Annotated in this window: 204 protein-coding genes and 5 pseudogenes (1 of these 209 running past the window's edge); 127 read left to right on the top strand and 82 right to left on the bottom strand. The window is 72.6% G+C overall.

The genetic code is table 11. The features are described from left to right. Positions 1-68 precede the first annotated feature (68 nt). The 7 genes from thyX to EV385_RS07000 all read left to right on the top strand — a co-directional run bounded on the left by thyX (position 69) and on the right by EV385_RS07000 (position 9,675). Positions 69-812, top strand: a complete 744-nt coding sequence (thyX, locus tag EV385_RS07030) for an FAD-dependent thymidylate synthase (RefSeq protein ID WP_207230065.1) — start codon at positions 69-71, stop codon at positions 810-812. 51 nt (positions 813-863) lie between these two features. Further along, complete coding sequence (locus EV385_RS07025; RefSeq protein ID WP_130508713.1) at positions 864-1,865, top strand: metallophosphoesterase; 1,002 nt, start codon at positions 864-866, stop codon at positions 1,863-1,865. Positions 1,866-1,931: 66 nt separating this feature from the next. Further along, positions 1,932-2,855, top strand: coding sequence for a 4-hydroxy-tetrahydrodipicolinate synthase (dapA, locus tag EV385_RS07020; RefSeq protein ID WP_130508712.1), 924 nt, complete (start codon positions 1,932-1,934; stop codon positions 2,853-2,855). After that, on the top strand, positions 2,852-4,540 hold the full coding sequence (locus EV385_RS07015; protein WP_130508711.1) for a ribonuclease J: 1,689 nt from the start codon (positions 2,852-2,854) through the stop codon (positions 4,538-4,540). The genes dapA and EV385_RS07015 overlap by 4 nt, the downstream gene beginning before the upstream one ends. A 113-nt stretch (positions 4,541-4,653) precedes the next feature. Further along, the gene (locus EV385_RS07010; protein WP_130508710.1) at positions 4,654-6,108 is read left to right on the top strand and encodes a S1 family peptidase; all 1,455 of its coding nucleotides are present in this window, start codon (positions 4,654-4,656) and stop codon (positions 6,106-6,108) included. Between the two features lie 543 nt (positions 6,109-6,651). Continuing rightward, positions 6,652-7,068 carry a DUF2784 domain-containing protein gene (locus EV385_RS07005; RefSeq protein WP_130508709.1) on the top strand — a complete coding sequence of 139 codons (417 nt, stop codon included), beginning with the start codon at positions 6,652-6,654 and terminating at the stop codon, positions 7,066-7,068. A 42-nt stretch (positions 7,069-7,110) separates the two neighbouring features. Continuing rightward, complete coding sequence (locus EV385_RS07000; RefSeq protein ID WP_130508708.1) at positions 7,111-9,675, top strand: FtsK/SpoIIIE family DNA translocase; 2,565 nt, start codon at positions 7,111-7,113, stop codon at positions 9,673-9,675. On the opposite strand, the gene EV385_RS06995 is transcribed toward EV385_RS07000, so the two are convergent. After that, the gene (locus tag EV385_RS06995) at positions 9,661-10,872 is read right to left on the bottom strand and encodes a glycosyltransferase 87 family protein (protein ID WP_130508707.1); all 1,212 of its coding nucleotides are present in this window, start codon (positions 10,870-10,872) and stop codon (positions 9,661-9,663) included. The genes EV385_RS07000 and EV385_RS06995 overlap by 15 nt on opposite strands. A 166-nt stretch (positions 10,873-11,038) precedes the next feature. Here EV385_RS06995 and rimO point away from each other — a divergent pair, with 166 nt between their 5' ends. The 6 genes from rimO to pspM all read left to right on the top strand — a co-directional run bounded on the left by rimO (position 11,039) and on the right by pspM (position 16,230). After that, positions 11,039-12,505, top strand: a complete 1,467-nt coding sequence (rimO, locus tag EV385_RS06990) for a 30S ribosomal protein S12 methylthiotransferase RimO (protein WP_130508706.1) — start codon at positions 11,039-11,041, stop codon at positions 12,503-12,505. Then, complete coding sequence (pgsA, locus tag EV385_RS06985; protein ID WP_130508705.1) at positions 12,502-13,116, top strand: CDP-diacylglycerol--glycerol-3-phosphate 3-phosphatidyltransferase; 615 nt, start codon at positions 12,502-12,504, stop codon at positions 13,114-13,116. The genes rimO and pgsA overlap by 4 nt, the downstream gene beginning before the upstream one ends. 10 nt (positions 13,117-13,126) lie before the next feature. After that, positions 13,127-13,624 carry a CinA family protein gene (locus EV385_RS06980; protein WP_130508704.1) on the top strand — a complete coding sequence of 166 codons (498 nt, stop codon included), beginning with the start codon at positions 13,127-13,129 and terminating at the stop codon, positions 13,622-13,624. A gap of 157 nt (positions 13,625-13,781) precedes the next feature. After that, positions 13,782-14,240, top strand: coding sequence for a helix-turn-helix domain-containing protein (locus EV385_RS06975; protein WP_130508703.1), 459 nt, complete (start codon positions 13,782-13,784; stop codon positions 14,238-14,240). A 312-nt stretch (positions 14,241-14,552) separates the two neighbouring features. Then, complete coding sequence (locus EV385_RS06970; protein WP_130508702.1) at positions 14,553-15,425, top strand: PspA/IM30 family protein; 873 nt, start codon at positions 14,553-14,555, stop codon at positions 15,423-15,425. Positions 15,426-15,468: 43 nt separating this feature from the next. Next, positions 15,469-16,230, top strand: a complete 762-nt coding sequence (pspM, locus tag EV385_RS06965) for a phage shock envelope stress response protein PspM (RefSeq protein ID WP_130508701.1) — start codon at positions 15,469-15,471, stop codon at positions 16,228-16,230. Here pspM and EV385_RS06960 read toward each other — a convergent pair. Then, positions 16,227-17,018, bottom strand: a complete 792-nt coding sequence (locus EV385_RS06960) for a DNA-formamidopyrimidine glycosylase family protein (protein WP_130508700.1) — start codon at positions 17,016-17,018, stop codon at positions 16,227-16,229. The genes pspM and EV385_RS06960 overlap by 4 nt on opposite strands. A gap of 37 nt (positions 17,019-17,055) precedes the next feature. Next, on the bottom strand, positions 17,056-17,841 hold the full coding sequence (locus EV385_RS06955) for an SAM hydrolase/SAM-dependent halogenase family protein (RefSeq protein WP_130508699.1): 786 nt from the start codon (positions 17,839-17,841) through the stop codon (positions 17,056-17,058). Positions 17,842-18,185: 344 nt separating this feature from the next. On the opposite strand from EV385_RS06955, the gene EV385_RS06950 reads away from it, so the two are divergent. Next, complete coding sequence (locus EV385_RS06950; protein ID WP_130508698.1) at positions 18,186-18,398, top strand: hypothetical protein; 213 nt, start codon at positions 18,186-18,188, stop codon at positions 18,396-18,398. A gap of 30 nt (positions 18,399-18,428) precedes the next feature. Here the strand turns inward: EV385_RS06950 and EV385_RS06945 are convergent, their stop codons facing one another. Then, positions 18,429-23,006, bottom strand: a complete 4,578-nt coding sequence (locus EV385_RS06945; protein WP_130508697.1) for an ATP-dependent helicase — start codon at positions 23,004-23,006, stop codon at positions 18,429-18,431. A gap of 210 nt (positions 23,007-23,216) precedes the next feature. Between EV385_RS06945 and EV385_RS35935 the strand changes: the two genes are divergently transcribed. Both EV385_RS35935 and EV385_RS06935 read left to right on the top strand, forming a co-directional pair. After that, on the top strand, positions 23,217-25,535 hold the full coding sequence (locus EV385_RS35935) for a protein kinase domain-containing protein (RefSeq protein WP_423203022.1): 2,319 nt from the start codon (positions 23,217-23,219) through the stop codon (positions 25,533-25,535). Between the two features lie 119 nt (positions 25,536-25,654). Next, positions 25,655-27,166, top strand: coding sequence for a M28 family metallopeptidase (locus tag EV385_RS06935; RefSeq protein WP_130508695.1), 1,512 nt, complete (start codon positions 25,655-25,657; stop codon positions 27,164-27,166). 59 nt (positions 27,167-27,225) lie between these two features. Here the strand turns inward: EV385_RS06935 and EV385_RS06930 are convergent, their stop codons facing one another. Next, entirely contained in the window at positions 27,226-28,464 is a 1,239-nt protein-coding gene (locus EV385_RS06930; RefSeq protein ID WP_130508694.1) for a bifunctional pyridoxamine 5'-phosphate oxidase family protein/GNAT family N-acetyltransferase, read from the bottom strand. A gap of 52 nt (positions 28,465-28,516) precedes the next feature. On the opposite strand from EV385_RS06930, the gene EV385_RS06925 reads away from it, so the two are divergent. The 4 genes from EV385_RS06925 (at position 28,517) to EV385_RS06910 (ending at position 31,207) form a co-directional block, all read left to right on the top strand. Next, on the top strand, positions 28,517-29,863 hold the full coding sequence (locus EV385_RS06925; RefSeq protein WP_130513138.1) for an aminotransferase class I/II-fold pyridoxal phosphate-dependent enzyme: 1,347 nt from the start codon (positions 28,517-28,519) through the stop codon (positions 29,861-29,863). 42 nt (positions 29,864-29,905) lie between these two features. After that, a complete protein-coding gene (locus EV385_RS06920; RefSeq protein WP_130508693.1) occupies positions 29,906-30,586 on the top strand; it encodes a UdgX family uracil-DNA binding protein in 681 nt (226 codons plus the stop codon). Between the two features lie 98 nt (positions 30,587-30,684). Further along, positions 30,685-30,885, top strand: coding sequence for a DUF3046 domain-containing protein (locus EV385_RS06915; RefSeq protein WP_130508692.1), 201 nt, complete (start codon positions 30,685-30,687; stop codon positions 30,883-30,885). Between the two features lie 82 nt (positions 30,886-30,967). Then, positions 30,968-31,207 carry a hypothetical protein gene (locus EV385_RS06910; protein ID WP_130508691.1) on the top strand — a complete coding sequence of 80 codons (240 nt, stop codon included), beginning with the start codon at positions 30,968-30,970 and terminating at the stop codon, positions 31,205-31,207. A 79-nt stretch (positions 31,208-31,286) separates the two neighbouring features. Here the strand turns inward: EV385_RS06910 and EV385_RS06905 are convergent, their stop codons facing one another. Beyond that, the gene (locus EV385_RS06905; RefSeq protein ID WP_278045020.1) at positions 31,287-31,505 is read right to left on the bottom strand and encodes an STAS domain-containing protein; all 219 of its coding nucleotides are present in this window, start codon (positions 31,503-31,505) and stop codon (positions 31,287-31,289) included. A gap of 30 nt (positions 31,506-31,535) precedes the next feature. Continuing rightward, the gene (locus EV385_RS06900) at positions 31,536-32,219 is read right to left on the bottom strand and encodes a type III effector protein (protein ID WP_207229774.1); all 684 of its coding nucleotides are present in this window, start codon (positions 32,217-32,219) and stop codon (positions 31,536-31,538) included. A gap of 149 nt (positions 32,220-32,368) precedes the next feature. Between EV385_RS06900 and EV385_RS06895 the strand changes: the two genes are divergently transcribed. The 6 genes from EV385_RS06895 to rny all read left to right on the top strand — a co-directional run bounded on the left by EV385_RS06895 (position 32,369) and on the right by rny (position 40,893). After that, the gene (locus EV385_RS06895) at positions 32,369-32,812 is read left to right on the top strand and encodes an Hsp20/alpha crystallin family protein (protein ID WP_130508689.1); all 444 of its coding nucleotides are present in this window, start codon (positions 32,369-32,371) and stop codon (positions 32,810-32,812) included. A gap of 737 nt (positions 32,813-33,549) precedes the next feature. Then, positions 33,550-34,596, top strand: coding sequence for a recombinase RecA (gene recA, locus EV385_RS06890; RefSeq protein ID WP_130508688.1), 1,047 nt, complete (start codon positions 33,550-33,552; stop codon positions 34,594-34,596). 99 nt (positions 34,597-34,695) lie between these two features. Continuing rightward, positions 34,696-35,364, top strand: a complete 669-nt coding sequence (locus EV385_RS06885; protein WP_130508687.1) for a regulatory protein RecX — start codon at positions 34,696-34,698, stop codon at positions 35,362-35,364. A gap of 299 nt (positions 35,365-35,663) precedes the next feature. Further along, positions 35,664-36,416, top strand: coding sequence for a hypothetical protein (locus EV385_RS06880; protein WP_130508686.1), 753 nt, complete (start codon positions 35,664-35,666; stop codon positions 36,414-36,416). Between the two features lie 1,055 nt (positions 36,417-37,471). After that, the gene (locus EV385_RS06875; protein WP_130508685.1) at positions 37,472-38,569 is read left to right on the top strand and encodes a hypothetical protein; all 1,098 of its coding nucleotides are present in this window, start codon (positions 37,472-37,474) and stop codon (positions 38,567-38,569) included. A gap of 590 nt (positions 38,570-39,159) precedes the next feature. Continuing rightward, complete coding sequence (gene rny / locus EV385_RS06870; protein WP_423203104.1) at positions 39,160-40,893, top strand: ribonuclease Y; 1,734 nt, start codon at positions 39,160-39,162, stop codon at positions 40,891-40,893. 3 nt (positions 40,894-40,896) lie between these two features. Here the strand turns inward: rny and EV385_RS06865 are convergent, their stop codons facing one another. The 4 genes from EV385_RS06865 to EV385_RS06850 form a co-directional block, all read right to left on the bottom strand. After that, positions 40,897-41,790: an amino acid ABC transporter permease gene (locus tag EV385_RS06865; RefSeq protein ID WP_130508684.1), complete on the bottom strand. Its 894-nt coding sequence runs from the start codon at positions 41,788-41,790 to the stop codon at positions 40,897-40,899. Then, complete coding sequence (locus tag EV385_RS06860; RefSeq protein WP_130508683.1) at positions 41,787-42,461, bottom strand: amino acid ABC transporter permease; 675 nt, start codon at positions 42,459-42,461, stop codon at positions 41,787-41,789. Before EV385_RS06860 ends, EV385_RS06865 begins: the two co-directional genes overlap by 4 nt. A gap of 70 nt (positions 42,462-42,531) precedes the next feature. Continuing rightward, the gene (locus EV385_RS06855) at positions 42,532-43,398 is read right to left on the bottom strand and encodes a glutamate ABC transporter substrate-binding protein (protein WP_130508682.1); all 867 of its coding nucleotides are present in this window, start codon (positions 43,396-43,398) and stop codon (positions 42,532-42,534) included. 63 nt (positions 43,399-43,461) lie between these two features. Then, positions 43,462-44,205 carry an amino acid ABC transporter ATP-binding protein gene (locus EV385_RS06850; protein WP_130508681.1) on the bottom strand — a complete coding sequence of 248 codons (744 nt, stop codon included), beginning with the start codon at positions 44,203-44,205 and terminating at the stop codon, positions 43,462-43,464. A 178-nt stretch (positions 44,206-44,383) separates the two neighbouring features. Here EV385_RS06850 and EV385_RS06845 point away from each other — a divergent pair, with 178 nt between their 5' ends. From EV385_RS06845 to EV385_RS06835, 3 genes are all read left to right on the top strand, one after another. Then, entirely contained in the window at positions 44,384-44,863 is a 480-nt protein-coding gene (locus tag EV385_RS06845) for a hypothetical protein (RefSeq protein ID WP_242624752.1), read from the top strand. A gap of 65 nt (positions 44,864-44,928) precedes the next feature. Continuing rightward, positions 44,929-46,422 (top strand): tRNA (N6-isopentenyl adenosine(37)-C2)-methylthiotransferase MiaB, encoded by a 1,494-nt coding sequence (miaB, locus tag EV385_RS06840; RefSeq protein WP_130508679.1) that lies wholly within the window; start codon positions 44,929-44,931, stop codon positions 46,420-46,422. A 50-nt stretch (positions 46,423-46,472) separates the two neighbouring features. After that, positions 46,473-47,921 (top strand): GGDEF domain-containing protein, encoded by a 1,449-nt coding sequence (locus EV385_RS06835; protein WP_130508678.1) that lies wholly within the window; start codon positions 46,473-46,475, stop codon positions 47,919-47,921. A 10-nt stretch (positions 47,922-47,931) separates the two neighbouring features. On the opposite strand, the gene EV385_RS06830 is transcribed toward EV385_RS06835, so the two are convergent. Next, positions 47,932-49,140 carry a DUF349 domain-containing protein gene (locus tag EV385_RS06830; RefSeq protein ID WP_130508677.1) on the bottom strand — a complete coding sequence of 403 codons (1,209 nt, stop codon included), beginning with the start codon at positions 49,138-49,140 and terminating at the stop codon, positions 47,932-47,934. 158 nt (positions 49,141-49,298) lie between these two features. Between EV385_RS06830 and miaA the strand changes: the two genes are divergently transcribed. From miaA to EV385_RS06815, 3 genes are read left to right on the top strand one after another with little or no spacing between them, the layout of a single operon-like run. Further along, positions 49,299-50,243 carry a tRNA (adenosine(37)-N6)-dimethylallyltransferase MiaA gene (gene miaA / locus EV385_RS06825; protein WP_130508676.1) on the top strand — a complete coding sequence of 315 codons (945 nt, stop codon included), beginning with the start codon at positions 49,299-49,301 and terminating at the stop codon, positions 50,241-50,243. 8 nt (positions 50,244-50,251) lie between these two features. After that, positions 50,252-51,166: a diaminopimelate epimerase gene (gene dapF, locus EV385_RS06820; RefSeq protein WP_130513136.1), complete on the top strand. Its 915-nt coding sequence runs from the start codon at positions 50,252-50,254 to the stop codon at positions 51,164-51,166. Next, positions 51,166-51,912, top strand: coding sequence for a glycerophosphodiester phosphodiesterase (locus EV385_RS06815; protein ID WP_130508675.1), 747 nt, complete (start codon positions 51,166-51,168; stop codon positions 51,910-51,912). The genes dapF and EV385_RS06815 overlap by 1 nt, the downstream gene beginning before the upstream one ends. Before the next feature lie 56 nt (positions 51,913-51,968). On the opposite strand, the gene EV385_RS06810 is transcribed toward EV385_RS06815, so the two are convergent. Next, positions 51,969-53,429 carry an NAD-dependent malic enzyme gene (locus EV385_RS06810; RefSeq protein WP_130508674.1) on the bottom strand — a complete coding sequence of 487 codons (1,461 nt, stop codon included), beginning with the start codon at positions 53,427-53,429 and terminating at the stop codon, positions 51,969-51,971. A 173-nt stretch (positions 53,430-53,602) separates the two neighbouring features. Here EV385_RS06810 and hflX point away from each other — a divergent pair, with 173 nt between their 5' ends. Further along, a complete protein-coding gene (hflX, locus tag EV385_RS06805) occupies positions 53,603-55,003 on the top strand; it encodes a GTPase HflX (protein ID WP_130508673.1) in 1,401 nt (466 codons plus the stop codon). Between the two features lie 91 nt (positions 55,004-55,094). Then, positions 55,095-56,903: a hypothetical protein gene (locus EV385_RS33795; RefSeq protein WP_165449408.1), complete on the top strand. Its 1,809-nt coding sequence runs from the start codon at positions 55,095-55,097 to the stop codon at positions 56,901-56,903. Positions 56,904-56,964: 61 nt separating this feature from the next. Here EV385_RS33795 and lexA read toward each other — a convergent pair whose 3' ends face one another. Beyond that, positions 56,965-57,756 carry a transcriptional repressor LexA gene (gene lexA / locus EV385_RS06795; RefSeq protein ID WP_130508672.1) on the bottom strand — a complete coding sequence of 264 codons (792 nt, stop codon included), beginning with the start codon at positions 57,754-57,756 and terminating at the stop codon, positions 56,965-56,967. A 179-nt stretch (positions 57,757-57,935) separates the two neighbouring features. Between lexA and EV385_RS06790 the strand changes: the two genes are divergently transcribed. From EV385_RS06790 to EV385_RS06775, 4 genes are all read left to right on the top strand, one after another. Next, a complete protein-coding gene (locus tag EV385_RS06790) occupies positions 57,936-58,406 on the top strand; it encodes a hypothetical protein (protein WP_165449329.1) in 471 nt (156 codons plus the stop codon). Positions 58,407-58,692: 286 nt separating this feature from the next. Then, positions 58,693-59,172 (top strand): transcriptional regulator NrdR, encoded by a 480-nt coding sequence (gene nrdR, locus EV385_RS06785; protein WP_130508670.1) that lies wholly within the window; start codon positions 58,693-58,695, stop codon positions 59,170-59,172. Between the two features lie 102 nt (positions 59,173-59,274). After that, the gene (locus tag EV385_RS06780; RefSeq protein WP_130508669.1) at positions 59,275-62,157 is read left to right on the top strand and encodes a vitamin B12-dependent ribonucleotide reductase; all 2,883 of its coding nucleotides are present in this window, start codon (positions 59,275-59,277) and stop codon (positions 62,155-62,157) included. A 230-nt stretch (positions 62,158-62,387) separates the two neighbouring features. Beyond that, positions 62,388-63,575: an MFS transporter gene (locus EV385_RS06775; protein WP_242624751.1), complete on the top strand. Its 1,188-nt coding sequence runs from the start codon at positions 62,388-62,390 to the stop codon at positions 63,573-63,575. A 148-nt stretch (positions 63,576-63,723) separates the two neighbouring features. Here the strand turns inward: EV385_RS06775 and EV385_RS06770 are convergent, their stop codons facing one another. Together EV385_RS06770 and EV385_RS34890 are read right to left on the bottom strand one after the other, a co-directional pair. After that, a complete protein-coding gene (locus tag EV385_RS06770; protein ID WP_130508667.1) occupies positions 63,724-64,638 on the bottom strand; it encodes an alpha/beta fold hydrolase in 915 nt (304 codons plus the stop codon). Further along, positions 64,628-65,113, bottom strand: coding sequence for a hypothetical protein (locus tag EV385_RS34890; protein WP_130508666.1), 486 nt, complete (start codon positions 65,111-65,113; stop codon positions 64,628-64,630). The genes EV385_RS06770 and EV385_RS34890 overlap by 11 nt, the downstream gene beginning before the upstream one ends. A gap of 53 nt (positions 65,114-65,166) precedes the next feature. Between EV385_RS34890 and EV385_RS06760 the strand changes: the two genes are divergently transcribed. Both EV385_RS06760 and EV385_RS06755 read left to right on the top strand, forming a co-directional pair. Continuing rightward, positions 65,167-65,412 (top strand): DUF5522 domain-containing protein, encoded by a 246-nt coding sequence (locus tag EV385_RS06760; protein ID WP_242624750.1) that lies wholly within the window; start codon positions 65,167-65,169, stop codon positions 65,410-65,412. Positions 65,413-65,476: 64 nt separating this feature from the next. Beyond that, positions 65,477-66,028 (top strand): hypothetical protein, encoded by a 552-nt coding sequence (locus EV385_RS06755; protein WP_130508664.1) that lies wholly within the window; start codon positions 65,477-65,479, stop codon positions 66,026-66,028. A gap of 17 nt (positions 66,029-66,045) precedes the next feature. Here the strand turns inward: EV385_RS06755 and EV385_RS06750 are convergent, their stop codons facing one another. Further along, complete coding sequence (locus EV385_RS06750; protein ID WP_278044969.1) at positions 66,046-66,738, bottom strand: iron-dependent transcriptional repressor DtxR; 693 nt, start codon at positions 66,736-66,738, stop codon at positions 66,046-66,048. A gap of 118 nt (positions 66,739-66,856) precedes the next feature. Here EV385_RS06750 and EV385_RS06745 point away from each other — a divergent pair, with 118 nt between their 5' ends. Together EV385_RS06745 and EV385_RS06740 are read left to right on the top strand one after the other, a co-directional pair. Then, positions 66,857-68,044: an acetoin utilization protein AcuC gene (locus EV385_RS06745; protein ID WP_130508663.1), complete on the top strand. Its 1,188-nt coding sequence runs from the start codon at positions 66,857-66,859 to the stop codon at positions 68,042-68,044. A 5-nt stretch (positions 68,045-68,049) separates the two neighbouring features. Then, the gene (locus tag EV385_RS06740) at positions 68,050-70,593 is read left to right on the top strand and encodes a bifunctional acetate--CoA ligase family protein/GNAT family N-acetyltransferase (RefSeq protein ID WP_130508662.1); all 2,544 of its coding nucleotides are present in this window, start codon (positions 68,050-68,052) and stop codon (positions 70,591-70,593) included. Positions 70,594-70,610: 17 nt separating this feature from the next. Here EV385_RS06740 and EV385_RS35615 read toward each other — a convergent pair whose 3' ends face one another. Further along, a complete protein-coding gene (locus EV385_RS35615; protein ID WP_278044968.1) occupies positions 70,611-70,745 on the bottom strand; it encodes a hypothetical protein in 135 nt (44 codons plus the stop codon). Between the two features lie 33 nt (positions 70,746-70,778). Then, complete coding sequence (gene sigB / locus EV385_RS06735; RefSeq protein WP_278045019.1) at positions 70,779-71,762, bottom strand: RNA polymerase sigma factor SigB; 984 nt, start codon at positions 71,760-71,762, stop codon at positions 70,779-70,781. A gap of 271 nt (positions 71,763-72,033) precedes the next feature. On the opposite strand from sigB, the gene EV385_RS06730 reads away from it, so the two are divergent. Next, positions 72,034-72,822, top strand: a complete 789-nt coding sequence (locus EV385_RS06730) for a sporulation protein (protein ID WP_130508660.1) — start codon at positions 72,034-72,036, stop codon at positions 72,820-72,822. A 3-nt stretch (positions 72,823-72,825) separates the two neighbouring features. Here EV385_RS06730 and dtd read toward each other — a convergent pair whose 3' ends face one another. Beyond that, positions 72,826-73,248, bottom strand: a complete 423-nt coding sequence (gene dtd / locus EV385_RS06725) for a D-aminoacyl-tRNA deacylase (RefSeq protein ID WP_130513134.1) — start codon at positions 73,246-73,248, stop codon at positions 72,826-72,828. Positions 73,249-73,353: 105 nt separating this feature from the next. Between dtd and EV385_RS06720 the strand changes: the two genes are divergently transcribed. Then, a complete protein-coding gene (locus EV385_RS06720; protein ID WP_207229773.1) occupies positions 73,354-73,926 on the top strand; it encodes an HhH-GPD-type base excision DNA repair protein in 573 nt (190 codons plus the stop codon). 67 nt (positions 73,927-73,993) lie between these two features. Then, positions 73,994-74,347, top strand: a complete 354-nt coding sequence (locus tag EV385_RS06715) for a DUF3099 domain-containing protein (RefSeq protein ID WP_130508658.1) — start codon at positions 73,994-73,996, stop codon at positions 74,345-74,347. Between the two features lie 90 nt (positions 74,348-74,437). Here EV385_RS06715 and EV385_RS06710 read toward each other — a convergent pair whose 3' ends face one another. Both EV385_RS06710 and EV385_RS06705 read right to left on the bottom strand, forming a co-directional pair. Next, positions 74,438-75,313, bottom strand: a complete 876-nt coding sequence (locus tag EV385_RS06710; protein ID WP_130513133.1) for a carbohydrate kinase family protein — start codon at positions 75,311-75,313, stop codon at positions 74,438-74,440. 101 nt (positions 75,314-75,414) lie between these two features. Then, positions 75,415-76,362: a pseudouridine-5'-phosphate glycosidase gene (locus EV385_RS06705; RefSeq protein WP_130508657.1), complete on the bottom strand. Its 948-nt coding sequence runs from the start codon at positions 76,360-76,362 to the stop codon at positions 75,415-75,417. Between the two features lie 152 nt (positions 76,363-76,514). On the opposite strand from EV385_RS06705, the gene EV385_RS06700 reads away from it, so the two are divergent. The 3 genes from EV385_RS06700 to EV385_RS06690 all read left to right on the top strand — a co-directional run bounded on the left by EV385_RS06700 (position 76,515) and on the right by EV385_RS06690 (position 79,290). Further along, positions 76,515-76,733, top strand: coding sequence for a DUF3039 domain-containing protein (locus tag EV385_RS06700; protein ID WP_130508656.1), 219 nt, complete (start codon positions 76,515-76,517; stop codon positions 76,731-76,733). 25 nt (positions 76,734-76,758) lie between these two features. Further along, positions 76,759-77,385 (top strand): trimeric intracellular cation channel family protein, encoded by a 627-nt coding sequence (locus EV385_RS06695; RefSeq protein ID WP_130508655.1) that lies wholly within the window; start codon positions 76,759-76,761, stop codon positions 77,383-77,385. A gap of 186 nt (positions 77,386-77,571) precedes the next feature. After that, complete coding sequence (locus EV385_RS06690) at positions 77,572-79,290, top strand: DEAD/DEAH box helicase (RefSeq protein ID WP_242624749.1); 1,719 nt, start codon at positions 77,572-77,574, stop codon at positions 79,288-79,290. A gap of 93 nt (positions 79,291-79,383) precedes the next feature. Here EV385_RS06690 and EV385_RS06685 read toward each other — a convergent pair whose 3' ends face one another. Beyond that, positions 79,384-79,623 carry a DUF7455 domain-containing protein gene (locus EV385_RS06685; RefSeq protein WP_130513132.1) on the bottom strand — a complete coding sequence of 80 codons (240 nt, stop codon included), beginning with the start codon at positions 79,621-79,623 and terminating at the stop codon, positions 79,384-79,386. A 242-nt stretch (positions 79,624-79,865) separates the two neighbouring features. Then, complete coding sequence (locus EV385_RS06680) at positions 79,866-81,491, bottom strand: RNA polymerase sigma factor (protein WP_130508653.1); 1,626 nt, start codon at positions 81,489-81,491, stop codon at positions 79,866-79,868. A 265-nt stretch (positions 81,492-81,756) separates the two neighbouring features. Between EV385_RS06680 and EV385_RS06675 the strand changes: the two genes are divergently transcribed. Then, positions 81,757-82,578 carry an inositol monophosphatase family protein gene (locus tag EV385_RS06675; RefSeq protein WP_130508652.1) on the top strand — a complete coding sequence of 274 codons (822 nt, stop codon included), beginning with the start codon at positions 81,757-81,759 and terminating at the stop codon, positions 82,576-82,578. Positions 82,579-82,593: 15 nt separating this feature from the next. Here the strand turns inward: EV385_RS06675 and EV385_RS06670 are convergent, their stop codons facing one another. Further along, positions 82,594-83,133: a LytR C-terminal domain-containing protein gene (locus EV385_RS06670; RefSeq protein WP_130508651.1), complete on the bottom strand. Its 540-nt coding sequence runs from the start codon at positions 83,131-83,133 to the stop codon at positions 82,594-82,596. A gap of 396 nt (positions 83,134-83,529) precedes the next feature. Between EV385_RS06670 and EV385_RS06665 the strand changes: the two genes are divergently transcribed. Both EV385_RS06665 and EV385_RS06660 read left to right on the top strand, forming a co-directional pair. Then, positions 83,530-83,826 carry a DUF4193 domain-containing protein gene (locus EV385_RS06665; RefSeq protein ID WP_023561654.1) on the top strand — a complete coding sequence of 99 codons (297 nt, stop codon included), beginning with the start codon at positions 83,530-83,532 and terminating at the stop codon, positions 83,824-83,826. A 73-nt stretch (positions 83,827-83,899) separates the two neighbouring features. After that, complete coding sequence (locus EV385_RS06660) at positions 83,900-84,676, top strand: hypothetical protein (protein ID WP_242624748.1); 777 nt, start codon at positions 83,900-83,902, stop codon at positions 84,674-84,676. On the opposite strand, the gene EV385_RS06655 is transcribed toward EV385_RS06660, so the two are convergent. After that, positions 84,673-85,188, bottom strand: a complete 516-nt coding sequence (locus EV385_RS06655) for a DUF3093 domain-containing protein (RefSeq protein ID WP_130508650.1) — start codon at positions 85,186-85,188, stop codon at positions 84,673-84,675. The genes EV385_RS06660 and EV385_RS06655 overlap by 4 nt on opposite strands. A gap of 109 nt (positions 85,189-85,297) precedes the next feature. On the opposite strand from EV385_RS06655, the gene dut reads away from it, so the two are divergent. The 4 genes from dut (at position 85,298) to EV385_RS06635 (ending at position 87,901) form a co-directional block, all read left to right on the top strand. Then, positions 85,298-85,780: a dUTP diphosphatase gene (dut, locus tag EV385_RS06650; protein WP_130508649.1), complete on the top strand. Its 483-nt coding sequence runs from the start codon at positions 85,298-85,300 to the stop codon at positions 85,778-85,780. Between the two features lie 84 nt (positions 85,781-85,864). Then, a complete protein-coding gene (locus EV385_RS06645) occupies positions 85,865-86,551 on the top strand; it encodes a DUF3710 domain-containing protein (RefSeq protein ID WP_130508648.1) in 687 nt (228 codons plus the stop codon). A gap of 124 nt (positions 86,552-86,675) precedes the next feature. After that, positions 86,676-87,056 (top strand): OB-fold nucleic acid binding domain-containing protein, encoded by a 381-nt coding sequence (locus EV385_RS06640; protein ID WP_130508647.1) that lies wholly within the window; start codon positions 86,676-86,678, stop codon positions 87,054-87,056. A gap of 92 nt (positions 87,057-87,148) precedes the next feature. Further along, positions 87,149-87,901 (top strand): DUF3159 domain-containing protein, encoded by a 753-nt coding sequence (locus tag EV385_RS06635; protein WP_423203021.1) that lies wholly within the window; start codon positions 87,149-87,151, stop codon positions 87,899-87,901. 4 nt (positions 87,902-87,905) lie between these two features. Here the strand turns inward: EV385_RS06635 and EV385_RS06630 are convergent, their stop codons facing one another. Both EV385_RS06630 and EV385_RS06625 read right to left on the bottom strand, forming a co-directional pair. Continuing rightward, positions 87,906-88,586, bottom strand: a complete 681-nt coding sequence (locus tag EV385_RS06630; RefSeq protein WP_130508646.1) for a potassium channel family protein — start codon at positions 88,584-88,586, stop codon at positions 87,906-87,908. Continuing rightward, complete coding sequence (locus EV385_RS06625) at positions 88,586-89,251, bottom strand: potassium channel family protein (protein WP_130508645.1); 666 nt, start codon at positions 89,249-89,251, stop codon at positions 88,586-88,588. The genes EV385_RS06630 and EV385_RS06625 overlap by 1 nt, the downstream gene beginning before the upstream one ends. Positions 89,252-89,339: 88 nt before the next feature. Between EV385_RS06625 and EV385_RS06620 the strand changes: the two genes are divergently transcribed. The 7 genes from EV385_RS06620 (at position 89,340) to EV385_RS06590 (ending at position 99,716) form a co-directional block, all read left to right on the top strand. Next, a complete protein-coding gene (locus EV385_RS06620; RefSeq protein WP_207229772.1) occupies positions 89,340-91,433 on the top strand; it encodes an APC family permease in 2,094 nt (697 codons plus the stop codon). Then, complete coding sequence (locus EV385_RS06615) at positions 91,430-92,761, top strand: class I SAM-dependent RNA methyltransferase (RefSeq protein WP_130508644.1); 1,332 nt, start codon at positions 91,430-91,432, stop codon at positions 92,759-92,761. Before EV385_RS06620 ends, EV385_RS06615 begins: the two co-directional genes overlap by 4 nt. A gap of 193 nt (positions 92,762-92,954) precedes the next feature. Continuing rightward, entirely contained in the window at positions 92,955-94,889 is a 1,935-nt protein-coding gene (gene dxs, locus EV385_RS06610) for a 1-deoxy-D-xylulose-5-phosphate synthase (RefSeq protein ID WP_130508643.1), read from the top strand. A 148-nt stretch (positions 94,890-95,037) separates the two neighbouring features. Further along, complete coding sequence (locus EV385_RS06605; RefSeq protein WP_130508642.1) at positions 95,038-96,363, top strand: outer membrane protein assembly factor BamB family protein; 1,326 nt, start codon at positions 95,038-95,040, stop codon at positions 96,361-96,363. Beyond that, positions 96,360-97,709 carry an outer membrane protein assembly factor BamB family protein gene (locus tag EV385_RS06600; protein ID WP_130508641.1) on the top strand — a complete coding sequence of 450 codons (1,350 nt, stop codon included), beginning with the start codon at positions 96,360-96,362 and terminating at the stop codon, positions 97,707-97,709. Before EV385_RS06605 ends, EV385_RS06600 begins: the two co-directional genes overlap by 4 nt. An 85-nt stretch (positions 97,710-97,794) precedes the next feature. Next, on the top strand, positions 97,795-98,487 hold the full coding sequence (locus EV385_RS06595; RefSeq protein WP_130508640.1) for a response regulator transcription factor: 693 nt from the start codon (positions 97,795-97,797) through the stop codon (positions 98,485-98,487). 29 nt (positions 98,488-98,516) lie between these two features. Beyond that, entirely contained in the window at positions 98,517-99,716 is a 1,200-nt protein-coding gene (locus tag EV385_RS06590; protein WP_207230062.1) for a sensor histidine kinase, read from the top strand. Between the two features lie 302 nt (positions 99,717-100,018). Here the strand turns inward: EV385_RS06590 and EV385_RS34885 are convergent, their stop codons facing one another. The 6 genes from EV385_RS34885 to EV385_RS06560 all read right to left on the bottom strand — a co-directional run bounded on the left by EV385_RS34885 (position 100,019) and on the right by EV385_RS06560 (position 108,489). Then, on the bottom strand, positions 100,019-101,377 hold the full coding sequence (locus EV385_RS34885; RefSeq protein ID WP_423203020.1) for a DUF2637 domain-containing protein: 1,359 nt from the start codon (positions 101,375-101,377) through the stop codon (positions 100,019-100,021). A gap of 191 nt (positions 101,378-101,568) precedes the next feature. After that, on the bottom strand, positions 101,569-102,600 hold the full coding sequence (locus EV385_RS33790) for a hypothetical protein (protein ID WP_165449407.1): 1,032 nt from the start codon (positions 102,598-102,600) through the stop codon (positions 101,569-101,571). Positions 102,601-102,755: 155 nt separating this feature from the next. Then, complete coding sequence (locus EV385_RS35610; protein WP_207229771.1) at positions 102,756-103,649, bottom strand: flagellar basal body-associated FliL family protein; 894 nt, start codon at positions 103,647-103,649, stop codon at positions 102,756-102,758. 113 nt (positions 103,650-103,762) lie between these two features. Continuing rightward, the gene (locus tag EV385_RS06570; protein ID WP_130513127.1) at positions 103,763-105,823 is read right to left on the bottom strand and encodes a 3-hydroxyacyl-CoA dehydrogenase NAD-binding domain-containing protein; all 2,061 of its coding nucleotides are present in this window, start codon (positions 105,821-105,823) and stop codon (positions 103,763-103,765) included. A 5-nt stretch (positions 105,824-105,828) separates the two neighbouring features. Continuing rightward, positions 105,829-107,022 (bottom strand): thiolase family protein, encoded by a 1,194-nt coding sequence (locus EV385_RS06565; protein WP_130508639.1) that lies wholly within the window; start codon positions 107,020-107,022, stop codon positions 105,829-105,831. Positions 107,023-107,121: 99 nt separating this feature from the next. After that, positions 107,122-108,489, bottom strand: a complete 1,368-nt coding sequence (locus tag EV385_RS06560; RefSeq protein WP_130508638.1) for an HRDC domain-containing protein — start codon at positions 108,487-108,489, stop codon at positions 107,122-107,124. A gap of 162 nt (positions 108,490-108,651) precedes the next feature. Here EV385_RS06560 and EV385_RS06555 point away from each other — a divergent pair, with 162 nt between their 5' ends. Then, positions 108,652-109,761 carry a S1C family serine protease gene (locus EV385_RS06555; protein WP_130508637.1) on the top strand — a complete coding sequence of 370 codons (1,110 nt, stop codon included), beginning with the start codon at positions 108,652-108,654 and terminating at the stop codon, positions 109,759-109,761. Here the strand turns inward: EV385_RS06555 and EV385_RS06550 are convergent. Then, the gene (locus EV385_RS06550) at positions 109,758-110,333 is read right to left on the bottom strand and encodes a DUF3000 domain-containing protein (RefSeq protein ID WP_130508636.1); all 576 of its coding nucleotides are present in this window, start codon (positions 110,331-110,333) and stop codon (positions 109,758-109,760) included. The two genes, EV385_RS06555 and EV385_RS06550, sit on opposite strands and share 4 nt — an antisense overlap. Before the next feature lie 129 nt (positions 110,334-110,462). Between EV385_RS06550 and hemE the strand changes: the two genes are divergently transcribed. The 3 genes from hemE to hemQ all read left to right on the top strand — a co-directional run bounded on the left by hemE (position 110,463) and on the right by hemQ (position 113,689). Further along, positions 110,463-111,518: a uroporphyrinogen decarboxylase gene (hemE, locus tag EV385_RS06545; RefSeq protein ID WP_130513126.1), complete on the top strand. Its 1,056-nt coding sequence runs from the start codon at positions 110,463-110,465 to the stop codon at positions 111,516-111,518. 72 nt (positions 111,519-111,590) lie between these two features. After that, the gene (locus EV385_RS06540) at positions 111,591-112,991 is read left to right on the top strand and encodes an FAD-dependent oxidoreductase (protein ID WP_130508635.1); all 1,401 of its coding nucleotides are present in this window, start codon (positions 111,591-111,593) and stop codon (positions 112,989-112,991) included. Next, entirely contained in the window at positions 112,988-113,689 is a 702-nt protein-coding gene (gene hemQ, locus EV385_RS06535; RefSeq protein ID WP_130508634.1) for a hydrogen peroxide-dependent heme synthase, read from the top strand. Before EV385_RS06540 ends, hemQ begins: the two co-directional genes overlap by 4 nt. 9 nt (positions 113,690-113,698) lie before the next feature. On the opposite strand, the gene EV385_RS06530 is transcribed toward hemQ, so the two are convergent. Further along, the gene (locus tag EV385_RS06530; protein ID WP_130508633.1) at positions 113,699-114,133 is read right to left on the bottom strand and encodes a GNAT family N-acetyltransferase; all 435 of its coding nucleotides are present in this window, start codon (positions 114,131-114,133) and stop codon (positions 113,699-113,701) included. 89 nt (positions 114,134-114,222) lie between these two features. Between EV385_RS06530 and EV385_RS06525 the strand changes: the two genes are divergently transcribed. From EV385_RS06525 to EV385_RS33785, 4 genes are all read left to right on the top strand, one after another. Continuing rightward, entirely contained in the window at positions 114,223-114,498 is a 276-nt protein-coding gene (locus EV385_RS06525; protein WP_130508632.1) for an isoamylase early set domain-containing protein, read from the top strand. A 72-nt stretch (positions 114,499-114,570) separates the two neighbouring features. After that, a complete protein-coding gene (gene wrbA / locus EV385_RS06520) occupies positions 114,571-115,176 on the top strand; it encodes an NAD(P)H:quinone oxidoreductase (RefSeq protein WP_130508631.1) in 606 nt (201 codons plus the stop codon). A gap of 111 nt (positions 115,177-115,287) precedes the next feature. Continuing rightward, positions 115,288-115,563 (top strand): hypothetical protein, encoded by a 276-nt coding sequence (locus EV385_RS06515; RefSeq protein WP_130508630.1) that lies wholly within the window; start codon positions 115,288-115,290, stop codon positions 115,561-115,563. A 209-nt stretch (positions 115,564-115,772) separates the two neighbouring features. Next, the gene (locus EV385_RS33785) at positions 115,773-116,864 is read left to right on the top strand and encodes a hypothetical protein (protein WP_165449406.1); all 1,092 of its coding nucleotides are present in this window, start codon (positions 115,773-115,775) and stop codon (positions 116,862-116,864) included. A gap of 50 nt (positions 116,865-116,914) precedes the next feature. Here the strand turns inward: EV385_RS33785 and msrB are convergent, their stop codons facing one another. Continuing rightward, positions 116,915-117,331 carry a peptide-methionine (R)-S-oxide reductase MsrB gene (gene msrB / locus EV385_RS06505; protein ID WP_130508629.1) on the bottom strand — a complete coding sequence of 139 codons (417 nt, stop codon included), beginning with the start codon at positions 117,329-117,331 and terminating at the stop codon, positions 116,915-116,917. Positions 117,332-117,407: 76 nt separating this feature from the next. Between msrB and EV385_RS06500 the strand changes: the two genes are divergently transcribed. The 3 genes from EV385_RS06500 (at position 117,408) to ligD (EV385_RS06490) (ending at position 119,652) form a co-directional block, all read left to right on the top strand. After that, entirely contained in the window at positions 117,408-117,914 is a 507-nt protein-coding gene (locus EV385_RS06500; RefSeq protein ID WP_130508628.1) for a PH domain-containing protein, read from the top strand. A gap of 98 nt (positions 117,915-118,012) precedes the next feature. After that, positions 118,013-118,462 carry an LPXTG cell wall anchor domain-containing protein gene (locus tag EV385_RS06495; protein WP_130508627.1) on the top strand — a complete coding sequence of 150 codons (450 nt, stop codon included), beginning with the start codon at positions 118,013-118,015 and terminating at the stop codon, positions 118,460-118,462. A 158-nt stretch (positions 118,463-118,620) separates the two neighbouring features. Further along, complete coding sequence (ligD, locus tag EV385_RS06490; protein ID WP_130508626.1) at positions 118,621-119,652, top strand: non-homologous end-joining DNA ligase; 1,032 nt, start codon at positions 118,621-118,623, stop codon at positions 119,650-119,652. Here ligD (EV385_RS06490) and EV385_RS06485 read toward each other — a convergent pair whose 3' ends face one another. Further along, positions 119,653-120,114 (bottom strand): GNAT family N-acetyltransferase, encoded by a 462-nt coding sequence (locus EV385_RS06485; RefSeq protein WP_130508625.1) that lies wholly within the window; start codon positions 120,112-120,114, stop codon positions 119,653-119,655. It abuts the gene before it with no gap. A 65-nt stretch (positions 120,115-120,179) separates the two neighbouring features. On the opposite strand from EV385_RS06485, the gene EV385_RS06480 reads away from it, so the two are divergent. Beyond that, positions 120,180-120,656 carry a potassium channel family protein gene (locus tag EV385_RS06480; protein ID WP_130508624.1) on the top strand — a complete coding sequence of 159 codons (477 nt, stop codon included), beginning with the start codon at positions 120,180-120,182 and terminating at the stop codon, positions 120,654-120,656. On the opposite strand, the gene EV385_RS06475 is transcribed toward EV385_RS06480, so the two are convergent. The 6 genes from EV385_RS06475 to EV385_RS06450 all read right to left on the bottom strand — a co-directional run bounded on the left by EV385_RS06475 (position 120,607) and on the right by EV385_RS06450 (position 126,651). Continuing rightward, positions 120,607-122,166 carry an alpha/beta hydrolase gene (locus tag EV385_RS06475; RefSeq protein WP_130508623.1) on the bottom strand — a complete coding sequence of 520 codons (1,560 nt, stop codon included), beginning with the start codon at positions 122,164-122,166 and terminating at the stop codon, positions 120,607-120,609. The genes EV385_RS06480 and EV385_RS06475 overlap by 50 nt on opposite strands. A gap of 71 nt (positions 122,167-122,237) precedes the next feature. Next, positions 122,238-123,305 (bottom strand): ATP-dependent DNA ligase, encoded by a 1,068-nt coding sequence (locus EV385_RS06470; protein WP_130508622.1) that lies wholly within the window; start codon positions 123,303-123,305, stop codon positions 122,238-122,240. Between the two features lie 52 nt (positions 123,306-123,357). After that, positions 123,358-123,726 carry a DUF3037 domain-containing protein gene (locus EV385_RS06465; RefSeq protein ID WP_130508621.1) on the bottom strand — a complete coding sequence of 123 codons (369 nt, stop codon included), beginning with the start codon at positions 123,724-123,726 and terminating at the stop codon, positions 123,358-123,360. Next, a complete protein-coding gene (locus EV385_RS06460) occupies positions 123,723-124,469 on the bottom strand; it encodes a HipA family kinase (protein WP_130508620.1) in 747 nt (248 codons plus the stop codon). Before EV385_RS06460 ends, EV385_RS06465 begins: the two co-directional genes overlap by 4 nt. A 42-nt stretch (positions 124,470-124,511) precedes the next feature. After that, positions 124,512-125,066: a hypothetical protein gene (locus EV385_RS06455; protein ID WP_130508619.1), complete on the bottom strand. Its 555-nt coding sequence runs from the start codon at positions 125,064-125,066 to the stop codon at positions 124,512-124,514. A 94-nt stretch (positions 125,067-125,160) separates the two neighbouring features. Beyond that, complete coding sequence (locus tag EV385_RS06450; RefSeq protein ID WP_130508618.1) at positions 125,161-126,651, bottom strand: deoxyguanosinetriphosphate triphosphohydrolase family protein; 1,491 nt, start codon at positions 126,649-126,651, stop codon at positions 125,161-125,163. Between the two features lie 137 nt (positions 126,652-126,788). Between EV385_RS06450 and EV385_RS06445 the strand changes: the two genes are divergently transcribed. Next, positions 126,789-127,907 carry an MBL fold metallo-hydrolase gene (locus tag EV385_RS06445; protein WP_130508617.1) on the top strand — a complete coding sequence of 373 codons (1,119 nt, stop codon included), beginning with the start codon at positions 126,789-126,791 and terminating at the stop codon, positions 127,905-127,907. Positions 127,908-127,995: 88 nt separating this feature from the next. Here EV385_RS06445 and EV385_RS06440 read toward each other — a convergent pair whose 3' ends face one another. The 5 genes from EV385_RS06440 to EV385_RS06420 all read right to left on the bottom strand — a co-directional run bounded on the left by EV385_RS06440 (position 127,996) and on the right by EV385_RS06420 (position 132,301). Beyond that, positions 127,996-128,208: a hypothetical protein gene (locus EV385_RS06440; protein ID WP_130508616.1), complete on the bottom strand. Its 213-nt coding sequence runs from the start codon at positions 128,206-128,208 to the stop codon at positions 127,996-127,998. Positions 128,209-128,472: 264 nt separating this feature from the next. Beyond that, the gene (locus EV385_RS06435; protein ID WP_130508615.1) at positions 128,473-128,754 is read right to left on the bottom strand and encodes a hypothetical protein; all 282 of its coding nucleotides are present in this window, start codon (positions 128,752-128,754) and stop codon (positions 128,473-128,475) included. A gap of 483 nt (positions 128,755-129,237) precedes the next feature. Next, entirely contained in the window at positions 129,238-129,816 is a 579-nt protein-coding gene (locus EV385_RS06430) for a GAF domain-containing protein (protein ID WP_130508614.1), read from the bottom strand. A gap of 129 nt (positions 129,817-129,945) precedes the next feature. Further along, positions 129,946-131,232 (bottom strand): hemolysin family protein, encoded by a 1,287-nt coding sequence (locus EV385_RS06425; protein ID WP_207229770.1) that lies wholly within the window; start codon positions 131,230-131,232, stop codon positions 129,946-129,948. 172 nt (positions 131,233-131,404) lie between these two features. Then, entirely contained in the window at positions 131,405-132,301 is an 897-nt protein-coding gene (locus EV385_RS06420; RefSeq protein ID WP_130513124.1) for a DNA-3-methyladenine glycosylase family protein, read from the bottom strand. 125 nt (positions 132,302-132,426) lie between these two features. Here EV385_RS06420 and EV385_RS06415 point away from each other — a divergent pair, with 125 nt between their 5' ends. From EV385_RS06415 to EV385_RS06375, 10 genes and pseudogenes are all read left to right on the top strand, one after another. Continuing rightward, entirely contained in the window at positions 132,427-134,196 is a 1,770-nt protein-coding gene (locus EV385_RS06415) for an ATP-binding protein (protein WP_423203103.1), read from the top strand. Positions 134,197-134,205: 9 nt separating this feature from the next. After that, positions 134,206-135,357, top strand: coding sequence for an exonuclease SbcCD subunit D (locus EV385_RS06410; protein WP_130508612.1), 1,152 nt, complete (start codon positions 134,206-134,208; stop codon positions 135,355-135,357). Then, positions 135,354-135,983: pseudogene (locus EV385_RS36065) on the top strand (AAA family ATPase); the annotation flags it as partial. The gene EV385_RS06410 and the pseudogene EV385_RS36065, both read left to right, overlap by 4 nt. A gap of 1,449 nt (positions 135,984-137,432) precedes the next feature. Continuing rightward, a pseudogene (locus EV385_RS36060) lies at positions 137,433-138,050 on the top strand (SbcC/MukB-like Walker B domain-containing protein); the annotation flags it as partial. Then, positions 138,047-139,018 (top strand): hypothetical protein, encoded by a 972-nt coding sequence (locus EV385_RS06400; protein ID WP_207229769.1) that lies wholly within the window; start codon positions 138,047-138,049, stop codon positions 139,016-139,018. The pseudogene EV385_RS36060 and the gene EV385_RS06400, both read left to right, overlap by 4 nt. 348 nt (positions 139,019-139,366) lie before the next feature. After that, positions 139,367-140,047, top strand: coding sequence for a sigma-70 family RNA polymerase sigma factor (locus EV385_RS06395; protein ID WP_242624744.1), 681 nt, complete (start codon positions 139,367-139,369; stop codon positions 140,045-140,047). Then, positions 140,044-140,817, top strand: a complete 774-nt coding sequence (locus tag EV385_RS06390; RefSeq protein WP_130508609.1) for a zf-HC2 domain-containing protein — start codon at positions 140,044-140,046, stop codon at positions 140,815-140,817. The genes EV385_RS06395 and EV385_RS06390 overlap by 4 nt, the downstream gene beginning before the upstream one ends. Positions 140,818-140,992: 175 nt before the next feature. Continuing rightward, the gene (locus tag EV385_RS06385; RefSeq protein ID WP_242624743.1) at positions 140,993-141,748 is read left to right on the top strand and encodes a COG4315 family predicted lipoprotein; all 756 of its coding nucleotides are present in this window, start codon (positions 140,993-140,995) and stop codon (positions 141,746-141,748) included. Between the two features lie 256 nt (positions 141,749-142,004). Continuing rightward, positions 142,005-142,787 (top strand): DUF4142 domain-containing protein, encoded by a 783-nt coding sequence (locus EV385_RS06380; RefSeq protein ID WP_130508608.1) that lies wholly within the window; start codon positions 142,005-142,007, stop codon positions 142,785-142,787. 95 nt (positions 142,788-142,882) lie between these two features. Further along, positions 142,883-144,319 (top strand): Pecanex-like protein 1, encoded by a 1,437-nt coding sequence (locus tag EV385_RS06375; protein ID WP_242624742.1) that lies wholly within the window; start codon positions 142,883-142,885, stop codon positions 144,317-144,319. 457 nt (positions 144,320-144,776) lie between these two features. On the opposite strand, the gene EV385_RS06370 is transcribed toward EV385_RS06375, so the two are convergent. Next, positions 144,777-145,544, bottom strand: a complete 768-nt coding sequence (locus EV385_RS06370; RefSeq protein WP_130508607.1) for a pyrimidine reductase family protein — start codon at positions 145,542-145,544, stop codon at positions 144,777-144,779. A gap of 360 nt (positions 145,545-145,904) precedes the next feature. On the opposite strand from EV385_RS06370, the gene EV385_RS06365 reads away from it, so the two are divergent. Both EV385_RS06365 and EV385_RS06360 read left to right on the top strand, forming a co-directional pair. Beyond that, complete coding sequence (locus tag EV385_RS06365) at positions 145,905-146,615, top strand: ACT domain-containing protein (RefSeq protein WP_130508606.1); 711 nt, start codon at positions 145,905-145,907, stop codon at positions 146,613-146,615. Positions 146,616-146,707: 92 nt separating this feature from the next. Further along, the gene (locus EV385_RS06360) at positions 146,708-147,745 is read left to right on the top strand and encodes a GNAT family N-acetyltransferase (RefSeq protein ID WP_130508605.1); all 1,038 of its coding nucleotides are present in this window, start codon (positions 146,708-146,710) and stop codon (positions 147,743-147,745) included. A gap of 3 nt (positions 147,746-147,748) precedes the next feature. Here the strand turns inward: EV385_RS06360 and bsaP are convergent, their stop codons facing one another. Together bsaP and bioB are read right to left on the bottom strand one after the other, a co-directional pair. Further along, positions 147,749-147,946, bottom strand: a complete 198-nt coding sequence (gene bsaP / locus EV385_RS06355) for a biotin synthase auxiliary protein BsaP (RefSeq protein ID WP_130508604.1) — start codon at positions 147,944-147,946, stop codon at positions 147,749-147,751. After that, positions 147,943-148,938 carry a biotin synthase BioB gene (gene bioB / locus EV385_RS06350; RefSeq protein ID WP_130508603.1) on the bottom strand — a complete coding sequence of 332 codons (996 nt, stop codon included), beginning with the start codon at positions 148,936-148,938 and terminating at the stop codon, positions 147,943-147,945. The genes bsaP and bioB overlap by 4 nt, the downstream gene beginning before the upstream one ends. A 79-nt stretch (positions 148,939-149,017) precedes the next feature. Between bioB and EV385_RS06345 the strand changes: the two genes are divergently transcribed. The 3 genes from EV385_RS06345 (at position 149,018) to EV385_RS06335 (ending at position 151,801) form a co-directional block, all read left to right on the top strand. Further along, positions 149,018-150,154: an 8-amino-7-oxononanoate synthase gene (locus EV385_RS06345; RefSeq protein ID WP_130508602.1), complete on the top strand. Its 1,137-nt coding sequence runs from the start codon at positions 149,018-149,020 to the stop codon at positions 150,152-150,154. A gap of 104 nt (positions 150,155-150,258) precedes the next feature. Next, on the top strand, positions 150,259-151,008 hold the full coding sequence (bioD, locus tag EV385_RS06340) for a dethiobiotin synthase (RefSeq protein WP_130508601.1): 750 nt from the start codon (positions 150,259-150,261) through the stop codon (positions 151,006-151,008). Between the two features lie 40 nt (positions 151,009-151,048). After that, entirely contained in the window at positions 151,049-151,801 is a 753-nt protein-coding gene (locus EV385_RS06335) for an ROK family protein (protein ID WP_130508600.1), read from the top strand. Between the two features lie 18 nt (positions 151,802-151,819). Here the strand turns inward: EV385_RS06335 and EV385_RS06330 are convergent, their stop codons facing one another. Then, on the bottom strand, positions 151,820-152,464 hold the full coding sequence (locus EV385_RS06330) for a class I SAM-dependent methyltransferase (protein WP_130508599.1): 645 nt from the start codon (positions 152,462-152,464) through the stop codon (positions 151,820-151,822). A gap of 85 nt (positions 152,465-152,549) precedes the next feature. Between EV385_RS06330 and EV385_RS06325 the strand changes: the two genes are divergently transcribed. Continuing rightward, positions 152,550-155,618, top strand: a complete 3,069-nt coding sequence (locus EV385_RS06325; RefSeq protein WP_130508598.1) for an EAL domain-containing protein — start codon at positions 152,550-152,552, stop codon at positions 155,616-155,618. On the opposite strand, the gene EV385_RS06320 is transcribed toward EV385_RS06325, so the two are convergent. The 4 genes from EV385_RS06320 to EV385_RS06305 all read right to left on the bottom strand — a co-directional run bounded on the left by EV385_RS06320 (position 155,615) and on the right by EV385_RS06305 (position 160,038). Then, on the bottom strand, positions 155,615-156,367 hold the full coding sequence (locus EV385_RS06320; protein ID WP_130508597.1) for an SDR family NAD(P)-dependent oxidoreductase: 753 nt from the start codon (positions 156,365-156,367) through the stop codon (positions 155,615-155,617). The genes EV385_RS06325 and EV385_RS06320 overlap by 4 nt on opposite strands. Positions 156,368-156,436: 69 nt before the next feature. Further along, positions 156,437-156,790 carry a histone-like nucleoid-structuring protein Lsr2 gene (locus tag EV385_RS06315; protein ID WP_130508596.1) on the bottom strand — a complete coding sequence of 118 codons (354 nt, stop codon included), beginning with the start codon at positions 156,788-156,790 and terminating at the stop codon, positions 156,437-156,439. 509 nt (positions 156,791-157,299) lie between these two features. After that, complete coding sequence (locus EV385_RS06310) at positions 157,300-159,003, bottom strand: GMC family oxidoreductase (RefSeq protein ID WP_130508595.1); 1,704 nt, start codon at positions 159,001-159,003, stop codon at positions 157,300-157,302. A gap of 93 nt (positions 159,004-159,096) precedes the next feature. After that, on the bottom strand, positions 159,097-160,038 hold the full coding sequence (locus tag EV385_RS06305; RefSeq protein WP_130508594.1) for a CDP-alcohol phosphatidyltransferase family protein: 942 nt from the start codon (positions 160,036-160,038) through the stop codon (positions 159,097-159,099). A 368-nt stretch (positions 160,039-160,406) separates the two neighbouring features. Between EV385_RS06305 and EV385_RS06300 the strand changes: the two genes are divergently transcribed. From EV385_RS06300 to EV385_RS06270, 7 genes are all read left to right on the top strand, one after another. Further along, the gene (locus tag EV385_RS06300; RefSeq protein WP_423203019.1) at positions 160,407-161,003 is read left to right on the top strand and encodes an antibiotic biosynthesis monooxygenase; all 597 of its coding nucleotides are present in this window, start codon (positions 160,407-160,409) and stop codon (positions 161,001-161,003) included. A gap of 153 nt (positions 161,004-161,156) precedes the next feature. Continuing rightward, positions 161,157-162,959, top strand: a complete 1,803-nt coding sequence (locus tag EV385_RS06295; RefSeq protein WP_130508593.1) for a sensor domain-containing diguanylate cyclase — start codon at positions 161,157-161,159, stop codon at positions 162,957-162,959. A 107-nt stretch (positions 162,960-163,066) separates the two neighbouring features. Further along, positions 163,067-165,184: an MMPL family transporter gene (locus EV385_RS06290; protein WP_130508592.1), complete on the top strand. Its 2,118-nt coding sequence runs from the start codon at positions 163,067-163,069 to the stop codon at positions 165,182-165,184. Positions 165,185-165,211: 27 nt separating this feature from the next. After that, positions 165,212-166,180: a non-homologous end-joining DNA ligase gene (gene ligD, locus EV385_RS06285; RefSeq protein WP_130508591.1), complete on the top strand. Its 969-nt coding sequence runs from the start codon at positions 165,212-165,214 to the stop codon at positions 166,178-166,180. A 159-nt stretch (positions 166,181-166,339) separates the two neighbouring features. Continuing rightward, on the top strand, positions 166,340-167,047 hold the full coding sequence (locus EV385_RS06280) for a SemiSWEET transporter (RefSeq protein WP_130508590.1): 708 nt from the start codon (positions 166,340-166,342) through the stop codon (positions 167,045-167,047). 178 nt (positions 167,048-167,225) lie between these two features. Then, a complete protein-coding gene (locus EV385_RS06275) occupies positions 167,226-168,002 on the top strand; it encodes an ABC transporter ATP-binding protein (protein ID WP_130508589.1) in 777 nt (258 codons plus the stop codon). 3 nt (positions 168,003-168,005) lie between these two features. Continuing rightward, positions 168,006-170,555 (top strand): ABC transporter permease, encoded by a 2,550-nt coding sequence (locus EV385_RS06270; RefSeq protein ID WP_130508588.1) that lies wholly within the window; start codon positions 168,006-168,008, stop codon positions 170,553-170,555. 66 nt (positions 170,556-170,621) lie between these two features. Here the strand turns inward: EV385_RS06270 and EV385_RS06265 are convergent, their stop codons facing one another. From EV385_RS06265 to EV385_RS06255, 3 genes are all read right to left on the bottom strand, one after another. Next, positions 170,622-171,797 (bottom strand): hypothetical protein, encoded by a 1,176-nt coding sequence (locus EV385_RS06265; protein ID WP_242624741.1) that lies wholly within the window; start codon positions 171,795-171,797, stop codon positions 170,622-170,624. Positions 171,798-171,862: 65 nt separating this feature from the next. Continuing rightward, positions 171,863-173,368 (bottom strand): GGDEF domain-containing protein, encoded by a 1,506-nt coding sequence (locus EV385_RS06260; protein WP_130508587.1) that lies wholly within the window; start codon positions 173,366-173,368, stop codon positions 171,863-171,865. A gap of 93 nt (positions 173,369-173,461) precedes the next feature. Beyond that, the gene (locus EV385_RS06255; RefSeq protein ID WP_130508586.1) at positions 173,462-173,725 is read right to left on the bottom strand and encodes a hypothetical protein; all 264 of its coding nucleotides are present in this window, start codon (positions 173,723-173,725) and stop codon (positions 173,462-173,464) included. A gap of 126 nt (positions 173,726-173,851) precedes the next feature. On the opposite strand from EV385_RS06255, the gene EV385_RS06250 reads away from it, so the two are divergent. From EV385_RS06250 to EV385_RS06235, 4 genes are all read left to right on the top strand, one after another. Then, positions 173,852-175,081 (top strand): hypothetical protein, encoded by a 1,230-nt coding sequence (locus tag EV385_RS06250; protein WP_130508585.1) that lies wholly within the window; start codon positions 173,852-173,854, stop codon positions 175,079-175,081. Between the two features lie 95 nt (positions 175,082-175,176). Continuing rightward, positions 175,177-175,626: a hypothetical protein gene (locus EV385_RS06245; protein ID WP_130508584.1), complete on the top strand. Its 450-nt coding sequence runs from the start codon at positions 175,177-175,179 to the stop codon at positions 175,624-175,626. A 441-nt stretch (positions 175,627-176,067) separates the two neighbouring features. Then, positions 176,068-177,966 (top strand): hypothetical protein, encoded by a 1,899-nt coding sequence (locus EV385_RS35930; protein ID WP_341273923.1) that lies wholly within the window; start codon positions 176,068-176,070, stop codon positions 177,964-177,966. A gap of 239 nt (positions 177,967-178,205) precedes the next feature. Next, entirely contained in the window at positions 178,206-178,643 is a 438-nt protein-coding gene (locus EV385_RS06235; RefSeq protein WP_130508583.1) for a CBS domain-containing protein, read from the top strand. A 9-nt stretch (positions 178,644-178,652) separates the two neighbouring features. Here the strand turns inward: EV385_RS06235 and EV385_RS06230 are convergent, their stop codons facing one another. Continuing rightward, on the bottom strand, positions 178,653-179,906 hold the full coding sequence (locus EV385_RS06230) for a saccharopine dehydrogenase family protein (protein ID WP_207229768.1): 1,254 nt from the start codon (positions 179,904-179,906) through the stop codon (positions 178,653-178,655). Between the two features lie 155 nt (positions 179,907-180,061). Between EV385_RS06230 and EV385_RS06225 the strand changes: the two genes are divergently transcribed. The 4 genes from EV385_RS06225 to EV385_RS06210 all read left to right on the top strand — a co-directional run bounded on the left by EV385_RS06225 (position 180,062) and on the right by EV385_RS06210 (position 183,894). After that, the gene (locus tag EV385_RS06225) at positions 180,062-181,612 is read left to right on the top strand and encodes a methyl-accepting chemotaxis protein (RefSeq protein ID WP_242625244.1); all 1,551 of its coding nucleotides are present in this window, start codon (positions 180,062-180,064) and stop codon (positions 181,610-181,612) included. 116 nt (positions 181,613-181,728) lie between these two features. Next, a complete protein-coding gene (locus EV385_RS06220) occupies positions 181,729-182,058 on the top strand; it encodes a hypothetical protein (protein ID WP_130508581.1) in 330 nt (109 codons plus the stop codon). Positions 182,059-182,063: 5 nt separating this feature from the next. Next, positions 182,064-182,543 carry a nucleotidyl transferase AbiEii/AbiGii toxin family protein gene (locus tag EV385_RS06215; protein ID WP_207229766.1) on the top strand — a complete coding sequence of 160 codons (480 nt, stop codon included), beginning with the start codon at positions 182,064-182,066 and terminating at the stop codon, positions 182,541-182,543. Between the two features lie 19 nt (positions 182,544-182,562). After that, entirely contained in the window at positions 182,563-183,894 is a 1,332-nt protein-coding gene (locus tag EV385_RS06210) for a TIGR04013 family B12-binding domain/radical SAM domain-containing protein (RefSeq protein WP_130508580.1), read from the top strand. Here the strand turns inward: EV385_RS06210 and EV385_RS06205 are convergent, their stop codons facing one another. The 4 genes from EV385_RS06205 to EV385_RS06190 all read right to left on the bottom strand — a co-directional run bounded on the left by EV385_RS06205 (position 183,895) and on the right by EV385_RS06190 (position 188,971). After that, positions 183,895-184,197 (bottom strand): DUF1905 domain-containing protein, encoded by a 303-nt coding sequence (locus tag EV385_RS06205; RefSeq protein WP_130508579.1) that lies wholly within the window; start codon positions 184,195-184,197, stop codon positions 183,895-183,897. Between the two features lie 23 nt (positions 184,198-184,220). Beyond that, complete coding sequence (locus EV385_RS06200; RefSeq protein ID WP_130508578.1) at positions 184,221-186,149, bottom strand: hypothetical protein; 1,929 nt, start codon at positions 186,147-186,149, stop codon at positions 184,221-184,223. A gap of 195 nt (positions 186,150-186,344) precedes the next feature. Next, a complete protein-coding gene (locus tag EV385_RS06195; RefSeq protein ID WP_341273922.1) occupies positions 186,345-188,279 on the bottom strand; it encodes a M4 family metallopeptidase in 1,935 nt (644 codons plus the stop codon). Between the two features lie 173 nt (positions 188,280-188,452). Next, positions 188,453-188,971: a 2'-5' RNA ligase family protein gene (locus EV385_RS06190; RefSeq protein WP_130508577.1), complete on the bottom strand. Its 519-nt coding sequence runs from the start codon at positions 188,969-188,971 to the stop codon at positions 188,453-188,455. 61 nt (positions 188,972-189,032) lie between these two features. Between EV385_RS06190 and EV385_RS06185 the strand changes: the two genes are divergently transcribed. After that, entirely contained in the window at positions 189,033-189,635 is a 603-nt protein-coding gene (locus tag EV385_RS06185; RefSeq protein WP_130508576.1) for a hypothetical protein, read from the top strand. Positions 189,636-189,692: 57 nt separating this feature from the next. Here EV385_RS06185 and EV385_RS06180 read toward each other — a convergent pair whose 3' ends face one another. Then, positions 189,693-189,911 carry a DUF397 domain-containing protein gene (locus EV385_RS06180; RefSeq protein WP_130508575.1) on the bottom strand — a complete coding sequence of 73 codons (219 nt, stop codon included), beginning with the start codon at positions 189,909-189,911 and terminating at the stop codon, positions 189,693-189,695. Further along, entirely contained in the window at positions 189,904-190,782 is an 879-nt protein-coding gene (locus EV385_RS06175) for a helix-turn-helix domain-containing protein (protein ID WP_130508574.1), read from the bottom strand. Before EV385_RS06175 ends, EV385_RS06180 begins: the two co-directional genes overlap by 8 nt. Before the next feature lie 496 nt (positions 190,783-191,278). Between EV385_RS06175 and EV385_RS06170 the strand changes: the two genes are divergently transcribed. Both EV385_RS06170 and EV385_RS06165 read left to right on the top strand, forming a co-directional pair. Next, positions 191,279-191,623, top strand: a complete 345-nt coding sequence (locus EV385_RS06170; protein WP_130508573.1) for a hypothetical protein — start codon at positions 191,279-191,281, stop codon at positions 191,621-191,623. After that, entirely contained in the window at positions 191,620-191,856 is a 237-nt protein-coding gene (locus EV385_RS06165; protein ID WP_130508572.1) for a hypothetical protein, read from the top strand. The genes EV385_RS06170 and EV385_RS06165 overlap by 4 nt, the downstream gene beginning before the upstream one ends. A 242-nt stretch (positions 191,857-192,098) precedes the next feature. On the opposite strand, the gene EV385_RS06160 is transcribed toward EV385_RS06165, so the two are convergent. Genes EV385_RS06160 through EV385_RS06145 form a run of 4 tightly spaced genes read right to left on the bottom strand, consistent with a single transcriptional unit; the run spans position 192,099 to position 197,788 of the window. Continuing rightward, the gene (locus tag EV385_RS06160; protein WP_130508571.1) at positions 192,099-193,511 is read right to left on the bottom strand and encodes a hypothetical protein; all 1,413 of its coding nucleotides are present in this window, start codon (positions 193,509-193,511) and stop codon (positions 192,099-192,101) included. A 46-nt stretch (positions 193,512-193,557) separates the two neighbouring features. Then, positions 193,558-194,973: a CHAT domain-containing protein gene (locus EV385_RS06155; RefSeq protein WP_130508570.1), complete on the bottom strand. Its 1,416-nt coding sequence runs from the start codon at positions 194,971-194,973 to the stop codon at positions 193,558-193,560. Then, the gene (locus tag EV385_RS06150) at positions 194,970-196,448 is read right to left on the bottom strand and encodes a hypothetical protein (protein ID WP_130508569.1); all 1,479 of its coding nucleotides are present in this window, start codon (positions 196,446-196,448) and stop codon (positions 194,970-194,972) included. Before EV385_RS06150 ends, EV385_RS06155 begins: the two co-directional genes overlap by 4 nt. 8 nt (positions 196,449-196,456) lie before the next feature. Continuing rightward, entirely contained in the window at positions 196,457-197,788 is a 1,332-nt protein-coding gene (locus tag EV385_RS06145; protein ID WP_130508568.1) for a hypothetical protein, read from the bottom strand. Positions 197,789-197,979: 191 nt separating this feature from the next. On the opposite strand from EV385_RS06145, the gene malQ reads away from it, so the two are divergent. After that, positions 197,980-199,887, top strand: a complete 1,908-nt coding sequence (malQ, locus tag EV385_RS06140) for a 4-alpha-glucanotransferase (RefSeq protein WP_130508567.1) — start codon at positions 197,980-197,982, stop codon at positions 199,885-199,887. A 50-nt stretch (positions 199,888-199,937) separates the two neighbouring features. Next, on the top strand, positions 199,938-201,164 hold the full coding sequence (locus EV385_RS06135; RefSeq protein ID WP_130508566.1) for a methyl-accepting chemotaxis protein: 1,227 nt from the start codon (positions 199,938-199,940) through the stop codon (positions 201,162-201,164). Positions 201,165-201,229: 65 nt separating this feature from the next. Here EV385_RS06135 and EV385_RS06130 read toward each other — a convergent pair whose 3' ends face one another. Beyond that, positions 201,230-203,473: an MMPL family transporter gene (locus EV385_RS06130; RefSeq protein WP_130508565.1), complete on the bottom strand. Its 2,244-nt coding sequence runs from the start codon at positions 203,471-203,473 to the stop codon at positions 201,230-201,232. A gap of 314 nt (positions 203,474-203,787) precedes the next feature. Between EV385_RS06130 and EV385_RS06125 the strand changes: the two genes are divergently transcribed. Further along, the gene (locus tag EV385_RS06125; protein ID WP_130508564.1) at positions 203,788-204,651 is read left to right on the top strand and encodes a P1 family peptidase; all 864 of its coding nucleotides are present in this window, start codon (positions 203,788-203,790) and stop codon (positions 204,649-204,651) included. 122 nt (positions 204,652-204,773) lie between these two features. Here the strand turns inward: EV385_RS06125 and EV385_RS34875 are convergent. Continuing rightward, a pseudogene (locus EV385_RS34875) lies at positions 204,774-205,097 on the bottom strand (response regulator); the annotation flags it as partial. A gap of 39 nt (positions 205,098-205,136) precedes the next feature. Further along, a pseudogene (locus EV385_RS06115) lies at positions 205,137-205,334 on the bottom strand (ATP-binding protein); the annotation flags it as partial. A gap of 17 nt (positions 205,335-205,351) precedes the next feature. On the opposite strand from EV385_RS06115, the gene EV385_RS06110 reads away from it, so the two are divergent. The 3 genes from EV385_RS06110 to EV385_RS06100 all read left to right on the top strand — a co-directional run bounded on the left by EV385_RS06110 (position 205,352) and on the right by EV385_RS06100 (position 207,215). Beyond that, positions 205,352-205,768 carry a hypothetical protein gene (locus tag EV385_RS06110; RefSeq protein ID WP_130508562.1) on the top strand — a complete coding sequence of 139 codons (417 nt, stop codon included), beginning with the start codon at positions 205,352-205,354 and terminating at the stop codon, positions 205,766-205,768. A gap of 205 nt (positions 205,769-205,973) precedes the next feature. Further along, entirely contained in the window at positions 205,974-206,528 is a 555-nt protein-coding gene (locus EV385_RS06105) for a hypothetical protein (RefSeq protein WP_130508561.1), read from the top strand. A 123-nt stretch (positions 206,529-206,651) separates the two neighbouring features. Continuing rightward, positions 206,652-207,215, top strand: a complete 564-nt coding sequence (locus EV385_RS06100) for an NUDIX hydrolase (protein WP_130508560.1) — start codon at positions 206,652-206,654, stop codon at positions 207,213-207,215. Positions 207,216-207,241: 26 nt separating this feature from the next. Here EV385_RS06100 and EV385_RS06095 read toward each other — a convergent pair whose 3' ends face one another. From EV385_RS06095 to EV385_RS06085, 3 genes are read right to left on the bottom strand one after another with little or no spacing between them, the layout of a single operon-like run. Further along, the gene (locus EV385_RS06095; protein WP_130508559.1) at positions 207,242-208,105 is read right to left on the bottom strand and encodes a Scr1 family TA system antitoxin-like transcriptional regulator; all 864 of its coding nucleotides are present in this window, start codon (positions 208,103-208,105) and stop codon (positions 207,242-207,244) included. Next, positions 208,086-208,607 carry a DUF6879 family protein gene (locus tag EV385_RS06090; protein WP_130508558.1) on the bottom strand — a complete coding sequence of 174 codons (522 nt, stop codon included), beginning with the start codon at positions 208,605-208,607 and terminating at the stop codon, positions 208,086-208,088. Before EV385_RS06090 ends, EV385_RS06095 begins: the two co-directional genes overlap by 20 nt. After that, positions 208,607-208,813, bottom strand: a complete 207-nt coding sequence (locus tag EV385_RS06085; protein ID WP_130508557.1) for a hypothetical protein — start codon at positions 208,811-208,813, stop codon at positions 208,607-208,609. The genes EV385_RS06090 and EV385_RS06085 overlap by 1 nt, the downstream gene beginning before the upstream one ends. 744 nt (positions 208,814-209,557) lie before the next feature. On the opposite strand from EV385_RS06085, the gene EV385_RS06080 reads away from it, so the two are divergent. Together EV385_RS06080 and EV385_RS06075 are read left to right on the top strand one after the other, a co-directional pair. Further along, positions 209,558-210,682: an NsdA family TPR-like regulatory protein gene (locus EV385_RS06080; RefSeq protein WP_130508556.1), complete on the top strand. Its 1,125-nt coding sequence runs from the start codon at positions 209,558-209,560 to the stop codon at positions 210,680-210,682. 10 nt (positions 210,683-210,692) lie between these two features. Further along, positions 210,693-211,646, top strand: a complete 954-nt coding sequence (locus EV385_RS06075) for an NAD(P)-dependent alcohol dehydrogenase (protein ID WP_130508555.1) — start codon at positions 210,693-210,695, stop codon at positions 211,644-211,646. Between the two features lie 6 nt (positions 211,647-211,652). Here EV385_RS06075 and EV385_RS06070 read toward each other — a convergent pair whose 3' ends face one another. The 3 genes from EV385_RS06070 to EV385_RS06060 form a co-directional block, all read right to left on the bottom strand. Further along, on the bottom strand, positions 211,653-212,432 hold the full coding sequence (locus EV385_RS06070; protein ID WP_130508554.1) for a hypothetical protein: 780 nt from the start codon (positions 212,430-212,432) through the stop codon (positions 211,653-211,655). A gap of 64 nt (positions 212,433-212,496) precedes the next feature. Next, the gene (locus EV385_RS06065) at positions 212,497-213,537 is read right to left on the bottom strand and encodes an Acg family FMN-binding oxidoreductase (RefSeq protein ID WP_130508553.1); all 1,041 of its coding nucleotides are present in this window, start codon (positions 213,535-213,537) and stop codon (positions 212,497-212,499) included. Then, complete coding sequence (locus EV385_RS06060; RefSeq protein WP_130508552.1) at positions 213,537-215,474, bottom strand: glycoside hydrolase family 15 protein; 1,938 nt, start codon at positions 215,472-215,474, stop codon at positions 213,537-213,539. The genes EV385_RS06065 and EV385_RS06060 overlap by 1 nt, the downstream gene beginning before the upstream one ends. Before the next feature lie 187 nt (positions 215,475-215,661). On the opposite strand from EV385_RS06060, the gene EV385_RS06055 reads away from it, so the two are divergent. The 9 genes and pseudogenes from EV385_RS06055 to EV385_RS06015 all read left to right on the top strand — a co-directional run bounded on the left by EV385_RS06055 (position 215,662) and on the right by EV385_RS06015 (position 226,026). Further along, the gene (locus tag EV385_RS06055) at positions 215,662-216,435 is read left to right on the top strand and encodes an ABC transporter ATP-binding protein (RefSeq protein ID WP_130508551.1); all 774 of its coding nucleotides are present in this window, start codon (positions 215,662-215,664) and stop codon (positions 216,433-216,435) included. Then, the gene (locus EV385_RS06050) at positions 216,422-217,117 is read left to right on the top strand and encodes an ABC transporter ATP-binding protein (RefSeq protein ID WP_130508550.1); all 696 of its coding nucleotides are present in this window, start codon (positions 216,422-216,424) and stop codon (positions 217,115-217,117) included. Before EV385_RS06055 ends, EV385_RS06050 begins: the two co-directional genes overlap by 14 nt. Positions 217,118-217,139: 22 nt before the next feature. Further along, entirely contained in the window at positions 217,140-218,390 is a 1,251-nt protein-coding gene (locus EV385_RS06045) for an ABC transporter substrate-binding protein (RefSeq protein ID WP_207229765.1), read from the top strand. Continuing rightward, positions 218,387-219,271 carry a branched-chain amino acid ABC transporter permease gene (locus EV385_RS06040; RefSeq protein WP_423203102.1) on the top strand — a complete coding sequence of 295 codons (885 nt, stop codon included), beginning with the start codon at positions 218,387-218,389 and terminating at the stop codon, positions 219,269-219,271. Before EV385_RS06045 ends, EV385_RS06040 begins: the two co-directional genes overlap by 4 nt. Before the next feature lie 5 nt (positions 219,272-219,276). Then, positions 219,277-220,206, top strand: a pseudogene (locus EV385_RS06035) (branched-chain amino acid ABC transporter permease); the annotation flags it as partial. A gap of 157 nt (positions 220,207-220,363) precedes the next feature. Beyond that, a complete protein-coding gene (locus EV385_RS06030) occupies positions 220,364-221,152 on the top strand; it encodes a 3-hydroxybutyrate dehydrogenase (RefSeq protein WP_130508547.1) in 789 nt (262 codons plus the stop codon). Beyond that, complete coding sequence (locus EV385_RS06025) at positions 221,137-223,062, top strand: helix-turn-helix domain-containing protein (protein WP_130508546.1); 1,926 nt, start codon at positions 221,137-221,139, stop codon at positions 223,060-223,062. Before EV385_RS06030 ends, EV385_RS06025 begins: the two co-directional genes overlap by 16 nt. 143 nt (positions 223,063-223,205) lie before the next feature. Beyond that, a complete protein-coding gene (locus tag EV385_RS06020; protein WP_242624739.1) occupies positions 223,206-224,600 on the top strand; it encodes a 3-hydroxybutyrate oligomer hydrolase family protein in 1,395 nt (464 codons plus the stop codon). Between the two features lie 202 nt (positions 224,601-224,802). After that, positions 224,803-226,026, top strand: a complete 1,224-nt coding sequence (locus EV385_RS06015) for a glycosyltransferase family 4 protein (protein WP_207230059.1) — start codon at positions 224,803-224,805, stop codon at positions 226,024-226,026. Between the two features lie 48 nt (positions 226,027-226,074). Here EV385_RS06015 and EV385_RS06010 read toward each other — a convergent pair whose 3' ends face one another. Both EV385_RS06010 and EV385_RS06005 read right to left on the bottom strand, forming a co-directional pair. Further along, positions 226,075-227,727, bottom strand: coding sequence for a glycerol-3-phosphate dehydrogenase/oxidase (locus EV385_RS06010; protein ID WP_130508545.1), 1,653 nt, complete (start codon positions 227,725-227,727; stop codon positions 226,075-226,077). Beyond that, on the bottom strand, positions 227,724-228,362 hold the full coding sequence (locus EV385_RS06005; protein WP_130508544.1) for a TetR/AcrR family transcriptional regulator: 639 nt from the start codon (positions 228,360-228,362) through the stop codon (positions 227,724-227,726). Before EV385_RS06005 ends, EV385_RS06010 begins: the two co-directional genes overlap by 4 nt. A gap of 17 nt (positions 228,363-228,379) precedes the next feature. Here EV385_RS06005 and EV385_RS06000 point away from each other — a divergent pair, with 17 nt between their 5' ends. Continuing rightward, positions 228,380-229,712, top strand: the 5' portion of a protein-coding gene (locus EV385_RS06000; RefSeq protein ID WP_130508543.1) for an FAD-binding oxidoreductase. The gene runs 236 nt beyond the window's last position; only the first 1,333 of its 1,569 coding nucleotides appear in the window; it begins with the start codon at positions 228,380-228,382; the stop codon falls past the right edge of the window.

Below are 229,712 nucleotides of genomic sequence, written 5' to 3'. Positions count from 1 at the left end.
ATCTTGGAACGCCGCCGTTTAGAGTCTGACGGAACCTTCCGCTGATTGGAGCGCCCCCCGTGCCGGAAATCGTCTCGCCGCAGGTCAAGCTCATCGCCTGGACCCAGTTCGAGGCCCCGGACGACGTCGCCTGGAGCACGGACGCCGACGGCGGGCAGGCGCTCGCCGAGTTCGCCGGCCGGGCCTGTTACCAGTCCTGGCGCAAGCCGAACCCGGCCACCGCCACCAACGCGGGCTACCTGGCGCACATCCTCGAGGTCGGGCACCTGTCGGTGCTCGAGCACGGCACGGTGTCGTTCTACTTCTCCGGGGTGTCGCGCTCCTTCACCCACGAGCTGATCCGCCACCGGCACTTCTCGTACTCGCAGCTGTCCCAGCGGTACGTGCCCGAGCGGGAGGCCGCCATGGTCGAGCCCGCCGTGATCGCGGACGACCCGGAGCTGCACAAGAAGTTCGTGGCCGCCGCCGACGCCAGCCTGCAGGCGTACAACGAGCTGCTGGAGGGGCTGGAGCAGCGGTTCGCCGACGAGCCCAACCCGACCCTGCGGCGCAAGCAGGCCCGCCAGGCGGCCCGGGCGATCCTGCCCAACGCGACCGAAACGCGCATCGTGGTCACCGGAAACTACCGGGCCTGGCGGCACTTCGTCGCGATGCGGGCCACCGAGCACGCCGACGTGGAGATCCGTGAGCTGGCGATCGAGTGCCTGCGGCAGCTCCAGCGGGTCGCGCCGAACGTCTTCGCCGACTTCGTGATCTCCACCCTGCCCGACGGCTCCGAGGTCGCCGCGAGCCCGTACGCCGCGCAGGGCTGAATCCGGCATTTCACGCTCGAGTCGGTGCCGCGGGCCTGATATCACCGTGGAGTGACCCGCGTTCCCCGGTGGCGGCGCGCCCTGCTGATCGTCGTCGTCCTGATGGCCCCCCTCGTCCCGGCCACCTCGGCGGCGGCGGGCGGGTACGTCGACCCCACCTTCACCCTCGTCGTCATCCCGGACACCCAGCTGGCCGTGCAGAACAAGCCGGAGCTGTTCAACGCCCAGACTGAGTGGATCGCGCAGCAGCGGGACGCCCTGGGCATCCCGTTCGTCATCCACCTCGGCGACCTCGTGGAGTGGCCGGCGCGGATCTCGGACTGGGAGCGGGCCGCGGCCGCGATGCACCGGCTCGACGGCGTCGTGCCGTACGCGGTCACGGTCGGCAACCACGATCTGGACGCCTGGGCCTGCACCCCGGAGGCGACCTGCGATCCGTGGCCCGGAATCGAACACGACCGCAGCACGGTCATGTTCAACACCTACTTTCCGTGGTCGGCGTTCCGCCGGACGCCGACCTACCGGGCCAGCCATCCGGCCCGGACGATGGACAACAGTTGGTTCGCGTTCCGGGCGGGCGGTGTGCGGTGGCTGGTGCTGAACCTCAAGTTCCGGCCGACCGACGACGAGCTGGCCTGGGCGAACCGGGTCATCGCGCGGCACCCGGATCGCCAGGTGATCATCAACACGCACGAGTACCAGCAGGGCGACGCCCGCACGGCGACCGGCGAACGGATCTGGCAGGCGCTGGGGCGGCGGCACGCCAACGTCCAGTTCATCCTGTCCGGCCATTACACCCGGGTGGGGCGCCGGGTGGACGCGGGCGACGCGGGGAACCCGGTCTACCAGATCCAGGCCGACTACCAGACGTACAGCCTGCCGCGGGTCAACGAGAACAGTTACCTGCGGACGATGGCCTTCGACACCCGGGCCGGTACCGTGTCGGTGCGAACATTTTCGCCGTACTGCGCCGCCACCGGAGAATGTCCGGCACACCTCATCGACGGTCGCAACGAGTTCACGCTCGCCGGTGTGCCGTTCCCGGTCCGCTGAGCGCGGCGGGCCTGTGCAGCGACGAGGTCCCGGCACGTCGGCCACGCCGTCCGATAGGTTGGGGGTATGACGCACGACCCCGCGCGCCCCTTCGGGCGGCTGTTGACGGCCATGGTCACCCCGTTCGCCGCGGACGGCTCCCTCGACGTGGACGGCGCGGCGAAGCTGGCGACGCACCTGGTGGATGAGCAGCGCAACGACGCCCTAGTGATCAGCGGCACGACGGGCGAGTCGCCGACCACCACCGACGCCGAGAAGGACACCCTGCTGCGTGCGGTCCTGGAGGCGGTCGGCGACCGGGCCCAGGTGGTCGCGGGCGTGGGCACGAACAACACCGCGCACACGATCGAGCTGGCCCGCGCCGCCGAGAAGGCCGGGGCGCACGGACTGCTCGTCGTGGCGCCGTACTACAACAAGCCGCCCCAGGCGGGCGTCGCGCGGCATCTGCTGGCGGTGGCCGACGCGGCCGGTCTGCCCGTGATGGTCTACGACATCCCGCACCGCGCGGGCATCGCCATCGCCACCGAGACGATGTGCCGCGTCGCGGAGCACGAGCGCATCGTCGCGGTCAAGGACGCCAAGGGCGACCTCACCGCCAGCTCCTGGGTGCTTGCCCGCACGGACCTGGCCTACTACTCCGGCGACGACGCCACCACCCTGCCGCTGCTGGCGGTCGGCGGGGTCGGGGTGGTCGGCACGTCGACGCATTTCACCGGCGCGCAGACCCAGGACATGATCCAGGCGTACGAGCGTGGTGACGTCGCGACCGCGCTGACCGCGCACCAGCGGCTGCTGCCGCTGTTCACCGGGATCTTCCGGGCCCCGGGCACGATCCTGGTCAAGGCCGGGCTGACGGTGCGCGGGCTGCCCGCCGGACCGGTCCGTTCGCCGCTGGTCGACGCCAGCCGGGCCGAGATCGACCAGCTGATCTCCGACGCCGCGGCGGCCGGACTTCCCCTCGCCCCCGACACCATTGAGGAAACTGCGTGAGCCACGCGCATCAGGAACTCGAATCACCCCCGCCGCTGCCCGAGGGCGCACTGCGGGTGATACCGCTGGGCGGCCTCGGCGCGATCGGCCGCAACATGACGGTCTTCGAGTACAGCGGCAAGCTGCTGGTCATCGACTGCGGGGTGCTCTTTCCCGACGTGGAGCAGCCCGGCGTCGACCTGATCCTGCCGGACTTCACCCCGATCCTGGACCGGCTCGAGGACGTCCAGGCGATCGTGCTTACGCACGGTCACGAGGATCACATCGGGGCGGTGCCGTACCTGCTGGCCCATAAGCCGGACATTCCGCTGGTCGGCTCGGAGTTCACGCTGGCTCTGGTCGAGGCGAAGCTGGCCGAGCGGCGGCTGGACCCGTACACCTTGACGGTCAAGGAGGGACGGCGCGAACGTCTGGGGCCGTTCGAGTGCGAGTTCTTCGCGGTCAACCACTCCATCCCGGACGCGCTCGCGGTGGCGGTGCGCACCCCGGCGGGCCTGATCCTGCACACCGGCGACTTCAAGATGGACCAGGTGCCGCTGGACGGGCGGATCACCGACCTGGCCGGGTTCGCCCGGCTCGGCGCCGAGGGCGTCGACCTGCTGCTCTCCGACTCCACCAACGCGGAGATCCCCGGCTTCGTCACCCCGGAACGCGACATCGGCCCGGTGATCGGCGCGATCTTCGGAAAGGCGCGGGGCCGCATCATCGTGGCCAGCTTCGCCTCGCACGTGCACCGGGTGCAGCAGGTGCTGGACGCCGCGTACGAATATGACCGCAAGGTCGCGCTGATCGGCCGCTCCATGGTGCGCAACATGGGCATCGCCCGCGAACTGGGCCTGCTGCACATCCCCGACGGCCTGATGGTGAGCCTGGACGAGGCCACCACGCTGCCGCCCGACGAGATCGTGTTCATGTCGACCGGGTCGCAGGGCGAGCCGATGAGCGCGCTGGGCCGCATGTCCACCGGCGATCACCGGCACATCACCATCGAACCCGGCGACACGGTCGTGCTGGCCAGCTCGCTGGTGCCCGGCAACGAGACCTCGGTCTACCGGGTGATCAACCAGCTGGCCCGCGCGGGCGCCACCGTCGTGCACAAGGACACCGCCAAGGTGCACGTCTCCGGTCACGCCCCCGCCGGTGAGCTGATGTACCTGCTCAACGTCGTCCGCCCGAGCAACCTCATGCCGGTGCACGGCGAGTGGCGGCACCTGCGCGCCCACGCCCAGCTCGGCATCGAGTCCGGGGTCTCGCCCGACCGGGTGGTGCTGTGCGAGGACGGCGACGTCGTCGACCTCGTGGAGGGCCACGCCCGCCATGTCGGCCGCCTCAAGAACCGCTACGTGTACGTGGACGGCCTGGCCGTCGGCGACGTCAGCGAGTCCCTGCTCACCGAACGCCGGATCCTCGGCGACGGCGGTTTCATCTCGGCCACCGTGGTGATCGACTCGGTTACCGGCAAGGTGGTGGGGGAGCCGACGGTGGCGGCCAAGGGCTTCTCCGAGGACCCGCAGGCGTTCAACGCGGTGCTCCCGCTGCTCACCGCCGCCCTGGACCGGGCCGCCGAGGACGGCATCACGGACACCCACCAGCTGCAACAGGTGGTTCGCCGCACGGTGGGTCGCTGGGTGAACGACGCGTACCGCCGCCGCCCCATGATTGTGCCCACCGTGGTCGAGGTGTGACGCAGCGGCATTGTTTCCGGTGAATATCTGATTTCTTCAACCGTTTCCAGCTCCCTTCCGTATCTCGGGTCACGGCGTCGTTCCAACGGCGCGCGAGGCGAGGGGAGTTACGGATGCAGCGGAGAACGGTCGTCGCGATCGCGGCGACGGTGACGGCAGCGGGAGCGGCGGTGGCGTTCACGCTGCCGTCGATGGCGGGCACGAACACGTCGCCCGGTGCCGCGCCGCGCACGACGAGCCGCGTGGCCCCGCAGCTGCTGGCCGCGATGAAGCGGGACCTGGGCGTCGACGCCGGCCAGGCCACCGCGATGGTCCAGCGGGCGAAGTGGGCCAGCGGGGTGACCGCCCAGCTGCGTACGGAGGCCGGCTCGACGTGGGCGGGCTCGTGGCTCACCGACGGCGGCATGACCCTCAACGTCGCCGTGACCGACCCGGCGATGGCGGCCCGGGCGCGCGCCGCGGGCGCCACCGCGAAGGTCGTCGACCGCAGCGCGGCCCAGCTCGACACCGCGAAGAAGGCGCTGGACGCCGCCGCCACCCGCGCCGATCGGGCCCTGCCCGGCTGGTACGTGGACGTGGCCTCGAACAAGATCGCCGTGCAGGCGCTGCCGGGTGAGGCTGACCAGGCGCGCGACCTCGCCGAGGACGCCGGTCTGCCCGCCGACGCGGTGAAGGTCGTGGAGGCCAAGGCCCGGCCGAAGCCGCTGGCCGACGTCATCGGCGGCCAGCCGTACTTCATCAGCGTCGCCGGGGGCACCGGCCGGTGCTCGATCGGCTTCGCGGTCGAGGGCGGCTTCCTCACCGCCGGGCACTGCGGCAAGCGCGGCGACGACACCGCCGACCTGAACCAGCAGCCGGCCGGCGAGACCGTCGCCTCCGTCTTCCCGGGCAACGCGGACCTGGGCGTGGTGCGGGTCGACAACGCCGACACCTTCCAGCCGTTCGTCGACGACTTCAACGGCAACGCGCTGCCCGTGGCGGGCAGTGCCGAGGCGCCCGTGGGTGCCGCGGTCTGCCGTTCGGGCTCCACGACCGGCCTGCGCTGCGGCACGATCCTGGCCAAGAACCAGACGGTCAACTACCCGGAGGGCGCGGTCACCGGCCTGACCCGTACGGACGCCTGCGCGGAGGGCGGCGACTCGGGCGGCCCGTGGCTCACCGGCGACCAGGCGCAGGGCGTCACCTCCGGCGGCTCCGGCGACTGCAGGGTCGGCGGCGAGACCTTCTTCCAGCCCGTGAACGAGATTCTGCAGCGCACCGGCGTCACGCTGGTGACGACGGGCGGCGCCGGGGGTGGGGCGGCCCCGCCCGCCCAGGGCTCCGACAACCCGCCGGCCAACGGCGGCGCCCAGCAGGGCAACGACCAGGGCGGTGCCCAGCAGGGTGACGACGAGGGCGGTGCCCAGCAGGGTGACGACGAGGGCGGTGCCCAGCAGGGCGCCGACGCGGGCGGCCAGCAGGATGGTGACCAGCAGGCTGGTGACGGTCAGCAGGCCGGTGGGCAGCAGGCCGGCGACGGCCAGCAGCAGGGCAACGGCAACGGCGGGCAGCGCCGCCACCACCGCTGAGACGCTGCCTTCAGGGCCAGCTGCCCGCGTCGGTCTTCCTCCGTCCGACGCGGGCAGCTCCATGTCCGCCCCCAGACCCACCCGCCCCGGATGGACGTCGTATCAGGCGGTGGGCTTGGCTGTGTGCGGAGTTCGGGTCTGGACATGACCTGAGCTCTTCAACATCTGGGCGGCGAACCTAGCTGCTGGCGCGGACGCCGTCGGGCATAGGGGCGGGCCGGGTTTGTGTGGAGTTTGGGTGAGGAGTTGACCTGAACTCTTCAAGATCTCGGGTGGCGAGTCTGGCTGCTGGAGTGGGCGCCGGTGGGTCGCGGGGTGGGCTCGGGGTGTGTGTGGAGTTTGGGTGAGGAGCTGACCTGAGGTCTTCAAGATCTCGGGTGGCGAGTCTGGCTGCTGGCGCGGACGCCGTCGGGCATAGGGGCGGGCCGGGTTTGTGTGGAGTTTGGGTGAGGAGCTGACCTGAGGTCTTCAAGATCCTGGGCGGGGACAAGGGTCGCCGGTGCGGGCCGGGGGCTGGGGTGACGGTGCGGCTACCGTTGGTTCGTGGGCTACCGGATTCTCGTCGCCGCCGCGGTGGGCGTGCACTTCGCCTTCCTCGCGTACGGGGTGTTCGGCGGCTTCCTCGCCTGGCGCTGGCCCCGCACCATCTGGCTGCACGCCGCCTGTGCGCTGTGGCTGCTGACCATCGTCGTGTTCGACGGCCTGTGCCCGCTGACCTGGCTGGAGGATCGCGGCCGGGAGGCCCTGGGCGAGCCACCCCGGGTGGGCGGCTTCCTCGACAACCACATCGCCGGCGTCTTCTACCCGCACGGTCACGAGGTCGCGGCCCGGCTGGTCGTGGCGCTGATCGTGCTCACCTCCTGGGTCGGCCTCGGTGTCCGGCTGGCCCGCCGCCGAACCGCGCTACCCACCGTCGATGTCCCGGCCGGGCGTGACGAAAGTGAATGCCGGTCACGGTGAGCCTGCTGGGCACACCTGCACGGCCCCGTTACGGTGTTTCACATGGCGGGCCGTACTCCTCCGGCGAGCCGGGGCCGCGCCGCGTCCACCTCACGCGGCGCCGGTGCCGCGCGCACTCCCCAGCCCACCCGCAAGACTCCCGCCGCCGGCAAGACCTCCGCCGCTCGCAAGACCGCCGCCCGCAAGACCACCTCCGCCCGTAGGGGCCGTACCGTGTCGCGCGCCCGCCGCCCCAGCGTGGGGTCGGCGGTGGCCACCGGGGTCGGCCGGGGCCTCGCCGCTGTGTGGATGGGGGTGGCGCACGGGGTCGGCTGGGCGGCCCGGGGCGTCGGCCGCCAGGCCGCCACCGCGCGCGACATCGACCCGGAGCACCGCCGCGACGGCGCTGGCCTGCTGCTGCTGGGCCTCGCCATCCTCGTCGGCGTCGCGGTGTGGGCGGACAGCGCCGGCCCGGTCGGCGCCCGCCTCGCCGACGCCGTACGCCTGTTCTTCGGCGGCCTCGCCGTCCTGCTGCCCCTGCTGCTGCTGTACGGGGCGGTCCGGCTGATGCGCCGCCCCGCCGACCCCGAACACCGTGGCCGGTCCCTGGTGGGCTGGGGCGCGCTGGTCATGGCGACCGCGAGCCTGCTGCACATCGCCCGGGAACCGGCCGACGACGTCGCCATCACCAAGGCGGGCGGCCTGCTCGGGTACGGCGTCGGTGCCCTGCTGGAACGCGCGGTGACCGCGTGGGTGGCCGTACCGTTGCTGATTTTGCTCTTCCTGTTCGGGTTGCTGGTGATCACCGCGACGCCGATCAGCCGCATTCCCGAACGCCTGATGCTGCTGGCCGACATGATCCTGGGCCGTTCCGCGGCCCCGGAGCCGCGGCTGGACGACGCCGAGCCCGGCCTGGAGTCCGACGAGGACGATGGCGGGCCGGTCAAGACGAGGCGCCCGGCGCGGCGCCGCCAGGGCTCGCTGGCGGATCTGGGTCTGGGTCCGGACGAGCCGGACGGCGACGAGGATCCGATCGTGCACGACACGGTCGCGTTGCCGCGCGGTGGGAAGCTGCCCGCCAGCCGCAAGGCCCCGGAGCCGCCGGAGCACTCGCCGCTGCCCCCGACGCGGGCCGAGCAGCTCGACATCTCCGCGGTGGAGGGCGACTACCGGCTGCCCCCGCCGAAGCTGCTCGGCACGGGCGCCGCGCCGAAGACGCGCAGCCGCGCCAACGACGAGATCATGGCGGCGTTGACCGGGGTGTTCGACCAGTTCAACATCGACGCGGCGGTCACCGGGTTCACCCGGGGTCCGACGGTCACCCGCTACGAGGTCGAGGTCGGGCCGGGCGTCAAGGTCGAGCGGATCACCCAGCTGTCGCGCAACATCGCGTACGCGGTGAAGTCGCCGGATGTGCGGATCCTCAGCCCGATCCCGGGCAAGAGCGCGGTCGGCGTGGAGATCCCCAACACCGACCCGGAGAACGTGGCCCTCGGCGACGTGCTGCGTTCGCGCGCCGCCACCGCGGATCACCACCCGATGCTGGTGGCGCTCGGCAAGGACATCGAGGGCGGGTTCGTCGTCGCCAACCTGGCGAAGATGCCGCACATCCTCATCGCGGGTGCCACCGGCGCGGGTAAGTCGTCCTGCCTGAACTCGCTGCTGGTGTCGCTGCTGACGCGGGCCACCCCGGACGAGGTGCGGCTGCTGCTGGTCGACCCGAAGCGGGTCGAGATGACCGCGTACGAGGGCATCCCGCACCTGGTCACCCCGATCGTGACCAACCCGAAGAAGGCGGCGGACGCCCTGGACTGGGTCGTGCGCGAGATGGACATGCGCTACGACGACCTCGCCGCCAACGGGGTCCGGCACATCGACGACTACAACCGCAAGGTACGCGCGGGGGAGATCACCGCCCCGCCGGGCAGCGAGCGGGTCATCAAGCCGTACCCGTATCTGCTGGTGATCGTCGATGAGCTGGCCGACCTCATGATGGTCGCCCCGCGCGACGTCGAGGACTCCGTCGTCCGGATCACGCAGCTCGCCCGCGCGGCGGGCATCCACCTGGTGCTGGCCACCCAGCGGCCCTCGGTGGACGTGGTGACCGGCCTGATCAAGGCGAACGTGCCGTCCCGGCTGGCGTTCGCCACCAGCTCCCTGGCGGACTCGCGGGTCATCCTGGACCAGCCGGGCGCGGAGAAGCTGCTCGGCCGGGGCGACGGCCTGTTCCTGCCGATGGGCGCCTCCAAGCCGATCCGCATCCAGGGCGCCTGGGTGGACGAGAAGGAGATCGCCTCCGTCGTCAAGTTCTGCAAGGACCAGCGGGAGCCGGAGTTCCGCCCGGACGTCACCGCGCCGCCGCAGGACAAGAAGAAGGAGATCGACGAGGAGATCGGCGACGACCTGGAGGTGCTGATCCAGGCGATCGAGCTGGTCGTCACGTCGCAGTTCGGTTCGACCTCGATGCTGCAGCGCAAGCTGCGGGTCGGCTTCGCGAAGGCGGGCCGGCTCATGGACCTCATGGAGACGCGGGGGATCGTCGGGCCCTCCGAGGGTTCGAAGGCCCGCGACGTGCTGGTCAAGCCGGACGAACTGGAGGAGACGCTCGCCGCGCTACGCGTCGACTAGCACTTCGGCGCTGCGCCGGGGCGCCGGAATGCGCGGGGCCGCCCGCACGTCTGCCAGCAGCGCGTATCCGGTGGTCAGCAGCGCCGCGAACAGCAGCGCGGCGAGAACCTTGAGATCCACGAACGGGCCGTGCCGGGTGTTCCAGAACAGGAACGGCAGGTACGACAGCAGCGACGCCACCTGCACCAGCAGCGGAACGAACCACAGCCGTGGCCGGTAGAACGCCAGCACCACGGTCAGCACGTCCGCCAGGTAGAAGTAGCGCTCGTGCATGCCGGGCAGCAGCCACGGCACCACCATCGCGAAGAACGCCGCCGCCGTGACGATCCGGGCCGCGTCCAGCCGGGCCCGGGTGGCCACCAGGATCCAGCAGACGCCGGTGACCACGGCGACCGCGAACACGTCGCCGAGCGCCCGGACCGCGTCGAGCCGGGTGGTGACCGGCAGGAACGCGTACACGGAGGCGGCGCTGGAGGTCAGCGCGGACACCCACGACGCCTGCCGCGCCGGGCTGTACAGGGTCAGCAGGTCGATGGGGTCGCGCCCCAGCAGCAGCGCGGGCAGGTCGAGGACCACCAGCACGGCGGGCACGGCCAGCAGGGTCCGCCACGGCAGCCGTCCCGCCAGGGCCAGCAGCCCGAGCAGCGGAAACAGGAAGATCGCCTGCGGCTTGAAGGCCAGCGCCACCGCGCACAGTGACACTCCCCACCACGGCCGCCCGCGCAGCAGGTAGTACACCCCGCCAAGTCCGAACGCGCCCCAGATCGCGTCGCACTGCCCGTAGAACGAGCTGTTGATCACGACGGTGGGCAGGAACGCCATCACGAACGCCGCCAGCAGCGGCACCCGCCAGCTCCGGTGGCGCAGCGCCACGATCCGGTACGTGAAGAACACCAGCAGCGCGTCGAACACCAGCCACAACGCCTTGGCCTTGACGACCAGCGGGCCGGGCACGTACGTCAGCAGCGCCAGCAGGTAGAGGAACGGCGCGTTGTAGTTGCCGATCGGCTCACCGAGACCGCGCAGACCCCCGGCGGCCTCGAGCTTGCCGTACCAGACCGCGAAGATCCGCATGTCCGCCGTGAATTCGTGCCGCCCCACCAGGCGCACCGCCAACGCCAGCCCCACCAGGACCACGATCAGCAGCAACTCCGCCGGCGGCACCGCCCGCAGCCGCCGTACCCGTTCCCGCAGCATCGATCTCCCTCGTCGCCCCGTGCCGGTCGGCGACGGTAACGGGCCCCGCTGAACACCGGTCGTCGCGGGCGTTACCGGACGATGTCGGCCCGGCACCCGGCGCAGTGCGGTCACACCGGCCGTGCGGCGAACCGGCTGGCCACCACCGACCGGTAACCTTGGCGGGGTGTCCGCCACTCCCGCCCGCCGCGTAGCCCTGCTGACCCTGGGCTGTGCCCGCAACGAGGTCGACTCCGAGGAACTCGCCGCCCGCCTCGACGCGGGAGGCTGGCAGGTCAGCACCGACGCCGACGGTGCCGACGTGGTGCTCGTCAACACGTGCGGCTTCGTGGAGAAGGCGAAGCAGGACTCGATCGAGACCCTGCTGGCGGCCGCCGACACCGGGGCCAAGGTGGTCGCGGCCGGCTGCATGGCGGAACGGTACGGCCGGGAGCTCGCCGACACCCTGCCCGAGGCGCAGGCGGTGCTCGGCTTCGACGACTACCCGGACATCGCGGCCCGCCTCGACGGGGTGCTGGCGGGGGAGCGGTTCGACGCGCACACCCCCCGGGACCGCCGCGAGCTGCTGCCGCTCACCCCGGTCCACCGGCAGGCCGCCGCCGTGGTCGTGCCCGGGCACGCGACCGTGGACGAGCACACCCCCGCCCACCTGCGCCAGGTGCTGCGCCGCCGCCTCGACTCCGGGCCGGTCGCCAGCCTGAAGCTGGCCAGCGGGTGCGACCGGCGGTGCGCGTTCTGCGCCATCCCGGCGTTCCGGGGCGCGTTCGTCTCCCGCGACCCGCAGGAGCTGCTGGCCGAGGCCGAGTGGCTGGCCAAGACCGGCGTCCGCGAACTGGTGCTGGTCAGCGAGAACAGCACCTCGTACGGCAAGGATCTGGGCGACCCGCGGCTGCTGGAGAAGCTGCTGCCGCAGCTCGCCGCGATCGACGGCATCGTCCGGGTCCGGGCCAGCTACCTGCAGCCCGCCGAGACCCGCCCCGGCCTGGTCGAGGCCATCGCCACCACTGCCGGGGTCGCGGCGTACTTCGACCTGTCCTTCCAGCACTCCAGCGAGCCGGTGCTGCGCCGCATGCGCCGCTTCGGCTCGACGCAGCGGTTCCTGGAGCTGCTCGACACCGCCCGGGCGCTGGCCCCCGAGGCGGGCGCCCGCAGCAACTTCATCGTCGGCTTCCCCGGCGAGACCCGCGGCGACGTCGCGGAGCTGGTCCGCTTCCTGAGCGCCGCCCGGCTCGACGCCATCGGCGTCTTCGACTACAGCGACGAGGACGGCACGGAGGCCGCCGGGCTGCCCGGCAAGGTCCGCGCCGACACGGTCAAGCGACGGTACGACCGGATCAGCGCGCTCGCCGACGAGCTGTGCGCGCAGCGGGCCGAGGAGCGGCTGGGCTCGCTGGTCGAGGTGCTGGTCGACACGATCGACGACGGCGAGGTCGAGGGCCGCGCCGAACACCAGGCCCCCGAGGTGGACGGCTCGACCACCCTGGTGGCCGGCGACGCGGGCGTGGACCTGGCCGCGCTGCGCCCCGGCGACCTCGTCCGGGCCCGGGTCACCGGCACCGAGGGCGTCGACCTGGTGGCCGTACCGGTCGAGATGGTCTCCGCAGCCCCGACGGTCTCGACGGCCGCCCGGTGACCAACGAGCCGGTGCCGGTCGCCGCCGTGCCGCGGCGGGTCTCGCTGTACAACGCGGCGAACCTGCTCACCGCGATCCGGCTGGTGCTCGTGCCGGTCTTCCTGGTGCTGGTCGTCGCGTCCGAGATGACCGAGCCCGGCTGGCGGATGGCGGCCTGCCTGGTGTTCTGCCTCGCCTCCGCGACCGACTTCGTGGACGGGTGGATCGCCCGCCGGTTCCACCTGGTGACCTCGTTCGGCAAGGTGGCCGACCCGATCGCGGACAAGGCGCTGACCGGCACCGCGCTGGTGCTGCTGTCCGCGTACGACCAGCTGAGCTGGTGGGTGACCGCGCTGATCCTGCTGCGCGAGTGGGGCATCACGGCCATGCGCCTGTGGGTCATCCAATACGGCGTGATCCCCGCCAGCCGGGGCGGCAAGGTCAAGACGGCGCTGCAGATCGCCGCGATCGCCTGGTACCTGTGGCCCATGCCGGCGTCGCTGGTGGCCGTCGGCCCGTGGCTGATGGGCGCGGCTGTCGCGGTCACGATCCTGACCGGCGTCGACTACATCGTGCAGGCGGTGCGCCTGCGCCGCGGGGCGGGCGCCGGCGCGGTCACCGGCGGCGAATAGACTCGGTGCCGTGGATCTCCGGGTGGCCGCGGCCGCGGCCGTACACACGCTGGTGGAGCGGGGGCAGACGCTGGCCTCGGCCGAATCGCTGACCGGCGGCCTCGTGGCGGCGACCGTGGTGGAGATCCCGGGGGTCAGCGCGGTGTTCCGCGGCGGCCTCGTGGTGTACGCCACGGATCTCAAGCACAGCCTCGCGGGCGTACCGGAGGAACTGCTGGCCGCGCGCGGACCGGTCGATCCGGACGTCGCCCGCGCCCTCGCGGAGGGCGCCCGGCGGCGGTGCGGCGCCGACTGGGGCCTGGCCACGACCGGGGTGGCGGGCCCCGAGCCGCAGGGCGGCAAGCCGGTCGGCCTGGTCTATGTCGCGGTCGCCGGTCCGCCGGGGGCGACCGTACGGGAACTGCGCCTTTCCGGGCCGCGGGAGCGGGTCCGGACCGAAAGCGTGACCGCAGCGCTGAACCTGCTCGTCGATTCGTTGCGCGCGGTTTCCGACGCAACACCGGCCTGAGCTGCGCAATGTCGACCCGGCCGGAAACGTGGCACGGACCGCGTGGTAGGGGGTACCCCGGTTTTCGGCGGGGCGGGATGTCGGCGTGGCCGGCAGCGGGTACGGTTGCGGGAAGCCTCCGGCGTGTGCCGGCGGCCCCGCCGCAGGAGGAGGTGTCATGGTCCTGCTACGCCGGGTGATCGGTGACGCACTTCGGGCGCGCCGGCAGGGGCAGCACCGCACGCTGCGTGAGGTGTCGACCGCCGCCAACGTCAGCCTGGGCTATCTGTCGGAGATCGAGCGCGGTCAGAAGGAAGCGTCCAGTGAACTGCTGGCCGCGATCTGTGACGCCCTGGGCGCCCGCCTGTCCGAGCTGCTGCGCGAGGTGAGCAGCACGCTGGAGCTCGCCGAGGGCATGCAGGGTGTGCTCGTGCCGGTCGAGGGCGGCGAGGCCACCTCGGTCGCGCCGGTCCAGCCCGCGGCGGTGGCCCCGGCTCAGGCCGCGCCCGCCGACGCCGCAGTGCGCCAGGTGGCGACCGACGGCACGGTGTCCGTTTCCGTGCACCAGGAGACCCCGCTCAAGGCCACGCTGCGCGCCACCCGCAAACGCGAACGCGGCGTCATCTACGCCGCCTGAGAGCCGCCTGAGAGCCGCCTTCGCCGTCCGAGGTCACCGACGTCGCGGGCCCGCCGCCACGATGGGTCGTGGTGCCGTCGCGCCCTCCGGCGCCCTGGGCGGTCCTTGCCGCCGCCTGGGCCTTCGTTCCGGGGTCCACGGCGCGTAGCCTCGTAGCGGGGACCCCGGGCGCTAAGGGATAGCCCTGAGATCCCCCGTAGGTCACGTGACGCCGGTGGCGTCGAGCTGACACCATGGAGCTCGCGCCCCGCAGCCGATCAGACCGGCGTCGATGGCGTGTCCGACCAGGTGACATTGAGGGGATACCGCGAGATGGCGAACCCGTTCGTCAAGGGCTGGCGTTACATCATGGCGCTCTTCGGCGCCAAGATCGACGAGTACGCCGACCCCAAGGTTCAGATCCAGCAGGCGATCGAGGACGCCCAACGGCAACACCAGGCACTGGTGCAGCAGGCCGCCGCGGTCATCGGTAACCAGCGGCAGCTGGAGATGAAGCTGTCCCGGCAGATGAGCGAGGTCGAGAAGCTGCAGGGCATGGCCCGCCAGGCGCTCGTGCTGGCCGACCGGGCACGGGCCGGCGGCGACGAGGCGGAGGCGCAGAAGTACGAGGCCACCGCGCAGACTCTGGCGACCCAGCTCGTCTCCGGCGAGCAGGCCATGGAGGACCTGAAGACCCTGCACGACCAGGCGCTGTCGGCCGCCGGGCAGGCCCGCAAGGCGGTGGAGAACAACGCGATGGTGCTGCAGCAGCGCATCGCCGAGCGCTCCCGCCTGCTCAGCCAGCTCGAACAGGCCAAGATGCAGGAGACCGTCGCCCGGTCGCTGGAGTCGATGTCCTCGCTGGCCGCCCCCGGCAACACCCCCTCGCTCGACGAGGTGCGCGACAAGATCGAGCAGCGGTACGCCAACGCGATGGGCCGCGCCGAACTGGCCGCGAACTCCGTCGAGGGCCGGATGCTCGAGGTGCAGAAGTCCAGCCTCGACCTCGCCGGCCAGTCCCGGCTGGACCAGATCCGCGCCAGCATGGCCGGCGACAAGCTGGGCGCGGCCCCGGCTCAGCCCGCCGTCGAGCAGGCCGCCGCACCGGCCGCCACCCAGGCCGCCGACCCGGCCAGCGTCGCCCGGCTCGACGAGATCCGGGCCAGCATGAACGCGAAGCGGGGGGACACCAGCGCCGCCGGCTGAGTGCCGAGCGGACCCGGAACATCTCGGATCGGGTGAGGGGACGATGGTGGACGAGCGGACCCGGTACTTCCGTCGGTTGCGGCGGCTGCGCAACTCGGCGCGACGGTGGAGCGTGATGGGCGGCGGGCTCGCGGCCGCCGCGGCGGTGCTCACTCCGTACGCCGGGATCGGCCTGGCGGACGCGGCCTGGGCGGCCGCCGCGGGCGCCTCGGTCGCGTTGGCCGGCTGGCGCTGGCGCGACCACAAGGCCCTCGCCGCCCTGCCCGCCCCGCCCCCGCCCGACCCCGCGCTCGCCGGGCAGCGGCTGGTGGCCGCCGTCGAACGCTTCCCCGCGGGCCGCACGGTCGTGCACGAGCTGCGCCGCCAGCGCACCCGGTACGCGTTGCGCGGCTCCGCGGTCGCCCAGGCGTGGGACCGCCTCGACCGGGCGGCCGGCACCCTCTCCGCCCTCGCGGGCCGGCTCACCGGCCCCGGCGAGGCGGCCGTCCTGGAGGCGGCGGTGGCCGAACGCTGGCTGCGCGACCTCGGGCAGCGCGTCGCCAGCGTGGAGCGCGCCATCCCGCTGAGCCCCGTGGACCAGCGGCCGGTGCTGGCCAGCTCGCACGACAGCCTGGCCGGGCAGTTCACCGAGGGGGTCACCGCCTATGAGCGGCTGGTCGCCGCCGCCGCCGGGTACGTGGCCGAGGACGGCCAGCCGGTCGTGGACGAGCGGCACCCGACCCTGACCAGGCTGATCGAGGCGACCGACCGCATGCGCGGCATCGCCGAAGGGCTGTCCGAGTTGCGCCGCCACCCCGCCGTCTAGGACGGGGGAGCGGGCTGGCAGCGCGGGCACCAGTAGGTGACCCGCTCGGCCTGCTCCGCCTTCTGGATCGCGGCGCCGCACCGTCGGCAGGGGTGGGCGCGCCGGCCGTACACGTGGGTGGTCTCGCCTCTGCGCAGTGAGCCGGTGGTCGTCTGGGTCCAACGTCCGCGGTTCGCGGCCAGCAGGCGCTGCGCCAGCCGTACCGTGCCGATCAGGTCGGGCACGGCGGACACCGGCGTCCACGGCCACAGGCCGCGCAGGAACAGCGTCTCCGACTTGTAGAGGTTGCCCACGCCCGCGAGGTTGCGCTGGTCCAGCAGCGCCTCCGCGATCGTGGTCTCCGGGGCGGCCGCGATCCGGCGCACCGCCTCGTCCGCGTCCCAGTCGTCGCCCAGCAGATCCGGGCCGAGGTGCGCGAGCCGGCGCGCCTCGTCCGCGGTCGGAAACAGTGCGACCTCGTGCAGGTGGTAACCGACCGCCACGGACCGCCCGGTGCGCAGCACCACCCGGATCTGGTGCGCCGGGGGGCCACTCCAGCGCCCGCCTGGCGGGAACACCCGCCAGGAGCCGTCCATGCGCAGGTGCGAGTGCAGCGTCCGGTGCTCGCCGTCGCGTTCCAGCCGCAGCAGCAGGTGCTTGCCCCGGCTGGCGGACGCGGCGACGCGCCAGCCGGTCAGGTCGGTGGCCGCCAGTTGTGGCACCCGCAGCTCCGAGCCGGTGAGCACGTCGCCGGCCAGCCCGCGTTCCAGTACGCGGGCCGTGTTCCAGACGGTGTCGCCCTCGGGCATCACCCCATCCTGCCCGGACTTGTCGCGTGTCGGCGGGTCAGCGTTCCGCGATGCGTACCACGTCTCCGGGACGCACGGACAACACGACCACGGCCCGGCCGCCGTTGACCGCGATCGCCACCTGGCCCGCGGAGTCCTCGAAGACGACCAGGTCGCCGGGCTGCACATCGGCGAACGTGGCACCCAACCGGGCGCGTACGCCGCAGACGGTCAGGTTCGGGGGCAGACCGGCCAGCATCGCGCCGCCGGCCGCGAGTTGCACGTTGCCGAACCGGTCGACCGTGACGACCTCCGCCTCCAGCCAGCCGTCGCCGATCGCGACCACGGGATCCGGCAGCCGCACGAGCGAGCCCGGGTCGACGGCGGGGCCCGCGTCGGCCAGCATCGCCCCGAGCGCGATCCGCGCCGCGGCCGGGGCGAAGATGTCCCGGCCGTGGAAGGTGCGGGAGATGTCGCCGAGGAACCAGTCCTCGTTCGCGAGTGCCGCCACCTCGCCGATGCCGCCGAGCGCCTCCGCCGCCGCCACCAGCAGGCCGTTGTCCGGGCCCACGAGTACGCCGTTCGCCGTGCCGATCGCGATGCCGCGCCGAGCGGTCCCCACGCCCGGATCGACCACGGCCACGTGCACCGACGCGGGCAGGTACGGCGCGGTCTGGGCCAGGACGGCGGCGCCGCGCGCCACGTCGGCGGGGGGCACGTGGTGGGTCACGTCGATGACGCGGACCTCCGGGGCGATCCGCGCGATCGAGCCGTGGCACGCGGCCACGAAGCCGTCGAACGTCCCGTAGTCCGTCGTGAGACTGATCCATCCATAGCCGCCCATGGCCCAACGTTAGTCGGGGGACACGGTGCGTGCGGAGCAGGGCCGCCCGGGCGCGTCGCCCGCGTTCGGCGAGACCCGGTTCGGCATTGGGCGATCCGCGTCTGGTGTCCGGCCACCTTGGTAGGCTGCTCCTCAGCGGGACACCAGTCCTTGGCGCGTTCGAGCGACCCGGTCCGAGTCGGTCCCGCACTCCAGCGGTCTCCTGATCGCGCGCCGCCCGGGATCGCGCGGCCCACTGTTCCCGGCGACACCGGCGACCCGTGATCACCTGATCGCGTAGGCAGCCAGGAATGCGGATGCCTCGGCGAGCTGCGCGAGCCCGCCGCGGGCGGTGGAGGTTCGTCATGTCATGGCACCGGAAAGACCCGCGTGACCCGAGCGAGGGCGGCCCGATCTGGAACGCCTTCTACAAGTTCATGGCCGGCCCGGCGACCGTCGACAACGCGATCGAGGGCGACACCCAGGAAGCGCGCGACGCGTGGCACCGGGATCTCGAAGCGCGCAAGAAGTGGAGCCGCGAACAGCGGGAGCGCAAGCGCGCAGCGCACGGGGTGTGACCCACGGTTGATGGCCCTCGCGGTTCGTGCTCAGGCGCGCAGGCGCAGCCCTCGTGGGGTCGGCCGGAAACCCGCCGCGGTGAGGGCGTCGCGCAGCGGTGACGCGTGCACGGATTCTCCGTCGGCGCGCTCGACGCTGAGCACTCCGAGCGCCCCGGAGCGCACGGCCGCCCCCAGCCCCTGACCGGCCGCCAGCAGCGCCTCCGGGTCGTCGGCGAAGGACAGCAGGGTACGGCCGCCCCGCTCGACGTACAGCACCAGCTCGCCGCCGACGAGGACGACCAGGGCACCCGCCTTGCGGCCCGCGCGGTGGCCGGTGGCGGCCGCCGGTGTGCCGTCCCCGCTGTCGACCACCCGGCCGGGCCACGGCAGCGCGGCACCGTACGGGTTGGCGGGGTCGGTCGCGGCAAGCACCACCGCGGCGGCCCCGGTGCGTCGCGCCGGCTCGGCGGGCTCGGCGAGGGCGCGCAGCCGATCCACCGCCCCGGGCACCGCGAACTGCGCCGCGCCCAGCCCTTCGACGAAGTAGCCACGGCGGGCCGCGCCGCGCTCCTCCAGGGCGCTCAGCACCGGGTACACGGCGGCGAACCCGCCCGTGACCCCTTCGGCGGCGGCCGCGCCGCGCGTCACCACGCCGTGCCGCTCCAGCAGCAGATCCGCGACGGCCGTGGCGCGCCGGGTCGGGTCGAGGTCGCGCTCCGGCAGGCGCGACCAGCGGCCGGCCATGGCGGGCGGGCCACCGCGGCTGGGCAGGTGTGGCCGCCCCGGGCGGCGGTACCGGCCCCGGGCGGGCGCCGCGCGGGCCCGGTGGGCGCCGCTGCCGCCGAGCAGCGCACGCAGCGGTGCGAACGTGTCGTTGGTCAGGTGCCCGGCCCAGACGAGATCCCACACGAGCGCCGCGAGTTGCTGGTCGTCGTCGGCGCCGACCCGGTCGCTGAGCGCGCCGAAGAACAGCGCCTGACCACCCTCCAGGGCGTCCAGGATCGCCCGGTGCGGTGGGGACAGGGCCAGCTCGTCATCCGGGGGCGGCAGCAGCAGCGGGGCGGAGTCCGCGTAGGCGAGGGTGACCCAGCCGTCCCCGCCGGGGATCGACCCGTTGCCGGCCCACAGCACCTCGCCGCCGCCGGACAGTTCGTCCAGGAACGCCGGTGAGTAGTCCGCCACCCGGGCGGGCAGCACCAGCCGCTCCCACGCCGAGGCCGGCACGGCGACGCCCTGCAGTTGCTCCACCGCGGCGGCGACCCCGTCGACCCCCCGGGCGTTGCCGCCGATCTGGTGCCAGCGGGGCAGAAACCCCGCCAGGACCTGCGGTGGCACCGGCTCGATCTCGCGTCGCAGGGCGGCCAGCGAACGCCGCCGCAGCAGGCGCAGCACCTCGGCGTCGCACCACTCGGTGCCCGCCCCGCCGGGGGAGAATTCGCCCGACACCACCCGGCCGGTGGCGCTGAGCCGCTTGAGCGCCTGCTCCACGACGAAGGTCCCGAGGCCGAAGCGGGCGGCGCAGGTGGCGGCCGCGAACGGGCCGTGGGTGCGGGCGAAGCGGGCGACGAGATCGCCCAGCGGGTCGGCGACCGGTTCCAGGTACGCCTCGGCGATACCCACGGGCAGGGCCGTGCCCAACGCGTCGCGGTAGCGGCCCGCGTCGTCGACGCCGATCCAGCGGTCCTCGCCCGCGACCCGGATCCGGATGGCGCGGCGGGCACCCTCCAGGGTGGACAGCCACCGCGGGTCCACTCCGCGGGCGGCCAGCTCCGCCTCGGACAGGTCGCCGAGCAGGCGGAGCAGTTCCGCGGTGTCCTCGGCGTCGCGGGCGCGGCGCCGGTCGGTCAGCCACTGCAACTGCGCCTCGCTCTCGGCCACCACGGCCGGGTCGAGCAGTTCGCGCAGGTCGACGCGGCCCAGTAGTTCGCCGAGCAGCGTGGAGTCGAGCGCCAGGGCGGCGGCGCGGCGCTCGGCCAGCGGGGCGTCGCCCTCGTACAGGAAGGCACCCACGTAGCCGAACAGCAGCGAGCGGGCGAACGGGGACGGCCGGGGTGTCTCCACCTCGACGAGGCGGACCTTACGGCCCGCGACCTCCCGCATCAGGGCGACCAGGCCGGGTACGTCGAAGACGTCCTGGAGGCATTCGCGGGCGGCCTCCAGCGTCACCGGGAAGTCCGCGAACTCGCGGGCCACGTCGAGCAGCTGCGCGGAACGCTGCCGCTGCTGCCACAGCGGTTGGCGGCGGCGCGGGTCGCGGCGCGGCAGCAGCAGGGACCGGGCGGCGCACTCGCGGAACCGGGACGCGAACAGCGCCGAGCTGCCCACCGACTCCTCGACGAGCTGGGCGATCTCCTCCGGGTCGAAGGCCACCAGCTCGGCGCCGGGCGGCTGGTCGGCGGTGTCGGGCAGGCGCACGACGATCCCGTCGTCGGACGGCATGACCTGACCGTCCACGCCGTACCGTTCGCTGAGGCGGTGGGCGATGGCCAGCGCCCAGGGGGCGTTGACGCGGGCGCCGAGCACGCAGTGCACGGTCATCCGCCAGTCGCCCAGCTCGTCGCGGAACCGCTCCACCACGACCGTGCGGTCGTCCGGCAGGTGCCGGGTGGCCTCGCGTTGCTCCCGCACGTACGCCAGCAGGTTGCCGGCCGCCCACTCGTCCAGCCCGGCGGCGCGCAGCGAGCCGGTGGCCGCCTCGTCGCCGCCCCGGGCCAGTGCCCGCAGCCGGGCGCCGATCGCCCGGCCCAGCTCGACCGGGCGCCCGAGCGTGTCGCCCTTCCAGAACGGCATCCGGGCCGGCGCGCCGGGGGCGGGGGAGACCAGCACCCGGTCCGGGGTGATGTCCTCGATGCGCCACGACGTCGAGCCGAGCAGGAAGACGTCGCCCACGCGCGACTCGTAGACCATCTCCTCGTCGAGTTCGCCCACGCGGGAGGCACGCTCGGCGCCGGCCAGGAACACGCCGAACATGCCCCGGTCGGGGATGGTGCCGCCGCTGGTCACCGCCAGACGCTGGGCGCCGGGACGGCCGGTCAGCTGGTCCGTGCCGCGATCCCAGACCAGCCGGGGGCGCAGCTCCGCGAAGGCCGTCGACGGATACCGCCCCGACAGCATGTCGAGGACCGCGTGCAGGGCCGAGTCGGGCAGCTCCGCGAACGGCGCGGCCCGGCGCACCAGCGCGGCCAGCTCGCCCACGGCCCAGGTGTCGAGGGCGACCATCGCGACGATCTGCTGCGCCAGCACGTCCAGCGGGTTACGCGGGTAGCGCAGCTCCTCGATCGCGCCAGCGCCCATCCGCTCCGCCACCACGGCGCAGGACAGCAGGTCCCCGCGATGCTTCGGGAACACCACCCCGCGCGACACCGCGCCGACCTGGTGGCCCGCCCGGCCGATGCGCTGGAGCCCGGCCGAGACCGACGGCGGCGCCTCGATCTGCACGACCAGGTCGACCGCGCCCATGTCGATGCCCAGCTCCAGGCTGGAGGTGGCCACGACGGCGGGCAGCCGGCCGGACTTGAGGGCCTCCTCGATCTGCTTACGCTCCTCGCGGGAGACGCTGCCGTGGTGAGCGCGGGCCACTACGGGCGGTGCGCCTCCGGCCTCCCCGGCCTGCGCCATGACCTGCGCGGGCATGCGCGGTGGCGGGGCGCCCGGGGGCGCGGGCAGGCTCGCCGCGGCGGCGGCGGCCGCCGGGTCGGCCCGCTCGTACGCCAGCTCGTTGATCCGCGCGCACAGCCGCTCGGCGCCCCGGCGCGAGTTGGTGAACACGATCGTCGACCGGTGCGCCTCGATGAGGTCGAGGACGCGTTCCTCCACCGCGGGCCAGATGGACGGGGTGTGCCGATGTCCGCCGGGCAGATCCGCGTCCTGCTCGGGCAGCTCGTCGAGCCGGGTCATGTCCTCCACCGGCACCTCGACCCCGACCTCGATCGTCTTGGTGCTGCGCGGCTGGACGATCTGCACCTCGCGCGCCCCGCCGAGGAACCGGGCCGTCTCCTCGATCGGCCGGACCGTGGCGGACAGGCCGACCCGCTGTGCGGGCCGGGGCAGCAGCGCGTCGAGCCGCTCCAGGGACAGCGCCAGGTGGGCGCCGCGCTTGGTGGCCGCGACCGCGTGCACCTCGTCGATGATCACCGTTTCCACCCCGCGCAGCGAGTCGCGGGCGGCCGAGGTGAGCAGGAGGAACAGCGACTCCGGAGTGGTGATCAGGATGTCCGGCGGGGTACGCGCGAACAGCCGCCGCTCGTCGGCGGGAGTGTCGCCCGTACGCATCCCGACCGTGATCTCCGGGGGTGGCAGGCCGAGGCGCCCCGCGGCCTGTCGGATACCCGTCAGGGGGGCCCGCAGATTGCGCTCCACGTCCACGGCGAGGGCCTTGAGGGGGCTGACGTAGAGCACCCGGCAGCGGTGCCGGGGATCGGCGGGCACCGGCTCGCGGGCCAGCTGGTCGAGCGACCAGAGGAACGCGGCCAGCGTCTTGCCGGAGCCGGTCGGGGCCACGACCAGCGCATTGTGCCCCGCGCCGATCGCCCGCCACGCGCCCACCTGGGCGGCCGTGGGCGCGGCGAAGGCGGCCCGGAACCACTCGCGTGTGGCCGGCCCGAACACCTCCAACTCGTCCCGCACGCCTTCATCCTGCCCCGGAGGTACGACAGGAATCCGGGGGCAGGGCGAATGTCTCCGCCCGTGCTCCGTGCGGCGGCCGGGTGATCGACGTTCCGCGCGGAGTTACCCACACCTATCCTGAGGTCGACGGGACGGTGGGGGCTCATGGCGGTCAGGCGTACGCTCGTGGCCGGTCGGTATCGTCTTCTCGATCCGGTCGGATCCGGTGGTATGGGGCGCGTGTGGTTGGCCCGCGACGAGATGCTCGACCGCGACGTGGCAGTCAAGGAGTTCGTTCCCCCGGCCTGGATGAGCGACGAGGAGAAGGGCCGCCTGCGCACCCGTACGTTGCGTGAGGCCCGCAGCGCCGCCCGCCTCAACCATCCGCACGTGGTCCGGATCTACGACGTGGTGCACGCCGACGGTCTGCCGTGGATCGTCATGGAGTACATCGAGTCGCGGTCCCTGTTCCAGGTGGTTCGCGAGGACGGCCCGTTCTCCCCGGGGGCCGCCGCCCGCATCGGGCTGGCCGTGCTGGACGCGCTCACCGCGGCGCACCGCGCCGGGGTGCTGCACCGCGACGTCAAGCCGCACAACGTGCTGATCGGCCACGACGGGCGCGTGGTGCTGACGGACTTCGGCTTGGCCACGTTCGTCGACGAGGGTTCGGTGACCGGCCCGGGCATGATCGTCGGCTCCCCGCACTACGTCTCGCCGGAACGGGCCCGCGACGGCGCGTCCACCGTGGAGTCCGACCTGTGGTCGCTGGGCGCCACGCTGTACGCGGCCGTCGAGGCCCGCTCGCCGTACGCGCGGGAGAGCGTGATGGCGACCCTGCTGGCCCTGGCCTCGGCGGAACCGGACCCGCCGGTGCTGGCCGGTCCGCTGGCCCCGGTGCTGCTCGGGCTGCTGCGCCGGGAACCGGCCGACCGGCTCACCGCGGCCGAGGTGGCCGAGCGGTTGGCCGAGATCGTCGCCGTGGCGGAGGGACGAGGGCCGGCCCCGGCGCGGCGGCGCGCCATGCTGGGCCTGACGGTGCCCGCGCCGCGCCGTCCCGGCCGGGTCGCCGATCCGGCAACGGCCGACGACGGAGCCGTCCGGCGCTGGATCGCGGGCCGGGGCCGGACCGCCACGGTGTTCCCGGCCAGCGCGGGGTCGCCTCCCAACGCGGCGCCGGGTACGAAGGCGGTGGCCACTCCGGGCGCGGGTACCTCTCCCGGCGCGGCGCCGGGGACCCACGCGGCGTCCCCCGCCGGCGCCAACTCCGCCGGTGCCGAGCGGGGACAGGCCGTGCGGCTGACGGATCCGGCGGAGCGCAATGCCTCGCCCGCCTCGGCCGTGCCGCCGCGGCAGCGACCGGGCAATCACCCGCCCCGGGCGGCCGGACGTCTGCGGTCGGCGGTGCCACCGGCGACCACCGGGCCGGCGGCATGGGAGCGGCCGCCACCGGCGACCGGCGCGGCCGACGCGCGCCTGCGGGTTCACCCGGACGCGGATCCGTCCGCCCCGTCGCACCGAACCGCGTCGCCGGCGGCCTCGGCCACCATGCGCATCGAGCGGGAAGGGAAGCGGCCGCGTCGGCGACCAGACCACCCACAGACCCGATCGACCCTGCCGGGTTCGCCGTCTCGCACGGTTCCCTCGTCTCTGTCGGGCCAATCAGGTTCGCCGGGTCCGTCGTCCATGCCGGGTTCAGGGTCATTGCCCGCGAGCCCGGGATCCCTGCCCGCCCCAGCACGGCGGCGACCACCGCGAAGGCCCCCGCACAGCGGTGGCCAAGCCCGGCGATCGGTGCGATCCCGGCTCGTCGCCGCCGGAATGGTGGCGCTCGCCGTGCTGGGCGCCGCCAGCGACCCCGCCCGGCCCGCCCAGCGCGGCGACCACGTCCCCGAGGTGCTGCCGGTGGTGAGCGCCGAACGGATGCCTGGTTCCCTCCGGCTACCAGGGCAGGACCAGCAGTCCGGGCCCTCGGCTGGGCAGGGCGGCGCCGACGGGTTCAGCCCGACGATCTGCGGTAACCCGCCCAGCACCGACCTGCCGCGCACCCCGCAGCGGGGCGCCGGTCGCGGGGCGGACGGCTGGACGCTGATCCCCGGCTGGTCCTACTTCACCGACGCCCCGGGATTCCGCCTCGCGGTCCCGGACGGCTGGACGTACGAGCGGATCGGATCCACGGTCTGCTTCCGCGACCCCGAAAGCGACCGATACCTGGGCGTCGACCCGGACCGTGATCCGGCAGCCGACCCGGTGCAGGCTCTCCGCACCGAGGCCGACCGGCTGAGGGGCACCGGCCGGCTGCCCGGCTACGAGCAGCTCGGCATCGAGCCGGTGCCGTTGCTGACGCGCGCGGCCGACTGGGAGTTCCGGTACGACGGCCCGCCCGGCGCACCGGTGCACCTGATGGCCCGGTGGCTGGACCTGGGTGGCCGGGCGTACACGCTGAGCTGGGCCAGCCCGGAGCCGGGCTGGGTGGACGGCTGGGACACGTACGCGACGATCCGCGGCACCTTCTCCCTCCACGAACCGCCGGGCGGCCCGGCCGGCCGCTGAGACCGGACGGCGGCGCTATGTATCAACCGGTATGAGCGCGCCGGACATCCATTCTGGAATGCTCGGCGTGCCGCCGCCGTACCCCCGGCGTCGGTCTCCCGACCCCCGCGGAGGACCCCGTGAGAGCATTCCCGCTCGTCGGCGCGGCGACGCTGGTGGCCGCCCTCGTGGCGGTGCCGGCCCAGGCCGCCGTCGCCGTCGCCGCGCCCGACATCGCCGTCGCCAACGTCAAGGCGCACCTCAACGAACTTCAGTCGATCGCCACCGCCAACGGCGGCAACCGGGCGCACGGCCGTCCGGGCTACCTCGCCTCCGTCACCTACGTCAAGAACCTGCTCGACGCCGCGGGCTTCACGACCCAGCAGCAGTCGTTCACGTACGGCGGGGCCACCGGCTACAACCTCATCGCGGACTGGCCCGGCGGGGACACCGCGGACACCTTGATGATCGGCTCCCATCTGGACAGCGTCAGCGCGGGTCCGGGCATCAACGACAACGGCTCCGGTTCGGCCGCGAACCTGGAGGTCGCTCTCACCGTGGCCCGCAGCGGCTTCCGCCCGGCCCGGCACCTGCGGTTCGGCTGGTGGGGTGCGGAGGAGCTGGGGCTGCGCGGTTCGACCGCGTACGTGAACTCCCTCAGCTCGGCGCAGAAGGCCGCGATCACCGGTTACCTCAACTTCGACATGGTCGCGTCACCGAACCCGGGATACTTCCTGTACGACGGCGACGACTCGGACAACACCGGTTCCGGTCCCGGCCCGGCCGGCTCGGCGCAGATCGAGCAGACCCTCGCCGCGTACTTCAGCTCGATCGGCGTGCCGACCCGGGGCACGGACTTCGACGGGCGCAGCGACTACGGGCCGTTCATCGCCAACGGCATCCCCGCCGGCGGGATCTTCACCGGCGCGGAGGGCCGCAAGACCGCGGCCCAGGTCGAGCTGTGGGGCGGTACGACCGGAGCGTTCGATCCGTGTTACCACCGCGCCTGCGACACCATCTCCAACATCAACGACACCGCGCTGGACCGTAACGCCGACGCGATCGCGTCGACGGTGTGGGCGCTCGCCGAGGACGGCGGTACCCCGCCGGGCGGCAGTCAGGTGTGGTCGGACACGTTCGAGACCGCGACCGGCTGGACCACCAACGCGGCGGGGACCGACACCGCGACCACGGGCCGCTGGGAGCGCGGCGACCCGGCCGCGACCACCTCCGGCGTGACCACCCAGCTCGGTACGGCCAAGAGCGGCACCTTCGACCTCGTCACCGGGGCGGCCGCCGGGTCCAGCGCCGGCGCCAACGACGTCGACGGGGGCACCACCACGGCACGTTCGCCCGCGATCACGCTGCCGTCGGGCACCCTGACGCTGTCCTTCGCCTGGTACCTGGCGCATCTGGACAACGCCAGCAGCGCGGACTACCTGCGGGTCGGCGTGGTCACCGGCACGGGCACCACGACGCTCTTCAGTCAGCCCGGCGCCGCCACCGACCGCGCGGCGGCGTGGCAGACCGCCACGGTGAACCTGTCCGCGTACGCCGGGCAGACCGTCCGGCTGCAGGTGGAGGCCGCGGACGCGGGAACCGCCAGCCTGGTGGAGGCGGCCGTGGACGACTTCTTGATCACCCAGAGCTGAGCATCCTTCCGGTGGGGGTGTGGCCGCGGCCGCACCCCCACCGGTCGTTCGGGGACGGATCAGTGTTCCGCCAGCTTCGCGCGCAGCCGCGTCGCCGCCGCCGGCCACTCGTCGGCGGTCATCGCGAACAGCACCGAGTCGCGCCACGTGCCGTCCGGGCGTAGCCGGTGCCGGCGCACCACCCCGTCCCGGCTGGCGCCGAGCCGGGCGATCGCCCGCTGCGAGCGCTCGTTGCGCACGTCGGTGTACCAGAACACCCGCTCCGCGCCGAGCACGTCGAACGCGCGCTCCAGCAGCAGCAGCTTCGCCTCGGTGTTCACCCCCGTGCGCCACCACCGCTTGCCGAGGATGGTGTGGCCGATGCCCACGGCGCCCCGCTCGGGGTCGATGTCGTGGTAGCTGGTCATGCCCATCACCTCCCCGGTCTCGGGGTGGATCTGGGCCCAGGTCACCCGCTCGCCCAGCCACTGCTGCTGGGCGGCGGCCGCCACGTGCGAGGCCATTTCCGCGTGGCCACGCGGTCGCACGCTCGGCAGGAACTGCCACACCTCGTCGTCGCCCAGGGCCGCCAGCAGACCGTCCACATGCGCCGGGCGCAGCGGCTCCAGGACCACGTGGGTGCCGCGCAGGGGCGCCGCGGTGTGCCAGGGTGAACGGTCGGCGGTGAGGTAGTCCGGCGGCGCCGCGCCCACCCCGGCGTCCGGCTGCGGCGCGTCGGTGACCCGGCGCAGCGGCAGGACCCCGGCCCAGTGCGGCAGATCCAGATCCGCCGGATCGTCCATCACCCCGCCGGCGCGGACCCGGACCGAGACCTCCTCCAGGGGCAGGGCCATGACGGCCGTCTGCGCCAGCTCGCGCCGGCTCGCCGGACGGCTGTCCGCCGCGCGGCCGGGCCGGATCTTGTCGACCAGCGCGGCCATCGCCGCCGCCCCTTCCGCCGGATCGTCGACCAGCCGGGCCGTACCGATCACCACGACCGAGCGGTAGTTCGCGCTGTGGTGGAACTGCGAGCGGGCGAGGACCAGGCCGTCCAGCAGGGTCGCGGACAGGCACACCGGCACCCCGCCGTCGCGGGCCGCCAGCCCCAGCCGGCCGCCGGTGGAGCCGTGCAGGTAGACGGTGTCACCCACGCGGACGTGCAGGGTGGGCAGCACGCGGGGCTCGCCGTCGACGACGAACGCGACCGCACAGTCGTACGCCTCGTCCAGGATGGCGTGCGCGGCGGAGCGCTCGTAGCGCATGCGGTCGCGGTAGCGGGTCGGGGTGGTGCGGGGGGTGGGCGCGTAGACGCCGGTCATCGTGCCTCCCTCAGGCTTGCCAGACCGTTTGTACTATTACATAATGTCTTCTGTGTCAGAACAGTATCAGGTCACGGGTTCCAACGCTGCCTCGATTTCCGCCAGCATCGAGGCGGGGGTGCGCACGGGGGATCTGGTCTGGGGTCAGGCGCTGCCCGCGGTCCGGCTGCTCGCCGACGCACTGCATGTCAGTCCCGGCACCGTCGCGAAGGCGTACCAGGACCTGCGCCAGCGTGGCGTCGTCGAGACCGCCGGCCGGCGCGGCACCCGCGTACGGGCCCGGCCCGCCGTGGCCACCCCGCGCTCGGCGCTGCGCCTGCCCGTCCCCGAAGGGATGCTCGATCTCTCGGCCGGTGAGCCCGACCTGCGCCTGCTGCCACGGTTGGGCCCGCCGCTGCACGAGGTGGCGCGAGACACCGGCGAGCCGCTCGGCTACGCCGCCGCCGGCGCGGTGCCCGAGCTGGTCGAGGAGGCCCGGGCGCGGCTGGCCGCGGACGGCCTGCCCGCCGCCGACGCCGCGATCACGGTCACCTCGGGGACGCTCGACGCGATCGAGCGGCTGCTCACCACCCATCTGCGCCCCGGCGACCCCGTAGCCGTCGAGGACCCGGGCTGGGCCAACCTGCTCGACCTCGTCGCCGCGCTCGGCCTCACCGCGATACCCGTGGCCGTCGACGACGAGGGCCCGCAGCCCACCGCGCTGGCGGCCGCACTGGCCGCGGGCGCCCGCGCGGTCGTCGTCACGGCCCGGGCGCAGAATCCGACCGGCGCCTCGGTAACCGCCGCCCGGGCCGCCGAGCTGAAACCGATCCTCGCGGGCCACCCCGAGGTGCTGCTCATCGAGGACGATCACGCCGCCGAGCTGGCCGGTGTGCCCCTGCACAGCCTCAGCGGCGCCACCGCGGCCTGGGCGTTCACCCGCTCGGCCTCCAAGCCCTACGGTCCGGATCTGCGCATCGCGGTTCTCGCCGGTGACGAGGCCACGATCGCCCGGGTCGCCGGGCGCATGCGCATCGGCACCGGCTGGGTCTCCACCCTGCTGCAACGCCTGCTCCTGCTGCTGTGGCGCGACGCCGCCGTGACCGCGGCCGTCGCCGCCGCGGCCGACAGCTACGACCGCCGCCGCCTCGGCCTGCGCCACGCCCTGTCCGCGCGGGGCCTGCCGGTCCACGGCACCACGGGCCTCAACCTCTGGGTACGGGTGCCCGACGAGACCCGCACCGTCGGGGCGTTACGCGACGCCGGGTACGCCGCCGCGCCGGGATCACTGTTCCGTCTGAGCACCCCGCCCGGCATCCGCCTGACCGTGAGCCCGCTGGACATGCACGAGCTGGACCGGCTCGCCGAGGCGGTGGCCGCGGCGGCTCACCCCGTGGGCGCCGGACCCCCGTCCCGGTGACGCCGAGTCGCGCCGGGCGCCCGGGACCGGTAGAACGATGGAATGGTGAGGAGCGAGCCGCCGGTCGGCGCCCAGGAGTTCATCCCGCCGGGAGCACGGACGCTCGACGAACTCAAGGCCGCCGCTGCCGGCTGCCGCGGCTGTGAGCTGTATCAGCACGCCACCCAGACGGTCTTCGGCCGTGGTGCCGCGCACGCCGGGGTCGTCTTCGTCGGCGAGCAGCCGGGCGACGTCGAGGATCAGCAGGGTCTGCCGTTCGTCGGCCCGGCGGGTCGCCTGCTGCGCGAAGCGGTGGACGACGCGGGCATCGATCCGGCCGACGTCTACATCACCAACGCGGTCAAGCACTTCCGGTTCGAGCTACGCGGCAAGCGGCGCATCCACCAGAATCCCGGCCCCGCGCACATCACCGCCTGCCGGCCCTGGCTGGTTTCCGAGTTCGCCCTGCTCAAGCCCGAGATCGTGGTCATCCTCGGGGCCACGGCGGCCAAGGCCCTGCTCGGACCGGACTTCCGGGTCACCCGCTCCCGTGGCCAGCTCATGCCGTGGCCGGCCTCGGCCCGCCACCCGGAGGACTTCCCGGTGGCGCAGACCCAGGCACTCGCCACGATTCACCCCTCGGCCGTGCTCCGCGCCGACGATCGCGACACCGCGTACCGCGGCCTGGTGGATGATCTCCGGGTTGCGGCGGGGGCGGTCGGCTCCCGGCCCACCCGCCGCTGACCGGCGGGAACGCGGCCGGTGGATCCGTCGCGGGCGGTGGACGTTTGTCGCCGACGCGGCCGCGTTGCGGGCGCGGAGCCCGACGCTAGGCTGGTCGGGTGCGGTTGACGGACTTCTGGGCGCGGCTCGAGCAGACATTCGGCGTGAGCTACGCCAGGAGCCTGGCGGCCGATCACGCCTTCGCCGATCTCGGCGGCCGGACCATCGACCAGGCCATCGCGCAAGGGGTGGACACGGCCACGGTGTGGCGCGCGGTGGTGGCCGCGTACCCCGATCGCGTTCCGGTACGCCTGCACTGAGTACGGGCCGGGTCGCCCGGTCGGTGGCACTCGGATCGGCAGGCCATGGTTCGGATCGGCTTGCGGGGGAAGGTCTGGAGGTATGGCGGAAGACGATTCCCGCGCGGCGGACCAGATCGGTCGGGCGGCGGGGCTACGTGACGCGGTGGCCAGACTCGCCGGTGACCTTGCCGAAACCGAGGAACAGGTCGCGGCGGTCCGGCGGCAGATGGCTGCCGATCACCCGGAACGTGCCGAAGCGCATCTCGCGGCCGCGGTCGAGGCCGAGGAGTTCGCCGCCCGTGAACGCTGCGAACAGGCCCGCCGACGCCAGGAAGGGTAGCGGTGGTGTCCACGGGGGACATCGGGTGGCCGTCGCCTCGGGTCTTGAGATGTGGACCGTTCCGGCTGGATCAGGACGGTTACGCCGTGAGGTGGAACAGGTCCGCGACCCGGCAGATGGTGAGGGCCCGGCGGACCATGTCGCCGGCCGGGCGGATCTCGAGGCACGTGCCGAGTTGTTCGGCGGCGTGGTGGCAGCGGAGCGGCGCCCGGACCCCGGCGGCGTCCAGGAAGGTCACGCCGCCCATGTCCAGCACCAGGCGGCGGGCCGGGTGCGTTCTTCCGGGCGAGCGATTGATCAGGATCCGGGGCGCTGACCGTTCGCCGGGTCAGCGTTCGGGGTCTGCCGGGTCGCGGTGCGGCGATCGGCGCTGCCGTTCGCGGCGGCGCTGGGTGCGGTGGCGGACCTGGTCGGTGTCTTCGGTGACCGTGGTGATCCGGTCGGCCAGCACGGCATGCTCGGGCCGCAGGTACGTGCGGGTGTCGGCGAGCAGCGGCAGCAGGGCCGCCGGGTCGCTGCCGCCGAGGGCGTGGTGCAGCCGGTCCAGGCTGGCCTGGGCGTCGGGGCCGAGGTCGGTGAGAGCGGTGATCTGGCCGGCGAGTTGCCGCAGGTCGGCGCCGTTGTCGCGGGCCCAGCCGGTGACCGCGCGGGTCCCGGCGCGGCGATCGCGTTCGGCGGTCACGCGCTCGTCGCCGGTGGCGGTGACATCGTCGAGATCGCTTCGGCGGATGCGCAGGTAGCGGCGTTCGGCGGCCTGGCGGCTGGCGACCCCCATGGCGGGAGCCAGGACAGCCCAGCTGGTCCCGGCGGCGCGGGCGGCGGCGATGAGCCGCGGTTCGCAGGCGTCCAGGTGTTCACGGAGGCGGCGCAGCGCGGTCAGCGCGGTCAACGCTGCCTCGCCGGCAGCCGGGCCGGGTCCGCTGACCGGCGCCGCCGCGGCCGGCGTGTCGCCCGTGGCGGCCAGGACCTGCGCGAACGCGGCCCGCGCGTCGTGGTCGTCGAGGATTCCCATCAGCCGCCCGTCCCAGTCGTCTAATTGTTGACATGATCGCTGTCGCCACCTTGGGTGACAATCCACTTGTCGTCGTTCAGATGACATGGTACAACGGTGTCAGAGCGCATTGGCACCCCAAAGCAGAGCAGATTTCGGAGGTGGAACCGATGTTGGTGCGCACTGACCCGTTCCGGGAACTCGACCGGTGGACCCGGCAGATGCTCGGTGACTCCCAGCCCGGCACCTGGTCGCGGCCGGTCGCGATGCCGCTGGACGCGTACCGCACCGGCGACGAGTTCATCGTGGCGTTCGACCTGCCCGGCGTGACACCGGACAGCATCGATATCGACATCGAGCGCAACGTGCTGACGGTCAAGGCCGAGCGGCGGCCGCTGGATCTGGGCGACGACGCGCAACTACAGGCCTCGGAACGGCCGCTGGGCGTGTTCTCCCGCCAGCTGATCCTGTCCGACGTGCTCGACAGCGAGCGCATCCAGGCCGGCTACGACAACGGTGTACTGGTGCTGCGTATCCCGGTGCTGGAGAAGGCGAAGCCCCGCAAGGTCAACGTCGCGGTCAACAACAGCGAGCCGACCGCGATCAACGCCTGACCGGGCGTTGCCGTCGGCCCCGGAAGATTTCCGCCTGCCCCGGTTGCGGGGCAGTGGACCACGGGGGAGCCTGCCGTGAACCGCACCGTCGACACCGCTCAGGCGCGGTCCGGCGCGGACGTCCGGGACGCGTTCATCGACCTGGTCTCTCAGGACGATGAGTGGGTCAGCGCCGAGTTCGACGCGCTGGTCGCCGCGTCCTGGCACACCCCGCCGGAGCCTCCGCCGCCAGCACCGCCGGCCCGGCCCCCACCGGGCCGGAATCCCCGGCCTTTGCCCAGCACGGGTAGCGGCCGACCGGGTCAGCATCGCGCACCGCGGGCCCGGCGGTGGCCGCGGGAACGCGCCCCGCCGGGGCTACCGGCCGACACTGCCGCATGCGGCACGCACGACTCGCGGGAAGGGAGGTGACCGCACGCGTACGAAGGCGACCATGAGCAGTGGGAACCCCGGCGGTGCGCCGGGGTTCCCTGGTGTCTGCCGGCGGGTGGGCTGGCCTGGGCGCGTCGCGCGGCGACGAGGACGCTCGACACCCACTCGGCAGATTTCGTACGCCTGTTCTGGCGTGTCGCTCGATCGTCGTACACGTGTTCGGCTATTGTCCACAGGCGGCGCGGTCATCCACAGGTCACGGCCGACCGGCTGTGTTTCTGTCAGACCCACCGCCTACCGTGACGCGCGTGGTGAATAGAAGCTCATCGGCGAAGGCTGGGAAGTCGACTACAGGGGTGGCGGACATGGTGGCAGGACCCGACCGGGAGAAGGCTCTCGATCTGGCGCTGGCGCAGATCGACAAGCAGTTCGGCAAGGGTTCCGTGATGCGGCTGGGGGAGCGGCCGGTCGTGCAGACGGCCATCATCCCGACCGGCTCCATCGCGTTGGACGTGGCGCTCGGCGTCGGCGGGCTGCCGCGCGGCCGCGTCATCGAGATCTACGGCCCGGAGTCCAGCGGTAAGACGACGGTGGCCCTGCACGCGGTCGCCAGTGCCCAGCGAGCCGGTGGCATCGCGGCGTTCATCGACGCCGAGCACGCCCTCGACCCGGAGTACGCGCGGGCCCTCGGCGTCGACACCGACGCCCTCCTGGTGTCCCAGCCGGACACCGGTGAGCAGGCGCTGGAGATCGCCGACATGCTGATCCGCTCCGGTGCCCTCGACATCATCGTCATCGACTCGGTGGCCGCCCTCGTGCCGCGCGCCGAGATCGAGGGCGAGATGGGCGACAGCCACGTCGGCCTCCAAGCCCGCCTGATGAGCCAGGCGCTGCGGAAGATCACCGGCGTGCTCAACAACTCCGGCACCACCGCCATCTTCATCAACCAGCTCCGCGAGAAGATCGGCGTCATGTTCGGCTCCCCCGAGACGACGACCGGTGGCCGGGCCCTGAAGTTCTACGCCTCGGTGCGCCTCGACGTGCGCCGCATCGAAAGCCTCAAGGACGGCACGGACGTCGTCGGTAACCGGACCCGCGTCAAGGTCGTCAAGAACAAGGTCGCCGCGCCGTTCAAGCAGGCCGAGTTCGACATCATGTACGGCAAGGGCATCTCCCGTGAGGGGTCGCTCATCGACGTCGGCGTCGAGCAGAGCATCATCCGCAAGTCCGGCGCCTGGTACACGTACGAGGGTGACCAACTGGGCCAGGGCAAGGAGAAGGCCCGGGAGTTTCTCCGGGAGAATCCCGACGTGGCGGCCGAGATCGAGAAGAAGATCCTGGAGAAGCTCGGTGTGGGCCAGGCGGGCAGCGACGCCGCCGGCGGTCCCGAGCTGCCCCCGGTCGACTTCTGACGTGCGACGTTCCTCGAAGTCGTCCGGCCACCGGGCTGACCGGGGCGACCGGGCTGACGGGGGTGCGCGGGGCCTGCTCCGGCGGGGCGTTGATACCCGATGACCGCACGACGCGGTGCGCGGTCGGGCCGAGGATGGGACGCCATCCCACCACGGCCCGACCGCCAGCCACTCGCTCCCCCCGAGCCGAGGTCCCCCGCCCGGGCGGTCCCTCCGGCCGGGCCGCCGCGCGACGAGTCCGAAGTGGCCCGCGAAATCTGCCTCAGGCAGTTGGCCGTCCGTCCCCGCACGCGGGCGGAGCTGGCGCAGGCGCTGACCCGCCGACAGATCCCGGCCGAGGTGATCGCCGAGGTGCTCGACCGGTACGACGAGGTCGGCATCATCGACGACGCGGCGTTCGCCCGTGCGTGGGTGTCCAGCAGGCATCACGGACGCGGGCTGGCGCGGCGTGCCCTGGCGGGCGAGTTGCGTCGGCGTGGCGTCGACGCCGAGGTGGCCAGCGAGGCGCTGGAGTCCCTCGACGACGAATCCGAGGCGGCCACCGCCCGTGCGCTGGTCGACCGCAAGCTGCGCACCGCGACGGGCAATCCGGAAGCGCTGTTCCGCCGACTCGCCGGAATGCTCGCACGCAAGGGGTATCCCGCAGGGCTGGCAATTCGTGTCGTCAAGGACGCCATGGCGGAACGCGACACCGAAGCGGCGCAATTCGTATCCGGGGTCGACACCGACGCATACACCGATGCCGACGGTTCGGTCGACCTCGCTTAGACCCGAACCCACCGGGCTTTCCCGGCGGCCGGACGACCTCGGCGGCACGACAAGGTCGGTGGCGTGGTGGCGTGGCAAGGCCCGTCCGAAGACTGACAGTAACCATGGCGATGATTTACGTCCGTAAATGTCCGCATTGTCTACGGTGGATGGCGGCAATCACTGACAGCGGGTAAGTTCCACCACTGACTGCGCGGATCACCGTCCCCCGGATGGGGAGGGTGTCTCTACGGGGAGTTCACGCGCGCAGCGACGGTGGGAGGAACATGCGAATCAATCAGCTCGCACGCCATCGCGGCGTGCGTGTGACGGCCCGGCTCGGCGTGATCGCCGGCGCGGTCTGCATGGCCGCTCTGACGGGCGCCGCGACCGCGAACGCGTCGACGACGCCGCTCGGGCGAACCGCAATCGCGTTGGCCGAGCCGGATACCGCGGAGACCACGGCGACCGACAAGGCCAACGATCCCCCCGCGGGCGACACCAACCCCGGCGACACCGGTGGTAGCACCGACCCGGGCACCGGCGGCAACCCCGGCGGCGGAAGCACCGGCGGCGACAACCCCGGCGGCGGTGACAACCCCGGCGGCGGGGGAAGCACCGGCGGTGGGGGAAGCGCCGGCGGTGGCGACAACCCCGGTGGCGGAAACGCGGGCGGAGGGGACAACCCCGGCGACGCCGGCGGTGCTGGTGAGGTTCCCGGCGGTGGCAACACCAACCCGGGTGACGCGCCGCCCAGTTCCGGCGCCGGTACGGGCGGCGGCGCGGGCAGCGGCGGCGTGACCAACGGCGGCGGCACGAAGGCCGGCGGCGGGAACGGCCGCGGTGGCAACGCCCGTGGCAACAACGGGGGCGGCAACAACGGGGGCGGCGGTAACGGCGTCGGTACCGGCGGCGGCACCGGCGGCGGCGGTGGTTCGGCGTCTGCGAGTGGTGGATTGCCGGTTACCGGCGTCAACGTCGTCAGCATCGCCGGTGTGGGAGCCGCGATCGCGGCAGGCGGTGTCGGCCTGGTGCTGGTGAGCCGTCGCCGCCGCGAGTCGGCGGAGGCGTGAGGACGCACGCTGCGGCCTAGCGCCAGGTGATCCCTGCGCCACCAGGAGACTCCCGCCCGGGCGTGCGTCGGCGCGCCCAGGCGGGAGTCTCGCTTTTCCCGCCCGCAGTGCTCGGCGAAAGGGCATGACTTGCCTCACAGCATGAGCGGCAGCGGCGCATGAGCTACCTCACCGCGCGGGACGCCGCGCGGCGGACCGAAGCCGGTGATCGGGGCAACTCCCTCGCCTTACGGGCAGCGAGCACCGGGTGGAATGCCGACACGGTATGACGCAGGACCGGCACGCTCGGTCGGTGGCAAGCGGGCAAATCGGCCGCCAACGCCCGGGATATACCGATGCTCCGCCGGAAATCTCAGGCTGGCGCGGGGAATCGGCGCCGGGGCCACAGCGGCTGCGATGCCATCGGCCCAAGGGGCCAAAGTGGATCTTCGCGGGGCGTCGCTGATCGTGGCTGACTGGTAATCTGCTCCGCCGTGACAGACGACTCCCACGGTGCTCAGGGCGGGTCCGGTCCCCTCCCGGAGGGCGCCGAACCCACCGTGCACTTCGCCGCCGTGCGCGAGTCTCCGAGTGGCTCGGCGTCTGTCGCGGAGTCCGCTGCCGATCCGATGCCCCAACCGCCGTCGCCCGAGAGCGGTGCGGCCTCGGCACCTCACCCCACAGCCTCTCCGGACGCTTCCCCCGGGCCGTCGGCAACACCCGAACCGAGCCCGGAGGCCGTCCGGACCGCGCCAACCGTCCAGCCTGCAGCGCCCGTGCAGCAGGCAACGCCGGTCCAGCCGCCACTGGTTGCCCAGCCGGCAACGCCGGTCCAGCCGCCTGTGGTTGCCCAGCCGGCAACGCCGGTCCAGCCGCCTGTGGTTGCCCAGCCGGCAACGCCGGTCCAGCCGCCTGTGGTTGCCCAGCCCGCAGCGCCGGTCCAGCCGCCTGTGGTTGCCCAGCCGGCAACGCCGGTCCAGCCGCCACTGGTTGCCCAGCCCGCAACGCCGGTCCAGCCTGCAGCGCCCGTCCAGTCCTCAGCGCCCGTCCAGCTCTCAGCGGCAGGGCAACCTCCGGTGGCCGGGCAGCCCCCGACCGGCGCACCGCCCTCGGGCGCGGCCGCTCCTCCCGTCGGCTCACCGACGTACCCAGCGGCCACCTATCACCACCCGACGCCGGGCCCGGCTGACACTCCCGCCCCGCAGTTCCAGGGCCCGCCGCCCAGCCCGCCAGCCCAGACTCCACCCCCCAGCGAACAGGCCTCGCCATACCCGTCCTACGGCCCGTTCCATTCGGCGCCGGACGCGCCGAGCCACCCGCCCACCTTCCAGGGCCAGGGCGCAACGCCGGACCACGCGTCCGCGCCAGCCCACCCGGCGGCCACGTCCCCGGAGGACCCGGCAACCCCGTACGCCGCCTGGACGCCGACGTCCGACGCCGGACCGTCCAGTTGGGACGACGACCGCTTCGGCTTCGACACCTCGGTCTCGCGCGGCCCACGGATCGAACCGTCCCCGCCGCCGGACCGCCGCCGCGTGGTGCTGGGCCTGGTCGTCGGCCTGGTCGTGGGCCTGCTGCTGTTCGGCACGGGCGGCTGGTTCGCGGGCCGGGCGACCGCCCCCGCGGCGGCTCCCTCCCCGGCGCCCAGTGCCTCCCCGTCCGCGGAGCCGACGCTGGGGGCGTACGAGCAGAGCCAGATCGCGATCAATCAGCCGAAGTTGACCGGTGCCCTCGCCCCGGTGGCGCAGGCCTGGCTGCCGCACCTGTCGGGCTGCTCGCGCAGCGGTGAACGCAACGGCCCGAACCTGACCCGCGGCGAGAAGGCCCGGGTGCGCTGTGAACTGGACGCCATGACGATCGTGTTCGTGGAGTTCGACTCGGCGGCCGACCGGGACAAGGGCCAGGTCCGCGCGCTCGGGCAGAACGTCGACGCGCGTCAGCTCGCCCCGGGCGTCGCCGACGCGACGAAACGCCCCACCCCGTCCGGCCGCCTCAACGGCAATTACGTGGAGTACGCGTACAAGGTGACTGAGGGTGGTGGCGAGCGGGTCGTCAGTGGCATCTGGTGGGACGACGCACAGGCGCCGGTGGCCGCGTATCTGCTGGCGTACTGGAAAGAAGGCGTCGGCGAGAAGTGGGAGCCGATGCGCGATCTCTGGTCCCGCTACGCCTGAATTGACCCCTGGCCGGTTGAGCAGGGCATGCGCATGTCTGCGCCATACGTCCCGTCCGCTGCCGAATCATGAGTCCTTGACCGAAGCGGCTCTCGCGACCTAGCCTCGCGTTACACAAGGTTTGCTCGACCATCGCAAGCTAAGCGCACAACATAGATCGCATTACAGTACGGCATCACTTCGGTGCTCTGTGGCGCCGGTTACCGGATCCGCCCGCGCATCGGGCGGGCGGCGCCACCCGGCCGCAAGTGGACGCGACGCGGCGTGCACGGCGGCCAGGTCCGAGGGGTTCGTGGACAAGGGCGACACGGACCCGGGGGCACAGGCGACATGGGGCGGCACGGGGTTGGCACAGCGGCACGGGCGGCGAGCCCGGTGCGTCCCGGCGTACCTGAACCCGCCCCGCCGGTCGGCCGTTGCCGTCTGCGGCCGATCCGCGCCGTGGTCGAGCATTCCGAGTCCCGCGGCCGGTGCCGCGGCCCGGACCCCGCCGCGGCGGGTGCCGGACCCGCCGTGACAGGGTGGCGGGAGCGGACGTGCGAGGCGAAGGGAGCAGCGGCGAGATGACCGCCCCGTACTGGGTGCTCGTGATGGCGATCGCGGTCCTCGCCGCACTGGTGGTCTTCGGTCTCGTGATCGGCGCCCGGGTGGTGCGCCAGTTGCAGCACGGCCGGGTCGACGAGCAGTTCCTGGAAGCCAAGGACCAGCACGAGCAATCCCTCGCCGCGCTGCGCACCGCCGCCGACGAGGCCTCCACCGCGGTCGACGACGCCAAGGCCAAGGCCGCGTCGGTGCGCGCCGAGGCGGCCGCCGCGAAGGCGGAGGCCAACGCGGCCCGCGCCGAGGCACGCCGCGTGCTGGAGGCCGCGCACGCGGAAGCCGACACCATCCTCGATCACGCCCACCGGCAGGCCGAGTCCGACGCCGAGCAGGTCCGGGTGGCGGCCCGCCGCAGCGGCGAGCGTGAGGTGGCGCTGCTCAACGCCACGGCCAAGGAACAGGCCGCCGAGGTGGAGCGTCGCGCGGCCCGGATCGACGAGCGGGAGCGGCTGCACGCCGACGAGGTGGAGCGGCTCACCGAACGTGAGCGCCGCCTCGCGGCGATGGACACCGACCTGACCGGCCGGGAGGCGGCCCTGACGCGCCGTGAGGCCGCGCTGGCCACGGCCGAGGAGGAGCACCGCCGCGAACTGGAGCGGATCGCCGGGCTGACCGCCGAGGCCGCCCGCGCCGAGCTGGTCGACAGCATCGAGGGTCAGGCGAAGCGGGAGGCCGCGCTCCTGATCCGCGACATCGAGAACGACGCCCGCAGTACCGCCGAGACGCGGGCCCGGCACATCGTCGTGGACGCCATCCAGCGGGTCGCCAGCGAGCAGACCGCGGAGAGCGTGGTCAGCGTCCTGCACCTGCCCAGCGACGAGATGAAGGGCCGGATCATCGGCCGCGAGGGCCGCAACATCCGGGCCTTCGAGTCGACCACCGGGGTCAACCTGATCATCGACGACACCCCCGAGGCGGTGCTGCTGTCCTGCTTCGACCCGGTACGCCGGGAGGTCGGCCGCCTGACCCTGGAGAAGCTGGTGCTGGACGGGCGCATCCACCCGCACCGCATCGAGGAGGTCTTCGAGTCGGCCAAGAGCGAGGTGGAGCGCCTCTGCGACCGGGCCGCCGAGGAGGCTCTGGTCGACGTCGGCATCACGGACATCCACCCCGAGCTGGCGACGCTGCTGGGCCGGCTGCGCTACCGCACCAGCTACGGCCAGAACGTCCTCAAGCACCTGGTCGAGACCGCGCACATCGCCGGCATCATGGCCGCCGAGCTGCGCCTGGACGTGCCGACGATCAAGCGGTGCGCGTTCCTGCACGACATCGGCAAGGCGCTCACCCACGAGGTGGAGGGCAGCCACGCGCTGATCGGCGCGGACCTGGCCCGCAAGTACGGCGAGAGCGAGGACGTGGTGCACGCCATCGAGGCGCACCACAACGAGGTTGCCCCGCAGACCATGGAGGCCGTGCTCACCCAGGCGTCCGACGCGTGCTCCGGCGGCCGGCCGGGCGCCCGGCGGGAGAGCCTCGAGGCGTACGTGAAGCGGCTGGAGCGGATCGAGGAGATCGCCGCGGGCAAGCTCGGGGTGGACAAGGTCTTCGCGATGCAGGCCGGCCGGGAGATCCGGGTGATGGTGCGCCCGGAGGAGATCGACGACATCGGCGCGGCAGTGCTGGCCCGCGACGTGGCCAAGCAGATCGAGGAGGAGCTGACCTACCCGGGCCAGATCCGCGTCACGGTCGTCCGCGAGTCCCGCGTCACGGAGCTGGCCCGGTAGGTTTCAGCCCTGCGCTTCGCCGACCCCGCTGGCGGCCCTTCCGCTGGCGGCCACCGCTTCACCGATGACCCGCGGCGTGCGGCCCGCCCGGCGGGTGCGCCGCTCGAGCCAGCCCGCCAACCAGGTCAGGACCGTGTTCACCAGGATGAAGATGATCGCGACGACGATGGCGGCCTGCACCACGTTGCCGTAGTTGGCGGACAGGTTGTTGACGCCCAGCTGCAACAGCTCCGGGTACGCGATGATGTAGCCCAGCGCGGTGTCCTTCACCAGCACGACGAGCTGGCTGACGATCACCGGGAGCATCGCGCGCGCCGCCTGGGGCAGCAGGATCGCCTGCATGACGTGGCTCTTGCGCAGGCCGATCGCGTAGCCGGCCTCGCTCTGCCCCAGCGGCACCGCCCGGATCCCGGCCCGGAACGCCTCCGCCAGCACGGAGCCGTTGTAGAGGGTGAGGCCCGCGACCACCGCCCAGAAGACCGGCATCGGCGTCTGCGTCAGGAACGGCACGCCGTAGAAGATGAAGAACATCAACAGCAGCAACGGTACGGCGCGGAAGAACTCGACGACCGCACCGGCGGGGATGCTGACCCAGCGGTGGTCGGAGAGCCGGCCGATCGAGAAGACGAGCCCGAACACGAGCGAGAGCACCATGGCGACCGCGGCGGCCTTCAGGGTGCCTTCCAGCCCCGGGATGATGTAGTCGGTCCACGTGCTGGCGTACGTGAACGGCTTCCACAGTGGGGCCGCCCACTGGCCCTTGGCGTCGAAGCGCGCGTAGACCCAGTACAGCAGCGCCAGCAGCGCCACCCCGAAGACGACCGTGAGGATCCGGTTGCGGGCCCGGGCCCGGGGGCCGGGGTGGTCGTAGAGAACAGTGTCGGTGTTCGTGCTCACCGCTTCACCGCCAGCCGGTTCGCCAGCCAGCCGAAGGCGTAGCCGGAGGGAATGAGGACCGCCGCGAAGGTGCCCGCGAAGACCAGGAAGATCGGGATGACCACGTCGCCGTTGGCGTTGATGAGCTCCTTCATCGCGTTGGACGACTCGGCGAGCCCGATGGTCCCGACGATGGTGGAGTTCTTGGCGAGCGCGATGAAGATGCTGCCCAGCGGCGCGACCACGGTGCGCCCGGCCTGCGGCAGGACGATCATCGTCAGGGTCTGCCGGAAGGACATCCCGATCGCCCGGGCGGCCTCGGCCTGTCCCGCCGGCACGGTGTTGATGCCGGAGCGGATGGCCTCGCAGACGAACGCGGCGGTGTAGACCGCCAGACCGATCACGCCGAGCCAGTAGTTGTTGCGCTCGAGGTTGTCGGAGATCGTGAGGCCGAGCGTGGCGTACAGGCCGAAGTAGCAGAAGAAGATGATCAACGTCAGCGGCGTGTTGCGGAAGGTGTTCACCCACGCCGCGCCGAAGCCGCGCAGCACCGGCACGGGGGAGACCCGCATCGCGGCCAGCAGCACTCCCAGGACGAGCGCGCCGACGGTGCCCCCGATCGTGAGTTTCAGGATCCAGAGGAACCCGGTCACGTACACGTCGAAATTGGCGGGATCGGAGAAGACGTTCATCGTCCTCGCTTCCTCGAAAACGCGGTCGCGGGCGGGACCGGCATGCCGGTCCCGCCCGCGATCAGGCGGTTCAGCTGCAGTTGGTCAGCTTCGTGACGTCCAGCTCGGGCGCGGCCTTGCCGCTCTTGCCGAGCGTCGAATCCCAGGCCGCCTTGTACGACCCGTCGGTCGCCGACGCCTTGAGAATCTCATTGATCTTGTTGCAGCCCGCGGTGTCGGTCTTCTTCAGCCCGATGCCGTAGGGCTCGGTGCTGAACGGCTTGCCGACGACCTTGAACTTGCCCGCGTACTGCTCCTGGGCGGCGTACCCGGCGAGGATGATGTCGTCGGTGGTCACCGCGTCGACCGACTTCGAGGCCAGCAGGTTCACGCACTTGGAGTACGAGTCGAGCAGCTGCAGCTGCGCCTTCGGGTAGTCCGTCTGCATGCGCTTGGCCGGGGTGGAGCCGGTCACCGAGCAGACCTTCTTGCCGTCCAGCGACTCCGGGCCGGTGATGGTCGAGTCGGCCGCCACCAGCAGGTCCTGGCCCGCGACGTAGTACGGGCCACCGAAGTTGACGACCTTCTTGCGCTCGTCGTTGATCGTGTACGTCGCCACCACCAGGTCCACCTGGCCCTGCTGGATGAACGGCTCGCGGTTGCTCGACACCGTGGTCTTCCACTCGATGCCGGACTCCGGCACGCCGAGACCCTTCGCCAGGATCTTGGCGATCTCGATGTCGAACCCGGTGTACGTGGTGCCGGACTGCAGGCCCAGGCCGGGCTGGTCGGCCTTGACGCCGATGACCAGCTTCTTGTCCTTGGACGCCTTGTCCACGACGCCGCTGGACGAGCTGGAACCGGTGCCGTCGCCGTCGCCGTCGCCGCCGCCGCACGCCGCCATCGCCAACGCCATCGCGACGGCCCCCGCCGCCGCTGCCAATCGGGTGATGCGCATCGTTACGCTCCTCGAATCAGGTGGTGCACCAACAGAGCCGCGGAGCGACTCCTGAGTAGACGCTCAATGCGTCAGGATCTTGGACAGGAAGTCCTTCGCCCGGTCGCTGCGCGGGTGGGCGAAGAACTCGGCGGGCTCGGCCTCCTCGACGATCTGGCCGTCGGCCATGAAGACGACCCGGTTGGCCGCGTGCCGGGCGAAGCCCATCTCGTGGGTGACCACCACCATGGTCATGCCCTCGCGGGCCAGCGAGGTCATGACCTCGAGCACCTCACCGACCATCTCCGGGTCCAGCGCGCTGGTGGGCTCGTCGAAGAGCAGGGCCTTGGGCTGCATGGCCAGCGCCCGGGCGATCGCCACCCGCTGCTGCTGGCCGCCGGACAGCTGGGCGGGGTACTTCTCGGCCTGACTGGCGATGCCCACCCGTTCGAGCAGGGCGAGCGCGCGGTCGCGTACCGCTGCGGAGTTTTCTTTGCGGACCTTGACCGGTCCGAGCATCACGTTCTGCAGGATGGTCTTGTGGGCGAAGAGGTTGAACGACTGGAACACCATGCCGACCTCGCTGCGCAGCCGCGCGAGGGCGCGGCCCTCCGCGGGCAGTGGGCGGCCGTCGAAGGTGATCGTCCCCGAGTTGATCGGCTCCAAGCGGTTGATCGCACGGCACAGCGTGGACTTGCCCGAACCGGACGGTCCGATCACGACCACGACCTCGCCGCGGTGCACAGAAAGATCCACATCCTGCAGCACGTGCAACGGGCCGAACCACTTGTTGACCTTCTCGAGCACGATGAGCGGCTCGTCAGTCACGCTCGGACCACCATCCCGTCGTTGGTTCTGTCAACAGGTCCACTGTATGGGCGCAGCGATCTCGGATCCGGCCGAGAATAGTCACGGAGCGGTAACTCCAGCGTCGTCGTACACCGGAAAGGGGGGCCCGGCACATGACCGAGGGCCGTTTGCGGGAAGCAGGCGCAGGATGAGTGGTATGGCCGAGCCGGCGGACGGGCTGTGGAGCTGGTGCGCGTCCGGGCGTGTCGCGGCCGCCTCGGTCCGCGCGGCGCTCACCGGCGTGTTGCGGCGGCCGGTCACGACGCTCGAGGCGCCCGCGGACGGGGCGGTGCTCTGCGACGTCTGGTACGTCGGCGGCGACTTCCCGACCTTGATCGACTGCTTCTGCGCCCCGGGCGACGTCGAGGAGGCCACGGCGGCCAGCGCGGTCGCGGTCCGGCTCGGCGCCGACATCCTGCTGCCCGACGACACCCTCAACCCCACCCGGTACGTCCGCGCCGAACCGAACGGCTCGCTGACCCCGGTGCACCTGGACGAGGTGGAGACGGACGACGGCACGGAGCGCCGCCACGCCCGCCTCTGCACCGGCACGGACCCGGCCTGCGTCACCGCCCCGGGCTGCGACACCTCCCACTTCGCCCCGCGCCCCACCCCCGGGCACCCCGCCGCGGCGTAGCCGTCGCCCCCGGCCGCCCGCCCCCGGCCGGGACCGCGCGGCAGGGACTACCCTGGTTGACTGCCATGACTATCGCACCCCAGACCCCGCAGGCCCGCACGTACGACGTCCGCACGTACGGCTGCCAGATGAACGTGCACGACTCCGAGCGGATCGCCGGCCTGCTGGAGGACGCGGGCTACGTGCGCGCCGCCGACTCCGACGCCGCCGACGTGGTGGTCTTCAACACCTGCGCGGTCCGCGAGAACGCGGACAACCGCCTGTACGGCAACCTGGGTCACCTGCGCCCCAGCAAGCTCGCCAAACCGGACATGCAGATCGCGGTCGGCGGCTGCCTCGCCCAGAAGGACCGCGGCGACATCGTCAAGCGCGCCCCCTGGGTCGACGTGGTGTTCGGCACGCACAACATCGGGTCGCTGCCCGCCCTGCTGGAACGCGCCCGGCACAACGCCGCCGCCGAGGTGGAGATCCTGGAATCGCTGGAGGTGTTCCCCTCCACGCTGCCCACCCGGCGCGAGTCCAGCTACGCCGGCTGGGTCTCCATCTCCGTGGGCTGCAACAACACCTGCACCTTCTGCATCGTCCCGGCGCTGCGCGGCAAGGAGAAGGACCGCCGCCCCGGCGACGTGCTCGCCGAGGTGCGGGCCCTGGTCGCCGAGGGGGTGCTCGAAGTCACCCTGCTCGGCCAGAACGTCAACTCGTACGGCGTGGAGTTCGGCGACCGGCTGGCGTTCGGCAAGCTGCTGCGCGCCTGCGGCGAGGTCGAGGGCCTGGAGCGGGTCCGGTTCACCAGCCCGCACCCGAAGGACTTCACCGACGACGTGATCGCCGCGATGGCCGAGACCCCGAACGTCTGCCACTCGCTGCACATGCCGCTGCAGTCCGGCTCCGACCAGGTGCTCAAGGCGATGCGCCGCAGCTACCGCGCCGAGAAGTACCTGGGGATCATCGAGAAGGTGCGCGCCGCGATGCCGGACGCCGCGATCACCACGGACATCATCGTCGGCTTCCCCGGCGAGACCGAGGCGGACTTCGCGCAAACCCTGGAGGTGGTCCGCGCGGCCCGCTTCGCCAGCGCGTTCACGTTCCAGTACAGCAAGCGGCCCGGCACCCCCGCCGCGATCATGGATGAGCAGCTGCCCAAGCAGGTGGTGCAGGAGCGCTACGAGCGGCTCATCGCCACCCTGGAGGACATCACCTGGGCGGAGAACAAGCGGCAGGTCGGGCGCACGGTCGAGGTACTGGTCGCGGTCGGTGAGGGGCGCAAGGACGAGCGTACGGGCCGGCTGTCCGGCCGGGCCCGCGACGGGCGGCTGGTGCACTTCGCCACGGGCGGGCTGACCGGCATCCGGCCGGGTGACGTCGTGCACACCGAGATCACGTACGCGGCGCCGCACCACCTCAACGCGGACGGCGCCCCGGTGGCGCACCGCCGCACCCGGGCCGGCGACGCGTTCGAGACGGGGCGGACCCCGCGTACGCCCGGGGTGGTTCTCGGCCTGCCGACCGTCGGCGTGCCCGCGCCGCTGCCGTCCGGCGACGCCGCCTGTGGACGCTGATCACTCTTAGGAGTTCTCAGCTCACGGTCCGTGCGGGCGATCGGTGAGGCATGTTTTACCGGTGGTATGCCCTGGCCGCTTTCGGCCTCTCCGCGGCGTACCTCGCGGTGCCGCCGGGGCTGCGGTGGATCCCGTTCCTGTTGATCACGTTGGCGGCGATCCCGGCCGCGCTGGTCGGGACCCGGCGCAGCACGGGCAGTGGCCGGATCCCGTGGTTTGTGCTGCTCGTGGCGCTTGTGGTCTACAACGTCGGCAACGTCCTGTCCGTCTGGTACGTGTACGGCCAGCACCGCCCGACGGCTGACGGCACGCTCGCGGACCTGCTGTTCAGCGTGGCCAACGTGCTCGTGTTCACCGCCGCCATGACCATCATCGTGCGCCGGGGCAGGCGCGACGTCGGCGGCATGGCGGACGCCGCGCTCACCTCGCTGGCCGTCGGTGGTCTGCTGTGGGACGTGGTGCTGCTGCCCCACCTGAGCGCCGAGGGCATGTCCCAGCCGCGCCAGATGGCGTTGTTCGTGAACATCTTCATCACCCTGGGCACGTTCGGTGCGTTGCTGCGCGTTGCCAAGGCCGCGCCGGAGCGTCTCGCCACCATCCAGCTGTTCTCGGTCGCCTCGGTCGCCACGCTGATCGCGAACGTGGCCGGTGCCCTGGCCTCGGACGCGGGCGGGGTCCGGCCGGACTGGACCAACGTGCCGTTCCTCGTCGCGTACGCGGCGCTCGGCACGGCCGCCATGCACCCCTCGGCGGCGCTGGCCACCCGGCTCACCCCCGCGCCGAAGGACGACCTGACGGTGGGGCGGCTCACGTTCCTCGGGGCGATGATGGCCCTGATCCCGCTGGTCGGCGGCGGCCGGGCGCTGTTCGGCCTGCCGACCGACGGGGTGCTGCTCGCGATCGGCTCAGTGCTGGTCGTCCCGCTCGTCATGGTGCGCATCGCCGCGCTGTCGGCCGAGCGCCGCCTGGCGGAGCAGGCGCTGCGCCGGATGGCCGCGCACGACAGCCTGACCGGGCTGCCGAACCGCGCCGCGTGCCTGGAACGGATCACCACGGCGCTGACCGCGCCACAGTCCGACGGCCCGGACGACACCCCGTGGCTGGCGGTGCTGTTCTGCGATCTCGACGGCTTCAAGCCGGTCAACGATCGGCTCGGCCACGCCGCCGGCGACCAGCTGCTCACGGCGGTCGCCCAGCGGCTGCGCGGCTGCGTCCGCGACACCGACCTGGTCAGCCGGTTCGGCGGCGACGAGTTCGTGATCGTGTGTCAGGCCACCGACTCGCGGGCCGCCGTCAACGCCGTGTGCGAACGGATCCGCACGATGGTGCGCCAGCCGATCACCATCGAAGGGCAGACCGTACAGATCGGCATCAGCGTCGGCGTCGCGTTCGCCGAACCGGGCAGCACCACCGACGGCCTGATCGGGCGCGCCGACCTGGCGATGTACGAGGCCAAGAAGTCGAAGTCGCTCGGCAACCTCAGCCTCGCCGCCGCGTAGCCCGCAAGCCCTAGCTGGCCTGCTCGGCCAGTGCCAGGAACTGCCGCTTCGACGCGAGGGCCTGCTCGGCCTCCTTGATGCGCCGGTTGTCGCCCGCAGCCTGGGCCCGGGCCAGCCGCTGCTCCGCCTCCGCGACCTGCTCGCGCATCTGCTGCAGCAGCGGGTTGTCCTGGGGCGACGTCTTGCGCCACGCCGAGTCCATGGCGACCCGGATCCGCTCCTCGGCGGCCCGCCACCGGCGGTCCAGGCCCGCCGACGACTCCCGGGGCACCCGGCCCGCGTCGTGCCACGCGGCCTGGGCGTCGCGCAACTTGTTCTGCGCGGCCCGCGGGTCGGCGTCCACGTCGACCGCTTCCAGCTCGGCGAGGATCGCCTGCTTCTTCTCCAGGTTGCCCTTGTACTCCGCGTCGCGGGCGGAGAAGACCTCACTGCGGCGGGTGAAGAACGCGTCCTGGGCGGCGCGGAACCGTTCCCACAGGCGCTGCTCCGCCTCCTTCGCGGCGCGCGGGGCGGCCTTCCACTCGGCCATCAGCTCCTTGAGCCGGCCGGCGGTGGGCCCCCAGTCGGAGGAGTCGGCGAGGCTCTCCGCCTCCTTGACCAGCTCCTCCTTGGCGCCCTGCGCCTGCTTGCGCTGCCCGTCCAGGGTCGCGAAGTGGGCGCCCCGGCGGCGGGTGAAGCCGTCGCGGGCCGCCGCGAAGCGCTTCCACAGCTCGCCGTCGGTCTTCTTGTCGACCCCGCGGATGGTCTTCCACTCGTCGAGGATCTCCTTGAGCCGGTCACCGGCGGACTTCCAGCCGGTCGACTCGGCCGCGATCGTCTCCGCCTCCTCGACCAGGGCGGTCTTGCGGGCCAGCGCCTCGGTACGGGCGACCTCCCGGGCCGCGCGGGCCTCGCCGGCCTTCTCCTCGGCGAGGGCGGCGAGCCGGTCCAGCCGGGCGGCGAGCCCGTCGACGTCACCCACCACGTGGGCCTCGTCCAGGGTGGCGCGCAGGCGCTTGACGCTGCTCAGCGAGTGGGCCGCGTCGGCCGCGCCGGAATTGAGCCGGGCCTCGATGAGGTCGACCTCGGTGACCAGGTCGGCGAAGCGCCGGGCGAAGTGGGCCAACCCCTCCTCGGGGGTGCCCGCCTGCCAGGAGCCGACCACTCGGTCACCCTCGGCGGTCTTCACGTACACGGTGCCGTCGGCATCCACGCGCCCGAAGGCCGTCCAGTCGTTCATGAGCTCAACCTCATTCTCCCGGCACCGCCCGGCCCGCATGCCGGACAACCGCCGCCATAGCGCAGTTGAACGCCAAACCTTCCATCGGCATTCTTTCTCGCGCATTGTCACAGGTCCAACCCGGTTCCGGGGAAGCGCCCTCGGATGACCGTGACCATATGGTGTCCTACGGTGGCGGCGTGCCGTTGTTTCCCATTCCGCGGGTCGTCGCCGTCGTTGGACCCACCGCCGCCGGCAAATCGGCGCTGAGCCTCGCCCTGGCCCGTGAGCTGGGCGGCGAGGTGGTCAACGCCGACTCCATGCAGCTCTACCGCGGCATGGACATCGGTACGGCCAAACTGACTCCCGCCGAACGCGCCGGCGTGCCGCACCACCTGCTGGACATCTGGGACGTCACCGAGCCCGCCAGCGTCGCCGAGTACCAGCGGCTGGCCCGCGCGGCGGTCGATGGCATCCTCGCCCGTGGCCGGGTCCCGCTGCTGGTCGGCGGCTCCGGCCTGTACGTCCGCGCCGTACTCGAGGAATTCAGCTTTCCCGGCACCGACCCGGTGATCCGGGCCCGCCTGGAGGCCGAACTCGCCGACTCCGGCCCGGGCGAGCTGCACCGGCGGCTGGCCGCGCTCGACGCGGTGGCCGCCGAGCGCATCCTGCCCAGCAACGGGCGGCGCATCGTCCGCGCGCTGGAGGTGATCGAGCTGACCGGGGCGCCGTTCACCGCGGCGCTGCCCGACCCAGTGCCCTACTACGACTGCGTCCAGCTCGGCGTCGACCGCGACACGGCCGAACTGGACGCCCGCATCGCCGAGCGGGTCGGCCTGATGTGGGCGTCGGGCCTGCTCGACGAGGTCCGCGACCTGGCCCGCCGGGGCCTGCGCGAGGGCCGTACGGCCAGCCGGGCGCTCGGCTACCAGCAGGCGCTGGCCCAGCTCGACGGGGCGCTCACCGAGGAGCAGGCGCGGCAGGAGACCGTCCAGGCGACGCGGCGCTTCGTCCGCCGCCAGCGGTCCTGGTTCCGCCGTGACCCGCGCGTGCACTGGCTCGACGCGGCCTCGGACACCCTCGGCGAGGCCGCCATGGCCGCGCTCGCCACGGTTGCGCGATGATGGACCGCGTGTTGTTCACCAAAGGCCACGGCGCCGGCAACGACTTCGTGCTCCTGCCCGACCCGGACGGGGCGCTGGAGTTGACCCCCGAGCTGGTCGCCGCGCTGTGCGACCGGCACCGCGGGATCGGCGCGGACGGCGTGCTGCGCGTCGTGCGCACCGCCAAGCACCCCGAGGCCGCCGGGATGGCCGCCGACGCCGACTGGTTCATGGACTACTGGAACGCCGACGGCTCGTTCGCCGAGATGTGCGGCAACGGCGTCCGGGTCTTCAGCCGGTACCTGGTCGCCAGCGGCCTCACCACGCCCGGCCCTGCGGGCCTGCCGGTGGCCACCCGGGCCGGCGTCGTGCGCGCGCTGGTCGGCCCCGCCGAGATCAGCGTCCACATGACCACCCCCCGGGTGTACGCGGCGAGCACCGCGTCCGTGGGCGCGCTGACCGTGCCCGGGATGGCCGTGGACTGCGGCAACCCGCACCTGGTCTGCGCGCTGCACGACGGCGTGCCGCTGGACGGCCTGGACCTGACCGTGGCCCCCGCCTTCGACCCGGGCGTGTTCCCCGGCGGCACCAACGTCGAGTTCGTCGTGGCCGCCGAGCCGGTGGCGGGCACCGACCTGCACGTGCGCATGCGGGTGTACGAGCGCGGCTCCGGCGAGACCCAGGCCTGCGGGTCGGGGGCGCTGGCCGTGGGCGCGATGGCGTTGCGGGACGCGGGCCGGGACGCCGGCGTGGTGGCCGTGGACCTGCCCGGCGGCCGGTTGACCGTCACCGCGGACGAGCAGGGCCGCTGGTGGCTGGCCGGACCGGCCGTGCTGGTCGCCTCCGGCGAGGTCGACCCCGCGGCGCTGGGCGCGCCCGGCGCGGACGATCAGGCGGCCGTGCCCGTCTCCCCGGCCGTGGGCGGCCCGGCGGCCCAGCACTGATGGCGGCACCGCACCGGGTGGCGCACCGGGGCTATTCCGCCGTCGCCCCGGAGAACACCCTGCCCGCGCTCGCCGCCGGGGTGCTGGCGGGCGCCACGTTCATCGAATTCGACGTGCGCACCAGCGCGGACGGGGTGCCCGTGGTGATCCACGACCGCACCCTCGACCGCACCACGACCGGCACCGGCTTCGTCTGGGAGTCGACCGCCGCCGAGCTGACCGCGCTGGACGCGGGCTCGTGGTTCTCCCCGGCGTACGCGGGCACCCCCGTGCCGACCCTGGCCCAGGCCCTCGACCTGCTGCGCCCGTACGCCCTCACCACGCCGGTGGAGTTGCTGGTAGAGATCAAGCCGCCCGCCTCGCTGGCGCAGATCCGCGCCATCCTCGACCTGGTCGCCGAGCGGGACCTGCTGGCCCGTACGGTCGTGCAGAGTTTCGATCCCGAGGTCGTGCGGCGCGCCGGTGAGGCCACCCCCGACGTACGCCGTGGGCTGCTGCGCGAGCCGTTCGACGCGGACCAGGTGCGAGTGGCCAAGGAACTGGGCGTGGTGTTCTGCAACCCGTCGGTGGCGGCCGTTCTCGCCGAGCCGCACACGGTGGCCGGTCTGGCGGACGTGGGTGTCGCGGTCATGCCGTGGACGGCCAACGACCTCGCCCACTGGCCCGACCTGGTTGCGGCCGGGGTCGCCGGTCTGATCACCGACCGGGTGGGCGAGCTGACCGGCTGGTGCGCTCACGCCGGATAGCCGAAACCCGGCCTGCGGACCGCGTCCGGTGCTTGGCTATTGCCGCCGAGGCTCGGTCAGAAGGTCTCCGGGGGTGCCTCGTCGAGTTCCTCGGGCGGCACCGCGCCCGGCCCGGTGGGCACGGGGTGCCCCTTGACGGTGGCCCGGATCGCGGCCGCCACCGCCGGGGTGACCCGCGCGTCGAACACGCTCGGAATGATCACCGTCGGGTTGAGCTTGTCCTCGCCCACCACGTCCGCGATGGCCATGGCCGCGGCCAGCGCCATCTCCTCGGTGAACTCGTGCGCGCTGACGTCGAGCATGCCCCGGAACACGCCCGGGAAAGCCAGCACGTTGTTGATCTGGTTCGGCTGGTCGGAGCGGCCGGTCGCGACCACGGCCGCGTGCCGCCGGGCGGCCCGTGGGTCCACCTCGGGGTCGGGGTTGGCCAGGGCGAACACGATCGACTTGTCGGCCATCTTGGCGATGTCGTCGCCGGTGAGCAGGTTCGGGGCGCTGACCCCGATGAACACGTCCGCGCCCACGATCGCCCCGGGCAGATCGCCCTCGTAACCATCGCGGTTGGTGTGCTCGGCCAGCCACCGCCACGTCGGCGTGAGGTCGGGCATGCCCTTGTGCAGGGCGCCCAGCCGGTCGTACGCGATGATGTCGCCGACGCCCTGGCGCAGCAGCAGCTTCATGATCGCCGTACCCGCGGCCCCGGCCCCCGAGACGACCACCTTGACGTCCGCGAGCCGCTTGCCCACGACGCGCAGCGCGTTGGTCAGCGCGGCCAGCACGCAGATGGCGGTGCCGTGCTGGTCGTCGTGGAAGACCGGGATGTCCAGCGCCTCGCGCAGCCGCATCTCGATCTCGAAGCACCGCGGCGCCGCGATGTCCTCCAGATTGATCCCCCCGTACGCGGGGGCGATCGCCTTGACGATCTGCACGATCTCGTCGGTGTCCTGGGTGTCCAGCACCACCGGCCAGGCGTCCACCCCGCCGAACCGCTTGAACAGCGCCGCCTTGCCCTCCATCACGGGCATCGCGGCCGCCGGGCCGATGTTGCCCAGGCCCAGCACGGCGGAACCGTCGCTGACCACGGCGACCGTGTTGCGCTTGATGGTGAGCCGCCGGGCGTCGGCCGGGTTCTCCGCGATGGCCATGCACACCCGCGCCACGCCCGGGGTGTACGCCCGCGACAGTTCGTCGCGGTTGCGCAGCGCCACCTTCGACGACACCTCGATCTTGCCGCCGAGGTGCAGCAGGAACGTCCGGTCGGAGACCTTGCGGACGTCGACCCCGTCCAGGTCCTCCAGCGTCTTGACCACCTGATCGGCGTGGCCGGAATCGGCGGTGTCACAGGTGAGGTCGACCAGTACGCGGGTGGGGTCGGAGTCCACCACGTCCAGCGCCGTCACGATCGCGCCGGCCTCGCCGACGCAGGTGGTGAGCCGGCCGATCGAGGAGGCGTCGGCGGTCACGGCGATGCGGATCGTGATCGAGAATCCTGCGCTGGGCAGGCGGGTGGTCAACACGGTTTTCCCTCCGGCGTTGGCGGGTACATCCTGGCATTCTTGCGCTTGCGGAATTCCGGCAGCCAATCCGGTGGTTACCGAGGAGTCATACACCCATCGACAACGCCCGGCCCCGATATGTGGATGCGCCTCGACGTACGGCATGCCACCATCGGGCCGAGGAGGTCACCCTTTTGCGAACCGAGCTTTTCGAACCCGATGTCACCACCGGCGAGCTGGAACTGGAGGAACGGCATTCGCTACGGCGGGTGGCCGGCCTTTCCACCGAGCTCACCGACATCACCGAGGTCGAGTACCGGCAGCTGCGCCTGGAGCGGGTCGTCCTGGTGGGCGTCTGGACCGAGGGCAGCGCCGCCGACGCGGACAACTCGCTGACCGAGCTGGCCGCGCTCGCCGAGACCGCCGGTTCCCAGGTGCTGGAGGGCCTCATCCAGCGGCGCAGCCGTCCGGACGCGGCCACCTTCATCGGCCGGGGCAAGGTCGACGAGTTGCGCGACGTCGTCGTGGCGACCGGCGCCGACACCGTGATCTGCGACGGCGAGCTGTCCCCGTCGCAGCTGCGCAACCTGGAGCAGCAGACCAAGGTCAAGGTCGTCGACCGGACCGCGCTGATCCTGGACATCTTCGCCCAGCACGCCAAGAGCCGCGAGGGCAAGGCCCAGGTCGAGCTGGCCCAGCTGCAGTACCTGCTCCCGCGCCTGCGCGGTTGGGGCGAGAGCCTGTCCCGCCAGTCCGGCGGCTCCGGCCGGGGCGGCGGTGCGGGCGGTGGCGTAGGCCTGCGCGGTCCCGGTGAGACCAAGCTGGAGACCGACCGGCGCCGGATCAACCACCGCATCGCCAAGCTGCGGCGCGAGATCAAGAGCATGCGCACCGTACGCCAGACCAAGCGCTCGCGCCGCTCCCAGGCGGGGGTGCCGGCCGTGGCGATCGCGGGCTACACGAACGCGGGCAAGTCGAGCCTGCTCAACCGGCTGACCCAGGCCGGGGTGCTGGTGGAGAATGCGCTGTTCGCCACGCTGGATCCGACCACCCGCCGGGCGGCCGCCGAGGACGGGCGCGTCTACACGCTGTCCGACACGGTGGGCTTCGTCCGGCACCTGCCGCACCAGATCGTCGAGGCGTTCCGCTCGACGCTGGAGGAGGTCTCGTACGCCGACCTGGTGGTGCACGTCGTCGACGGTGCCGATCCGGACCCGGAGGGTCAGGTCGTGGCGGTCCGTGAGGTGCTCAGCGAGGTGGGGGCCGACCGGATCCCCGAGCTCCTGGTGGTCAACAAGGTCGACGCGGCGGACGAGGAGGCGCTGCTGCGGCTGAAGCGGATCTGGCCGGACGCGGTGTTCGTCTCGGCGCGTACCGGGGTGGGGATCGAGGATCTGCGGGCGGCGATCGCGCACCGGTTGCCGCGGCCCGCCGTGGACCTGCGGGTCGTGCTGCCGTACGACCGGGGCGACCTGGTGGCCCTGATCCACCGCCACGGGCAGGTGCTGGGCACCGAACACACCGAGGCGGGCACGGAGCTGCGGGTGCGGGTGGACGAGCGGCTGGCGGCCGAGCTGGCGACCTACCGGGCCTGATCATCCGGGCATAACGGACACGACAGGCGTGCGCACCTGGGCCGATCCGCGCGTGACGCCAGCACGGTGCGCCGCATGCGACACTGGTCCGATGCGGCGTCTCGTGTTCTCGATCCTAGTGGCTGGTGGCCTGGTCATGGTGGGTGCGGCCAGCGCTCACGCCATGCCGGCTCCCGTGGCCGCGGACGTGAAGGCAGCGCCCGCCAAGAAGCTCTGCAAGGTCGAGGACACCCGGCTCACCGAGCTGTCCGGACTGGTGGCGACGACGAACGGCTTCATCACCGTCAACGACAGTACGGACCGCGAGACCCAGAAGAAGGTCTTCTACCTCGACCAGACGTGCAAGGTCACGAATGCGGTGCCCTACTCGGGCAAGGGCCCGCTGGACACCGAGGACATGGCGCTCTCCCGGGACCGCAAGACGCTGTGGATCGGCGACACCGGTGACAACGACAAGAAGCGCGCCACCATCGCGCTCTGGAAGATGCCCGCGACCGGGTCGAAGAGCCCCACGCTGTACCGGCTGAAGTACCCCGACGGCGCGCACGACGCCGAGGGGCTGCTCCTCGACGGCGACGGCATCCCGATCGTGGTGACCAAGGATGCCGGCAAGGCTGGCCTGTACAAGCCCGCCGCAGCGCTCAAGGCCGACAGCGCCGACGGGGTGCCGCTGCGCCGGGTGGGCGAGGTCACCCTCCCGTCGTCCGACACGGCCAACCCGCTGGGACCGGTCGGTCGGTTGGTCGCCACCGGTGCCGCGGTCTCGCCCGACGGCACGAAGGTGGTCATCCGCACCTACGCCGACGCCTTCGAATGGGACGTCACGGGCGGGGACATGGTTGCCGCGCTGAAGGGCACCCCGCGTCAGACGCCACTGCCGAATGAGCCGTTCGGTGAGGCGATCAGCTACACCCCGGACGGCAAGGCGTACGTCACCGTGTCCGACATGGGGCAGTTCAGCGCGGACACGGCGAACTTCCTGTTGCGCTACACCCCGGCCACGCAGGTCGTCAGCGCGGGGGCGAAGGCGAAGACCCCCCAGGACAGCGCGAGCCCGGCCTGGTACTCCGAACTCAGCCTGAAGGACCTCACCTACATGGTCGGCGGCGTTGGAGCGCTCGGCGCCCTGCTCGTGGGGCTCGGGGTCAGCGGCATCATGCGTTCCCGCAAGAAGCCGGCGCTCGAACCGGTCTCACCCGCGCCCGCGGCCGCCGCTCCGAAACCCGCCGACGCCGAGACGGAGCTGCTGTCGGTCGGCGGCCCGGCGGCGGCACCGCTGAGCGCCCGGCCGCCCGGCGTCGGACCGGTGTACGGCGCCAACCGGGGCGGGCCACCCCCCGGCGGCGGCGTGTACGGCACCAAACCCCACTCGCCGGCACCATCGCGCGGCGGCGTCTACTCCGGTGGCCCCTCGGCCGGGGCCGCGCCCGGCGGCCACCCGGGCCCCGCCCAAGGCCGTCCCGGACACCCCGCCGGACAGCCCCCCCGCGGACAGCAGCTCGGCGGCCATCCCCGCGGACCGCAATCCGGTGGACCGCAGCCCGGCGGCGCGCAGCCCGGCGGACAGCATCCGCGCGGACCGCAGCCCAACGGACAGCACCCCGGCCGCCCGCCCGCTGGTCCGCCCGGCCCTCCGTCCGGACGTCCGATGTCGCCCGCCGGTCGACCCGCGCCGCCTCCCGGGCCGGGTGCCGGTCCGCCCGGCCGCGCCGGCGGCGGCCAGCCTGCCCGCCCCGGCGGCGGTGTCTACGGAGCGCCCCCGGCGGGACCACCACCGGGCAGTCGCCCGGGCGACAACCCGCTGCCGAACGGCTGGTTCGGCTCCGACGACGGCCCGCCGGACGACGACCGGCCGCCCGGCACGGGCCGCCCGTACGACCCGCCCGGATACGGGCGCTGAACGGCGGACGCACCCCGCCCGCCGTCAGCCCAGTTCCTGCCGTCCGCTCAGTTGCGCCCGGTCAGACCCGGCGCAGCACCGCGACGACGCGGCCCATGATGGTCGCGTCGTCGCCCGGGATCGGATCGAACGCCGGGTTCGCCGGCATCAGCCACACGTGCCCGTCCCGCTGGCGGTAGCTCTTGACGGTCGCCTCGCCGTCGATCATCGCGGCCACGATGTCGCCCGCGTTGGCGGTCGGCTGCTGGCGCACGACGACCCAGTCGCCGTTGCAGATCGCGGCGTCGATCATCGAGTCGCCCTTGACCTCCAGCATGAAGACGTCACCCTCGCCGACCAGCTCGCGCGGCAGCGGGAAGAAGTCCTCGACGGCCTGCTCGGCCAGGATCGGGCCACCGGCGGCGATGCGCCCGACCAGCGGCACGTAGGCCGGGGCGGGGCGGGCCGAACGCAGGGCCTCGTCGTCGGTCAGCTCACTGGGTGTACGGACGTCGACCGCGCGCGGCCGGTTCGGGTCGCGCCGCAGGAACCCCTTGTTCTCCAGGGCCTTCAGTTGATACGCCACGCTGGACGGCGACACCAGCCCGACCGCCTCGCCGATCTCGCGCACGCTCGGCGGGTAGCCGTGCCGCTCGACCCAGTCCCGGATGAACTCGAGGATGCGCCGCTGGCGCGCGGTCAGTTCGGTGGTGACCTGCTCCGGGAACTGGCTGACCGGCGTCACGGCGCGCAGCTGCGGCTCGCCGCCGCGGGCCCGGCTCGGCGTGCGACGGCGGATGGCCGCCGAGGTGTTGGTGGGCTCGGGCTTCCTGCCCGGTTGATGCTGCCGGCTGGTCCGGTCGTCGGTCGACACGTCCGTCCGCCCTCCTGTCGGCCAGTGCCTGTCGGCACGTGGTGCGTCGCGGAGCCGGGAACGCCCGTGGGGATGGGTGTTCGTCCGGCTGACCCCTCTTGTCGCAGAACCGTATCGGCGCGGTCGGACATATTCAAACATCTGTACGACGTCGATTGCGGCGTGTCGCCCATCTGTGCGTGACTTCCGTACGCCTGTTCTGGTACACCATCGTACGGGCGTTCGATCGAACGCCCGTACGAGAAGGGGGCGGGGGCATGGCGCCGAGCGGCGTGGCGACGGGCGGCATGGTGTCGGGCCGCATGGTGTCGGGCATCGTGCCGGGCGGCGGCATGGCGTCGGGACGCGCGGCGACGGACGGCGTGGCGGCCACCGGTGCGCTGTTCGGCGGCGGTGCGCGCTCGGGCGGCGGGGTGTCGGGCGGCGGGGTGTCGGGCGGCGGGGTGCCGGGCGGCCCGCACCGGCCGCCGTTGCGGCTGACCCGCCGCGGTGAGGTGGTCGTGTTCCTGTTCTTCCTGGCGCTGGCCTCGCTCGCCAGCGTGGTGTTGTTCACCACGGCGTCGCACGCCGCCGCGCCCCCGGTCCGGCACGCCGCCCCGGCCTATGCCGTAGATCACGGTGAGGCCCGCGAACTGCCCCGTACGGGATGAAAACGGGACGCCGGTGATGCGGCCCGTAATCGACGGCGCACCGGTCGTACGGTGCCGGAAATATCGGCGCGGCGACGCGCCGTTGAACTTGCGTCGGCTTCGGCATCGGCCTAACGTCGACCCCAACATCTAGTAGTTACAAGGGTGTAAGTCATCCACAAGTTGGGGTTGGGGCCCCCGCTTCTCCGCACGCTCAGGCACAGCGCGAGCCGAGTTTGATCTTGGCCGTGCTGCTGTTCGGCGTGCCTGGGGACAGGTGACCATACCCGGCGACAGGAGGACTTCGGTGCGGTGCCCGTACTGCCGGCACGCGGACTCACGCGTGGTCGACTCGCGCGAAGCCGAGGACGGCCAGCTGATCCGCCGGCGCCGGTCCTGCCCCGAATGCGGCAAGCGGTTCACCACGGTCGAGGAGGCGGTGCTGGCGGTGGTCAAGCGCAGCGGCGTCACGGAGCCCTTCAGCCGTACGAAAATCATGAGCGGGGTGCGCAAGGCGTGCCAGGGTCGTCCCGTGGACGAGGACGCCATCGCCCTGCTGGCTCAGAAGGTCGAGGAGACGATCCGCGCCAAGGGCGCCGCCGAGGTGCCCAGCCACGACGTCGGCCTGGCCATCCTCGGCCCGCTGCGGGAGCTGGACCAGGTCGCCTACCTGCGCTTCGCCAGCGTCTACAAGGCGTTCGACTCGCTCGACGAGTTCGAGAAGGAGATCGTGGCCCTGCGCGAGGCCGCCCTGAGCAGCGATGCGGCCGTCGCCCGGCCGCGATGAGGAAGTGCTGCGGCCGTCGCCCGGCCGCACAAAGACCTGAAGAACGAAACGCACAGCGCGTCGCGACGGGCAGTCGCGGGGCACGACGAGGGGGAACACCACATGGCCGGTGACGGCATGGCAGCGGGAAGGCAGCGCACGCGCGCCAGCAGTGGGGGAGCTGCGGGAGCTGCGGTCAGCGGGTTGCGGCTCCAGCGGGTGTGGACGACCGAGGGCGTCCACCCGTACGACGAGGTCGAATGGGAGCGCCGCGACGTCGTCATGACGAACTGGCGCGACGGCTCGATCAACTTCGAGCAGCGCGGGGTGGAGTACCCCGACTTCTGGAGCGTCAACGCCGCGAACATCGTCACCACCAAGTACTTCCGGGGCGCGGTCGGCACCCCGGAGCGTGAGTGGTCCCTCAAGCAGCTCATCGACCGCGTCGTGCGGACCTACCGCAAGGCCGGCGAGGAGCACGGCTACTTCGCCACCCCCGGCGACGCCGAGATCTTCGACCACGAGCTGACCTGGATGCTGTTGCACCAGGTGTTCAGCTTCAACTCGCCGGTCTGGTTCAACGTCGGCACCTCCTCGCCGCAGCAGGTCAGCGCGTGCTTCATCCTGTCCGTGGACGACTCGATGGACTCCATCCTGGACTGGTACAAGGAGGAGGGACTGATCTTCAAGGGCGGCTCCGGCTCCGGGGTCAACCTGTCCCGGATCCGTTCCAGCAAGGAGCTGCTGACCTCCGGCGGCACCGCCAGCGGCCCGGTCAGCTTCATGCGCGGCGCGGACGCCAGCGCGGGCACGATCAAGTCCGGCGGGGCGACCCGGCGGGCCGCGAAGATGGTCATCCTCGACGTCGACCACCCCGACGTCGAGGAGTTCGTGTGGACGAAGGCGCGCGAGGAGAACAAGATCCGCGCGCTGCGCGACGCGGGCTTCGACATGGACCTGGGCGGCTCGGACATCGTCAGCGTCCAGTACCAGAACGCCAACAACTCCGTACGCGTCAGCGACGAGTTCATGCGCGCCGTGGACGAAGGCGGCACGTTCGACCTGCGTGGCCGGCTCAACGGCGAGGTCATCGAGAGCATCGACGCGCGCAAGCTGTTCCGTGACATCGCCCAGGCCGCCTGGGAGTGCGCCGACCCCGGCCTGCAGTACGACGACACCATCAACGACTGGCACACCAACCCGGAGACCGGGCGGATCACCGCGTCCAACCCGTGCTCGGAGTACATGTCGCTGGACGACTCGTCGTGCAACCTGGCGTCGCTCAACCTCATGAAGTTCCTGACCGCCGAGGGCGGTTTCGAGGTGGCGAAGTTCGTCCAGAGCGTCGAGTTCGTCATCACCGCCATGGACATCTCCATCTGCTTCGCCGACTTCCCGACCGTGAAGATCGGCGAGACCACCCGGGCGTACCGCCAGCTCGGCATCGGGTACGCGAACCTCGGCGCGCTGCTCATGGCGTCGGGCCTGCCGTACGACTCGGAGGGGGGCCGCGGCCTGGCCGCCGCCATCACCTCGCTGATGACGGGCACGGCGTACCGCCGCTCGGCGGAGCTGGCCGGGGTGGTCGGCGCGTACGACGGGTACGCCCGCAACGCCGACGCCCACAAGCGGGTCATGCGCAAGCACGCCGCCGCGAACGACGCCATCCGCCCGCAGGGCGCCGTGGCCACCGACATCGTCCGCGAGGCGACCAAGCAGTGGCAGAACGGCAACAAGATCGGTGAGAAGAACGGCTGGCGCAACGCCCAGGCGTCCGTGCTGGCGCCCACCGGCACCATCGGCCTGATGATGGACTGCGACACCACCGGCATCGAGCCCGACCTGGCCCTGGTCAAGTTCAAGAAGCTCGTCGGCGGCGGCTCGATGCAGATCGTCAACCAGACCGTGCCGCGCGCGCTGCGCAGCATCGGTTACCCCGAGGAGCAGGTCGAGGCGATCGTCGAGCACATCGCCGACCACGGCAACGTCGTCGACGCTCCCGGTCTCAAGCCGGAGCACTACCCGGTGTTCGACTGTGCCATGGGCGAGCGGTCGATCGCCCCGATGGGCCACGTACGGATGATGGCGGCCGTGCAGCCGTTCATCTCCGGCGCGATCTCCAAGACGGTCAACATGCCGGAGTCGGCGACCATCGAGGACATCGAGCACATTCACTTCCAGGGCTGGAAGCTGGGCCTCAAGGCGCTGGCCATCTACCGCGACAACTGCAAGGTGGGCCAGCCGCTGTCGGCCGCCAAGCCGAAGGCCGCGGCTGCCGAGGTGCCCGCCGTGGTGGAGAAGGCGGTCGAGAAGGTCATCGAGTACCGCCCGGTCCGCAAGCGCCTGCCCAAGAAGCGCCCGTCCGAGACGGTGTCCTTCTCGGTGGGTGGCGCGGAGGGCTACCTGACCGCGTCGTCGTACCCGGACGACGGCCTGGGCGAGGTCTTCCTCAAGATGTCGAAGCAGGGCTCGACGCTGGCCGGGGTGATGGACGCCTTCTCGGTGGCCATCTCGATCGGCCTGCAGTACGGCGTCCCGCTGGAGACGTTCGTCAGCAAGTTCACCAACATGCGGTTCGAGCCGGCGGGCATGACCGACGACCCGGACATCCGCATGGCGGCGTCGGTGATGGACTACATCTTCCGGCGGCTGGCGCTCGACTTCCTGCCGTACGACACCCGCGCCGAGCTGGGCATCTTCACCGCCAAGGAGCGGGCGGCGCAGATTCAGGCGGAGGCTGCGGCCGCCGCTGACGTGGACCTGGCCGGGATGGCCGCCTCCGCCCCGGTGTCCGCCCCGGTCGGCGCGGCCGCCGCCCCGTCGGCGCCCGCCCCGGCTGTCGTCGAGGAGGCGCCGGCGTCCGTCGGCTCGTCGACCGAGCTGCTGGAGGTCGTGCTCGGCACGTCCGCGGATGCGCCGCTCTGCTTCACCTGTGGCACGAAGATGCGCCCGGCGGGCAGCTGCTACGTCTGCGAGGGCTGCGGCTCCACCTCCGGCTGCTCCTGAGGATCAGCACGCCAGCGGCATGAGATGTCGCTGACCGGGGTGGTCGGCTACCTGGCCGGCCACCCCGTTGCCGCAACCCGCCCTCCCGCTGCGCCGAAGCCGCAGGTCAGCCAGTATGTGACGGAGGCGGTCGCGCGGCTGGTCGGGGAGATCCACTCGGCGGGGCTGGCTCCCGTAAGTCGCTGGGCGATCATCACTTAAACGAGTAAGTTGAGTGGGTGGGCTCTGACGTGCGTGAGCGAAATCGGGTCGAGGTCGCGAAGGTCGCCGTCGGTGCCACCTTCGCGGTCAACGGTCTCGCGTACGCGGGCTGGCTGGCCCGGGCCCCCGCGGTCCGCAACGACCTGCACCTGAGCCCGGCCGGCTTCGGCCTGCTGCTGCTCTGCCTCTCCGCCGCCGCGATCGCCTCCATCCCGCTCGCCGGCCCGCTCGTGCACCGCGTCGGCCCGGCCCGCGCGGTGCTGCTCGGCAGCCTCTCCGTGGTGCTCGGGCTCGTCCTGCTCGGGGCGGGTGCCGCGCTGGGCTGGGTGCCGTTGGCCGGCGTGGGCCTGATGTTTGCCGGGGCCGGCAACAGCACCTGGGACGTCGCCATGAACGTCGAGGGCGCCGACGTCGAGCGACGGCTGGGTCGTACGATCATGCCCCGCTTCCACGCCGGCTTCAGCCTCGGCACCGTGGCGGGTGCCGCGGTGGGCGCCCTGGCCGCGACGGCCGGAGTGCCCGTGTCGAGCCAGCTGTGGGCCACCGCGGTCCTGGCCACCGTGGCGCAGCTGGTCATCGTGCGCCGCTTCCTGCCGCACGCCGCCGTGCCCGCGGCGCAGCGCCGCCCGGCCGGGGTCCGGGAGACCTGGAAGGAGCCGCGCACCCTGCTCATCGGCCTGATCATGCTGGGCTTCGGCTTCACCGAGGGATCCGCGAACGACTGGCTGGCCATCAGCCTCGTCGACGGGTACGGCACGAGCGAGACCCTCGGCGCCATCGGCTTCGGCATGTTCGTGGCCGCGATGACCCTGGGCCGGATGTTCGGCGTTCACGCCCTGCAGCGCTGGGGGCGGGTTCCGGTGCTGCGCGTCACCGCGGTGCTGGCGCTGATCGGCGTGCTGGCGGTGGTGTCCGACGTCGCGGTTCCGCTGGCCCTGGTCGGCGCGCTGTTCTGGGGGGTCGGGGCCTCGCTGGGCTTCCCGGTCGGCATGAGCGCCGCCGCGGACGATCCCGCCCGCGCGGCGATCCGCGTCTCGGTGGCGGGCTCGATCGGGTACGCCGCGTTCCTGTCCGGCCCGCCGCTCATCGGCTTCCTGGCCCAGCACGTCGGCATCCTGCACGCGCTGCTGGTGGTGCTGGCCGCGATCGCCCTCGGCCTGTACGCCTCCCGCGCCGCCCGCCCGCTCGCCGTCGAACCAGAGCGCGCCGAGGTCTGACGCGCGCCGGCCACCCGCAGGCCAGAACCGCCGAGGTCTGGCGCGCGCCGGCCACCCGCAGGCCAGAACCGCCGAGGTCTGGCGCGCGCCGGCCACCCGCAGGCCAGAACCGCCGAGGTCTGGCGCGCGCGGCGCCACCCCCGGCGGGCTACCCGGCCGAGGCCAGGAAGTCGCCGATCAGGTGGGCGAGGGGCTCCGGCTGCTCGATCACCATCGCGTGCGAGGCGTCGTGCAGCTGCAGGTACCGCACCCGGGGATTGGCCTGGGCGGCCGTCGTGACCTGATCGGTGAGGAAGCGACGGTGTGCGGCGTACAGGTCGGCGAAGGGTTCCTCCTCGGGCAGGCTCCGGGTCGGCAGCACGACCAGCAGCGGGCAGGGCATCGCGGCGTACACGGGGGTCAGGTCGAGTCCGGTCATCAGTTCCCGCAGCTGCCCGGCGGTCGCGGCCGTGGGCCGCGTCGTCGTCTCGCCGTCGACGTGCGCCAGGTTGCGCCGGAACCCCTCGATCCACACCTTCTCGTTGGCGCCCATGTCGCGCGCCGCCATCTGTTCGCGCTCCACCAGGTCGGGCAGTTCCCCGGCGGGGATGGTGCGGCCCATGCCGGCGTGCATCGCGTCGAACACCTGCGTCAGCCGGGCCAGTTCCCCGGCGGCCTTCTCCGGGTCGAGGCCGGGCAGCCGGTCCGGGCGACTGGGCGGAGGGCAGCCGTCCAGGCTCACCACCCCGGGCGATTCGGGATGGCGCTGGCCCCACAGGGCGGCCAGCATGCCGCCGAGGGAATGGCCGACGACCGCCGGGCGCTCCAGGCCGAGGTGTACGGCCACCGCCGCGATGTCGCCCAGCGCCGCCTCCCACGACCACGGGCCGTCACCCGAGCGGCCGTGTCCGCGCAGGTCCAGGGTCACGACCCGGTGCCGGGGTCGCAGGGCCCGCGCCAGCGTGGTCAGCGTCGCGAGGTTGCCCCCGGCGCCGTGCAGCAGGATCAGCGGCGGCGCGTCGCCGCCGAAGTCACGTACGGCGATGGGCAGGTCGCCCGCGTCCACGAGACGGTCATTGATCATGTGTTTCCCCTTCGTCGCTCCCGGCGTCCCGCGCGCGCAGGCGGTCGCGGACGGCCGCGGCGGGCACCCCGCCCTCCGGATGGCGGGGCAGCCGGCCCCGCTTGATCAGGTCGTGCACACCCTGGCGGCTGATGCCCAGCATCGCCCCGGCCGTCGCGTACGAGACCCGCTCGGCGGCCGGGTGGCCGGCCCGGCGGGCCACGGTCCGGCCCAGCGGGGTACGCCACCAGTCGAGCGGCGGGTCGAACGCCCGGTCGCCGGGGTAGAGGGTCGCGACGAGGCGTACGGCGACGCGCACGGCCGCCTCGTCGTCGTCCCCGCGCATCGTGTCGGCCCACCGGCCGGCTCGGATCCGGACGAGGTCGCGCAGGCGGGCGACCGTGTCGTCACCGTCGAGCAGGATGTCGAGGGGGTCGATCAGCCGTACGTCGAGCAGGTGCACGATCTGCTCGACCAGCTCCCCGCGAGTGGGCACGGCCCCATCGTCGACCCGCTTGACAGGCAATGTCAAGTGATACCGTCCTTCGCGTGGCGCACGAGAGCAGACCCCTGGCGCCGCGGCCCCTGACCGAGCCGCACCCGTCCCGGCTGGCGCCGGACCACCCGCGCCGCCCGGAGATCCTCGCCGCGCACGCGGCGGCCCTCGCCGACGGCCGCCCGGGCTACCTCGACCCGGACACCGGCCTGTTCGTGCTCACCGCGGGTTTCCTCGCCGACCGGGGCACCTGCTGCGGCCGCGGCTGCCGTCACTGTCCGTACGTCGATGGTGTCTGACCCGGTATTCCCTCCCCGCGCGACGCGAAGTACGGTGTGCCCCGATTCCATCGGGAGGACCCACGTGCGTTCGCGTCTCGCCGCGCTCGGCGCCGCCGCCACCCTGCTCGCCCCCACGGGATGCTCCAGCGGCAAGGCGGACGCGGGCCTGCCCCCGGTGCAGGTGATCGAGCAGCCGGCCGCCTCCGCGGGCGGTGCGTGCATCCTGTGGGACTACGCGTTCATCCGGGACACGATCGGGGTCACCTTCACGGTGGCGGGCTCCGACCAGGTCGACGACACCTCCACCTGCGTGGTGCAGACCGAGAGCGGCGACTACCCCAACCTGGCACTGTCCGTGGTCGAGAGCACCAAGGCGGACGCGAACCTGTTCCTGCAGGACCTGATGCCCGCCAAGGCCACCCGGGTCAAGGGCCTCGGCCGGGCCGGATACCGGCTGCTGTCCGGCGCCTCCGGCGGTCACGGCCCCAGCGTCGAGGTCACCTGGCTCAGCGAGGCCGCGCAGTTGCAGACCCTGAAGTTCACCTTCCCCAAGGGCGCGAAGCAGGCTCAGGTGGATCAGCTGTCGACGAAGCTGGTGTCGCTGGCCAAGGCCATGAACACCACGAAAGGCTGAGGCGCCGCCGGGACGCCTCAGTGGGCCGCGACGAAGACGCGGGACGCCACCTCGCGCGGCAGCCGGATCTTGTCGCCCGAGCGGTCGATCGTGACCGCGTCGCGTTCCTGCGCCACGGTCACGGTCGCACCCGGGTCGATCCCGGCCGCGTGCAACTGCCGCAGCACCCCCGCGTTGGTCTGCACGCTCTCGCAGATGCGCCGCACCACCACGTCGCCGGAGAGGCCGGGGAACGCGAGGTTGCGCTCCGCGCCCACGATCGCGGCCTCGGCGCGTTCCGTCGCGGCCGAGGTGCCGAAGGCCTCCAGGCCCGGGATCGGGTTGCCGTACGGCGAACGGGTCGGCTTGTTGAGCAGCTCGTAGACCTTCTTTTCCACGGCGTCGCTCATCACGTGCTCCCAGCGGCAGGCCTCCTCGTGGGCCTCCTCGTAGGGCATGCCGATGACGTTGACCAGCAGCAGCTCCGCGAGGCGGTGCTTGCGCATGACCGAGACCGCGTGGGACCGCCCCAGCTCGGTGAGCTGCAGGTGCCGGTCGCCCTCCACCGTGAGCAGGCCGTCGCGCTCCATCCGCGCGACCGTCTGGCTGACCGTGGGCCCGCTCTGGTGCAGCCGCTCGGCGATGCGGGCCCGTAGCGGGGGAACCCCCTCCTCCTCGAGCTCCAGGATGGTCCGCAGGTACATCTCGGTGGTGTCGACCAGATCATTCACGGTGGAGTCCTCCCACGGCGATATTACCCTCAGACCGGTGACGGCCCTCGCGGCGAGACCGGCGGCCCGCCGGGGCGCGGCGGACCGGGCGGCCCGCCGGGCGTGCGACGATGGCGCCATGGCGGACGGCGTGCCCACGACGGTGGTCTGGGACCCGGCGCTGCTCGCGTACGACATGGGCGAGCACCCGATGAACCCGGTCCGGGTGGAGTTGACCATCGCGCTCGCCCGCGAGCTGGGCATCCTCGACCGGCCCGGGGTGCGGGTGGTGCCCGCCGAACCCGCCAGCGAGGACGCGCTGACCCGGGTGCACCGCCCGGACTACCTGGATGCGGTCCGGCACGCGCCCCGCGACCCGTTCTTCGCCGGCTGGGGTCTCAACACCCCCGACAACCCCGTCTTCGACGGGATGCACGAGGCCAGCGCGCGGATCTGCGGCGCCACGATCGCCGCGGCCGAGGCCGTCTGGTTCGGCTCCAGCACCCGCGCGGTCAACGTGTCCGGGGGCCTGCACCACGCCATGCCCGCCCGCGCCGCCGGCTTCTGCGTCTACAACGACCCCGCGGTGGCGATCGCGCGTCTGCTCGACCTGGGCGCGCAGCGGATCGCGTACGTCGACGTGGACGTGCACCACGGCGACGGGGTCCAGGCCGTCTTCTACGACGATCCGCGCGTGCTCACGGTCAGCCTGCACGAGACGCCGCTGGCGTTGTTCCCCGGCACGGGCTTCCCCGACGAGACGGGTGCCCCGGGCGCCGAGGGCACGTCGGTGAACGTGGCCCTGCCACCCGGCACCGGCGACGGCGGCTGGCTGCGCGCGTTCCACGCGGTGGTCCCGTCCGTCGTGCGCGCCTTCGCGCCGCAGGTGCTGTTCACCCAGTGCGGCGCCGACGCGCACCGGCTGGACCCGCTGGCCGACCTGCGCCTGTCCGTGGACGGCCAGCGCGCCACCTACCTGGCGTTGCGGGCGCTCGCCGACGAGATCTGCGGCGGGCGCTGGGTCGCGACCGGCGGCGGCGGGTACGCGCTGGTCGAGGTCGTGCCCCGGGCCTGGACCCACCTGCTGGCCGTGGCCACCGGGGAGCCGCTGGCGCCGGGCACCCCCACCCCGCCCGACTGGCGCAAACTCGCCGCGCAGCGCCGCCCGCAGGCCGACATCCCCGCCACCTTCACCGACGGCGTCGACCCGCCGGACGAGCGCTGGGAACCGGGCACCGCCACCGACGCGGTGGACCGGGCGATCCTGGCGACCCGCACGGCGGTGTTCCCGCTGCACGGCCTCGACCCGTACGACCCGAGGGATTGACCGCCATGGTCCTCGACACCGGCGCCGATGTGCTGCTCTCCGACGGCAGCGCCGTCCACTTGCGCCCGATCAGCCCGGCGGACGCCGAAGCGATCGTCGAGCTGCACTCCCGGATGAGCGACCGCACCCGCTACCTGCGCTACTTCTCGCCGTACCCGCGGATCCCGGAGCGGGACCTGGAACGCTTCGTCACCGTCGACCACCGCGACCGGGAGGCGTACGTCGCGGTCAGCGGCGCGCGCATCCTGGCGGTCGGCCGCTACGAGCGGATGGGCCCGGATTCACCCGACGCCGAGGTGGCGTTCGTGGTGGAGGACGCGTACCAGGGCCGGGGCATCGGGTCGGTGCTGCTGGAGTACCTGGCCGAGGCGGCCCGGGCCAACGGCATCCGCCGGTTCGTCGCCGAGGTGCTGCCGCAGAACGGCGGCATGCTGCGCGTCTTCAGCGACTTCGGCTACCAGATCCAGCGCCGCTACGCCGACGGCGTGGTGCACCTCGAATTCCCGATCGCCCCCACCGAACTCTCCCGCCAGGTGCAGGAGAGCCGGGAGCAGCGCACCGAGGCCAGGTCGATCGCGCGGCTGCTCAGCCCGCGTGGGGTCGCCGTGTACGGGGCCAGCACCAGCGGCCTCGGGGTCGGCGCGGCGCTGCTGGCCCACCTGCGCGACGGCGGGTTCACCGGGGCGGTCGTGCCGGTGCACCCGAGCGCCGAGCGAGTGGCGGGGCGGCGGGCGTACCGGTCGGCGGCCGAGGCGGGGCAGACGATCGACGTGGGGCTCATCGCCGTACCTCCGGAACGGGTTTCCGAGGCCGTGGCGGACGCGGCCGCTGCCGGCGCGGGAGCCCTGGTGGTGGTGTCCGCGGGCTTCGCCGAGACCGGCCCGGACGGCGCGGACGCGCAGCGTGCGCTGCTGGAGCAGGCCCGGGCGGCCGGGATGCGGGTGGTGGGCCCGAACTGCCTGGGTATTGCCAACACCGATCCGACGGTACGGCTGAACGCCACGCTCGCCCCGACCCTGCCGGCCGCCGGCCGGGTCGGCTTCTTCAGCCAGTCCGGCGCGCTCGGGGTGGCCCTGCTGGCCGAGGCGGACCGGCGCGGACTCGGGCTGTCCAGCTTCGTGTCGGCCGGCAACCGCGCCGACGTCTCCGGCAACGACCTGCTGCAGTACTGGCAGGACGATCCGCGCACCGACGTCGTGCTGCTGTATCTGGAGACGTTCGGCAACCCGCGCAAGTTCGCCCGGCTGGCGCGCCGGATGAGCCGGATCAAGCCGATCGTGGCCGTGGCGTCGGCGACCCGCCCGCGCGGGCTGGCCGAGGACCTGCCCGGCCCCGACGCGCACGCGGTCACGGCGCTGTTCGCCCGCTCCGGGGTGATCCGCGTCGACACGGTCCGCGAACTGTTCGACGTCGGCGTGCTGCTGGCGCACCAGCCGCTGCCCGCCGGCCGGCGGGTCGCCGTGGTGGGCAACTCGTCCGCGCTGTCCGGGCTCGCGGTCGCCGCCTGCCGCCCCAACGGACTCGTCGTCGCCGACGGGTACCCGCGCGACCTCAGCCCGCAGTCCGGCGCCCACGAGTTCGCCGCGGCGCTGGCCGACGCCGAGGCCGACGAGCGGGTGGACGCGCTGGTCGTGGTGTTCGCCCCGCCCCTGCCGGGCCAGCTGCCCGACTCCGACGCGGACTTCGCCGTCGCCCTGTCCACGGTCGCGCTGGCGGGGGAGAAGCCGACCGTGGCGACGTTCCTGCTCGGACAGCTGCCGTCGCGGGTCCCGTCGTACCCGTCGATCGAGGAGGCGGTACGGGCGCTGGGCCGGGTCGCCTCGTACGCGGAGTGGCTGCGCCGCCCGCCGGGCCGCTATCCGGAGCTGTCCGGAGTGGATCCCGCCGCCGCCGAGGTGCAGGGCGAGCTGACGGAGCTGCTGGCCGCGTACGGCGTCCGGGTCGTCCCGTCCACGTCCGCCGGGTCGCTGCCGGCCGCCCTGAGCGCCGCGGAGCAGTGCGGCTACCCGGTGGCGCTGAAGGCCGCCCGGGGTTCCCTGCGTCACCGCATCGACCTCGGCGCGGTACGCCTCAACCTGGCCGACGCGGGCGCCGTCCGCGCCGCGTACGGCGAGCTCGCGGCCGCGTTCGGCCCGGTGGTGCTGGTGCAGTCGATGGTCGCGCCGGGGGTGGCGTGCCGGGTGGAGGTGGCCGAGGATTCCGCCTTCGGCCCGGTGGTCGGTTTCGGGCTCGGCGGGGTCGCCAGTGAGCTGCTGGGTGACCTGGCGTGGCGGGCCGCGCCGCTGACCGACTCGGCCGCGGCCGCGCTCGTCGAGGAGCCGCGGGCGGCCCCGCTGTTGCACGGCTACCGGGGCTCGTCCCCGGTCGACCGGGACGCGCTCGTCGACCTGCTGCTGCGGGTCGGCCGCCTCGCCGACGAGCATCCGCGGATCCGGGCGCTGTCGCTCAACCCGGTGCTGGCCCGCCCCGACGGCTTCGACGTGCTGCACGCCACAGTGGAGGTCGGTGCGGCGGGCGCCCGTCCGGATACCGGCCCCCGCCACCTCTGAACGCCCGGGTCAAGGCATCAGACCGGTTCGCCGCCGGTCGTTGTCCGCAGCAGGTGCAGGGCCAGCCGGTTCGCCGCGGCCAGCGCCGCGAAACCGGCCGCCAGCAACGGGTGCCCGGTGCCGGCGAGGGCGAGGGCGGCGGAACCGAACACCACCCACTCCGGTACCAGGCCGGTCGCGGGCGCTCAGCTGGCGTACGCCTCCAGGCGGCCGGCGCGCTCCGGCGAGCGCAGCTTGAGCATCGTCACCTTCTCGATCTGGCGGATGCGCTCGCGGCTCAGGCCGAACTCGCGGCCCACCTCGTCGAGGGTGCGCTGGCGGCCGTCGTCGAGGCCGAAGCGCAGCCGGATCACCGCGGACTCCCGCTCGGACAGCGTGGAGAGCACGATCTCGACCTCGTTGCGCAGCTCGCCCCGGGCCAGGCCGTCACCCGGCTCGCCGCGCGGGTCGACCGCCGCGACGAAGTCGCCGAGGGCGCTCTCGCCGTCCTCGCCGACCGCCTGGTCGAGGCTGACCGGCTCCCGGTCGTACGAGATCAGCTCGATGACCTGGAACTCCGGTACGCCCATGGCCTTGGCGATCTCGGCGATGCTGGGCTCGCGGCCCAGCTGCGTGGCGAGGTCGCGGCGGGCGCGGACCATGCGGTTGACCTGCTCGACCATGTGTACGGGGATGCGGATGGTGCGGGCCTGGTCGGCCATGGCGCGGGTGATGGCCTGGCGGATCCACCAGGTGGCGTACGTGGAGAACTTGTAGCCCTTGGTGTAGTCGAACTTCTCGACCGCGCGGATCAGGCCGAGGTTGCCCTCCTGGATCAGGTCGAGGAAGGCCATGCCGCGCCCGGTGTAGCGCTTCGCGATGCTGACGACGAGCCGCAGGTTGGCCTCGAGCAGGTGGTTCTTCGCGGCCTTGCCCTCGGCGACGATGATCTCCAGGAGTCCGGCGACGTCCGCGTCGGCGGTGGGCAGCTTCTCCTCGGCGTAGAGGCCGGCCTCGATCCGCTTGGAGAGGGTCACCTCCTCGACCGCGGTGAGCAGGCGGGTCCGACCGATGCCGTTGAGGTACGCCCGGACGAGGTCGGCGGAGACGCCGCGCTCGTCGGTGGCGTCAAGGTCGGCCAGGGCCTCGACACTGTCTGTCATGATGCCGTCAGCGGCTTCTTCCGCCATGGACTCCATCGCCTTCATCTGCAGGACCACTTTCAGTCCCCTCCCCGCGTGAACTCGGTGCATTCCCAGCCCGCATTCGTGCCGGTGATCAAAGCTTGGCGCGGGAGGCGTTAAGCCGAGGTGAGGCAAGCGTCCAGGTGGCATGAATCGGGGAGAACCCTGAGGTCGTGAACCCGACACGCCGCCCGAATTGGCTGGACATATGGGGAACGAGACTCGATTGGTAAGAGCCCGATAATGTGTTCCAGAACGACACACGAAGGGAAGGTCCGTGGTCTTCAAACGGATGATGCGGGCACTCGGCGTCGGTGGCCCGTCCGTGGAAACGGTGCTCACCAACCCCAACTGCCGGCCCGGGGGTTACCTCGAGGGTCACGTTCAGGTGATCGGCGGCGAACACTCGGTAGACATCGAGTATGTGTCGCTGGCCCTGGTCACCCGGGTCGAGGTCGAGAGCGGCGACAGCGAGTACAACACCAACCAGGAATTTCACAAGCAGCGGCTCACCGGTGCCTTCAAGCTGGACCCGGGTCAGCGCCACGACCTGCCGTTCCGCTTCGACGTGCCGTGGGAAACCCCGATCACCGAGGTGTACGGCCAGCACCTGCACGGCATGACGATGGGTCTGGCCACGGAGCTCGAGGTGGCCCGCGCCGTCGACAAGGGTGACCTCGACGCGGTGGCGGTGCACCCCCTGCCGGCGCAGGAGCGGATCCTCGAAGCGCTGCAGCGGCTCGGTTTCCGGTTCAGCAAGGCCGACGTGGAGCGCGGCTCCGTGTACGGCGTGCACCAGACGCTGCCGTTCTACCAGGAGATCGAGTTCTACCCGCCCCCGGCGTACGCCAGCGGGATCAACCAGCTCGAGGTCACCTTCATCGCGACCCCGCAGGTGTTGCAGGTGATCCTCGAACTCGACAAGCGGGGCGGGCTGTTCACCGAGGGCCACGACGCGTTCGGCCGCTTCGACGTCGACTACCACACCGTCGACCAGGTCGACTGGGCCGGGCAGCTGGACAACTGGCTGCGCCAGTCCGCCCAGCGCCGGGGCCTGTTCTTCTGACGGCTACAGCTCGATCAGAACCGTACGCGGGCCCACGTTCACGCTCTCCACGAGCATGTGGGCCCGGAACCGGCCGGTGGCCACGGTCGCGCCGCGGGCGCGCAGCGCCTCCACGAACGTGGTCACCAGCGGTTCCGCCACCTCGGCCGGGGCGGCGGCCGCCCAGGTCGGACGGCGTCCCTTGCGGGCGTCGCCGTACAGGGTGAACTGGCTGACCACCAGCAGCGGGGCGCCCACGTCGGCGGCCGACGCCTCGTCGTCGAGCAGGCGCAGCTCGTACACCTTGCGGGCCATGGTCTGTGCGGTCGCGGCCGTGTCGTCGTGGGTGACGCCGAGCAGCACCAGCAGCCCGTCCGCGATCTCGCCGACGACCGCACCGTCCACGGTGACACTCGCCCGGCTCACGGTCTGCACCAGCGCCCGCATCAGCGGCTCCTCTCCATCGGTGCGGTACATCTTCGCCGACCGTGCGCCTGCGACCCTGCCGGGCCTGGGTCGGGCACAGGACCGGGACCTGCGAAGATGAACGCCATGACGATCTCCCTTCCGATCGTGCCGGAAGCGAACGAGTTGCTCACGCGGGACCCGCTGGCCTTGACGATCGGCATGGTGCTGGATCAGCAGATCCCGCTGGAGAAGGCGTTCAGCTCGCCGTACGTTCTCGCTCAGCGGCTCGGCCACCCGCCCACCGCGCGGGAGCTCGCCGAGTTCGACACCGACGCCCTCATCGAGATCTTCGCGAAGCCGCCCGCGCTGCACCGTTTCCCGAAGGCCATGGCGACGCGGGTGCAGGACGTGTGCCGGGTCCTGGTGGCCGAGTACGACGGCGACGCCGCGAACCTCTGGGCCGACGTCCGCGACGGCGCGGAACTGCTGCGGCGGGTGGGCTCGCTGCCCGGCTTCGGCAAACAGAAGGCCCAGATCTTCACGGCCCTGCTGGGCAAGCAGTACGGCGTGCGGCCGACCGGGTGGCGCGAGGCCGCCGGCGGGTACGGCGAGCAGGACTCCTACCGTTCGGTGGCGGACATCGTGGATGACGACTCGCTGGCGCGGGTGCGCGCCTACAAGAAGGAGATGAAGGCCGCCGCGAAGCGGGCGGGTTGAGCTTCGCGTCGATGCTGGGCAGCCGGGTGGGTCCGGTGCGAGGATGAAGAGTCGATCGGAGTCACCCGTGAAGAAGCAGCCGGACCGCCCGGTGTTGATCACCGACGCGGCCCTCAGCCAGAGTGACCAGCTCCGCAGCCGGCAGATCCGCTACGTGACCATGATGGGCCTCCGGGCCGGCTGCCTCATCCTGGGCGCCGTCCTGATCAGCGCCCAGGTGCCGCTACTGCCGCTGTGGCTCATCCTGTGCGCGGCCGGGATGGTGTTCCTGCCCTGGGCGGCCGTGCTCATCGCCAACGACCGCCCGCCCAAGACCAAGGCGGAACGGTACGAGGCCCGCAACACCGAACGCCAGCGGCCCGTCCTCGACAGCCACTCCGCCGGGCAGAACGAGCACCGCACGATCGACGCCGACGGCTGAAACGCGGGTCCGGCGCCGCGCGCCGGGCCGCCCACCCGGCGGCCCCGATCTCGGCCGGCAGGGGGCCGGAGACACCGGAGCGCTCGCTGTTCAGGGACGCGCCCCGACCCGGCGGACGGCTTCGGCGCCGAGCGCGGTCCCGGCCGCGAGGGCGGCTGGGGGGCCCGCACCGGCACACCACGCGGCCAGCAGCCCGGCCGCGAACGCGTCGCCTGCCCCGGTCGGGTCGACCACCGGCACGCGGGCCGCCGCGACCCGCTCCGTCGTCCCGTCCCGGGACGCCCAGACCGCCCCCGCGCCGCCGCACTTGACCACCACGTGCCGGGCCGCACCGGTCAGCGCGCGGGCCTGCTCCTGCGCCGTACCGGGACCGGCCAGCACGGCTGCCTCGTCGGCGTTGCACAGCAGCAGGTCGGCCCCGCGTACCCAATCGAGGAAGGCCGCCGCCCCGGCCCGCCGCAGCGGGCCCGCGGAGGCGGCGTCGACGCTCATGGTCAGGCCGTGGGTGTGGGCCGTGGCCAGGGCGGCCAGCCCGCCCGGCCGGGAGCGGGCATCGAGCAGCGGGTACCCGGACAGATGCAGGTGGGTGGCGCCGGGTGCGGCGGCGACGGCCGCGGCGACGTCGCCCGGGTCCAGCAGCAGCGCCGCGCCGCGGTCGGCCAGCATGGTCCGCTCGTCGGCCGTGGCGAGCACCACCACGCTGCCGGTGGGGGCGCCCTCGTGGGCGCGCACCGCGCAGCGCACCCCGCGCGCGGTCAGCTCGGCCACCCGTTCCCGCCCGGCCGGGTCCTCGCCGACCGCCGCGACCAGGGTGACCGCGCAGCCCGCGTGGGCCAGCCAGGCGGCCGTGTTGGCGGCCTGACCGCCGCCGGTGAGGGTGATCGCCGCGTCGGTGTCCGTCCCAGTCTCGATCGGGCTCCCGTGCACCACGAGCACGTCGGTGACCAGGTCCCCGACCACGATCACACCGGACCGCCCGATAGGGCGCTCGTGGCCCTCGCTGCGCTCGCTCACGCTGTGCTGGCTGGGCGTGCGCTCGTGGCCCTCGCTGCGCTCGGTGCGCTCGCTCACGCGGGGATGCTGAAGCCGAGTGGGCTCGGGGCCGGTGCCGCGGCAGCCGCGATCCGGGCGGCGAGGGCGGCGTTGCGCAGGATGATGCGTACGTTGACCGCCAGGCTGCGGCCCTCGGTGCTGTCGTGGAAATGGGCCAGCAGGAACGGGGTGACGGCCTTGCCGGTGATCCCCTCGCGGGCCAGCAGCGCCAGCCCCTCGGCCAGGGTGCGGTCGTGCAGTTCGGGGTCGAGCTGCTCGTCGGCGGGCAGCGGGTGGCCCAGCACCAGCGCGCCGGAGCTGACGCCGTGGTCCGCGCGGGCGGCCACGGCGGCGGCGACCTGCTCCGGGGTGTCCAGCCGCCAGTCGACGTCGAAGCCACCGTCGGTGACGAAGAAGCCGGGGAACCGGTGCGTGCCGTAGCCGGCGACGGCCACGCCCAGGGTCTCCAGGCGCTCCAGGGTCGCCCCCACGTCCAGGATCGACTTCACCCCGGCGCAGACCACCACGATCGGCGTGTGCGACAGCGCGGTGAGGTCGGCCGACTCGTCGAAGGTGGTGTTCGCCTCCCGGTGCACCCCGCCCAGGCCGCCGGTGGCGAACACGCCGATGCCGGCCGCCGCGGCGACCGCGCTGGTCGCGGCGACCGTCGTGGCACCGTCGGCGCCCGTTGCGGCGGCCAGGGCCAGGTCGCGCACGGACAGCTTGGCGACGCCGTCCGCCCCGGCCAGGTGCTCGATCTGGGCGTCGTCGAGGCCGACGGTCAACCGGCCGCCGATCATGCCGATGGTGGCGGGCACGGCGCCGTTGTCGCGTACGGTCTGCTCGATCTCCCGGGCCACCCGCAGGTTGTCCGGGCGGGGCAGGCCGTGCGAGACGATGGTGCTCTCCAGGGCCACCACCGGGCGGCCGTCGCCGCGCGCCCGGCTGACATGGCCCCCATACTGAATCGAGAAGTCGGTCACGATCGCTACGGTACGGTGCCACGCTGCTGCGTTGTCGTTGGACCGACCCCGGGTACTGGTGTCAGACTTGCGGGTTGGAGCATCTTCCGCGGTGACCGGGGGGCACGCGGTGGCAGATAGACGACTGGCAGAACTCTGGAAGGGCAGATGCCGTGAGCACGCAGATCTTGGAGCGCCCGGAAACCAAGGATGCCGACACCGGGCCCGAAATGTTCCACTACGTGCGCAAAGAGAAGATCGCCGAGAGCGCGGTCATGGGCACGTTCGTGATCGCGCTGTGCGGGGAGACGTTCCCGGTGACCAAGTCGCCGAAGCCCGGTTCGCCGGTGTGCCCGCAGTGCAAAGAGATCTACGAGGCGATGAAGAGCTGATCACGCTCGCTCTCGGCGCGGTGTCGTGACGGGCAGCTACGGCCCGCTCGTCGCGGATCTCATCGGCGTGGCCGTGTTCGCCGCCTCGGGCGGCTCCGCCGCGGTGGGTAAGCGCCTCGACCTGTTCGGTGTCGCCTTCGTCGGCTTCACCGCCGCTCTCGGCGGCGGGATCGTCCGCGACCTGGTGATCGGCTCCGTCCCCCCGCTGGCGTTCGCGGACTGGCGGTACGCCGTGACCGCCGTGGTCGCCTCCGTCGCCGTGTTCTGGCTGCATCCCCAGTTGTACCGGGTGCGCCGTACCGTCCTGGTGCTGGACGCGGCCGGGCTGGGGCTGTTCACGGTCACCGGCACCCTCAAGGCCCTCGACGCGAACGTGCCGGCGGTCGGCGCGTGCCTGATCGGCATGCTCACCGCCATCGGCGGCGGGCTGGCCCGGGACCTGCTCACCGCCGAGATCCCCGTGGTGCTCCAGCGGGAGATCTACGCCATCGTCGCGCTGGGCGGCGCGGTCACGGTGACGCTGCTGGTCCGCCTCGGCGGGGCGAACCTGCTCACCCTGTCCGCCGCGGCGATCGGCATGATCGGGGTACGCCTGCTCGCCCTGTACCGCCGTTGGTCGGCCCCGGTCGCGGCGCCGCCGCCACTTCCGTGAACGGCCGTTCGGCAAGAGGCTGGCCCCGAGGCGCAGCCGATCCGTAACCGCTGGTCGCGCTATCGCTGCGGCCGGTGGTGTTCCGGAGCCGTGGCCGCCGGTGTCGGAGGGCGCCGCTATGCTGAAGCCGCCTCCGCCGCCGTGCCGCCCGGGGGCGTTTGCATGAGTGGAGAGGACCACCGCAGCTTGAGCCCGCCCCTGCCGGACCTGGAGACGTTCCCGCCACTGCGGGCATGGCAACGCAAGGCCCTGGTGGAGTATCTGCGGCGCCGGACCCCGGACTTCACCGCGGTCGCCACCCCGGGCGCGGGCAAGACCACCTTCGCGCTGCGGATCGCCGCCGAGCTGTTGAACGACGGCACCGTCGACGCGGTCACCGTGGTCTGCCCCACGGAGCACCTGAAGACGCAGTGGGCGACGGCGGCGGCGCGGGTGGGCATTCAGCTCGACGCGGCGTTCCGCAACGCCGACGTGCACTCCGCCCGCGACTTCCACGGTGCCGTGCTCACGTACGCGCAGGTCGGCATGGCGCCCGCGGTGCACCGGCGGCGCACCATGACCCGCCGCACGATGGTGATCCTCGACGAGATCCACCACGCCGGCGACTCGCGGACCTGGGGCGACGGGGTCAAGGACGCGTTCGAGCCCGCCGAGCGGCGCCTCATGCTCACGGGTACGCCGTTCCGCTCCGACGACAACCCGATCCCCTTCGTGTCCTACGAGCGCGGCGACGACGGCCTGCAGCGCTCCCGCTCCGACTCGACCTACGGGTACGCCGACGCCCTGCGCGACGGGGTCGTCCGGCCGGTGATCTTCCTCGCGTACTCGGGGGAGACGCGGTGGCGCACCAGTGCCGGTGACGAGCTGGCCGCCCGCCTCGGCGAGCCGATGACCAAGGACCTGGTCGCGCAGGCCTGGCGTACCGCGCTGGATCATCGCGGCGACTGGATGCCGCAGGTGCTGCGGGCCGCCGACGCCCGGCTGTCACGGCTGCGCGAGCACGGCATGACCGACGCGGGTGGCCTGGTCATCGCGAGCGACCAGCAGACCGCCCGGGCGTACGCGAAGCTGCTGGAGACCATCACCGGGGAGAAGCCCTCGGTGGTGCTCTCCGACGACCAGGGCGCCTCGGCGCGGATCGCCACCTTCGCCGACTCGGAGCAGCGCTGGCTGGTGGCGGTGCGGATGGTCTCCGAGGGCGTCGACATCCCCCGCCTGGCCGTCGGCGTGTACGCGACCAGCGCCTCCACCCCGCTGTACTTCGCCCAGGCGATCGGCCGTTTCGTCCGGGCCCGGCGCCCGGGGGAGACCGCGACGGTGTTCCTGCCCAGCGTGCCGCACCTGCTCGGGCTGGCCAGCGAGATGGAGGTCGAGCGCGACCACATCCTCGGCGCCCCCAAGGACCCGGACGGGCTCGACGACGCCCTGCTCGAACGCGCGCAGCGCGCGGAGGACGCGGCGGGCGAGCTGGAGAAGCGGTTCGAGGCGCTGTCCGCCACGGCCGAACTGGATCAGGTGATCTTCGACGGGGCGTCGTTCGGCACGGGGGCCCGGTCGGGCACCCCGGAGGAGGAGGAGTACCTCGGCCTGCCCGGCCTGCTGAGCCCTGATCAGGTGGCGCTGCTGCTGGACCGCCGCCAGTCCGAGCAGCTCGCGGAGCAGAAGCGGCGGGCCAAGGAGGCCCCGGTGCCGCAGCCGCGCGAGCCGGTGGTGCTGAGTGCGGGGGAGCGGCGGGTCAGCCTGCGCCGCCAGCTCAACACGCTGGTCGCGGCGCACCACCACCGGACGGGGCTGCCCCACGGCAAGATCCACGCGGAGCTGCGCCGGATCTGCGGCGGCCCGCCCAGCGCGCAGGCGACCATCGAGCAGCTGGAGGAGCGGATCGCCACGATCCAGACCCTCTGAGTCAGCCCGCGCGGGCCAGACCCGCGCGGGCCCCCAGGGCAGCGAAAGGGCGCCCCACACCGTGGGCGCCCTGGTCGCTATCTGGGGGACAGGTCAGTTGGAGCTGGACATCATGTCCGCGCCGCGCCACGCGAATTCCGGCTCGGCGGCGTACTGCACCGCGATCTTCACCAGATCCTCGGCGTAGCGGTTGGCGTGGTGGCCACAGAACACCAGCTCACCACCGCCGGCGAGGGTCAGACGAAGTTTTCCGGCAGCGTTGCACCGGTCGCAGCGTTCATCGGCTGCTGGTCCTGCCATCGTCTCCGACGGCGGCGTGAGAGTCGGGGTCATCGCCTTCCTCCTCTGGTCGTCACCGATGAACATGTTCCTCGGCTACAGGGCACACATCGTGCAACATCCTCGAGCGTTGCGGCCTTCCCGCCGTGGCCCGGGGGGACCCAGGTCACAGGTTGTCCGGACAGTGTGCCGTGCCCCAAGGGTGCCACGTCAACGATCACTTCTGCACAACGGTCTGGTCACTACCCGACGATGTACCAGCGGTAACCATTGAGGCACGCACAGTTGAAAAGGATCTAGTCCAGGTAGTCCCGCAGGACCTGCGAACGCGACGGGTGTCGCAGTTTCGACATCGTCTTCGACTCGATCTGCCGGATCCGCTCGCGGGTCACCCCGTACACCTGGCCGATCTCATCCAGCGTACGCGGCTGGCCGTCCGTCAGGCCGAAACGTAGCCGAACCACTCCCGCTTCCCGCTCGGAGAGCGTCTGCAGCACCTGCTGGAGCTGGTCCTGCAGCAGCGAGAAGGAGACCGCGTCGACCGCCACCACGGCCTCGGAGTCCTCGATGAAGTCACCGAGCTGGCTGTCGCCCTCGTCACCGATCGTCTGGTCCAGGGAGATGGGCTCACGCGCGTACTGCTGGATCTCCAGCACCTTCTCCGGCGTGATGTCCATTTCCTTGGCCAGCTCTTCCGGAGTGGGCTCGCGGCCCAGGTCCTGGAGCAGCTCACGCTGTATGCGGCCGAGCTTGTTGATCACCTCGACCATGTGCACCGGGATGCGGATGGTGCGGGCCTGGTCGGCCATGGCGCGGGTGATGGCCTGGCGGATCCACCAGGTGGCGTACGTGGAGAACTTGTAGCCCTTGGTGTAGTCGAACTTCTCGACCGCGCGGATCAGGCCGAGGTTGCCCTCCTGGATCAGGTCGAGGAAGGCCATGCCGCGCCCGGTGTACCGCTTGGCCAGCGAGACCACGAGCCGCAGGTTTGCCTCGAGCAGGTGGTTCTTGGCGCGTTCCCCGTCGCGGCCGATCCAGCGCAGGTCGCGCTCGAACGTACGGTCGAGCTTCTCCTCGCCCTCCTCGTACGCCCGCAGCCGCTCGGCGGCGTACAGGCCGGCCTCGATCCGCTTGGCGAGCTCGACCTCCTGCTCCGCGTTCAGCAGGGGCACCTTGCCGATCTGCTTCAGGTACGCCCGGACGGAGTCGGCCGAGGCGGTCAGCTCGGCGTCGCGGCGTGCCTGCTTGAGCGCCTCGGACTCCTCGTCGTCCCACTCGAAGTCGCCTTCGGTGGCGGAGCTCGCCGCGTCGGAGGCGGCGGCCTGCACCATGGCGGGCGGCTCCTCGACGACGACGTCCTCGATCTCGGCGGCCAGCTCCTCGGGATCGATCTCCTCGCCCTCGACCGGCTCCTCCTCGCCGGGGGCGCCCGCCTTGGTGGCCTTGGTGGCCTTGGCCGCCTTCGCGGGGGCCGGTCCGGTGGTCGGGGCGGCGGCCTTGCGCGCGGCGGTCTTGCGGGCCGGGGCGGTGCCCTCGGCGGCGGCCTTGCGGGCGGGTGCCTTCTTGGCCGGGGCCGGCGCGGCGGCCCCTTCCTCGGTGGCGGCCTGCTTCGGCGCGGGCGCGGCGGCCTTCTTGGCCGGGGCCCGGGTGGCCTTGGCGGTCGTCGCCTTCGACGCCGGTGTGGCGGCGCGGGCGGCGGCGACCCGGCGCTTGGTGCTCGCGGAGCCGTCGACCACGACCGTGACGCCGGCGTCCACGAGGGCGCGCAGGATCTTCTTGGCCTGAGCCGGTGTCACCTCGGCGGACTCGACCGTCTGCACGACCTCGGCCGACGTGATCTGCCCGCCCGCGCCCTGCGCGTGCGCGATGAGAGCCTCGGTGAGGGAGCGAACGTCGGCACCGGTCTGGTGGGCTTCTGTCACGAATGACCTTCCGGAGGCGATGAGGTTGAGCGCGGCCGTATGCCCGGCGCAGCACGGCAACGGGGCTGGCCAGTGTGGTGTGGGGACCCCCGTGACGCAGACCGGCCGGCGGGCGACTGTCCGTGAAAGCGTGGGCAGGGGTGAATTGTAGCGCCGTCGTCCGGGAACTTTCCGCCGCAGCACGCCAGGGACCCTGCGGCGGGGGTCGGTCGGCCGCCGTCGGGCGGGTGCCCGAGAATGATGACGGCGGAAAGGGCGGGCAAACGTGGCACACCAACCGGCGGGATCGATCGCCGACGACCTCCTCGCGATCGCCGTCCGGGTCGCGCGCGACGCCGCCGCGACGGCCCGCCGCATGCGGGCCGAGGCGATCACGGACGTGCAGACCAAGAGCACCGACACGGACGTCGTGACGGCCGCGGACCGGGCGGTGGAGCGGCAGGTCGTCGAGGCGCTGCGGCGGGAGCGGCCGGGCGACAGCGTGCTGGGCGAGGAGTACGGCGACTCCGCCACGCCCGTCCCCGGCGCGGTCCGCTGGATCCTCGACCCCATCGACGGCACCGTGAACTACCTGTACGGCCTCCCGCAGTACGCGGTGTCACTGGCGGCCGAGGTGGACGGCGTGGTGCTGGCCGGGGTGGTCCGCAACGCCGCCACGGGCGACGAGTGGACCGCGACCCGGGGCGGCGGCGCCTGGCGCGACGGCCGGCGGCTGACCGGGTCCGCGCGGGCGACGCTGGAGCAGGCGCTGGTGGCCACGGGCTTCGGGTACGACGCGGCGCGCCGGGCGCATCAGGGTGCGGTGCTGGCCGGGCTGATCACCCAGGTGCGTGACATCCGGCGTTTCGGCGCGGCGGCGCTCGACCTGTGTCTGGCCGCCGAGGGCGCCGTGGACGCGTACTTCGAGAAGGGCCTGAATCCGTGGGACCACGCGGCGGGGGGCCTGGTGGCGACCGAGGCGGGTTTGCGCGTGGCCGGGCTGCACGGCGCGCCGCCGGGCGAACGGATGCTCGTCGCTGCGCCGCCCGCGTTGTTCGGCGCGTTGCACGACGCGCTGGTCAAGCTGGACGCCGCCGGGGGCCCCTGAGGCGGGCCGGCCGGGTCACTTGTTCTTCTTGACCGGCGCCGGACAGGCTCCCGGCGGAGCCTCGGGCTGCCCGACCTCGATCAGCGACTGGTTGACCTCGGTCGAGGTGGCCAGCTGCCGGAATCCGCTGCCGACCACGATGTCGATCACGGCGCCCTTGCGCTTCGCGTTGTACTCCAACTCGGCCTGGTCGAGGAAGTACGCCCGCAGCAGTTGCACGGCGCCCACCGCGTCCGGTCCGTACCGGATGACGGCGACGTCGGTGACCCGCTTCTTGTCCTCGTCGGGCTTCAGGACCTGGAACCGCCGGTTCTTGAAGTCGTTCGTGACATTCTCGGCCAGACCCGCCGTTGATGTCCCGTTTAGCACCTTTATGGTTACTTCGCTAGGATCGTTCGGCAATGCCAGGTTTGCCATCACGGATCCCGGCGGGCACTTGTCACCGGCCACCGCACCGCCCTGGGTGTCGCGCACCAGCGCGACGATGACGAAGACGATCGCCGCCAGGCCGAGGGCGCCGATCACGACGAGCGCTCGGACGCGCGCAAAGCTCATGGGGCAGGCTCCCGGTAGGTGGAACGACACGTGGCTCGATCGCCGTCCGGCGGCGGACGGCTCTGCGGTGAGGTTAGCGTCTGACTTCCAGGGGCGGGGAAACAGGGAATAGTTCCGGCGCGCCGACGATGATCCACGGCCGCATACCCCTACCTTGATGTCGCCTCAGTCACATCGGGAACAATTGTCCGTCCATGCGCGTACAAGCCCCTCGCGAGAGCGGTAACGTACCGCGCTCGCCGGGGCAGTTTCGCGAGGGGCGGGGGCGCCTCGGCCGCGGTCGTTCCCACTGTTCGCGAGAGCAGCGCAAATTCGACCACGGGAACCGGGAACCAGAACGACGTCGCGGGCGTTACTAACGCCAAGTGACACATCGATACAGGAGAGTGAAGACCGATGGCCACCGACTACGACGCTCCGCGTCGCGATGAGGTCGACCTCGGCGAGGACAGCCTCGAGGAACTCAAGGCCCGCCGCGCCGACTCTCAGTCCGGCGCGGTGGACGTCGACGAGGTGGAGGTGGCGGAGAGCTTCGAGCTGCCCGGCGCCGACCTCGCCGACGAGGAGCTCACCGTCAAGGTGTTGCCGATGCAGACCGACGAGTTCCGCTGCGCTCGCTGCTTCCTCGTACACCACCGCAGCCAGTTGGCGGTGGAACGCAACGGGGAACTGATCTGCCGCGAGTGCGCCTGACGGCCACCCGCACAACGCATCACCCGGCCGCCCGGCAGGCGGTCGGGCGTCGTACCGACCCCTGAGGACGACGATGACCGAGCCCGAGCACCCGGCGGCCGCCGGTTCCGAGCCGCCTGCCCCCGCGCAGGCCACCCCCGAGATCGGCGACGCCGTGGCCGCGATCGCCGATGCCGATCTGGAACCGGGCCACCGGCGCCGCTTGATCGGCCGGCTCGTGCACGACCTCCGGCGCGGGCCGGGCCGCCTGTGGCACCCCCGCGCCGTGCTGCGCTGGATGACGGACGCGGTCGCCGACATCGCGCCGCACGTCCCCGTACGTGATCTGGCCACCCTCCGCCGGCACCTGCCGGACCTGGACGACGAGGCCCTGGCCGACCGCCTCATCCGTAACGCCGCCCGGGCGACGGCCGGGGTCGGCGCCACCGGCGGCGGCCTCGCCTCCCTCGAATGGGTGGCGACCCCCGCCCTGCTGTCCGCGCCCGTCCTGCTGGCCGCCGAGACCGTCGCCGTCGTCGCCGTCGAGCTGAAGCTCGTCGGCGAACTGCACGAGGTGTACGGCCGCCCGATCACCGGCGGCCCCGCCCAGCGCGCCACCGCGCTCATGCAGTCCTGGGGCCAGCAACGCGGCCTCAACCCGCTGACCACCGGCACCGGGTTCGGGACCGTGCTCGGGACCGCCGCCCGCAAGGACCTGCAGAACACCCTGCTGCGCCGGTTCGGGCGCAACCTCACCACGTTCGGTCCGATGCTCACCGGGGCGGCCGTCGGCGCCTACCTGAACCGCCGCGCCACCCGCGCCCTGGGCGAGAAGGTGCAGCGCGACCTGCGCGGCGAGCCGCTCCGCTAGGCCCCCGCCTGCCGGGGCTGGCGCTTCGCTTCGGCGCTCGCGGCCAGCAGGGCGCTCGCCAGCTCGACCGGGCGGCGGGTGCTGACCACCCAGAACGGCGTCGGATCGGCCGGATCGTCCAGCAGCACCTGCACGGCCCCGCCGACCCACGGCCGCTGCACCACGAACGCCAGCGGATGTGCCCCGACGCCGAGCGCCTCCCGCTTGCCGTCCGCGTCCAGCGCCACCACGTCCGCGATCACGTCCAGCGGCAGCCGGGCGTCGTCGACCTGGAACTCGGCGTCGGTCACGGCGACCCGCAGCCGCCCCAGCCACACCAGCAGCGCCGCGCACACCGGCAGCAGCACCACGAACGGCACCCAGGCCCGCAGGCCCGGGCCGCCCAGCCAGATCTCGGCCGCCAGGATCGCCGCCACCGCCAGGGCGGGCGGCCACCCCCACCACGGCACGGTGAGCCGCTCGGCGTAGCGGGGTCGCGACGTCGCCGTGCTTGCGGCAGGCTCGGATGTCACGCTGGTGAGGGTACGGCGCGCCTGCCCGGCCCCGCACGGCAGGATGGGGCAGGGTAGTGCCGCCGTGGCGCGGCCGCCCGAGCCACATGAGCGAGCCGTACGAGACAGGATGGACGACGTGACCGAAGCTGTGGACGTGCCGGTCCTCCGGCTCGACCCCGACCTGCCGATGCCGGCGTACTCCCACCCGGGCGACGCGGGCGCGGACCTCTGCGCCGCCGTCGACGTCGAGCTGGGCCCCGGCGAACGCGCCCTCGTGCGTACCGGGGTGGCGCTGGCGTTGCCGGACGGGCACGTGGGGCTGGTGCATCCGCGGTCGGGGCTCGCGGCCCGCCTCGGCGTGACCGTGCTCAACGCGCCCGGTACGGTCGACGCCGGCTATCGCGGCGAGATCATGGTGAATCTCGTCAACCACGACCGGGCCCGGACGGTGCGGATCTCGCGCGGGGACCGGATCGCGCAACTGATCGTCCAGCGGGTGGAACGCGCCGTGTTCCGCGCCGTCGAGGAGTTGCCCGAGACCGCGCGCGGCGCGGGCGGGCACGGCTCGACCGGCGGGCACGCGGGCCTGCCCGCACAGCACCGTCGGTGAAGCAGCACCGTCGGTGAGGCAGCAGCGTCGGTGAACCGGACCGGACACGGTCCGGCAGGCTTGGAACGGAAGGTGGCAAGGCAGATGTTCTCCCGCAGCAAGGGGGGCCCCAAGCACGTGCGCCCCGCGGACGCGCCGCGCTCGGCCGCACTCGCCCAGAGCATGTCGGCCGAGCCGGAGCCGGGGGCGCCCGAGCGCGGCCCGTGGGACGCCACGTACGCCCCGGAGGGCGTGCAGCGGCTCGACCTGGGCAGCCTGCAGATCCCGGCGGTCGACGGCGTCGAGGTCCGGGTCCAGGCGAACCCCGACGGCGGCGTCGAGCAGGTCGTCCTCGTGGTGGGTGAGAGCGCGCTGCAGCTCGGGGTGTTCGCGGCGCCGCGCACCGAGGGCATCTGGGACGAGGTGCGGGGCGAGATCGCCGAGGCGATGGCCGCGGACGGGGTCCGCCCGCAGGAGGTCGACGGCCCGTACGGCACGGAGCTGCTGGCCCGGGTGGAGACCCCGCAGGGCCCGGCGGATGTGCGGTTCGTCGGCGTGGACGGGCCGCGCTGGATGGTGCGGGGGCTGTACCAGGGCCCGGTGGCCACCGATCCCAGCCTGGAGGGCGCCCTCGGGCAGTGCCTGGAGGGGCTGGTCGTGGTCCGGGATCAGGAGGCCCGGCCGGTCCGGGAGGCGCTGCCGCTGCGGCTGCCCCAGGAGATGGCCGAACACGCCCAGCAGCACCTCGCGGACGGCGACGGCCCCGGCGCGCCCGACCCGGCGGTGCACTGACCCGGCGTGCCCGCCAGCGGTGACGGAGGTCACCCCTGGCGGTTCCGGCGTACGGTGGACGCGGGCCTGGAGCCCACACTGTGCCGTCCCATCGGGTCGTCGAGGAGAGGTGACACGTCGGGCCATGGCGACCAACGAACGTACGACCGGCCTGCGCCGGTTCTTCGAGCGGCTGACCGCCTCCGCGGCGGAACTCGACGCGCAGGAGCTGCAGCGCGACTCCGCCAAGTGCGGGGCCGTGCTGGCCGACCAGTGCAGCCGGGGACAGGTCGTGTCCGTGTCGGGACGGCTGCGCACCGTGGCGTACACTCCGCGCACCAACCTCCCGACGTTGGAGGCCGACCTGTACGACGGCAGTGACGTGGTCACGCTGGTCTTCCTGGGCCGGCGCGCCATCCCCGGGATCGAGCCGGGGCGGCAGCTGACCGCGCGCGGCCGGATCGCCATCCGCGACGATCGCAAGGTGATCTACAACCCGTTCTACGAGCTGGAGGCGCCCCGGTGACACCCGGCAGCGAACCCCGTCACGCCGCGCCGCGCGAAGGGGTGGAAGATCGCGTTGCCGAGGAGGTCGTGGAGGCGCTCAACCTGCACCCCGTGACGGAGGAAGTCGCCGAGGAGCTGAGCCTGAACCCCGGCGCGGACGGCGACCAGCCGGCCCGGGAGCCGGTCGCCGAGGGCGAGGAACCGCTGCCGACCATGTCCGAGCAGATCGCCGACCAACTCGGCGGCATGCGCGGCCTGATCGAGTCCAGCGTGCCGGTACTGGCGTTCGTGCTGCTCAACTTCATCGTGGGGCTGGACGCGTTCGGCCTGCCGGAGGACTCCCGCACGGGGCTGTACATCGCGATCGGCGGCGCGGTCGGCACCGCGGTGGTCATCGCGATCTACCGGCTGGCCCGCCGCGAGCCGATCCGGCACGCGATCAACGGGCTGATCGGCATCGCGCTGGGCGCGTACCTGGCGGCGCGCTCCGGGCAGGCCAAGGACTTCTACCTGCCCGGAATCCTGATCACGCTGGGCCAGGCGGCGCTGCTGCTGCTCTCGACCGCCTTCCGCCGCCCGATCATCGGGTACGTGTGGGCCGTGATGGCGAACAAGGGCAAGCACGACTGGCTGGAGAACAAGCGCCTGCTCGGCACGTTCCAGTGGCTGACGGTCGCCTGGGCGGTCTCGCTGATCGTGCGCGGCGGCGTGCAGGCCCTGCTCTACTGGCTGGACCGCCCCGACCTGCTCGGCGTGGCACGGATCTTCCTGAGCTGGCCCATCTACGCCGGCATGCTGGCGCTGACGGTGTGGGCGGTGCGCCGCGCGACCCGGGCGGAGCGCGCGGCACAGGCCGCCGCCTGATCCGTTACTGCCCCCGGGGTCCGGCGTCGCCGCCCAGCACCACCGCGCGGACCGCGTCCTCCACCTCGGTGGTGCACACGAAGATCAGCTCGTCGCCCGCCTCCAGCGGGTCGTCCGGCGTGGGGACCAGCACCCGCTTGCCGCGCAGCACCGCCACCAGCGCGGCGTCGCGCGGCATCGGCACGGAGCGCACCGGCTGCCCCACGTACGGTGCGTGCGCCGGCAGGGTGATCTCCACGAGGTTGGCCTCGCCCTGCCGGAACGTCATGAGCCGGACCAGGTCGCCGACCGTGACCGCCTCCTCGACCAGCGCGGCCATCAGGCGGGGCTTGCTGACCGCCACGTCCACGCCCCACTGCTCGGTGAACAGCCATTCGTTCTCGGCCCGGTTCACCCGGGCCACCACCCGGTTGACCGCGAACTCGGTCTTGGCCAGCAGCGACACCACCAGGTTGGCCTTGTCGTCGCCGGTGGCGGCGACGACCACGTCGCAGTTGGCGACCTCGGCCTCCTCCATGCTGGTCAGCTCGCACGCGTCGGCGAGGACCCACTCCGCCTCGGGCACCCGCTCCGGGCGCAGCTGGCGCGGCTGGCGCTCGATCAGCATGACCTGGTGACCGTTGCCGATCAGCTCCTGCGCGATGGACCGGCCCACGTTGCCGGCACCGGCGATGGCGATGCGCATCAGTGCCCCCCTACTGCGGCGCCGGACGCGATCTTCAGCACGTCGCCGACCGTATCGTCGGTGACCAGCACGAACACCTGGTCACCGTCCTGCAGCACCATCGACGGGCTGGCCAGCGACCCGATGCCGAAGCGCATCAGGTACGCCACCCGGGCGCCGGTCGCGTCCTCCAGCGCCTTGACCGTCTTGCCGATCCAGTCGCGGTGCAGCGGCGCCTCGACGATGGATACCGCGCTGGTGGGGTCACGGAACACCTCGACCGTGCCCTCGGGCACCAGATGGCGCACCATCCGGTCGGCGGCCCACCGGATCGTCGCCACCGTGGGGATGCCGAGCCGCTCGTAGACCTGGGCGCGGCGGGCGTCGTAGATGCGGGCCACCACCCGGGGCACGCCGTACGTCTCGCGGGCCAGGCGGGCCGAGATGATGTTCGAGTTGTCGCCGCTGGACACGGCCGCGAAGGCGTCGGCGCGCTCCACGCCCGCGGCCGTCAGCACCTCGCGGTCGAAGCCGATGCCGGTCACCGTGATGCCCTTGAAGTCACCGCTGAGCCGCCGGAACGCGTCGGCGTTCTGGTCGATGATGGCCACGGAGTGCCCGCGGGCATCGAGGTTGTGGGCGAGGGTGGAGCCGAGCCGGCCGCACCCCATGATCACCACGTGCACTGTTGGCACCTTCCCGCTGAGTTCGTACAGAGCAGAGCGTGCCATGCGGCGTTGCCGCACGGTCGACGGGGCGGCATACGGCGTACGCATGGCGCCCGTACGCTTGGCGCTTGTGGCAAGACCGACTTCTCTCGTCAAGCGGCTGCTGGTAGGCCGGCCGTTCCGGTCCGACCGGTTGCAGCACACGCTGCTGCCGAAGCGGATCGCGCTGCCGGTGTTCGCCTCCGACGCGCTCTCCAGCGTGGCGTACGCGCCCGACGAGATCCTGCTGACGCTGTCCATCGCGGGGGCCGGCGCGTACGTGTACTCGCCGTGGGTGACCCTGGCCGTGGCGGTCGTGATGGTCACCGTGGTCGCCAGCTACCGGCAGAACGTGCACGCCTACCCGTCCGGCGGCGGCGACTACGAGGTGGCCACGGTCAACCTCGGCCCCCGCTACGGCGTCGCCGTGGCCAGCGCGCTGATGGTCGACTACATCCTCACCGTGGCGGTGTCCACGGCCGCCGGGGTGAGCAACCTCGGCTCGGTGGTGCCGTTCGTCGCCGAGCACAAGGTGGCCATCGCGCTGCTGGCGATCGCCGGGCTCACCGCCATGAACCTGCGCGGGCTGCGGGAGTCGGGCACGGCCTTCGCCATCCCGACGTACGCGTTCATCATCGTCATCGTCGGGATGATCCTCACCGGGCTGGTCCGGATCTTCGTGCTGGGTCAGGACCTGCACGCGCCCAGCTCGACGCTGGTCATCTCGGCCGAGGAGAGCCACCTGACCAGCTTCGCATTCGCGTTCCTGCTGCTGCGGACGTTCTCGTCGGGCTGTGCCGCGCTGACCGGTGTCGAGGCGATCTCCAACGGCGTGCCCGCGTTCAAGCCGCCGAAGAGCCGCAACGCCGCCACCACCCTGCTGCTGTTGGGCTCCATCGCGATCGTGATGCTGGTCGGCATCATCCTGCTGGCCCAGGCCACCGGCCTGCAGTACGTGGAGGACGCCGCGCAGATCGTGTCCGGCCCGCCGGACTACGTGCAGAAGACCGTCACCACCCAGCTCGGCGAGGCGGTCTTCGGCAACGGCTCGATCCTGCTCTACGTGGTCGGCGCGGTGACCGCGCTGATCCTGTTCCTGGCCGCGAACACGGCGTTCAACGGCTTCCCGGTGCTCGGCTCGATCCTCGCCCAGGACCGCTACCTGCCCCGCCAACTGCACACCCGGGGCGACCGGCTGGCGTTCTCCAACGGCATCGTCTTCCTGGCCATCGCGGCCGCCACGCTGGTGGTGGCGTTCCAGGCCGAGGTGACCCGGCTGATCCAGCTCTACATCGTCGGGGTGTTCGTGTCGTTCACCCTGTCGCAGGCCGGCATGATCCGGCACTGGAACCGCCTGCTGCGCACCCAGCGCGACCCGAACGTGCGCCGCCGGATGTACCGGTCGCGGGCCATCAACACCTTCGGGATGCTGATGACCGGCGCGGTGCTGATCATCGTGCTGATCACCAAGTTCCTGCTGGGCGCCTGGATCGCCATCGCCGCGATGCTGGTGATCTACGTGATCATGCTGGGCATCCACAAGCACTACACCCGGGTGTCGCGGGAGCTGCAGCCGACCGAGGAACGGCCGGTCCTGCCGTCGCGCAACCACGCGATCGTGCTGGTCAGCAAGGTGCACATGCCGACGCTGCGGGCGCTGGCGTACGCCCAGGCCACCCGGCCGGACACGTTGACGGCCGTGACGGTCAACGTGGACGACAAGGACACCCGGGGCCTGCAGGAGGAGTGGGAGCGGCGACAGCTGCCGGTGTCACTGACCGTGGTGGACTCGCCGTACCGGGAGATCACCCGGCCGATCATCGACTTCGTGAAGAGCGTCCGGCGCAAGTCACCGCGCGACGTGGTCACGGTCTTCGTACCCGAGTACGTCGTGGGCCGCTGGTGGGAGCACCTGCTGCACAACCAGAGCGCCCTGCGGATCAAGGGCCGCCTGCTGTTCGAGCCGGGCGTCATGGTGACCAGCGTGCCGTGGCAGCTGCGCTCCAGCCAGGACAAGAACCTGGAGCGCCTGGACCGCGACCTCACCCGGGTCCCGGCGCGCGGTCCCCGCTTCGGCAGCGCCGAGGCGCCGCCGCCACCCGCGGTACCCGACCGCCCGGTCGCCGCGGTCGGCGACCCGTCCGCCGACGAGCGGCCATGACCCTGCCCGAGCGTCCGAGGGACCTGGCCGAGACCCCGGACGACCTGCCCGAGCCCCCGGAAGACCTGGTCGAGGGTGATCGGGTGGAGTTGCGGGTCGGCGCGCCCGCGCACGGCGGGCACTGCGTCGCCCGGCTCGGCGGCCCGCACGGCCGGGTGGTGTTCGTCCGGCACGCCCTGCCCGGCGAGCTGGTCACCGCCGAGGTGACCGAGCTGCACCGCGGCTACCTGCGGGCCGACGCGGTGCGGGTGCACGAGCCGTCGCCCGACCGGGTCGCCCCGCCGTGCCCGTGGGCCCGTCCCGGCGCCTGCGGCGGGTGTGATCTTCAGCATGTCGCGGAGGACGCGCAGCGGGGCTGGAAGGCGGCCGTCGTGCGGGAGGCCCTCACCCGGATCGGCGGCCTGCCCGCGGATACCCTCGACGCGCTCGGCGTACGGGTGGAACCGCTGCCCGGCGGGCCGCTCGGCTGGCGGACCCGGGTGCGGTACGCGGTGGACGCCGCCGGACGGGCCGGACTGCTGCAGCACCGCTCGCATCAGGTGGTGCCGATCGACCGCTGCCGCATCGCGCACCCCCTGCTCCAGGATCTCGACGTCACCGCCCGCTCCTGGCCCGACGCCGACGCGGTGGAGGTGGTGGCCTCCACCGGGGGCGACGTGAGCGTGGCGGTGCGCCGGGCGGCGAGCGCGCCGCTGCCCCCCGACAACTCCGGGACCGATGGCCCGGGTGGCGCTCGTACCCAGCTCACCGGCCCGGCGCTGGTGCGCGAGGTCGCGGCGGGCCGGGACTGGCAGGTGCCCGCGGAAGGCTTCTGGCAGGTCCACCCGGCCGCGGCGGACACCCTGGTCACGGCGGTGCTGGAGCTGCTGCGCCCGGCGCCGGGCGAGATCGCCTGGGATCTGTACGGCGGTGCGGGCCTGTTCGCCGCGGCGGTGGCCGAGCGTACGGGGGCGCGTACGACCGTGGTCGAGTCGTCACCGACCGGGGTGGCGGCGGCCCGGGCGAACCTGGCCGACCTGAGTGGCGTGGAGGTGGTCGCCGCGAAGGTGGACGTGGCCCTGGCCCGGCGCCGGGTGACCGGCCCGGTGGACCTGGTGGTGCTGGATCCGCCGCGGACCGGGGCCGGGGCGAAGGTGGTGCGGTCGGTGGCGGCCGCGCGACCGCGGGCGGTGGCCTATGTCGCCTGCGATCCGGTGGCGCTGGCCCGGGACGTGGCGACCTTCGCGGCTGCCGGGTGGCGGCTGGCGCGGTTGCGGGCCTTCGACTGTTTCCCGATGACCCAGCACGTCGAGTGCGTGGCGCTCCTGCTGCCGGACGGGCCGCACTAGCCGCTTGCCGCGCTGCCGCCGGGCGGCTGCGGCTGATCCGGTACGGCATCGATGATCATGGTCGTCTTCTTGCCGGTTCCTGTGACTCGCTTCACCCCCGGCCGGCGACGGCTGTGTGGGTTTGGTGAGGGATCGGTTAGCGGTCAGTGCAAGGTGCATACCCGGCTGCCGGCCGTGGATACACTGACCCCTCATGAGCGAGACACTTCCGCCGAACGCCGGACTCATCGCGGGCATCACCGGCCCCGGAGACCTGCGGCGCCTCAGCACCGAGCAGTTGACCCTGCTCGCGGCCGAGATCCGTGACTTCCTGGTGGCGAAGGTGTCCCGCACCGGCGGGCATCTCGGGCCGAACCTGGGCGTCGTCGAGATAACCCTCGCGATGCACCGGGTCTTCGACTCGCCCCGCGACAAGATCCTGTTCGACACGGGCCACCAGGCGTACGTGCACAAGATCGTCACCGGCCGGCAGGGTGGATTCGATCTGCTGCGCCAGCGCGGCGGGCTGTCCGGCTATCCCAGCCAGGCGGAGAGCGAGCACGATCTCATCGAGAACTCGCACGCCTCCACGGCCCTGTCGTACGCCGACGGGCTCGCCAAGGCGTACGCGCTGCGCGGCGAGGAGCGGCACGTGGTGGCCGTGGTCGGCGACGGCGCGCTCACCGGCGGCATGTGCTGGGAGGCGATCAACAACATCGCCGCCAGCGGGAACCGGCTCGTCATCGTCGTCAACGACAACGGCCGCTCGTACGCCCCCACGATCGGCGGGCTCGCCGAGCACCTGTCCACGCTGCGGCTCAACCCCGGCTACGAGCGCGTCCTCGACCTGGTCAAGGACGCCCTCGGCTCGACCCCGATGGTCGGCAAGCCGATGTACGAGGTGCTGCACGCGGTCAAGCGCGGCATCAAGGACGCGGTCAGCCCGCAGCCCATGTTCGAGGACCTCGGACTCAAGTACGTCGGCCCGGTCGACGGCCACGACATCCACGCCATGGAGTCGGCGCTGCGCAAGGCGAAGGGCTTCAACGCCCCGGTGATCGTGCATGCCGTGACCCGCAAGGGCTACGGTTACCGCCCCGCCGAGGAGGACGAGGCCGACTGCCTGCACGGCCCCGGCGCGTTCGACCCGCAGACCGGCGCGCTGACCGCCGCCCCGTCGGTGAAGTGGACCCACGTCTTCGCCGAGGAGCTCGTCGCGATCGCCGACGAGCGCCCGGAGATCGTCGGCATCACCGCCGCGATGGCCGAGCCCACCGGCATCGCCACCCTGGCCAAGAAGTACCCGGAGCGGGTGTACGACGTCGGCATCGCCGAGCAGCACGCCGCCACCTCGGCGGCCGGGCTGGCCATGGGCGGCCTGCACCCGGTCGTCGCGGTGTACGCCACCTTCCTCAACCGTGCCTTCGACCAGGTCCTGCTGGACGTGGCCATGCACCGGCTGGGAGTGACGTTCGTGCTCGACCGGGCCGGGGTCACCGGCCCGGACGGCCCCAGCCACTACGGCATCTGGGACATGAGCGTGTTCGGGGTCGTGCCCGGCCTGCGCATCGCCGCCCCCCGTGACGCCGCCACCCTGCGCGAGGAACTGCGCGAGGCGGTCGCGGTGGACGACGGCCCGACGATCGTGCGGTTCCCGACCGGTTCGGTCGCCCCCGACCTGCCCGCCGTGCGCCGCGTCGGCCAGGTCGACGTGCTGCGCGAGGACCGGCGCCAGGGCGCCCGGGGCGACGTGCTACTGGTCGCGGTCGGCGCGTTCGCCGCGCTGGGCCTGGACGTGGCCGAGCGGGTGGCGGGCCAGGGGTACGCGGTCACGGTCGTCGACCCGCGCTGGGTACGCCCGGTGCCGATCGAACTGGCCGGGCTGGCCGCCGAGCATCGCCTGGTCGTGACGCTGGAGGACGGCGTACGCGCCGGCGGGGTCGGCGACGCGGTGGCGAGCCTGCTGCGCGACGCCGGCGTGGACGTGCCGCTGCGCGACTTCGGGGTGCCGCCGGGCTTCCACCCGCACGGCACCCGTGCCGAGATCCTCACGGCGCTGGGGCTGACCGCGCAGGACATCGCGCGCGACGTCACCGGCCACGTGTCGGGGCTGCAGGAGACCGCCACGGAGATCCAGCCGACGCCCTGAGATCCCCGACGCCCCTCGGCCGTCCCGCCGAGCGTCCGGCGGTGACTGGTCGAGGTGCAAGATGCGGCTGTGGCCCCAGGTTTGCGCGGTATGTGCCAGGTAGGCCGGAGATGCGGGACGGCCGTTATCTGGTCGTTATCTTTGGGGTATGGGGGCGGAGACCTTCGGCGGACCGGTCGTCATCGACCTCGGTCTGGCGCGGGGTGAGCCGGAAACGTACGCGGCACCGACGCGTTCGACCGTACCGGCCTGGTTCGGGCCGCTGGTCGCGGCGCTGCTCGTGCTGTGGTGCGCCACGGCGTCCGCCGCACCGCCGCCGCCCGTCCTCTCGCCCCTGCTGAACCTGCGTGTCGGCCCCGCCGACTCGTACGTGGTCACGGACGGCGGGCAGTTGCTGGCCCAGAGCCTCGGCGGCCTCAGCATGTACGACCTGAGCTCCGGGCGGCAGCGCTGGCACACCGAGCCCGCCGCCCCCACGTACCGGCTGCGCATGGCCAGCGGGCTCGTCCTGTTGCGCCCCTGGAGCGCGGGGCTCACCGGCGTCGGCGACCCCGGCACCACGGCCGTCTCCCTGGCCACCGGCGACGCGCGGTGGCGCCGTACGGGAAACGTGGTCACCCTGGCCGGGTCCGGCGCGCTGCTGGCGGTCGCCGGAGTGCGCAGCCTGTCCGGGCCCGGCCGCCGGGTCGAGGGCCCGGTCGACGCGCTCGACGTGGTCACCGGCGCGACCCGCTGGCGGGTGCGGGTCCCGTCCACCGCCGTGCTGCTGGGCGTGCCCGCCGTCGGCGGGGCGCCGCCGCGGATGCTGCTCGTGCACGACGACCGCAACGCCGCGGTGCACGACCTGACCACCGGGGCTCCGCTCACCACGGCCGTGCTGCCGGCCGCCGACTATGGTCCCGACAACCCGGCCGTCGTCGGCGGGCTGGTGCTGCTGCGCCACCCGGGCGACGGGGCGACCGACCTGTCCGCGTACGACTCGGCAACGTTGCGGCGGCGGTGGACCCGACCGGCGGGCGACGCGTACGAGATCCATGCCTGCGGCCCGCTGACCTGCCTCGTCGGGCCGGACGGGGTGCGCGCGGTCGACCCCGCGGACGGGACGCAGCGGTGGCACCGGCCGGACTGGCGGGGCGTGGAGCAGCGGGGCGCGGCGATGCTGGCGTACGCGGCACCCGAAGGCACCATCGAGACCGTGGGCCTGATCGACCCGGCGACCGGGCGGGTGCTGGCCGACCTGCGCGGGTGGCGGCCGCTGACCGGTACCGGCGGCAGGGGGCGGGTCCTCGTCACCCACGCTGAGCAGGCGGGAGCCCGTACCATGGTCGCCGTCGCCTCCCCCGGCGACGCACGCCCGCGGCTGCTTGCCGCCCTGCCGGCCGGCACCGGCGACTGCCAGGCGGCGCCCGCCCGGCTGGTCTGCCGCTCCACGGCGGGCGAGCTGATCGTGTGGGCGTACCGGCAGAAAGGGTGAGCGTGGCGCTGATCGAGCTGAGCGATGATCCGTCCGCTCCGCCCGCCGCCACCCGCCCGTCCGTGCGCCGCCACCGCCGTCTGGGTCTCGCCCTCGCCGCCGTGCTGGCGCTGGCCCTGGCCGGGGCGGTGCCCGCCGCCGCCGTCTACTGGCGGCATGCCGGTGTGGTGCCGCTCCCGGCGGCCGCCGACTTCCAGGTGGTCGGCGGGCGGCTGTACACCCTCGACGTGGCGGACGGGCGCCGGATCACCTCGGCATGGACCATGCGGCCGCTGCGCCGGCTGTGGCGGGCGGCCACCACGGCCGACGACGCACCGGGCGGTGCCCTGCAGGGCGGCGGCTCGGTGCAGGCCGTCGGCGGTCACGTCCTGCTGCGCGCCGGGCAGGCCACCACCGTCCTGGACGCCCGCACCGGCGCGGTGCGGTGGACCTCACCCGTGCCGGTGCTGCCGCTGACCGACGACATCGGCCTGGTGCAGGCCGAGCGGTTCCGGCCCGGCACCGAATACGACGAGTCCTCCGGAGCGCCCGGGGCCCTGTACTTCTCCTCGTCCGGGCAGCCGCACACCGAACCACCCGAGGTGACCGAGCTGCGCGGCGTCGACCTGACGACCGGGCAACCGCGCTGGTCGGCGCGCTTCCCCGGCTCGATCTACCCCGCCCGGGCGCGGGGCCGGGTCGCGGGCGTGCTGGTGCTGGCGTCCGGGCGGCTGTCCCTGCGGGCCGCCGAGTCCGGCGCGGTGCTGCGCGAACAGAGCCTGGCGCGGATCCCCGGTGCCCAGTCGTGGGGTGACGTGGTCGGCGACCTGCTGCTGGTGCGGCAGGCCGCCGCCGACGACGGCACCGTGGTCACCGCGTACGCGATGGACACGCTGGCGCCGCGCTGGCGGCGCACCGAACCCGCCGCCGCCGGGAACTCCGCCACCTGCACCGGCCTGGCCTGCGAGAAGGGGCGCTCCCACCTGGTGGTGCTCGATCCGGGTACGGGCCGGCCGCGCTGGCGCACCACCGGCGACGTCGACCTGCAGACCGGCGCGGGATACGCGCTGGAGGTCCAGAGTGGGCGGAGCCGCCCGCTGCGCGCCCTCGACCCGGCCTCCGGGGTGCCGGTGGTCGACCTGAGCGCCTGGCAGACGTTCGCCACCGGGCCCTCGGCCGCCCCGCTGGTGCTGGCCCGCCGCGAGGCCGGCCGGGGCACCGCGTTCGGGGTGCTGCTGCCCGGGCGGCGCGCGATCCAGCGGCTCGGCCAGTCCCGGGCGGCGGTCACCGACTGCTCCGCCGACTCCCGGTTCGTCGCCTGCCGGGCGGCTGCGGGCGTCGAGGTGTGGGCGTACTCGGCCGGATAGGTCCCGGCAGTAGCCTTCCCCTTACGGCTGTTTCACGCGTCGGCCACCAGGCTGGGCGCGGCCGTGAAGGAGTTCGGAGGACCCGGTGCGCGTGCTGGTGGTGGAAGACGAGCGGAATCTCGCCGATGCGATCGTGCGCGGGCTGCGCCGCAGGGGCATGGCGGTGGATGTCGCCTACGACGGGCTGTCCGGCCACGAGATGGCGTACGTGACCCGCTACGACGTGGTCGTGCTCGACCGGGACCTGCCCGGCATGCACGGCGACGAGATCTGCGCCGCGCTGGTCGCCTCGGGAGCCCTGACCCGGGTGCTGATGCTGACCGCCAGCGGCACGGTCGCCGACCGGGTCGAGGGCCTGCAACTGGGCGCCGACGACTACCTGTCCAAGCCGTTCGCCTTCGACGAGCTGGTCGCCCGGGTGCAGGCGCTCGGCCGCCGGGCCACGCCCGCCGCCCCGCCGGTGCTGACGGTGGGCGACCTGGTGCTGGACCCGGCCCGCCGGGTGGTCACCCGTGGCGGCGCCACCCTGGACCTCACGAACAAGGAGTTCGGCGTCCTGGAGGAGCTGCTCAAGGCGCGCGGCGGGGTGGTGTCCAGCGAGCAGCTACTGGAACGCGTCTGGGACGCGAACACCGACCCCTTCACCACCACCGTACGGGTGACCATGATGACGCTGCGTAAGAAGGTCGGTGAACCGCCGCTGATCGAAACCGTGGTGGGCGCCGGATACCGGGTGCCCGATCCGGTCACCGTCGCCCCCGCCGGTGGGACGCCGTGACGGTCTACCTGGGCCGCAACCGTGACCGGATGCGGCTGCGCCCCACCCTGCGGCTGCGTCTCACTCTGCTCAACGGCATTCTGCTCATCGGCGCGGGCGCCGTGCTCGTGCTGCTGGCCTGGCTCCTCGTGGGCGACGCCCTGCACCCGGCGGACGAACTGCGCGAAGGCACCCAGGTGGTGATGTCGGACGGCAGCACCCGCGACGCCCGCGCCTGGCAGACCGAGCTGGTCGAGAGCGCGTCGGCGGAACTGCTGGCCAAGGGCCTCGTCGCGCTGTTCGCGATCGGGCTGATCGGGGTCGCGGGCGCGTACGCCGTCGCCGGGCGGGCGCTGCGCCCCCTGCACAACGTCACGGCCACCGCCCGCCGGCTCGGTGAGGAGACCCTCGACCAGCGCATCGGGTACGAGGGAGCGGACGACGAGGTCGCCGAACTGGCGCGGACCTTCGACGCGATGCTGGACCGGCTCGCCGGGGCGTTCGAGGCGCAGAAACGGTTCGTGGCCAACGCGTCGCACGAACTGCGTACGCCGTTGGCGGTGATGCGCACCGAGATCGACGTGACGCTCAGCGACGACGAGGCCGACGTCGCCGAGTACCGGCGCATGGCCAAGGTGGTCCGCAACGCCTCCGAGCGCGCCAACGGCCTGGTCGACGCGCTGCTCGTACTGGCCCGCAGCGAGGCGCAGTCGGGGCGGCGGCTGGTCCGCAAGGTCCCCGCCGACCTGGCGACCAGCGTCTGCAACGCGCTGTCGGCCGTACGCGCGGAGGCGGAACGGTTGAAGCTGGAGGTCACCACGGACCTCAAGCCCGCGCCCGTGGTCGGCGATCCGAGCCTGCTGGACCGCCTCGCCGGGAACCTCATCGAGAACGCGATCCGCTACAACCACCTGCTCGGCAAGTTGTGGCTGCGTACCGAGAGCGTGGACGGGCAGGCGCGGCTGATCGTGGGAAACACCGGCTACGAGGTGGAGCCGGCGGACGTGCCGGGCCTGTTCGAGCCGTTCCGGCGGGGCGGCTGGGAGCGTACCGGTTCCCGTGGCTCGGGGCTGGGCCTGTCGATCGTCCGCGCGGTCTGTGACGCGCACGGCGGTACGGTGTCCGCGGTGGCGAATCCCGGCGGAGGCCTGGAGGTCACGGTCAGCCTGCCGGGCGCCGACTCGACGCCGGTCGTGGCGGCCTCGGCGGCCGTCCCACGCCCCGGCAACCTGGGCGTCGCCTCCTCCTAGCGGTCGCTGTTCACCCTCCGGCAGCAGTTCCTGTTTGCCGCTCCGGCAGCGGTGCGTACGTTTCGCCGGGTCTCTTGTGGCCTGGGTATGCACCGTTTTGGGCGTGCTGGCGGTCGCCTGCGCGATCGGCGGGCCAAACCTTGAAGAGTTCGGGCTCGCAGCTGACCCGGACTCTTCAAGGTTCGGAAGCCGCAGGCGACGATCAGCTCGATTCAAGATTTGGAAGGCGCAGGCGACGATCAGCTCGATGACGACCAGACGGAGCGGCTGACCAGCAGGGCCGCATAGGCACCTTGGGCTGGTCAGGCCGCCAGGCCGAGACGGCGGGCGTCGTCCTTGGCGGTCTGGAGGTCCTTGGCGGTCTGGAGGTCCTTGGCGGTCTCGCGTTGGATCCGGCGCCAGCGCTCGACGCTGATGCCCAGTTCGGCGGCCAGCTCGGCGTCGGTCAGCTCCGGGCGTTCCGCGCGCAGGCGGGCGGCCAGCGCCGCGTTCTCCTGAGGACTGCGGCGTTGCCGGGTGGCCGGGCGGGTCGACGTGGCGCTGCTCTTCTTCGCCCGCGTGGCGGGGCCCTTGGCGTTCGGACCGGAGGAGGTGCCCGGACGCCCGGCGCCACGCGTGGCCGTGGGGGTGAATCCCGCATCCGATGCGCGGGGCAGTGCGGCGGCGACCTCGGCGAGAGCGTCCGCGGTGCTGTGGCGCGGCTTGGTGTCGGCGCGCGCCGTCTGCTGCACGTCGGGCGCGGGACCGGCCGGTGCGGCATGCGAGAAGGCGACCGCCACCCCGGTCGCAGCCGCGGCTGACGAGCTGTCGTCGACGGGGTCGGCCTCACCCGTGGCGGGCCGCTCGGCCGTGGACGCCGCCTCGGTGGCGGGCCGTGCGGCACCAGGCGCCGCCTCGGTTGAGGAGCGGGCAGCGGCCGTCTCGGCGGCGGAGCGGGCCGCAGCAGGCGTCTCGGCGGCGGAGCGAGCAGCGGCTGGTGTCTCGGTGGCCGAGGAGGCAGCGGCTGGTGTCTCGGTGGCCGAGGAGGCAGCGGCTGGTGTCTCGGTGGCCGAGGAGGCAGCGGCTGGTGTCTCGGTGGCCGAGGAGGCAGCGGCCGGTGTCTCGGTGGCGGAGCGGGCCGCAGGAGGCGTCTCGGTGGCGGAGCGGGCGGCGACCGGCGCCGCCGCGACGGTGGGCCGGGCGACGGGGACGGTGTGCGGCGCGGTCATCGTGACGGGACTGGTCTGCGGGCTGGCGGGCCCGGTGGTGGTTCCCGCGATGGCCCCGCTGCCCGGGGCGGCCACGACGCGATCCCGGTCGGCCTGCAGCGCGGCGATCCGGCCGCCCAGTTCGACCAGGCAGATGCTGGCCACCACGATCAGGCCGTCCACGGAGAGCGGCAACAGGTACGGCGACGCGCCGGTCTCGCCGTACCGGGCGGCGACCCCGGCCATGTGCCAGTACGACACCCAGGCGGCGATGCCCGCGATGGTGGCCGTGGCGACCAGCCGGGTGAAGGCCAGCGACCGCCGGTGCACCGGAACCCGCGAGATCAGCTCCACCGTCAGCAGCAGCGCCAGCGGCGGCCAGGCGGCGATGGCCTGGCTGATCGGGTTGTCCAGGGCGTGCAGGATGTTCGCGACCACGGAGGCCGCGACGCCCAGCAGGAGGGTGGCTCGCACAGCCCAGCGGACACGGCGAAGTTGCGGGAGTGGCACCGGACGCTCCTCTGCCAGTCGGGATGGTCGCCGGGCCCTGGCCGGGCCCGGCGACCATCCTGACCGCTCGATGTTTCGGGAGGGAATCCGCCCCCGGGTCAGCGTCACGTTCGTGTCGGGAGCGATACGGCAATGTGATGCCGCACTGCGGCGTGTCAGCTTGACTTCTTCTCGACTTCCGCCCGCAGCTTGGTGAATTCGGCCTTAGCCTTACTGACCGGCTTGAAGTACCAGATGATCCAGCCCATACTGCCGCTGTCCGCCCAGCCGCAGATGGCGGCGTCCTCGGACTTGCCGCACTTGGCCACACCGCCGAGCGGACCCGGGTCGACCTTGGCCAGGCCGGAGACCTTCAGACCGCTGATCCCCGCACCGAGGAACGAGCCGTCCAGCTCCTTCTGGGGGTTGGCGACGGGGGCCGCCGCGCCCATGACCATGATCACATCGCGCTTGGCGGGGGTGCCGTAGAGCGCGCCGACCGTGGCCGTGGCGCCGGGCACCTTGGCCAGCGCCTTCTTGAGATCCTTCGTCACCCCGGCGAACTGGGCGTCCGTCAGCTTTGGACGGCCGCCGACCCGCTTCGGCTCGGTGACCGAGATCGTGACCGTCGGCGGTGCCGAGGTCGGGTCGTCGGTCGGCAGCGTGTCCGTGGTGGGCTCGGTGGTGGGTGCCGCCGTGCTCGCCGTCCGGTCCTCGGTGAACTTGTCGGCGTTGTTGCGGGCGGCGAGGAAGACCGCGGTGCCGCCGCCGACGCAGAGCACGAGAATGACCGCCAGCGAGACGAGCACGATGGGCAGGGCCCGGGACTTCGTCGGCGGCGGCGGCGCCGGGTACCCCGGCTGGGCGAATTCCGGCCCGGCGAAGGACTGTCCCGCGTAGGGGGGAGCCGAGGACGGGAAGCCGGGCTGGGGCGGCACGGAGGTGGGCACATCCGGATTCGGCTGACCCGGGTACGGCTGCGCCGGGTACGGCGGCTGGCCCTGGTACGGCGGCTGGCCCTGGATCGGCGGCTGGCCCTGGATCGGAGGCTGCGCGGGGTACGGCTGGCCCGGGTATGGCTGCTGCCCCTGGTGTGGCTGCCCCTGGTGTGGCTGCCCCTGGTGTGGCTGCCCCTGGTGTGGCTGCCCCTGGTGTGGCTGCTCAGGGTACGGCTGTCCCGAGAAGGGCGGCGTGGGCGGCTGCGACATCAGGGCTCCATCGATAGGGCTACAGGTCGGGGAGCCTATCGGGCTACGAGCCTCAGCGCTGTCCTCTTTCCCGTTCCTTTCGTGGGAGTCGCGTCACGCCGTTCGATGCGCGGGGGTGCGGGTGCCCGGTCGGCACCCGCACCGCCGGTGTGGGATCAGGACTGCTTCAGCTCGATCTGACCGCGCATGGTGACGAATTCCTTCTCCAGGTCGGCCGACTTCTTGAAGAGCATCGCGACCATGCCGACGCTGCCCTTGTCCGACCAGACGCAGACGGCCGTGGGCACGCCCGCCGCCGAGGTGTCACCGCACTTGGCGATGCCGCCGAGCGGGCCGGGGTCGGTGTCCTTGAGCCCTTCGACGGAGAAGCCGCCCTGGCTCATGCCCTTGGTGAACTCGTCGAAGCGGCCCTGCTCGGAGCCCTGCAGCGTGGAGGCCGCGGCGATCATGACGAGGTCCTGCTTGGCGGGGTCGCCGTACATGGCGCCGACCGAGCTGGTGGTGCCGCTGATCTTGCTCATCTCGCTGTCGAGCGCGTCGACGCTGCCGGCCAGCGACGGGTCGGTCACCTTGTCCCGGCCGGCCAGGGTCTGCGGCTCGACCACGGTGATCTTCGACGCCGCGACGACGTTGTCGACCTGTTCCTTGGCCTCGTTGAACTTGTCCTTGGCGAAGAAGCCGAACGCGACCACGCCGCCGACGCAGAGCACCAGGATCGCCGCGACCGAGATCAGCACGATCTTCAGCGCGGACGACTTCTTCTTCGGCGCCGGGGCACCGAACTGCGGCGCGAGGCCCGGCTGCCCGGGCGGCGGGAAGCCGGGCTGTCCCGGCGGCGGGTAGCCGCCCTGGCCGGGGGGCGGGTAGCCGCCCTGGTCGGGCTGGGGGTAGCCGCCCTGGTCGGGCTGGGGGTAGCCGCCCTGGCCGGGCGGGGGATATCCCGCGCCGGAGTCCGGCTGCGGGTATGCGGGCTGGCCCGGGGCGGCCGGAGGCTGGTAACCGCCGGTGGGGTCGGGCCCAGGCTGGCCGGGATAGGGCGGCTGCGTCATGTGAACTCCAGAGTCGATGCGGGGCGCACGGAGCCTATCGACCAGAACTGACACAGCATGACGCCCCCGCGACCAAAATCACGGGGGCGTCCGTCATCCGACAGCCTGCTGGATCAGGCGGGCACGTTCGCCACGCCGTTGGGCAGGAACCGCTTGCCGGTCACCCGCTCCGAGGTGCCGCTGCGGTCCAGGTACGGCGTGACGCCGCCCAGGTGGAACGGCCACCCGGCGCCCAGGACCATGCACAGGTCGATGTCCTGCGCCTCGGCGACGACACCCTCGTCCAGCATGAGACGGATCTCCTGGGCGAGCGCGTCGAGCGCCTTCTGGCGTACCTCCTCGGCGGTGGACGGCGCGGAACCGACCTCGAGGAGCTTGACCACCTCGGGGTTGATCTCGTCGTCGACCATCAGCGGGATGCCCGCCTCGGCGATGCGCCGCAGGTTGGGGCTGTCGCCGAACCGGTCCGGGAACGCGCCGTGCAGGGTCTCACCGACGTGGTGCGCCACGGCGGGGCCAACGAGCTGCAGCAGCGCGATCGGCCGCATGGGCAGGCCCAGCGGGTCGAGCGCGGTGTTGACCACGTCCAGCGGGGTGCCCTCGTCGATCGCCGTGAAGACCTCGCTGGTGAAGCGGGTGAGCAGGCGGTTGACCACGAACGCCGGGGCGTCCTTGACCAGCACGCAGCTCTTGCGCAGCTCCTTGCCGACCGCGAACGCGGTGGACAGGGTGGCGTCGTCGGTCCGCTCGCCCTTGATGATCTCCAGCAGCGGCAGGACCGCGACCGGGTTGAAGAAGTGGAAGCCGACGACCCGCTCGGGGTGCTCCAGGTCGGCCGCCATCGCGGACACCGACAGCGAGGAGGTGTTCGTGGCGAGCACCGCCTCCGGGGTCACGATCTTCTCGATCTCGGCCCAGATCTGCTTCTTCAGGTCGAGGTTCTCGAAGACCGCCTCGATCACGAAGTCGGCGTCGGCGAAGACGCTCTTGTCGACCGAGCCACTGACCAGGCCGCGCAGCTTCGCCGCGGTGCCCTCGTCCATCCGGCGCTTGCCGACCAGCTTGTCGATCTGGTCGCGGACGTAGCCGACGCCCTTGTCGACCCGGGCCTGGTCGAGGTCGGTCAGTACGACCGGCACCTGCAGGCGGCGGGCGAACAGCAGCGCGAGCTGGGAGGCCATCAGGCCCGCGCCCACGACGCCGACCTTGGTGACCTTGCGGGCCAGCTCCTTGTCCGGCACGCCGACCGGGCGCTTGGCCCGGCGCTGGACCAGGTCGAACGCGTACAGGCTGGCGCGGGCCTCGTCGCCCATGATCAGGTCGGCGAGGATCTCGGTCTCGGCCGCGGTGCCGTCGGCGAACGACGCCTCCTTGGCCAGGCCGAGCAGCTCCAGGGCCTTGTTGGCGGACGGGACCGCGCCGTGCAGCTTCTCGTCGAGCTGCTGCTTGGCGAAGAACAGCACGCCGTCCCACATGTCGCGGTCGACCTCGGGGCGGGTCACGGTGACCTCGCCCTTGACGACCCCGGCCGCCCAGGCGAGCGAGCTCTCCAGGAAGTCGGCCGGCTCGAACAGCGCGTCGGCGACGCCCATCTCGGCGGCCTGCTTCGGCTTGAGCACCTTCTGGGTGAGCGGGTTCTGCAGGATGACCTGCGCCGCCCCGGGCACGCCGATCAGGTTCGGCAGCAGCTGGCTGCCGCCCCAGCCGGGAACCAGGCCGATCGCGACCTCGGGCAGGCCCAGCGCCGCCGCGCCGCCGGACACCGTCCGGTAGTGGCAGTGCAGCGCCACCTCCAGGCCGCCGCCGAGCGCCGCGCCGTTGATGAACGCGAACGTGGGGATCTGCGAGTCCTTCAGCCGGGCGAAGACCCGGTGACCCAGCTCGCCCAGCGCCTTGGCCTGCTCCCGCTGGGTGATGAACGGCATCCCGGTGATGTCCGCGCCCACACAGAAGATGTACGGCTTGCCGGTCAGCGCGATGAACGCGGGCTGCGCCTCGGTGGCCTTGGTGATCGCCTCGTCCAGCGACGCGAGCCCACCCGGGCCGAAGCTGTTCGGCTTCTTGTAGTCGAAGCCGTTGTCCAGCGTGATCACGGCGGCGGGCTTGTCCAGCCCGGGCACCCGGACCAGGCGGACGATGGCCTTGGTGACGACCTCGTTGGGGTAGTCCGGCAGCGTGGTCACTTGTCGCCCTCCCAGTTCGGGTTCTCCCAGATCACGGTGCCGCCCATGCCGATGCCGATGCACATCGCGGTGAGGCCGTAGCGGACCTCCGGGTGCTCGGCGAAGTGCCGTGCCAGCTGGGTCATCAGCCGTACGCCCGAGGAGGCGAGCGGGTGACCGATGGCGATGGCGCCGCCCCACGGGTTGACCCGGGGGTCGTCGTCGGCGATGCCGTAGTGGTCGAGGAACGCGAGCACCTGCACCGCGAACGCCTCGTTCAGCTCGAACAGGCCGATGTCGTCGATGCTCAGCCCGGCGATGCGCAGGGCCTTCTCGGTCGACGGGATCGGGCCGTACCCCATGATCTCGGGCTCGACGCCGACGAAGCCGTACGAGACGAGCCGCATGGCGACCGGCAGGCCCAGCTCGCGGGCGGTGTCCTCGCTGGCCAGGATCGCGGCGGTGGCGCCGTCATTGAGACCGGCCGCGTTACCGGCGGTGACCCGGCCGTGCGGGCGGAACGGGGTCTTCAGCGTGGCCAGCTTCTCCAGCGAGGTGGCGCGGGGCGCCTCGTCGACCGTGGCCAGGCCCCAGCCCTCCTCGGCGCTGCGCAGCGCGACCGGCACCAGGTCGGGCTGCAGCTTGCCGTTGGCGTACGCCTTGGCCGTCTTCTCCTGCGAGGCGAGGCCGTACGCGTCGACCCGCTCCTTGGTGATGTTCGGCAGGCGGTCGTGCAGGTTCTCCGCCGTCTGGCCCATGACGAGCGCGGACGGGTCGACCAGCTTCTCGGCGAGGATCCGCGGGTTCGGGTCGACGCCCTCGCCCATCGGGTGCCGGCCCATGTGCTCGACACCGCCCGCGATGGCGACGTCGTACGCACCCATGGCGATGCCGCCCGCGACGTTGGTCACGGCGGTCATGGCGCCCGCGCACATCCGGTCGATGGCGTAGCCGGGCACGGTCTTGGGCAGGCCGGACAGCAGCGCGGCGGTCCGGCCGATGGTCAGGCCCTGGTCGCCGGTCTGCGTGGTCGCGGCGATGGCCACCTCGTCGACCCGCTCCGGCGGGAGCTGCGGGTTGCGCTTGAGCAGCTCTCGGATGCAGCGGATGACCAGGTCGTCGGCGCGGGTCTCGGCGTACATGCCGCCCGCCTTGCCGAACGGGGTGCGGACGCCGTCGACGAAGACGACCTCGCGTACTTCACGGGGCACAGCAAGCCTCCTTGCGGGCGTGAACCCTGGGGGTGTCGTGCGTGATGCTACTCGCCGGTAACTAGAACTGCCTACCGTCCCGCCACAAGGAGTCGATGATCATGCCGCGGCGGGGTCCGGCAGGACCGCCGCGACGCGGTCCACGATCAGGGCGATCTGCCACGGACGGGCACCGAAGCCGCGCAACGTCTCGGCGACCGAGACCGGCGTGATCTCGTCCGGGGGCGCCCAGGCGAGGCGGCGGATGAAGTCGGGACTGATCAGGTTCTCCGGGGGAAGCGTGTGCGCCTCCGCCGTGCCGATCACCACCTGCCGGCAGCGGGCCAGCCGGGCCGCGGCCACCGGGTCCCGCTCGGCCCAGCGGTGCGGCGGGGGCGGGCCCTCCACCGGCTGGTTCACCGGCAGCGCGTCGTCCGGCAGCGACCGGGCCTCGTCGAGGGCGTCCAGCCAGATCCGGGCCAGCCGCCGCACCGAACGGCCGCCGAAGCCTGGCAGGGTGAGCAGAGTCCGCTCGTCCTTCGGGTCCAGCTCGGCCGCGGCGATGATCGCGGAGTCTGGCAGCACCCGGCCCGGCGCCGAGTCCTTGCGGGCGGCCACCGTGTCCCGGGCGTACCACAGGGCGCGCACGCGGGACTGGGCGCGGGCGCCGCGTACCCGGTGGATGCCGGAGGTGCGCCGCCACGGGTCGGGCCGCACCCGGGGCGGGCGGTCGGCGCCGGCCACCAGCGCGGCGAACTCCTCCGCCGCCCAGGCCGCCTTGCCCTGCCGCTCCAGCTCGGCGGCGAGCAGGTCGCGCAGGTCGGTGAGCAACTCCACGTCGAGGGCCGCGTACGTCAGCCACGACTCCGGCAGCGGCCGGGTGGACCAGTCCGCCGCCGAGTGGTGCTTCTCCAGCGAGTAGCCCAGCAGCGACTCGGTCAGCGCGGCGAGGCCCACCCGCTCGAACCCGGCCAGCCGCGCGGCCAGCTCGGTGTCGAACAGCAGCCGGGGCCGCATGCCGATCTCGGCCAGGCAGGCCAGATCCTGGCTGGCGGCATGCAGTACCCACTCGCTGTCGGCCAGCGCGTCGTCGAGGGTGTGCAGGTCCTGCAGGGGCAGCGGGTCCAGCAGCACCGTGCCCGCACCGGCCCGGCGTAGCTGCACGAGGTAGGCCCGCTGCGTGTAGCGGTAGCCCGAGGCGCGTTCGGCGTCGACCGCCACCGGCCCGGTGCCGGCGCTCATCCGCGCCACCACCTCGGCCAGTTCCTCGGCGGTGGCCACCGGGCGAGGGGTGCCCTCGCGTGGGGCGATCAGCGGCACGGCGGCGGGCGCCGTGGGCGGTTCGGTGGAAGTGGGCGCCGTGGGGTCGGCGTCCACGCGGGCGGCGTCCGTGGGGGCGGGACCGCCGTACGAAGGGTCGGGCGGCACATCGTGCGGTCCGTCAACTGCTTGGTCCGGCGCGTCCCGACGGAATGTTTCGTCGGTCACTCCGTAACCGTACGGGTGTGCCCCCCTCGGCATGTGCAGCCGGGTCCCGGCGCGCCGCCGCTCGATCGACATCCGGCCGGAATCCGTCGCCCGCGCGCCCGTCCGCAGCGGCCCTTCCGTCCGTACTACCGGCCGGACCATCGAACCGCCCGGGAGGCCGCCATGACCAGTCACGACCAGTTCGGCGTGCCCAGCCGGCGGCGCGGCCCGGTGGATCCCCTGCTCAGCCTGCCCGACCACCCGTCCGGCGAGTGGGCGATGCCACGGCCCGCGTCGTCCGGCGACGACGGCTGGCCCGAGTCCGCCTTCTTCGACTCCTGGCCCGAGGGCGCCGCCCCGGCCGAGGCGGCCCAGCCCCGGGCGACGGCCGAGTACGGCGAGGGCCCGACCCGGCCTGCGTCGCGCATCGGGCACCCACGGCCGGCCCGTTCCGCGCCGGAGGAACCGGCGCTGCCGCCGACTGGGCGCCGGGCGTACGGGGTAGACGCGGAACTCGGGACGGGGCCCGCCGCCGACGGTGGCCGGGGCCGTGGCCGGCTGATGGCGCTGGCGCTGGTGCTCGTGCTCATCGGGGTGTCCGGCTGGCAGGCGTGGCGGCTGGACCGGCTCGACAAGCGGCTGGGTGGCAGCAACGACCAGCTGGCCGCCGCGCTGCGGCACGAGACGGAACGCGCCGACCGGCTGGAGAAGCAGGTGGCGGGCGTGTTCAACCCCGAGAGCATCTCGGCGGACGTGCTGCCCAGCGTCTTCCGCGTCCGGGCCGGTCAGTTCACCGGTACGGCGTTCGCGATCGGCGACAAGGCCGGTTCCGGCAAGGCGAACCTGCTGACGAACTACCACGTGGTCGAGGCGGTCTTCACCGACGGCGGGCGCAGGGTGCTCCTCGAGCGCGGCCGGACCGAGGTGGAGGCGACCATCGTCAAGGTCGACCGGGGCAAGGATCTGGCCCTGCTGCGCGCCGATCGCAAGATCAGCGGGCTCGCGGCGGCGACCGACGAGGTGCGCCCCGGCCAGCAGATCCTGGTCGCCGGTGCGCCGCTCGGGCTGGAGGACACGGTGACCACCGGTGTGGTCAGCGCGTACCGGCCGGACGACAAGGACGGGCCGGTGATCCAGTTCGACGCCCCGATCAACCCGGGCAACTCCGGCGGCCCGGTGGTGGATTCGTCCGACCGGGTGATCGGGCTGGCCACCGCGAAGGCCCGCGACGCCGAGGGCATCGGCCTGGCCGTCCCGATCAAGACGGCCTGCGACACCTTCGACGTCTGCTAGCGCAGTATTCCCCGGTCGGCCCGCTGCGCCAGGGCGGTCACCCCCGGCGGGGGCAGGCCCGCCGTGGAGGCCAGCATCCCGCACCAGCCGTACAGGTGCGCGCCCAGATCGTCCGAGGTCGGCGTCCACGACGCGCGGATCTCCAGGTCCGCCGTGGGGGGCGGCCCGGCCAGCTCGCCGAAGCGGGTGGAGGCGGTCTGCGTGATCGTCCCGCCGATCGCGGTGTACGCGGCCCCGTGCTGCTCCAGCCCGTCCGTGAGCCAGGTCCACGCCACGGCCGGCAGCAGCGGGTCGCCGGCCAGGTCGGCCTCCAGCTCCGCCGTGATCAGGGTGACCAGGCGCAGGTTGCCGCGCCACGCGTCGTGCCCCGCCGGGTCGTGCAGCAGGATCAGCCGCCCGCTGGCCACCTCGTCGCCGTCGCGCAGCACGGTCGCGCTCAGTGCGAACCCGTACGGCGCGAGGCGCTGCGGCGGGTCGATCTCCTCCAGCAGGATCTCCGCGCGGGGGGCGGCGGCGCGTAGCCCGTCGACGGCGCGGGTGAACGCCTCGGGTGCGGTGGGGGTGGGCGCCATGGAGGGAGCCTATGCCGATCACCGCCGCGCGGCGCCGTTCGGCACGCCGCGCAGGGGGTTCACTCATTCGCCGTCGCCGTGGTGTGCCCGCACACACGCGGTCCGGTGGTGCGCGGCCCGCGTGGCACCATGGCGCGGGTGACCACTACAACCCCTGCGGGCCCGGCCGGGTCCGCGTTCGTGCGCGCCTGCCGTGGCCAGGACGTGCCGCACACCCCCGTCTGGTTCATGCGGCAGGCCGGCCGCTCGCTGCCGGAGTACCGCAAGATCCGCGAGGGGGTGGGGATGCTGGAGTCCTGCCGCCGCCCGGAGCTGGTCACGGAGATCACGCTGCAGCCGGTCCGCCGGCACGGCGTCGACGCGGCGATCCTGTTCAGCGACATCGTGGTCCCGCTGGCGGCGGCCGGGATCGACCTGGACATCGTGGCGGGCACCGGCCCGGTGATCGCCGACCCGGTCCGGGCCCGGGAGGACCTGGACCGGCTGCGGCCCATCACCGTGGCCGACGTGAGTTTCGTGGACGAGGCGGTCCGGCTGCTCGTCAAGGAGCTCGGCGCCACGCCGCTGATCGGCTTCGCGGGCGCGCCGTTCACCCTGGCCAGCTACCTCGTCGAGGGCGGACCGTCGCGCACGTACACCCGGACCAAGGCCATGATGTACGGCGCCCCGCAGCTCTGGCACGACCTGTGCGCGCGGCTGGCCGAGATCACCCTGGCGTTCCTGCGGGTCCAGATCGACGCCGGGGTGAGCGCGGTCCAGCTGTTCGACTCGTGGGCGGGCGCACTGTCCGAGGCCGACTACCGCCGCTACGTCCTGCCGCACTCGGCCTCGGTGCTGGGCGGGCTCGCCACCGCAGGGGTGCCCCGGATCCACTTCGGGGTGGGCACGGCGCTGCTGCTGCCGGCGATGGGCGAGGCCGGGGCGGACGTCGTGGGCGTCGACTGGCGTACCCCGCTCGACCGGGCGGCAGCGACTCTGGGGGGCCGCGCGGTGCAGGGCAACCTGGACCCGGCCACGTTGTTCGCGCCGTGGCCGGTGGTCGAGGAGCAGGCCCGCCGGGTGCTGGCCGAGGGCCGGGCCGCGCCCGGGCACGTCTTCAATCTGGGCCACGGAGTGCTGCCGGAGACCGACCCGGACGTCCTGACCCGGCTGGTCGACCTCGTGCACACCGCGTCGGCCCGCTGACGGGCTGACTGGCCGCTCACATCGGCCGACCCCGCTGGGCGCGGGGCCGCGCGACCTGACAGTGTTGACGGCGTGCGGAAGCGGGTTGCGGTCATCGGCGGCGGCATCGCCGGGCTCGCCGCGGCCGTCCGGTTGCGGGACCGGTCGCCCTCGGACACCGAGATCATCGTGTACGAGGGGTCCGGCACGCTCGGCGGCAAGCTGCGCACCGGCGAGCTGGCCGGCGCGGGCGTCGAGCGGGGTGCCGAGTCCTTCCTGACCGGCGCACCCGACGGCGCCGAGTCCGCCGCGGTCCTGCTGGCCCGCCGCCTCGGGCTGGGCGCCGAACTGGTGCACCCCAGCGGCTTGCCGGCCGCCCTGGCCCTGCAGGGGCGGCTGGAGCCGGTGCCCGGCGGCACGCTGATGGGCGTACCCGCGGATCTGAGCCTGCTGGGTGGGGTCGCGCGCCCGGCCGCGGACGCCGACCCGGACGAGGGCCGCCCGCTGCTCGGCCCCGGCGCGGACGTCGCGGTCGGCGCCCTGGTCCGGGCCCGGTACGGCGACGAGGTCGCCGACCACCTGGTCGACCCGATGCTCGGCGGGGTGTACGCGGGCCGCGCCGACGAGTTGTCGCTGGCGGTGACGATGCCCGCCCTGGCCCGCGCCGCGCGCACCGAGCACACCCTGGCCGGTGCGGTCCGCGCCGCTCAGGCGGCCTCGGTACGGGTGCCCGGCCGGCCGGTCTTCGCCGCGGTCGCGGGGGGCATGAGTCGCCTGGTCGCCGCGGCGGCGGGGGCCAGTGGTGCCGAGTTCCGCCTGGGTGTGCCCGTGCGCGAGCTGCGGCGCGGCGGGCGCGGCGGGCGCGGCTGGCGGCTGGTGTCCGGCCCGGTGCCCGCGCCGGCCGTCGACGAGGTCGACGCCGTGGTGCTGGCGGTCCCGTCCCGGCCTGCGGCGCGGCTGCTGGCGTCGGCCGCTCCGGCGGCGGCCGACGCCGTGGGGGTGCTGGACTACGCGAGCGTGGCGCTGGTCGCGCTGGCGCTGCCGCCGGGTACGCCGCTGCCGGAGCTGTCCGGTTTCCTGGTCCCGCCGACCGAGTGCACGCTGGTGAAGGCCGCGACGTTCGTCACCCGCAAGTGGGCGCACCTGGATCGCGCGGGTGGTCCGGTGATCGTGCGGGCCTCGCTGGGGCGCGCGGGCGAGGCGGAGCGGCTGCAGCGCGACGACGAGCACCTGATCGCGCTGGCCCGCGCGGAGCTGGGCGAGCTGCTCGGCGGCGCGCTGCCGACGCCGGTCGCGTCCTGGCTGCAGCGCTGGGGCGGGGCGCTGCCGCAGTACGAGCCGGGGCATCTCGACCGGGTCGCCACGGCCCGCGCCGCGCTGCCGCCCGGCATCGCGCTGGCCGGTGCCGCGTTCGACGGTGTCGGCATTCCGGCCTGTGTGGCAGGTGGCGAGACCGCCGCCGAGGACGTCCTGAAATCGCTGGAGGACAGATGAGCGAGCAGACCAACGCCGCGCGGGTGCGCGAGCTGAACGACACGATCCGGTACACGATGTGGTCGGTGTTCCGGGCCGCCTCCCCGCTGCCGGCCCTGCGCGGCGACCTGGCCGCCGAGGTGGACGGCCTGTTCGAGCAGCTGGCGGGCAAGGACGTCACGGTGCGCGGCACGTACGACGTGGCCGGGCTGCGCGCCGACGCCGACATTCTGGTGTGGTGGCACTCAGGCTCCTCCGACGCGCTGCAGGAGGCGTACGGGCTGCTGCGCCGTACCGCGCTGGGCCGGCACCTGCAGCCGGTGTGGTCGCAGATGGCGCTGCACCGCCCGGCCGAGTTCAACAAGAGCCACCTGCCGGCGTTCCTGGCGGGGGAGGAGCCGCGCTCCTACGTCTGCGTCTACCCGTTCGTGCGCTCGTACGAGTGGTATCTGCTGCCCGACGAGGAGCGCCGGGCGATGCTGGCCGAGCACGGCCGGATGGCGCGCGGCTACCCGGACGTGCGGGCGAACACGGTGGCCTCGTTCGCGCTGGGCGACTACGAGTGGATGCTGGCGTTCGAGGCGGACGAGCTGCACCGGATCGTGGACCTCATGCGTGATCTGCGGGCCTCCGGCGCCCGCCGGCACGTGCGCGAGGAGGTGCCGTTCTACACCGGACGGCGGCGCAGCGTGGCCGAGCTCGTCGCGGCCCTGCCGTAGGCGTAGCCGCTACGCGGCGCGCCGCATCGGAATGTGCGGTATGCCGTCCTCCAGGTACTCCGGCCCGGTCTGCTGGTAGCCGAACTTGGCGTAAAAACCGACCAGATGCGCTTGCGCCTCCAGGACGCTGGGCCGGTCGCCGATGATCGTCAGCGCCTGCGTCATGAGTTCACCGGCGACGCCGGTGCCGCGCGCCGCGGGCGCGACGACGACGCGGCCGATCCGCGCGACGCCGTCGTCGTCGAGGATCCGCAGGTAGGCGCGGATGTCGTCGCCGTCGGCGAACCACACGTGGCGGGTCGCGGGCTCGGTGTCGCGGCCGTCCAGGTCGCCGTACGCGCACTTCTGCTCGACCACGAACACGTCCGTGCGCAGCCGCAGGATCGCGTACAGCGTGGTGACGTCGAGGTCACGGAAGTGGGCGAGGCGGGCCTGGGTGCGCATTCCGCGATCCTAGGCGGCGCGTCGTCACACCATCGGCCCCGCCCGCGTTGTACCCATGGGGTGAATCCCTATCGCCGTGGGAGGTTGTCATGATCAAGCGGAGCAAGTTGTTCGGCAACAAGACTCGCGTCACCTTCTGCCTGCCCGCGGACGACCCGGCGGGCACGGTCAGCGTGGTCGGCACCTTCAACGACTGGGAGCCGGGCACGCACGAGCTCAAGATCCGCCGGGACGGCACCCGCACCATCAGCCTGCGGCTCGACCCCGGCCACTACCGGTTCCGTTACCTGGCCACCGACGGTGTCTGGCTGGACGACGACCACGCGGACGCGGTCGGCCCGCACGGCAGCGAGCTCAAACTCTGACGTTTCCCGCGGGTCTCCTGGGGCATCCCCGTCGTTGAATCGTTGACGCAACAATCAACGCGAGGGGGTCCCATGGGCAACGTGAAGCTGGCGGTCATCTACTACTCGGCCACGGGCACGGTCCACAGCATGGCGGAGCGGCTCGCCCAGGCGGGGGAGAAGGCGGGCGCCGAGGTCCGGTTGCGGCAGGTGGCGGAGCTGGCACCGCCGGAGGCGATCGCCTCCAACGCGGCCTGGAGCCAGCACTTCGACCGGACCAAGGACGAGCCGCGGGCGACCGCCGACGACATCGTCTGGGCCGACGCCGTGCTGCTCGGCACCCCGACCCGGTACGGCAACGTGGCCAGCCAGCTCAAGCAGTACCTGGACACCCTGGGACCGCAGTGGGCGCAGGGCCTGCTGGCCAACAAGGCGTACGCGGGCTTCGTCGCGTCGATGACGGCGCACGGCGGCCAGGAGTCGACCCTGCTGGCGCTGTACCACACGATCTACCACTTCGGCGGGCTCGTGGTGGCCCCCGGCTACACGGACCCGCTCAAGTTCGCCGACGGCAACCCGTACGGGGTGTCGCATGTCACGGGTGGTGGCAACGACGCCCCGCTGGTGGAGTCGGACTACGCGGCGCTGGATCACCTGGCCCAGCGCATCGTGACGATCGCCGGCAAGCTCAAGGACTGAGCACCGCCGGGGACGGTGGGCGGCTTCGGGCGTCCCGGTCGCGGTGGACAAGAAGGGACAGCTTCGGGCATATCAAACCGAATAATGCTCATTTCTCGCTAGCCTGACCGTATGAGCGACTACCAGGGCGCGGAGCTGCACAAGCTGGTCGAGCGGTATGAGGTGGCGTTCGCGGAGCTGCGCGCCGCGCAGGAGGCGGTGCGGGGCATCCTCTCCGAGCGGCTGCTGGTGGAGCGCCTGCGGCAGCTCGGGGAGTCCCTCGGTGCGCCGCAGTCCGTGGAGACCTACGGCACTGCCCCGCAGGCCGGCCCGCTGCTCGGGCAGCCGCCGACGCTGGGCCAGCCGCCGGAGCGGATGCCCGAGATGAGCGAGTCCTGGGCCGGTTGACGGGTCGCCCGTCCCCGGCCGTACGGCCCTGGCCGTCCGCCGGTCGGATGGCGTGTCCGTGACGAGGTGGTCTCTCCGAATTGTCGGATCGGTGCCGACTTGCCGTGGTGACGGTGCTCAAGAGTGTCCGCCGAGCCGAGTCGCAATATGCCCGGTGTGGGTAGGTTCGCCGTCTGCCCGACGAACCCCCCTCACCGTTCGGAGAATCGATGTTCCGTCCGTCCCGGACCGCGCTCGCGGCGACCGCTCTGTCGCTTGCTGCCAGCGTGTTCGCGATGCCGGTGGCCGCGTACGCCGCCGACACCACGACCAACCTCAGCGCCACCCAGATGGCCGCCGCGCTGAAGACGGTGGCCACCACCTCGACCGCGGCCGCCGCGGGCGGCTGGCAGACCACGATCGGCCTGACCGGCTTCCTCTCGCTCACCGGCTCGAGCGTCGTCGACACCCAGCACAAGACCGCCGTCACCCGGGTCCGGTTCGAGGACGAGCTCATGATCGCCTACGTCGCCGGTGGCCGGGGGGCGTACCTGAACCTCGGTGAGCCGGACCAGCGGGCGGCCGTGCAGATGATGGGCCGCCCCGAGGTCAAGTTCGTCTTCGCCGCCGACCCCACGCTGAACTTCGACACGCTCATGAAGGAGAACGGACCCGGCTCGGTGCTCGCCGACTCCAGCCACGCGGGCACGAAGACGGTGCACGACGACGGGTCGGCCGACTACAGGTTCACCGGCTCCAGCGGCGAGATGTACACCTTCCGCGTCGCCACAAGCGGGTCGCTGACCCGTGCGCACGTCGCCGCCGACGGTCTGGCGATGACGCAGTCATTCGTGTACGGGCCGCAGACCGTGACCCTGCCCGCGGCGGCGATCACGATCAGCGCGGCGACCCTGAACCGCGGCGTGGCCTACCTGCACATGTCGGACGCCGTCCGGGCGGTCGCCAAGGGCGGCGCGGAGGTGGTGCGCGGCAAGGCGCACGGCCGCAGGGTGAAGGTGTCGTCGCTCCGCAAGATCATCAAGCACGACGCGAAGGTCTTCAACACGAAGCTGCAGGTGAAGCTCGTGAAGGTGAAGAACATCCGGCGCGGCGTCAAGGTCTACGCGAAGAACCCGTGGACCCACAAGACCGTCTCGTACACGGTCAAGGCGTTCGGCCGTAAGGTCGTCGTCCGCAAGACCAAGGCCGCCGCGGCGGGCCTGGCCGCCGTCCAGGCGGCCGGGACGGCGCATCACCTGCCGGCGGACCTGCCGGCCGGTTGGCTGGACGGCCTCTTCGCGGCCGCCGTCGCCGGCAAGTAGTCACTCGAACGCCTGACCGCCCCCGTGCCGCGACCGCCGGCCGGGGGCGGTCAGGCGTCGTGCTGTTCCGGGTCCAGGCGGATCGACAGGCTGTTGACGCAGTGCCGGGTGTTCTTCGGCGTGAAGCCCTCGCCCCGGAAGACGTGGCCCAGGTGTGAGCCGCACCGGGTGCACCGGATCTCCGTGCGGACCATGCCGTGGCTGCGGTCCTCGATCTCCGTGACGGCGCCGGGGATCGCGTCGTCGAAGGACGGCCAGCCGCAGTGCGACTCGAACTTGGTGTCACTCGGGTAGAGCTCGGCGCCGCAGGCGCGGCACTGGTACATGCCCGGCGTCTTGGTGTCGACGTACTCGCCGGAGAACGCCGGTTCGGTGCCGGCCTCGCGCAGCACCCGGAACTCGGCGGGGGACAGGCGGACCCGCCACTCGTCCTCGGTGGTGGGCAGGGTGGTCTCGTCGGATGCCATGCCCCCACCGTACGTCGATGGCCCGACGACGCACCGCCGGTGCGGCTCCGCTGGTCAGCACGTCGTTGGACGGGCCATGGACGCTGCGTTCGCCGGTGTGCCGGCCCGATTCCGTCCCACCTGGCAACAGGCCCTCGGCCACGGCCTGTACGTCGGCGGGGTGATGTCCGTCGTCGGGGTGGCGGGGGGCCTGCTCGCCGCCGTCGCCGGCCTGCACTGGGCGGCCGTACCGGCGCCGCCGAGCTGGGTGTGGCTGCTGCTGGCGGTCGGCCCGCCGCTGGTCGCCGTGCCGATCGGCCTGCTGGTGGGGCGACGGCAGGCGGTTGTGGTGGACGCCGACGGCATCCGTACGGTCGCGCCGTTCACGCGGGTGGTGGAACCGTGGAGCCGCGTGGTGGACCTGCGCGCGGAGCGCCGCGGCGGCCGGACCGTGGTCTCGGTCTACCTCGACACGGGCGCGAGCGTGCAGCTGTGCGCGCCCTACAGCGGCGAGATGTTCGCCGCGGACCCCCAGTTCGAGCTGAAAGTGGGCGCACTGTCCCACCTGTGGCGTAGTCACCGGTTTGGTGGGGTCCCGTGCTGACGACTTTCCGGGGCGAATTGCGCAAAGTTCGGCAGGTCTGGCTAAACTCCCCCCGGAACGAAGAAACGGACCATCCAGCAACAGAACGGATACTCCTCATGAGTGTGACCCGCCGGTTGGCCGCCGGAATCCCCGCGGCCGGCGTGACCGTCCTCGCCGCCTTCGCCTTCGCGGCGCCCGCCACCGCCGCACCGGACATCGCGGTCCGGGCCACCGCCACCTCGGCCTCGCCGTGTGTCGACGACCCGCGCACCGACTGCTCGTACGGGTACGGGGCGAGCGTCAGCCCGAGCGCGAGCGGTGGCGGCCGGGGCAACGGCGGCTACGGCACCCCGAGCCCCACGCCGAGCGCGACGCCCTCGGCGACCGTCGCCAGCCCGCCCAGCGGGGTCAGCCCGACGCACGCCCCGTCGCCCGGTGGCGGCGTCAGCGCCGGCAACCTGCCAGTGACCGGTGCCCCGATGGGTGCGACCGCCGCCCTCGGCGGACTGCTCCTCGGTGCCGGTGGCGCCGCGCTGTACCTCACGCGGCGGCGTCGCAGCGCCTGAACGATCAGTACCCGGCGACGGCCGTCCCGCGACTCGCGGGGCGGCCGTCGCCGTTTGCTCATCTCCCGGTGCTGACCCTGCCGGCCCCACCTCGGCGAGCGCGACACGCCTCGATGGATCGAGGCGGCCCAGGGCGAGCGTGGGCATAGGGTCGGCTCATGACCCAGAGAGCGAAGGCGCCCGCCGCCGAGGTCGAGGTCGCCGGTCGGCAGGTGCGGCTGACCAGCCCGGACAAGGTCTGCTTCCCGCAGCGCGGATACACCAAGCGCGACGTCTTCGAGTACTACCTGGCGGTCGGCGACGGGATCATGCGCGCCCTGCGCGAGCGCCCCACCACGCTGCAGCGCTTCCCGGACGGCATCGACGGGGAGATGTTCTTCCAGAAGCGCATCCCCACCCGGGGCGTGCCGCCCTGGGTGCGCACGGCGACGATCTCCTTCCCGAGCGGCCGGACCGCCGACGAGCTCTGCCCCGCTGACCTCGCCCACGTGGCCTGGGCGGCCCAGATGGGCACGATCGTGTTCCACCCCTGGCCGGTGCGCTGCGCCGCCACGGAGCACCCCGACGAGCTGCGCATCGACCTCGACCCGCAGCCCGGCACCGACTTCGGCGACGTCGTGCGGACGGCCGAGGAGGTCCGGGGCGTGCTGGCCGACCTCGGCTGGACCGGCTACCCGAAGACCTCCGGCGGCCGCGGGGTGCACGTCTACGTACGGATCGCCCCGCGGTGGTCGTTCGTGGAGGTGCGCCGGGCGGCGATCGCGCTGGCCCGGGAGGTGGAGCGGCGCGCCCCGGACCGCATCACCACCGCCTGGTGGAAGGAGGAGCGCGGCACCCGGGTCTTCCTCGACTTCAACCAGATGGCGCGCGACCGCACCATCGCCTGCGCGTACTCGCTGCGGGCCAACGCCCGGGCGACGGTCTCCACGCCGGTCACCTGGGCGGAACTGGCCGAGGTGGAGCCCGACGACTTCGATCTGCGTACGGTGCCGAAGCGGTTCGCCGAGGTCGGGGACCCGCACGCGGGCATCGACGACGTCGCGCACGACATCACCCCGCTGCTGGAATGGGTGGAGCGCGACGAGCGGGCCGGGCAGGGCGACATGCCGTACCCGCCGGACCACCCGAAGATGCCGGGGGAGCCGCCCCGGGTCCAGCCCAGCCGCAAGAACGCCGCGAACTGGGAGTGATTACAGCGCGAGCTTCATGCCCTCGTGCGACGCCGTGAAGCCCAGCCCGGCGTAGAACCGGTGCGCGTCCGTACGCCGCTTGTCCGTGGTGAGCTGGGCCAGCCCGCAGCCGCGCTCGCGCGCCCGGTCGAGCGCCCAGCGCATCATGGCCTTCCCGATCCCGTGCCCGCGCAGGTCGGTGCGGACCCGGACCGCCTCGATGGTCATCCGCTCCGCGCCCCGGCGGCTCAGCGACGGGATGAACGTCAGTTGGCAGGTGCCGACCACGGTCCCGGCGTCCTCCGCGACGATCAGCTCGTTGCGCGGATCCGCGTCGATCGCCTCGAACGCGGCCCAGCAGGCAGCGTCGTCACGCTCCGCCACGACCTGCTGCCGCGACCGGTGGATCGCGTCGTCCTCCAGCAGCGCCAGGATCTCGGGCACGTCGGCGCGGGTCGCGCTGCGGAAGATCAATTGGGTCACCCGGACATCCTGACACGTCCGTCCATCTGAGGGACGCGTCGGCCGCGAGCAGGCACGATGTCGCCATGCGACTGCTGCTCTCGCCGTTCCGGGCGATGTACCGGGGGCTCGTCTTCCTGGCCAACTCGCCGGGCACCCTGATCCTGGCGTACGTGATGCTCTTGGCCGTGGGCGGTTTGGCTTACAGCCTGGTGGAGGAGGGCAAGACCTTCGGCGACTCCTTGTGGTGGGCCGTCGTCACCGCGACCACGGTCGGCTACGGCGACGAGTACCCGAAGACCTTGGGCGGCCGGGTGATCGCGGGGCTGCTCATCTCCGTGATGGTGCTGGCGGTCATCCCGCTCATCACCGCGCACTTCGCCAGCCGGCTGATCGTGGACACCGACGCGTTCCGGCACGAGGAGCAGGAGGAACTCAAGAGCAACCTGCGCCGGGTGCGGGTGCTGCTGGAGGAGCTGGCCGCCCGCGAGGGGGTGCACGTGCCGGAGACGGTCACTTCGCCGGGCAGCGCAGACCCTCCCGGGGCACGGTCAGGTCGATGAGGTAGGAGTCCACCGCGCCGACGATGCACTTCGTGCTCGGGTACGCGGTGTGCCCCTCGCCCTCCCAGGTCAGCACGTGTCCCGTGCCCAGCATCTCCGCCAGCGCCGCGGTGTTCTCGTACGGCGTCGCCGGGTCGCCGGTGGTGCCCACCACCACGATCGGCGGGGCGCCCTTCGCCTCGCCCGCCGGGTACGGGTCGCGCTTGCCGGGCCAGAACGTGCACGGCAGCATCCCTATCGCCAGCGCCGCCCCGAACAGCGGGTACTTCGCCCGCCACTGCGACTGCAGCTCGCGAATCCTGTCCACCGACGGGACGTCGCCCGCGTCGGCGCAGTTCACCGCGAGGTTCGCGTCGAACAGGTTCGTGTACGTGCCGTCCGGCTTGCGGTCGGCGTACTGGTCGGCCAGTTCGAAGACGCCCTGCGGGTCGCCGCCCCGCAGGTCGTCGACCGCCCCGGCCAGCCGCTGCCAGCCCTCCTCGGTGTACAGCGAGGAGATCACCGCCAGGAAGATCCAGCCCGCGGTGGCCTCCCGGCCGTCGTCGTCCCTGACCGGCGAGTTCTCCGCCTTGGCCATGGCGTCGGTCACCGCGCCGCGCGCGTCCGGCCCGATCGGACACTTGTCCCGGGTCACCTTGCACCAGTTCGCGAAGTTGGTGAAGGCCCGCTCGAAGCCCTTGGCCTGCGACTCCGAACCGGTCACGAAGTCCTGCCTGGGGTCGATCGCGCCGTCGAGCACCAGCGCCCGCACGTTGTTCGGGAACAGTTGCGCGTACGTCGCGCCGAGCAGCGTGCCGTACGAGAAGCCGAGGTAGGTCAGCTTCTGGTCGCCCACGGCGGCGCGGATCGCGTCCATGTCCCGGGCCGCCTGCTTGGTGGAGAACAGCGGCAACTGGTCGCCGAGCTTGCTGCCGCACTGCTGCGCCACCCGCTTGTTGAGCGCCACCACCTCGTCGAACTCGGCCTGGCTGACCGGGTCGGGGTCGGCGCCGAAGGAGGCGTCCTGGTCGGCGTTGCTGATGCACTTCACCGGCGCCGAACGGCTGACCCCGCGCGGGTCGAAGCCCACGATGTCGAACCGGTCCGTGACGGCGCTCGGCAGGCCGCCCAGCGCCTCGCCGAACGAGAGGTAGACGGCGGTGTCGACGCCGGAACCGCCCGGCCCGCCCGGGTTGACCAGCAGCGAGCCGATCCGCTGCTGCTGGCTGCGCGACCGGATCCGGATCAGCGCGATGTCGTACGTCTGCCCGCCCCGCGGCGCGGCCCAGTCCCGGGGCACCGCGACCGAGGCGCACTCGTAGGTCATCCCCGCCGCCCCGCGCCCCACGAGCTTGCGCGGCACGTCGTCGCACTCCCGCCACGTCCCCTTGCCACCGGCGACGGCGCCACCCGGGGCGCCCACCGGGGAGCCGGAGTCGTTCGGGGCGAACACCGGCACGGTGCACCCGGCGGTCACGGCGACGGTGGCGGCGGCGAGCAGGCCTGTCACCAGGCGGGAACGGCGGAGCACAGGGGTGGCCTTTCGGTCGCGGCGGTCGTCCGCGCAGAAGGCTACGCGCTGCGCGCCGGAATCGGCGCCCCTCAGCGGCTGGTCAGCACCTCCGCCAGATCGAATCGCACCGGCCGCTCCAACTGCTCGTACGTGCAGGTGTGCGGTTCCCGGTCCGGCCGCCACCGCTCGAACTGCGCGGTGTGCCGGAACCGGATGCCTTCCATGTAGTCGTAACGCACCTCGACGACGCGTTCCGGGCGAAGCGGCACGAACGACAGGTCCTTGCCCGCGTTCCACCGGCTGGCCTCGTTGCGGCGCGGGGTCCGCTCGCCCTGCATCTGCGCGGCCCAGTCCCACGGATGGCCCTCGAACGTGGTGACCAGCGGCTGCAACTGCTCGAACAGCTCCTGGCGTACGGCCATCGGGAACGCGCCGATCACGCCCACGCTGACCAGGACGTCGCGCTCGTCGTACAGGCCGAGCAGCAGGGAGCCGATCCGGTCGTCGCCGGACTTGTGCAGCCGGTACCCGGCGACCACGCAGTCGGCCGTACGCTTATGTTTGATCTTGGTCATGACCCGCTTGTCCGGCTGGTACGTCAGGTCCCGCGCCTTCGCGATGAGCCCGTCCAGCCCCGCACCCTCGAACTCGGCGAACCAGCGCCGGGCCGTCTCCAGGTCGTCGGTCGCCGGGGTGAGGTACACCGGTGGTTTCGCGTCGGCCAGCACCTCGCGCAGCCGGTCCCGCCGCTGCGCGAACGGCAGCTCGGTGAGGTCCTCGTCGCCGAGCGCCAGCAGGTCGAACGCGACGAAGCCCGCCGGGGTCTGCTCGGACAGCAGCTTCACCCGGCTGGCGGCGGGGTGGATGCGCTGCTGCAGCGCCTCGAAGTCGAGGGTGTTGCGGGCCGTGTCGGCCACGATCACCTCGCCGTCGATCACCGCCCGCTCCGGGAAGTTGGCCAGCACGGCCTCGACCACCTCGGGGAAGTACCGGGTCATGGGCTTCTCGTTGCGGCTGCCGATCTCCACCTCGGCGCCGTCGCGGAAGATGATCGAGCGGAAGCCGTCCCACTTGGGCTCGTAGATCTGTCCCGGCGGGATGTCGGCGACGGGTTTGGCCAGCATCGGGCTGACCGGCGGGTTGATCGGCAGGTCCATCGGCACAGTCTGCCTGCCCGGACGTGCCCGGCGAGGCATTCCGCCGCGCCGCTTACCGCACGAGCAGCTCGACCAGCCGGTCCAGCTCGGCGGCCGGATCCTCGGCCAGGCCCATGTGTACGGGCCCCGCCTGCAGGATCGTGCTGCGCGGCGCCACCAGCCAGCGGAACCGTTCGCCCGGCGACATGGCCGCCGCCGCCCCGCCGCCCGCGCAGGTCGCCTCCCACCCGGTCAGGGCGGCGCGCACTCCGGCCGCGTCGGCGTCCGGATCGAGCGCCAGCAGCCGTTCGTCGTGCAGATGGGTACGGGCGGCCAGGAAGTCGCGCCGCTGGCAGTAGAGCAGCACCCCGACGTTGATCAGCTCACCGCGCTCGACCCGGGGGACGGCGCGGATGATCGCGTACTCGTAGGGGACCTTCACGCGGGCAGCCAGGCGGCGGGCGCGGCGGCGCGGGCACTGAGATGTTCGAGGTACGCGGCGCGCGCGTCGGCGGGCTCGGCGAAGTCGAACTCCGCCAGCCACTCGTCCGGCACCAGCGCGAGCACCTCCGCCAGCAGCTGCGGGGTGAGCCGTGCGGCCAGCTCGGCACCGGCGTCCCCGAGCGCGGTCGCGTACGGGCGCAGCACGTGGTCCTCCCACGGGTACGCCCGGTGCACCACCGCCGCGGCCCGCGCCCAGTTGTGGTGGAAGTACAGCGCCGCGCCGTGGTCGATGAGCCACAGCGCGCCGTGCCACTGCAGCAGGTTCGGGTTGCGCCAGCTGCGGTCCACATTCTCCACGAACGCATCGAAGCACAGCACGCGCGACGCCAGCCCCGCTTCGACCGGATGCGCCATCGGGTCGTAGCCGAGCGCGCCCGGCAGGTAGTCCATGCCGAGGTTGTCGCCGGCGCTGGCCTTGAGCAGCTCCTGCACCTCTTCGTCGGGCTCGGCGCGGGCGACCACCGGGTCCAGCCCGGCGACGACGAGCTCGGGCACCGGCAGGTCCAGGCGGCGGGCCAGCTCGCCCGCGATCACCTCGGCGACCAGCGCCTTGGGGCCCTGCCCGGCGCCGCGGAACTTCAGCACGTACGTGCCGAGGTCGTCGGCCTCCACGATGCCGGGCAGGGACCCACCCTCACGCAGCGGGGTCACATAGCGGACGGCGGTCACCTGGCGTAGCACACCGCCACTCTATTGATCCGCTCCGCGCGGGCCCACGGGATTTCAGACGGTGTCCGGGCCCTGCCGGCGCAACTCGTCCACCCGGGTCATCGCGTCGCGCAGGCCGGCGAGCCACTCGGTGGTGTGTTCGCCGGTCAGCCGGACGCACCAGGCGAGCGCCTCGGAGCGGGACCGGGCGACGCCCGCGTCCACAAGGGTGTCCAGCACCTGCCGTTCCGGCTGGCGCAGCCGGGTCATCACCGGCGCGGCGAGGTGGGTGTACAGCTGCTCCGCGTCGCCGCACCGGGCGCCCCAGGCCACCTTGCGCTGGTACCGGTGCTCGACCTGCTGGGCGACCCGGATCCGGGCGTCGCGGGTGTCCTCCCGGAACTGGTGGATGCGCCCGGTCTGGGCGGCGGCCCGGTCGGCGTCGGTGGCGTCGGCGGCCAGTTCGGGTACGGGCAGCCGGCCCCAGATGATGATCTCGTCGCGGTCGATGACGACCTGGGGTGGCTCGGTGAACCAGCCGTCGGGCACCGCGCCGGTGATCCAACCGGCGGCGTCGTCGGCGGGTGGGGGTTCGCTGCGGGCCCCGGGAGGGGCGGCTCGGTAGCGCATCTCGACCTCCTGAACGGTGTTGATTACATGATTACACCGTTGCAGGCGTTGCAGGGCAGTGTTCACCCACGGCGGAACGAGGGCAGTGCTGGGGTCAGAGAACGAACGCGTCGGTCCAGAGCTGGCGGGTCCGGCCGGACAGGGCCTCCATCAGCCCCACCGCCTGCCCGTCCGTGAGCGCCGCCACGAAGTCGATCACCGCGCGGCCGCGCGCCCGGCCGATCCGGTCCGGGGTGCCCTCCGGCAGCTCCGCCTCGCCCAGCTCCACCAGGTCGCGGATCCGGCGGGGCAGCCGTTCCGCCTCGTCCGGGTCGGTGAGCCAGGCCAGCAGCGCCTCGACCAGCTGCGCCAGCAGCCGGGCCTGGCCACGCTGGTGCAGTGCCAGATCCGGGCGGGCCAGTACGAACCGGTTCTGCACGAACTTGAGGATCTGTACCTCGTGCCACTGGGCCGGGGCGAGCGCCACGTGCCCCGAACGCACCGCGGGCTCCGCGACCACCTCGATCGACTCGACCAGCCGCCGGGTCCACGACGCGGAGAACGCCGCCACCTGGGCCTCCGCCTCCAGCGACCCGTCGAACGGCGCCGCCAGCAGCCCGTCCACCAGCTCGGCCCGGACGTGCTCGACTGCCGCGGCGAACGCGTCGTCGTCGGCCATCCAGCCGTCCTTGCGGCGCAACTGGCGGCGCAGCGACTCGATCGCGCTGCCGGGACGGCGCTCGTCCGGCGCGTCTTCGTCCAGCGCCCACCGCGGCGCGCGCTGCCACGCCATCAGCTCGGCCGCCACCGCGCCCTGCTGCAGCACCCCGACCCGGTGCACGTCCTCCAGATCGTGGATGGCGTACGCGATGTCGTCCGCGGTGTCCATCACGGACGCCTCGGGCGTCTGCTGCCAGTCGGCCACCCGCCCCGCGAACGGCAGCCGCGCCTGCACCACGTCCGTGATCTCCGTCGAGTACGCCCCGAACTTCAGCGACCCGCCCTCGGGATCGTCGGGCGGCGGGGCCGCCCCGCGCGGCGCCGGATCCAGGAAGCGCGGGTGCGGCTCCGGGTGGGTGCGCCGGGTCCACGGGTACTTCAGGATCGCCGCCCGCACGGCTGCCGTGAGATTCAGCCCGATCGTGGCCTGGCCGCGGATCTCGGTGCTGGTCACGATGCGGTACGACTGCGCGTTGCCCTCGAACCCGTCGCGCAGGCGCAGCCGCTGCCGGGCGAGCTGGTCCAGCACCCGCTCGCCCAGGTGGCCGAACGGGGGGTGGCCGAGGTCGTGGGCCAGGGCCGCCGCCTCGACCACGTCCGGGTCGCAGCCGCCCAGCTTCTCCAGCAGGTCGGCGTACCGGGGGTCGGCGGCGAGGCGCTCGGCGACGGCCCGGCCGACCTGCGCCACCTTCAGGCTGTGGGTGAGCCGGTTGTGCACCAGCAGGCCCGCCCCGCCCGGGCTGATCACCTGCGTGACCCCGGCCAGGCGGGCGAAGAACGGTGAGCTGACGATCCGGTCGCGGTCCACCCGGAAGGGGCTGGCCGCGAGGTCGCCCGGGGCGACGAGGCTCTCGCCGAACAGGCGCCGGGCGCGCGGATCATCCATGGGCGCGAGGGTACGCCGACGGCGGTGCGTCCCGGGGAGATCCACCCACGGTGACGGAGATCCCATTCCGTCGCTGGCGCGGGGTGGCCGCCGACAGTCAGACTTGTGAACCGGGCATGAGAAGGGGGACCTTGCGGATGGCGAAGCAGGCGAGCGAGCGCCGGGGGCGTACCGGGATGTGGGTGGCCCTGGCGCTGGGCGCGGCGGCGGTGTGGGCGGCCCGGGACATTCCGGCCCAGCTCGGGGCCCGGGCCAGCGGGGAGCGCCGCGACCGGCTGAACCGTTCGCCGCAGTTCCTCGACGGCAAGTTCCGCAACACCGTGCCGGCCATCGAACTCACGGCCGCGGGGGTGCCGCGGGTGGCGGCCGCGGCGATGACCGACCGCTCGCGGCGCCGTCCCTCGGGCCCGGTACCGGTGCTGCGCCCGGACACCGGCGGCGACCCGGACGGCCTCTTCGTCACCTGGTACGGCCACTCGTCCGCCCTCGTGGAGATCGACGGCCGCCGGGTGCTGCTCGACCCCGTCTGGAGCGACCGGTGCTCCCCGTCGCGGCTGGTCGGGCCCAAGCGCCTGCACGAGCCGCCGATCCCGCTGCGCGACCTGCCGCCGATCGACGCGGTGCTGATCTCGCACGACCACTACGACCACCTGGACATGGCGACGGTCCGCAACCTCGTCGACCTGCAGTCGGCGCCGTTCCTGGTGCCGCTGGGGGTGGGCGCCCACCTGGAGCGGTGGGGCGTGCCCGCCGCCCGCATCGTCGAGCTGGACTGGGACGAGCGGGTGACCGTCGCCGGTGTCGAGTTCGTCGCCACCGCGGCCCGGCACTTCTCCGGGCGTGGCTTCGCCCGCGACGAGACGTTGTGGGCGTCCTGGGTGATCGCCGGGCCGACCCGCAGGGCGTTCTACAGTGGCGACACGGGCTACTTCCCGGGCTTCGCCGAGATCGGCGAGCGGCACGGGCCGTTCGACGTGACGCTGGTGCAGATCGGCGCGTACGGCGAGGCGTGGCCGGACATCCACATGCTTCCCGAGGACGGGGTGGCGACCCATGTGGACGTGCGCGGCGGCCTGATGATCCCCGTGCACTGGGCGACGTTCAACCTGGCGCTGCACGACTGGGCGGAGCCCGCCGACCGTGCCTGGGCCGAGGCGAAGGCGCGAGACGTACGGCTCGCCGTGCCGCGGCCCGGCGAGCGGGTCGATGTGGACGACCCGCCCGCGGTGGATGGCTGGTGGCAGCAACTGGGCTGACCGGACCTGCCGCGAGCCCACGAGCGTGCTGATGCCCCGCGGAGTCCGTGCGGGTGCGAGGTGGGTTGGCGGACCGGCCCGGGCCGCTTCAGTGCGTGGCTTCGTAGGCGGTGGCCAGCAGGATGGCCACGACGACCAGTCCTGCCAGGAGCAGCCCCCGGGTCTGTCCCCAGGCGATGCGGCGCTTGGCCGGGACGTCCCGCTTGGCGGAGCCGACGTCGCGCCACGCGGCGTGTGCGCGGCCGAGGCGGTAGCCGATGGCGACGACGGTAGCGGCCGTCACGATTGATGCGACACTCACGGCGGAACTCGGGTCGTTCGTCATGCGAACCCCCCAGCAGAGGCGGAGCGGTGCCGGACGGACTCAGTGTGGGGTTCGAGATCGTCCGAAGCTAGGGGATTTAAGGGCATGAAACCCCATAAAACCGGGTTCCCGGTACGGACGCTGGCAAAGTTTTCTGTCGGCTATCCGACCGTCGGGTGGCTAATTTGCGCAGTCCAGTTCGTACTTCGCTGGTCTCGCCGACGCTGTCCGCAATGACCGCTCCGAGTGGACCGCGGCCGTTCAGTGGCGGTGGAACAGCTCGATCAGCGTCCGGGCGATGGTCACCAGCGAGGCGCCCACGCCGAGCACGACCTGCATGTAAACGAGCCACCGCGGAGCTGCGGACCGCGATGCGATCGCCACGCGGACGATCCGGCGAACCGGCCGGGTCCGGCACTGAGCGTGCCGCCGGCGCCGCCGGGCCGGGGACACGTCCCGGCACGCCGTGACCCGCGAGGTGCCCTCGGGGTCGACGAGCCGGACCTGGGTTCGAATCATGTGGCGCTGGTTGGTGGTGACCATTGCGCCCTCCTCGGGGATGAAGCGGACCCGGGACGGGGTCGGGGTTTCGTACCGAGTGACCGCTTTGCACTCCAGGATCCACGAAAACCTGCTAGGTAGCAACATGCGAGGTGGACGGTTCGATTGCGTGACCGTGCGGAAACCCTCGCTCCCGGTCTGAGCTGCACTGTTCGAACAATGTCGATAGCTTGCCGGGGTTACGCAGCTCGACGAAGTGTCGATCCAGCCGAGCGACTTTTCGGGACACTAAGGACAAAATGATGCGCGTGACTCGCCCGGAGCGTCCGGGTCGCACCGGCCCGGTCTCCGACGTCCCCGATCCACGGCTGTCCAGCGGGCTCCGGAGCCGCCGCGCACCATGGTGATGCCGTGTTGTCCGGGGTCGGCTGTCCCTATTCATCCATATTTGGGTAAAGGGGCGACACGTGAACCTGGCGCCCCGCAGGGGTTGCGGAACCGGTTCCGACCCCACTCGAACGTGTCCTAGTGAACGTTCTCGCGCATCCGCCGCTCCGCCGCCGCGCTGCGCACCACCATGAGTCGCAGCTCCAGCTCGTCGGCCACCATCGCGGCCAGGTGCTCCAGCGCCGCCAGCTGGCGGGGGCTCGCCTCGCGCGGGCGGTTGTCGATCACGTTCACCGTGCCGAGGCGGTGCCCGTCATGCGTGCGGATCGGCGCGGCGGCGTAGAAACGCAACCCCAGCTCGCCGCGGACCAGGGGATGGGCCAGCGTGCGGGGGTCCACCGCCGCGTTGTTGATCACGTACACGTCGTCCTGCTGGATGACCGAGGCGCACAGGCCCGGCTCCTTGCCGACCTCGCGGACCCCGGACAGCCCCACGCACCCGGCCAGCCAGACCCGGTCCTGCTCGACCAGCGACACCGTCGCGACCGGAGTGTCGAACACGGCGCCCGCGACGAACGCGACCCGCACGTACGCCTCCTCGGCCGGTTGATCCACCAGCTGATAGCGGCGCACGGCCGAGAGCCGCTCGCGTTCGCCCAGGGCGACGCCGTCCAGGTACTCGTACGCTTCCGGCGAGGCGGGGTTGCTGTTCGTCACGACGGGTCCACCTCACACAGCGGTCGCACACGGTCACCGCGAGCCTAGTGACCGTCCCGGCTCGCCCCCAATGCCCGGGAAGGCCACAATCGCCGCGATCATCCCCCGCACGGGTGAACGGCCCCCGCGTCAGGCGTCCGGTTCGTCCTCGCGGGGCAGCTCGCGCAGGCGGACCCGGGTGATGGCGCGGCCCGTCACCTCGACCACCTCCACGGTGAACTGCGGCAACGTCACCACCTCGCCCGGCTCCGTCGGGATGTGGCCGAGCGCGGCCAGCACCATGCCCGCGATCGTGGTGTAGTCGCCCTCGTCCGGGGTGGACGCGTCGAAGCCGATGTCGGGCAGGTCGTGGATCGGGAACGAACCCGGCGTCAGCAGCGCCCCGTCCGGTTCGCGGACCACCGCCTGCACGTCGCGGTCCGTCTCGTCGTAGATCTCGCCGACGATCTCCTCGACCAGGTCCTCCATCGTGATGATGCCGTCGATGGCGCCGCGCTCGTCCACCACCATGGCCAGCTGCTGGCGCTCGGCCCGCAACTGGCGCAGCGCGTCGGAGACCCGCAGCGTCTCGGGCAGGAACATCCCCGGCCGGGCCACCGCGTCGGCCGGGCCTCGCGCGTCGATCAGATCGCGCAGGTGCACCACGCCGAGCACGTCGTCCAGACCGGCCGGGCCCACCACCGGCGCGCGGGAATGGCCCCCGTCCATGAGCATCCGCAGCGCCTGGTGCGCCTCGATGCCCGTCGGCAGGGTCAGCACGTCGCGCCGGGGCACCAGGATCTCGCGCAGGATGCGGTCGGCGATCTCGAACGCGCCGCTGATGATCGTGCGCTGCTCCGCCGAGAACTCCTGGCGGGCGGCGACCATGTCCCGGATCTCCTCCGTGGTCACCTCCTCGCGCTGCGCCTTCGGGTCCGCCCCGGCCAGCCGTACCGCGAGGTCGGTGGCGACGCTGAGCAGCCACACCGCCGGGCGGCTGATCGTCGACAGGACGTCCAGCGGGCGCGCCACCAGCAGCGCCCAGCTCTCCGTACGCTGCATGGCGATCCGCTTCGGTGCCAGTTCCCCGAACACCAGCGTGACGAACGTCAACACGACCGTGACCAGCACGATCGCGGTCGGCCGCGCCGCGGCGCCGAGGAAGCTCAGCGGCTCGATGAGCGGTTCGGCCAGCGACACGGCGGCGAACGCCGAGGCCAGGAACCCGGCCAGGGTGATGCCGATCTGGATCGTGGCCAGGAAGCGGTTCGGGTCGCGGGCCAGCCGCGCCAGGACGCGGCCGCGCCGCGACATCCGTTCCAGCCGCTGGACCTGGCCGTCGCGCAACGACACCAGTGCCATCTCGCTGCCCGAAAAGACCGCGTTGACCAGCACCAGTACGAGCACGAGCACGATCTGCCCGCCTATGCCACTCACGACAGCTCCACGCCCCTCGGCGAATCGATCTCCGTCGCACACGGTAGCGACCGTGCGCGCCGCCCACCCCTCGGCAGGCAGATCACGGCCGCGTGGATTCGAAAAACCGGCGCGGCCCGCCCCTCCTGGACACGGCTCGCCGCACCCGGCTCGACGTGCACCCCGGCCGCGTTCAGAACCGGGCGAACGAGCGGACCGGCATGCGCGGGCCGAACCGGGGAGCCCCGATCCCGCCCGCCGCCAGCAGCTCGCACACCCGGCCGCGGTGACCCGGGAACGGTTCCAGCAACTCCAGCATCCGGGCGTCCGTGCCGCGCGCCTCCCCGGCCAGCGCCCAGGCCACCGTGTTCGGAATGTGAAAGTCGCCCACGCTCACCGCGTCGGGGTCCCCGTACGCGACCCGGACGACCTCGGCGGCGGTCCACGGGCCGATGCCGGGGATCGCGGTCATCCGGCGGGTCGCCTCCGCGCCGTCCACGCACCGCTCCAGCCGCGCCGCGGCCTGAGCCGCGCGCAGCAACGCCTGGGTGCGCCGCTGCTCGACCCCGAACGGGTGAAACGTCCAGTACGGGGTGGCCGCCACCGCCGCCGGATCGGGCGGCAGCAGCAACGGCACGGGACCCGGCGCCGGCTCGCCGAAATGGCGGCAGATCGCCCGGTACGCCCGATGTGCCTCCCGGCCGGTCACCTTCTGTTCCAGGATCGCCCGCAGCAGCCGGGGAAAGACCAGCCCCGTGGCGGGCATCCGCAGCCCGTGGAAGGTGACCGCCAGCCGGGCCACCACCGGATGCGCGGCCGCCAGCGGGGCGAAGCCGGTCACGTCGTCACGCAGGCCCGCGACGGCGTCGGCGCGCTCGGCCAGCCACGCCGCGCCCGGCCCGTACGCCTCGGCGGCCAGCTCGCCGCCGGCCGGGGAGAGATGCAGGGTGCCGGGGCCGTCCGGGGTCCGGGCCGCGAGCCAGAAGCCTTCGCCCACGAAGTGGCCGCAGGGATCCTGCCGGCCCAGGGTGAGGGCGCCGACGGACCCGGCGAACCGGTACCGCTCCGGCGGCCGCAGGCGGCGGACGATGCTCACCCGAGCCACAATGCCACGCCCCCCGGATGAACCCCGAGCCGGATTCCTCCCCGTCGCCGCCGCCGGCGACACCCCGCGACGGCCATGCCGTGCCGCTCCTGTCGTACGGCTGGTGCACCATGGTCGGCGTGTCAGACGAAACCCCCGCGTCCACCCCGCCCGGCGACCCGGTCGGCCGGGTGCTCGGCACGGCCGACGCCACCCCGCTGCAGTTCTGGACGGCCGTCACCCCGGGCAGCTACCTGCAGCTCGACGACGTCGTGGTGACCCGCCGCGAGCTGCCCGACCGGGAGCCGGTCACGATCGCCGGGGTGGTCACCCAGGTCCGGGCCCGGCACGAGGGCGCCCAGTTCGACTCCGACGTCTTCGCCATCGCCGAGGGCACCCTGCCCGCCCTCACCCAGGAGGCGGCCGAGATCACCACCACCCGCGTCGACCCGGAGCTGTACGTCCCGCCCGCCCCCGGCGCCGTGGTGCACCGGGCGACCGGGCAGGCCCGCGACGCGGCGCTGCACTTCGACCGGATGGAGCGCCGGGTGCCCATGGGCACCGGCCGCGACGGCGTGCCGGTCTTCCTCAACGCGGACTTCCTCGACGGCACCCGCGGCGCGCACGTGTCGATCTCCGGCATCTCCGGCGTGGCCACGAAGACCAGCTTCGCCACCTTCCTGCTCTACTCGGTGTTCCGTTCCGGCACCCTCGGCGGCGACGCGGTCAACGCCAAGGCGCTGATTTTCAACGTGAAGGGGGAGGATCTGCTCTTCCTCGACCACCCCAACACGAAGCTTGACGAGGCCACCATCGCGGCGTACGCGCAGCTCGGCCTGCCCGCCACCGCGTTCCCGGACATCCGCGTCTACGCACCGCCCCGCGCCGGCGACTCCTCCGGCGCGCCGGACGTGCAGAGCCGCCTGACCGGGGTGGACAGCTTCTACTGGACGCTCGAGGAGTTCTGCGCCAACCGCCTGCTGCCGTACGTGTTCGCCGACGCGGACGACGAGCGGCAGCAGTACACGATGGTGGTGCACTCGGTCGCCGCGCACCTGGCCCGGCACGCGGTGCCCGCCGAGGGCGGGGTCAGCATCGACGGGGTCCGCCTCGGCTCGTACGGCGACCTGGTCGACCACGTGGTCGAGCAGCTCACCGACGACGAGACCCGGGCCACCTGGGCGGGCAGCGCCATCAACATGGGTACGGTCAACGCGTTCGCCCGGCGCCTCATCGGCAGCAAGAAGGACCTGGGCCGGCTGATCCGCGGCGACCTGGCGACCCGCCGCCCGCACGCGATCTCGACCGCCGACAGCGCCCAGGTCACGGTCGTCGACCTGCACAACCTGCCCGACCGGGCGCAACGCTTCGTGGTCGGCGTGACCCTCAAGACCGAGTTCGAGCGCAAGGAGAAGGCGGGCACGGCCAAGCCCCTGCTGTTCGTGGTGCTCGACGAGCTGAACAAGTACGCCCCGCGCGAGGGCACCTCCCCGATCAAGGAGGTGCTGCTCGACATCGCCGAGCGGGGCCGGTCCCTGGGGGTCATCCTGATCGGCGCCCAGCAGACCGCCAGCGAGGTGGAGCGCCGCATCGTCACGAACTCGGCGATCCGGGTCGTGGGCCGCCTCGACCCGGCCGAGGCCTCCCGCCCCGAGTACGGTTTCCTCCCGCCCGCCCAGCGACAGCGGGCGCTGCTGGCGCGGCCCGGCACGATGTTCGTCAACCAGCCCGACATCCCGGTGCCACTGTGCGTCGAGTTCCCGTTCCCGGCGTGGGCGACCCGGGCCTCGGAGGCCGGCGCGCCGCCGTCCGGCACGCTGCGGTCGATCGTGCAGGGCGCCGACCCGTTCGCCGTCGTCGGCGGCCGCAACGGTTCGTCGGACGACGAGATTCCGTTCTAAGGTTTCGCGATGCGCATCCTGCACACCTCCGACTGGCACGTGGGGAAGGTCCTCAAGGGCCGGTCCCGCCACGACGAGCACATCCGGGTGCTCGGCCAGGTCGTGGACATCGCGCGGGCGGAGCAGCCGGATCTGATCGTCGTCGCGGGCGACCTGTACGACACCGCGGCCCCCTCCCCGGACGCCACCCGGCTGGTGACCCGGGCGTTGAGCGCCCTGCGCCGTACGGGAGCGCAGGTCGTGGCGATCGGCGGCAACCACGACAACGGCCAGGCGCTGGACGCGCTGCGGCCGTGGGCGGAGGCGGCCGGGATCGTGCTGCGCGGCGCGGTCCGCGACGACCCCGCCGAGCTGGTGGTCACCGGCCGCACCGCCGGGGGCGAGCCGTGGCAGCTCGTCACCCTCCCATTCCTCTCCCAGCGGTACGCGATCCGCGCCGCCGAGATGTACGAGCTGACCGCCGCCGAGGCCAGCCAGACCTACGCCGACCACATCGCCCGGCTGATCGCCCGGCTCAGCGAGGGCTTCGATCAGCCCGGCGTGGTCAACCTGGTGACCGCCCACCTCACGATCGTCGGGGCCACGGCGGGCGGCGGCGAGCGCGAGGCCCACTGCGTCATGGGGTACGCCGTGCCCGCCACGGTGTTCCCGGCCAACGCGCACTATGTGGCGCTCGGTCACCTGCACCGGGCGCAGCAGGTCACCGGCCCGTGCCCGGTGCACTACTGCGGCAGCCCACTGGCGATCGACTTCGGCGAGGAAGAGAACGTTTGCTCGGTGGCCGTGGTCGACGTGGCGGCCGACCGTGCGGCCCGGGTCCGGCACGTGCCGGTGACCTCGGCGCGCCCGCTGCGTACGGTGCGCGGCACCCTCGAACAACTCGGCACCGTGCAGGAGCCGGACGCGTGGCTGCGGGTCTACGTCCGGGAGGCGCCCCGGGTGGGCCTGCGCGAGGACGTGCAGGAGCTGCTGCCCAACGCGCTGGAGGTGCGGATCGACCCCGACATGGTCCCGGACCGGGCGGGCCAGCGGATGGCGCAGCGCGCCGGGCGCTCGCCCCGCGAGCTGTTCGGCGACTACCTGGACAGCCGCGACGGCGCCGAGGACGGCGTCCGCGAGCTGTTCGACGAGCTGTACGACGAGGTGAGTCAGAGCTCATGAGACCCCTGCGGCTGGACCTGGCCGGGTTCACGGTGTTCCGGGACCCGACCACCGTCGACTTCACCGACGCGGACTACTTCGCGCTGGTCGGTCCCACCGGCTCGGGCAAGTCCACGGTGCTCGACGGCATCTGCTTCGCCCTCTACGGCACGGTGCCCCGGTGGGGCGGCACCCGGGGGATCGGCAACGCGCTCGCCCCGTCGGCCACCGAGGCCCGGGTGCGGCTGGTCTTCGAGTCGGCCGGCGCCCGGTACGTGGCGACCCGGGTGGTGCGCCGCGACGCCCGCGGCAACGCGAAGACCGCCAGCGCGGGCCTGCAGCTGATGCCACCGGGCTTCGACGCGACCCGGCTCGACACCGGGATGAGCCTGGACGATCTGGGCGAGGTGCTGGCGGGCACACCGGCGGAGATGGACCGGGCGATCGTCGAGGCGGTGGGGCTGCCGTACGAGCAGTTCACCAGCTGCGTGGTGTTGCCGCAGGGCCAGTTCGCCGACTTCCTGCACGCCAAGCCCGCCACCCGCCAGCAGATCCTGGTCAACCTGCTCGGCCTGCACGTCTACGAGGAGATTCAGGCCCGCGCCTCGGCCCGGGCCACCAAGTTCGAGGCCCAGCTGACGACGCTCGACCAGGTGCTGGCCGGGCTGGCCGACGCGGACGACGCCGCGGTGGACGCCGCGCAGGCCCGGCGCGACGCCATGCGGGAGCTGGCGGCGGCGGTCGAGGCCGCGGTGCCGGGCCTGCGCGCCGCCCGCGAGGCCGAGGAGGCGGCCGCGACGGCCCGCGACGGCCTGGACGCCGAGCTGGCCGACCTCGGCGAGGTGCGCACCCCGCCCGCGAGCGCCGCGGCCGCCGAGGCGAGCGCCGCGGCCCGCGCCGCCGCCGCCGACACCGCCGCCGCGGTGCGCGCCGCCGAGGAGCACGAGGAGAAGGTACGCGGCGAGCTCGCCGCCGCCGGGGAGTCCACCGCCCTCCGGCTCTTGCTGGACCGGCACGCCGAGTTCGAACGGCTCACCGAGCAGGCCGACTGGTTCGCGGGCGAGGTCGGCGTCGCCGAGGTGGAGTACCGCGACGCCGCCGCGGCGGCCGAACTGGCCCGGGCCGCCGCCACCGGGGCCGAGCAGTTGCTGGAACAGGCCCGGGCGGAGTACGCCGAGGCCCAACGGCTGGACCGCGCGGTCGCGTTGCGCGCCCACCTGTCCACGGGCGACGACTGCCCGGTCTGCCTGCGCCCCGTCGACGAGGTTCCGCCGGTACCTGAGGGTTCGGCGGTGCAGGCGGCCGAGGCGACCGGCCGGGCCGCGCGGGCCGCCGCCGAGGTCGCCTCCACGGCGTTCCGGGAGCGGGACGCGGTCGCGCGCAAGTTGGAAAGCGGCCTGGAACGCAAGCGCGCCCAGCACGAGCACCACCTCGCCCGGCTGACCGAGGTGCGCGACGGGCTCGCCGACTCACCGGGGGTCGAGGCGCTGCGCGCCCGGCTGGCCGAACTGACCCGCCTGCAGCGGCGGCTGGAGGACGCCGGGAGCGCCGTACGCGCCGCCCGCGAGCAGCAGCGCCGGGCCCAGGCGGCCGCCGAGGCCGCCGAGGACCAGCAGCGCCGCGCGTGGCGGGCGTTCGACGCGGCCCGCGACGCGGTGGCCCGGTTCACTCCGCCGCCCGCGGACCGGGACGACCTGGCGGCGGCCTGGGCGGCGCTGGTCATCTGGGCCGGGGAGCAGCGCGGGCGGCGGGAGCGCGCCCTCGGCGAGGCGGACGCGGCCGTCATGGCCGCGCATCAGGCGACGTTGCGGGCCTACGAGGCGGTGGCTGATCTGTTCACCGAGGCCGGGGTGCCCGTCCCCCGCGTGGGCGTGCCCACACCACGGGCGAGCGGCCCCGGACGGCCGGGCTCGGCCGCGGCCGGTTCGGCCGCCTCCGGTTCGGCCGCCTCCGGTTCGGGCGCCTCCGGTTCGGGCGCGGCCGGTTTGGGCGGGTCCGGTTTGGGCGGGTCCGGTTCGGGCGCGGCCGGTTCGGGCGCGGCCGGTTCGGGTGCCGGTCGTGCCGTGGCCGGGGCGGCGGCGGACGCCGAGCTGATCCGGGCGGCGGCGGTCGCGGCCGAGCGGGCCCAGGCGGCCTGGCAGCGGCTGGTCGACCGCCGGGAGCAGGCCCGCGACCTGGCCGGGCAACGCGCCACGCTGCTGCGCGACAGCCGGGTCGCCAAGGCGCTCGCCGGTCATCTGCGGGCCAACAACTTCGAACGCTGGCTGCTGGAGGAGGCGCTGGACCTGCTGGTCGACGGCGCCTCGCGGATCCTGCGCGAGCTGACCGGCGGCCAGTACGACCTCGTGCACGACAAGGGCGAGTTCTTCGTCGTCGACCACCACGACGCCGGGCTGCGGCGCGGGGTACGCACGCTGTCGGGCGGCGAGACGTTCCAGGCGTCGCTGGCGCTGGCGCTGGCGCTCTCGGAGCAGCTCGCCGGGATGTCAACCACCGCGGCCAGCCTGGAGTCCATCGTGCTCGACGAGGGCTTCGGCACCCTCGACGCGGCGACCCTCGACGTCGTGGCGGCCACCCTGGAAAACCTGGCCGCCCGTGGCGACCGCATGGTCGGCGTGGTCACCCACGTCAACGCGCTGGCCGAGCGGGTGCCGGTGCGCTTCGAGGTGCACAAGGACGCCCGTACGGCGCACGTGGACAGGGTCGGCCTGTGACCCGGATGTACGTCGACGCGTGGGACCCGGGTTACGGGACCTCCTTCGAGGGCGGCGGGGGCGGCGACGGACCGGCCGCGCCGAGCAGCGCCCAGGTCGACACGGACGTCGAGGTGCCCGCGGCGCGGTGGTCCCCGATCGATCCGCCCGCCGGGCTGCGCAGCCCGGACGTGGTGCTGCTGGTGGACGGGGTACGGCGCAACGACGCCGGCCTGTGGACCGCCGAGGACGACGGCCAGTCGTACGCGGGGCTGGCCGCCTCGTACGCCGCCGGGGTGGTCCGGTGCGACCTGCGCCGGGGGGTGGCGGAGCTGGCCGGCGCCCGGGTGGGCCGGGGCCTGTTCACGGCCAGCCCCACGGCCGGGGACGTGGTGGCCGGCTCGGTCCGGTACGAGATCCACCGGGTCGGCGGCACGGGCGAGGCCAGCAAGCTGCCCGCCGCGGTGCAGGGCCCGCTCACGGCGCTGGAGATCGACGTCTCCGCGGCGGCCCGCGACTCCGGCAGCGACGGCGCCGACCTGCTCGTGGTCGACGGCCCGCTGCGCAACCGCCGCCAGTTGCCGCGCACGATCGGCTACGTCAAGACCCAGCAGCGCCAGTACCTGCCCGCCGCCCTGACTCCGGTGGTGACCGGGCTGCGGGCCGGCCAGCGCACCCCGGTGTTCCAGCTCGGCACGGTGTGGGGCGGCTGGTCGTGGTATCTGCGGCTGCCGGGCGCGTCCGGCGCGCCCTGGGCCGGTGTGGTCCGGGTCGAGTGCTCGCCCGAGCTGAGCCCGGAGCAGGCCATCGAGCTCGCCGAGCTGTCCGGGGTGACGTTGCCGCGGTTCGCCTCGGCGGCGTACAAGGATCCCCGGGCCCCGCAGAACCTGGTCCCGATCGCCGGGCTGGAACGCCGGTTGCGCGGGTTGCTCGGGGACGCGCGGGTGCTGCATCGAGCGCTGACGCTGGCCACGGCCCGCGCCCGCTGACCCCACCCGACCGGGCGGGGCGGACAACTTGCGTTCGGTGTGTGAGCGGTGCCACACGGTGGAGATTTCCGTGCGCTGCGTACTGGTGCCAGCACGCTGAGCAGCATTTCTCCACGACCCGGTTGAGCTGAGTATGATTCGCCTGCCCGACTGCACATATCGGTGCAGATGGATGAAAGGTGATCGCTCACCTGCGTCGGTTCTGCCCCCGGAACTCGGAGGAATCTTGATCCCCACCGGCCCCCGCGGCCCAGCCGAAGCCCGGGAAATTTTCCCGTCCGCGTTGATCCCGGCAGGTGCCCCCGCCCGTACTAAGGGCGACGGGGTAAGCACCGGCAGGAGGAATCGATGCATGCGCTGGTTGTCGACCGGCCCCAGACGGACGGGGCGTGCGGTATGACGCAGCAGCGATCCGGTGGCCGGTGGTCGGCTCTCGAGGGAGCCCGCGGGGCGGACAAGGATGGTGGCGTGATTCCACGACAGGCGCCTCGGCACGAGGCGGCGTCGACTCCCGCGAACCACGAGGACACCCTGGTCCGGATGCTCTACGAGGAGCACGCGGGCCCGCTGCTGATGTTCGTGCTGCGACTGACCGGGGGGGACCGGCAGCGCGCCGAGGACATCGTGCAGGAGACGCTGCTGCGGGCGTGGCGCAACGCGCACCGGCTCGGCGCCCAGGGGCAGCAGTCCCTGCGGCCGTGGCTGGTGACGGTGGCGCGCCGGATCGCCATCGACGATCACCGCAGTGTGAGCGCCCGACCACCGGAGACGTACGATCGTGAGCTGGAGAGCTTCCCGAGTACGGCGGACGACACCGACCGGGTGCTCCAGCTGATGACGGTCACCGATGCACTGCGCACGCTCAGCCAGTCGCACCGGGAGATCCTCGTCGAGACGTACTTCCGTGGCCGGACCGTTCCGGAGGCGGCGGAGGTGCTCGGCCTGCCGCTGGGCACCGCCAAATCGCGCGTGTACTACGCCTTGCGGGCCCTGCGTACGGCCCTGCAGCAGCGGGGGGTGACCGAATGATGCAGGACCAGCACTTCGACGTGGCCGCGTACGCCTTGGGGGTGCTCGACGAGCGCGACGCGGCCCGCTTCGAGGACCACCTCATCGACTGCCCGACCTGCGCGGTCGAACTGGAGTCGTTCCTGCCGGTCGTGGACGTGCTGTCCGAGGTCGACGCGGACGCCCTGGTCGCCACGGAGCAGTCGCGCCGCGACGGCCTCGTGCTCAAGCAGATGATCGGCGAGGTGCGCCGGGAGCGGCGCCGGGCGAACAGCCGACGGCTGTACTCCCTGGCCGCGGCGGTGGTGATCTTCGCGATGCTGTCGATCGGTGCGCTGTTCGCGGGCGGCCAGTGGTTCGCGCCGCAGCAGACGAAGCCGCCCGCGGCCCAGCGCGGCCCGAGCCAGCTCGACCCGCTGCCGCTGACCGAGGGCGGCACCGGCATCGGTGGCCCGGACCTGGCCGGTGAGCGGTTCGGTGGCTCCGACCCGCGCAGCGGGGTGCGGGCGGACGTCGCGCTGGAGAAGAAGGACTGGGGCACCCAGGTGTCGTTCGCGGTCTCCAACATCAAGGGCCCGCTCAACTGCCGCCTGGTGGCGGTCCGGACCGACGGCGGCTCCGAGGTGCTCACCACCTGGACCGTGCCGGAGAAGGGCTGGGGCACGGCCGAGAACCCGAATCCGCTGCTGCTGCAGGCGGTGACGGCGCTGCCGCGAGACGACATCGCCCACCTTCAGGTGCAGTCCGTCAACGACAAGGGAACGGCCGACACGCTCGTCCGGGTGCCCTGACGCCGACGCCACACCTCTCACCCAACGCCCGGCCGGACGATTCGGCCGGGCGTTCGGCATCTGTGCATTCGATGTCATCACCGACCGCGTGCCCGCGTGTACGGGCTGCGAGCTGCGGCCGGAGTGGCAAAAATCCTCGAATTGATTGCGCCGATTCTTCAACCGCGCAGCGGCGGTGCGCGTACTACAGCCCGGACACGGACAGACGATCCAGCTGGAGGACGACGTGGTACCGGAGAAGCGGAAGTTGATGGTCGTCGGCGCCGCGCTAGCGGCAGCGTTCGCCCTCGCCGGTTGCGCGCCCGCCGGCTACAACGCAGCCGACTACGGCGGCGGCGCTCAGCCCGCCGCGAACGACCTCGACCCGACCGCGGACGCCGACGCGCCCGCCGATGACGCCGTAGCCGACGGCGACGACACGGCCGAGAAGGACGACGCCGCGCAGCAGGACGCTCCCGACGTCCCCGAGGACCAGCTCACCACCGAGCTGAATGCCACCAAGGTGCCGCGCATGGGCGAGGTCGTCGAGGACCAGGACGGCTTCGTGCTGTACCGCTTCGACGACGACAAGATCAAGCCCGAGGTCGTGTCCAACTGCAACGGTGACTGCGCCAAGGTGTGGCCCCCGGCCCTGACCGACGGAAAGCCGAAGCTCAAGGGCGTCGACCCGAAGGACGTCGGCACGGTCACCCGGGCCGACGGCAGCAAGCAGATCACCATCGGGGACTGGCCGGTCTACCGCTACATCGGCGACAAGAAGGCCGGTACGTGGAAGGGCCAGAACGTCGGTGGCAAGTGGTTCGTCGTGAAGCCGGACGGCACCAAGAACCTCACCTGCCTGCCCAAGATCTCCAAGCCGGTAGCGCCGCCCGCCGACGACGAGGAACAGGGCGACGACGCCGGCGGCGCGGGCGCCGACTACAGCTACTGAGTGTCGATCCGGGGCCGCCATTAGGTGGCCCCGGAAACAATTCCACAATGGCGCGAACCGCCGGGTGCCGTCCGTACGGACGGGATCCCGGTGGTGGCCGCGAGCTTGCAAATCCACATTAAGCACCGTCTTAATTCTTTCGCATTTCCCGCCCGTGGCATTGCCATTACGCGAGTGACGCTCCTACGGTTTCCGGCACCGGTCGAATGGCCGGCGGAACCGCCGATAAACCGATCATCGTCGGAGGTACAGAGACATGATTGCCGCCCGTCCCACACGCCGGCTGCAGCGCTGGGTTGTGGGCACCCTCGCCACGGTGCTGGTTGTTCTGCTGGCGCCGGCCGGAGTGGCCCGGGCAGCCGGAGCCGGTGACGTGCCCGTGCCGCCGAACACCGGCCTCACCGATCGCGGTGTCGGTGCCCTCAGCGCCGCCGACAAGGACTTCGTGATCAAGGTCCGCCTCGCCGGGCTCTGGGAGATCCCCGCGGGGAACATGGCCCAGGAGAAGTCGAAGGACCCCCGGATCCAGAACATCGGCAAGAACATCTCGGCGCAGCACGTGCTGCTCGACCAGCTCGACCGGGAGGCGGCCAAGAAGCTGGGCATCGCGCTGCCGAACAAGCCGAACGACGACCAGCAGTTGTGGCTCGACGAGATGAAGAACGCCAACGCCACCACGTTCGACCAGATCTACATTGACCGGTTGCGCGCCGCGCACGGCAAGATCTTCCCGGCCATCGCGACGATCCGGGCCAGCACCCGCAACGACACGGTCCGCAAGTTGGCGCAGCAGACCAACCAGTTCGTCATGACGCACATGACCCTGCTGGAGAGCAGCGGCATCGTCGACTACGGCGCGCTGCCCACCGCCCCGGCGCCGGCCGCGGCAGGCAAGGGCCCGGTGCCCGTCGACCCGGGGATGCTCCAGGCCGCCACCAGCAGCGCACCGGGCATCAACACCTCCGTGATCCTCCTCGTGCTCGCCGCGGCCCTGGTCGCCGGCGTCGTCACCACCATGCGCATCTTCCGAGCGCGGTAATCCGCGAGCGGTTCGACCTGGCCAGCCGACCAGGCCGTACGGCACTACCCCCGGCTGGCTCCACCGCCCGCCACTTGTCCCAGAAAGGTGTAACCATGCGAAGGTCGCAGTACCGGCGCGAATCCCAATGGTCGAAGTGGTTCAGCGGACGGCGTCGAATCGTCGCCGTGGCGGCCACGCTCGTGGCCTTCGGCGGCATTGTGACCGTCACCCAGATCTCCAACGCGAGCACCAACCGCACGACCCAGCGTGCCATGACCGCCTGTAACAACATCCAGGCGCCGCGGACCGCGAAGCTGTCCACCGAGACCCGGCGCGGGACGTACACGACGAACCGCGGCCGCGTGACCCAGCACGCCGACGACGGTGCGGGTGACGTCCCCACCGTGGAGACGATGCGGGCCCGCTGTCGCCAGTGGGTGATGCAGAACGCGGGCAACAACACCCGGCGGGAGGGTGGCCAGAACGGCGGCCAGCAGCAGGGTGGTCAGAACGGCGGCCAGCAGCAGGGTGGTCAGAACGGCGGCCAGCAGCAGGGTGGCCAGAACGGCGGCCAGCAGCAGGGTGGCCAGAACGGCGGCCAGCAGCAGGGCGGTCAGCAGCAGGACGGCCAGCAGCAGGGCGGCCAGAACGGCGGCCAGCAGCAGGGCGGTCAGCAGCAGGGTGACAACAACAACGGCGGCCAGCAGCAGGGCGGCAACAACAACGGCGGCCAGCAGCAGGGTGACAACAACAACGGCGGCCAGCAGCAGGGCGGCAACAACAACAATGGTGGGAACAACAACAATGGTCAGAATCCGCCTCCGGGTGCGGGTCTGGGCGTGTTGACGAACTCCTGCGAGACCAGCCAGCTTCAGCCGCACGACGGTTTCCAGAAGGGTGACCGGTGTGTGTCGACGGAGTTCGGTGAGGTGGGTGCGGCGGCGAACAACCCGTCGTTGTTGATCGTGGAGGCGCCGCAGCAGGTGGCGGCGGGTCAGGCGTTCAGTCTGAAGGTGTCGACCCGGAACCTGATCCGGGACCGGTTCCTGGCGGCGGGTCAGGGTGGGTACTACGTGGAGAGTTCGGTGCTGCAGGGTGGCATCGTGCGGGGTCACTTCCACACGGCCTGCCGGATGCTGCAGGGTACGGACGCGGCTCCGCAGCCGGACCCGGTGCCGGCGTTCTTCGTGGCGACCGAGGACAAGCAGGGTGGTCGCGGTGCCGACACGGTGACGATCAACGTGCCGGGGTTGCCGCAGGAGGGTATCGCGCAGTGTGCGTCGTGGGCTGGTGACGGTTCGCACCGGATCCCGATGATGGAACGCGCCAACCAGACCCCCGCCTTCGACGCGGTCCGCATCCAGGTCGCCGATGGCAACAACAACGGTGGCAACAACAACGACGGAAACAACAACAACGACGGAAACAACAACAACGACGGCAACAACAACGACGGCAACAACGGCGGCCAGCAGCAGGGCGGCAACAACAACGACGGCCAGCAGCAGAATGGCCAGAACCAGCAGAACGACCAGCAGCGCCGCAACTAGGCAGTACGAGCCCGGAGCTCTGGCCGAGACGGTCGGGAACCGAACCCCAGGGGAAGGCGTCATCCCTGCCGATGACGCCTCCACCGGGGGACCCCCCATCGGCGACCCGGCCGGCCGTTCACCCCCCTGACGAACGGCACCTCGGCCAACCGGACCGGAGACGGAAACGGCTGACGAAAGGAGGCGCGGGACCGACCGGACCGGCACCAACAGCTCCGGCCCGGGCGAAGCGGACCGACATCCGATCGCCCCACCGATGGCCCTGACCGGGAGCGCGGTCAGGGCCATCGGCACGCCCGCGAGAGGCCGGTCAGGCCGCAGAATCGAGAGGCCGGTCAGGCCGCAGAATCGAGAGGCCGGTCAGGCCGCAGAATCGAGAGGCCGGTCAGGCCGCAGAATCGAGAGGCCGGTCAGGCCGCAGAATCGAGAGGCCGGTCAGACCGCAGAATGACGCGGGTCAGGCCGGGGGAATCGAGGGGCGGCTGCTCCGGGCGTACCGGAGAAAGAGCATGTCGTCGGCGGACAGGATGCCGCGCAACGACATCGCGCGCGGCGGACCGGGCGGACCGGCTGCGATGCGGCCGACCGTGCCGCCCACCAGCAGCGGCGACACCGTCAGGCACAGCTCGTCCACCAGGTCCGCCGCGGTCAGCGCCCCGAACAGGACCGGGCCGCCCTCGCAGAGCACCTGCGTCGCGCCGCGCGCGTGCAGCGCGGCCAGCCCGGCGGCCAGGTCCACCTCCCGCTGGCCGACGGTCACCAGCTCCGCGACCGGGTCGAGGGCGGCCCGCCGCTGCTCGGGCGCGGCGGCGCAGGTGAGGATGATCGGCCGCACCGGCGCGTCGGAGAAGACCTCCTGGGCGGGGTCGAGGTCGAGCATGCGGGAGACGACGACCATGAGCGGGAACTCCGGCAGGCCGTGGGCGCGGCGCCACTCGCGCCGGGTCGGGCTGAGCCGCAGCGCGTTGTAGTTCTCGGTACGGATCGTGCCGGCGGCGACCACGAGCGCGTCGCAGAGCATCCGCAGGGTGCCGAAGATCAGCTTGTCGGCCGGGCCGGACAGGCCCGCCGAGAAGCCGTCCACGGCCACCGCGCCGTCGAGGCTGGCGACGAAGTTGACCCGCAGGGTCGGCTCGGGGTTTCGGGGGTACCGCTCGGTCAGCGCGGCCACGTCCAGCGGGGTCGGATCAGGGTCCGGCCAGGCCCGGACGGAAGGCTCGGTCATGGGCCGGGCGGACCGGTCACCGGCGGGGTGGGCTGCGCCGGTCGGTGCTGGCAGTCGCACCACGACCCGCCCCGGCATTCGTCGTGGCGGCGCTCGCGGCAGGCGCGGCAGATCATGCCCATGACCTTATGCGTACGGTTCGCCGCCCGTCAGCGGTGTCCCCGGCGGGCTTCGCACGTTCTGCTGGACCCCGTCCGGTCCGTCGTGCGGCGGGGAGAACATGTCTAGGCTCCAGGGTGGGTATTCCACCGTCCTTGACGATCGGGCAACGGTCGTGCAACCGGCGTGAAACGCCGGGTCGGCAGTCTGATCATCACGGGACGGCTGCGCCGTGCCGTCGGCCAGACGGGAGGGAGCTTCATGTTGCTGCGGGTACGGGTCACCCTGCCGGACCGTCCGGGCGCCCTGGGGCAGGTCGCCCGGACGCTCGGCGTCGCGGGGGCCGACATCGTCCAGGTGGTGGTGCTGGAACGCCTCGGCGGTCGCGCCGTCGACGACTTCACGGTGGTCTGGCCGGGCGCCTCCCGGGTGGAGCGCCTGCTGGCCGGCCTCGCCGCGATCCCGGGCGTGCAGGTCGACGGGGTCTGGCGGGCGATCGGCGCGCCGGTGTCGGGCGGGCATGACGCCGAGTTGCTGGCCCAGGTCGCCGCCAACCCGGCCGATGGCCTGGCCACGCTGGTCGACGCCGTACCCGGGCTGCTGGCCGCCGACTGGGCCGCCGCCGCCGTGGTCCCGGCCGACTGGGCCGCCCGTTCGGGTGGAGAGCCCACCGTGACGTACGCGAGCTGGCGCGCCCCGTCGCCGCTGCGCCTGCCCGAGGTGACCCCGCTGCGGGCCCGCCCGCTGACCGGCTCCGACGGCACCCGGTACGCGGTGGCCCCGTTCGGCCGCGCGGGGCTCGTCCTCGTGGTGGCGCGGACGGACGACGAGGAGCTGCCGACCCCGGCGTTCCACGTCATCGAGGTGGACCGGGTGGCCCAGCTGGTCCGCGCCGCCGCGGTCATCCTGGGTGACCACCTGGACCGGGCCGAGACGTCCCCGATCGCGCACGCTGTGATTGAGCCCTCATAATTCGCCCAGCTCAGGCAATAACTGGGTAACACCGGCACGAGACGCTTACGTTCTCGGTTCAGGCGACTCGATCCGGAAGGGGAGTGTCCCGCATGGCGCTGTGGCGGATCCGGGCAACGGTTGACGACCGCCCGGGCTACCTGTCCGTCCTGACCGCCAGCCTCGCGCTGCGGTCGGTCAACATCCTCGCCGTTCACGTGCACACCACGGAGGCGGGAGCGGTCGACGACTTCCTCGTCGACGCCCCCGACAGCATGTCGGAATCGGACATGCTGGCCGCCGTGGAACGCGGGCGCGGCCGGGACGCGTTCGTGGCCCGGGCGGAGGCCCAGGGCCTCGCGGACCAGCCCACCCGGGCGCTGGCGCTGGCCGGGCGGCTGGTGCACGACCCGGACTCGCTGGGCGAGGCCCTGGTCACCCTGCTGGACTCCGACGAGGTGCGCTGGCGCGCGGAGCCGCAGGGCGCTCCCGGCTTCGACGGCACGCGGATGACCTTGCTCGACCCGGTCGGCGGGGCGTACGAGCTGCGGCGGCGTGCCCCCGAGTTCACCCCGGCCGAGTACGCGCGCGCCCAGGCGCTGGTCGAGGTGTCCGGCGCCGCGCTGCGCCAGCACGCCGAACACGCCACACTGCTGCTGCCCGACGGCGCCGAACTGCTGGTCCGGCCGGCCGGGACCGACGACACCGACGCCGTGCTCGACCTGCACCGCCGGGCCTCGGCCGCCACCCTGCAGCGCCGCTACCTCGGCGGCGCCCCCGCCAGCCCGCGACTGCGGCGCCTGCTCGAACCGGCCGGTGGGGTCACCCTGCTGGCCGTGGACCTGCATGCCGACCGGGTGATCGCCATGGCCAGCCTGCTGGCTGAGGGCGATCTCGGGGAGGTGGCCCTGCTGGTGGAGGACGGCTGGCAGCGGCGCGGCATCGGCACGGCGCTGCTGCGCCGCCTGCTGGCGTACGCACAGCGGTCCGGTTTCGCGGCGGTCGTGGCGCACACCGGTGCCGACAATGTGGCGATGCTGCGAACGCTGCGCCGGATCGGGCCGGGCCGCACCGACCGCGACGGGCCCATGACCAGCGTGACGTTGCCGGTCGCGGGCAAGGTGCGAGTGACCGACGGGGCGACCGCGTAGCGGTCAGGACTGCCGGACCCCGTGTTCGACGCAGGTCGCCGTCCAGCCGGCCGGGAGGATCTGCACCTTCATCCGGCGGCGGCACTTCGGGCAGAACCGCGGCGGCTCCAGCTCCCGCGCGCGGCGGCATGCGGCGTGGTCGCCGGAATCGGCGGCCTCGCCGCACCGGTCACACCACACGGCGGTCACGGCGCCGGTCACAGCGTCGCGGACAGGGCCTTGACCGGCATCTTGAGGTCCTCCAGCAGGGCCAGGTCCTCGGTCGCCGGGCGGCCCAGCGTGGTCAGGTAGTTGCCGACGATCACCGCGTTGATGCCGCCCAGCAGGCCCTCGCGGGTGCCCAGGTCGCCCAGGGTGATCTCGCGGCCGCCCGCGTACCGCAGGATCGTGCGCGGCATCGCCAGCCGGAACGCGGCGATCGCGCGCAGCGCGTCCTTGCCCTCCACCACCGGCCGGTCCCCCAGGGGGGTGCCGGGGCGGGGGTTGAGGAAGTTCAGCGGGACCTCGTGCGGGTCCAGCTCGGCCAGCTGGCCCGCGAACTCGGCACGCTGCTCGACGGTCTCGCCGAGGCCGAGGATGCCGCCGCAGCACACCTCCATGCCGGAGTCGCGCACCATCCGCAGCGTGTCCCAGCGCTCCTCCCACGTGTGGGTGGTGACCACGTTCGGGAAGTACGACTTGCAGGTCTCCAGGTTGTGGTTGTAGCGGTGCACGCCCATCTCGACCAGCTCGTCGACCTGCTCCTGGGTGAGCATGCCGACACTCGCCGCGACCTGGATGTCCACCTCGGCCTTGATGGCCGCCACGCCCTCGCGCAGCTGCGTCATCAGCCGCTTGTCCGGCCCACGCACCGCCGCCACGATGCAGAACTCGGTGGCGCCCGTGGCGGCCGTCTGCTTCGCCGCCTCGACCAGCGCCGGGATGTCCAGCCACACCGCCCGCACCGGCGAGGTGAACAGGCCCGACTGGGAGCAGAAGTGGCAGTCCTCCGGGCAGCCGCCGGTCTTCAGCGAGACGATGCCCTCGACCTCGACCTCGGGGCCGCACCAGCGCATCCGCACCTCGTGCGCGAGCTGGAGCAGCGCGGGCACCTCCTCGTCGGGCAGGCGCAGGACCTCCAGCACATCGGCGGGGTTCAACCCGACGCCGTCCGCCAGCACCTGGGCGCGCGCTCGATCAAGGATCTCTGCCATGCCCGTACCCTACAAGGCGACCGGCCCCTGATAGTTTCGCCGTCGTCGGTGGTGTGCCGGGCGGAAGGTGGGGTTCGGTTTGGCGGCCTGGTTGACGGCGTTGGAGCGCCTGGCCCGCAGCCGGGCCAAGGCCGGACTCACCCGGGAACTGCGGCCCCGCCCGGCCGACGACGATGTCGTCGACCTGGCCGGGAACGACTATCTGGGCCTCGCCCGCCACCCCGAGGTGGTCGCGGCGGCGGCCACGGCACTGTCCGCGTACGGGCTGGGAGCCACCGGGTCGCGGCTGGTGCGCGGCTCCACCGAGGCACACGCCGAGCTGGAGTCGGACCTGGCCGGCTGGCTCGGGGCGGAGCAGGCCCTCGTGTACTCCTCGGGCTACCTCGCCAACCTCGGCGCGGTCCGGGCCCTCGCCGACAAGCACACGCTGGTGGTCTCGGACGCGTACAACCACGCGTCACTCATCGACGGCTGCAAGATGTCCGGCGCCGAGACGGTGGTCGCGCCGCACGGCGATTCGGCCGCCGTCGCCGCGGTGCTCGACGCCGCGCCCGGGCGCCCGGCCCTGGTGGTCACCGAGTCGGTGTTCTCCGTGGACGGTGACCTGGCCCCGCTGGCGGCGCTGCACGAGGTGACGTCCGCGCGGGGCGCGCTGCTGCTGGTGGACGACGCGCACGCGCTCGGGGTGCTCGGCCCCCAGGGTGCGGGCGGGGTCGCCGCCGCCGGTCTGTCCGGTGCCCCGGACGTGGTGGTGACCGCCACCCTGTCCAAGTCGCTCGGCGGCGCGGGCGGGCTGATCGCGGGCCCCCGGCAGATCGTGCGCCACCTCGTCGACACCGGTCGCACGTTCATCTACGACACGGCGCTGCCGCCGGCGGTCGCCGCCGGGGCGCATGCGGCGCTGCGGATCGCGCGCGAGGCCGGCGACCGGCGGGCGCTGCTGGCCGCCCGCGCCGAACAGACCGTACGCCGGCTCGGCGCGGCCGGGTTCGCGGTGCGCCGGCCCGCGGGGGCGGTGCTGTCGGTCACGGCGCCGGGCCCGGAGGCGGCGCTCGCGTGGGCCGCGGACTGCCGGGACCGGGGGATCGCCGTAGGCTGTTTCCGTCCGCCGTCCACTCCGGACGGTTCGTCCCGGCTGCGGCTGACGCTCAGCGCCGGAGTGTCCGACGTGGACTTCGCCCGCGCCCTGGACGTGATCGTGGAGTGCGCCCCATGACGGTCGACCCGGCAGCCGAGCCCGAGCCTTCCGAAGCGCCCGTGTCTCCCGCGCCGCTGCCCCCGGATGCGGCCCCGGCTCCGGATGCGCCGTCGGGTGCGCATATGTCCACGGCGCGGCCCGCCGAGGCGGGGGAGTGGCGCGGGATCGTGCTCGTCACCGGCACCGACACCGACGTGGGCAAGACCGTGGTGACCTCCGCCGTCGCGGCCGCCGCCCAGGCCGCCGGCCTGCGGGTCGCCGTCGTCAAACCCGGCCAGACCGGTACGGCGACCGGCGCACCCACCGACATCGACGTGGTCACCCGGCTCGCCGCCCCGCACACCGCGCGGACCCTGGCGTCCTACCCGGAGCCCCTCGCCCCGCTGGCGGCGGCCCGGGTGGCGTCGCTGCCCCCGCTGGAGCTGTACGAGGTCGTCGACGCGGTCCGGGCCGAGGCGAAGCGGCACGACCTGGTCCTCGTCGAGGGCGCCGGTGGCCTGCTCGTGCCGATGGGGGTACGCCCGTCCGGGGCCCCCTGGACGGTGGCGGACCTGGCCACCGCGCTCGGCGTCAGCACCATCGTGGTGGCCCGCGCCGGCCTGGGCACCCTGAACCACACCGCGCTGACCCTGGAGGCACTGGAGCGCCGCGGCATCCCCGCGGCCGTGGTGCTGGGCGCCTGGCCCGCCGAGCCGGAGCTGGTGCACTGGGCGAACCTCGGCGAACTGCTGCCACACCTGGTGGGCGCGCTGCCCGACGGGGCGGGCGGGATGGACCCCGGAGTGTTCCGCCGTTCCGCACCGGGCTGGCTCACCCCGGCCCTGTACGGCGTCCTCGACGACTGGCGCGTCTGGGCCGACGACGTCCGCTGACGCCCGCGCGGGTGGGCGGGCGGTGAGGCACACTCCAGGGGTGGCCTTCACCCTGACGATCGACTGCGGCGGCGGCGGCATCAAGGGCTCGGTACTCGACGAGGCGGGCACGATGCGCGCCCACCCGGTGCGGGTGCCCACGCCGTACCCGTTGCCGCCGGACGTGTTCGTCAAGACGCTGGTGGGGCTCGGCGGCGGGCTGCCCACGGCCGACCGGGTGACCGTCGGCATGCCGGGCATGCTGCGCCACGGCGTGGTGGTGGCGACACCGCACTACATCACCCGCAGCGGCCCCCGCACGAAGGTCGATCCGGAACTGGCCGAGGCGTGGCAGGGCTTCGACGCGCGGACCGCGCTGGCCGAGGCGTTCGGTCTGCCGACGCTGGTGCTCAACGACGCGGAGGTGCACGGCGCGGGCGTCGTCGCGGGTACCGGGTGCGAACTGGTGCTGACCTTGGGTACGGGGCTGGGCTGCGCGCTGTTCGACGGCGGCGCGCTGGCCCCGCACCTGGAGATGTCGCAGGCCCCGGTGCGGTGGGGGATGAGCTACGACACGTACATCGGCGAGCACGAGCGGCGGCGCCTCGGTGACGCGCTCTGGTCCCGCCGGGTCCGCAACGTCGTCGAGGGGCTGCGACCGGTGTTCCGGTGGGACCGCCTCTACCTGGGCGGGGGCAACTCCCGGCTGATCACGCCGACCCAGCTCGCCCGGATGGGTGACGACGTGGTGGTGGTACCGAACACGGCCGGCATCCTCGGCGGGGTCCGCGCCTGGACGCTCGGCACGGGCTGACCCGCCGCCCGCGCCGCGTCAGCGCAATCGCCACACCGTGGTGTGCCGGACGGTGACCGTCTCCAGCTCCGCCGGCACCGGCACGTCGTAGGTGGCGCACCGGGTCAGCGCCTCCGTCGGCAGGTAGGCCCGCCCCGGGTCGCCGACCAGCACCAGGGCGCCCCGGGCGGCGGCCCGCCGCAGGAACGGCAGGAACCGGGCCGCCATGGCACGGCTGTAGAACACGTCCCCGGCCAGGAGCACCGTCGCCTGGGCGTACCCGTCGTCGGTGTCGAGTAGGTCACCCTCGACCGGATCCACCACGACGCCGTTCGCGGCCGCGTTGACCGTGGCCGCGGCCAGCGACAGCGGGTCGATGTCGTTCGCGGCGACCGGCCGGGCCCCGGCCCGGGCGGCGGCGATGGCGACCAGCCCGGAGCCGGTGGCCATGTCGAGCACCGACCGGCCGTCGACCAGCTCCGGATGGTCCAGTACGTGCCGGGCCAGCGCCTGGCCACCCGCCCAGGCGAACGCCCAGAACGGGGGTGGCTGCTCGACCCCGTCCGCCTCGGTCCGCTCCCACAGCTCGATCGGCTCGTCGGCCTGGTGCAGGACCAGCTCGGGCACGAACGGCACGGGCGCCAGCCGGGTGTGCGTACGGACGAAGTCGGGGGATGACAGCACGCCACGATTGTCCCCCTTTCCTCAGTTGACCGGTCGGCGGGCCGATCTAGTGGCAGCGGTGCTCACAGCCGACAGGAGGAGGAGCATGCCGACGCGTGTGGCGGCCGCCCTCTTCGGCGTGTGGATGGCAGTGCTGGGCGCGGCCTTCTGGCTGCAACCGGCGTGGCAGGATCCGATCCGGCTGGCCGCCGGGCTGGCCACCGTGCTCGCGGTGATGTTCGGCATGCGGCGGCGCCGGCCCGCCCGCTCCGCGCCGTGGCAGTTGCTGACCCTCGCGGTGGCGCTGTCCGCGGTCGGCAAGACCGTGCACGACGTGCCCGCGGCCGTCCAGGCGGTGCCGTTTCTCGCGCCGGCCGTGACGTGGGCGCTGCTGGCGGTCTACCCGACGCTGGCGGGCGCGCTGCTGATGTTCGTGCGCTACCGCACCGGCGGCAGCCGGGACCGTGGTGGTCTGATCGACGCGCTGACCGTGACCGCGGGCGCCGCGCTGTTGTCGTGGACCCTCGTGCTCAGCCCGCAACTGCGCCACGCCGACCTGACCACGGCCGCCGACCTGCTGTCGATCGGCTACCCGATCGGTGACCTGTTGCTGCTGGCCGCGCTGACCCGGCTGTGGACCGTGGCGGACCGGCGGGCGCCGGCCGGCCTCGTGCTGGGCGCCGGCGTGTTCGCGATGCTGCTGGTGGATCTCGCGCACAGCGTGCCCGGCCTGGAGCAGCCGCTGGCCGCGCTGTCCGCGTTCGGGCGCCTGCCGCTGTACGCGGCGATCGGCCTGGCGGCGCTGCACAGCTCGATGCACGCGCTGACCCAGCCGGCGGCGACGCCCCCGGCCGACCTGGACCGCAAGCGGCTGCTGCTGCTGGGCGTGGCGTCCCTGGTGGGACCGGCGGTGCTGCTGGTGCAGGTGGGGCTGGACGGCCGCCCGATCGACCTGTCCGTGGTGGCGGTGCTGTGCGGCCTGACGTTCCTGCTGGTGCTGGCCCGTACCGCCGGGATCATGCGCAGTCAGCGCCTCGCCACCGCCCGCGAGCGGGGACTGCGGGAGGCGTCCGCCGCCCTGGTGTCGGCGACCGACGACGACGAGGTGGCCGAGGCGACCCGCCGGGCGGTCGCGCAACTGCTGCCGGACGTGCCGCACCGGGTGGTGCTGGCGATGGCGGTCGCGGAGCCGGGGGAGCCGCTGAGCGCGGAGGCGGCCGCCCAGGCCGCGCAGGACCGCGCCTCCGGTACGGCGGCCCGGCTCCTGCCGACCCGCGAGGTCGACTGGGCCGTGGCGGTCCGGCTCAACCAGTACAACATGGTGCTGCGCTGCCCGCTGGTGCTGCAGGACCGCCCGACCGGGGACCCGCTGGTGGGGGTGCTGCATGTGGGCGGCCCGGCGTGGGCGCTGGTGGGCCTGCAGCGTTCCCTGGAGGTGCTGGCCACCCAGGTGGCGCTCGCCATGGAGCGGATCGCGCTCAGCGAGGAGGTCATCCGCCGCAACAGCGAGACGTACTTCCGGACGCTGGTGCAGAACACCTCCGACGTGATCGTGATCGTCGACGAGGAGGACCGGGTCCGGTACGCCAGCCCGTCCGCGCGGCCGGTGCTCGGCGGCGACCCGGTCGGGGTGCGGCTGCCGGACATCATCCACCCGGCGGACCGTGACCGCCTGCACGAGGTGCTGGCCGGGGTGCGGTTCGGGCGCGGCCCGGCGCAGGGGCTCGACTTCCGGGCCCTGGGCCGTCACGACAGCGAGCTGATGCTCGAGATGCACGTCCGCGATCTGCGCGGGGATCAGACCGTGTCCGGTCTGGTCATCACGTTGCGCGACGTCACCGAGCGGCGCCGCCTCGAACGCGACCTGACCCACCAGGCGTTCCACGACTCGCTGACCGGCCTCGCGAACCGGGTGCTGTTCGCCGACCGGCTGGAGCACGCGCTGGCCCGGGGCACCCGGGACGGCACGCTGGTCGGCGTCCTCTTCATCGACCTGGACGACTTCAAGGTCGTCAACGACACGCTCGGACACGCGGTCGGCGACCAGTTGCTCGTCGCGGTGGCCCAGCGGATCAGCGGGGCGCTGCGCGCCGAGGACACCGCGGCCCGTCTCGGCGGCGACGAGTTCGCCGCGCTCATCGAGAACGTGCAGGACCCGGGCGCGGTCGAGGAGGCCGCCGAACGGATCCTGGCCGCGCTGGCCGAACCGATCCTGGTGGACGGCGAGGCGTTGCAGGCGGTCGCCAGCATCGGCATCACCACCACCCCCGAGGCGGACAACGCCGACGAGCTGCTGCGCCAGGCCGACCTGGCCCTGTACGTGGCGAAGGGCGCGGGCAAGAACCGGTGGCGGCGCTACCAGAACCACCTGCACGGGGCCATGGTGGAGCGGCTGGAGCTGCGGTCCGCGCTGGACCACGCGGTCAACGAGGGGCACTTCCTGCTGCAGTACCAGCCCATCGTGGACCTGAACACCGACGAGGCGGCCGGCTTCGAGGCGCTGGTGCGCTGGCACCACCCGGCGCGCGGTGTCATCGCCCCGGACCAGTTCATCGAGGTGGCCGAGGAGAGCGGGCTGATCATCCCGATGGGCCGGTGGGTCCTCGACCAGGCGTTGCACACGGTCGCCCAGTGGCGGCGGGTGCTGCCCCGGGCCCGCCAGCCGTACGTCAGCGTCAACGTCTCCGTGCGCCAGTTCCGCCAGAAGGGCTTCGTGGATCAGGTGCGGGCGTCGCTGGACTACGCGGGCGTGCCGCCGCAGGCGCTCATGCTGGAGATCACCGAGACCCTGTTGATGCGCGACGACGAGGACATCTGGGCCGACCTGGCGGTGCTGCAGGACCTCGGGGTGCGGATCGCCATCGACGATTTCGGTACGGGCTACTCCTCGCTGAGCTACCTGCGGCAGCGGCCGATCGACGTACTCAAGATCGACAAGACGTTCATCGACGACATGGTCGGCAGCGAGCAGCAGCTGGCGCTGGTCTCCGGCATCGTGAGCCTGGCGCAGACGCTGAACCTGACCGTGGTGGCCGAGGGCATCGAGGACGCCACCCACCGGGACATCCTGCAGCGGCTGGGCTGCCCGCTGGGTCAGGGCTACTACTTCTCCAGCCCGGTCGGCCCCACCGAGGCGCTGACCTGGCTCACCGTCAACCGCGCCGTCGCCGCCTAACGGTCGGCCGGGGTGGGGTCCTTCGGCGCGGCCCGGCCCGCGAGGGCGCGGTCGGCCACCATCGGCAGCACGTTCGCCAGCAGGATGGCCGCGCGGTAGCGGGCGGGTACGACGATGCGGCGGCGGGGGCGGCGTACGGCCCGGGCCACCGCGTCCGCGACCACCTCGGGACCGGGCAGCCCCGTGCGGCCTTCGGTGAGCGGGGTGGCGATGTATCCCGGCTCGACCAGGGTCACGCCGATTCCCGTGCCGGCCAGCTCGCGCCGCACGGAGTCGGTCAGGCCGCGCAGGGCGAACTTGGTCGCCGAGTACGTGCCGCTGAGCCCGATCTCGCCTGCGACCGAGCCGATGTTGACGATGGCGCCGCCGCCCTGGGCCCGCATGCGCGGCACGACCGCCCGCATGAGCCGCAGCGGGCCGAGCAGGTTCACCTCGACCATGGCGGTGACGGTCGGGTCGTCGGTCAGGATCGAGGCGCCGCCGCCCAGGCCCGCGTTGTTGACCACCGCGTCGATCCGGCCGGTGATCGCGGCCGCCTGCTCGGCCAGCGCGTCGAGGGCCTCGGGCCGGCGCACGTCCGTGGGCACGATGACCGCGCTGCCACCGGCGGCCTCCACCAGGGCGGCCGTCTCTGACAATTCCGCCGCCCGGCGGGCGGCCAGCACGACGGTCCAGCCGTCCTTTCCGAATCGGATCGCCGTGGCGCGGCCGATGCCGCTCGACGCCCCCGTGATGATGACGACCGGCATGCCCGACCCCTTTCGTGAATAACGGCGCCGCCGGTCGCGGCGGCGCCGTATTCCGGCGTTGGCGCCAATCTATCGCCGGTTGCGGTACGCCTCCACGACGCTGCCCGGGATGCGCCCGCGATCGGAGACCTCGTACCCGTTCTTGGCGGCCCACTCGCGGATCGCCTGATTCTGGTCGCGGCTCGCCCGGCCGGTGGCCGCGCCGGCACCGCGCCGGCCGCCGGAAGCACGGGACTCATTGCCGCTGCGCCCCACGCGGGTGGCGGCGCTCAGGAACGGGTCCAGAGCCTTGCGCAGCTTCCCGGCGTTCTTTTCCGACAGGTCGATGGTGTAGTTGACACCGTCCAGTCCGAATTCGACCGTCCGGTCCGCTTCGCCGCCGTCGAGATCGTCCGTGAGAAGAGTGATTACCTGCTTGGCCATGTTGTGGTCGCTCCCGAACCGGTGTCATTGGGTAACCGCAATCCGCGCCCCGGGGCCGCCGCGCGGTGAAACCCCGCGACGCGCCGGAAAACCCGGACGTGCCGGGCCGTGGACCGCCTCCCCCGAATAGTGCTCGAGCCATTCTGTCCGCCCGTTCGCGACAATGCAAATTGTCGCTTCCGCATGTCTCGTTTCTTACTCTGGTGGACCGCTGGCGGCCGATGATCGGCGGTGGGCCCGGGGTGGTCGAGGGCCGGACCACGTCGCGTGGGGCCGCCCGGGTGCTGACCTCCACTGTGGGCGAACGGGAACGGGCACCCCGCGCCCGATCTCGATGCGACATGAGTTGTTCATCGTCGTCAAACATCCGGGGTTTATTTCCTAATGACACTCCGGTGCACTCTCGGCGGCGTGTCTGGTGACATCCGCCAATGCATTCCTCGCGCGCTCGCCCGCGCCTGGCGACCGGGAGCGCCCCGGCTCTCTCTCGCTTTCTGGCCCGTCCGGGATCACGTCCCAGGGGTCACGGGCAGGGGACCGTCCGTCGCGTCCGGTGACGGGGTCCCGGCCCGCCGGGGCCAGGGCAGCCGCAGCGCCCCCGGGGCCCGCTCCGGTACCGCGGGGCGGTGCGGCTCGACCGGTTCCAGGCGGGCGTACGGCTCGCCCAGCGCCGGGCGCGGGTCCGCCTCGCCCGCGTTGGGCCACAGCGACAACGCGCGCTCCGCCAGGGCGGTGATGGTCAGCGACGGGTTCACCCCCAGGTTCGCCGGCACCGCCGCGCCGTCCACCACGTGCAGGCCCGGGTATCCGTACACCCGGTGGTAGGGGTCGATCACCCCGGTCCGCGGCGACGCCCCGATGGTCGCGCCGCCCAGGATGTGCGCGGTCATCGGTACGTCGAAGATGTCGCCGACCGTGCCGCCGGGGAACCCGCCGATCCGGGCCGCCATCCGCCGGACCGCCTCGTGACCCACCGGAATCCAGGTCGGGTTGGCCGGGCCGTGGCCGGGCGCCGTGGTCAGCCGGCCCCGGCGGGTCCGCCTTACCGTCAGCGAATTGTCCACAGTCTGCATGACCAGGGCGATGATCGTCCGCTCGCTCCAGCGCCGCACCGACAGCGAGCGCAGCAGGTGCCCCGGATGGCGCAGCGCCTGGCCCAGGAAGCGCAGCGGGCGCGGCATCCGGCCGCCGCCGTCCACCAGCAGCGTGCTGAGCAGGCCCATCGCGTTGCTGCCGGCGCCGTAGCGGACCGGCTCGATGTGGGTGTCGGCGTCCGGGTGGAAGCTCGACGTGATCGCGACCCCCCGGGAGAACGGCTCTTCGGGTACGGCGCTGGTCATCGCCCCGAGCAGCGCCTCCGAGTTGGTCCGGGTCAGCGCGCCCAGCCGGGGCGAGACCTCCGGCAGCACCCCGGTGTCGCGCATCGTGTGCAGCAGCCGCTGGGTGCCCAGCGCCCCGGCCGCCAGCACCACCTGGCCGCAGCGGAACGTCTGCTTCCCGGCCCGTACCAGCCAGCCGTCGGCGACCGGCCGCAGCTCGGTGACGGTGGTGTCCGGGTGGATCGTCGCGCCCGCCCGCTCCGCCAGGTACAGGTAGTTGAGGTCCAGCCGATTCTTGGCGCCGTGCCGGCAGCCGATCATGCATTCGCCGCATTCCAGACAACCCGTACGGTCGGGACCGGCCCCGCCGAAGAACGGGTCCGGCACGGTCTTGCCGGGCTCCCCGAAGAACACCCCCACCGGGGTGCGCCGGTACGTGTCCCCGACGCCCATCTCCTCGGCGACCTGCTGTATCACCACGTCGGACGGGGTGGTCGAGGGCTGCTCGGTGACGCCCAGCATCCGCGACGCCTGGTCGTAGTGCGGGTCCAGTTCCGTGGCCCAGTCCGTGATGGCGGCCCACTGCGCGTCGTCGAAGAAGGTGCGCGGCGGCTTGTACAGGGTGTTGGCGTACACCAGGGAGCCGCCGCCGACGCCCGCAGCGGACAGCACCACGATGTCCTTGAGCAGGGTGATCCGCTGAATTCCGCGCAGGCCAAGCCGGGGCGCCCAGAGGAAGTTGCGCAGATCCCAGGACGTCTTGGGCAGCGTGTCCGGGGTGTACCGGCGGCCCGCCTCCAGCACGCCGACCCGGTAGCCCTTCTCGCTCAGCCGCAGCGCCGCGACGCTGCCCCCGAAACCGCTGCCCACGACCACGACGTCGTAATCCGGCACGGAAACCTCCTCAACCACCCGGGGTGAACGGACGTTAGGTCCGTCGAAAGTGCACCCCTCGGGGGTCTTGTTAGTCAACCGGCGAATTGCGGATCAGCTCCGGGCGGTGAACTCCAGGTCGTCGTTCTCGTCCGCGGCGGTCTCGTCCACGGCCCGCATGGCCTCGTCCGCGGTCGGGGCGATCCCCTCCTGGGCCGGGGTCCGCGGCGCGTCCGGGGCGGTGTCGCGGACGCCGTGTGCCGCCTGCACCTTGGCGAGCTGGCGCGGGAACTTCCGGGTGGCCCGCCACAGCTTGGCCACCAGCAGGAACTCGAAGCCCATCAGGAGGACCCCGGCGACGATCGGCACGCCGACGATCCAGCCGGTCAGCGGGGCGATGATGCACACGGCCATCTCGAACTCGATGCCGCTCACCAGGTGCGGGCGGATGCGGTACCGGCGCAGCGTGGCGCGCAGGCGGGCGCGCCAGTTGTCCGGCCACTGGTCCGGCTGGCCGGTCACCTCGGCCGCCCGGGGCAGGCCGCGGGCGTCGTCCAGCTGCACCCGCATGGCCCGGCGCACCTTGGCCATCTGCGAGCCGTTGAGGTAGCGGAACAGGTCGAGGAAGGTGACCGCGACCAGGATCCAGAGGTAGACCGGCTCGCCGGTCTTGGCGTACTGGCCGCCCATCAGCGCGACCGTGCAGGCGAACATGCGCAGCCGGTCGAAGACGAAGTCGTACCAGGCGCCGAAGAGCGAACCCGTGCCATTGAGCCGGGCGATCTTGCCGTCCATGCAGTCGATCACGAAGCTGAGGTGGAACAGCAGCGCGCCCGCCACCAGCCACGGCCGGTCCTGCATCGCGAAGCACGCGGCCGAGGCGAGGCCGACCAGAGTGGCGATGCCGGTCAGTACGTTCGGGGTGATCCGCCGGTACGGTGCAACCAGCCGCACCAGACGAACGGCCAACGGATCCACGAGCAGGACGGTCCACCACGCGTCGCGCGTCTTGTACGTGCGTTCGCGGATCTCCCGCAGCGGCAACCGTTGCCCCATGCCTCATCCCATCCGTGTCGGCCTACCCGGCCCCTGCTTCGATTTTGGTGGAACAAGCAGGCCGGCAACGACCCGGGGTACCCCAGTCCCCGGAATGCGTTACCATGTCGTTACATTTGTGACCCCCGGCCGGGTCCGCCCGGCGGCGACGCCGCCGAACGCTTCCGTCCGGTGACCCGCGGCCCTGCCGTGCCGTTGGTGGTCACCATGTCCGTGAAGCCGACACATTAGCCTGCTCACGGCGAGCGAGGAAGATGACGACGTCAGCGACGTGTCCGCCGCGCCGCACGGTCGGCCGGACAGTGGCGCCGCTGACAGTTTTCCCGGGCCGCGGCAGAACGCCGCGCGGCCCGGGCAGGATTGTGCTCATGCCCGACACCATGACCCGGACGGCCGTCACGGTCGCGATCACCCGCCGGGCCGACCCGTCGCGCGCCGCCGAGATGCAGGCATGGGTACGCGCGGGCGCCACGCTCGCCGAGGACTTCCCCGGCTTCCTCGGGGTCGGCTGGGTCCGCCCCGAGCTCGGCTCGACCGAGTGGCACATGCTGTACCGCTTCGCCGACGACGACGCGCTGTCCGCGTGGGAGGACTCCGCGCAACGGCGCTGGTGGCTGTCGTCGGCGCAGGGGATGGTCGAGCACACCCGGGAGGAGCGCCGTACCGGGATCGAGGGCTGGTTCGACCCGCCGCGCGAGGGGGAGGTGCGGGTGGCCGACGCCCCGGCCGTACCGTCCGCCCCGCCCCGGTGGAAACAGGCGGTGGCCATCTGGCTGGGCTTCTTCCCCCTCAGCCTGCTTGCGGCGGTGGCCCTCGGGCCGCTGCTGGCCGCCCAGCACGTCGTGCTGCGGACCTTGGTGACCACCCTGTGCCTGACCCCGATCATGACCTACCTGGTGTTGCCGCGAGTGACCGGCGCGCTGCAGTGGTGGCTGCAGGGGCGGCGGGCGCCCTGGCGGCGCTGACGGGCGCAACGCTACCTCGGCCGCGGCGCCGAACCGCGCCCCACGCGTCCGGGTCCGGTCCGCCGGGCGAGCACGGACCGGCTCAAATCCGGCTCAGTTTGATTGAGTGCGGGTCCCGGTGTGCCGATCCTCTCTTTCGAGGAGGGGTGCCCGATGCGCTTGCGCAACTGGATCGCCGTGGTGGTCAGCGTCGTGCTGCTGATCGCCGCCGGTGCCATCGGTGTGCTCGTGAACCGTTCGGCGCTGCGCGCGGCCGACACGGTGCACCGCGCCGACACCCAGGCGCTGGCGGTCAACAACACCACCCTCTCCGGCCAGATGCAGCTCGTGACGGCCGGCGAGCTGAAGGAGCTCGCCAGCACCACCACGTTCCGTTTGGGCAAGGGCAACGCGGCCGACCGCCGGGCCCTGGACCGCTTTGTGGCCAAGACCAACGTCCTCAAGTACGGTGCGGCGATCACCGACCTGCGCGGCACCGTACTCAACGCCACCCGCAGCACGGGCCTGCCGTCGGTGGGTGACCCCGGCTACACCCGCATGCGCGAGGAGCTGGCCCGCGCCAGGCCCGGCTTCTCCTCCGTGATGCTGGTCGACGGGGTGGCCATCGAGGCCGTCGCCATCCCGCTGGTGCGCAACGGTGCCCCGGTGGCGGTGCTCGTCGGCTTCATGGAGCTCGCGAAGACCCCGCTGCAGGGATACGTCGCCACGCTCAGCGACAGCGCCCACCTCACCGAGGTCATCGACAGCGGTGGCCGGATCGGCTACTCCAGCGACGGCAGCAAGATCGGCACCATGATCGACCCGGCCGTCACCGCGGCCGCGCGGCACGCCGCCGGTCCCACCTTCGTGCAGTTCACCTCCGGCAAGACCCCGACGATCGCGATCGTCGTCCCCGGGATGCCGGGCGGCTGGTCGTACGTCCGCAGCCAGTCTCTCGCCTCGTTCGAGGGCGCGGTGCACAGCAAGAGCCAGACGCTGAACGTCACCCTGCTGGCCATGCTGCTCATCGGCGTCATCGGCATCACCCTGCTCGGCTACCGCACGCAGATCCAGCGGCGCCGCTCGGACGAGCGCTTCCAGGCGCTGTTCCAGCACGCCCCGGACATGGTGTCGGTGCTCGACCCGACCGGCCGGATCGCGTTCGCCAGCCCCAGCGCCGCCTCGCTGCTCAACGTGCCCAGCGGCTCCATGCAGGGCACCAGCGTCTTCGACATCATCCACCCGGACGACCGGGAACGGATCCAGGCCGCGTTCGCCGCGCTGCTCGGCGAACGCGACGGGGTCAAGCGGATGCAGTCGCGGGTCTTCAACGCCGACGGCACGTACCGGTGGTTCGAGATCACCGCGTCGAACAAGCTGCACAACCGCGCGCTGGCCGGCATCGTCATCAACGCCCGTGACGTCAGCGAGAACCGGGCCTTCCAGGAGCGGCTCACCCACGAGGCGCTGCACGACGCGCTCACCGGGCTGCCCAACCGGCGCCGCATGCAGGACGCGCTCGACTCCACGCTGAGCAGCGACGCGGTCGCGGTGCTCTTCGTCGACCTGGACGGCTTCAAGCCGGTCAACGACATGCACGGCCACGAGGCGGGCGACGAGCTGCTGCGGCAGGTCGCGGACCGGCTCAGCGCCTGCGTACGCGCCGAGGACGTGCTGGCCCGGGTCGGCGGCGACGAGTTCGTCGTGCTGATGCCCGGCATCCTCGACCAGGCCGACGCCGACGCGATGAGCGCCCGCGTGTGCGCCGCCATCGAGACGCCGTTCCAGGTGTACGGCAGCGAGGTGACCATCGGCGCCAGCGTCGGTGTCCACCTGGCCGCCCCCAAGGAGGACTCCGACCTGGTGTTGCGCGCCGCCGACCACGCCATGTACGCGGTCAAGAAGGCGGGCGGCGGGCGGCGGGCCCGCCTGGAACCTGAGCCCGTTCGGGTCGGGCGGCACCGCGCCGCGGATTAGGGTCACCCTGAGAAGACCCTGAGCTTGGGGGTAAACCGCTTCGGCGTTTCCGGCCAGGGCGACTACGATCCGGTCGGTCGTACCGCGAGCGGTCTGGGGGGATTCGGATGGCGGGCACGGGCGGCGTCGCGTGGCTGGTCTGCGGGCGTTGGACGAAATGGCTGGTCCTGGCGCTGTGGATCGTGGTGCTCGCGGTGGCCGGTCCGCTGGCCGGCAAGCTGACCGAGGTTCAGAAGAACGACAACTCGGCCTGGCTGCCCGGCAACGCCGAGTCGACCCAGGCGGCCGACCTGCAGAAGCGGTTCCAGCCGGACGACATCGCCCCGGCGGTGATCGTCTATGAGCGCCCGTCCGGCATCGTCGCCGGCGACCAGGCGAAGGCCGCCCGGGACGCCGAGGCGCTGGGGAAGGTCGCGGGGGTCACCGGCAAGGTGATCGGCCCGGTGCCCGCCCAGGACGGCAAGGCGTTGCAGATCATCGTGCCCATCAAGATCGACGCCGACGGGTGGGAGAAGATCGTCGACGTGGTGGCCGAGGTCAAGGCGGTCACCGAGGCCGATCCGAACGGGCTCGCCGTCTACCTCACCGGCCCCGCGGGCAACGCGGCCGACTCCGCCAAGGCGTTCGAGGGCATCGACAGCACCCTGCTCTACACCACCCTCACGGTCGTCGCGATCATCCTGCTCATCACGTACCGGAGTCCGGTGCTGTGGCTGCTGCCGATCATCTCGGCGGGCGTCGCGCTGACCACCGCGCAGGCGGTGATCTACCTGCTGGCCAAGCACTCCGGCCTGGTGGTCAACGCGCAGAGCGCGGGCATCCTGACCGTGCTCGTGTTCGGCGCGGGCACCGACTACGCGCTGCTGCTGGTCGCCCGCTACCGGGAGGAACTGCGCCGGCACACCGACCGGCACGAGGCCATGGCGCTGGCCCTGCACCGGGCCGGACCGGCGATCATCGCCAGCGCGGCCACCGTGGCGATCGGCATGTCCTGCCTGACCCTGGCGGAGATGAACGCGACCAGCGGGCTCGGGCCGGTCTCGGCCATCGGCATCACGGTCGGCCTGCTGGTGATGATCACCCTGCTGCCCGCGCTGCTGGTCATCTTCGGGCGCTGGCTGTTCTGGCCCGCCCGCCCCGCGTACGGTTCGGCCGAGCCGACCGCCACCGGCCTGTGGGCCAAGCTGGGCACCCGCATCGCGCTGCGCCCCCGCCTGACCTGGATCGTCACGGCCGTGGCGCTGGGCGCCATGTCGCTCGGCCTGTTCCAGCTCGAGGCCAAGGGGCTGGCCACCGCCGACACGTTCGTCACCAAGCCGCCGTCGGTCACCGGCGAGGAGGCCCTCGCCCGGCACTTCCCGGCCGGGCAGGGTCAGCCTGTCGTGGTGATCGGCAAGGCCGCGGCCGCCGCGCAGCTACGGCAGGCGCTGGCCGGCACCCAGGGCGTCGCCGAGGTCGCCGAGCCGGTTATCAAGGACGACCTGGCCGCCATCGAAGGGACGCTGCGCGACGCGCCCGACTCCGGCCGGGCCCGCGCCACGATCGACCGGATCCGCGACGTTGTGCACGCCGTCCCGGGGGCCGACGCCAAGGTCGGCGGCATCACCGCGATGACCCTGGACATGAACCGGGCCAACGACCACGACAACCGGCTGATCATCCCGCTGGTCCTGCTCGTCGTCCTGATCATCCTGGGCATCCTGCTGCGCGCGGTGGTCGCCCCGCTGATCCTGATCGCCACGGTCGTGCTGTCGTTCGCGGCCGCCCTGGGGGTCAGCGCGCTGATCTTCCGGCACGTGTTCGGCTTCGCGGGCGAGGACACGTCGTTCCCGCTCTACGTCTTCGTGTTCCTGGTGGCGCTCGGGATCGACTACAACATCTTCCTGATGACCCGGGTCCGCGAGGAGGCGCACCACCACGGCACCCGGCGCGGGGCGCTGATCGGCCTCGCCGCGACGGGCGGGGTGATCACCTCGGCGGGCATCGTGCTGGCGGGTACGTTCGCGGCGCTGGCCAGCCTGCCGCTGGTGGCGTTCGCGGAGATCGGCTTCGCGGTCGCGTTCGGGGTCCTGCTGGACACGCTCATCGTCCGGTCCGTCCTGGTCACGGCGCTCACCCTTGATCTCGGCCGGTGGATGTGGTGGCCGAGCAAGCTCACCGCGGTCCACGACCGTCCGGCCGAGGAGGAGCCGGAGGCGGACCGCGATCTCGAAACAGTGTCCTGAGCGGCCACCACCGCTAGGTTGAGATCCATGCCGGCCTCCGCGAGCAGGTCACCGGCGGTGGAGCTGGAGGTCGGGCCGCACACCGTACGGATCTCCAACCCCGACCGGGTGTACTTCCCCAGCTCGGGGCGCACGAAGCTGGACCTGGTGAAGTACTACCTCAGCGTGGGCGACGGGATCGTGCGCGCGCTGCGCGAGCGGCCCTGCATGCTGCACCGCTTCCCGGACGGCCTGGCGGGGGAGAAGGTGCACCAGAAGCGGGTCCCCAACGGCGCGCCGCCCTGGCTGCAGACGGTGCGGGTGCACTTCCCCCGGTACGGCCGGCACGCCGACGAGCTGTGCGTCACCCAGCTCGCCGAGGTCATCTGGGCGGTGCAGATGTCGACCGTCGAGTTCCACCCGTGGAACTCGCGGCGCGCCGACACCGAGAAGCCGGACGAGTGGCGCATCGACCTCGACCCGATGCCGCAGTGCCCGTTCGGCACGGTGCGGCGGGTCGCGCACGTGGCCCACGAGGTGCTCGACGAGTTGGGCATCACCGGCTACCCGAAGACCTCCGGCGGCAAGGGCCTGCACGTGTACGTCCGGATCCGGCCCGACTGGGGCTTCGCCGACGTACGCCGGGCCGCGCTGGCCTTCGCCCGGGAGGTGGAGCGGCGCGCCCCCGAGGACGTCACGACGACGTGGTGGCGCCGCGACCGCGACCCGGAGTCGCTGTTCATCGACTACAACCAGAACGCCCGCGACCACACCATCGCCAGCGCGTACTCGGTGCGCGGGGTGCCGGAGGCGACCGTCTCCACGCCGATCACGTGGGACGAGATCGACACGGTCGACCCGCGCGACTGCACCATGGCCACCGTCCCGGAGCGCTTCGCCAGACTCGGCGACCTGCATGCCGACATCGACACCGTCGCCCACGACCTCACCCCGCTGCTGGACTGGGCCGACCGTGACGAGCACGCGGGTCTGGCCACCCCCGAGACTCCGGACTGAGCCCGGCCCATAACACCGGTTGCGGCGCTGCGCGGCGGGTTCTCAATTGTCGGACAGTGGCCACGGTCACCAGTGGATCTTGTTCAGTCGTCGTCCCGGGTCGCCGATGGGGACATCCGTAGCCGGAATACCGGCATTCCCCACGACCCGGAATGGATCATGCACCCCTCTGCCCTCGGCCTGCTCGGTGCCGCCCTGTCGATCGCCCTCCCTTGGCCCCAGGTCTGGCGCTCCTGCGTTCAGCGCCACACGACCGGACTGTCCGCGACCGCCTCCTGGCTGACCTTCGCCCTGCCGATCGGCTGGATCACGTACGGGCTGCTCAGCGGCGAACGGATCCAGGTCATCACGAACACGGTGACGGGCGCGGCGGGTCTCGCGGTCCTGGTCGCCCTGCTGGTGGCGCGCCGTGAGCTGCGCACCGGGCGGGCACTGGCCGCCAGCGCGGGCGGGGCGATGATCATGCTGGCCACTGCGCTGGGCTGCGCCGCCGCCGCGGCACTGCTGCCGGGCTCGGGGCGCCTGATCGCCGACCTCCTCGGGATGGTCCTGGTGGCGGCCTCCATCGTCTCGGCGGTGCCGCAGCCGCTCGCGCTGCTGCGCGACCGCACCCAGGACCTCTCCGGGCTGTCCCCGCTGCGGTGGCGCCTGACCGCCGGCGCGGCGGCCTCGTGGCTGGGGTACGGCGCGCTCACCGGACAGCCGGCGGTGTTCCTGTCGGCCTCGGCCGGCCTGGCCGGCGCGCTCGTGGTCTGCTACTTGCTGGCGACCCGCCAGGCGGCGCCGGTGACCGCGCTGGACACCGTCGAGCCGGTGCGCTGGCGGGAGACCGTCACCACCCGCAACCTGGCGATGGCGGGCGTCTGACCGGCGCTCTCGGGGAGAACCCTGACTCGTGGTCCGGGCCGTCCCGCAGCAGAAATCCGAGTCCGTATCCCCCTGCGGACCGACGGCGGGACGCCCGCCGACACCGAGGATGAACAGGCCGGCCGGGCAGGCGCCCGGCCGGACCAGTTCATGAGCCCCACCTCGGCAGGGAGAGACAGTGACAGCAACGGCGGCAACCGCGACGGCGGCCCCGAGCACGACGGCAGCGGCCCGCGCGGAGGGCGTGTGGAAGGTGTACGGCTCCGGCGAGGCGCAGGTGACCGCGCTCCGCGGGGTGAACGCCGAATTCGCCCGCGGCCGGTTCACCGCGATCATGGGACCGTCCGGCTCCGGCAAGTCAACCCTGATGCACTGCCTGGCCGGGCTGGACTCCGTCACCCGGGGCGAGGTCTTCATCGGCGACACCGAGGTCACCGGGCTGGGCGACGCCGGCCTGACCCGGCTGCGCCGCGACAAGGTCGGATTCATCTTCCAGCAGTTCAACCTCCTGCCCACGCTCACCGCGGCGGAGAACATCCTGCTGCCGATGTCCATCGCCGGACGCAAGCCGGACCCCGAGTGGTACCGCACCGTCATCGACACGGTCGGACTGGGAGACCGGCTCGGCCACCGCCCGACGCAACTCTCCGGCGGCCAGCAGCAACGCGTCGCCTGCGCCCGCGCGCTGGTGGCCCGTCCCGAGGTCATCTTCGCCGACGAGCCTACCGGCAACCTCGACTCCCGCGCCGGCGCCGAGGTCCTCGGCTTCCTGCGCGATTCCGTCCGCGACTACGGCCAGACCATCGTCATGGTCACCCACGATCCCAACGCCGCCAGCTACGCCGACCGTGTCGTCTTCCTCGCCGACGGCGAGATCGTCGACGAGTTGGCGAACCCGACCGCGGCGTCGGTACTGGAGACCATGAAGCGCCTCGACGGTTCGGCGGGTGTCTGAGCCATGTGGCGTGCAACCCTGAAAAGCCTGCTGGCCCGCAAGGTGCGGCTGGTGCTGTCCGGGCTGGCCGTGGTGCTGGGGGTCATGTTCGTCTCCGGCGCGTTCGTGCTCACCGACACCCTCAGCCGCTCGTTCGACACGATGTTCAGCACTGTCTTCTCCGAGACCGACGTCTCGGTCAGCGCCAAGCCCAAGGTCGCGACGGACGACGACGGGGAACTGGCGTCCCCGCCGACACTGCCGGCCGACATGCTCGCCGCCGTCCGTGCGGTGCCCGGCGTCGCCAAGGCGACCGGCCAGGCCCAGGCCGACGGGGCCCGCGTGATCGGCAGCAACGGCAAGGTGGTGACCACGTTCGGCGCGCCGCGCTTCGGTGAGAACTGGACCGGGGAATCCGGCCTGCTCAAGCTGCGTACCGGGCGGGGTCCGGCCGCGGACGACGAGATCGCCGTGAACGCCGCACTCGCCGACGCCGCCAAGATCAAGGTCGGTGATCGGGTGGGTGTCCTCACGCTCGCACCGAAGCGCACCTTCACGCTGGTGGGCACGTTCGGCTACAGCGGTGGCCGGGACACCCTCGGCGGAGCGATGCAGGTGATGTTCACCGAACCGGTGGCGCAGCAGCTGATGCTCGGCCAGCGGGGCGTCTACAGCTCGATCGACGTGAAGGCCGCCGGTGGGGTCGCCCCCGCCGAATTGCGCGACCGGGTCACCGCGGCGCTCGGCGACGGCTACGTGGTCAAGACCGGCACCCAGCTCGCCGACGAGAACGCCGCCGACCTGGCGCAGGGACTCAGCTTCTTCAACAAGATCCTTCTCGGCTTTGCCGGGGTGGCGCTGTTCGTGGGCATCTTCCTGATCCTCAACACGTTCTCGATCCTCATCGCGCAGCGGACCCGGGAGCTGGCCCTGATGCGGGCCCTGGGTGCCAGCCGACGGCAGATGCTCGGCTCGGTACTGGCCGAGGCCGTGGCCATCGGCCTGATCGCCTCGGTGGTCGGTCTGGGTGCGGGCATCGGCGTGGGCGCGGGACTCGGCGCGCTGTTCGCGAAGTTCGGTGGCGGCTTCGCGTTGGCCGGCATCGCGGTGCCGCCCGCCGCGGTGATCAGCTCGTTCACCGTCGGCGTGCTCATCACCGTGCTCGCCGCCGTGCTGCCCGCCCTGCGGGCCTCGCGGATCCCACCGATCGCCGCCATGCAGGAGGTGGCAACCCCGGACCGGCCGCTGACCCGGCTGACCGTGTCCGGCGCAGTACTGGGTGCGGTCGGCGGCACTCTGCTGGCCCTCGGGCTGACCGGCAATTCCGGCGACAACACCTTGTGGACACTGCTGGGCGGGGTGCTGGTGTCGTTCATCGGCGTCGCCCTGCTGACCCCGCTGATCAGCAGGCCGGTGGTGTCCGTGCTCGGCCGGCTGTTCTCCTGGTCGGTGCCGGGCAAGCTGGGCCGGCTCAACTCCGGACGCAACCCGCGCCGTACCGCGATCACCGCCGCCGCGCTCATGGTGGGCATCGCCCTGATCACCGGGGTGAACGTGATCGTCGACTCGGCCAAGAGCAGCATGGCCGGACTGGTCACCGACACGCTCAAGGCGGACCTGCTCATCTCCGGGGACCAGAGTGGTCCGCGCCCGCCGACCTTCGACCCGGCCGTACTGGACAAGGCCGCGACGCTGCCGGGCGTGGCTGGCGCGGTCGGCATCTACGAGGAGGCCGCCCAGGTCGACGGCGAGCGCCGGCGACTCGGCGCGACCACCGACCTGTCCACGACGCGCGACGTTTTCGGGCTCACGCCCATCGACGGGACGCTGGCCGACCTGGGCCCCGACCAACTGGTGCTGGACTCGGTAACGGCCAAGGAGTTGGGCGTTGCGGTCGGCAGACCGGTACGGGTTCAACTGTCCCGCGGCAGTGAACACACCTACACCGTCGCCGGCGTGTACGGCGAGACCGAACTGTTCGACGGGATCGTGCTGCCGAGACAGGCGACGGCCGACTTCGGTATCCCGCAGCCGATGATGGGCTTCCTGCAACTGACCCCAGGCACCGCGACGGCACAGGTGCTTCCCTCGGTGGAGCGTCTGCTGGCCGACAGCCCCGAGGTCAACGCGGTCGACCGCAGCGCCTTCCTGAAGCAGCAGACCGGCGGCCTGGACAACGTCCTGGTGATGATACAGCTGCTGCTCGGGCTGGCCATCCTCATCGCGGTGCTGGGCATCGTGAACACCCTGGCGCTGTCCGTGCTGGAACGTACCCGCGAGCTCGGCCTGCTGCGGGCGATCGGGCTCGGCCGCGCCCAGACCATGCGGATGGTGACGGTCGAGGCCACCGTCATCTCGGTCTTCGGCGCGCTGCTCGGCCTCGCGGTGGGCGCCGGCCTCGGTGCGGCGGTGGTCCGGGCGCTGGAGTCGGAGGGCATCACCGACCTGGTGTTCCCGTGGCAGCAGATGGGCATCTACCTCGGGCTGGCGGCGGTCGTCGGCGTGGTCGCCGCCGTCGCCCCGGCGGTGCGGGCCGCCCGGCTCAACGTGCTCGGCGCGATCGCCCACGAGTAGCGCCATGCCCGACGGCGGCGCCCGACCGACCCGGCCTTGTGCCGAGGTCGGCGGGCGCCGCCGCCGTCAGCGCAGCCGTGAGTTCTCGATGGTGGGCCGGCGGGCGCCGAGGAAGAAGATGCCGGGCAGGCCCGCGGTCTCGAAGCCGCGGCTCGGGTTGTCGCGCAACGTCGAACCCTCGATCCGCATCGTGCCCGAGCGGTCGTTGCTGACGAAGAACACCGCGCCGCCGCCCTCGGCGGCCCGGTTGTCCGCCACGACCGTTCCGGCCAACCGTACGGTGAAGGTGTTGCCGTCGGCGTAGATCGCGCCCCCGCTGCCGCCGCCCGGGGTGCCCGTCTTGGCCGGGTTCGCGCCGTGGCCGACCGCGGCGTTGCCGGTCAGGACGCTGTTGAGGATCACCCACGACACCCCGATGCTGCTCAGCGCACCGCCGTTCGCGCACGACCCGCCCGTGAACGTGCTGCGCACGACGTGGACCGGCAGGCCGCGATACTGGCTCAGCACTCGGATCGCCCCGCCCCCCAGATCCGGCCCGGTCCGGTCACACCGGTTGCCGGTGAAGCGGGAGCCGACCACGGTCAGCCGGCCGCCGCGCACGAAGATCGCACCGCCGCCACCGCCCTCGGCCCGTTCCCCGGTGCTGTCCCCGTCGGCGAACGTCAGATTCTGCACGGTCAGCCGCGGACTCTCCTGGTCCTGGCAGTGCGACGTGGTGAGGCCCTGCGCCGCGTCACAGGTGTTCTGGTAGAGGATCCGGCGCCGCCCCGCGCCGCTGAGGGTGACCTTGCCGCCGCCGTCGAGGACGACCCGTGCGGCGGTGTTGCGCACCTTCGCGGTGGCCCGCATCGTGATCGTCACCGGGCCCGGCCCGCAGTCGAACGTGATCACGCCGCCCGCCGCGACCGCCCGCACCACCGCCGCGGAGGTACAGCTCTCCGGGGTGCCGGTGCCCACCACCCGGTCCGGGTGGCTCGTGTCCACGGCCCGGCCCGCCGGGGGAACGGAGGCGGTGCCGGCCGGGTTGCCCGGCGCGGGACCTGCGGGCGCCGCCTTCCGCACGGTCGCGGACGGCGAGGCGGCGGGGGTCGTCGCGGTGACGCCCGGGACCGGCCGGGTCGAGGGCGGCGCCGACGACGCGCCGACGACGGCCGGCGGTTCGGGATCCGGCGCACAGCCCGCCGCGACCGTGGCGACGGTCAGAAGCCCGATGGTGGCCGCGGCGGCCCGCTGGATTCGCACCGGACGATGCTAGGCGGCCGGGCGCCACCGTTCCATGTCCGAACGGGCCGTCTCGGGGGCGGCCGTTACCCGACCGCCGGGACCGTCTCGCCGGCCGCCACCGTACGGTCGCGGCCCTCCGCCTTTGCCCGGTACAGCGCGGTGTCGGCGCGGGCGACAAGCTGTGCCGCGGTCTCGGTGCCGGTCCAGTGCGCCACGCCCGCCGAGAACGTCTGCCCGCCCGGCATCGCCTCGCGCATCCGGGCGACCACCTCGGCGGCGTGCGCGGCCGTGGAGTCGGTCAGGATCAGCCCGAACTCCGGCCCGGAGTGCCGGTACAGCGTGTCGCTGCGGCGCAGCGCGTCGAGCCAGCCCGCCGCCGCCGACTTGAGCAGCTGGTCGCCCGCCTGGGCGCCGTGCGTGTCGGCGAACCGCGGGAAGTGGTCGATCTCCAGCACCGCCACGGACAGCGGACGGCCGGTACGCCCGGCCTGCTCCACCGCCACCGGCAGGGCCGCCTCCCACGAACGCCAGTCCCCGACGCCGGTCAGCTCGTCGCTGGTGGCCAGCCGCGAGAGCGTACGGGCCTGCTCCTCCACCCGCCGGACCAGGCCGGCCATCCGCAGCACCACGAGCAGGAACACCCCGATGCAGGCCACCCCGATCGCGACCGCGTCGAGCCCGTCGACGCCCGCTGGCGCCTCGGCCAGCAGCACCACGGGCGGCAGCAGCGCCGCCGCGGCCAGCAGCACCAGGCGGCGCACCGTCAACGCGGCGAGCGCCTCCTCCCGGTTGGCGGGAACCGTGGGCGCGTTCTCGTCCCCGGCCGGGGCACCCTCGCCCGCCGAGCCGTCACCGGCCGCCGCCGCCGAGGTGCCGCCCCTGGCCGTCGCGCCCGTCGCCGGGTGCAGCGCCGCCGCACCGACGAGTGCGAAGCCCAGGCAGACCAGGGCGCCGCCCCGGCCGTCCGGCACGGCGGGACCGTTCATCAGCGCGTCGGCCGTGAACCAGGAGTCGCCCGCGAACCCGCAGAGCACCCCGGCGGCCAGCAGGTAGCGCATCGGACCGCGGTCGTCCCCGGCGGTCACCAACCGGCCCAGCAGCACCAGCGCGGCGAGGTCGGCCAGCGGCGCGGCCACGCCCAGCGCGAACCACAGCGGGGAGGCGTAGTCGCGGGCCAGCGCGGGCACCACCGCCAGCGTCCAGGCCAGCAGTCCCAGGCTGCCCGCCACGATCGCGGCGTCGAGGCGGTTACCCGAGCGGGCGCCGGGAACCCGGGGGGCCAGCGCCGCCAGCCCGGCCACCAGCAGCAGGCAGGGGATGAGGTCGACGGCGTACCGGACGGATTCCGGGGCGGGCGCGGCGGCGACGACGACGTGCGCCGCGGAACTGGCCAGCACGGCCGCCCCGAGCAGTGGCCACGCCGCGCGTGGGCGCGGGCGGTGCCGCGCGTTCCCGAGCAGGACGGCGACGGCGGCCGCCGCGCCCGCCAGCCCGTACGTGGCCGCCGCGACGACGTCGTTGCCGATCGCCTGGACCGCGGCGACGGCGACGCCGCACGCCAGGAAGGTCCCGTACACCCGAGGATTCACGTCCGCGCGATCGGCAGCGCGGCGGACGACCTGAGCAAAGGCGCGCGGCTTCCGCCGCGGGGCCGGTGTCTCGGCACGGTGCGCGGGCGGCGCTCAGGTCACCGGTCGGCGCATCGAGTACGTGACCCCGTGCAGCCGGTGCGGTTCGTTGAGTACGGTGACGGCGGCCCGGTCGTACACCTGCCAGCCGGCCGAACCGGCCCGGTTGAGGTGACGCAGGTCGTCGAAGCGTTCGTCGGTGCCCCAGCGGAGTACGCCCCCCGGGTGGTAGAAGGTCGCGGTCCAGTCCATGTACCGGTCGGTGCCGAACGTGCCCGCGGCCCGGTATTCGAGGCGCGCATACTCCCATTTGGTCACGGAGCCGATTATGCCCAGCCGGTTCGTGACCGCGCAGGACGGTCGAAAAGCCGCGACGGAGCAGATCCGCCGATATTGACGAAAGTCATTGCGCGGGTCGTCACATGACCGTGGTGGACTGCTGCCATGACTCGATCGTGGACGACGGTGTCCGGATTCCTCGCCGCCGTACTGATGCTGCCGGCCCCGACGCCCGTCTCGGCCGCCCCGGGCGGCCCCTCCTGCGCCTGGCCGCAGGAGGTGGGCGCGGACGCCGACAACATCGCGCTGCCGGACACGAACGCGCACTACTGGGTGACCCCGTTCCGGGTACGCGCGGACCGCGAGATCACCGTGACCGGCACCTTCCCCGACGCCCGGTACGCGTCGCTCACCGTCTACAACGGCCTGCGCGGCACCTTCACCCGCGACGGCGTGTTCTCCTCCCGCACCGATTATCAGATCGCGCCCGATCCCGGCAGCGTCAACCCGTGGCAGGAGTCGGCCCGGCCCGGCGGCTCCTACACCCTGTATCTGCGGCACCAGGTCGCCCCCGGCCAGACCAACACCATCCCGATCGCGCCCGCCCGCGCCCGCGACGGTGATGTCGGCTTCCTCGTCTACCGGACGTATCTGCCCGCCGACCGGCCGTCGGTTCCCGCGCGCCTGCCCACGCTGACCGTGATCGACGGCGGCGTGCCCCGGACGCTGAAGCCGTGCCCGGCCACGGTGGCCCCCGCGGGAGCGCGGACCCCGATCATTCCCCCGCCGCGCACCGCGCCGGATCTCGCCTTCGCCCGCGGCCGAGGCGCCGACGAACTGTTCCCCAACCCCGACAGCGGCTACCTGAGCGCCTGGATCCACCCGCCCCGGGGCGACCGGGTGGTGGTGATCCGGGGCCGGGCGGCATCCAGCCCGGACACCCCCCATCCCAGCCCGTGGCCCGCACCGGGCGACGACATGCGGTACTGGTCGCTCTGCACCAACCTGCGGCGGCCGTACTACCCGGTGGTGGTCAACGAACTGCCCGACGGCTCGGTGGACCCGGGCTGCCGCCACGACGATGCCGCGGCCCTGGACGCCCGCGGCTACTACACCTTCGTACTCGGCACCGAGGCGCAGCGCCCGGCGGTGCAGGCGCTGCCCGGGGCCACGTTCGTGCCGTTCTCGCTGGAGCACCCCCGGGCCCGGCATCTGGTGGTGCTGCGCAACATGCTGCCGGTGGACAGCTTCCGGTACTCGGTGCTGGACGCGCCCGCGAACGGCCGGGCGCGCCCGGCGGCGGCCGCGATGGGCGACTACTACCCGCGCGGGGCGGTGTGCGCGTTCGCCGTACTGGCGGCGGAGGGTCCCGCCGGGTGCGGGTTGCCGGACTGAGGCGGCGGTTGCAACCGTTCGGCAACCGGAGGGCGCACCGGTCTGCACCCGGCCGTTCGAAAACTGAACGGGTCCCTCGAGCAAGGAGATCATTTATGCGCATGCGCCGTACACTCGTGGCCGCCGTGGCCGTGGCCGTCGCTATCGTCGGATCGGCCACAGGTGCCGCCGCCGCTGAGGTGCAGCCGCAGACGAAGCGCACCTCCGTCTCAGTGCACGCGTTGCACAAGGACCCCAAGCCGGCCAAGCCGAAGAAGTTCGAGGGGCGCGGCAAGATCAGCGCGATCGACGTCGAGGCGGGGACGCTCACGGTCGTGGTCAAGGGCGGCACCAAGAACATCAGGCACCGTACGGTCACGGTCAGCGTCTCGCCGACCGCGCGGATCAAGCGGAACGGCAAGAAGGTGTCGTTGGCGTCGCTGGCCGTGGGTGACCGCATCAAGCTGCGGGGTGCCAAGAAGGATGACACGTACACCGTGAGCCGGATCCAGGCGCAGGGGCCGCGCAAGCCCAAGCCGGCGCCGTCCCCCACCGAGAACGACTGACCTCCGCGGTCCTAGTCACGCCGCAAGCCCGGCCCCGTCGCATCGGGGCCGGGCTTCGTCGTGTCCGCGCCCGGCCGGAACCCGCGAAGAAATTCCACGGACGGCGCCGAACCATCGACATCATCCGTTCGGATGATGCCTGCGGTTAGCGGGTTCTCTCCTATCTTTTCTTTAAGTCCGGCATAAGAGTTCCTCAATTCCATGGCGCCGATTGCCTTCCGTCGGCGCGCCTCTTAGCGTCTGGTTGCCGGCCCCAGCGGCGACCCGAACAGGGCCTCCGGAGCCGGTGACGAGAGCGCGGAAACGACTACGGAATGTCGTCCATGGACCGGTCGCCGCTTCCGCCCGCTCCTCGTCGCCCCCCCCCACCTGACAGCCACCGGCCGGCGACTATTCGTACTCGTCGCCACAACGGCGTGCAGCGACAGAAGAGGTTCACCCATGCGAAGGCGTTACAGGCGCGAATCGTCGTGGTCGAAGTGGTTCACCGGACGGCGTCGTCTCGTCGCCGCGGCGGCCACGCTCGTGGCCTTCGGCGGCATCGTCACCGTCACCCAGGTCTCCGACGCGAGCACCAAGCGCTCGACCCAGCGTGCCCTGTCCGCCTGCGACAACATCCAGGCGCCGAGGTCCACGAAGCTGTCCACGGAGACCAGGCAGGGTACCTGGACCACGAACAAGGGGCAGGTGACCCAGCATGCCGACGACGGCGCCGGTGACGTGCCGTCCGCCGCGGAGATGCGGGACCGCTGCCGCGACTGGGTGATGCGCAACGTCGCGAACAACGACGGCGACGACCAGCAGCAGAGCGGCCAGCAGGGTCAGAACGGTCAGCAGGGCGGCCAGCAGCAGGGCGGCCAGCAGCAGGGCGGCCAGCAGCAGGGCGGCCAGAACGGTGGCCAGCAGCAGGGCGGCCAGAACGGTGGCCAGCAGCAGGGCGGCAACAACAATGGTGGGAACAACAACAATGGTCAGAATCCGCCTCCGGGTGCGGGTCTGGGCGTGTTGACGAACTCCTGCGAGAACACCCAGCTTCAGCCGCATGACGGTTTCCAGAAGGGTGACCGGTGTGTGTCGACGGAGTTCGGTGAGGTGGGTGCGGCGGCGAACAACCCGTCGTTGTTGATCGTGGAGGCGCCTCGACAGGTGGCGGCGGGTCAGGCGTTCAGCTTGAAGGTGTCGACGCGGAACCTGATCCGGGACCGGTTCCTGGCGGCGGGTCAGGGTGGGTACTACGTGGAGAGTTCGGTGCTGCAGGGTGGCATCGTGCGGGGTCACTTCCACACGGCCTGCCGGATGCTGCAGACCACCGATGCCGCTCCGGCCCCGGAGCCGGTGCCGGCGTTCTTCGTGGCGACCGAGGACAAGCAGGGTGGTCGTGGTGCCGACACGGTGACGATCAACGTGCCGGGGTTGCCGCAGGAGGGTATCGCGCAGTGTGCGTCGTGGGCTGGTGACGGTTCGCACCGGATCCCGATGATGGAGCGCGCCAACCAGACCCCCGCTCTCGACGCGGTCCGCATCCAGGTCGCCGGGAACAACAACGGCGGCCAGCAGGGCGGGAACAACAACGGCGGCCAGCAGGGTGGGAACAACAACGGCGGCCAGCAGGGTGGGAACGACAACGGCGGCCAGCAGGGTGGGAACGACAACGGTGGCCAGCAGGGCGGGAACAACAACGGCGGCCAGCAGGGCGGCAACGACAACGGCGGCCAGCAGGGTGGCAACGACAACGGCGGCCAGCAGGGCAACAACAACGGCGGCCAGCAGGGCGGCAACGACAACGGCGGCCAGCAGGGCGGCAACGACAACGGCGGCCAGCAGGGCGGCAACAACAACGGCGGCCAGCAGCAGGGCACCAACGGTGGCGTGAGCACCAAGGGCGTCATCGTCCGGACCAACCCGCCGACCACCGCCCCGACCCGCAAGCCCACCGTGACCAGCGACACCAAGTCCGATGACGCCGCGCAGGCCGACTCCGACAGCGCTGGGGATCAGGGCGGCAAGGAGAAGGCGGTCCCGGAGCCGACCGTGACGAAGAAGCGGACCGCGACCACGGACTCGGACACGGCGGAGGAGGTCGAGGCGCGCAGCGACAAGACCACACCCGCCGCCGACGTCGAGCTCGACCCGGCACTGGACCCGGAGGCCGCGCCCGACGCCCAGCCCGTCGCGCAGGCCGATCAGCAGGTGGCCGCGCCCACCGCCGGCAACAAGCTGGCGCTCACCGGCGCGAACACGATGGCGCTCGTGGGCGTCGGGGTGGTGCTGCTGCTGGCCGGCTTCGCCATCGCTGGATCGGTACGCCGCCGCCGGGCCGCGGAGTCCGGCTGGCGGTAGGAGCACGGAAGTAGTGAACAGCCGACCCGGGACGCCGGGTCGGCTGTTCTGTTTTTCCCTATTCGAGCGTTAAGTCCGTTATGTGATCAATTGTATTCATATTCCGAATGTCGGGCGAGTGGCCGCGGAGCGGACACGTTCCAGAGGCTGTGCGGGAAACTGTGACCAGCGGGGCCCAAGAGCCCTAGGCTGGTGAGCGTCCACTTCGGCGGGTCCAGCGCGGGATCTTTGGAGGGAACATGCGCATCAGCGACGTACTTCGGGCCAAGGGCGACAAGGTTGTCACCGTCCCCCCGGAAACACATGTGGCACGGCTGCTGGCGGTACTCGCCGAGAACAGGATCGGCGCCGTCGTCGTGTCCCGTGAAGGTTCCACGGTCGAGGGCATCGTCAGCGAGCGCGACATCGTCCGGGCCCTGGCCGCTCGAGGCTCCGCAGTGCTCGCCGAGCCGGTGACGGCCATTCTGACCGCCGACGTGCACACGATCGCGCCGGACGCCCAGCTCGACGAGGTCGAGCGCATGATGACGGAGCGCCGCTTCCGGCACGTGCCGGTCGTGGTGGACGGCTCGCTGCGCGGCATCGTCAGCATCGGCGACGTGGTGAAGAAGCGGATCGACGAGCTGGAGACCGAGCGTTCCGAACTGACCGGCTACATCACCGGCGAGCGGCGCTGACCGTACGGCTCAGGTGGCGGGCTGGGCCGACAGCTCCATGCCCGCCGCCCGCAGCCGCCGCACCAGCGCGTCGCCGATGCCGGTGGCCGGGGTAAGCACGCCGCCCGGCGTCGCGGGCAGGTCGTGGCGGTCCAGCGCCAACGCGAGCGCCGACTCCCCGATCATGAGGGCGGTCGCCGCGTACCCGGGGTCGCCCTTGGCCTTGACCCGGGCGGTGTAGCGGGCGCCGCTGGTCGTCGTGGTGAACAGATCGACCGTGAAATGCCCCGTACGTCGGGTCTGCTCGTCCGGTCCTTCGCCGGGCTTGGGCAGCACCCGGTCCAGGACGAAGCGGGTGGGGGGCACGGACAGCCCGACCACGAGTGCGGCCAGCCCCACCTTCGTGCCCGCCGCCAGCACCGGCGTCAGCCGTGAGGTGCCGACGCTCATCACCTCCCGGTAGCGCAGCCGGCGGCCGTATTCCCAGTCGCGCAGGGCGTTGCTGCGCCGCACCACCCGCGTGTTGTAGGGCGCCATGACGAACGGGGCCAGGCTGCCCCGCAGGCCCGGCGCCACCTCGGGGCCGCGCAGACTGACCAGGTCGTGCTGGCGCCCCAGGTCGGGTTCGCGGGCCCGGTCGGGGCTCAGCGAGTACGGGCTGGCGGCCAGCCGGCGCAGCTTGCGGTCCCGGCGCACCTGGTCCAGCTGGTGGCGCAGGGAGTCGATGGTGCCGCCGCTGACCCCGCCGCGCAGGCGGGTGACCACGAGGGTGGTGTCGGTCAGCTCCCCGGCGCCGTCGGCGCGTACCTGCTCGTGCAGCACGTGCACGCCGAGGTCGGACGGGATCGAGTCGAAGCCGCACGAGTGCACGATGCGGGCGCCCGTCGAGCTCGCCAGCTCGTGGTTCTCGTCGATGCTGTCCCGGACGAACAGCACCTCGCCGGTGAGGTCGACGTAGTCGGTGCCGGCGGCGGCGCAGGCGCGGGCGAGCTTGCGGCCGTACTTGGCATAGGGCCCTGCTGTGGTGAGCATCACATGGGTGGTCGCGGCGAGCCGCTCCAGGGCGGGGGTGTCGTCCGCGTCCGCGACCAGCAGCGGCCAGTCCACGCCCAGCCGGTCGCGGACCGCCGCGAGCCGCCGCTCCGAGCGGCCGGCCAGTCCGATCCTGGTACCGGCCGGGGCGTAGGCGGCCAGGTGTTCCGCAGTCAGCGCTCCGACGAAGCCGGTGGCGCCGTAGACGACGATGTCGAGTTCTCGAACGCGTGTCGGGGTGTCATCGCTCACGGTCGTCGATTCTCCCTCAAGTCTTAGGTCTGGGCGAAGCCCGGCCGATGAAGGAGGCAGTCAAGTCCAGGGTGCCGGGAGGATTAGCCGTGCGGTTCGGTCGATCGAGTGTAGGTATGCGGCTCGGCGGTGCATTCTCGGTACTCGTTGTGCTGATGATCGTCGCCGCCGGGGCGGGCTGGTGGGGCATGTCCCGCCAGCAGCATGCTCAGGAGCAGCTCACCAAGCTGGAGCTCGTCCGCCGGGACGTGACGTTCGCCCAGTACCAGATGGCGGACATCTCCGGGTGGCAGGGTCTGGTCGTCGCAGACGTCGCCGCGTACGGCGCGGAGTTCGCCCTCAGCGAGGACAGCTTCAACCGTACCGAGGAGCTGTACGCCAAGGAAGAGCTGTACAAGAGCTTCAAGGAAGCGCACCTCGAGGACATGACCCCGGAGGAGCGGGCGCTGTACGCCAAGCTCTCCACCGCCTGGGACGACTTCTTCGTCTGGGACGAGAAGGTCATGAAGTGGCTGAGTGACGACAGCGCCGCGGGCAAGAAGAAGGCGATGGACGCCATCAACGACGGCCCGGCGGCCGACTCGCTCGGCACCATCGACGAGGTGGTGACCGCGCTCAAGAAGTCCGTCGACAAGCGGCAGGAAGCGGCCCGCAAGGCAAGCCAGAAGTCCCAGCGCCTCGGCCAGTTCACCCTCGGCGGTGCGCTGCTCATCGCGCTCGCCCTGGCGGCAGTGCTGAGCGTCCTGGTCACCCGGTCGGTCGTCCGGCCGCTGTCGATCGTCGTCGGCGCGCTCGGCAAGCTCGCCAAGGGCGACCTCACCGCCAGGGTCAACATCAAGCGCAAGGACCAGCTGGGTCAGCTCGGGGACGCGCTGAACGAGACGGTCGAATCGCTGCGCGGTACGGTCGGCGCGCTTTCCGGCCACGCCGACTCCCTCGCCGTCGCCTCCGACGACCTGTCCCAGGTCTCCGAGCAGATCGCCTCGTCCGCCGACGAGACCAGCGCGCAGGCCCGCGAAGTGACGCGGGCGGCCGCACAGGTGTCGGCGAACGTCGACACCGTGGCGATCGGCAGCGATGAGATGGGCGCGTCGATCCGGGAGATCGCGCAGAACGCCGGCGAGGCCGCCGCGGTCGCCGCCGAGGCCGTCAGCGTCGCCCAGGCGACCAACGAGACCGTCGGCAAGCTCGGCACCTCCTCGGCGGAGGTCGGCAACGTGGTCAAGCTGATCACCGCGATCGCGGAGCAGACCAACCTGCTGGCGCTCAACGCCACCATCGAGGCGGCCCGCGCGGGTGAGGCCGGCAAGGGCTTCGCCGTCGTCGCCAGCGAGGTCAAGGACCTGGCCCAGGAGACCGCGAAGGCGACCGAGGACATCTCACAGCGGGTGGAGGCCATCCAGGCCGACACGTTGAGCGCGGTGAAGGCGATCGAGCAGATCGCCGGGATCATTGACCGGATCAGCGAGTACCAGACGCTGATCGCCGCCGCGGTCGAGGAGCAGACCGCGACCACGGGCGAGATGGGTCGCAACGTCACCGAGGCCGCCGAGAGCAGCCGGGAGATCGCCACCACGATCGCGTCCGTGGCGCAGGCCGCGGAGATCACGACGACGGGTGTCAGTCACTCCCAGCAGTCGGCGGCGAACCTCGCCCGCATGGGCGCGGAACTGCGGGCCATCGTCTCCCGCTTCCAGCTGACCTGATCTCGACACCGAGTGGGCTGATACGGCGGAGGCCGGACTTTCCGAGGTCCGGCCTCCGCTGTTGTCAGCCACAGCGTGACCCCATCAGGCTCATGGAGCGCGGCATAATGCTCGGCATGGACGTGTCGGACCTGCCCTCCCGGTACGACGGCGTGGATTCGCGCATCCCGCATGCCTGGGGAGAACTGCATGGACCTGACGCCGGACCAGTGCGGCTTCCGGACCGTCTGGCCTGGTCCGGGCCCGATACCTTCGACGTGTCGAATCCCCGGCAGCGGTTGACGCTCTACTCGATCCTGCTCGACTGCGGGCAGCGCACTGACGCCGCCGCCTTCATGCATCCGGATCTGCTCCGCGAGTCGTGGCCACAGATCCGTCGGCTGACCACCCGCGAGATCACCGAGCGGTGGGAGCGCCGGCTTCCCGGACTGCGGCCGGTGGCCTGAGTCGCGTGGAGGAGCTGCACCTCAGGCTGGCACGCATCGGCTTCGAAGCTGGCGAGGACCTGGGACTCGTGCTTGCGGGTGGGTATGCCATCAGCGCACATCAACTGACATCTCGGCCGTCGCGGGACATCGACTTCGCGACCGCGGCGGCGATGCCGCTGCGCGCTCTACACGACCGGGCTCTGCACCGCGATTTCATCGATGTGTACGCCGCCTACGAGGCGGGGTACTCGTGGGAGCGCCTCGAGAGCCTCGGAAGTCGGTTCCTGGCGACGTTCCGACTCTACGATCTGGCTGAGCGGCTCAGCAGCATAGAGCTGCGCGACGAGGAGACGTTCCTGGCGTACGGGATGGGGCTGTCGGACATCGAGGTGCTTTCACGATGGGCGCTGCAGTGGGCCGACGACATCGGCCGGCGGCTCGAAGCCGGCCCGGAGCCGCCATCGGATTCCGAGCCGGACTGGGACGCCTACCTCGACGGCTGACTGCTGGCAGAATCGGCGCATGGGTGGTCTCGACCTGGTGCTGGTGCTGCGGTATCGCAAGGCGGTGACGTACGGCTTCCACGTGCTGTTGGGGGCGTTGGAGGAGCACAAGACCACCACCCGGTTCGACGTCCGCTTCGGAGACACGCCCGAGTCCACCGCGCAGCACATCGAGACCGCGCTGGCCGAGGGCGCCAGGGTGCTCGTCCTCTGGTCGTTCTACTCGCCCGACGCGGCGGGGCTCGCGCAGGAGCTGGCGGAGATCCGGAAGCTGGCGGACGGTCCGGGCGTGCGACATGTCGCCGGTGGGGTGCACGCGACCGCGGAGCCCGTGCAGACCCTGGACGCGGGCTGGGACGTGGCCGCGGTGGGCGAGGGCGAGACCATCCTGCTGCGCCTGGTCGACGCGGCTGGTGCGTACGCGCAAGTGCCGGGTCTGGTCTACCGCGACGAGACCGGGGCCGTCGTGCGGACCGGGCGCCCGCAGCGCCGCCCGCTCGACGACTTCCGCGGGTTCTCCCTGCGCTGGGACAGGTTCAACGCCCTGGAGATTACGCGCGGCTGCGTGTACGCGTGCCGTTTCTGCCAGACCCCGTTCATGTTCTCGGCGAAGTTCCGGCACCGGGGCATCGCGAACGTGCGCTGGCACGTGGACCGGATGCGCGAGCGGGGCCTGCGCGACGTCCGGTTCATCACGCCGACCGCGCTGTCCTACGGCAGCCAGACCGAGGAGCCGAACCTGGCGGCGGTGGAGGAGCTGCTGGCGAGCTGCCGCGAGGGCATCGGCCCGGACGGCCGGGTGTTCTTCGGGTCGTTCCCCAGCGAGATCCGCCCCGAGCATGTGTCCCGTGCGGCGCTGCGGCTGGTCCGGCGGTACTGCGCCAACACCAACATCATCGTGGGCGCGCAGTCCGGCTCCGACGGTGTACTGGATGCCGCCAAGCGCGGGCACGGGGTGGAGGAGGTCAGGCGCGCGGTGCGTCTCGGCGTCGCCGAGGGCTTCGGGATCAATGTGGACATGATCTTCGGCATGCCGGGGGAGGACCGGCGGGATGTCGACGCCTCGCTGAGGCTGGCCCGCGAGCTGGCCGAGCTGGGGGCGCGCATCCACGCCCACACGTTCATGCCGCTGCCCGGCACGCCGTGGCGCGACGCGCCCCCCGGTGACGTCGACCCGGCGACGATTCGGGAGGTGGACCGGCTGTCCCAGCGCGGCGCGCTGTACGGGCACTGGCAGAAGCAGCGCGACCACGCGGCCCGGCTGGCGGCGGCCGCCCAGGCGTACCCGCGGCCCGGCCGCAGCCGGACGATCCTGCCCACCGTGCCGGTCACCGACGCGGGCGGGCGATAGTCATAGGTCGACGAGTTCGAGGGTCACGGTGGCGACGTCGCCGACGTCGAGCGCCTCGGCCTTGCGGACCGCACGCTTGATCGGCAGCACGAAACACCCCCGCGCGCTGTCCGGGAAGATCGAGGTCCGCCACGTGCTGCCGCCGACCGTCACCCGCACCCGTACGGACCCGAAGCCGCGACGGGGCCCGGCGCTCACCTCGCGGATCTCCTCGGACTCCTCGCCCGGCACGCTGACGAACGTCCAGCTGTCAGCGCGCCGGGCGTCCCAGATCCACAGCTCGGCATCGAACACGACGACCATGGGCCCACCCTAGAGCGCGGCGCTCACGGCTTGATCAGGCTGATCCGGGTGCCCCAGTTGGCCAGGGCGGTGCGGGTGCCGCCGCAGCTGCCGAACGGGTCGGCGGTGTACTGCGGCAGCGTGCACTGCTGGCCGATGTACTCGCTGGCGATCCAGATGCGGTGCCCGTCGACGGCGGTGGCGCCGTAGTCACCCCAGCGCGGCCGGGGCGGGTCGTCGAAGGCCCGGTAGCCGCTGAACCCGTCCTGCGGTCCCACCCCCGCCTTGGCCAGGTAGATCGCGCCGGCGCCGGAGCGTCCGTCGAAGGCCGCGTACGCCGCGGAGGGGTAGTACCCGGCGCCGGTCAGCGTGAACGCGATGACGCCGTGACCCTGGGCGGTCAACCCGATCGCGGGATAGATGAGGTGGTTGCCGGCGAGCCCGAGCTGGCCCTGCCGGAACAGGCTGGCGTGGACCGACGTGGCCGACGACCGGGGCCGCACGATGTACCAGCCGATGCCCGCCTTGATGGCCCCGCCGACGCGTACGGCGGTGTCGAGCGCACCGTACAGCCGTCCGCCGGTGTACGTGACCTGTTGCATCCGGGTGTCGTTGCTGTCCAGCCGGGACAGGGTTTCGGGCGCGGCCGGGTTGGGGGCGCCGAGCAGCACGGTGGCGCAGGTGGGCGTGTTGAGGCATTCGGCCAGCGGCGCGGGTCCGGCCTTCTGGTCGGCCAGCGGCGGCAGCGAGTACGCCCGCACGCCGACCCTGGTGTCGTGCAGCCGCACGGCGGGGCGGGGCGAGTCGAGTGAGCGGGTGTTGGTGAGGCTCCACGTGACGATGCTGTCCGAGACGTAGTCGTCGGTGCCGGTGGCCTCCTCGGCCGCGTTCGAGGACAGGAAGTACGCGGTGCCCTTCTGGCCGCGGTCGTAGTCGCCGGTGCTCGGCGACTGGGCGGGCCAGATGGTGAAGCCGTTGCGTCCGGCGTCGGCCGCGGTGGTGTCGAACTGGGTCACCAGGACGTCGGCGTCGCCGCGGGCGAGTGCCCGCTTGGAGAACGCGTACACCTGGGCGCTGTTGTATTCGTCGCCGAAGAACGCGTACTCGTTCGTGGTGAGGTAGAAGCCGTACGCGTCCACGCCGATGTGCGGGTAGTCGCCGATGCACGGGCAGTTCGGGTGCACGGGGGTGCCGTTGCGCCCGTCGTCGGTGGTGTCCACGGAGTACGTCTTCCACACTCCGGTGGGGTCGCCGGTGACCGCGATGTCGATCTGGTTCTGCCCGGTGAGCTCCCCGTCGGTCGTGCTGGCCAGGGTCAGCACGACCAGGAAGAAGCGGCGGGTGGTGGGGTCGTACAGGCAGCTCGGGTCGGTGACCACGGGGCCGAACACCCCGGTGCTCCGGTTGATCGCGGGCGGGTAACCGAAGAACGTGTTGAGGTCCACCACGCCGGTCTGGCCGCTGCCGTCCGCGCCGTACACCCGGAACGCGTCGTTGACCGCCTCGACGACGTGCCCGTTGCCGGCGCACAGCGCCTGGTCGGGCGGTTCGACGCTGAACTGGTTGCCGTTGTTGGCGGTCCGGTGCTGGCGGTGGTTGATGCCGTCGAAGCTGGTGACCAGCCGGGGAGTGCGGATCACCCCGGGTGGCGGTGGCGGGGCGAGCGCGGTCGCGGATCGCGCCAGCGCGGCCCGGGCCGCCGCCCCGGCCGGGGCGAGGGTGCGGTCGGAACCGGCTGCCGCCGCGTGCTTGCCGTCCGCCTCGTGCCGGTGCGCGATCTCGGTGGACAGCGGTCCGGGCGCGCCGCTTCCCGTGCCGGTCGGGTGGTATTCGGCGGTGCCGCTCTGGTGGATGTGCCGGACCTGGCCGCCGGGCGCGCTCGGCGCGGCCGAGGCGCCACTGCCCGGGACCAGCGATCCCAGGGTGATGAGGATGACCGCGGCGGCGGATCCGGCACGGGGCCTGCTGAGCATGGTTTCCTCCGTGGCGTGCAGCGTCCTGCTGGACAGGCGTCCCTTGCGGTCAGTCTGGCGCGCGGCTGCCGCAACGGAGGACGGCGCGCCGACAAATGGCGCAATCTGTACGGTACGGACGTCCGTACCCGGTGGCCGCACACGGCAGCGGGGCCGGCGCCCGCGCGCCGGCCCCGCCGTTGGGGGTGGTAGGGCTCAGATGGTCAACGACCAGCTGTTGATGTAGCCGGTGTCCGCGGAGTAGACGTCCTGGACCTTCAACCGCCACGTGCCGTTGGCGTCCTCGGTGGACAGGTTCTTCGTGTACGTGGTGTTCACGTTGTCCGCGCTGTCCGAGCTGCTGGTCGCCTTCAGGTTGTAGACCGTGCCGTCCGGGGCCACGAGGTCGACCCGCAGGTCACCCCGGTAGGTGTGGACGACGTCCACCGCGACCGTCGAGGTCGACGAGGCCTTGCGGCCGCAGCCGCTGATCGCGATGTCGCTGTACACCGCGGAGCCCGCGTCGGGGATGGTCACGTCGGCGGTGTTGGTGCCGGTGCAGCCCGTGGGCGGCGTCGACGGGGGAGTGGTCGGCGGGGTGGTGCCGCCGTCACAGGTCGGGTCCGCCGTCTGGGCGGGCACGTTGACCGCGTCCCAGGCGGTCTTGACCGTGTTGAACTCGGTGCAGCTGCCGGGGAAGAGGTTCTTCGCGGCGGTCAGCGTCCAGGTCCGGTACTTGAGGTACGACGAGCTGGACGTCTTCATCAGCATCGCGTTGTACATGATCTTGATGGCCTTCTCGATGCCCAGGCCCGTGATCGCGCCCGAGCCGCTGCACCGGGTGCTGGCCGGCTGGCCGTTGGTCGGGTTCGTGCCCTCGGCCAGCAGATAGAACCAGTGGTTGCCCGGCCCGGACGCGGCGTGCACCCCCTGGCCCGGCGTGCTGCTGGAGTAGCAGTTGTCATGACCGGCCAGCGACGGGTTGTACATGTACCGGATCGGGCCGCTGCCGACCAGGTTGACCTCCTCGCCGATCTGGTAGTCCGGCGCGTCGTTCGGGTTGTTGGCGAACCACTCGGTCGCCGTGCCGAGCGTGTCCGCCACGAACTCCTGGGTGCCGCCCCGCGAAATGCCGCCCGGCGTGTTGTCGTCGATGCCGTGGCCGTACTCGTGACCGATCACGTCCGCCGATGAGATCCACTGGTTGGCGGTGTTCTTGCCGATCTGGATCTGGGTGCCGTCGTAGTACGCGTTCTGGTCGTTCAGGCCGACCCGGATCGGCCACGCGCCACCGTTGCCGTTCTGGCCGTTGCGGCCCAGCCACTGCGACAACATCGCGGTCTGCTTCTGCGCGCTGTAGAACGCGTCGACGCAGCCGGTCTCCCTGCTGGTGCCGTTGCCGTTGCCCCAGTCGTTGTCGGGGCCGCTGAACGTCGTGTTGTTCGCGGCGTCCTGGCACGTCAGGCTCGTCTGGTTCGGGTCACGCAGGCTGTACGTGCTGCCCGACTGGGTGGTGTTCAGGCTGACCGAGCCGTTGATCCAGCCGGTGCCCGTGCCGATGGCGTCCATGACGTGTTCCCGCGTGCGCACCACCTTGCCGGTGGCGGCGTCGACGTCCACGGTGAGCCGGCTCGGGCCTTCGGCGCTCGTCCCGCGCACGGTGCTCTCCCACGCCAGGGTGGGTGCGCCCTCGGTGGTCACCACGACCAGCGTGGTGCCCTCGACATTGCTGACCGTCTTGAGCTGCTTCTTGGCGATCGCCAGCGCGGCGGCCTCGGTCAGCTTCGGGGTGGTGGACAGCTCACCGATCGGCCGGGACTGGGCGACGGAGGTGTACTTCGTCCGCCCGGCGTTGTCCGTGACCACGACGAAGTCACCGCCGATCACCGGCAGTCCCTTGTAGGTCCGGTCGTACGGGACGTACTGCAGCCCACCCGAGGAGATGACCGGCCGCTGCACGAACGCGTCGTCCGCGGTCGCGTGCAGCAGTTGCGGGCGTCCGGCGACCAGCGCCGACGCGGCCTTCGCGGCTGCCGGGGCACCCGACGGGCCACTGGGTTGGGCGTTCGCCTGACCGGCTATCGCCACCATGCTGGCGGCGGCTGCGGTGCCGGCCGCCAGGGCGACGACGAGAGGGGTTCGAGTTTTCACGCGGGTGCTCCTTTCCCGCCCGGGGGTTGGCGGGCGGGCTCGACGTCCGGTGACCTGTGCGGCTCACCTGGATGACTTGAGGTGAGACGCTAGGCATCGATGGGGTTCACCGAATCGGGGAAAACCCTTGCGTACGTCGGGGAAGCGCGTTCACAGTTGTTAAGCGGCCCTGCTCACCCCGCGAGTGAGTGGGTAATGTCGTTCGCGTGGTCCGTCACGGACGCCGCGGTCACCGTCGCGTGCACGGGCAGGATCTCCAGGCAGCGGCGCAGCGCCGGAGCCAGCAACGGATTGGGCACGCGCAGGGAGACCGTGCAGTGCGGCACCCACCGGCCGGGCCGGTAGTGGTCCCACACCTCGATGCCCGCCGCTGACAGCCGCTCGTGCACCTCCCGGTGCATGCTCAGCAGCTCAGCGCTGGGGGTGACCCCCAGCCACAGCACCCGGCCCACGAACTGCCCGACGAAATCCAGATCCACCGTCAGCCCGACGCCCAGGCCGAGACCCGCGAGCGCGGCCGCCACCGGCTCGGGCTCCAGCCGCGCCGCCGCGGCCAGCGACACGTGCGGGCGGTGCTTCTCGGAGTGCAGCGACGCCAGGGTCGGGATACCCTCGGCCTCCAGCGCGTGCCACAGCGTACGGAGCCGCCGCGTCGCGTGGACGTCCAGATAAAGTTCCAGAGCCGCGACCACCAACCCACCGTAATGGCAGGGTGCCGCCGGGTGGGGTGCGGGCGGTAGGTATAACCGGCGCATGCACAGTGACGAACTCGTCCGTCTCCTGAGCGGGGTGCCGGGCACGCAGGTGTCGGCCGAGTCCGGATTGGTCACGGCGTACGTGCCGGCCATCGGGGACACCGCGCGGCTGGATCCCGGCGACGTGCTCGGCGCCGAGGAGATCACCGCGCCGACCGGAGCCCCCGCGGTCGAGGTGGGCGTGCGGCGCGGCCACGAGCAGCTACCACTGATCGTCACCGTGGACGACGTGGCGTTCATGCCCGCCTACGCGGCGGACCTGCTGGTGAAGGACGCGCCGGTCCGGGTGCCCGCCGTGCCGCACCTGGTGGCGTACTCCGAGATGCACCGGGACGTGCGCGCCCTCGGCCGGGCCGTCGACGACCCGGAGCTGGAACTCGACCAGGACATGCTGGCGGCCACCGTGCTGGTGCACCGGTGCTTCCTCGCCGGGGCGGTGCGGGTCGGGCTCTGGCCGGTCCGGGTCGCGGCCTGGTGGGAGTACACCTTCGCCCGGGTCGGAGCCGGTCTGCCGCTGGCCGCCTTCCGGCCCGACCCGACGTGGGACAGGCTGATGGCGGACGTGACCGAGGCCCGCCGCCACAGCACCCCGAGCGGCTGATCTCACCGGATCGTTGTTTCCGTCGGGCCCCGGGTCGTCCGATTTCGATTGTGGGATCTACAGGTCGAACTCGCCGTTCTTGACACCTTCGGTAAAGGCGATGAATTCATCCCGCGTAAATCGCAGAGCCGGACCATTCGGATCTTTGCTGTCCCGCACGTAGATCAGGCTGTCCGATTCAAGGAAGTCGAAGCAGCACTCTACGCAGTTGCCGCCGTTGCCGCCGCTTCTGCTGGACTTGCGCCATTGAGCAGCGGACAGGTCAATGTCACGCATTCGTCATCTCTCCCAATCTCTGCGCGATCAACCGGCTGGACCCGGTCTGATCAAGTGAAACCCTATCCAGGTCGGCCCAAATCTTCTCGTAGGTCTCCGCCTCGTGCGGCTTGTCGAGATACAGGGCGCCTGTGGGCTGTTCTTTGTAGATGGTTGTTGGTTGTGTCGTTCTTGCTGTGAGCGCCCTTTGGAAGTCGAGGATGACGAACGGTCCGCCGTGGGCGAGCGTGGGTGGAGCATTCCGAGGGATGACTCGCAGAGACACCCCAGGTAGCTCGGCCAACGTCAACAGGGTGCGCATCTGGTCGGCCATGATGTCCGGCGTAAAGCTGCGGTCGAGCGCCGCCTCACTCATGATGACGCATACCTCGGTGGACCCGGCGGACAGGATGCTCTGGCGGCGCAGCCGGACGCCTACGAGTGATCTCACTGCCTCATCTGAGGTATTCGCTGGCAGGCCGCTACGCAGGATCGCTTCTGCGTAGTGACGGGACTGGAGTGGGCCGGGCACTACCTCGGCCTCGTACATGCGTAGCCGGTCGGCGCTGCCCTCCATCCCCAGGTACAGCTCGAACCATCCAGGGATGTCCGAGTAGCTGTGCCACCACCCCTTGGACTTGGTCTGCCTCGCCACTGCCTTCAACGTCTCGGTCAGCTCCGGACCTGCCTCGTACAGGTCGCACATGGCCTTGACGTCGTTCGGATGGGTGCTTACCTGCCCGGTCTCGCATCGCCACAGCCGCTGCTTTGACCACTCCAGCGCGTCGGCGGCGCCCTGGAGACTCAGCTTTGCGTCTTCTCGAAGTCGCTTGAGGGCGCCGCCCAATTGCCATCGGGGGACCGTGGAACCGCTGTCCGTCTCCGCCGTCACTGCGCAACCTCCCTTTGGTGCCCAGCGCAACCGCTACCACGTCGTGTCGCAACGGTACTCACCGGAACGTACCTAATCCAGACCGTGTCGCTGCGCAACCGTTGCGCGTGACCTCGTTGCCCACAACTATCACTGGCAACCGGGTTCAACACACACCGTCCGATCTCGACGGCTGTGCCCGCTTCTTGACACCCGGCGCCCGGGGACCGGCTGGACACGACCCCGGGTGTCGGGCCTCAAACGGTTGACGGAGGTATGCAGTGGCTCGCTTGGCTAACGTGGATCGGCCGACGGCTCCCTCTTTGACTCACTTGATGAGAGCAACGGCGCCACCTGAGCGCCTCCCGAAGCGCGCCCGCGGCAGATCACTGCATCCGCAGCTTCGCGCGGTCGGCCGATCCGCCGTCGTGTACCCACCTGAGCCAGCGTCGCTGGAACACCTGCTCACGGCGTTGCGGGCGTGGGAGCCCGGGCGTGTCAACGCGGCGGTGCGATCGTGACCATCCGCACCCGCCGGTCTTGGCGCTCCCTGTCGTCGGATCGGGTGACGTACGGGTGCGAGTGGGCCGGACCCCCAGGCGGCGCCGAGGCGGAGACTTTCGTAGTTCACCTCACCGTGACCACGTACGGATGGGACGCGGCGGCCGACCTCGCCCGCGAGCTCTGCGACAGAGTCGAGGACGAGGTCAGAGAATTGGACGCGGGTCTGACCACGGTGTCTTACGAGGGTGATCCGCTGCGTCAGCGGCGGGTGTACTGCGACAAGCGGTTGGCCGGTGAGGCTGGCATGAGGTGCGCGATGGAGGACGACCACGCCGGACAGTGCGGTGAACCGTGGTGACCGGCCAACCGCGACCCGGTGTGACGCTGCGCCTGACGGACGAGGACTACAAGTACGGTGTCGGGCCGATCGTGTGCCAGGTCGAATCAGTTATCGAGCCGTACGACTACGGCGACGGTCTGACGTGGTGGCTCGTGGTGGGAAAGTGCGCGAAGGGCACGCCTGAGCATCACGGCGGTTGGCAAGGCCGGGAACTCTACATACGCGGACCGGCGTTCACGCAAGCGGTTTGATCATCGCACCTGTGAGGCATTGCGATCGCAGACGCACCGGAAGGTGTGACGAAACGAGTCCGCATCCCAGCGATGGGCCGACGCTGGCTCCCCGGGCCGTGAACGACTCGGCTTGACCGTAACCCGCGAGGGCCACCAGCGCTTCTGGCTCGACACCCCCGAACGCGACCTGTGGACGGGCACGGCGTCCCCACTTTGACGCGGTGTCGGGGACACCGGGCGAACCCTGCCCCGCGTACGGGTCAGGTGGTGAGGGTGGCCGCGCACACCGTGGGGTCGCCGAAGATCACCATGCTCTGCCGGTCGTACGCGGTCAGCAGCGCCACCGACGCGGCCCGCCGCTGCGGGGAGTCGGCGCGGCTGTTGCGATTGGTCTGCGCCGCCTCACCGAACAGCTGCGCCGCGTGCGTGAACTGCTGCCGGAACGCCAGCCCGATCGGCTCCGGGCGGCGCTGGAAGCAGCCCGTCCACAAGGCGCGGAGGGTGGCCGCGCTGATCAGCTGCCCGGTCTCCGGGCGTTCCAGGGTCCAGTCGAAGGTGGGCTCCACGTGGCCGATGAACGCCCGGGCGGGGCGCGGCGCGGACAGCAGCGCCGTCGGTAGCGGCGCCACCCGGTGCCCGAGCGCGGCGACGCCCTCCAGCACGGACGCCACCTGCGACCCGGGCGGCACCAGCGCCGTGAACCGGCTGGTGGCGTCGCTGCCCGCCGAGCAGCAGGCGTGCGCGTACCAGATGGCGCCGTCCGGCTGCCACGCCGCCAGCAGCGCGGCCGGATCGAGCAGGTTTCGTTCGGCGTCCACGGGCAGGCCCAGGTCTCGAACCATCGCGTCCCGATCGGACAGTGGGCCGGTGCGGCCGTGGCTGGTGGTGACCACCACGGACGGCCGGTTCGCGGCGAGCGCGTCCACCAGCGCTCCGGCCGTGGCCTGCGGGCCGCGCAGGTACCGGGCGCCCGCCCGGGTGTCCGGGTCGGCGGCGAACTTCGCCGCGAGCTGTTCGGCGACCGCCACCCGCATCAGTTCGGTGATGTCGTCGGAGTCGGTGGCCCACACGACCGGTTTGCCCGCGCACACCGTGGATTCCGCCCACTCGGTGAGCAGGCAGTCGACGTACCGGTCCAGCGCCGGGGCGGGTAGGTCCAGGCGGCCGACCGCGCAGGACAGATTCAGCCGGCACTGCAACTCCCACGGCAGTTCGGCGGGGCCGCCGGACAGCAGCAGGTATGCCGGGAGCTGCCCGCGTCCGGTGCCGGTCGGCCCGCCCGTGATCGCGACCCGCTGGTGGTCACCGGCGGGGTAGACCCGGCGCAGCAGGCCCAGGCCGTCCTCGGCGGCGTACCGGAAGACCACCGGGCCGTCCGGTCCGGCCCGGGCCCGCGCGAGGCGCTGGATCGCCGCCGGGGCGTCCACGAGGGCCGCCTGGTCGGCGACCGGGGCGTCGGTCCACGGCAGGACCACGCCCCAGCCCACGTCCGCCCGGCTCCACTCGCGGGGGTCCGGCGGCTCGTCCGCGGCGAGGACCAGACCCGCCTCGCGGGCGCGTTCGTCGACGCCCTGGCCGAGGATCCAGGCCCGGGCGGCGGGCCCGAACTCGGCGTCGGCGGGCCCGTCCGCCCACGCGTTGATGGCCAGCCTCCGCGGCCACTCGTCGCTCACGTCGCACCCGCCGGTCCGTCGACCGGCCGTGCGGCGCTCACGGCGCTCACTGCGGGCCGCCCGGTGCGTCGGCGGGCCCGTCGGCGTCCGGCGGTGCGGCACCGGCGAGGCGGCGCAGCTCGGCGACGGCGTCCGGCGGGGTGTCGGCGGGCAGCCGGTTGAGCAGCGCCGCCACGATGGCCATCGTGACGCCGTCCGAGGTGAGCCCCGGCGGCCCGGACGCCGGCGGCGGCGCGGGCTGTCCCGGTTCCGGCTCGGCGTCCCAGTCCTGCGCCGCCAGCCGTACCTGGAACGGGTCGAGCCGGGTGTAGAGCACCGGCAGCGTCCACTCCCCGAAGGTGGTGGCGTCGTCGCTGTGGCTCTCCACCAGCGCCGCCCGTGGCGCGTTGAGGATGTGCGGCCAGTCGAAGTCGACGTCCACCACGCCGTCCGCGGGCCGGGCCAGTCGGGTGCCCAGCTCCGTCAGCAACTCCCGGTAGAACACCCGGGAGAACTCGTACGCGGCCAGCGCCTGCACCGTCTCCCGCATGCCCAGCGCCGCCGGCACCCCGGCCGCCGCCAGCGAGTGCGCCAGCGAGTGCACCTCCTGCGCGGCCATCCCACCCTGGCAGCAGTTCAGCACCACCAGCCATACCCCCAGCGGCGCCAGCAGGGTACGCATCTGCTCCATGTGCAGCCGTACGCTCGGCGTGGCCGGGCCGACCGCCTGGCGTTCGACGTCCTGCCCGGTGGCCAGCAGCAGCCGGGGCTGGCCCTGATCCGCCGCGCCGTGGCAGAAGAAGTGCAGCACGTGCGGGCGGCTGTCGGTGATCGCCCGCAGCACGTCGGTGCCCCGGTCGGGCACGGCGACGGCGTGCAGGTCCCGGTCCCGGGCGGCCACGTCGCTGATCTTGTCGAGCAGGTCCCCCTCGCCGACCAGGACGGTCACGCTGACCCGGATGCCGGTCGCCCGGGCGGCCTGCACGGCCGCGTACAGGCCGGACCATTCCTGCTCGGCGGGCACACCCAGGGCGGAGAGGACCGCGGTGACCCGCAGCCGGCCGGTGAACGTCGGCACCGCACCGGCCAGGTCGATGCCCTGTTCGGCGATCCGGCCGATCGGCGCCCGCTCCAGCGCGAGGAAGCGGTCGCCCTCGTCGCAGAGCATCTCCCAGTTGTACAGCTCGGCCCGCTGGTCCAGCAGGTTGAACATGATGGACTGCGACTGCCCGGCCGGGCCGTCGGCGGCGTTGCTCAACGCGCGCTGGACGTCCGGGTGCTGGGACAGCTCCTGCCACAGTCGGCGGCCGTACTCGCGGACCCAGCCGTTCGGCGGCGGCGGGGGTTTGCCGGTGGGCAGCTGCGCGACCGAGCAGACCAGCTTGCGTGGCTTCCGATCGGTCGGCGGGATGGGTCCCCGCTCCAGCCGGAAACACAGGGCGTCGTCGCGGTCCGGCCCCACCTGGATGATCACCCGGCTCATCGCGGCACCTCCGGATCACCCGGTGCGTCGCTGATGTCCATCGCCGGTGGCGGCGGGCTCTGCGGTTCCACCGCAGGCGCGTCGGCGTACCGGTCGACCACGCCCTGGATCAGCTCCAGTGCCTTCGCCACCCCGTCGGTCAGCTGCTCCGGGACCGGCTGGGCGTCGTTCCACTGGTGCAGGCGCCACTCGTACTGTTCGACGAAACGCTGCGACGCCGACACCCAGGTCGGCGTGGCCGGGGCGTCCGTGACCAGGCCGCGCACCTTGTCGGAGGGGGCCGCCCCCGGTGCCGTGGCCACCACGCCGGGCAGCTCGTCGCGGCCCGGCTCGGTGGCCACCTGGAACGGCTGGCAGTACACGAACACCGCGCCGTCGGTCGGCGGCAGCGCCGGGTCCGGGCTGGTCATCAGGCGGTACCCGTCGGCCAGCGCCCGCAGCCCCGGATCCAGGCGCGCCTCGTGGTGCAGCAGGGCCGTGGGCCGCAGCCCCGCGACCGTCGTGGCGACCAGTCGCAGGCCCATCTCCGACGGGTTGCCCGGCGGCGAGGTGAACCCGCAACCCCACGCCCCCACCTGCAACAGGAACCGGGTCAGCGCCGCCGTGGACACCACCGACAGGCCGGTGTCGTCGGGATCGGCCGGGCTGTCCGACAGCGCCAGCGCGCCCTGGTCCAGCCGCAGCACCGCCCCGGCGAGGAAGTGCACCACGTCGACGCCGTGGCCGCACAGCGCGTCGCGCATCCAGGTCAGCCAGTCGTTGCGGTGCTGACCCACCGCCGAGTCGGTGGAACCGGGATACACCGGCGCGCGGTCGGCGCCCGCGTACGTCCCGGAGGTGTCGTCGCCGAGCGCGGCCGGGTCGTGCAGCAGCACCCGGTCGGTCCGGTCCACCGGGGACTTGATGTGGCGCAGCCGCTCGTACAGCTGGGCGGTGGGGAAGATGTGCAGGGTGGTCGGCAGCGGAATCGCCCCGACGATCGCGGCGGCCAGCCGGCCCACCAGGTCCGCCTGCTCGCCCAGGTCGCCCGGGCCGTCGTCGGCGCACAACGCGACCGTCACGGCCCGCCGGGACCGGACCGGCTCGACCACGAAGTCCGGCAGCCGCAGCACCGGCACCGGCAGCACCGGGACCAGCAACTGCTCCCACGGCACCAGCCCGAGATGCCCGTACGGGCGGACCAGGTGCAGCCACAACGGCCGTTCCGGTACGGCCGCGCCCCGTACGGCCTGCGCCAGCTCGGCTGCCATCGCGTCGGGCAGCCGGAACTCGTACCCGGTGCCGTGGCTGGTCGCGCAGTCCAGTACGGGCGGCAGCCCCAGCTCCGTGGCCGGCAGCTGCCAGCTCGCCACCGGCTCGCTCTGGTGTTCGCGGGTCAGTTCCAGCTCGCAGCGCACCGACGGCGGGTCGGCGTCCGCCAGCAACCTGACCTTGAGCGCGTTCAGGTCGTAGCGCCGTTTGAGCATCTCGGCCATCGCTCACCTCACCGGGTCATGAGGTCGTACAACATCCACCAGGTACTCGGGTTGCTGACCTCGCCGTGCGACGGGATGGTCCGGGTGCCGTCCACGCCGACCACCTGCAGGCCCGGCGCGTCGAGGGCGTACCGGGTGGTGGGGTCGAGGATCGGGGTGAGCGTGGCCTGCGCGCCGAGCGGGCGCGGGCCGTAGCCGCCGAGCGCCGCGTAGCGGCTCGGCGGTTCGTCCGCGGCGATGTCCGCCTCGCCGAGGTCCCCGGCGCGGCGCAGCGCGAGGTGGAAGAACTTGTGCAGGGGCTCGTCGTGGCCACTGAAGGTGGACAGGATCGGCTGGCCGACCCGGTCGAGTACGGGCCGGTATCCGCCGGGGCGGCCGTGGCCGTCGGCGTCGGCGGCGAAGCACAGGTGGGACACGGCGGGCTCCAGCAGCAGCGCGGAGTGCACCGTCGCGGGCAGCGCGGCCGGGGCCGCGATCGCGGACAGCAGCACCTTCGCCCCGAACGAGTGGCCGACGACGTGGACCCGGGCGCCGGTGCCGAGTAGCTGCACCAGCAGCGGGCCGACGCCGCGCGCACCGACCCGCCCGGCCCGGTCCTTCATCAGCCACACCGACGCGCCGCGCAGGATCTCGCGCGGCCGCAGGAAGTCCGCCCAGCCCGCCGCCTGGGGCGCACCGTCCACAGTGGTGGTGGGGGTGTCGAAGTCGGCGGGGTCGGCGGAGCGGCGCCGTCGGGGTGCCTGCCAGGAGGCGGCGATCTCCGCCGGGGTGGGCGGCGCCTGCTCGGCGGTCTCCTCGCGGTCGGTGGCGTACAGCGGGGCGAGGATCCCGGCCAGTTCGAGGGCGTCGGCCTCGTCGAGGCCGCGCTGCTGCGCCAGCTCGAACAGCCGGGGGCGGTGGTCGGGATCCACCGCCGCGGCGAGTTCGGCCAGGTCGTCGCGCTCGTCCGCGACCGCAGCGTCGTCGGCGTCGCCGTCACCCGCGAAGTCGGGGGGCTGGTCCGCGTCGGCCACCAGCAGCTTGCTCGGCCAGAAGATCGCGACCAGCAGGGGCGCGAAGCCCGGCGCGGCGGGCAGCGCCCGCTCGGTGCGCAGCCGGACGTAGCCGTTGAAGAAGTCGTCGTAGCGGCCGGTGGCCTGACGCCAGTCGTTGTTCCACCCGTGGCAGAAGATCACGATGTCGGTGAACCCGCCGCCGCGCGCCCGGTTCACCAGATCGTCGCGGGTACGCGGCCCGGTGCAGGCGCCGTCGGAGTCGAACGGGACCACGTACCACGGCACGGCCGTACCCTCCGCGGTCCGGACCATTCGGTACGGCCCCACCGGCAACTGATCGGTCACGACGGCACCTCCCGGGTTCGCAGGCCAGGCCTGTGATGTGGGTCTCTCCATGGTGATCCCGGCGCCCGGCGACCGTAAAGGTCGGTCACTCATCTGACAGGACTGTGAACAGGGGGGGTCCCGCCCTCTCGCAACTGCCTGGTACCCGATTCGTCGATGGCCTCGCAACCCGCGCGACGGACCCTTCGGCCATGACCACATGGCGGGACCAGGTGATCGGCGAGCTCGCCCCGCTCGGCCTCCAGGACACCTTCATCGATGCGTTCGGCAACGAGCGGTCCGTGTCCGACGCGACCCTGGCCCGCCTGCGCGAGCAGCTCGGCGACGCGCCCCGGCCCACCCCGGCCACGGTCCCGCTGGTCGGCTGGCCCGACTGGGGGCACAGCGAACTCGTCGGCGAACTGGTCTGCGAGAACGGCGAGGTGTGGCAGCTCGACGGCTGGCTCCCGCCCGAGGTCCCGTACGGCTACCACCGGCTGACCGGCCCGCTGGCCGCGAACCGGCTGATCGTCGTCGCGCCCCGCACCTTCGCCGAGCCGGAGCGCGGCTTCGGGATCGCGGCGCAGCTCTACGCCGCCCGCTCGCACACCTCGTGGGGCATCGGCGACTTCGCCGACCTGGCCTGGCTGGCGCGGCGGACGGCGGCGGCCGGTGGCCGCGCCGTCCTGGTCTCGCCGATGCACGCCGCCCGCCCGTCGCGCCACCAGAACCCGTCGCCGTACGCCCCGGCGTCGCGGCTGTTCCTCAACCTGCTGCACATCGCCGTGGCCGAGATCCCCGACGCCGGGCTGGCCGACCTGTCCGACCTGGCCGACGCCGGTGAGGCCCTCAACGAGTGCGACCGCATCGACCGGGACGCCGCCTTCGCGCTGAAGATGGCGGCGCTGGAGCGGATCTGGGCCGCCGTCGGCGGCGAACCCGGCCCCGACTTCGAGGCGTACGTGGCCGAGCAGGGTCCCGCCCTGCACCGGTTCGCGGTCTGGTCGGCGCTGTCCGAGCACCACGAGGGCGCCTGGTGGGACTGGCCGGAGGGCTACCGGCGCCCGGACACCGCCGAGGTGGCCCGGTTCGCGGCCACGCACGCCGACCGGGTCCGGTTCTGGGCCTGGTGCCAGTGGGTCGCCGACCGCCAGCTCGCCCACGCCTGCGGGCAGGGCGCCGACGTGGTGCTGGACCTCGCGGTCGGTTTCGACGCGGGCGGCGCGGACGGCTGGGCGTACCAGGACCTGGTGGCGTTCGGGTTCGAGATCGGCTGCCCTTCGGATCACGGCAACCCGGGCGGGCAGCGGTGGGGTGTCGCCCCGTTCGACCCGGCACGGCTGGCCGCGGCCGAGTACGCCCCGTTCGTGGCCATGGTGCGCGCCGGGCTGCGGCACGCCAAAGCCCTGCGCATCGACCACGTGATGGGGCTGTGGCGACTGTTCTGGGTACCGCTGGGCGGTGGCCCCGACGACGGTGTGTACGTCCGCTACCACGGCGACGCGCTGCTCGGCATCCTGCGGCTGGAGGCCCAGCGCGCCGGTGCCTGGGTGGTCGGTGAGGACATGGGCACGCTGGAGGAGCGGGCCCTGCGGGTGATGGCCGACGCGGGCACGCTGTCGTACCGGGTGTCCACCCGTACCCATCCGGACGAGTTCCCGGAGCGGGCCATGGTCGCCTGCGAAACGCACGACCAGCCCACCATCGGCGGCCTGCTCGACGGCTCCGACCTGCGCACCTGCCAGCGCATCGGCAAGCGGGTCGACCTGGACGCGCAGGCCGCGCTGCGCCGCCGGATCGCTGGGGTCGCCGGTCTGGACCCGGCCGGGCTGGACCGGTCCGGCCGCCCGGAGATCGAGCAGGCGGTCGCCGCGATGTACGCCGAGCTGTCCGCCTCCCGCTCCCGGCTGGCCGTGGCGACCCTCGACGACCTGGCCGGGGTCCGGGTACGCCCGAACATCCCCGGCACGATCGACGAGCACCCGAACTGGCGCATCCCCCTGCCCCTGCCGATCCACGACCTGTTCGAACGGGCGCTGGCCCGGCGGGTCCTGGCGACGCTGGCGGCGGACCGCTCGCCCCGGCCGCAGAGCGGCGACGGCGAGCAATTAGCCGCCTGACCGGGACGCGGACCACTCAAGACAGCCCGGCCGCCGCCGACAGGAAGATCGTGGACAAAACATCTGACAATCCCTCGGCGGAACGGAAGATCGGCGGCCTGTCCCGGGTGTGGCGGCTGTTCCCGAGCATGCGTTCCCTGCTCGTCTTCCTCGCCGCGACCCTGGCCGGCGGCAACTCCCTGCTGCACGACTGGGTCGCCGTCTCGTACCTGAAGGGCAAGGTGCCCGACGAGGTCCGCGACGGGATGGTCTGGACCATGGGCACCCTGAGCGTGGTCGCGACCGTCGTGATCATCCTGATCGTCTGGTGGGTGGCGGCCAGCATCACCCGGCCGCTGCGCGACACCCTGGCGTTCCTCAAGCGGATCGTGGCCCGCGACCTCACCGGCCGCATCCAGGTGGACGGGCGCGACGAGGTCGGCCAGATCGCCGCCGGGCTCAACGAGGTCGTCACGGAGATGTCCGCCGCGCTGGCGGGGATGGGTGACAGCGCCGAGGAACTCGGCCGCTCCGCCGCCCGGCTGGCCGACGTGAGCGCCCGCCTCGACGGCAGCGCCGCGCACGCCTCCGGTCAGGCGGAGTCGCTGTCGCGGGCCTCGGTCGGGGTCAGCGGCAGCGTGCGCCGCGCCGCGGACGGCATGGCGGGCATGTCCCGCTCGATGGCGGAGATCGCCCAGAACGCGGGCCAGGCCGCCGAGGTGGCCGACGCGGGCGCCCAGGCCGCCGCCCAGACCAACCAGGTCGTGGCGGGCCTGGCCGCCAGCACCGCCGCGATCGAGGACGTGGTCAAGACGATCACCGCGATCGCGGAGCAGACCAACCTGCTGGCCCTCAACGCCACGATCGAGGCGGCCCGCGCGGGCGAGTCCGGCAAGGGCTTCGCGGTGGTGGCCGGGGAGGTCAAGGACCTGGCCCAGCAGACCGCCACCGCCACCGAGGACATCCGCCGCCGGATCGCCGCGATCCAGGAGGAGAGCGCGGACGCGGTCACCGCGATCGGCCGGATCGCCGAGGTGATCACCCAGGTCAGTGGCCTGCAGCAGACGATCGCGTCCTCGGTGGAGGAGCAGACCGGCTCGGCCACCGAGGTCAGCGGGGCCGTGTACGACGCGGCGGCCAGTACCGACGACATCACCGGCGGCATCGACACGGTCGCCGAGGCGGCCCGTGGCACGGCCGCGGGGGCGGTGGAGACCCAGCAGCTCACCACGGCGCTGCACGACACCGCCACCCAGCTGCGTACGATCGTCGGCCGCTTCCAGCTCGAGCGCTCCTGACGCACCGCCGCCCCCCGACCTGAGGTCGGGGGGCGGCGGCTGGGGAGGGAGATGGTCCGTACGCCTCAGGCCGCGCCGACCAGCTCGCGGGTCGGCTCCTCACCCTCGGGCGCGGAGTCCCGGCGGGCCGGGGCGGCGTGCTTGCCGCCGCCGCGCATGAACCGTGGCGCCCACCAGTTCGCGTTGCCCAGCAGCGTCATCGCGGACGGCAGCACCACCGCCCGGATGATCGTGGCGTCGAGCAGGATGGCCGCGGCCAGCCCGACCCCGAGCTGCTTCATGTCGATCGTGCTCAGCGTCGCGAAGATCGAGAACACGGCGACCATGACGATCGCGGCGCTGCTCACCACGCCCGCCGACCCGGCGATCCCCTCGGCGACCGCCTCGCGGTTGGGCACCCCGCGCTGCACGGCCTCGCGGATCCGGCTCACCACGAACACGTGGTAGTCCATCGACAGTCCGAACAGGACGACGAACAGGAACAGCGGCAGCCAGGTGACGATCGCGCCCATCGAGGTGAACCCGAGCAGCCCCTCCGCCCAGGTGTGCTGGAAGACCAGCACCAGCAGCCCGTACGCGGCGGCCGCCGACAGCAGGTTGAGCAGGATCGAGGTCAGCGCCACCACCACCGAGCGGAACGTCCACGCCATCACGAGGAACGTCAGCGCCAGCACGAAGCCGACCACGATCGGCAGCTTGTGCCAGATGTGGGACGCGTAGTCGTCGCTCTCGGCGACCCCGCCGCCCACCGCGTACTCGGCGCCCCGGACGCTGTCCAGTGCGGCCGGGACCAGGTCGTCGCGCAGCCGGTGCAGCGACTGCTCGGCCTCGGCGCTGCGCGTCGAGTACGGCGTGGCCACCGACAGCACCGTCACGGTGCGGTCCGGCGACACCTTGATCTCCGGGCCGGTCGTCTCCAGCTTCGCGAACAGCGGGTCGGACTGGGTGCTGCCCGTCAGCCGGGTCAGCGCCGCCTTGACCGCGTCCGCCTGGTCCGCCGGCGCCTTGACGGCGACGGTGTGGCTGGTGCCGTTGCTCGGGTACGCGGCGGTCAGCCGGTCGTACGCCTGCATGGCGGCCGTGGTGCGCGGCAGGTCCTCGGTGCCCGGGAACTTCAGCTCCATTCCCAGCGCGGGCGCGGCCAGGGCCAGCAGCGCGAGCACGCTCACGACCAGGGTGGCCAGCGGCCGGCGCAGCGCCGGGCGCAGCACGATCGGCCAGAACCGGCCCGTCACGGGCTGCCCGTCCGGCCCGATGCGCCGCGCGGTGAGGCGCCACAGCAGCGGCACCCGCGGCCGGTCCACCCAGCGGCCCAGCTTGGCCAGCAGGGCGGGCAGCGCGGTCAGCGAGCCGAGCACGGCGACCGCCACGACGAGGATCGAGCCGACCGCCAGCGAGGAGAAGATCGCGTCACCGGCGAGGAACAGACCGGCCATGGCGATGATCACCGCCGTACCCGAAACCACCACCGCGTGGCCGGAGGTCTCCGCGGCGATCTCCACCGCGTCGACGTGGCCGCGTCCCTTGGCCCGCTCCTCGCGTTCCCGGCGCACGTAGAACAGTGAGTAGTCCACGCCGACCGCCATGCCGATCAGCAGGATGACGCTGCCGGTGGAGTCGCTGGCCGGAATGAGGTGCGAGGCCAGAGTGGACAGGCCCATCGCGGCGGCCACCGACGACATGGCCAGCAACACGGGTACGCCCGCGGCGATCAGCGCGCCGAACGCGATGATCAGGATGGCCAGCGTCACCGGCAGGCTGAGCAGCTCGGCGCGCTGGAAGTCCTTGCCGAGGGTGTCGTCGAGGGCCTTGTTGATGGAGGGCCCGCCGACCTCCTCGACGCGCAGTTGCGGGTGCGCCTGCTGCACCTTGGCGGTGGCCGCGCGCAGCGGCTCGACCCGGTCCGACGCGGTCTCCGGGTCACCGCTCATCGTGATCGGCACGAGCAGCGCGGAGCCGTCGCGCGCCGGAATCGGCTCGCCGACCCCGGCCACCCCCGGCACCGAGCGCAGCGTGGTGGCGGCGTCCTTGGCCGCCTTCTGTGCCGCCGCCGTGTCCAGCGTGCCGGACGGCGCGGTGATCAGAACGTTCTCCACGGCCGGCTCGGTGTCGAACCGGCCCTGCTCGATGATCACACCGGCCCGGCCGGACTCGCCGATCGCCATGTCCTTCGCGGTGGCCTCGGTGAGCCCGGCCGCGTTGCCGCCGACGAAGCACACCGCCACGAACACCACCCACATGGCCAGTGCGCGCCATGGATGTTCGGCGCTCCAGCGCGCCATGCGTACCGTCACCGGTCGCCGTCCCATCTCCGCTTCCCCCTGCCGTTCGACGTTGTGTCGAGATGAACCTAGGGAGGCGGCGGGCTGCGAACATCCGGGTCGGACCCGCGTTGATCCCCGATCACCCGCGGGCGGCACAACGGTCGGGTGCGCGACAGCCGAGGCCCGAAATCCGCTGCATTCGGCCCGTGGCTCCGCCTCGGGGAGGAGACGGCGCACGATCGACCCTGAGATCGCCCTCAGGGTTCCCCCGCTGTCGCACCCTGTGCCAAGCTCGCGAACATGACCCAGCCACCTCCCTCATGCCCGCCTGGCCCGCGCCGCGCTCGGTGCAGTCGGTCATGACAAAGCCGCAGCTGTTGTCCGCGTGGGCCGGGCACTGGACGGGCTCCGGAACGGGCGTCACGGTCGTGCTGCCGCCGCCGGGCACGGTCGGCTCCGGGGAGGTGCGCGGCGGTGCCCCCGCCACCCGCGAGTTCGCTCTGCTCGACCCGACCCGGCTGGTGGATCGGGTCGACGCGGTGGTGCTGTCCGGCGGGTCCGCGTTCGGCCTGGCCGCCGCCGACGGCGTGATGGGGCTGCTGCGGGAGCGTGGCCAGGGCTTCCCCACCCCGGCCGGGCCGGTCCCGATCGTGGTCGGCATGTCCGTTTATGACGATTCTGTACGGTCCGGGCCGCCCGGGGCGGACGGCGGCCGGTCGGCCGCGCTCGCCGCCTGGGCCGGTGAGCCGTTCGGGACCGGCCCGGTCGGCGGCGGTGCGGGCGCCGGTACCGGGGCTTGGCGGGGTCGGCGCGATCCGGGCGGCGTCGGCTGGGCGTCGCGGAGTGCGGGTGCGGCCGAGGTGGCCGCGCTGGTCGTCGTGAACGCGTGGGGCGACGTCCTCGACGACACGGGTACGCCCCTGTTCGGCGGGGCCGAGGTGCCTCTCCCGGGTGGGACCGGATTCGAACGGCAGAACACCACGATCGGCGTGGTACTGACCAACGCCCGACTGTCCAAGACGGACTGCTACCTGCTGGCGCAGAGCGGTCACACCGGCATTGCCCGCGCGATCCACCCGGCGCACTCCCGATTCGACGGCGACGCGGTGGTCGCGTTGGCGACCGGCGAGGTGGGTGCCGACGTCCACCTGGAGCTGGTGCGGGCGGTCGCGGTGGACGCGATGGTCGCCGCGATCCGCGCCGCGGTCGGCACCGAACCGTGAGGGTGCGCAGTCAGCGCCCGAGGCCGGCGTCGCGGGCCCGCGGCGAAGAACTCCGCGATCCGCACGGCCAGCGCCGCCCCGAACACGACCCCGCCGGCCGCGACCGTGGTGATCGCCCGGACGATCTCCTCCTGCTCGGCGCCCTTGACGAGGTAACCACGGGCGCCCGCGCGGACCGCGGCGAAGACCGTGCCGTCGTCCTCGGACATGGTCAGCACGACCACGCCGACGCCCGGGGTCTCCGCGGTGATCCGCCGGGTCGCCTCCACGCCGTTGAGCTGCGGCATCTGGACGTCCATGACCACGACGTCCGGGGTGAGTTCGGCGGCGAGCCGGACCGCGGCGACACCGTCGGCCGCCGTGCCCACCACGTCCACCCCGTCCACCGAGCCGAGCAGCACCGCCAGGCCCTCGCGGAACACCGGGTGGTCGTCCGCGATTACCACCCGTACGTCAGTCACGGCTCACCTCCACAGGCTGCGCCGTCAGCGGCAGGCGCGCGCGCGTACCAGGGTGCCACTCGCGCCCGCGGACTCGACCCGGCACTCGCCCCCCAGCTCGGCGGCGCGCTCGCGCAGCGACACGAGCCCGACGCCCGCCGCGGTGTCCGGCGCGATCCCCACCCCGTCGTCGCGGACGGTCACCACCAGCTCGGCACCGTCGCACGCCAGGCGCACCTCGCAGCGGGTCTCGCGCTCGCATGCTCGCGTTGGTCACCGCGCAGTTGAGGACCGGCGCGACCGGCGTGACGCGGGCCGCGCGGGCGATGCTCAAGGTCGAGTACGGCCTGCTCGCGCTCGCCACCCTCTGGACCGTGCTGCACGGCTTCTTCCCGGCACTGCGCGACGAGGCGTGGCTGTCCATCCTGGACGCGTTCTGGCCGCTGTCGATGGTCGGCATGTTCGTCATCGGGCTGAAGATCGCCTTCGCCGGCCGCTGGCGCGGGGCCGCCCGGGTATGGCCGATGGTCGCCGAGAGCTGGGCGGTCGCGACCATTCCCGTGATGGCCATCTTCGGCTTTCCGGTCGCCGACTGGTTCGGGGTGGCGCACCTGCTGGCCGGATACGTCACGCTCGGCCTGATCCTTGCGCTGCGGCCCGCGCTCACCAGCCGCTGAACGGGACGAACCCGCTGAGCCGGAACCAAGTCCGGCTCAGCGGGTTCCGCGCGTCAGACGACAGGCTCAGGCGCGCGGTCCGCGGCCACCGCCCGGACAGCCATCCCCGTCCGAGCGGCTGATGCCGACGGGCGACACCGGACCTACCGTCCTTCCATTCACATCGCCCCTGGTCGAGACGGTTTTTGGGGCTTGAGGAGGACCGATGAAGGCGCAGTTGGATGCCCGGGCCGGCAGTGTCGTCGACGACCGTCAGCGGTGGCGGAAGCTCTGCCTGTTCATGGCGTTGCTGGGTCTCCTCGTTCTGGTCGCCTCGGCGCTGCCCTGGTTCGCCGAAACCAAGGTGTTCGAATCCGGCGGCTCCCGGACAAAGGCCATCTACCTGTGGACCGAAGGTCCGACCGCATCGTCGCGGAGCCGTTCCGGCACCCTGGCGCAGATGGCGGGCGCGGGCCAGTGGGGGCTGTTCGTGGTGATGGCCGCGGGGATCGGCGCGCTGTGCGCCCTGTTCGCGCGCGGTCAGCACCCGGGTGATCCGCGTCTCGGCCCGGCCCTGCGGCTGACGGCCGGAGCCGCCGTACTGGCGCCGGTCTTCGCTGTTCTCGCCCTGATCGGCGCCAACGGCGGGGAGCGGATCAGCGCGCTGCCGCATGTCGGGTTCGTGGTGACCGTGCTCGCCCTGTTCGCCTGGCTGGCGGGCGCGGCGGTGATGTGGCGGGCCGGCGCGCTGGCGAAGGCTTCCGGCCGCCACACCTGGTAGCAACCCAAGAAGTCACCTGGATGCTGATGAGGGACCACGCCCGCGATGACAGCACCGACACCACCTCCTGCCTAGCAATGAGGGCGATGTCAGCTGCGATAGCGCGCCGCTAGGGTTTCGCACATGGGCGTGGAACCGAAGCGGGCCAGCGAATGGATCATCCACGGGGAGCGGGTCATCGACGACACCCGCCGTGCAGTCCTCGGAATTGCCGACGTGGAACTACCCGACGGCGTGCGATTCGAGCAGTACGTCCTTCGCGTGCCCAGCGCGGCCATGGTTATCGTCCTGGATGATGACGAGCGCGTCCTCATGCTGTGGCGGCACCGCTTCATCATGGATCGCTGGGTCTGGGAGCTGCCTGGCGGCTATTTGGACCCGACCGAGGACCCGATGGCGTGCGCGGCTCGTGAAGTCGAGGAGGAGACGGGATGGCGCCCGCGCAGCATGGAACGGCTCATCGCGTTCCAACCCATGGTGGGCACCATCGATCAGGAGAACGTCGTGTACCTCGCACGCGGTGCTGACTTCACCGGGTCGGCCCCGGACATCAACGAGGCTGAGCGCGTCGGCTGGATTCCCCTCGATGAGATCTGGCAGCACATCGAAGGTGGCCGGATCATTGGGGCTGGGTCGGTCTCCGGGCTGCTGGCCGTGCTCCTGCTGAAGGCAACCGGCGAACTCTAGACGCGTTGCAGCGCGCCGTGTTCGTTTCAGAGATCCGTAGCCTGGGTGCCTCTGACGACGCCGTCGATGATTGCGTGCGCCTCATAGCCGTAGCGTGCCTCCTTTCGGAGGTCATCGAAAAGCTTGGCGTAGAGTGCGATTTCCTTCGGCCGGGTGACTTTGATGGCGGCGGTGGGGGTCTCCAGTGCGACAGCGTTGCTGTCGAAGATCCAGAAGCCGATGGAGGCGATGGCGTAGCGCTGCGCGTCGGCCGGGATGATTCCGACGGAGACGAACGGCAGGCGCATCAGCGTCCGCACGTGGTCGAGCTGGCTCGAGTGTTCCTGAAGCGTGCCGCGCCGGGTGCGCAGTGCCTGCTCACCGAGGATCACGGCGATGCGCTTGGTCGGGTGAAGGGCGGTAGCAGTGCCTTCCGCCTTCATCGCGATGGTGGCCTCGGTGTCGTCCGGAGCGTCCAGAAACGCGTACCAGAACGCGAGCATCCGCCGGATGTAGGCATCGGTCTGGAAGATGCCGGGCAGGATGGTGGGTTCGTGAATGCGGAATGTGGTTGTCCGCCGGTATGTGGCGATCGAGTGCAGATCACCGAGGCGGCGCATACCGGCGCGCGATTGCCGTGCCCATTCCAGGTAGGCGGACTCGACGGACCGGGCGGTAGCGATCAGTTCGGGGATCTGATCGGGAGCGCCGCAGACGGTGCACCAGTCGCGGATGTTCGCTTCGGTGGGTGCCTGCACACCGTGCTCGATGCGGCTGATCCGGGTGAAATGCTGGCCGGTGGCGGCGGCCAGTGCCTTGCCAGTCAATCCGGCAGTGCGACGCAGTTGGCGTAGGCGGTTACCGAGATCCTTGCGGGCCTGCGCAACGGAGCTACTGGGATCGGTAGTCACGTACGGGCACAGCCAAATCCCACACCGTCTCGAAGGCCTGACGGCAGGTCCGCACGATCGCAGGTTCGGTCGTTGTCTGGAATGAAGCGTTTGTGCCCGCGCCGGTGTAGTGCAGGAACAACACGATCTCGTCGTCGAAGACGTAGAAGTCCCCGCTCCCCGGCAGCGCTATGGTGGCCAGCCGAGGGCGCGGCAGGTATCGGATCTCCTCGCCGGCGTCGGTGAACAGGCTCGCATGGCTCATCGTCCAGCGCTGGTAGTCACTCAACGGCTCGGACACGATGCGGGCCCGGCGGCAGGTGCGCCCGGCTGCGCGGTGTTCGCGCAGCATCTCCAACCACCAGCCGAGCCAGGCGTAGTCGTCGGGCTCGCCGCGCCGCCATCTCGCCATGTGGGGTGATTCCACCTCGGTACCGTAGGCGTCCCGGGTCTCCAGGTGCACAAATGACTTTCGGATGCCTCGGCACAGCGCGTTGAGGTCGTCGTAGGTCGCCGGGTCCATCACCGTTCGCCCGGGGCGAAGAATGGAACGAGGCGATCGGGAATTTCCACGCACGACTCCCCGGCAGGGATGTCCATTGCGTCCAACGCGGCCTGGTCGGTAACGACCCAGCCTTGCACCACCCAGGATCCGCGGTCGGTGCGATACAGCGTCGGGGAGCCGCTCGGTTCAGAACCGGGGTCCTTGGCGACGAAGCTCAGCTCCACAGTGTCCTCCCGGAGGGTCAGTGTCGCTCCTGCCATGGTTCCCGCCGGTCCGGCACGCGTCAAGCTGCAAAATTCTGCAAAGTTCTCGAGCGCTCCTACGCCGCAGCCATAGCGTCGATGGGCAGATGAGTCCGGCCGCGGCCCATTCCGATTGGGCCGGACGATCCGACGTTGTGGCCTGACGGAGGGGTTGAGGTGGATGACGATGCGCTTCCGGTGGTGGCGCCGATACGGGAACAACCGACCGGCGGCGGATCTGTGCGGGCCGGCAACCGTGTACCCGGATCGCAGCGGTGCCCACCCGCCACCGGACTGGACGCGCCCGACCATGCCCTTGCCGATCGTCACGCCGCTGCTGACTCCGGGCCAGCAGGCGCGTACGAATCCGTCGTTCGGGTCCACCAGCCGCACCGACCCGACTGGCTGTGCATGGCCTGCCGGGCACCGTGGCCCTGCCAGCCCTATCGAGTGCACATCGTTCCCGACTCCCCGACCGTTCAACTCACAATCCTGATGACCTCGTGGATGATCGAGGCTGCCGCCGAGCTGCCCAAGTCGGCGCCGGGTGAACTCTGCGATCGCTTTCTCGCCTGGACGCGCCGACCCCCGCATGGGACGTGACGGCATCCTCCGCAAGAGGGGTAGACCGCCAGAGCGAGAGGAGTGGTGCTGAAGTGCTGCCATCGGGCAGGCTGTGGGCCTGGCAAGCAAGGGCGACACCTTGGCGGCACGGAGGGGCCAGCGGTGGTGACGTTCGGGCAAGCCGCTCGACCCATACGCGGCCTGGTCGCCTCGGCGGACTCGGGCGGCGAACCGTGGAAACTGGACGACGGGATCTGGCGGCCGAGGGACTCCGACCGGCTCGCCGCCGCTGTGCAGGCGACGAAGCCCATGGCGGAGAACGCCCGCACGCTGGCGCACATGTGGTTGATCGCCGAACCGCCCCAGGTCACCGCCACTCGTGCTGGCCGCCGCATCGGCGTGTCTCAGGCCCGGGACGTGGAGAAGCGGGTCCATCAGCTCCGCCAGCTCGACGATTACGTCGGAGGGCAGGACACGCACGCGATGGTCGCCGCGGAGCTGGTGGCGACGGCTGCGCTGCTTCGCGACGCCGCCTACACCGAGGAGGTCGGCAGACGTCTCCTGGTTGCGATCGGTGAGCTAGCCCAGGTAGCCGGGTGGGTTACCAGCGATGCGGGACACCATGCCGAAGCGGAGCGCTACTACCTCGCAGGGATACGTGCCGCCCACGCGGGTGGAGACGCGGCAGGTGCGGCCAACAACCTCTCGTCGCTCGCGTACCAGGTCGCCAATGTCGGTGATGCACGAGAGGCCGTGACGATCGCGAAATCCGCCTGCGTTGGCGCGCGACGTGCAGCTAGCGCGACAGTCAGGGCGCTCCTAGCCGAACGTGTCGCCTGGGCCGAGGCCCGGGCCGGCGATGCGGCGGCCGCCGAGCGGGCCCTCGGCACGGTTGAGGAACAGTACGAGCATCGTCGGCCGGCCGACGATCCGATCTGGGTCTACTGGCTCGACGAGGGTGAGATCGACATCATGGCCGGGCGGGTCTGGACCCAGCTTCGCCGCCCGCTGCGAGCGGTTCCCATCCTGGAGCGCGCGACCGCCGGGTACGGCGAGGAGACTGGGCGGGAGACCGGGCTCTACTTGACCTGGCTCGCCGAGTCGCTACTTCAGGCGAACGAGGTCGAACGTGCGGCCGAGGCCGCCACGCGCGCCCTTCGTCTGTCCCGCAAGGCTGGCAGCTCGCGGGTCACCGAGCGGCTCCTCCTGCTCCGTGCCAAGCTGGCGGAGTTCCCTGGCGTGGCAGAGGTCGACGCGTTTCAGGAAGAGGCCGGCGTCGAAGGTTGAGGATGGACGGATGAGAGCGGTCGTGTACGACCGGTACGGACCCCCGGACGTGTTGCGGATCGAGAACGTTCCCACGCCGTCCCCGGCCGCCGGCCAGGTGCTGATCAAGGTTGCGGCGACCTCGGTCAACCTGAGCGATTGGGAGACCCTGCGAGGCTCTCCGCTGTATTCGCGCATCGGCGGCCTACGCACCCCGGCACGCCCCATTCTCGGCTCGGACATCGCCGGTCGGGTCGAGGCGGTCGGTCCGGCCGTGACCCGGTTCCGGCCCGGCGACGAGGTGTACGGCGACAACCTCGGGCTCAAGGGCGGCTTCGCCGAGTACGCGATCGCCCCCGAATCGGTGCTGGCCCACAAACCCGCCGCGCTGACCTTCGCCGAGGCGTCGACGATCCCGCAGGCGGGCGTGATCGCGTGGCAGGGGACCGGCGGCGCCGCGCCCGGGCACCGGGTCCTCATCAACGGCGCGGGCGGAGGCTCGGGTTCGTTCGCCATCCAGCTCGCCAAGCGGCTGGGCGCCCACGTGACCGGCGTCGACAACGCGGGCAAGCTCGACTTCATGCGCTCGGCCGGCGCGGACGCGGTGATCGACTATCGGAGCGAGGACTTCACCCGCGGCGGCCCGTACGATCTCGTGCTCGATCTGGTCGCGCACCGGTCGGTGTTCGCCTACCGCCGGGCCCTGGCCCCCGGTGGCCGGTACCGGTGCGTCGGCGGATCGGTACCGGCCCTGTTGCGCATCCTGACGGTCGGCTCGTTGGCCGGTCGGCTCACGGGTCGCCGTCTCGGAGTGCTCGCGGTCAAGGAGGGGCCGACGCATTTCGGGCCGGTCGCCGACCTCTGCGTCGCGGGTGATCTCACCATTCACATCGGTCACACCGTCGGCCTTGACGACGTGCCCGCGGCCTTGGCCGAGGTCGGCGAGGGACGTGCCCTCGGCAAGGTGGTCGTCAGCGTTGATTGACCTCGATCAGCTGGGCGGCGCCGGAGAGGCGGCGCTGTCGCGCAACGCCGCGATCTCCTCGGCGGTCCCGATGGCCTGGCGGTGCTCCGGATGGTCGAGGTAGCGGCGCAGGCTCAGGGCGAGGAACGCCGGATCCACGTGCAGGCGATCCGCCGGGAGACGCCAGGGAAGGAACGGGCCGTGTGACGCGTCAGGCGGGCGTCGGTACAGGGTGACCACCCGGGGACTCGGCTTGGCCGGGGGCGGCGGCATGCCGGGGACCAGATCGTTCCAGCCGAACCGCCGCCGGGTCACCAGGCTCTGCAGCATGACGCCGCCCGGGTCCAGGGTCAGCCGTGGTCGGCCCGCCAGGACCACCGCGACGCCGGCGACCAGCGCGATGGCGGCGAGGACGATCCAGACGTCGGTGACCACTCCCAGGTCGGCGATCCGCACCCGGTCGGTGCCGGGAACGCGCTCGTCGGGCACCAGACCGCCGCTGAACCAGGCGATGAGCACGGCCTGAGGACCGGCCCATCGCGGGGTCAGGTCGGCGACGAAGCGGCCCCGGTTGGCGTCCGCGTGCCACGCCGCCGGCCGTCGCCAGGCATGACGCGTGCACAGCCAGTACCCGCCGAGCGGGAGCAGGCCGGCGGCCAGCCCAGCGGCCACCGTGGCGGCGAGGCTGACCGGCCAGGGCCGCAGCGGCAGGGCCAGCGGGTCCACCCAGAAGTCCGCCACGACCCGCAGGGCGAAGGTCATCAGGGCGAAGGGCACGGCGATCAGGCGGGCGGCGCGAGCGGACACGGCGACAGCGTACGGATACGGCGCGACCCGTGAATCGGCATCGGGTACGACGACAACGGCACGGTCAGCAGCCGAAGCCGAAGCCGAAGCCGAGGACCGAGCCGGGGCGGCGGCGCGGCGTGGGTGGCGGAGCGTCCGGTTCCACCGCCACGCCGATCCGCAGCACGAGATACGGCACATCACCGCTGTCGGGCAGCAGGCCGCGCACGAGCCCTGACGCCTCCGGTACCTCCAGCACATCGGTCATCGGGGAGCTGGCCAGCCCCTCGGTCACCGCGGTCAGCAGCACCGCCGACAGTGCCTCCCCGGCGCGCAGCCAGTCGTGCGGCCCGTCGCCCGGCCCGTGCAGGATCGCGTACGCGGTGCCGCGATCGTCGCCGCTCCCCGCCGCGAGGACCCCACCCTGCGCCGGACCGCCGACCGGTGGGAGTCCCGCGCCGGCGGCTTCATCGGCGCCCGGGGTGTAGTCGCGGACCGGCACGCGGTGCGGTCCGGGGCGGACCGCCGTTCCGGGTGGGACGCCGTCCTCGCTGCCGGGTGGGCGCCCGGTCCAGCGTGCCGCCATGGCCCGGTACGCCGGGTCGGCCCGCTCAGCCGCCGCTGCCGCCGCTGCCGCCTGCGCCAGGGTCGGCACCTGGCCGTCGGGGAGTACGCACAGCCCGGTGTCCTCGGCGCGGGCCGCCGCCTGAAGATGGGCCAGGGCAATGGGATTCACCGGGGTGGGGCCGAACGGCCGCCGATCGGTGTGCCGCGCCGGGATCGCCCCGCGCAACCGGCGCACCCACGGGTCCGGTTCGGTGCGGCCGTGCACGTCGAGTCGGGCCAGCAGGTCGGGGTCGGGCAGCCGGGACACGTCCACGAGGCGACCCGCGGCGGCCAGCGCGAGGCGGGCGTGGTGCAGGGCGGCCCCGCAGCTCAGCAGCAGTTGGTGTCCCTCGGGGTCGGCCGGGATGAGTTGCCGCCCGGGGTCCCGGCGCAGCTCCAGGGTGCGGGCGCGGACCTGCCACCGCCACGGTTGGGTGTTGAACGCCGACGGGGCGCGCTGCGCCACCCGGGCCGCTTCGGCCAGGGCCCGTTCCAGGTCGGTGTGCCGGGCGGGCGGCATCAGCCACCGGCCGGGTTCGCCGGGCTGAACTGGCCGGGGGCCACACGCTGCTCAGCCCGGATCACGTGCATCACCGCGTTGATCAGCGCCAGGTGGGTGAACGCCTGCGGGAAGTTGCCCAGGTGCCGCCCGCTGTACGTGTCGATCTCCTCGGCGTACAGCTCCAGGGGGCTGGCGTACGCCAGCAGCCGTTCGCAGAGCTTGCGCGCCTGCTCCACCTCGCCGATCTCCACCAGCGCGGAGACCAGCCAGAACGAGCAGATCGTGAACGCTCCCTCCTCGCCGGACAGGCCGTCGTCGGTCTCCTCCACCCGGTAGCGCAGCACCAGTCCGTCCACGGTGAGTTCGTCGGCGACCGCCCGCACCGTGGCCCTGATCCGGGGGTCGTCGGCGGGCAGGAACCGCAGCAGCGGCAGCAGCAGCACGGAGGCGTCCAGGGCGGTCGAGCCGTACCGCTGCACGAAGACACCGCGGTCGTCGACGCCCCTGGCGCACACCTCGGCGTGGATCTGGTCGGCCAGGGTCTGCCACTTCTCCGCGTACTCGGGCTCGTCGTACAGGCGGGCCAGGCGGGCGCCGCGGTCGAGGGCCACCCAGCACATCACCTTGCTGGAGACGAAGTGCCGCGGCTCGCCGCGGACCTCCCAGATGCCGCGGTCCGGCTCTTCCCAGTGCGCGGCGGCCTGTTCGACCTGGCGTTTGAGTACGGGCCACAGCGACTCGGGCAGTTGCTCGCGCGACCGGGCGTGCAGGTACACCGAGTCGAGCACCGCACCCCACACGTCGTGCTGCTTCTGCTTGTACGCGGCGTTGCCGAGCCGCACCGGGAAGGCGCCCTCGTACCCGGACAGGTGCGGCAGCGACTCCTCCTCGATCTCCCGTTCGCCGCCGACCCGGTACATCACCTGCAGGTCGTGCCCGTCCTTGCAGGCGTCGTGGATGAAATAGAAGAAGTCGTTGGCCTCCCGGTCGAAGCCCAGGGTGTACAGGCCCCACAGCGCGAAGGTGGAGTCGCGGACCCATGCGTACCGGTAGTCCCAGTTGCGTTCGCCCCGCGGGGTCTCGGGCAGTGCCATGGTGGCCGCCGCCAGCAGTGCGCCGCTCGGCGCGTACGTGAGGCCTTTGAGGGTGAGCGCGCTGCGTTGCAGGTAGCTGCGCCACGGGTGGTCGGGGAAGTCGCCCAGGGTGATCCACTGGCGCCAGTACTCGGAGGTGCGGCCCATCCGGCACAGCGCGTCGTCGACGGTGAGTGGCGGCTGCAGGGCCGACCAGCTCAGCGCCACGAAGTGGGTGTCGCCCTCGACCATCCGGGTCCGGGCGTCGAGGCCGCGGCCCTCGATGCCGGGCCGCAGGTCCGTGGTGAGGCGCAGCGTGACCTCGCCGTCCGGGCACTCGGCGACGACCTGCCCGTAGCCGGGGCCCTCGTAGCGCCAGGCGGGTTCGCGGCGGCCGTAGTCGAACACCGGCTCGCAGGTCATCGACAGGTCCACCGAACCGCTGACGCAGCGCACCGTACGCAGCAGGCAGTGCTCGGCGTCGAAGTCGGTGGGGGAGCGGCGGTGGGTCCGGGAGCGCTCGTCGACGTTGTGCCACGGACCCATGCACAGGGCGTCGCGGACGATCAGCCACCCGCTGCGGGTCTGCCAGGTCGTCTCCAGCATCAGGCTGCCCGGCAGGTAACGCCGCGCGGCGGGCACCATCTCGTCGTACGGGCCGAGCCGGAAGGCGCCCGCGCTGCGGTCGAGCATCGTGGTGAACACGCTGGGCGAATCCGGCCGGGGCAGGCACATCCATTCGACCGCCCCGGTCGGCGCGACCAGGCAGTTCACCTCGCAGTCGGACAGGAACGCGTAGTCGGCGATGGGCGGGAAGGAGCTGCGGCCCCAGGGTTGCGGCGTCTGCGTCGGGACCTCGGAGTCCGGTCGCGCGTTCTCCATACCGCCGATGGTCACCCGCCCGCGCGGGCCGCGCCACCGTTTGGCCGTCCTGATCATGACGGGCCCTGGATAGGGTGCCACCCCATGAGACCTGGTCGATCCGTGTGTCCGACGCACATAGTGACGCCGGTCACTCTCCCCTAACGTTTCGCGTCACAGGCGCCACCGCTGCGGCGGCGCCCGCGACATGTGGGAGGGGACCAAGGTGGAGCCGATCCTGCGGGCGCGCGGCCTCGGCAAGCGGTTCCGCGGCTTCGCGGCCGTGGGCCGGGTGGACCTCGACGTGGCGCACGGCAGCGTGCACGCGCTCGTGGGCCCGAACGGCGCCGGCAAAACGACCCTGTTCAACCTGCTGACCGGCTTCCTGCGCCCGTCGGCCGGGCGGATCACCCTGGACGGGCGCGACGTCACCGGGCTGGCACCCGAGCGGGTCGCCCGGCTCGGCGTGGCCCGCTCGTTCCAGATCACCACGCTCTTCCCCAAGGTCACCGCCCGCGAACACGTCGAACTGGCGCTGCAGGCCAGGACCGGGCAGGGCTGGCGGTTCTGGCGCTCCGAACGGCAGCTCGGCCGGTTCCGCGACCGCGCCCTGCACCTGCTCGACGAGGTGGGACTCGCTGCCGCGGCCGAGACCCCGGCCGCGGAGCTCGCGTACGGCCGCAAGCGCGCCCTCGAACTGGCCGTGGCCCTCGCCCTGGAGCCGCGCGTGCTGCTGCTCGACGAGCCCACCGCCGGAATGGGCGCCGAGGACGTGGACCGCACCATCGACCTGATCGCCCGGATCCGCGCGGGCCGCACCGTGGTGCTGGTCGAGCACAACATGACCGTGGTCCGCAGCCTGGCCGACCGGGTCACGGTGCTGCAGCACGGCGACGTCCTGGTCGAGGGCGGCTACGCCGAGGTACGCGCCGACCCCCGGGTGATCACCGCCTATCTGGGGGAGTCCCATGTTGACCGTTGATTCCCTGTGCGCCGGATACGGCGAGGCGCGGGTCCTGCGCGACGTCAGCCTGACCGTGGCCGCCGGGGAGATCGTCACCCTCGTCGGCCGCAACGGCGCCGGAAAGACCACCCTGCTGCGCTGCCTCATGGGCCTGCACGCCCCGTCCGCCGGGAGCATCACGTTCCTCGGCGACGCCCGCTTCCACACCCGGCCCGCCCACCGCCGCGCCCGGGCCGGGCTCGGGTACGTGCCCGACGACCGCGGCATCTACGCCACCCTCAGCGTCGAGGAGAACCTGCTGCTGCCGCCGGTCGTCGGGCCGGACCCGTGGCCCCTGGACCGGATCTACGCGACCTTCCCGGTGCTGCGACAGCGCCGCCGCGCCGCCGGAACCCACCTGTCCGGCGGCGAGCAGCAGATGCTCGCGCTTGCCCGGGTACTGCGCAGCGGCGCCCGGCTGCTGCTCTGCGACGAGCCCACCGAAGGGCTCTCGCCCCTGCTGGTGCAGCAGATCGGCGACATCCTGCGGCAGATCAAGGCCGCCGGGGTCACGGTGCTGCTGATCGAACAGAACCTGCACTTCGCCACGAGCGTCGCCGACCGCCACCACCTGCTGGCGCAGGGCCGGGTCGTCGAGGCGCTCGACAACGACCAGGTACGCGAACGGGAGCACGAGCTGCTCGCGTACCTCGGCATCTGAGCACACCCCCGAGGAGATCCCCATGCGCAAGACAACGCGGGCGCTGTGCGCCGCGTCGGCGGCCGGTGTCCTGCTGATCGCCGGATGCGGGCGCGGCGGCCCCGGCGGCGACGAGAAGATCAGCGGCGGAAAGATCGTGCTGGCCGTCCTCAACGACCAGTCCGGTGTGTACGCCGACCTGTCCGGCAAGAACAGCGTCGAGGCGGTCCGGATGGCCGTCGCCGACTTCCAGGCCAAGCACGGCGATCAGGCGGTCACGAAGAACATCGAGGTGATCTCCGCCGACCACCAGAACAAGCCCGACATCGCCAACTCCAAGGCCCAGGAACTGTACGACCGGCAGCAGGCCGACACCATCCTCGACGTGCCCACCTCGTCGGCCGCCCTCGCCGTGGCGAACGTCGCGAAGGCGAAACGCAAGCTGTACTTCAACATCGGCGCGGCCACCACGGAACTGACCGGCAAGCAGTGCAACAAGTACACCTTCCACTACGCGTACGACACGTACATGCTGGCCAACGGCACCGGGACCGCGGTGACCAAGCAGGGCAACAAGAACTGGTACCTGGTGTATCCGGACTACGCGTTCGGGCAGGACATGCAGAAGTCGTTCCGCACCGCGATCGGCGCGGCCGGGGGAACGGTCGTCGCGGCGGATCCCACCCCGTTCCCGAACGACAACTTCTCCACGTACCTGTTGAAGGCGCCCACCCTCAAGCCCAAGCCGGAGGTGCTCGGCACCATGCAGGCCGGGGGTGACCTGGTCAACCTCGTGAAGCAGTACAACGAGTTCAAGCTGCGGGAGCAGGGCATCAAGCTGTCCGTCGGCCTGATGTTCATCACCGACATCCATTCGCTGGGCCCGGACGCGTTCGCGGGCACCACCTTCACCGACGCCTGGTACTGGAACTTCGACGAACGCAACCGGCAGTGGGCGGCCCAGTTCACGGCCCGCACCGGGACCCGGCCGTCGTTCGCGCACGCCGCCAACTACTCGGCCGCGCTGCAGTACCTGGAGGCGGTGCAGCGGGCGGGCACGGACGCCGCCGACGACGTCGTGGCCAAGCTGGAGGGCTATCAGTACGACGACGTGTTCGCGCGCCACGCGAGCATCCGGGCGCAGGACCACCGCGTGATCCACGACGTGTACCTGGCCGAGGTCAAGCCCAAGAGCCAGGTCACCACGGACTGGGACTACGAGAAGATCCTGCGCACCATCCCGGCCGAGCAGGCGTTCCGACCGGCGGCCGCCGGCGGCTGCGCGATGTCCTGACACCGACGGAGACCGACGTGCTGCAACAGTGCTTCAACGGCCTCGTGAGTGGCAGCTTCTACGCGCTGCTGGCGCTCGGCCTGGCCGTCATCTTCGGGATGCTGGGCGTGGTCAACTTCGCCCACGGCGCCTGCTACATGCTGGGCGCGTTCGGGGCGTACGTGGCCCTGGCGCGGTTCGGGGTGCCGTTCTGGGCGGCCCTGGTGCTGGTGCCCGCGCTGCTCTTCCTGGTGGGCGCGGTGCTGGAACGCGCCCTGATCCGGCGCCTCGCCCCGCTCGACCCGCTGTACAACTTCCTGCTCACCTTCGGGCTCACCCTCGTGCTGCAGGACCTCGTCAAGCGCGGGTACGGCGTGCAGTCGCAGCCGTACCCGCGCCCGGCGGAGCTGACCGGCTCGGTGCACCTGGGCCTGTTCGACTACCCGGCGTACCAGGTGTTCGTGCTGGCCGCCTCGGTGGTGCTGTGCGCGGCGGTGTGGCTCGTGCTGACCCGTACCCGGGTGGGGCTGGTGGTGCGGGCCGCCACCGAGCGGCCGGAGCTGACAGGTGCGTTCGGGATCGACGTGGGCCGGTGGGTCACGCCGGTCTTCGGGTTCGGGGTGGCGCTGGCCGGGCTGGCCGGGGTGCTGGCGGCGCCGATGCGGGCGATCAACCCGCTGATGGGGGCGGACCTGGTCATCGCGGTCTTCGCGGTCGTGGTGATCGGCGGGCTCGGCTCGGTGTTCGGGTCCGTGCTGGCGGGCTTCGCGATCGGCCTGCTGCAGGCGCTGGGCAACCTGTACGTACCCGCGCTGTCCCAGACGTTGATCTTCATCGTGATGGCCGCGGTGCTGTTGTGGCGCCCGGCCGGTCTGTTCGGCCGCGAGGAGGCCCGCGCGTGATCCCCATGGTGCTGCGCCGGGCCGGGGCCCGCCGTTACCCGCTGCTGGCGGTCGGACTGCTGGCCGCCCTGGCCCTGCCCTGGCTGGTCTACCCGCCGGTGGCCATGGACATCGTCACCTGGGCGCTGTTCGCCGCCGCCGTCGACCTGCTGCTCGGCTACACCGGGCTGCTGTCGTTCGGGCACGCCGCGTTCTGGGGCAGCGCCGCGTACGCGTCGGGTCTGATCGCCGTGCACTCCGGGTTGCCGTTCCCGGTGGCCGTGTTCGGCGGGGCCGCGGTCGCGGCGGCGCTGGCGGTCCCGATCGGCGCGCTCAGCGTGCGCAGCCGGGGCATCTACTTCGCGATGGTGACGCTCGCCTTCGCCCAGATGGTCTACTTCGTGGCGAACCAGTGGCGCGGCCTGACCGGCGGCGAGAACGGGTTGCAGGGCATCCCGCGCGAGCTGTGGGGCCTGGACCTGAGCGACCCGTTCGTCTTCTACTACGCGGGGTTGCCGATCGTCGTGTTCGGGCTGTTCTGCCTGTGGCGCGTCGTGCACTCGCCGTTCGGGCACGTGCTCGTCGCGATCCGCGACAACCCGGCCCGGGCGCGGGCGCTCGGCTATCCCGTGGAGCGGTACAAGCTGCTGGCGTTCGTGCTGTCGGCGGCGCTGTCCGGGCTGGCGGGCGGGTTGTTCGCGATCAGCCACGGCTTCGTGTCGCTGCAGGAGGTGTACTGGACGACCTCCGGCAAGGCCGTGATGATGGTCGTCCTCGGCGGCATCGGCACGCTGTGGGGCAGCGCGCTCGGGGCCGCGCTGGTGGTGCAGTTGGAGGACTACCTGTCCACCGCCGGGTTCGACGGGATCGGCATCGTCACCGGCACGGTGTTCGTCCTCGTTGTGCTGCTGTTCCGGCAGGGGATCTGGGGCACCGCCCGCGATCTGGCCGCCCGCCGCTCGGCCGCCCGCCGCTCGGCCGCCGGCACCTCGGCGGCCCTGCGCCCGCCACCGGCACCACCGCCGGTCACCGGCCCGGCCCAGAGGTCCGATGTGGATGAACCCGCCGCCACAACCCTGCCGCAATGACCGCCTGGCGCACCGAGGAGGAACCATGGAGACCCTTGTTCCCCGTCCCGACACCGTGGCCCTGGCCGACGGTGCGCTCGCCGGGCGCACCGCGGTCGTCACCGGCGGCGCCGGGGGGATCGGCCGGGCCTGCGCCGTACGCCTGGCCCGTGCCGGGGCCCGCGTCGTGGTGCTGGACCGCGACGGGCCCGCCGCCAGCCGGGTCGCCGCGGACATCGGCGGCACCGCGCACACCGTCGACCTGACCGACCTCGCCGCGGTCGACGACCTCGACCCGGGCGCCGACATCATCGTCAACAACGCGGGCCTGCAACACGTCGCCCCGCTGCACGAGTTCGACCCGGAGATGTTCTCGCTGATCCTGCGGCTGATGGTGGAGGCCCCGTTCCGGTTGGTGCGGCGCTGCCTGCCGCACATGTACGCCCGGGGCTGGGGCCGGATCGTCAACGTGTCGTCGGTGCACGGGCTGCGCGCCTCGCCGTACAAGTCGGCGTACGTGGCGGCCAAGCACGGGCTGGAGGGGCTGTCGAAGGTGATCGCGCTGGAGGGCGCCGCGCACGGGGTCACCTCCAACTGCGTCAACCCCGGGTACGTGCGTACCCCGTTGGTGCGGGCGCAGGTCGCGGCGCAGGCGGTCCGCCACGGGCTGCCCGAGGACGAGGTCGTCGAGCGGGTGATGCTGGCCCCGGCGGCGATCAAACGGCTCGTCGAACCCGCCGAGGTGGCCGAGGCCGTGGCGTACCTGTGCTCGCCGCACGCCTCCTTCGTCACCGGCACCTCTCTGGTCATGGACGGCGGATGGACGGCACACTGACCGGCACCGTCGTGCCGAGGAGGTACACCGTGGCCGAGCCGGGGCCCGCCGCCGCGTACCTCGAACTGCTGCTGCGCGAGGCCGCGCCGGTGGAGTTCGAGCGGCCCCTGCTGCAGGCCCGCGCCGAGGGCCGCGCGGGCGACGAACTCGCCGAGCTGGACCGGCTCAAGGGGCTCGCCCTGCAGGTCCGGGCGCTGCTGGAGCGGCGGCGGCGGCGCGAGGCCGAGCTGAGCGCGCTGGTCGACACGGTCGGGGACCTGGCCACCCTGCGCGACCTCGACGCGGTGCTGGCCGCGATCGTGCGCCGCGCCCGGGAACTGCTGGACACCGACGTCGCGTACATGACGCTGAACGACGAGGAGCGCGGCGACACGTACATGCGGGTCACCTACGGGTCGGTGTCGGCGCGGTTCCAGCAGGTGCGGCTGCCGCTCGGGGCGGGACTGGGCGGGCTGGTCGCGCAGAGCGCGGCGCCGTACGTGACCGCGAACTACGCCGAGGACGACCGGTTCCAGCACATCAGCGAGATCAACGCCGCGGTGGCGGAGGAGGGCCTCGTCGCGATCCTCGGCGTGCCGATGCTGCTCGGCACGCGGGTGCTCGGGGTGCTGTTCGCCGCCAACCGCAGCGCCCGCCCGTTCACCCGCGAGGAGGTGACCCTGCTCAACTCGCTGGCCGCGCACGCCACCGTCGCGCTCGACAACACCCGGCTGCTCGGCGAGACCCGGGCCGCGCTGGAGGAGCTGGGCGCCGTCAACACCGTGGTGCGCCGGCACAGCGAGTCCCTGGAACGCGCCGCCGAGGCGCACGACCGGATGACCGAGCTGATCCTGCGCGGCGGCGGCCTCGACGACCTGGCGGCCGTGGTCGCGGAGGTGCTCGGCGGCGGCCTCGCGATCCTGGATGCCGACGGGCACTGCCTCGCCGAGGTGGGCGCGGTGGGTGATGTCGGCCCGGCCGCCACCGCGGCGGCCGGGCGCGCCCTGGGCCGGACCACCCGGCACGGCGAGCACTGGGTGCTGGCGGCGGGCGCGGGCAGCGAGGCGCTGTGCACGCTGGTGTTGCGTACGCCGGGGGAACTGAGCGCGACCGACACCCGGATCCTGGAACGCGCCGGGGTGGTGACCGCGCTGCTGCTGCTGTTCCGGCGCAGCCTCGCCCAGGCCGAGAGCCGGGTCCGCGGCGAGCTGCTGGAGGACCTGCTGACCCGGCGGGTCGACGACCCGGTGACGGTCCGGCAGCGGGCCCGCCGCCTCGGCGTCGACCTCGACGACGCGCACGTGCTGGTGGTGCTCTCCTGCCCGGCCCGGCTGCGGGAACGCGCCGCGCAGTGGGGTGCCGCCCAGGCGGCCGCCCGGGGCGGGCTCGCCGCCCAGCGCGACGGCAACGTGATCCTGCTCGTCGGCGGTGACCATCCCGGCGACGCGGCCCGGCGGATGGCCCGCGAGCTCGGCGGATACCTGGGTACGCCGGTCACGGCGGGCGGCGCGGGCCCGGTGGCGGGGCCGCAGCCGGTGCCCGCCGCGTACGCCGAGGCGCAACGCTGCGCGGCGGCACTGCACGCCCTCGGCCGCGCCGGGGACGGCGCCAGCGCCGCCGAGCTGGGCTTCGTCGGGCTGCTCGTGGGCGCCGAACGGGACGTGGGCGGCTTCGTCACGGGCGCCCTCGGCCCGCTGCTGGACTACGACCGGCGGCGCGGCACCGCCCTGGTACGCACGCTGGAGGCGTACTTCGCCGCCGGGGGCAGCGCCGCCCGCGCGGCCGACGCCCTGCACGTGCACGTGAACACCGTGGCGCAGCGGCTGGCGCGGATCGGCCAGCTGCTCGGCGCGCGGTGGCAGGACCCCGAACGCGCCCTGGAGCTGCAGCTCGCCGTGCGCCTGCACCGCCTGCGCGACACGTACCCATAGCGGACGTGCGGCAGTGTGCGCCGCCGCCATGGTCGCGGGCCCGGACACGCCGCAACATGACCTGCACGCGGCGCCCCGCCACGCCGGATCGGTCCCCGGTCCGGGTGGCCGGGTGCTCCCGCCGTACCGGAAAGGGGTTTGTTGTGCCCGTGCTTCCGCGAACCGTCCGCGCCCTGCTGGGTGCGGGCCTGAGCCTGATGTTGCCGGTCGTCGCCGTCGCGGCGGGCTCGCCCGCGTCGGCGGTCGCGCCGACCGTGGCGTGTGCCGCCGCGACGGTCCCGGCCGTGCCGGGGGCCGAGCGCCAGGTGTCCGCCTGCCTCGGCGATCTCACCACCGCCGGGACCGTGGCGGACGGCCACACCGACCCGGCCGACTGGGCCGGCCTGACGCCCGCCGGCGCCCGCAACCCGTCCGGCGTGCCCGGCCTGCAGATCGACGGGTACTTCCCGGACACCTCGACCGGCAACACCAACCACGGGTGGCAGCACGACGCCCAGTTCGTGATCCGGCTGCCCGACCGGTGGACCGGCGGGCTCGTGGTCGCCGGCTCACCGGGGGTGCGGGAGCAGTACGCCAACGACTACGCCATCAGCGACTGGGTCCTCGCGCAGGGGTACGCGTACGCCGCCACGGACAAGGGCAACACGGGTACCGCCTTCTACCGCGACGGGCGGCTGCCCGGTGACGCGATCGTGGAATGGAACGAGCGGCTCACCCAGCTCACCCGCGCCGCCCGCGCGGTGCTGCACCAGCGGTACGGCGCCGCCCCGCACCGCACGTACGCGGCGGGCATCTCCAACGGCGGGTATCTGGTGCGCTGGCAGTTGGAGAACCACCCGGAGCTGTACGACGGCGGGGTGGACTGGGAGGGCACGCTGTGGCGCGCGGGCGGGCCGAACCTGTTCACGTTCCTGCCCGCGAGCCTGCGTTCGTACCCCCGGTACGCCGCCACGGGCGACCCGGCCGCGTACGCCGACCTGCTGGCCGCGGGCTTTCCGGCGGATTCGGCGTTCCTGTGGGACTACCACTACCGGGTCTACTGGGATCTGACCCAGCGCATCTACCGCGAGGAACTCGACCCGCGCTACGACGGGGCGACCGAGGCGGGCACCCCGTTCTGCGCGCCCGGCACCCCGGCCTGCGACGCCGACTACTCGTACGCCCAGCGGCCGGCCGCCGTGCGTGCCGCCGTGTCCCGGATCGCGCTGACCGGGCGCATCCAGCGCCCCTTGATCACCCTGCACGGCACCCTGGACGCGCTGCTGCCGATCTCACGGGACTCCGATGTCTACGCCGGGCTGGTCGGCGCCCACCACCGGGAGCGGATCTTCCGGTACTACCGGGTCGAGGGCGGCAACCACGTCGACGGGCTGTACGACGCCTACCCGGACCGGCTGCGGCCGATCCTGCCGTGCTTCCGCAGCGCGTTCACCGCGCTGACACGGTGGGTGGATCTGCGGGTGGCCCCGCCCGCCAGCCGGACCCTTCCCCGGCCCTCGGACGCAGACCTGGCCAACGTGTGCGCACTCGCCGAATGAACCAAGCAATGTTACAGGAATGTAACCTGGCAGGTCGCGTCTTTGCCGGAAGACCCTCCCGCATGATCGATGGCGTGTTAGCACTCGTATGCGGACGGTGCTAATCACAGATCGGACACCGCCCGCGGCTGGAGGAGCCGTGAACGTACTGATGGAGGGTCCGAAACACGCCGACCGCGAGGCGCCGTCGGCACCGGAAACCATGGCCGGGGAGGGCGCTGCCGGCGCTCGCCCGCTGCGGATCGCGATGGTCGTTCCGCCGTACTTCGAAGTGCCGCCGCAGGGCTACGGGGGAGTCGAGTCGGTCGTCGCCGACCTGACCGAGGCCCTCGTGCAGCGGGGGCACCAGGTGACACTGATCGGGGCGGGGCGCACCGGCACCCCGGCCGACATGGTGTCGGTGTGGCCAGCACCGATCCCGGAACGGCTCGGTGAGCCGTTCCCCGAGCTGGTCCACGCGGGGCTGGTCCGCCCGGCGGTGCAACGCCTGGTCGCCGAGCGCGGCGTGGACCTCGTCCACGACCACACCCTGGCCGGTCCGCTGAACGCGCTGTCCTTCGCGCTGCTGGGGCTGCCCACCGTGGTGACGATGCACGGTCCGGTGCAGTCCGACCTGCACGATCTGTACACCGCGGTCAACGACGACATCGAACTCGTGGCCATCAGCGACCGGCAGCGGGCGCTCGGGCCCGAGCTGCGCTGGGCGGGCCGGGTACACAACGCCATCCGGGTCGACTCCTTCCCGTACCGGCGGGACAAGGGCGACTACGCCCTGTTCCTCGGCCGGTTCCATCCGCAGAAGGCGCCGCACCTGGCGCTGGAGGCCGCGCACGCCGCGGGCATGCCGCTCATCCTGGCCGGCAAGTGCTCCGAGCCGCTGGAGAAGGTGTACTACGAGCGGGAGGTGGTGCCGCGCCTGAGCGCCGCCGACCGGATCTACGGCGTGGCCGACGCCGTGTCCAAGCGGCGGCTGCTGGCCGACGCCCGGTGCCTGCTCTTCCCGATCCAGTGGGAGGAGCCGTTCGGCATGGTGATGATCGAGGCGATGGCCTGCGGCACGCCCGTGGTGGCGTTGCGCGGCGGGGCCGTGAGCGAGGTGGTCGTCGACGGGGTCACCGGGTACGTCCGCGACTACCCGGAGGAGCTGCCCGCGGCGCTGCGCCGCCTGGACGAGCTCGATCCCGCGCCCTGCCGGCAGCGCGTCGCCGAGCTGTTCGACATCGACGGGCTCGGCGCCGGCTACGAGGCGGTCTACCGCGAGGTCCTCGCCCGCCACAGCGCCGCCGTGTCGCACGTGCGGCCCAGTTCGCTGGGGCTGCTGCAGCGCCGGGTCGAGCGCGCCCAGCACCGCACCCGGCGGGCGGTCCGGGCGGCCCACCCGCTCGACGCCAAGGCCGGCCCGTCGAAACCCGCGGGCGCGGCGTAGGCCTCAGGTCCGGGCGGGCCCGGCCCGCCCGGACCCCCGGAGCCGCCGTCAGTCCGGGTCGCTGGTCCGGCAGGCCTCCGCGACCGCGGCCCGGGCGGCGGGCAGGGCCCGCGCCCGGTCCGCCGGGACCAGACCGATCCGGGTACGCCGGTCGAGCACGTCGTCCGCGTCCAGCGCGCCCTCGCGGCGCACCGCCCACAGCAGTTCCGCGCCGGTCACCGCGATGCCGTCGGCGACCGGCCGGGCCAGCGCCGGATCCTCGGCCGCGCATGCCAGCACGGCCGGGGCCTCGGTGCCGTACCGGGCCACGAGCCGGGCCGGGGCGGGCACCCGGGCCAGGGTCTCCGGCGGTGCCGCGCCGACCAGCGGGAGCCGGTCCGTACGGCAGCGCCCCGGGGTGTGCCCGGCCGCGCGCAGCGCCGCGTCCACGGCGTCGCGCGCCATCCGCCGGTACGTGGTGAGCTTGCCACCCACCACGGTGGTGACCCCGCCGGGCGAGGTGAGTACCGCGTGCCGCCGCGACAGGTCGGCGGTCCGGTCGGCGCCACCGGCCAGCAGCGGGCGCAACCCCGCGAACGCGCCCACCACGTCCACTTCGGTTGGTGCCGGGTCGACCGCGGTGGCCAGCACGTCGAGCAGGAAGCCGCGTTCCGCCGGGCTGGGTTCCGGGACATCCGGCACCGGGCCGTCCACCGGCTCGTCGGTCAGTCCCAGATAGACGTGGCCGTCGGGCTGGGGCAGGGCGAACACGAACCGGTTCGTCTCGCCCGGCACCCCGATGGTCAGCCCGGCGACCTGGGCGCCGAGGGCGCCGGGGCGCAGCACCAGGTGGGTGCCGCGCGACGGGCGCAGGCGGACGGCCGGGTCGAGCTGGTCCGCCCACACGCCGGTGGCGTTCACCACCATGCGGGCGCATACCCGGTGCTGCTGGCCGGTCAGGGTGTCCACCACGGTGGCGCCGCGCCCGTGCAGCTCGGTCACCCGGCAGCGGGTGAGGACGCGGGCGCCGTATCCGGCGGCGGTACGGGCCAGCGCCACCACCAGCCGGGCGTCGTCGACGAGCTGACCGTCCCAGCCGAGCACGCCGCCGCGCAGCCCGGCCCGGCGCACCGCCGGAACGAGCCGGGTCACCTCGGCCGGGCTGATCCGGCGCGAGCGCGGCAGCCGGGCGGCCGGGGTGCCCGCCGCGGCCCGCAGGGCGTCCCCGGCCGCGAAGCCGGCGCGGGTCAGGGCGGCCCGGCCGCCGGAGACCAGCGGGGTCCGCGGCAGCACGGACGGAAGCGCGGTGATCAGGTGCGGGGCGACCGTACCGAGCAGGATGCCGCGCTCGACCGCGCTCTCGTACGCCAGCCCGAGGTGGCCGCCCGCCAGGTAGCGCAGGCCGCCGTGCACCAGTTTGGAGCTCCACCGTGAGGTGCCGAACGCGAGGTCGTGGGCGTCCAGGGCGGCGACGGTCAGCCCGCGCGACGCCGCGTCGAGCGCGACACCGGCGCCGGTGACGCCGAGGCCGACCACGAGCAGGTCGACGGTCGTGCCGGCGGCCAGCTCGGCCAGCTCCCGGCTGCGCCGGGCGGCGGTGAGCGCGGTGCCGGTCTTCGCGGTGCGGGTCGTGGTGCTGTCGTTCTTCGCGCTGTCGTTCTTCGCGCTGCCGGTGTTTGTGCGGTCGTTCCTCGCGCTGCCGGTGCTTGTGCGGTCGGTCATGGCGCGAGGTAACGGTCGAGGAGCAGGCGCAGCTCGGCGTCGAGGTCGTCTTCGGTGGCCGTCTCGCTCGCCTCGGCGGAGTGGTCGGTCATCGTGCCGGCGGAGATGACGAAGCCGTGCAGGGCCAGCAGGACCGCGCGGCCGAGCACGGCGGCGGGCGCGGCGCGTACCGAACCGTCGGCGTGGCCCTCGGCGAGCGTCGCCACCAGCCCGGCGAGGATCAGGTCCTGGCTGGTGCCGCGGCGATCCACCAGGTAGGGCAGCAGGATCTCCGGATCCAGCTCGACGATGCGGCGGAACACCGGATGCTTACGCAACTGGCGGGCGCCCGTGGTGAGGCTGTCGACGACGCGGGCCCGGGCGTGTTCCCCGCGCGCCGCGGCCTGGGCGCGTACCGCCAGCTCGCTCCACTCGCGGGTCATCAGGTCGCCGACCAGGGAGGCCATGTCGGGCCAGCGGCGGTACATGGTCATTCGGGAGACCCCGGCGCGGCGCGCCACGTCGGTGAGGGTGGTGCGGCGCAGGCCGACCGCGAGAACGCAGTCGCGGGCGGCGTCCAGCAACGCGTCGTCGGCGGTCCGCCCCCGCTCCGGGCCGTCCGACCCCTGCTCGGGGGTGTTACAACTGGACGTCATGTGTCACAGTGTAACCCATGAATGAGCTGCGCCATGTGGCCCGCTGGGGCGACCCCGCCGACGCCGTGACCCTGTCCCCCGGGGTACGGGACCTGCTCGGCTCCGCCCTGGGAGTGCGCGGGCCACGCCCCGCCGCCGAGAAGGCCGACCTGCATCCGGCGTCGCTGCCCCCCGCCGCCCTCGCCGACCTGGTCACCGCGTGCCCGCGCGTGCACACCGACGACGCCACCCGGCTGGCGCACGCCGCGGGCAAGTCCACCGAGGACCTGCTGCGGCTGCGCGCGGGCCAGGCCCACGACGCCCCGGACGCGGTGGCCCGGCCCGGCTCACACGACGAGGTGGCGGCGCTGCTGGCCGCCTGCGCCCGGCAGCACGTCGCGGTGGTCCCGTTCGGCGGTGGCACCTCCGTGGTGGGCGGGCTGGCCGCCCGCCGCGACGGCTTCGCCGGGCTGCTGGCCCTGGACCTGGGCGGGCTGGACCGGCTGATCCGCGTCGACCCGGTGTCGCGCACCGCGACGGCCGAGGCCGGGCTGCGCGCCCCGCAGGCCGAGCGGCTGCTCAACGCGCAGGGCTACACGCTCGGCCACTTCCCCCAGTCCTTCGAGTACGCGAGCCTCGGCGGCTTCGCGGCCACCCGCTCCAGCGGCCAGGCCTCGGCCGGGTACGGGCGCTTCGACCGGATGGTCGTCGGCCTCAAGGCGGCCACGCCGGTCGGCACCGTGGAGCTCGGCCGTGCCCCCGAGTCCGCGGCCGGACCCGACCTGCGGCAACTGCTGCTCGGCTCCGAGGGCGTCTTCGGGGTCATCACCGAACTGACCCTGCGGGTCCGGCCCAACCCGGCCGAGCGGCACTACACCGGCTGGGTCTTCCCCGACTTCGTGACCGGTGGCGACGCGGTGCGCTCCCTCGCCCAGGACGGGCCGCTGCCCACCGTGCTGCGGCTCTCCGACGAGGCGGAGACCGCGATCAACGCGGCCACCGGTTCCGGCCCGGCCGCCGACGGCGGCTGCCTGGCCGTGGTCGGCGTCGAGGGTACGAAAGGCGAGGTGGCAGCCCGCTCCGAGGCCCTGCACGCGCGCCTGACCGCGCTCGGCGGCGCCCCGCTCGGCGAGGCCGCGGGCGAGCACTGGCGCGCGGGCCGGTACCGGGCGCCGTACCTGCGCGACGCGCTGCTCGACGCCGGGGCGCTGGCCGAGACGCTGGAGACCGCCACGTTCTGGGACCGGCTGCCGCAGACGTACGCCGCGGTCCGCGAGGCGCTGGTCACCACGCTCGCCGACGCCGGGACACCGCCGCTGGTGCTCTGCCACATCTCCCACGTGTACGACACCGGCGCCTCGCTGTACTTCA

Origin of the sequence: Krasilnikovia cinnamomea (genome assembly GCF_004217545.1) — a bacterium.
Taxonomy (GTDB): domain Bacteria; phylum Actinomycetota; class Actinomycetes; order Mycobacteriales; family Micromonosporaceae; genus Actinoplanes; species Actinoplanes cinnamomeus.
The sequence above is the reverse complement of the archived record's forward strand: the minus strand, read 5'-3'. Positions and strand labels throughout refer to the sequence as shown.

Excerpts from the sequence above, each read along its gene's own strand:
- EV385_RS06525 (WP_130508632.1), top strand. The coding sequence starts at position 114,223 with ATGATCAAGCGGAGCAAGTTGTTCGGCAACAAGACTCGCGTCACCTTC.
- EV385_RS06050 (WP_130508550.1), top strand. The coding sequence starts at position 216,422 with ATGTTGACCGTTGATTCCCTGTGCGCCGGATACGGCGAGGCGCGGGTC.
- EV385_RS06645 (WP_130508648.1), top strand. The coding sequence starts at position 85,865 with ATGTTCTCCCGCAGCAAGGGGGGCCCCAAGCACGTGCGCCCCGCGGAC.
- EV385_RS06920 (WP_130508693.1), top strand. The coding sequence starts at position 29,906 with ATGGTGAGGAGCGAGCCGCCGGTCGGCGCCCAGGAGTTCATCCCGCCG.
- EV385_RS06780 (WP_130508669.1), top strand. The coding sequence starts at position 59,275 with ATGGCCGGTGACGGCATGGCAGCGGGAAGGCAGCGCACGCGCGCCAGC.
- EV385_RS06470 (WP_130508622.1), bottom strand. The coding sequence starts at position 123,305 with ATGGACCTGCCGATCAACCCGCCGGTCAGCCCGATGCTGGCCAAACCC.
- EV385_RS06185 (WP_130508576.1), top strand. The coding sequence starts at position 189,033 with ATGCACAGTGACGAACTCGTCCGTCTCCTGAGCGGGGTGCCGGGCACG.
- EV385_RS06815 (WP_130508675.1), top strand. The coding sequence starts at position 51,166 with ATGGCGGCACCGCACCGGGTGGCGCACCGGGGCTATTCCGCCGTCGCC.
- EV385_RS35930 (WP_341273923.1), top strand. The coding sequence starts at position 176,068 with ATGCGAAGGCGTTACAGGCGCGAATCGTCGTGGTCGAAGTGGTTCACC.
- EV385_RS06150 (WP_130508569.1), bottom strand. The coding sequence starts at position 196,448 with ATGGCCGAGATGCTCAAACGGCGCTACGACCTGAACGCGCTCAAGGTC.
- EV385_RS06395 (WP_242624744.1), top strand. The coding sequence starts at position 139,367 with ATGCATGCGCTGGTTGTCGACCGGCCCCAGACGGACGGGGCGTGCGGT.
- hemE (WP_130513126.1), top strand. The coding sequence starts at position 110,463 with ATGGCGCGGGTGACCACTACAACCCCTGCGGGCCCGGCCGGGTCCGCG.
- miaA (WP_130508676.1), top strand. The coding sequence starts at position 49,299 with ATGGTGTCCTACGGTGGCGGCGTGCCGTTGTTTCCCATTCCGCGGGTC.
- EV385_RS06555 (WP_130508637.1), top strand. The coding sequence starts at position 108,652 with ATGACCAGTCACGACCAGTTCGGCGTGCCCAGCCGGCGGCGCGGCCCG.
- EV385_RS06515 (WP_130508630.1), top strand. The coding sequence starts at position 115,288 with ATGAGCGACTACCAGGGCGCGGAGCTGCACAAGCTGGTCGAGCGGTAT.
- dtd (WP_130513134.1), bottom strand. The coding sequence starts at position 73,248 with ATGCGGGCGCTGGTGCAGACCGTGAGCCGGGCGAGTGTCACCGTGGAC.
- EV385_RS06220 (WP_130508581.1), top strand. The coding sequence starts at position 181,729 with ATGGACGTGTCGGACCTGCCCTCCCGGTACGACGGCGTGGATTCGCGC.
- EV385_RS06380 (WP_130508608.1), top strand. The coding sequence starts at position 142,005 with ATGATTGCCGCCCGTCCCACACGCCGGCTGCAGCGCTGGGTTGTGGGC.
- EV385_RS06885 (WP_130508687.1), top strand. The coding sequence starts at position 34,696 with ATGACCGCACGACGCGGTGCGCGGTCGGGCCGAGGATGGGACGCCATC.
- wrbA (WP_130508631.1), top strand. The coding sequence starts at position 114,571 with ATGGGCAACGTGAAGCTGGCGGTCATCTACTACTCGGCCACGGGCACG.
- EV385_RS06300 (WP_423203019.1), top strand. The coding sequence starts at position 160,407 with ATGCCCGACACCATGACCCGGACGGCCGTCACGGTCGCGATCACCCGC.
- EV385_RS06665 (WP_023561654.1), top strand. The coding sequence starts at position 83,530 with ATGGCCACCGACTACGACGCTCCGCGTCGCGATGAGGTCGACCTCGGC.
- EV385_RS06740 (WP_130508662.1), top strand. The coding sequence starts at position 68,050 with ATGGTCCTCGACACCGGCGCCGATGTGCTGCTCTCCGACGGCAGCGCC.
- EV385_RS06200 (WP_130508578.1), bottom strand. The coding sequence starts at position 186,149 with ATGCTCAGCAGGCCCCGTGCCGGATCCGCCGCCGCGGTCATCCTCATC.
- EV385_RS06950 (WP_130508698.1), top strand. The coding sequence starts at position 18,186 with ATGTCATGGCACCGGAAAGACCCGCGTGACCCGAGCGAGGGCGGCCCG.
- EV385_RS06390 (WP_130508609.1), top strand. The coding sequence starts at position 140,044 with ATGATGCAGGACCAGCACTTCGACGTGGCCGCGTACGCCTTGGGGGTG.
- EV385_RS06250 (WP_130508585.1), top strand. The coding sequence starts at position 173,852 with ATGACTCGATCGTGGACGACGGTGTCCGGATTCCTCGCCGCCGTACTG.
- recA (WP_130508688.1), top strand. The coding sequence starts at position 33,550 with ATGGTGGCAGGACCCGACCGGGAGAAGGCTCTCGATCTGGCGCTGGCG.
- EV385_RS06225 (WP_242625244.1), top strand. The coding sequence starts at position 180,062 with ATGATCGTCGCCGCCGGGGCGGGCTGGTGGGGCATGTCCCGCCAGCAG.
- EV385_RS06975 (WP_130508703.1), top strand. The coding sequence starts at position 13,782 with ATGGTCCTGCTACGCCGGGTGATCGGTGACGCACTTCGGGCGCGCCGG.
- EV385_RS06835 (WP_130508678.1), top strand. The coding sequence starts at position 46,473 with ATGTTTTACCGGTGGTATGCCCTGGCCGCTTTCGGCCTCTCCGCGGCG.
- EV385_RS06205 (WP_130508579.1), bottom strand. The coding sequence starts at position 184,197 with ATGGTCGTCGTGTTCGATGCCGAGCTGTGGATCTGGGACGCCCGGCGC.
- dut (WP_130508649.1), top strand. The coding sequence starts at position 85,298 with ATGGACGACGTGACCGAAGCTGTGGACGTGCCGGTCCTCCGGCTCGAC.
- EV385_RS06910 (WP_130508691.1), top strand. The coding sequence starts at position 30,968 with ATGGCGGAAGACGATTCCCGCGCGGCGGACCAGATCGGTCGGGCGGCG.
- EV385_RS06770 (WP_130508667.1), bottom strand. The coding sequence starts at position 64,638 with ATGATCAATGACCGTCTCGTGGACGCGGGCGACCTGCCCATCGCCGTA.
- EV385_RS07000 (WP_130508708.1), top strand. The coding sequence starts at position 7,111 with ATGGCGGGCCGTACTCCTCCGGCGAGCCGGGGCCGCGCCGCGTCCACC.
- EV385_RS06365 (WP_130508606.1), top strand. The coding sequence starts at position 145,905 with ATGTTGCTGCGGGTACGGGTCACCCTGCCGGACCGTCCGGGCGCCCTG.
- EV385_RS06245 (WP_130508584.1), top strand. The coding sequence starts at position 175,177 with ATGCGCATGCGCCGTACACTCGTGGCCGCCGTGGCCGTGGCCGTCGCT.
- EV385_RS06315 (WP_130508596.1), bottom strand. The coding sequence starts at position 156,790 with ATGGCCAAGCAGGTAATCACTCTTCTCACGGACGATCTCGACGGCGGC.
- EV385_RS06100 (WP_130508560.1), top strand. The coding sequence starts at position 206,652 with ATGGGCGTGGAACCGAAGCGGGCCAGCGAATGGATCATCCACGGGGAG.
- sigB (WP_278045019.1), bottom strand. The coding sequence starts at position 71,762 with ATGGCGGAAGAAGCCGCTGACGGCATCATGACAGACAGTGTCGAGGCC.
- EV385_RS06155 (WP_130508570.1), bottom strand. The coding sequence starts at position 194,973 with ATGAGCCGGGTGATCATCCAGGTGGGGCCGGACCGCGACGACGCCCTG.
- EV385_RS06375 (WP_242624742.1), top strand. The coding sequence starts at position 142,883 with ATGCGAAGGTCGCAGTACCGGCGCGAATCCCAATGGTCGAAGTGGTTC.
- EV385_RS06605 (WP_130508642.1), top strand. The coding sequence starts at position 95,038 with ATGGGGGCGGAGACCTTCGGCGGACCGGTCGTCATCGACCTCGGTCTG.
- EV385_RS06015 (WP_207230059.1), top strand. The coding sequence starts at position 224,803 with ATGGCCGGGGAGGGCGCTGCCGGCGCTCGCCCGCTGCGGATCGCGATG.
- EV385_RS06640 (WP_130508647.1), top strand. The coding sequence starts at position 86,676 with ATGGCGACCAACGAACGTACGACCGGCCTGCGCCGGTTCTTCGAGCGG.
- EV385_RS06270 (WP_130508588.1), top strand. The coding sequence starts at position 168,006 with ATGTGGCGTGCAACCCTGAAAAGCCTGCTGGCCCGCAAGGTGCGGCTG.
- EV385_RS06455 (WP_130508619.1), bottom strand. The coding sequence starts at position 125,066 with ATGCGCTACCGAGCCGCCCCTCCCGGGGCCCGCAGCGAACCCCCACCC.
- EV385_RS06590 (WP_207230062.1), top strand. The coding sequence starts at position 98,517 with ATGCGGCTGCGCCCCACCCTGCGGCTGCGTCTCACTCTGCTCAACGGC.
- EV385_RS06450 (WP_130508618.1), bottom strand. The coding sequence starts at position 126,651 with ATGGATGATCCGCGCGCCCGGCGCCTGTTCGGCGAGAGCCTCGTCGCC.
- dxs (WP_130508643.1), top strand. The coding sequence starts at position 92,955 with ATGAGCGAGACACTTCCGCCGAACGCCGGACTCATCGCGGGCATCACC.
- EV385_RS06075 (WP_130508555.1), top strand. The coding sequence starts at position 210,693 with ATGAGAGCGGTCGTGTACGACCGGTACGGACCCCCGGACGTGTTGCGG.
- rny (WP_423203104.1), top strand. The coding sequence starts at position 39,160 with ATGGCGATCGCGGTCCTCGCCGCACTGGTGGTCTTCGGTCTCGTGATC.
- EV385_RS06530 (WP_130508633.1), bottom strand. The coding sequence starts at position 114,133 with ATGCGCACCCAGGCCCGCCTCGCCCACTTCCGTGACCTCGACGTCACC.
- EV385_RS06615 (WP_130508644.1), top strand. The coding sequence starts at position 91,430 with ATGACCCTGCCCGAGCGTCCGAGGGACCTGGCCGAGACCCCGGACGAC.
- EV385_RS06105 (WP_130508561.1), top strand. The coding sequence starts at position 205,974 with ATGAAGGCGCAGTTGGATGCCCGGGCCGGCAGTGTCGTCGACGACCGT.
- EV385_RS06445 (WP_130508617.1), top strand. The coding sequence starts at position 126,789 with ATGGCGAAGCAGGCGAGCGAGCGCCGGGGGCGTACCGGGATGTGGGTG.
- ligD (WP_130508626.1), top strand. The coding sequence starts at position 118,621 with ATGACCCAGAGAGCGAAGGCGCCCGCCGCCGAGGTCGAGGTCGCCGGT.
- pspM (WP_130508701.1), top strand. The coding sequence starts at position 15,469 with ATGGTGGACGAGCGGACCCGGTACTTCCGTCGGTTGCGGCGGCTGCGC.
- EV385_RS06830 (WP_130508677.1), bottom strand. The coding sequence starts at position 49,140 with ATGAACGACTGGACGGCCTTCGGGCGCGTGGATGCCGACGGCACCGTG.
- EV385_RS06130 (WP_130508565.1), bottom strand. The coding sequence starts at position 203,473 with ATGGGACGGCGACCGGTGACGGTACGCATGGCGCGCTGGAGCGCCGAA.
- EV385_RS06410 (WP_130508612.1), top strand. The coding sequence starts at position 134,206 with ATGCGCATCCTGCACACCTCCGACTGGCACGTGGGGAAGGTCCTCAAG.
- EV385_RS06660 (WP_242624748.1), top strand. The coding sequence starts at position 83,900 with ATGACCGAGCCCGAGCACCCGGCGGCCGCCGGTTCCGAGCCGCCTGCC.
- EV385_RS06210 (WP_130508580.1), top strand. The coding sequence starts at position 182,563 with ATGGGTGGTCTCGACCTGGTGCTGGTGCTGCGGTATCGCAAGGCGGTG.
- EV385_RS06960 (WP_130508700.1), bottom strand. The coding sequence starts at position 17,018 with ATGCCCGAGGGCGACACCGTCTGGAACACGGCCCGCGTACTGGAACGC.
- EV385_RS06845 (WP_242624752.1), top strand. The coding sequence starts at position 44,384 with ATGGCCGAGCCGGCGGACGGGCTGTGGAGCTGGTGCGCGTCCGGGCGT.
- EV385_RS07010 (WP_130508710.1), top strand. The coding sequence starts at position 4,654 with ATGCAGCGGAGAACGGTCGTCGCGATCGCGGCGACGGTGACGGCAGCG.
- EV385_RS06495 (WP_130508627.1), top strand. The coding sequence starts at position 118,013 with ATGAGTGTGACCCGCCGGTTGGCCGCCGGAATCCCCGCGGCCGGCGTG.
- EV385_RS06045 (WP_207229765.1), top strand. The coding sequence starts at position 217,140 with ATGCGCAAGACAACGCGGGCGCTGTGCGCCGCGTCGGCGGCCGGTGTC.
- EV385_RS33795 (WP_165449408.1), top strand. The coding sequence starts at position 55,095 with ATGCGGCGTCTCGTGTTCTCGATCCTAGTGGCTGGTGGCCTGGTCATG.
- EV385_RS06415 (WP_423203103.1), top strand. The coding sequence starts at position 132,427 with ATGGTCGGCGTGTCAGACGAAACCCCCGCGTCCACCCCGCCCGGCGAC.
- EV385_RS06090 (WP_130508558.1), bottom strand. The coding sequence starts at position 208,607 with ATGGACCCGGCGACCTACGACGACCTCAACGCGCTGTGCCGAGGCATC.
- EV385_RS06900 (WP_207229774.1), bottom strand. The coding sequence starts at position 32,219 with ATGGGAATCCTCGACGACCACGACGCGCGGGCCGCGTTCGCGCAGGTC.
- msrB (WP_130508629.1), bottom strand. The coding sequence starts at position 117,331 with ATGGCATCCGACGAGACCACCCTGCCCACCACCGAGGACGAGTGGCGG.
- EV385_RS06370 (WP_130508607.1), bottom strand. The coding sequence starts at position 145,544 with ATGACCGAGCCTTCCGTCCGGGCCTGGCCGGACCCTGATCCGACCCCG.
- bioD (WP_130508601.1), top strand. The coding sequence starts at position 150,259 with ATGTCCACGGCGCGGCCCGCCGAGGCGGGGGAGTGGCGCGGGATCGTG.
- EV385_RS06500 (WP_130508628.1), top strand. The coding sequence starts at position 117,408 with ATGGACGCTGCGTTCGCCGGTGTGCCGGCCCGATTCCGTCCCACCTGG.
- EV385_RS06305 (WP_130508594.1), bottom strand. The coding sequence starts at position 160,038 with ATGGGGCAACGGTTGCCGCTGCGGGAGATCCGCGAACGCACGTACAAG.
- EV385_RS06745 (WP_130508663.1), top strand. The coding sequence starts at position 66,857 with ATGGCGGACGGCGTGCCCACGACGGTGGTCTGGGACCCGGCGCTGCTC.
- hemQ (WP_130508634.1), top strand. The coding sequence starts at position 112,988 with ATGAGCGAGCAGACCAACGCCGCGCGGGTGCGCGAGCTGAACGACACG.
- EV385_RS06280 (WP_130508590.1), top strand. The coding sequence starts at position 166,340 with ATGCACCCCTCTGCCCTCGGCCTGCTCGGTGCCGCCCTGTCGATCGCC.
- dapA (WP_130508712.1), top strand. The coding sequence starts at position 1,932 with ATGACGCACGACCCCGCGCGCCCCTTCGGGCGGCTGTTGACGGCCATG.
- EV385_RS06620 (WP_207229772.1), top strand. The coding sequence starts at position 89,340 with ATGGCGCCCGTACGCTTGGCGCTTGTGGCAAGACCGACTTCTCTCGTC.
- EV385_RS06235 (WP_130508583.1), top strand. The coding sequence starts at position 178,206 with ATGCGCATCAGCGACGTACTTCGGGCCAAGGGCGACAAGGTTGTCACC.
- EV385_RS06630 (WP_130508646.1), bottom strand. The coding sequence starts at position 88,586 with ATGCGCATCGCCATCGCCGGTGCCGGCAACGTGGGCCGGTCCATCGCG.
- EV385_RS06550 (WP_130508636.1), bottom strand. The coding sequence starts at position 110,333 with ATGGCGCCCACCCCCACCGCACCCGAGGCGTTCACCCGCGCCGTCGAC.
- EV385_RS06435 (WP_130508615.1), bottom strand. The coding sequence starts at position 128,754 with ATGGTCACCACCAACCAGCGCCACATGATTCGAACCCAGGTCCGGCTC.
- EV385_RS06110 (WP_130508562.1), top strand. The coding sequence starts at position 205,352 with ATGCTCGCGTTGGTCACCGCGCAGTTGAGGACCGGCGCGACCGGCGTG.
- EV385_RS06010 (WP_130508545.1), bottom strand. The coding sequence starts at position 227,727 with ATGACCGACCGCACAAGCACCGGCAGCGCGAGGAACGACCGCACAAAC.
- EV385_RS06855 (WP_130508682.1), bottom strand. The coding sequence starts at position 43,398 with ATGCGCATCACCCGATTGGCAGCGGCGGCGGGGGCCGTCGCGATGGCG.
- EV385_RS06290 (WP_130508592.1), top strand. The coding sequence starts at position 163,067 with ATGGCGGGCACGGGCGGCGTCGCGTGGCTGGTCTGCGGGCGTTGGACG.
- EV385_RS06065 (WP_130508553.1), bottom strand. The coding sequence starts at position 213,537 with ATGCCGCCCGCCCGGCACACCGACCTGGAACGGGCCCTGGCCGAAGCG.
- EV385_RS06955 (WP_130508699.1), bottom strand. The coding sequence starts at position 17,841 with ATGGGCGGCTATGGATGGATCAGTCTCACGACGGACTACGGGACGTTC.
- malQ (WP_130508567.1), top strand. The coding sequence starts at position 197,980 with ATGACCACATGGCGGGACCAGGTGATCGGCGAGCTCGCCCCGCTCGGC.
- EV385_RS06180 (WP_130508575.1), bottom strand. The coding sequence starts at position 189,911 with ATGCGTGACATTGACCTGTCCGCTGCTCAATGGCGCAAGTCCAGCAGA.
- EV385_RS06060 (WP_130508552.1), bottom strand. The coding sequence starts at position 215,474 with ATGGAGAACGCGCGACCGGACTCCGAGGTCCCGACGCAGACGCCGCAA.
- EV385_RS06295 (WP_130508593.1), top strand. The coding sequence starts at position 161,157 with ATGCGCTTGCGCAACTGGATCGCCGTGGTGGTCAGCGTCGTGCTGCTG.
- EV385_RS06895 (WP_130508689.1), top strand. The coding sequence starts at position 32,369 with ATGTTGGTGCGCACTGACCCGTTCCGGGAACTCGACCGGTGGACCCGG.
- EV385_RS06685 (WP_130513132.1), bottom strand. The coding sequence starts at position 79,623 with ATGACCCCGACTCTCACGCCGCCGTCGGAGACGATGGCAGGACCAGCA.
- miaB (WP_130508679.1), top strand. The coding sequence starts at position 44,929 with ATGACTATCGCACCCCAGACCCCGCAGGCCCGCACGTACGACGTCCGC.
- EV385_RS33785 (WP_165449406.1), top strand. The coding sequence starts at position 115,773 with ATGTTCCGTCCGTCCCGGACCGCGCTCGCGGCGACCGCTCTGTCGCTT.
- EV385_RS06480 (WP_130508624.1), top strand. The coding sequence starts at position 120,180 with ATGCGACTGCTGCTCTCGCCGTTCCGGGCGATGTACCGGGGGCTCGTC.
- EV385_RS06125 (WP_130508564.1), top strand. The coding sequence starts at position 203,788 with ATGACAAAGCCGCAGCTGTTGTCCGCGTGGGCCGGGCACTGGACGGGC.
- EV385_RS06005 (WP_130508544.1), bottom strand. The coding sequence starts at position 228,362 with ATGACGTCCAGTTGTAACACCCCCGAGCAGGGGTCGGACGGCCCGGAG.
- EV385_RS06860 (WP_130508683.1), bottom strand. The coding sequence starts at position 42,461 with ATGAACGTCTTCTCCGATCCCGCCAATTTCGACGTGTACGTGACCGGG.
- EV385_RS06670 (WP_130508651.1), bottom strand. The coding sequence starts at position 83,133 with ATGAGCTTTGCGCGCGTCCGAGCGCTCGTCGTGATCGGCGCCCTCGGC.
- EV385_RS06930 (WP_130508694.1), bottom strand. The coding sequence starts at position 28,464 with ATGACCGGCGTCTACGCGCCCACCCCCCGCACCACCCCGACCCGCTAC.
- EV385_RS06025 (WP_130508546.1), top strand. The coding sequence starts at position 221,137 with ATGGACGGCACACTGACCGGCACCGTCGTGCCGAGGAGGTACACCGTG.
- EV385_RS06995 (WP_130508707.1), bottom strand. The coding sequence starts at position 10,872 with ATGCTGCGGGAACGGGTACGGCGGCTGCGGGCGGTGCCGCCGGCGGAG.
- EV385_RS06055 (WP_130508551.1), top strand. The coding sequence starts at position 215,662 with ATGTGGGAGGGGACCAAGGTGGAGCCGATCCTGCGGGCGCGCGGCCTC.
- EV385_RS33790 (WP_165449407.1), bottom strand. The coding sequence starts at position 102,600 with ATGTCGCAGCCGCCCACGCCGCCCTTCTCGGGACAGCCGTACCCTGAG.
- EV385_RS06720 (WP_207229773.1), top strand. The coding sequence starts at position 73,354 with ATGACGATCTCCCTTCCGATCGTGCCGGAAGCGAACGAGTTGCTCACG.
- EV385_RS06325 (WP_130508598.1), top strand. The coding sequence starts at position 152,550 with ATGCCGACGCGTGTGGCGGCCGCCCTCTTCGGCGTGTGGATGGCAGTG.
- EV385_RS06360 (WP_130508605.1), top strand. The coding sequence starts at position 146,708 with ATGGCGCTGTGGCGGATCCGGGCAACGGTTGACGACCGCCCGGGCTAC.
- EV385_RS35935 (WP_423203022.1), top strand. The coding sequence starts at position 23,217 with ATGGGGCGCGTGTGGTTGGCCCGCGACGAGATGCTCGACCGCGACGTG.
- EV385_RS06970 (WP_130508702.1), top strand. The coding sequence starts at position 14,553 with ATGGCGAACCCGTTCGTCAAGGGCTGGCGTTACATCATGGCGCTCTTC.
- bioB (WP_130508603.1), bottom strand. The coding sequence starts at position 148,938 with ATGGCAGAGATCCTTGATCGAGCGCGCGCCCAGGTGCTGGCGGACGGC.
- ligD (WP_130508591.1), top strand. The coding sequence starts at position 165,212 with ATGCCGGCCTCCGCGAGCAGGTCACCGGCGGTGGAGCTGGAGGTCGGG.
- EV385_RS35610 (WP_207229771.1), bottom strand. The coding sequence starts at position 103,649 with ATGACGCAGCCGCCCTATCCCGGCCAGCCTGGGCCCGACCCCACCGGC.
- EV385_RS06030 (WP_130508547.1), top strand. The coding sequence starts at position 220,364 with ATGGAGACCCTTGTTCCCCGTCCCGACACCGTGGCCCTGGCCGACGGT.
- EV385_RS06320 (WP_130508597.1), bottom strand. The coding sequence starts at position 156,367 with ATGCCGGTCGTCATCATCACGGGGGCGTCGAGCGGCATCGGCCGCGCC.